This window comes from Mesorhizobium sp. P2_E7, from assembly GCF_056403855.1.
Window position 1 is genome coordinate 278,628 of record NZ_JBFUER010000001.1, and the last position, 223,666, is coordinate 502,293.

At 62.7% G+C, this 223,666-nt stretch carries 226 protein-coding genes and 4 pseudogenes (2 of these 230 only partly in view); 136 read left to right on the plus strand and 94 right to left on the minus strand.

The window, feature by feature from the left end; all coding sequences use genetic code 11:
* On the plus strand, window positions 1–1,044 hold the 3' portion of the coding sequence (locus AC1DYC_RS01435; RefSeq protein WP_477403344.1) for a hypothetical protein. The gene continues 81 nt to the left of window position 1, outside the view; only the last 1,044 of its 1,125 coding nucleotides appear in the window; its start codon lies beyond the left edge, outside the window; it ends in the stop codon at window positions 1,042–1,044.
* Between the two features lie 34 nt (window positions 1,045–1,078).
* Here AC1DYC_RS01435 and AC1DYC_RS01440 read toward each other — a convergent pair whose 3' ends face one another.
* A complete protein-coding gene (locus tag AC1DYC_RS01440) occupies window positions 1,079–2,008 on the minus strand; it encodes a LysR family transcriptional regulator (protein WP_477403346.1) in 930 nt (309 codons plus the stop codon).
* A gap of 97 nt (window positions 2,009–2,105) precedes the next feature.
* On the opposite strand from AC1DYC_RS01440, the gene AC1DYC_RS01445 reads away from it, so the two are divergent.
* Entirely contained in the window at window positions 2,106–3,116 is a 1,011-nt protein-coding gene (locus tag AC1DYC_RS01445; protein ID WP_477403348.1) for a zinc-dependent alcohol dehydrogenase family protein, read from the plus strand.
* A 64-nt stretch (window positions 3,117–3,180) separates the two neighbouring features.
* Here the strand turns inward: AC1DYC_RS01445 and AC1DYC_RS01450 are convergent, their stop codons facing one another.
* Genes AC1DYC_RS01450 through AC1DYC_RS01460 form a run of 3 tightly spaced genes read right to left on the minus strand, consistent with a single transcriptional unit; the run spans window position 3,181 to window position 6,937 of the window.
* Window positions 3,181–5,466: a xanthine dehydrogenase family protein molybdopterin-binding subunit gene (locus AC1DYC_RS01450; protein ID WP_477403350.1), complete on the minus strand. Its 2,286-nt coding sequence runs from the start codon at window positions 5,464–5,466 to the stop codon at window positions 3,181–3,183.
* A complete protein-coding gene (locus tag AC1DYC_RS01455) occupies window positions 5,463–6,446 on the minus strand; it encodes an FAD binding domain-containing protein (RefSeq protein ID WP_477403352.1) in 984 nt (327 codons plus the stop codon). Before AC1DYC_RS01455 ends, AC1DYC_RS01450 begins: the two co-directional genes overlap by 4 nt.
* Window positions 6,443–6,937: a (2Fe-2S)-binding protein gene (locus tag AC1DYC_RS01460; protein ID WP_477403354.1), complete on the minus strand. Its 495-nt coding sequence runs from the start codon at window positions 6,935–6,937 to the stop codon at window positions 6,443–6,445. Before AC1DYC_RS01460 ends, AC1DYC_RS01455 begins: the two co-directional genes overlap by 4 nt.
* A 519-nt stretch (window positions 6,938–7,456) precedes the next feature.
* Between AC1DYC_RS01460 and AC1DYC_RS01465 the strand changes: the two genes are divergently transcribed.
* Window positions 7,457–8,086, plus strand: coding sequence for a TetR/AcrR family transcriptional regulator (locus tag AC1DYC_RS01465; RefSeq protein ID WP_477403356.1), 630 nt, complete (start codon window positions 7,457–7,459; stop codon window positions 8,084–8,086).
* A gap of 59 nt (window positions 8,087–8,145) precedes the next feature.
* Window positions 8,146–9,144: a bestrophin family protein gene (locus AC1DYC_RS01470; protein ID WP_477352263.1), complete on the plus strand. Its 999-nt coding sequence runs from the start codon at window positions 8,146–8,148 to the stop codon at window positions 9,142–9,144.
* A gap of 153 nt (window positions 9,145–9,297) precedes the next feature.
* Here AC1DYC_RS01470 and AC1DYC_RS01475 read toward each other — a convergent pair whose 3' ends face one another.
* Both AC1DYC_RS01475 and AC1DYC_RS01480 read right to left on the minus strand, forming a co-directional pair.
* Window positions 9,298–9,570 (minus strand): hypothetical protein, encoded by a 273-nt coding sequence (locus AC1DYC_RS01475; RefSeq protein ID WP_112566658.1) that lies wholly within the window; start codon window positions 9,568–9,570, stop codon window positions 9,298–9,300.
* Between the two features lie 236 nt (window positions 9,571–9,806).
* Window positions 9,807–11,897 (minus strand): bifunctional AfsR/SARP family transcriptional regulator/alpha/beta hydrolase, encoded by a 2,091-nt coding sequence (locus AC1DYC_RS01480; RefSeq protein ID WP_477403358.1) that lies wholly within the window; start codon window positions 11,895–11,897, stop codon window positions 9,807–9,809.
* 170 nt (window positions 11,898–12,067) lie between these two features.
* On the opposite strand from AC1DYC_RS01480, the gene AC1DYC_RS01485 reads away from it, so the two are divergent.
* Window positions 12,068–12,394, plus strand: a complete 327-nt coding sequence (locus tag AC1DYC_RS01485; RefSeq protein ID WP_477403360.1) for a hypothetical protein — start codon at window positions 12,068–12,070, stop codon at window positions 12,392–12,394.
* Between the two features lie 28 nt (window positions 12,395–12,422).
* Here AC1DYC_RS01485 and AC1DYC_RS01490 read toward each other — a convergent pair whose 3' ends face one another.
* The 5 genes from AC1DYC_RS01490 to AC1DYC_RS01510 all read right to left on the minus strand — a co-directional run bounded on the left by AC1DYC_RS01490 (window position 12,423) and on the right by AC1DYC_RS01510 (window position 17,752).
* Complete coding sequence (locus tag AC1DYC_RS01490) at window positions 12,423–12,704, minus strand: hypothetical protein (RefSeq protein ID WP_477403362.1); 282 nt, start codon at window positions 12,702–12,704, stop codon at window positions 12,423–12,425.
* Window positions 12,705–12,716: 12 nt separating this feature from the next.
* Window positions 12,717–15,266 (minus strand): caspase family protein, encoded by a 2,550-nt coding sequence (locus AC1DYC_RS01495; protein WP_477403364.1) that lies wholly within the window; start codon window positions 15,264–15,266, stop codon window positions 12,717–12,719.
* A 263-nt stretch (window positions 15,267–15,529) separates the two neighbouring features.
* Entirely contained in the window at window positions 15,530–16,534 is a 1,005-nt protein-coding gene (locus AC1DYC_RS01500) for a zinc-dependent alcohol dehydrogenase family protein (RefSeq protein ID WP_477403366.1), read from the minus strand.
* A 37-nt stretch (window positions 16,535–16,571) separates the two neighbouring features.
* Complete coding sequence (locus tag AC1DYC_RS01505; RefSeq protein ID WP_477403368.1) at window positions 16,572–16,844, minus strand: hypothetical protein; 273 nt, start codon at window positions 16,842–16,844, stop codon at window positions 16,572–16,574.
* 155 nt (window positions 16,845–16,999) lie between these two features.
* Window positions 17,000–17,752 (minus strand): DUF899 domain-containing protein, encoded by a 753-nt coding sequence (locus tag AC1DYC_RS01510; RefSeq protein WP_477403370.1) that lies wholly within the window; start codon window positions 17,750–17,752, stop codon window positions 17,000–17,002.
* Between the two features lie 387 nt (window positions 17,753–18,139).
* Here AC1DYC_RS01510 and AC1DYC_RS01515 point away from each other — a divergent pair, with 387 nt between their 5' ends.
* Entirely contained in the window at window positions 18,140–19,360 is a 1,221-nt protein-coding gene (locus AC1DYC_RS01515) for a helix-turn-helix domain-containing protein (protein ID WP_477403372.1), read from the plus strand.
* Window positions 19,361–19,389: 29 nt separating this feature from the next.
* Window positions 19,390–20,022 carry a Vgb family protein gene (locus AC1DYC_RS01520; RefSeq protein WP_477408116.1) on the plus strand — a complete coding sequence of 211 codons (633 nt, stop codon included), beginning with the start codon at window positions 19,390–19,392 and terminating at the stop codon, window positions 20,020–20,022.
* Between the two features lie 36 nt (window positions 20,023–20,058).
* Here the strand turns inward: AC1DYC_RS01520 and AC1DYC_RS01525 are convergent, their stop codons facing one another.
* Complete coding sequence (locus AC1DYC_RS01525) at window positions 20,059–20,364, minus strand: hypothetical protein (RefSeq protein ID WP_112566614.1); 306 nt, start codon at window positions 20,362–20,364, stop codon at window positions 20,059–20,061.
* A gap of 173 nt (window positions 20,365–20,537) precedes the next feature.
* Here AC1DYC_RS01525 and AC1DYC_RS01530 point away from each other — a divergent pair, with 173 nt between their 5' ends.
* The 3 genes from AC1DYC_RS01530 (at window position 20,538) to AC1DYC_RS01540 (ending at window position 29,326) form a co-directional block, all read left to right on the plus strand.
* Window positions 20,538–21,320 (plus strand): 4'-phosphopantetheinyl transferase family protein, encoded by a 783-nt coding sequence (locus AC1DYC_RS01530; RefSeq protein WP_477403374.1) that lies wholly within the window; start codon window positions 20,538–20,540, stop codon window positions 21,318–21,320.
* A 100-nt stretch (window positions 21,321–21,420) separates the two neighbouring features.
* On the plus strand, window positions 21,421–27,681 hold the full coding sequence (locus AC1DYC_RS01535; RefSeq protein WP_477403376.1) for an amino acid adenylation domain-containing protein: 6,261 nt from the start codon (window positions 21,421–21,423) through the stop codon (window positions 27,679–27,681).
* 7 nt (window positions 27,682–27,688) lie between these two features.
* The gene (locus AC1DYC_RS01540; RefSeq protein WP_477403377.1) at window positions 27,689–29,326 is read left to right on the plus strand and encodes an AMP-binding protein; all 1,638 of its coding nucleotides are present in this window, start codon (window positions 27,689–27,691) and stop codon (window positions 29,324–29,326) included.
* Between the two features lie 61 nt (window positions 29,327–29,387).
* On the opposite strand, the gene AC1DYC_RS01545 is transcribed toward AC1DYC_RS01540, so the two are convergent.
* On the minus strand, window positions 29,388–29,639 hold the full coding sequence (locus tag AC1DYC_RS01545; protein ID WP_477403379.1) for a hypothetical protein: 252 nt from the start codon (window positions 29,637–29,639) through the stop codon (window positions 29,388–29,390).
* Window positions 29,640–29,720: 81 nt separating this feature from the next.
* Here AC1DYC_RS01545 and AC1DYC_RS01550 point away from each other — a divergent pair, with 81 nt between their 5' ends.
* A complete protein-coding gene (locus AC1DYC_RS01550) occupies window positions 29,721–30,332 on the plus strand; it encodes a sulfotransferase family protein (protein WP_477403381.1) in 612 nt (203 codons plus the stop codon).
* A 15-nt stretch (window positions 30,333–30,347) separates the two neighbouring features.
* Here the strand turns inward: AC1DYC_RS01550 and AC1DYC_RS01555 are convergent, their stop codons facing one another.
* Genes AC1DYC_RS01555 through AC1DYC_RS01570 form a run of 4 tightly spaced genes read right to left on the minus strand, consistent with a single transcriptional unit; the run spans window position 30,348 to window position 32,844 of the window.
* Window positions 30,348–31,088 carry an SDR family oxidoreductase gene (locus tag AC1DYC_RS01555; protein ID WP_477307646.1) on the minus strand — a complete coding sequence of 247 codons (741 nt, stop codon included), beginning with the start codon at window positions 31,086–31,088 and terminating at the stop codon, window positions 30,348–30,350.
* A 27-nt stretch (window positions 31,089–31,115) separates the two neighbouring features.
* On the minus strand, window positions 31,116–32,105 hold the full coding sequence (locus AC1DYC_RS01560; protein WP_477403383.1) for an aldo/keto reductase: 990 nt from the start codon (window positions 32,103–32,105) through the stop codon (window positions 31,116–31,118).
* A gap of 2 nt (window positions 32,106–32,107) precedes the next feature.
* The gene (locus tag AC1DYC_RS01565) at window positions 32,108–32,443 is read right to left on the minus strand and encodes a carboxymuconolactone decarboxylase family protein (protein WP_477403385.1); all 336 of its coding nucleotides are present in this window, start codon (window positions 32,441–32,443) and stop codon (window positions 32,108–32,110) included.
* A complete protein-coding gene (locus AC1DYC_RS01570; RefSeq protein WP_477403387.1) occupies window positions 32,440–32,844 on the minus strand; it encodes a (R)-mandelonitrile lyase in 405 nt (134 codons plus the stop codon). The genes AC1DYC_RS01565 and AC1DYC_RS01570 overlap by 4 nt, the downstream gene beginning before the upstream one ends.
* Window positions 32,845–32,987: 143 nt before the next feature.
* On the opposite strand from AC1DYC_RS01570, the gene AC1DYC_RS01575 reads away from it, so the two are divergent.
* A complete protein-coding gene (locus tag AC1DYC_RS01575; protein ID WP_477403389.1) occupies window positions 32,988–33,881 on the plus strand; it encodes a LysR family transcriptional regulator in 894 nt (297 codons plus the stop codon).
* A 222-nt stretch (window positions 33,882–34,103) separates the two neighbouring features.
* Here the strand turns inward: AC1DYC_RS01575 and AC1DYC_RS01580 are convergent, their stop codons facing one another.
* The 3 genes from AC1DYC_RS01580 to AC1DYC_RS01590 form a co-directional block, all read right to left on the minus strand.
* A complete protein-coding gene (locus AC1DYC_RS01580; protein WP_477343196.1) occupies window positions 34,104–34,835 on the minus strand; it encodes a DUF2270 domain-containing protein in 732 nt (243 codons plus the stop codon).
* Between the two features lie 154 nt (window positions 34,836–34,989).
* The gene (locus tag AC1DYC_RS01585) at window positions 34,990–35,220 is read right to left on the minus strand and encodes a hypothetical protein (protein WP_477307658.1); all 231 of its coding nucleotides are present in this window, start codon (window positions 35,218–35,220) and stop codon (window positions 34,990–34,992) included.
* 92 nt (window positions 35,221–35,312) lie between these two features.
* A complete protein-coding gene (locus AC1DYC_RS01590) occupies window positions 35,313–35,615 on the minus strand; it encodes a hypothetical protein (RefSeq protein ID WP_477403391.1) in 303 nt (100 codons plus the stop codon).
* Between the two features lie 302 nt (window positions 35,616–35,917).
* On the opposite strand from AC1DYC_RS01590, the gene AC1DYC_RS01595 reads away from it, so the two are divergent.
* The 8 genes from AC1DYC_RS01595 (at window position 35,918) to AC1DYC_RS01630 (ending at window position 45,351) form a co-directional block, all read left to right on the plus strand.
* A complete protein-coding gene (locus AC1DYC_RS01595; protein ID WP_477403393.1) occupies window positions 35,918–37,060 on the plus strand; it encodes a helix-turn-helix domain-containing protein in 1,143 nt (380 codons plus the stop codon).
* A 326-nt stretch (window positions 37,061–37,386) separates the two neighbouring features.
* Window positions 37,387–39,129, plus strand: coding sequence for a putative bifunctional diguanylate cyclase/phosphodiesterase (locus AC1DYC_RS01600; protein ID WP_477403395.1), 1,743 nt, complete (start codon window positions 37,387–37,389; stop codon window positions 39,127–39,129).
* A 267-nt stretch (window positions 39,130–39,396) separates the two neighbouring features.
* A complete protein-coding gene (locus tag AC1DYC_RS01605; RefSeq protein ID WP_477403397.1) occupies window positions 39,397–39,918 on the plus strand; it encodes a ubiquinone biosynthesis methyltransferase UbiE in 522 nt (173 codons plus the stop codon).
* Window positions 39,915–41,093: a methyltransferase domain-containing protein gene (locus AC1DYC_RS01610; RefSeq protein ID WP_436259315.1), complete on the plus strand. Its 1,179-nt coding sequence runs from the start codon at window positions 39,915–39,917 to the stop codon at window positions 41,091–41,093. The genes AC1DYC_RS01605 and AC1DYC_RS01610 overlap by 4 nt, the downstream gene beginning before the upstream one ends.
* Complete coding sequence (locus tag AC1DYC_RS01615; protein ID WP_477408118.1) at window positions 41,090–43,456, plus strand: SpoIIE family protein phosphatase; 2,367 nt, start codon at window positions 41,090–41,092, stop codon at window positions 43,454–43,456. Before AC1DYC_RS01610 ends, AC1DYC_RS01615 begins: the two co-directional genes overlap by 4 nt.
* 2 nt (window positions 43,457–43,458) lie before the next feature.
* Window positions 43,459–44,019: a slr1658 superfamily regulator gene (locus AC1DYC_RS01620; RefSeq protein WP_162712409.1), complete on the plus strand. Its 561-nt coding sequence runs from the start codon at window positions 43,459–43,461 to the stop codon at window positions 44,017–44,019.
* An 18-nt stretch (window positions 44,020–44,037) separates the two neighbouring features.
* Window positions 44,038–44,376 (plus strand): slr1659 superfamily regulator, encoded by a 339-nt coding sequence (locus AC1DYC_RS01625; RefSeq protein ID WP_477307673.1) that lies wholly within the window; start codon window positions 44,038–44,040, stop codon window positions 44,374–44,376.
* 306 nt (window positions 44,377–44,682) lie between these two features.
* Entirely contained in the window at window positions 44,683–45,351 is a 669-nt protein-coding gene (locus AC1DYC_RS01630) for an ATP-dependent DNA ligase (protein WP_477403398.1), read from the plus strand.
* 52 nt (window positions 45,352–45,403) lie between these two features.
* On the opposite strand, the gene AC1DYC_RS01635 is transcribed toward AC1DYC_RS01630, so the two are convergent.
* A complete protein-coding gene (locus tag AC1DYC_RS01635) occupies window positions 45,404–47,626 on the minus strand; it encodes a sensor domain-containing diguanylate cyclase (RefSeq protein WP_477403400.1) in 2,223 nt (740 codons plus the stop codon).
* A 206-nt stretch (window positions 47,627–47,832) separates the two neighbouring features.
* Entirely contained in the window at window positions 47,833–48,021 is a 189-nt protein-coding gene (locus AC1DYC_RS01640; protein ID WP_477403402.1) for a hypothetical protein, read from the minus strand.
* Window positions 48,022–48,256: 235 nt separating this feature from the next.
* Here AC1DYC_RS01640 and AC1DYC_RS01645 point away from each other — a divergent pair, with 235 nt between their 5' ends.
* Window positions 48,257–48,823: a hypothetical protein gene (locus AC1DYC_RS01645; RefSeq protein WP_477403404.1), complete on the plus strand. Its 567-nt coding sequence runs from the start codon at window positions 48,257–48,259 to the stop codon at window positions 48,821–48,823.
* A gap of 37 nt (window positions 48,824–48,860) precedes the next feature.
* Here the strand turns inward: AC1DYC_RS01645 and AC1DYC_RS01650 are convergent, their stop codons facing one another.
* On the minus strand, window positions 48,861–49,490 hold the full coding sequence (locus tag AC1DYC_RS01650) for an ankyrin repeat domain-containing protein (RefSeq protein WP_477403406.1): 630 nt from the start codon (window positions 49,488–49,490) through the stop codon (window positions 48,861–48,863).
* Between the two features lie 140 nt (window positions 49,491–49,630).
* Window positions 49,631–50,842: an MFS transporter gene (locus AC1DYC_RS01655; RefSeq protein WP_477403408.1), complete on the minus strand. Its 1,212-nt coding sequence runs from the start codon at window positions 50,840–50,842 to the stop codon at window positions 49,631–49,633.
* 359 nt (window positions 50,843–51,201) lie between these two features.
* Here AC1DYC_RS01655 and AC1DYC_RS01660 point away from each other — a divergent pair, with 359 nt between their 5' ends.
* Window positions 51,202–51,630 (plus strand): VOC family protein, encoded by a 429-nt coding sequence (locus AC1DYC_RS01660; RefSeq protein ID WP_477408120.1) that lies wholly within the window; start codon window positions 51,202–51,204, stop codon window positions 51,628–51,630.
* 90 nt (window positions 51,631–51,720) lie between these two features.
* Here the strand turns inward: AC1DYC_RS01660 and AC1DYC_RS01665 are convergent, their stop codons facing one another.
* A complete protein-coding gene (locus AC1DYC_RS01665) occupies window positions 51,721–52,305 on the minus strand; it encodes a dihydrofolate reductase family protein (RefSeq protein WP_477403410.1) in 585 nt (194 codons plus the stop codon).
* Window positions 52,306–52,329: 24 nt separating this feature from the next.
* On the minus strand, window positions 52,330–53,202 hold the full coding sequence (locus tag AC1DYC_RS01670) for an NmrA family NAD(P)-binding protein (protein WP_477403412.1): 873 nt from the start codon (window positions 53,200–53,202) through the stop codon (window positions 52,330–52,332).
* Between the two features lie 112 nt (window positions 53,203–53,314).
* Between AC1DYC_RS01670 and AC1DYC_RS01675 the strand changes: the two genes are divergently transcribed.
* Window positions 53,315–53,731, plus strand: a complete 417-nt coding sequence (locus AC1DYC_RS01675; RefSeq protein ID WP_477403414.1) for a winged helix-turn-helix transcriptional regulator — start codon at window positions 53,315–53,317, stop codon at window positions 53,729–53,731.
* Window positions 53,732–53,794: 63 nt separating this feature from the next.
* On the opposite strand, the gene AC1DYC_RS01680 is transcribed toward AC1DYC_RS01675, so the two are convergent.
* Window positions 53,795–55,030: an NAD(P)/FAD-dependent oxidoreductase gene (locus tag AC1DYC_RS01680; protein ID WP_477403416.1), complete on the minus strand. Its 1,236-nt coding sequence runs from the start codon at window positions 55,028–55,030 to the stop codon at window positions 53,795–53,797.
* Between the two features lie 289 nt (window positions 55,031–55,319).
* Here AC1DYC_RS01680 and AC1DYC_RS01685 point away from each other — a divergent pair, with 289 nt between their 5' ends.
* Entirely contained in the window at window positions 55,320–55,982 is a 663-nt protein-coding gene (locus tag AC1DYC_RS01685) for a GntR family transcriptional regulator (RefSeq protein WP_477403418.1), read from the plus strand.
* A 58-nt stretch (window positions 55,983–56,040) separates the two neighbouring features.
* Entirely contained in the window at window positions 56,041–57,144 is a 1,104-nt protein-coding gene (locus tag AC1DYC_RS01690) for a flavin-containing monooxygenase (RefSeq protein ID WP_477403420.1), read from the plus strand.
* A 202-nt stretch (window positions 57,145–57,346) separates the two neighbouring features.
* Here the strand turns inward: AC1DYC_RS01690 and gcvA are convergent, their stop codons facing one another.
* Window positions 57,347–58,240, minus strand: coding sequence for a transcriptional regulator GcvA (gene gcvA / locus AC1DYC_RS01695; RefSeq protein ID WP_477403422.1), 894 nt, complete (start codon window positions 58,238–58,240; stop codon window positions 57,347–57,349).
* 129 nt (window positions 58,241–58,369) lie between these two features.
* On the opposite strand from gcvA, the gene AC1DYC_RS01700 reads away from it, so the two are divergent.
* A complete protein-coding gene (locus AC1DYC_RS01700) occupies window positions 58,370–59,074 on the plus strand; it encodes an SDR family oxidoreductase (protein ID WP_477403424.1) in 705 nt (234 codons plus the stop codon).
* 93 nt (window positions 59,075–59,167) lie between these two features.
* On the opposite strand, the gene AC1DYC_RS01705 is transcribed toward AC1DYC_RS01700, so the two are convergent.
* The 3 genes from AC1DYC_RS01705 to AC1DYC_RS01715 all read right to left on the minus strand — a co-directional run bounded on the left by AC1DYC_RS01705 (window position 59,168) and on the right by AC1DYC_RS01715 (window position 62,098).
* Window positions 59,168–59,758 carry a DUF922 domain-containing Zn-dependent protease gene (locus AC1DYC_RS01705; RefSeq protein ID WP_477403426.1) on the minus strand — a complete coding sequence of 197 codons (591 nt, stop codon included), beginning with the start codon at window positions 59,756–59,758 and terminating at the stop codon, window positions 59,168–59,170.
* A 79-nt stretch (window positions 59,759–59,837) separates the two neighbouring features.
* Window positions 59,838–61,112, minus strand: coding sequence for a D-tagatose-bisphosphate aldolase, class II, non-catalytic subunit (locus AC1DYC_RS01710; protein ID WP_477408122.1), 1,275 nt, complete (start codon window positions 61,110–61,112; stop codon window positions 59,838–59,840).
* The gene (locus AC1DYC_RS01715) at window positions 61,112–62,098 is read right to left on the minus strand and encodes a tagatose kinase (protein WP_477403428.1); all 987 of its coding nucleotides are present in this window, start codon (window positions 62,096–62,098) and stop codon (window positions 61,112–61,114) included. The genes AC1DYC_RS01710 and AC1DYC_RS01715 overlap by 1 nt, the downstream gene beginning before the upstream one ends.
* Window positions 62,099–62,392: 294 nt before the next feature.
* Between AC1DYC_RS01715 and AC1DYC_RS01720 the strand changes: the two genes are divergently transcribed.
* The 6 genes from AC1DYC_RS01720 (at window position 62,393) to AC1DYC_RS01745 (ending at window position 67,971) form a co-directional block, all read left to right on the plus strand.
* Entirely contained in the window at window positions 62,393–63,712 is a 1,320-nt protein-coding gene (locus AC1DYC_RS01720; RefSeq protein ID WP_477403430.1) for an ABC transporter substrate-binding protein, read from the plus strand.
* A 186-nt stretch (window positions 63,713–63,898) separates the two neighbouring features.
* Window positions 63,899–64,669, plus strand: coding sequence for an L-iditol 2-dehydrogenase (locus tag AC1DYC_RS01725; protein WP_477403432.1), 771 nt, complete (start codon window positions 63,899–63,901; stop codon window positions 64,667–64,669).
* A gap of 36 nt (window positions 64,670–64,705) precedes the next feature.
* The gene (locus AC1DYC_RS01730) at window positions 64,706–65,719 is read left to right on the plus strand and encodes an alcohol dehydrogenase catalytic domain-containing protein (RefSeq protein WP_477403434.1); all 1,014 of its coding nucleotides are present in this window, start codon (window positions 64,706–64,708) and stop codon (window positions 65,717–65,719) included.
* Between the two features lie 144 nt (window positions 65,720–65,863).
* Window positions 65,864–66,874, plus strand: coding sequence for a LacI family DNA-binding transcriptional regulator (locus tag AC1DYC_RS01735; RefSeq protein WP_477408124.1), 1,011 nt, complete (start codon window positions 65,864–65,866; stop codon window positions 66,872–66,874).
* A gap of 76 nt (window positions 66,875–66,950) precedes the next feature.
* On the plus strand, window positions 66,951–67,580 hold the full coding sequence (locus AC1DYC_RS01740; RefSeq protein WP_477403436.1) for a glutathione S-transferase family protein: 630 nt from the start codon (window positions 66,951–66,953) through the stop codon (window positions 67,578–67,580).
* A 148-nt stretch (window positions 67,581–67,728) separates the two neighbouring features.
* Complete coding sequence (locus tag AC1DYC_RS01745) at window positions 67,729–67,971, plus strand: hypothetical protein (RefSeq protein ID WP_477403438.1); 243 nt, start codon at window positions 67,729–67,731, stop codon at window positions 67,969–67,971.
* A gap of 10 nt (window positions 67,972–67,981) precedes the next feature.
* Here the strand turns inward: AC1DYC_RS01745 and AC1DYC_RS01750 are convergent, their stop codons facing one another.
* Together AC1DYC_RS01750 and AC1DYC_RS01755 are read right to left on the minus strand one after the other, a co-directional pair.
* The gene (locus AC1DYC_RS01750; protein WP_477403440.1) at window positions 67,982–68,479 is read right to left on the minus strand and encodes an N-acetyltransferase family protein; all 498 of its coding nucleotides are present in this window, start codon (window positions 68,477–68,479) and stop codon (window positions 67,982–67,984) included.
* A gap of 71 nt (window positions 68,480–68,550) precedes the next feature.
* On the minus strand, window positions 68,551–69,558 hold the full coding sequence (locus AC1DYC_RS01755) for an aldo/keto reductase (protein WP_477403442.1): 1,008 nt from the start codon (window positions 69,556–69,558) through the stop codon (window positions 68,551–68,553).
* A gap of 590 nt (window positions 69,559–70,148) precedes the next feature.
* On the opposite strand from AC1DYC_RS01755, the gene AC1DYC_RS01760 reads away from it, so the two are divergent.
* From AC1DYC_RS01760 to AC1DYC_RS01815, 12 genes are all read left to right on the plus strand, one after another.
* On the plus strand, window positions 70,149–70,373 hold the full coding sequence (locus AC1DYC_RS01760) for a hypothetical protein (protein ID WP_112566525.1): 225 nt from the start codon (window positions 70,149–70,151) through the stop codon (window positions 70,371–70,373).
* Window positions 70,374–70,419: 46 nt separating this feature from the next.
* Window positions 70,420–72,906 carry a DNA ligase D gene (ligD, locus tag AC1DYC_RS01765; RefSeq protein WP_477403444.1) on the plus strand — a complete coding sequence of 829 codons (2,487 nt, stop codon included), beginning with the start codon at window positions 70,420–70,422 and terminating at the stop codon, window positions 72,904–72,906.
* A gap of 363 nt (window positions 72,907–73,269) precedes the next feature.
* Window positions 73,270–74,175 carry a non-homologous end joining protein Ku gene (ku, locus tag AC1DYC_RS01770; RefSeq protein ID WP_477403446.1) on the plus strand — a complete coding sequence of 302 codons (906 nt, stop codon included), beginning with the start codon at window positions 73,270–73,272 and terminating at the stop codon, window positions 74,173–74,175.
* Complete coding sequence (locus AC1DYC_RS01775; RefSeq protein WP_477403448.1) at window positions 74,172–75,299, plus strand: tetratricopeptide repeat protein; 1,128 nt, start codon at window positions 74,172–74,174, stop codon at window positions 75,297–75,299. The genes ku and AC1DYC_RS01775 overlap by 4 nt, the downstream gene beginning before the upstream one ends.
* 205 nt (window positions 75,300–75,504) lie before the next feature.
* Window positions 75,505–76,149, plus strand: a complete 645-nt coding sequence (locus AC1DYC_RS01780) for an alpha/beta hydrolase family protein (protein ID WP_477403450.1) — start codon at window positions 75,505–75,507, stop codon at window positions 76,147–76,149.
* 7 nt (window positions 76,150–76,156) lie between these two features.
* Window positions 76,157–76,927, plus strand: coding sequence for an exodeoxyribonuclease III (locus AC1DYC_RS01785; RefSeq protein ID WP_477403452.1), 771 nt, complete (start codon window positions 76,157–76,159; stop codon window positions 76,925–76,927).
* Between the two features lie 105 nt (window positions 76,928–77,032).
* Window positions 77,033–78,631, plus strand: coding sequence for a WD40 repeat domain-containing protein (locus AC1DYC_RS01790; protein ID WP_477403454.1), 1,599 nt, complete (start codon window positions 77,033–77,035; stop codon window positions 78,629–78,631).
* 209 nt (window positions 78,632–78,840) lie between these two features.
* Window positions 78,841–80,583: an alkaline phosphatase gene (locus AC1DYC_RS01795; RefSeq protein ID WP_477403456.1), complete on the plus strand. Its 1,743-nt coding sequence runs from the start codon at window positions 78,841–78,843 to the stop codon at window positions 80,581–80,583.
* Between the two features lie 116 nt (window positions 80,584–80,699).
* Complete coding sequence (locus tag AC1DYC_RS01800) at window positions 80,700–81,158, plus strand: hypothetical protein (RefSeq protein ID WP_477403458.1); 459 nt, start codon at window positions 80,700–80,702, stop codon at window positions 81,156–81,158.
* A gap of 5 nt (window positions 81,159–81,163) precedes the next feature.
* Window positions 81,164–81,874, plus strand: coding sequence for an ABC transporter ATP-binding protein (locus tag AC1DYC_RS01805; RefSeq protein WP_477403460.1), 711 nt, complete (start codon window positions 81,164–81,166; stop codon window positions 81,872–81,874).
* 19 nt (window positions 81,875–81,893) lie between these two features.
* Entirely contained in the window at window positions 81,894–83,141 is a 1,248-nt protein-coding gene (locus AC1DYC_RS01810) for an ABC transporter permease (protein ID WP_477403461.1), read from the plus strand.
* 205 nt (window positions 83,142–83,346) lie between these two features.
* A complete protein-coding gene (locus AC1DYC_RS01815) occupies window positions 83,347–85,365 on the plus strand; it encodes an amidase (protein WP_477403463.1) in 2,019 nt (672 codons plus the stop codon).
* Between the two features lie 52 nt (window positions 85,366–85,417).
* Here the strand turns inward: AC1DYC_RS01815 and AC1DYC_RS01820 are convergent, their stop codons facing one another.
* Complete coding sequence (locus tag AC1DYC_RS01820; protein ID WP_477403465.1) at window positions 85,418–85,831, minus strand: hypothetical protein; 414 nt, start codon at window positions 85,829–85,831, stop codon at window positions 85,418–85,420.
* A 128-nt stretch (window positions 85,832–85,959) separates the two neighbouring features.
* Here AC1DYC_RS01820 and AC1DYC_RS01825 point away from each other — a divergent pair, with 128 nt between their 5' ends.
* From AC1DYC_RS01825 to AC1DYC_RS01870, 10 genes and pseudogenes are all read left to right on the plus strand, one after another.
* Complete coding sequence (locus tag AC1DYC_RS01825) at window positions 85,960–86,499, plus strand: cysteine hydrolase family protein (RefSeq protein ID WP_477403467.1); 540 nt, start codon at window positions 85,960–85,962, stop codon at window positions 86,497–86,499.
* Window positions 86,500–86,533: 34 nt separating this feature from the next.
* Window positions 86,534–86,983, plus strand: coding sequence for a GFA family protein (locus AC1DYC_RS01830; protein WP_477403469.1), 450 nt, complete (start codon window positions 86,534–86,536; stop codon window positions 86,981–86,983).
* 324 nt (window positions 86,984–87,307) lie between these two features.
* Complete coding sequence (locus tag AC1DYC_RS01835) at window positions 87,308–88,306, plus strand: LacI family DNA-binding transcriptional regulator (protein ID WP_477403471.1); 999 nt, start codon at window positions 87,308–87,310, stop codon at window positions 88,304–88,306.
* Window positions 88,303–89,820 carry a sugar ABC transporter ATP-binding protein gene (locus tag AC1DYC_RS01840; RefSeq protein ID WP_477403473.1) on the plus strand — a complete coding sequence of 506 codons (1,518 nt, stop codon included), beginning with the start codon at window positions 88,303–88,305 and terminating at the stop codon, window positions 89,818–89,820. Before AC1DYC_RS01835 ends, AC1DYC_RS01840 begins: the two co-directional genes overlap by 4 nt.
* Complete coding sequence (locus tag AC1DYC_RS01845; RefSeq protein ID WP_477403475.1) at window positions 89,820–90,872, plus strand: ABC transporter permease; 1,053 nt, start codon at window positions 89,820–89,822, stop codon at window positions 90,870–90,872. The genes AC1DYC_RS01840 and AC1DYC_RS01845 overlap by 1 nt, the downstream gene beginning before the upstream one ends.
* A 120-nt stretch (window positions 90,873–90,992) precedes the next feature.
* Window positions 90,993–91,976 carry a substrate-binding domain-containing protein gene (locus AC1DYC_RS01850; protein WP_477403477.1) on the plus strand — a complete coding sequence of 328 codons (984 nt, stop codon included), beginning with the start codon at window positions 90,993–90,995 and terminating at the stop codon, window positions 91,974–91,976.
* 357 nt (window positions 91,977–92,333) lie between these two features.
* Entirely contained in the window at window positions 92,334–92,891 is a 558-nt protein-coding gene (locus AC1DYC_RS01855) for an OsmC family protein (protein WP_477403479.1), read from the plus strand.
* A 59-nt stretch (window positions 92,892–92,950) separates the two neighbouring features.
* Window positions 92,951–94,168, plus strand: a complete 1,218-nt coding sequence (locus AC1DYC_RS01860) for an NAD(P)-binding domain-containing protein (RefSeq protein ID WP_477403481.1) — start codon at window positions 92,951–92,953, stop codon at window positions 94,166–94,168.
* 79 nt (window positions 94,169–94,247) lie between these two features.
* Window positions 94,248–94,763, plus strand: coding sequence for a hypothetical protein (locus tag AC1DYC_RS01865; protein ID WP_477403483.1), 516 nt, complete (start codon window positions 94,248–94,250; stop codon window positions 94,761–94,763).
* A gap of 37 nt (window positions 94,764–94,800) precedes the next feature.
* A pseudogene (locus AC1DYC_RS01870) lies at window positions 94,801–94,968 on the plus strand (transposase); the annotation flags it as partial.
* A 192-nt stretch (window positions 94,969–95,160) separates the two neighbouring features.
* On the opposite strand, the gene AC1DYC_RS01875 reads toward AC1DYC_RS01870, so the two are convergent.
* The 3 genes from AC1DYC_RS01875 to AC1DYC_RS01885 are packed head-to-tail and all read right to left on the minus strand — an operon-like array spanning window position 95,161 to window position 97,339.
* Entirely contained in the window at window positions 95,161–95,610 is a 450-nt protein-coding gene (locus tag AC1DYC_RS01875) for a CoA-binding protein (protein ID WP_477408126.1), read from the minus strand.
* 5 nt (window positions 95,611–95,615) lie between these two features.
* Complete coding sequence (locus AC1DYC_RS01880; RefSeq protein WP_477403485.1) at window positions 95,616–95,987, minus strand: 2Fe-2S iron-sulfur cluster-binding protein; 372 nt, start codon at window positions 95,985–95,987, stop codon at window positions 95,616–95,618.
* On the minus strand, window positions 95,984–97,339 hold the full coding sequence (locus tag AC1DYC_RS01885) for a selenium-binding family protein (RefSeq protein ID WP_477403487.1): 1,356 nt from the start codon (window positions 97,337–97,339) through the stop codon (window positions 95,984–95,986). The genes AC1DYC_RS01880 and AC1DYC_RS01885 overlap by 4 nt, the downstream gene beginning before the upstream one ends.
* A gap of 436 nt (window positions 97,340–97,775) precedes the next feature.
* On the opposite strand from AC1DYC_RS01885, the gene AC1DYC_RS01890 reads away from it, so the two are divergent.
* Window positions 97,776–98,063 carry a hypothetical protein gene (locus AC1DYC_RS01890; protein ID WP_477403489.1) on the plus strand — a complete coding sequence of 96 codons (288 nt, stop codon included), beginning with the start codon at window positions 97,776–97,778 and terminating at the stop codon, window positions 98,061–98,063.
* A 463-nt stretch (window positions 98,064–98,526) separates the two neighbouring features.
* On the opposite strand, the gene AC1DYC_RS01895 is transcribed toward AC1DYC_RS01890, so the two are convergent.
* The 9 genes from AC1DYC_RS01895 to AC1DYC_RS01935 all read right to left on the minus strand — a co-directional run bounded on the left by AC1DYC_RS01895 (window position 98,527) and on the right by AC1DYC_RS01935 (window position 107,907).
* Window positions 98,527–99,675: a response regulator gene (locus AC1DYC_RS01895; protein WP_477403491.1), complete on the minus strand. Its 1,149-nt coding sequence runs from the start codon at window positions 99,673–99,675 to the stop codon at window positions 98,527–98,529.
* A gap of 13 nt (window positions 99,676–99,688) precedes the next feature.
* Window positions 99,689–100,036 carry a response regulator gene (locus AC1DYC_RS01900; RefSeq protein ID WP_246501742.1) on the minus strand — a complete coding sequence of 116 codons (348 nt, stop codon included), beginning with the start codon at window positions 100,034–100,036 and terminating at the stop codon, window positions 99,689–99,691.
* A 14-nt stretch (window positions 100,037–100,050) separates the two neighbouring features.
* Window positions 100,051–102,705: a GAF domain-containing protein gene (locus AC1DYC_RS01905; protein ID WP_477403493.1), complete on the minus strand. Its 2,655-nt coding sequence runs from the start codon at window positions 102,703–102,705 to the stop codon at window positions 100,051–100,053.
* The gene (locus AC1DYC_RS01910; protein ID WP_477403495.1) at window positions 102,671–103,276 is read right to left on the minus strand and encodes an SCO family protein; all 606 of its coding nucleotides are present in this window, start codon (window positions 103,274–103,276) and stop codon (window positions 102,671–102,673) included. The genes AC1DYC_RS01905 and AC1DYC_RS01910 overlap by 35 nt, the downstream gene beginning before the upstream one ends.
* Window positions 103,273–103,521: a twin-arginine translocation signal domain-containing protein gene (locus AC1DYC_RS01915; RefSeq protein WP_477403497.1), complete on the minus strand. Its 249-nt coding sequence runs from the start codon at window positions 103,519–103,521 to the stop codon at window positions 103,273–103,275. Before AC1DYC_RS01915 ends, AC1DYC_RS01910 begins: the two co-directional genes overlap by 4 nt.
* A 38-nt stretch (window positions 103,522–103,559) precedes the next feature.
* On the minus strand, window positions 103,560–104,579 hold the full coding sequence (locus AC1DYC_RS01920) for an ABC transporter substrate-binding protein (protein ID WP_477403499.1): 1,020 nt from the start codon (window positions 104,577–104,579) through the stop codon (window positions 103,560–103,562).
* A gap of 220 nt (window positions 104,580–104,799) precedes the next feature.
* Window positions 104,800–105,807, minus strand: a complete 1,008-nt coding sequence (locus AC1DYC_RS01925; RefSeq protein ID WP_477403500.1) for an ABC transporter substrate-binding protein — start codon at window positions 105,805–105,807, stop codon at window positions 104,800–104,802.
* Between the two features lie 53 nt (window positions 105,808–105,860).
* Complete coding sequence (locus AC1DYC_RS01930; protein ID WP_477403502.1) at window positions 105,861–106,865, minus strand: ABC transporter substrate-binding protein; 1,005 nt, start codon at window positions 106,863–106,865, stop codon at window positions 105,861–105,863.
* Between the two features lie 28 nt (window positions 106,866–106,893).
* Window positions 106,894–107,907, minus strand: coding sequence for an ABC transporter substrate-binding protein (locus tag AC1DYC_RS01935; RefSeq protein ID WP_477403504.1), 1,014 nt, complete (start codon window positions 107,905–107,907; stop codon window positions 106,894–106,896).
* 954 nt (window positions 107,908–108,861) lie between these two features.
* Between AC1DYC_RS01935 and AC1DYC_RS01940 the strand changes: the two genes are divergently transcribed.
* The 6 genes and pseudogenes from AC1DYC_RS01940 (at window position 108,862) to AC1DYC_RS01965 (ending at window position 114,084) form a co-directional block, all read left to right on the plus strand.
* Window positions 108,862–110,169, plus strand: a complete 1,308-nt coding sequence (locus AC1DYC_RS01940) for a mechanosensitive ion channel family protein (RefSeq protein WP_477403506.1) — start codon at window positions 108,862–108,864, stop codon at window positions 110,167–110,169.
* Window positions 110,170–110,351: 182 nt separating this feature from the next.
* Window positions 110,352–110,735, plus strand: a pseudogene (gene gloA2 / locus AC1DYC_RS01945) (SMU1112c/YaeR family gloxylase I-like metalloprotein).
* Between the two features lie 195 nt (window positions 110,736–110,930).
* Window positions 110,931–111,320: pseudogene (locus AC1DYC_RS01950) on the plus strand (substrate-binding domain-containing protein); the annotation flags it as partial.
* Between the two features lie 627 nt (window positions 111,321–111,947).
* Window positions 111,948–112,274: a multiubiquitin domain-containing protein gene (locus tag AC1DYC_RS01955; protein WP_477403508.1), complete on the plus strand. Its 327-nt coding sequence runs from the start codon at window positions 111,948–111,950 to the stop codon at window positions 112,272–112,274.
* Window positions 112,271–112,666: a hypothetical protein gene (locus AC1DYC_RS01960; RefSeq protein WP_477403510.1), complete on the plus strand. Its 396-nt coding sequence runs from the start codon at window positions 112,271–112,273 to the stop codon at window positions 112,664–112,666. Before AC1DYC_RS01955 ends, AC1DYC_RS01960 begins: the two co-directional genes overlap by 4 nt.
* Window positions 112,667–112,695: 29 nt before the next feature.
* Window positions 112,696–114,084, plus strand: a complete 1,389-nt coding sequence (locus AC1DYC_RS01965; protein ID WP_477403512.1) for a ThiF family adenylyltransferase — start codon at window positions 112,696–112,698, stop codon at window positions 114,082–114,084.
* Here the strand turns inward: AC1DYC_RS01965 and AC1DYC_RS01970 are convergent.
* The 9 genes from AC1DYC_RS01970 to AC1DYC_RS02010 form a co-directional block, all read right to left on the minus strand.
* A complete protein-coding gene (locus AC1DYC_RS01970; protein ID WP_477403514.1) occupies window positions 114,074–115,660 on the minus strand; it encodes a hypothetical protein in 1,587 nt (528 codons plus the stop codon). The genes AC1DYC_RS01965 and AC1DYC_RS01970 overlap by 11 nt on opposite strands.
* An 834-nt stretch (window positions 115,661–116,494) precedes the next feature.
* Window positions 116,495–117,334 carry a hypothetical protein gene (locus tag AC1DYC_RS01975; RefSeq protein ID WP_477403516.1) on the minus strand — a complete coding sequence of 280 codons (840 nt, stop codon included), beginning with the start codon at window positions 117,332–117,334 and terminating at the stop codon, window positions 116,495–116,497.
* Window positions 117,335–117,800: 466 nt separating this feature from the next.
* Entirely contained in the window at window positions 117,801–118,613 is an 813-nt protein-coding gene (locus AC1DYC_RS01980) for an SDR family NAD(P)-dependent oxidoreductase (protein ID WP_477403518.1), read from the minus strand.
* Window positions 118,613–119,629, minus strand: a complete 1,017-nt coding sequence (locus tag AC1DYC_RS01985; RefSeq protein WP_477403520.1) for a sugar phosphate isomerase/epimerase family protein — start codon at window positions 119,627–119,629, stop codon at window positions 118,613–118,615. The genes AC1DYC_RS01980 and AC1DYC_RS01985 overlap by 1 nt, the downstream gene beginning before the upstream one ends.
* Window positions 119,626–120,393 (minus strand): SDR family NAD(P)-dependent oxidoreductase, encoded by a 768-nt coding sequence (locus AC1DYC_RS01990; protein ID WP_477403522.1) that lies wholly within the window; start codon window positions 120,391–120,393, stop codon window positions 119,626–119,628. The genes AC1DYC_RS01985 and AC1DYC_RS01990 overlap by 4 nt, the downstream gene beginning before the upstream one ends.
* A 12-nt stretch (window positions 120,394–120,405) precedes the next feature.
* The gene (locus AC1DYC_RS01995; protein WP_477403524.1) at window positions 120,406–121,512 is read right to left on the minus strand and encodes an ABC transporter ATP-binding protein; all 1,107 of its coding nucleotides are present in this window, start codon (window positions 121,510–121,512) and stop codon (window positions 120,406–120,408) included.
* An 82-nt stretch (window positions 121,513–121,594) separates the two neighbouring features.
* Entirely contained in the window at window positions 121,595–122,500 is a 906-nt protein-coding gene (locus AC1DYC_RS02000; protein ID WP_477403526.1) for a carbohydrate ABC transporter permease, read from the minus strand.
* Window positions 122,493–123,428, minus strand: a complete 936-nt coding sequence (locus AC1DYC_RS02005) for a carbohydrate ABC transporter permease (RefSeq protein ID WP_477403528.1) — start codon at window positions 123,426–123,428, stop codon at window positions 122,493–122,495. Before AC1DYC_RS02005 ends, AC1DYC_RS02000 begins: the two co-directional genes overlap by 8 nt.
* A gap of 82 nt (window positions 123,429–123,510) precedes the next feature.
* Window positions 123,511–124,779, minus strand: coding sequence for an ABC transporter substrate-binding protein (locus AC1DYC_RS02010; RefSeq protein WP_477403530.1), 1,269 nt, complete (start codon window positions 124,777–124,779; stop codon window positions 123,511–123,513).
* A gap of 204 nt (window positions 124,780–124,983) precedes the next feature.
* Between AC1DYC_RS02010 and AC1DYC_RS02015 the strand changes: the two genes are divergently transcribed.
* Window positions 124,984–126,129, plus strand: coding sequence for an ROK family transcriptional regulator (locus AC1DYC_RS02015; RefSeq protein ID WP_477282052.1), 1,146 nt, complete (start codon window positions 124,984–124,986; stop codon window positions 126,127–126,129).
* Between the two features lie 9 nt (window positions 126,130–126,138).
* Here the strand turns inward: AC1DYC_RS02015 and AC1DYC_RS02020 are convergent, their stop codons facing one another.
* The gene (locus AC1DYC_RS02020) at window positions 126,139–127,179 is read right to left on the minus strand and encodes an aminopeptidase (RefSeq protein ID WP_477408127.1); all 1,041 of its coding nucleotides are present in this window, start codon (window positions 127,177–127,179) and stop codon (window positions 126,139–126,141) included.
* A gap of 237 nt (window positions 127,180–127,416) precedes the next feature.
* Between AC1DYC_RS02020 and AC1DYC_RS02025 the strand changes: the two genes are divergently transcribed.
* The 7 genes from AC1DYC_RS02025 to AC1DYC_RS02055 all read left to right on the plus strand — a co-directional run bounded on the left by AC1DYC_RS02025 (window position 127,417) and on the right by AC1DYC_RS02055 (window position 134,144).
* Window positions 127,417–127,650: a hypothetical protein gene (locus AC1DYC_RS02025; protein WP_477402352.1), complete on the plus strand. Its 234-nt coding sequence runs from the start codon at window positions 127,417–127,419 to the stop codon at window positions 127,648–127,650.
* A gap of 303 nt (window positions 127,651–127,953) precedes the next feature.
* The gene (locus AC1DYC_RS02030; RefSeq protein WP_477403532.1) at window positions 127,954–128,625 is read left to right on the plus strand and encodes a hypothetical protein; all 672 of its coding nucleotides are present in this window, start codon (window positions 127,954–127,956) and stop codon (window positions 128,623–128,625) included.
* A 7-nt stretch (window positions 128,626–128,632) separates the two neighbouring features.
* Window positions 128,633–131,317: an OmpA family protein gene (locus AC1DYC_RS02035; protein ID WP_477403534.1), complete on the plus strand. Its 2,685-nt coding sequence runs from the start codon at window positions 128,633–128,635 to the stop codon at window positions 131,315–131,317.
* Window positions 131,318–131,328: 11 nt separating this feature from the next.
* On the plus strand, window positions 131,329–131,823 hold the full coding sequence (locus AC1DYC_RS02040) for a Rab family GTPase (protein WP_112561831.1): 495 nt from the start codon (window positions 131,329–131,331) through the stop codon (window positions 131,821–131,823).
* Between the two features lie 3 nt (window positions 131,824–131,826).
* Window positions 131,827–132,897 (plus strand): adenylate/guanylate cyclase domain-containing protein, encoded by a 1,071-nt coding sequence (locus AC1DYC_RS02045; protein ID WP_477403536.1) that lies wholly within the window; start codon window positions 131,827–131,829, stop codon window positions 132,895–132,897.
* 140 nt (window positions 132,898–133,037) lie between these two features.
* Window positions 133,038–133,628, plus strand: a complete 591-nt coding sequence (locus AC1DYC_RS02050) for an ankyrin repeat domain-containing protein (protein WP_477403538.1) — start codon at window positions 133,038–133,040, stop codon at window positions 133,626–133,628.
* A 12-nt stretch (window positions 133,629–133,640) separates the two neighbouring features.
* Window positions 133,641–134,144 (plus strand): YHS domain-containing (seleno)protein, encoded by a 504-nt coding sequence (locus AC1DYC_RS02055; RefSeq protein ID WP_477403540.1) that lies wholly within the window; start codon window positions 133,641–133,643, stop codon window positions 134,142–134,144.
* Window positions 134,145–134,156: 12 nt separating this feature from the next.
* Here the strand turns inward: AC1DYC_RS02055 and AC1DYC_RS02060 are convergent, their stop codons facing one another.
* Window positions 134,157–136,346 (minus strand): adenylate/guanylate cyclase domain-containing protein, encoded by a 2,190-nt coding sequence (locus AC1DYC_RS02060; RefSeq protein WP_477403542.1) that lies wholly within the window; start codon window positions 136,344–136,346, stop codon window positions 134,157–134,159.
* A 104-nt stretch (window positions 136,347–136,450) separates the two neighbouring features.
* Window positions 136,451–138,628 (minus strand): tetratricopeptide repeat protein, encoded by a 2,178-nt coding sequence (locus AC1DYC_RS02065; RefSeq protein WP_477403544.1) that lies wholly within the window; start codon window positions 138,626–138,628, stop codon window positions 136,451–136,453.
* A gap of 197 nt (window positions 138,629–138,825) precedes the next feature.
* Here AC1DYC_RS02065 and AC1DYC_RS02070 point away from each other — a divergent pair, with 197 nt between their 5' ends.
* Complete coding sequence (locus AC1DYC_RS02070) at window positions 138,826–139,473, plus strand: class I SAM-dependent methyltransferase (protein WP_477403546.1); 648 nt, start codon at window positions 138,826–138,828, stop codon at window positions 139,471–139,473.
* Between the two features lie 78 nt (window positions 139,474–139,551).
* Here the strand turns inward: AC1DYC_RS02070 and AC1DYC_RS02075 are convergent, their stop codons facing one another.
* Window positions 139,552–139,812, minus strand: coding sequence for a hypothetical protein (locus tag AC1DYC_RS02075; protein WP_477236212.1), 261 nt, complete (start codon window positions 139,810–139,812; stop codon window positions 139,552–139,554).
* A gap of 171 nt (window positions 139,813–139,983) precedes the next feature.
* Window positions 139,984–140,956, minus strand: a pseudogene (locus tag AC1DYC_RS02080) (nucleoside hydrolase).
* A gap of 413 nt (window positions 140,957–141,369) precedes the next feature.
* On the opposite strand from AC1DYC_RS02080, the gene AC1DYC_RS02085 reads away from it, so the two are divergent.
* Window positions 141,370–141,525 carry a DUF1127 domain-containing protein gene (locus AC1DYC_RS02085; RefSeq protein WP_142867119.1) on the plus strand — a complete coding sequence of 52 codons (156 nt, stop codon included), beginning with the start codon at window positions 141,370–141,372 and terminating at the stop codon, window positions 141,523–141,525.
* 51 nt (window positions 141,526–141,576) lie between these two features.
* Here the strand turns inward: AC1DYC_RS02085 and AC1DYC_RS02090 are convergent, their stop codons facing one another.
* Entirely contained in the window at window positions 141,577–142,317 is a 741-nt protein-coding gene (locus tag AC1DYC_RS02090; RefSeq protein WP_477403548.1) for a sulfotransferase family protein, read from the minus strand.
* 258 nt (window positions 142,318–142,575) lie between these two features.
* Between AC1DYC_RS02090 and AC1DYC_RS02095 the strand changes: the two genes are divergently transcribed.
* Complete coding sequence (locus tag AC1DYC_RS02095; protein WP_477408129.1) at window positions 142,576–143,784, plus strand: aminotransferase-like domain-containing protein; 1,209 nt, start codon at window positions 142,576–142,578, stop codon at window positions 143,782–143,784.
* Between the two features lie 169 nt (window positions 143,785–143,953).
* Here the strand turns inward: AC1DYC_RS02095 and yghU are convergent, their stop codons facing one another.
* A complete protein-coding gene (gene yghU / locus AC1DYC_RS02100) occupies window positions 143,954–144,823 on the minus strand; it encodes a glutathione-dependent disulfide-bond oxidoreductase (protein ID WP_477403550.1) in 870 nt (289 codons plus the stop codon).
* A gap of 383 nt (window positions 144,824–145,206) precedes the next feature.
* Between yghU and AC1DYC_RS02105 the strand changes: the two genes are divergently transcribed.
* A complete protein-coding gene (locus tag AC1DYC_RS02105) occupies window positions 145,207–146,118 on the plus strand; it encodes a S1C family serine protease (RefSeq protein ID WP_477282085.1) in 912 nt (303 codons plus the stop codon).
* 170 nt (window positions 146,119–146,288) lie between these two features.
* Here AC1DYC_RS02105 and AC1DYC_RS02110 read toward each other — a convergent pair whose 3' ends face one another.
* Window positions 146,289–146,480 carry a hypothetical protein gene (locus AC1DYC_RS02110; protein WP_477403552.1) on the minus strand — a complete coding sequence of 64 codons (192 nt, stop codon included), beginning with the start codon at window positions 146,478–146,480 and terminating at the stop codon, window positions 146,289–146,291.
* Window positions 146,481–146,607: 127 nt separating this feature from the next.
* On the opposite strand from AC1DYC_RS02110, the gene AC1DYC_RS02115 reads away from it, so the two are divergent.
* The 7 genes from AC1DYC_RS02115 (at window position 146,608) to AC1DYC_RS02145 (ending at window position 153,045) form a co-directional block, all read left to right on the plus strand.
* Window positions 146,608–147,204 (plus strand): YdeI/OmpD-associated family protein, encoded by a 597-nt coding sequence (locus AC1DYC_RS02115; RefSeq protein ID WP_477403554.1) that lies wholly within the window; start codon window positions 146,608–146,610, stop codon window positions 147,202–147,204.
* A gap of 330 nt (window positions 147,205–147,534) precedes the next feature.
* The gene (locus tag AC1DYC_RS02120) at window positions 147,535–148,242 is read left to right on the plus strand and encodes an SDR family NAD(P)-dependent oxidoreductase (protein ID WP_477403556.1); all 708 of its coding nucleotides are present in this window, start codon (window positions 147,535–147,537) and stop codon (window positions 148,240–148,242) included.
* A gap of 226 nt (window positions 148,243–148,468) precedes the next feature.
* Window positions 148,469–149,677, plus strand: a complete 1,209-nt coding sequence (locus AC1DYC_RS02125; protein ID WP_477403558.1) for an ABC transporter substrate-binding protein — start codon at window positions 148,469–148,471, stop codon at window positions 149,675–149,677.
* A 14-nt stretch (window positions 149,678–149,691) separates the two neighbouring features.
* A complete protein-coding gene (locus AC1DYC_RS02130) occupies window positions 149,692–150,474 on the plus strand; it encodes an ABC transporter ATP-binding protein (RefSeq protein WP_477403560.1) in 783 nt (260 codons plus the stop codon).
* Window positions 150,467–151,171 carry an ABC transporter ATP-binding protein gene (locus tag AC1DYC_RS02135; protein WP_477403562.1) on the plus strand — a complete coding sequence of 235 codons (705 nt, stop codon included), beginning with the start codon at window positions 150,467–150,469 and terminating at the stop codon, window positions 151,169–151,171. Before AC1DYC_RS02130 ends, AC1DYC_RS02135 begins: the two co-directional genes overlap by 8 nt.
* Before the next feature lie 4 nt (window positions 151,172–151,175).
* Window positions 151,176–152,063: a branched-chain amino acid ABC transporter permease gene (locus AC1DYC_RS02140; protein WP_112566970.1), complete on the plus strand. Its 888-nt coding sequence runs from the start codon at window positions 151,176–151,178 to the stop codon at window positions 152,061–152,063.
* Window position 152,064: 1 nt separating this feature from the next.
* Entirely contained in the window at window positions 152,065–153,045 is a 981-nt protein-coding gene (locus AC1DYC_RS02145; protein WP_477403564.1) for a branched-chain amino acid ABC transporter permease, read from the plus strand.
* Here the strand turns inward: AC1DYC_RS02145 and AC1DYC_RS02150 are convergent.
* From AC1DYC_RS02150 to AC1DYC_RS02165, 4 genes are read right to left on the minus strand one after another with little or no spacing between them, the layout of a single operon-like run.
* Window positions 153,039–153,992: a Csu type fimbrial protein gene (locus AC1DYC_RS02150; protein ID WP_477408131.1), complete on the minus strand. Its 954-nt coding sequence runs from the start codon at window positions 153,990–153,992 to the stop codon at window positions 153,039–153,041. The two genes, AC1DYC_RS02145 and AC1DYC_RS02150, sit on opposite strands and share 7 nt — an antisense overlap.
* 14 nt (window positions 153,993–154,006) lie before the next feature.
* Window positions 154,007–156,424 (minus strand): fimbria/pilus outer membrane usher protein, encoded by a 2,418-nt coding sequence (locus AC1DYC_RS02155; protein ID WP_477403566.1) that lies wholly within the window; start codon window positions 156,422–156,424, stop codon window positions 154,007–154,009.
* The gene (locus AC1DYC_RS02160; protein WP_477403568.1) at window positions 156,396–157,118 is read right to left on the minus strand and encodes a fimbrial biogenesis chaperone; all 723 of its coding nucleotides are present in this window, start codon (window positions 157,116–157,118) and stop codon (window positions 156,396–156,398) included. The genes AC1DYC_RS02155 and AC1DYC_RS02160 overlap by 29 nt, the downstream gene beginning before the upstream one ends.
* A 26-nt stretch (window positions 157,119–157,144) precedes the next feature.
* Window positions 157,145–157,633 (minus strand): Csu type fimbrial protein, encoded by a 489-nt coding sequence (locus AC1DYC_RS02165; protein WP_477403570.1) that lies wholly within the window; start codon window positions 157,631–157,633, stop codon window positions 157,145–157,147.
* A gap of 701 nt (window positions 157,634–158,334) precedes the next feature.
* Between AC1DYC_RS02165 and AC1DYC_RS02170 the strand changes: the two genes are divergently transcribed.
* The 4 genes from AC1DYC_RS02170 (at window position 158,335) to AC1DYC_RS02185 (ending at window position 161,772) form a co-directional block, all read left to right on the plus strand.
* Window positions 158,335–158,436: a putative RiPP precursor gene (locus AC1DYC_RS02170; RefSeq protein WP_477403572.1), complete on the plus strand. Its 102-nt coding sequence runs from the start codon at window positions 158,335–158,337 to the stop codon at window positions 158,434–158,436.
* 45 nt (window positions 158,437–158,481) lie between these two features.
* Complete coding sequence (locus AC1DYC_RS02175; RefSeq protein ID WP_477309393.1) at window positions 158,482–158,871, plus strand: DUF427 domain-containing protein; 390 nt, start codon at window positions 158,482–158,484, stop codon at window positions 158,869–158,871.
* Window positions 158,872–158,975: 104 nt separating this feature from the next.
* Window positions 158,976–159,533, plus strand: a complete 558-nt coding sequence (locus AC1DYC_RS02180) for an RNA polymerase sigma factor (RefSeq protein ID WP_477403574.1) — start codon at window positions 158,976–158,978, stop codon at window positions 159,531–159,533.
* 142 nt (window positions 159,534–159,675) lie between these two features.
* Window positions 159,676–161,772 carry an EAL domain-containing protein gene (locus AC1DYC_RS02185; protein WP_477403576.1) on the plus strand — a complete coding sequence of 699 codons (2,097 nt, stop codon included), beginning with the start codon at window positions 159,676–159,678 and terminating at the stop codon, window positions 161,770–161,772.
* A 47-nt stretch (window positions 161,773–161,819) separates the two neighbouring features.
* Here the strand turns inward: AC1DYC_RS02185 and AC1DYC_RS02190 are convergent, their stop codons facing one another.
* Both AC1DYC_RS02190 and AC1DYC_RS02195 read right to left on the minus strand, forming a co-directional pair.
* On the minus strand, window positions 161,820–162,320 hold the full coding sequence (locus tag AC1DYC_RS02190; protein ID WP_477403578.1) for a hypothetical protein: 501 nt from the start codon (window positions 162,318–162,320) through the stop codon (window positions 161,820–161,822).
* 116 nt (window positions 162,321–162,436) lie between these two features.
* Window positions 162,437–162,667 carry a DUF6894 family protein gene (locus AC1DYC_RS02195; RefSeq protein ID WP_352593112.1) on the minus strand — a complete coding sequence of 77 codons (231 nt, stop codon included), beginning with the start codon at window positions 162,665–162,667 and terminating at the stop codon, window positions 162,437–162,439.
* Window positions 162,668–162,853: 186 nt separating this feature from the next.
* On the opposite strand from AC1DYC_RS02195, the gene AC1DYC_RS02200 reads away from it, so the two are divergent.
* Complete coding sequence (locus AC1DYC_RS02200; RefSeq protein ID WP_477403580.1) at window positions 162,854–163,573, plus strand: Crp/Fnr family transcriptional regulator; 720 nt, start codon at window positions 162,854–162,856, stop codon at window positions 163,571–163,573.
* Between the two features lie 29 nt (window positions 163,574–163,602).
* Here the strand turns inward: AC1DYC_RS02200 and AC1DYC_RS02205 are convergent, their stop codons facing one another.
* Together AC1DYC_RS02205 and AC1DYC_RS02210 are read right to left on the minus strand one after the other, a co-directional pair.
* Window positions 163,603–163,908, minus strand: a complete 306-nt coding sequence (locus AC1DYC_RS02205) for a DUF982 domain-containing protein (RefSeq protein ID WP_477403582.1) — start codon at window positions 163,906–163,908, stop codon at window positions 163,603–163,605.
* Window positions 163,909–164,093: 185 nt separating this feature from the next.
* Window positions 164,094–164,270, minus strand: coding sequence for a hypothetical protein (locus tag AC1DYC_RS02210; protein ID WP_477403584.1), 177 nt, complete (start codon window positions 164,268–164,270; stop codon window positions 164,094–164,096).
* A 143-nt stretch (window positions 164,271–164,413) separates the two neighbouring features.
* On the opposite strand from AC1DYC_RS02210, the gene AC1DYC_RS02215 reads away from it, so the two are divergent.
* Complete coding sequence (locus AC1DYC_RS02215; RefSeq protein WP_477403586.1) at window positions 164,414–164,584, plus strand: hypothetical protein; 171 nt, start codon at window positions 164,414–164,416, stop codon at window positions 164,582–164,584.
* A gap of 109 nt (window positions 164,585–164,693) precedes the next feature.
* Here AC1DYC_RS02215 and AC1DYC_RS02220 read toward each other — a convergent pair whose 3' ends face one another.
* A complete protein-coding gene (locus tag AC1DYC_RS02220; protein WP_477403588.1) occupies window positions 164,694–165,059 on the minus strand; it encodes a VOC family protein in 366 nt (121 codons plus the stop codon).
* A gap of 83 nt (window positions 165,060–165,142) precedes the next feature.
* Window positions 165,143–165,709 carry an RBBP9/YdeN family alpha/beta hydrolase gene (locus AC1DYC_RS02225; RefSeq protein ID WP_477403589.1) on the minus strand — a complete coding sequence of 189 codons (567 nt, stop codon included), beginning with the start codon at window positions 165,707–165,709 and terminating at the stop codon, window positions 165,143–165,145.
* Window positions 165,710–165,822: 113 nt separating this feature from the next.
* On the opposite strand from AC1DYC_RS02225, the gene AC1DYC_RS02230 reads away from it, so the two are divergent.
* The 4 genes from AC1DYC_RS02230 to AC1DYC_RS02245 all read left to right on the plus strand — a co-directional run bounded on the left by AC1DYC_RS02230 (window position 165,823) and on the right by AC1DYC_RS02245 (window position 168,925).
* Window positions 165,823–166,296 (plus strand): Lrp/AsnC family transcriptional regulator, encoded by a 474-nt coding sequence (locus AC1DYC_RS02230; RefSeq protein WP_477403591.1) that lies wholly within the window; start codon window positions 165,823–165,825, stop codon window positions 166,294–166,296.
* A gap of 223 nt (window positions 166,297–166,519) precedes the next feature.
* On the plus strand, window positions 166,520–166,879 hold the full coding sequence (locus AC1DYC_RS02235; RefSeq protein ID WP_477403593.1) for a hypothetical protein: 360 nt from the start codon (window positions 166,520–166,522) through the stop codon (window positions 166,877–166,879).
* The gene (locus AC1DYC_RS02240; protein ID WP_477403595.1) at window positions 166,863–167,756 is read left to right on the plus strand and encodes an HTTM domain-containing protein; all 894 of its coding nucleotides are present in this window, start codon (window positions 166,863–166,865) and stop codon (window positions 167,754–167,756) included. The genes AC1DYC_RS02235 and AC1DYC_RS02240 overlap by 17 nt, the downstream gene beginning before the upstream one ends.
* Window positions 167,753–168,925, plus strand: coding sequence for an SdrD B-like domain-containing protein (locus AC1DYC_RS02245; protein WP_477403597.1), 1,173 nt, complete (start codon window positions 167,753–167,755; stop codon window positions 168,923–168,925). Before AC1DYC_RS02240 ends, AC1DYC_RS02245 begins: the two co-directional genes overlap by 4 nt.
* A 62-nt stretch (window positions 168,926–168,987) precedes the next feature.
* Here the strand turns inward: AC1DYC_RS02245 and AC1DYC_RS02250 are convergent, their stop codons facing one another.
* Window positions 168,988–169,575: a hypothetical protein gene (locus AC1DYC_RS02250; RefSeq protein ID WP_477403599.1), complete on the minus strand. Its 588-nt coding sequence runs from the start codon at window positions 169,573–169,575 to the stop codon at window positions 168,988–168,990.
* 538 nt (window positions 169,576–170,113) lie between these two features.
* On the opposite strand from AC1DYC_RS02250, the gene AC1DYC_RS02255 reads away from it, so the two are divergent.
* Both AC1DYC_RS02255 and AC1DYC_RS02260 read left to right on the plus strand, forming a co-directional pair.
* The gene (locus AC1DYC_RS02255) at window positions 170,114–170,527 is read left to right on the plus strand and encodes a DoxX family protein (protein ID WP_477403601.1); all 414 of its coding nucleotides are present in this window, start codon (window positions 170,114–170,116) and stop codon (window positions 170,525–170,527) included.
* A gap of 131 nt (window positions 170,528–170,658) precedes the next feature.
* The gene (locus AC1DYC_RS02260) at window positions 170,659–171,012 is read left to right on the plus strand and encodes a hypothetical protein (RefSeq protein WP_477403603.1); all 354 of its coding nucleotides are present in this window, start codon (window positions 170,659–170,661) and stop codon (window positions 171,010–171,012) included.
* 27 nt (window positions 171,013–171,039) lie between these two features.
* On the opposite strand, the gene AC1DYC_RS02265 is transcribed toward AC1DYC_RS02260, so the two are convergent.
* The 4 genes from AC1DYC_RS02265 to AC1DYC_RS02280 all read right to left on the minus strand — a co-directional run bounded on the left by AC1DYC_RS02265 (window position 171,040) and on the right by AC1DYC_RS02280 (window position 172,545).
* The gene (locus AC1DYC_RS02265; protein ID WP_477309375.1) at window positions 171,040–171,345 is read right to left on the minus strand and encodes a hypothetical protein; all 306 of its coding nucleotides are present in this window, start codon (window positions 171,343–171,345) and stop codon (window positions 171,040–171,042) included.
* Between the two features lie 85 nt (window positions 171,346–171,430).
* A complete protein-coding gene (locus AC1DYC_RS02270) occupies window positions 171,431–171,700 on the minus strand; it encodes a hypothetical protein (RefSeq protein ID WP_477403605.1) in 270 nt (89 codons plus the stop codon).
* A 177-nt stretch (window positions 171,701–171,877) separates the two neighbouring features.
* Window positions 171,878–172,072, minus strand: a complete 195-nt coding sequence (locus AC1DYC_RS02275; protein ID WP_477403606.1) for a hypothetical protein — start codon at window positions 172,070–172,072, stop codon at window positions 171,878–171,880.
* A gap of 32 nt (window positions 172,073–172,104) precedes the next feature.
* Entirely contained in the window at window positions 172,105–172,545 is a 441-nt protein-coding gene (locus AC1DYC_RS02280; RefSeq protein WP_477403608.1) for a Ros/MucR family transcriptional regulator, read from the minus strand.
* A 489-nt stretch (window positions 172,546–173,034) separates the two neighbouring features.
* Between AC1DYC_RS02280 and AC1DYC_RS02285 the strand changes: the two genes are divergently transcribed.
* From AC1DYC_RS02285 to AC1DYC_RS02295, 3 genes are read left to right on the plus strand one after another with little or no spacing between them, the layout of a single operon-like run.
* Window positions 173,035–173,448 carry a hypothetical protein gene (locus AC1DYC_RS02285; RefSeq protein ID WP_477403610.1) on the plus strand — a complete coding sequence of 138 codons (414 nt, stop codon included), beginning with the start codon at window positions 173,035–173,037 and terminating at the stop codon, window positions 173,446–173,448.
* On the plus strand, window positions 173,441–173,827 hold the full coding sequence (locus tag AC1DYC_RS02290) for a hypothetical protein (protein ID WP_477403612.1): 387 nt from the start codon (window positions 173,441–173,443) through the stop codon (window positions 173,825–173,827). Before AC1DYC_RS02285 ends, AC1DYC_RS02290 begins: the two co-directional genes overlap by 8 nt.
* The gene (locus AC1DYC_RS02295; protein ID WP_477408133.1) at window positions 173,805–174,521 is read left to right on the plus strand and encodes a terminase large subunit domain-containing protein; all 717 of its coding nucleotides are present in this window, start codon (window positions 173,805–173,807) and stop codon (window positions 174,519–174,521) included. The genes AC1DYC_RS02290 and AC1DYC_RS02295 overlap by 23 nt, the downstream gene beginning before the upstream one ends.
* Before the next feature lie 168 nt (window positions 174,522–174,689).
* Here the strand turns inward: AC1DYC_RS02295 and AC1DYC_RS02300 are convergent, their stop codons facing one another.
* Both AC1DYC_RS02300 and AC1DYC_RS02305 read right to left on the minus strand, forming a co-directional pair.
* Window positions 174,690–175,490: a HEAT repeat domain-containing protein gene (locus tag AC1DYC_RS02300; RefSeq protein ID WP_477403614.1), complete on the minus strand. Its 801-nt coding sequence runs from the start codon at window positions 175,488–175,490 to the stop codon at window positions 174,690–174,692.
* A gap of 195 nt (window positions 175,491–175,685) precedes the next feature.
* A complete protein-coding gene (locus AC1DYC_RS02305) occupies window positions 175,686–176,015 on the minus strand; it encodes a hypothetical protein (protein ID WP_477403616.1) in 330 nt (109 codons plus the stop codon).
* Window positions 176,016–176,390: 375 nt separating this feature from the next.
* Between AC1DYC_RS02305 and AC1DYC_RS02310 the strand changes: the two genes are divergently transcribed.
* From AC1DYC_RS02310 to AC1DYC_RS02320, 3 genes are all read left to right on the plus strand, one after another.
* On the plus strand, window positions 176,391–177,146 hold the full coding sequence (locus AC1DYC_RS02310; protein ID WP_477403618.1) for a phage terminase large subunit family protein: 756 nt from the start codon (window positions 176,391–176,393) through the stop codon (window positions 177,144–177,146).
* A 155-nt stretch (window positions 177,147–177,301) separates the two neighbouring features.
* The gene (locus AC1DYC_RS02315; protein WP_477403620.1) at window positions 177,302–179,539 is read left to right on the plus strand and encodes a hypothetical protein; all 2,238 of its coding nucleotides are present in this window, start codon (window positions 177,302–177,304) and stop codon (window positions 179,537–179,539) included.
* A 134-nt stretch (window positions 179,540–179,673) separates the two neighbouring features.
* A complete protein-coding gene (locus tag AC1DYC_RS02320; RefSeq protein WP_477403621.1) occupies window positions 179,674–179,955 on the plus strand; it encodes a hypothetical protein in 282 nt (93 codons plus the stop codon).
* A gap of 61 nt (window positions 179,956–180,016) precedes the next feature.
* Here the strand turns inward: AC1DYC_RS02320 and AC1DYC_RS02325 are convergent, their stop codons facing one another.
* Window positions 180,017–180,430 carry a hypothetical protein gene (locus AC1DYC_RS02325; protein ID WP_477403623.1) on the minus strand — a complete coding sequence of 138 codons (414 nt, stop codon included), beginning with the start codon at window positions 180,428–180,430 and terminating at the stop codon, window positions 180,017–180,019.
* A gap of 413 nt (window positions 180,431–180,843) precedes the next feature.
* Complete coding sequence (locus AC1DYC_RS02330) at window positions 180,844–181,215, minus strand: nuclear transport factor 2 family protein (protein ID WP_477403625.1); 372 nt, start codon at window positions 181,213–181,215, stop codon at window positions 180,844–180,846.
* Between the two features lie 243 nt (window positions 181,216–181,458).
* Here AC1DYC_RS02330 and AC1DYC_RS02335 point away from each other — a divergent pair, with 243 nt between their 5' ends.
* From AC1DYC_RS02335 to AC1DYC_RS02355, 5 genes are all read left to right on the plus strand, one after another.
* Entirely contained in the window at window positions 181,459–181,671 is a 213-nt protein-coding gene (locus tag AC1DYC_RS02335; RefSeq protein WP_477403627.1) for a hypothetical protein, read from the plus strand.
* Window positions 181,672–181,900: 229 nt separating this feature from the next.
* Window positions 181,901–182,428 carry a hypothetical protein gene (locus AC1DYC_RS02340; RefSeq protein WP_477403629.1) on the plus strand — a complete coding sequence of 176 codons (528 nt, stop codon included), beginning with the start codon at window positions 181,901–181,903 and terminating at the stop codon, window positions 182,426–182,428.
* On the plus strand, window positions 182,415–182,564 hold the full coding sequence (locus AC1DYC_RS02345) for a hypothetical protein (RefSeq protein WP_477403631.1): 150 nt from the start codon (window positions 182,415–182,417) through the stop codon (window positions 182,562–182,564). The genes AC1DYC_RS02340 and AC1DYC_RS02345 overlap by 14 nt, the downstream gene beginning before the upstream one ends.
* Window positions 182,565–182,853: 289 nt before the next feature.
* The gene (locus AC1DYC_RS02350; RefSeq protein ID WP_477403633.1) at window positions 182,854–184,638 is read left to right on the plus strand and encodes a portal protein; all 1,785 of its coding nucleotides are present in this window, start codon (window positions 182,854–182,856) and stop codon (window positions 184,636–184,638) included.
* Window positions 184,635–184,955 (plus strand): Bbp19 family protein, encoded by a 321-nt coding sequence (locus AC1DYC_RS02355; RefSeq protein WP_477403635.1) that lies wholly within the window; start codon window positions 184,635–184,637, stop codon window positions 184,953–184,955. The genes AC1DYC_RS02350 and AC1DYC_RS02355 overlap by 4 nt, the downstream gene beginning before the upstream one ends.
* Before the next feature lie 101 nt (window positions 184,956–185,056).
* On the opposite strand, the gene AC1DYC_RS02360 is transcribed toward AC1DYC_RS02355, so the two are convergent.
* Entirely contained in the window at window positions 185,057–185,434 is a 378-nt protein-coding gene (locus tag AC1DYC_RS02360) for an endonuclease domain-containing protein (RefSeq protein WP_477403637.1), read from the minus strand.
* 360 nt (window positions 185,435–185,794) lie between these two features.
* Between AC1DYC_RS02360 and AC1DYC_RS02365 the strand changes: the two genes are divergently transcribed.
* Both AC1DYC_RS02365 and AC1DYC_RS02370 read left to right on the plus strand, forming a co-directional pair.
* Window positions 185,795–188,137, plus strand: coding sequence for a hypothetical protein (locus AC1DYC_RS02365; protein ID WP_477403639.1), 2,343 nt, complete (start codon window positions 185,795–185,797; stop codon window positions 188,135–188,137).
* Window positions 188,137–188,562: a hypothetical protein gene (locus tag AC1DYC_RS02370; RefSeq protein ID WP_477403641.1), complete on the plus strand. Its 426-nt coding sequence runs from the start codon at window positions 188,137–188,139 to the stop codon at window positions 188,560–188,562. The genes AC1DYC_RS02365 and AC1DYC_RS02370 overlap by 1 nt, the downstream gene beginning before the upstream one ends.
* 190 nt (window positions 188,563–188,752) lie before the next feature.
* Here AC1DYC_RS02370 and AC1DYC_RS02375 read toward each other — a convergent pair whose 3' ends face one another.
* Window positions 188,753–189,067, minus strand: coding sequence for a YMGG-like glycine zipper-containing protein (locus tag AC1DYC_RS02375; protein ID WP_477403643.1), 315 nt, complete (start codon window positions 189,065–189,067; stop codon window positions 188,753–188,755).
* A gap of 259 nt (window positions 189,068–189,326) precedes the next feature.
* Here AC1DYC_RS02375 and AC1DYC_RS02380 point away from each other — a divergent pair, with 259 nt between their 5' ends.
* From AC1DYC_RS02380 to AC1DYC_RS02425, 10 genes are all read left to right on the plus strand, one after another.
* Window positions 189,327–189,899, plus strand: coding sequence for a hypothetical protein (locus AC1DYC_RS02380; protein ID WP_477403645.1), 573 nt, complete (start codon window positions 189,327–189,329; stop codon window positions 189,897–189,899).
* A 265-nt stretch (window positions 189,900–190,164) separates the two neighbouring features.
* Complete coding sequence (locus AC1DYC_RS02385; protein WP_477403647.1) at window positions 190,165–191,070, plus strand: hypothetical protein; 906 nt, start codon at window positions 190,165–190,167, stop codon at window positions 191,068–191,070.
* A gap of 42 nt (window positions 191,071–191,112) precedes the next feature.
* Entirely contained in the window at window positions 191,113–192,102 is a 990-nt protein-coding gene (locus AC1DYC_RS02390) for a Coat protein (protein ID WP_477403649.1), read from the plus strand.
* Window positions 192,103–192,223: 121 nt separating this feature from the next.
* Entirely contained in the window at window positions 192,224–192,523 is a 300-nt protein-coding gene (locus AC1DYC_RS02395; protein WP_477403650.1) for a hypothetical protein, read from the plus strand.
* Window positions 192,524–192,660: 137 nt separating this feature from the next.
* Complete coding sequence (locus tag AC1DYC_RS02400; protein ID WP_477403652.1) at window positions 192,661–193,263, plus strand: phage connector family protein; 603 nt, start codon at window positions 192,661–192,663, stop codon at window positions 193,261–193,263.
* Window positions 193,260–195,725: a phage tail protein gene (locus AC1DYC_RS02405; protein ID WP_477403654.1), complete on the plus strand. Its 2,466-nt coding sequence runs from the start codon at window positions 193,260–193,262 to the stop codon at window positions 195,723–195,725. The genes AC1DYC_RS02400 and AC1DYC_RS02405 overlap by 4 nt, the downstream gene beginning before the upstream one ends.
* 211 nt (window positions 195,726–195,936) lie before the next feature.
* On the plus strand, window positions 195,937–196,590 hold the full coding sequence (locus AC1DYC_RS02410) for a hypothetical protein (RefSeq protein WP_477403656.1): 654 nt from the start codon (window positions 195,937–195,939) through the stop codon (window positions 196,588–196,590).
* A 3-nt stretch (window positions 196,591–196,593) separates the two neighbouring features.
* Entirely contained in the window at window positions 196,594–197,124 is a 531-nt protein-coding gene (locus AC1DYC_RS02415; protein WP_477403658.1) for a hypothetical protein, read from the plus strand.
* Window positions 197,125–199,656, plus strand: a complete 2,532-nt coding sequence (locus tag AC1DYC_RS02420) for a hypothetical protein (RefSeq protein ID WP_477403660.1) — start codon at window positions 197,125–197,127, stop codon at window positions 199,654–199,656.
* Window positions 199,653–200,087: a hypothetical protein gene (locus AC1DYC_RS02425; protein WP_477403662.1), complete on the plus strand. Its 435-nt coding sequence runs from the start codon at window positions 199,653–199,655 to the stop codon at window positions 200,085–200,087. The genes AC1DYC_RS02420 and AC1DYC_RS02425 overlap by 4 nt, the downstream gene beginning before the upstream one ends.
* A gap of 870 nt (window positions 200,088–200,957) precedes the next feature.
* On the opposite strand, the gene AC1DYC_RS02430 is transcribed toward AC1DYC_RS02425, so the two are convergent.
* Window positions 200,958–201,650, minus strand: coding sequence for a hypothetical protein (locus AC1DYC_RS02430; protein WP_477403664.1), 693 nt, complete (start codon window positions 201,648–201,650; stop codon window positions 200,958–200,960).
* Window positions 201,651–201,882: 232 nt separating this feature from the next.
* On the opposite strand from AC1DYC_RS02430, the gene AC1DYC_RS02435 reads away from it, so the two are divergent.
* The 11 genes from AC1DYC_RS02435 to waaF all read left to right on the plus strand — a co-directional run bounded on the left by AC1DYC_RS02435 (window position 201,883) and on the right by waaF (window position 209,234).
* Window positions 201,883–202,203 carry a hypothetical protein gene (locus AC1DYC_RS02435; RefSeq protein ID WP_477403666.1) on the plus strand — a complete coding sequence of 107 codons (321 nt, stop codon included), beginning with the start codon at window positions 201,883–201,885 and terminating at the stop codon, window positions 202,201–202,203.
* A 222-nt stretch (window positions 202,204–202,425) separates the two neighbouring features.
* Entirely contained in the window at window positions 202,426–204,381 is a 1,956-nt protein-coding gene (locus AC1DYC_RS02440; protein WP_477403668.1) for a hypothetical protein, read from the plus strand.
* A gap of 264 nt (window positions 204,382–204,645) precedes the next feature.
* On the plus strand, window positions 204,646–205,089 hold the full coding sequence (locus AC1DYC_RS02445) for a hypothetical protein (protein ID WP_477403670.1): 444 nt from the start codon (window positions 204,646–204,648) through the stop codon (window positions 205,087–205,089).
* 231 nt (window positions 205,090–205,320) lie between these two features.
* Window positions 205,321–206,016, plus strand: coding sequence for a glycoside hydrolase family 108 protein (locus tag AC1DYC_RS02450; RefSeq protein WP_477403672.1), 696 nt, complete (start codon window positions 205,321–205,323; stop codon window positions 206,014–206,016).
* A complete protein-coding gene (locus tag AC1DYC_RS02455; protein ID WP_477403674.1) occupies window positions 206,013–206,216 on the plus strand; it encodes a hypothetical protein in 204 nt (67 codons plus the stop codon). Before AC1DYC_RS02450 ends, AC1DYC_RS02455 begins: the two co-directional genes overlap by 4 nt.
* Before the next feature lie 87 nt (window positions 206,217–206,303).
* Window positions 206,304–206,552 (plus strand): ABC transporter permease, encoded by a 249-nt coding sequence (locus tag AC1DYC_RS02460; protein ID WP_477403676.1) that lies wholly within the window; start codon window positions 206,304–206,306, stop codon window positions 206,550–206,552.
* A complete protein-coding gene (locus AC1DYC_RS02465) occupies window positions 206,537–206,728 on the plus strand; it encodes a hypothetical protein (protein WP_477403677.1) in 192 nt (63 codons plus the stop codon). Before AC1DYC_RS02460 ends, AC1DYC_RS02465 begins: the two co-directional genes overlap by 16 nt.
* A 4-nt stretch (window positions 206,729–206,732) precedes the next feature.
* Window positions 206,733–207,056 carry a hypothetical protein gene (locus AC1DYC_RS02470; protein WP_477403679.1) on the plus strand — a complete coding sequence of 108 codons (324 nt, stop codon included), beginning with the start codon at window positions 206,733–206,735 and terminating at the stop codon, window positions 207,054–207,056.
* Between the two features lie 68 nt (window positions 207,057–207,124).
* Window positions 207,125–207,643, plus strand: coding sequence for a peptide-methionine (S)-S-oxide reductase MsrA (msrA, locus tag AC1DYC_RS02475; protein ID WP_477403681.1), 519 nt, complete (start codon window positions 207,125–207,127; stop codon window positions 207,641–207,643).
* A 425-nt stretch (window positions 207,644–208,068) separates the two neighbouring features.
* Window positions 208,069–208,215: a hypothetical protein gene (locus AC1DYC_RS02480; RefSeq protein WP_477309233.1), complete on the plus strand. Its 147-nt coding sequence runs from the start codon at window positions 208,069–208,071 to the stop codon at window positions 208,213–208,215.
* The gene (gene waaF, locus AC1DYC_RS02485) at window positions 208,215–209,234 is read left to right on the plus strand and encodes a lipopolysaccharide heptosyltransferase II (protein ID WP_477403683.1); all 1,020 of its coding nucleotides are present in this window, start codon (window positions 208,215–208,217) and stop codon (window positions 209,232–209,234) included. The genes AC1DYC_RS02480 and waaF overlap by 1 nt, the downstream gene beginning before the upstream one ends.
* A 66-nt stretch (window positions 209,235–209,300) precedes the next feature.
* Here the strand turns inward: waaF and AC1DYC_RS02490 are convergent, their stop codons facing one another.
* Complete coding sequence (locus AC1DYC_RS02490) at window positions 209,301–209,495, minus strand: hypothetical protein (protein ID WP_477403685.1); 195 nt, start codon at window positions 209,493–209,495, stop codon at window positions 209,301–209,303.
* Window positions 209,496–209,663: 168 nt separating this feature from the next.
* On the opposite strand from AC1DYC_RS02490, the gene AC1DYC_RS02495 reads away from it, so the two are divergent.
* Window positions 209,664–209,933 (plus strand): hypothetical protein, encoded by a 270-nt coding sequence (locus AC1DYC_RS02495; protein WP_477403687.1) that lies wholly within the window; start codon window positions 209,664–209,666, stop codon window positions 209,931–209,933.
* Here AC1DYC_RS02495 and AC1DYC_RS02500 read toward each other — a convergent pair.
* From AC1DYC_RS02500 to AC1DYC_RS02515, 4 genes are all read right to left on the minus strand, one after another.
* A complete protein-coding gene (locus AC1DYC_RS02500; protein WP_477403689.1) occupies window positions 209,930–210,490 on the minus strand; it encodes a PAS domain-containing protein in 561 nt (186 codons plus the stop codon). The two genes, AC1DYC_RS02495 and AC1DYC_RS02500, sit on opposite strands and share 4 nt — an antisense overlap.
* A gap of 479 nt (window positions 210,491–210,969) precedes the next feature.
* Complete coding sequence (locus AC1DYC_RS02505; protein WP_477309229.1) at window positions 210,970–211,449, minus strand: GFA family protein; 480 nt, start codon at window positions 211,447–211,449, stop codon at window positions 210,970–210,972.
* Window positions 211,450–211,591: 142 nt separating this feature from the next.
* Window positions 211,592–211,882: a hypothetical protein gene (locus AC1DYC_RS02510; protein ID WP_477403691.1), complete on the minus strand. Its 291-nt coding sequence runs from the start codon at window positions 211,880–211,882 to the stop codon at window positions 211,592–211,594.
* Between the two features lie 13 nt (window positions 211,883–211,895).
* Window positions 211,896–212,063 carry a Thivi_2564 family membrane protein gene (locus AC1DYC_RS02515; RefSeq protein WP_023694668.1) on the minus strand — a complete coding sequence of 56 codons (168 nt, stop codon included), beginning with the start codon at window positions 212,061–212,063 and terminating at the stop codon, window positions 211,896–211,898.
* Window positions 212,064–212,392: 329 nt separating this feature from the next.
* Here AC1DYC_RS02515 and AC1DYC_RS02520 point away from each other — a divergent pair, with 329 nt between their 5' ends.
* Entirely contained in the window at window positions 212,393–213,808 is a 1,416-nt protein-coding gene (locus tag AC1DYC_RS02520) for a PAS domain S-box protein (RefSeq protein WP_477403693.1), read from the plus strand.
* Window positions 213,809–213,862: 54 nt separating this feature from the next.
* Window positions 213,863–214,030, plus strand: coding sequence for a hypothetical protein (locus tag AC1DYC_RS02525; protein ID WP_477403695.1), 168 nt, complete (start codon window positions 213,863–213,865; stop codon window positions 214,028–214,030).
* A 31-nt stretch (window positions 214,031–214,061) separates the two neighbouring features.
* Here AC1DYC_RS02525 and AC1DYC_RS02530 read toward each other — a convergent pair whose 3' ends face one another.
* Window positions 214,062–214,385 carry a hypothetical protein gene (locus AC1DYC_RS02530; RefSeq protein ID WP_477403697.1) on the minus strand — a complete coding sequence of 108 codons (324 nt, stop codon included), beginning with the start codon at window positions 214,383–214,385 and terminating at the stop codon, window positions 214,062–214,064.
* 271 nt (window positions 214,386–214,656) lie between these two features.
* Here AC1DYC_RS02530 and AC1DYC_RS02535 point away from each other — a divergent pair, with 271 nt between their 5' ends.
* The 3 genes from AC1DYC_RS02535 (at window position 214,657) to AC1DYC_RS02545 (ending at window position 217,659) form a co-directional block, all read left to right on the plus strand.
* A complete protein-coding gene (locus tag AC1DYC_RS02535; protein WP_477309225.1) occupies window positions 214,657–214,893 on the plus strand; it encodes a hypothetical protein in 237 nt (78 codons plus the stop codon).
* A gap of 318 nt (window positions 214,894–215,211) precedes the next feature.
* Window positions 215,212–215,748: a hypothetical protein gene (locus AC1DYC_RS02540; protein WP_477309224.1), complete on the plus strand. Its 537-nt coding sequence runs from the start codon at window positions 215,212–215,214 to the stop codon at window positions 215,746–215,748.
* 684 nt (window positions 215,749–216,432) lie between these two features.
* On the plus strand, window positions 216,433–217,659 hold the full coding sequence (locus AC1DYC_RS02545) for an anion transporter (protein WP_477403699.1): 1,227 nt from the start codon (window positions 216,433–216,435) through the stop codon (window positions 217,657–217,659).
* Here the strand turns inward: AC1DYC_RS02545 and AC1DYC_RS02550 are convergent.
* The gene (locus AC1DYC_RS02550; RefSeq protein WP_477403701.1) at window positions 217,656–218,243 is read right to left on the minus strand and encodes a TetR/AcrR family transcriptional regulator; all 588 of its coding nucleotides are present in this window, start codon (window positions 218,241–218,243) and stop codon (window positions 217,656–217,658) included. The genes AC1DYC_RS02545 and AC1DYC_RS02550 overlap by 4 nt on opposite strands.
* Window positions 218,244–218,325: 82 nt before the next feature.
* Here AC1DYC_RS02550 and AC1DYC_RS02555 point away from each other — a divergent pair, with 82 nt between their 5' ends.
* From AC1DYC_RS02555 to AC1DYC_RS02570, 4 genes are all read left to right on the plus strand, one after another.
* Window positions 218,326–219,195, plus strand: coding sequence for a crotonase/enoyl-CoA hydratase family protein (locus AC1DYC_RS02555; protein WP_477403703.1), 870 nt, complete (start codon window positions 218,326–218,328; stop codon window positions 219,193–219,195).
* 164 nt (window positions 219,196–219,359) lie between these two features.
* Window positions 219,360–220,682 carry an aminotransferase class I/II-fold pyridoxal phosphate-dependent enzyme gene (locus tag AC1DYC_RS02560; protein ID WP_477403705.1) on the plus strand — a complete coding sequence of 441 codons (1,323 nt, stop codon included), beginning with the start codon at window positions 219,360–219,362 and terminating at the stop codon, window positions 220,680–220,682.
* Window positions 220,683–220,735: 53 nt separating this feature from the next.
* On the plus strand, window positions 220,736–221,851 hold the full coding sequence (locus AC1DYC_RS02565; RefSeq protein ID WP_477403707.1) for a branched-chain amino acid ABC transporter substrate-binding protein: 1,116 nt from the start codon (window positions 220,736–220,738) through the stop codon (window positions 221,849–221,851).
* 59 nt (window positions 221,852–221,910) lie between these two features.
* Window positions 221,911–222,798: a LysR substrate-binding domain-containing protein gene (locus tag AC1DYC_RS02570; RefSeq protein WP_477403709.1), complete on the plus strand. Its 888-nt coding sequence runs from the start codon at window positions 221,911–221,913 to the stop codon at window positions 222,796–222,798.
* A gap of 52 nt (window positions 222,799–222,850) precedes the next feature.
* Here the strand turns inward: AC1DYC_RS02570 and AC1DYC_RS02575 are convergent, their stop codons facing one another.
* Window positions 222,851–223,159: a cupredoxin domain-containing protein gene (locus tag AC1DYC_RS02575; RefSeq protein WP_477403711.1), complete on the minus strand. Its 309-nt coding sequence runs from the start codon at window positions 223,157–223,159 to the stop codon at window positions 222,851–222,853.
* Between the two features lie 2 nt (window positions 223,160–223,161).
* Window positions 223,162–223,666, minus strand: partial view of a DUF4142 domain-containing protein gene (locus AC1DYC_RS02580; RefSeq protein WP_477309217.1) — the 3' portion only. 20 nt of this gene lie beyond the right edge of the window; 505 of the gene's 525 nt are visible here — the last part of the coding sequence; its start codon lies off the right edge, out of view; its stop codon occupies window positions 223,162–223,164.

Sequence of the window (223,666 nt, forward strand, 5' to 3'; positions counted from 1 at the left end):
GCCAATGTCCCCGACTATGTCGCGACGATGACGGTGCAACCATCGGGAAATTCGGCCGGATCCCATACGAGGATCGTCACACATCATGACGGCTGGGTCCGTGTGGACGAACTGGGGACGGTCATCTACGGAAATCCGGCAAAGCAAATAACGGTCTCATTCCTTAGGGATTCAAACTATTCCTCTGTTTCGGTAAGCCGTGAGACGCCGACATCCTACGAACGAATTCGCGCAGTAACAGAAACCGGCCAGACCGAGACGCATGCCGGCGAGCGATGCGACGTGCGGGACGTTGTGCGGCGCGATCCAGACAAGCGGGCCCCTGGACTGCAATGGCTGAGTTGCCTGACGGCTGATGGTATCGAGATCGCCACAAGGGTGTTTGTGAACGGCTCGCTGTTTCAATCGACAGCGATTGTCAGACTCGGACGGCGCCCCGTGTCCGCCGAGGAGGTCGAGCTGCCTGCCAATTTGCTGGACGTTGCCCAATGGCTGCACTTCAACCATCAGCCACCCCAAGCTGCAACCGCCGTCAAGCGCCGACCAGATTTTGCCATGCACATGCAATGGCAAGGTGCGGTCAGGGTTTTACGGCGGCACGATCCGTGGAGCTACGATGAAACATCGTATGCCGATGGACGGCGAACCCTAAATATCCGCAACGAGCAAACGGGGCAGGCACTATCCTTCGGGGCCGCAAAGGGCGGCGCGTTTGAGCGGCTCTCCATATGCGAGAAATGTCAGTCGGCAGATTCGCCGGCTATTCACCTCGGCCGCAATGTCATCCCGGAGAGGATGGGCCGCACGGACATTGTTCTCGGTGAGGCGTGCGACTGGTTCGACATGGCTCCGGGTACGTTTGACATAAACCTTTCGCAATGTCTGACGCAGGACAAAATCCCGGTAAAAATCGGCAGTGGTGGAGCGTGGGGGCCACGTGAGGAATTTGTCGCCGATGAGGTTCAGCGCCGGGAGCTCAAGCCCGAAGAGATTCTGCCACCCAGCGATGTCCTGAACCGGTCGAACTGGGATTTTCCAGGATAGGTGGGGAGATTGGCGAAAATCGAATGATGGCACTTCACCGCCGCCAGGGCGGCTCCGGGGCGAAGCGCTTGCCGATCCAGTCGGCGAAGGCGCGCGTCTTGGCGGCTTGTCCCTTGGCTGAGGGCGTGACGACATAGATCGCGCCTTCGTCGGCCAGCGTCCAGTCTTCCAGGATTGGCACCAGCCGTCCGTCGGCGAGTTCGCGGCCGACCAACCAGTCGGTGCTCATCATCAGGCCGACGCCTTGCACGGCGGCCTCGACCAGCACCTCGGCATCATCGGTGACCAACGGCCCGGAGACTTCGACGCGCACGCTCCGGCCCTCCCGGTCGGTCATCTCCCAGGCGGGAAAGGTATGGAAACCGCTGAAGCCCAGGCAGGAATGTTCGAGCAGCGCCCGAGGTGTCTCCGGCCTGCCCCTTCGGGCGAGATATGAGGGGGCGGCGCAGAGCAGCCGCCGCCGCGTCGCCACCTTGCGCGCCACCAGGCGCGAGTCCTCCAGCGCGCCGAGTCGCACGGCGACGTCGAAATTCTCGGCGACCAGATCGGCGAAACGGTTGGAGAATTCGGCCTCGATGCGGACATCGGGAAATTCGGCAAGGAACTGAGGCAGCAGCGGCCCGATCCACATGCGCCCGAACGTGCCAGGCAGCGCCAGCCTGAGCAGGCCGCGCGGGCCGCCGCCGGCATGCGCCGACGCGGCAGCCTCGGCCTCGTCCACGGAGGCGAGGATAGCGCGCACCCGCACCATGAATTCGGCGCCCGCTTCCGTCAGCGACACGCTGCGCGTCGTGCGATGGAGCAGCCTGACGCCCAGCCGCTCCTCCAGCGATTGCAGGCGCCGCGACAGGATGGTCGCGTCGCGCCCGACACGCGCCGCCGCCCTTGTGAAGGACCGCGCCTCGGCGATGGCCGCGAAGGCCGCCATTTCGGCAAGGGTCATCGGCTCATGAGATTGCTGCATAAATCACACTATTGAAATGTAAAAGGCAAGGATTATCCAGACATATCGCAGCAGCTAGCTTCACTCAACCCATCAATCGTTCCACCGGAGTGAAACCATGAAAGTCATCGAACTGAGCCAACCCAGGCTGGACGCCTTCCGCGCCGCCACCATTGCCACCCCCGAACCGCAGCGCGGCGAGGTGCTGATCCGCCAGCGTGCGGCGAGCCTCAATTTCGTCGATGTCGCGGTGGCGAGCGGCAATTATCCCGGACCGAGCTTTCCGCTCATCCCGGTCGCCGACGGCGCCGGCGAGATCGTCGCGCTGGGCGAGGGGGTTACGAGGTTCGCCGTCGGCGATCGCGTTGTCGCCCATGCCAAGCCGCGCTGGATCGGCGGCCGGCCGCGGCCTTACGAGATGACGCAGATGCGCGGCATTTCGCTGCCGGGATCGCTGGCCGAATATGTCGCGCTGCCGGCCAACTCGGTGGTGCCGGTGCCGGCGCATCTCTCCTTCGAGGCGGCGTCGACGCTGCCGATCGCCGGCACCACCGCCTGGAACGCCATCCGCGCCGCCGATGTCGGGCCGGGCTCGGTCGTCGTGCTGCTCGGCACCGGCGGCGTCTCGATCTTCACCTTGCAGCTTGCGAAAGCCGCCGGCGCCACCGTCATCATCACCTCGTCGTCGGACGAGAAGCTGGAGCGGGCGAAGGCACTCGGCGCCGATCATCTCATCAACTACCGCGCGACGCCCGACTGGGACGGCAAGGTGCTGGAACTGACCGGCGGCTTCGGCGCCGACCTCGTCGTCGAAACCGCCGGCACCGCTACCTTCGCCCGCGCCGTCAACGCCACCGCGCCTGGCGGCACGCTGTTCACCATCGGTTTCGTCACCGGCGCCGAGGCCACGGTCAACCTGCTGCCGATCATCATCAAGGCGTTGAAGGTGGTGGGCAACAACACCGGATCGGTATCCGACCTTCGCGACGCCGCCCGCGCCATCGGTGCATCCAGGATCGAGCCGGTCGTCGACAAGGTTTTTTCGCAGAACGAAGCGGTCGAAGCCTACGCACACATGGCCGCCGGCGGCCTGCACTTCGGCAAGCTGGTGTTCGGGTTGGAGTGGTAGGTAGGGGCCGACGCCGGAGATTGGCGAGGCGAGGGTGACGACGATCTCCCCCGCCATCGCTTCCCTAAATCAGCTTCTCCAGCGTGATCGGCAAATCCCTGATGCGCTTGCCCGTTGCATGGAAAACCGCGTTGGCGATCGCCGGCGCCACGCCGACGATGGCGAGTTCACCCACGCCCTTGCCGCCGAGCACCGAGGAATGCAGGTCGGGAATGCCGACCGAGATCACCTCGATGTCGGGGATGTCGGCATTGGTCGGCACCAGATAATCGGCGAGGTTGTTGTTGACGATGCGGCCATGGCGGCGATCGACGATGCCTTCTTCGAGCAGCGCCTGGCCGATGCCCATGATGATGCCGCCCTTCCACTGGCTTTCGGCGAGTTTCGGGTTGTAGAGCCGGCCGGAATCCAGCGCCGACACCACGCGCGACACGCGCACCGTGCCGAAATCCTCGTCGACCCGCACCTCGATGAAATGCGCGCACCAGGAGTGACGCGAATAGTCGCCTTCGGTGTGCGGGATCGACGTGGCGATGGTGGTGTAGTTCTTGTAGCGATCCTCGGCGCTCGAATTGGCCGGCATGGTGTCGCCGGTGGCTTCGATGCGGTCACGGCCGACACTTGCCAGCAGTTCCGCAATCGAGACATCGGGACCGTCGCCGCGGGGTGCGGTGATGCGGCCATTGGCGACGACCAGCGTGTTGGCCTGCAGCGCATGGAAGGGCGAACGCGGATCGCTGATCGCAAGGCCGACCAACTGGTCGAGCGCAGATGTCGCTGCCTTGTAGACCGCGCCCGTCATCACGCCGGCCAGCCGCGACCCGCCGGCGACCCCGGCGCGGGCATATCGGGAATCGCCGAGCTTCACCACGACATCGTCGGCCGCCACGCCGACCGTTTCGGCCGCCGTCTGCGCCAGGATTGTGTAGGTGCCCTGGCCCATATCGATCGAGGAGCTTTCGACCTCGACGGAGCCGTTTGCGAGGATGCGCACAACAGCCTCGCCATAGGCCCGCCGCACCGGATAGGTGCCGGCGGCGACGCCCCAGCCGATCAGCTGGTTGCCGTCACGCATCGAGCGCGGCTTTGGTGAGCGCTTCGACCAGTCGAAACGTTCCGCACCCGCGGCAAAAGCCTCGCGCAACTGCCGGGTCGACCAGGCTTTTTTCGCTTCAGGATCTTGTTCTGCATAGTTGATCAGCCGCATCTCCAGCGGATCGATGCCGAGCTCATGGGCGAGCTCGTCGATGGCGCTTTCGATGCCGAAGGCGCTGGGGTTTTCGCCGGGCGCCCGCTTGGCGCCGGGCACGACCGTGTTCACTCGCACAACATTCTGCTTCGAGGAGAAGTTGGGCGTGGCGTACATGATCGAGGTGACCGAAGCCAGCGGCTCGACCCACATGCCGTCGACCGCGGTCTCGTTGACGCCGCGATGCACGATCGACTGGATCTTGCCGTCACGGCCGGCGCCGATCGTCACCGTCTGGCGGGTCGCGGCGCGGCCGCCATAGGAGGTGAAGTTCTGCGGCCTTGTCAGCACCAGCTTCACCGGCCGTCCAAGCATTTTCGCCGAAGCCGCCGCCACCGCGCTGTGGGCGAGCGCCAGTGCCTTCGAGCCGAAGCCGCCGCCAATATAGGGCGAGACCAGCCGCACATTCTCGAACGGCACCCCGAACCATTCGGCATAGGTGCGCGCCATGCCGTCCAGCCACTGGCTGGGCTCCCAGATGGTGAGCTCGTCGCCCTGCCAGCGCGCGATCAGCCCATGCGGCTCCATCGCCGCCTGGTATTCGCGCTGCGTGTTGTAGGCCGCGCAGATGCGCACCGGTGCGGCGGCGAACGCTGCTTCGGCGTCGCCCCACTCCTTGGTCATGGCATCGATCGGGATGCCGTCGCCGGCCTTGGGATCGCTGAGGTCGACGATGGCCGGCGTCTCGTCATAGCTGACCTCGACCAGGGCCGCAGCGGCGACCGCCTGCTCGAAGGTCTCGGCCACGACGGCAGCTATATGCTGGCCGGAATAGGTGACCGTGCGGGCGAGCGGTGCGTATGTCTTCTGCGTTGGCGGATTGCCCAGCCAGTCCGACGCGCCCGTGATCTCCATGATGGTGTCGGGCGTCAGCACCAGAAGCACGCCCGGCGCGGTCTCCGCGGCCCGTGTGTCGATCGCGCGCACTGTGCCGGCGGCGATGGTGGCCTCGACCATCACTGCATGCGCCAGCCCGTCGAGCTGCTGCTCGAATGCGTATTTGGCAGCACCGGTGATCTTGGCCGGGCCATCGACGCGCGACAGCCGTCCGCCGACCGCGCCGTCGGAGGCGTCCGCGTGTTTCATGTTGTGAACGGTCATGCCGTCTCTCCCAGTTTGAGGATGGCGCGCGCGACCACGCGCGGCGCGAGCTCGATCTTGTAGTGGTTGGCGCCATGGTCGACGGCGCCTTCCATGGCGAGCCCGCTCGCCTTGCGCACGGTGTCTTCATCCAGCACCTTGCCCTTCAGCGCCGCTTCCACGGCGTGCGCCCGCCACGGTTTTGTGGCGACGCCGCCGAGCGCGACGCGAAGGTCGCGGATGGTGCGGCCATCGGCTTCCAGCTCCAGCCCGACCGCGGCGCTTGCCGCGGCGAACTCGTAGGACTGGCGGTCACGCACCTTGAGGTAGGTCGAGCGCCGCGCAACGGCCGAGCCGGGGATCTCGATCGCGGTGATCATCTCGCCGGGGCGGATGTCATGCTCGCGCTCGGGCGTGTCGCCCGGCAGCAGGAAGAAATCGTCGACCTTGAGCACGCGTTGGCCGAGATGGACCGTCGCATCGAAGGCGACGAGCGCGGTGGCCAGGTCACCGGGATACATGGCGATGCAGGTCTCGCTGGTGCCGAGCACGGCGTGGCCCCGCGTCACGCCGCCGATCGCCGAGCAGCCGCTGCCGGGCTCACGCTTGTTGCAGGCGGAAAAGTTCGAGGGGTCGCGGAAATAAGGACAGCGCGTGCGTTGCATGAGATTGCCGCCGACGGTCGCCATGTTGCGCAGCTGCGCCGAGGCGGCCTGCCACAGCGCTTCCGAGACGGCGGGAAAATGGCTCTTGATCCCGGCATGGTCGGCGACGTGGCTCATTTTCGCCAGCGCGCCGAGCGTGGCGTGAGTTGCATCGACGCTGATCGTGTCCAGCCCCTTGAGATGGGTGATGTCGACCACGGTCTCAGGCTGGGCGACGCCACATTTGGCGAGGTCGACCAGCGTCGTGCCGCCGGCAAGCAGCATGGCGCCGGGAAGCGCCGCCGCCTTGCGCGCGGCCTCGATGCTGTCGGCGCGAATGTAGGAAAAATCCCTCATGATGCTACCTCCAGGGCCGCCTGGCGCACGGCGGCGACGATGTTCGGATAGGCGCCGCAGCGGCAGAGATTGCCGGCCATGTATTCGCGGATCTCCTCGTCTGAACCGGCATGGCCCTCGCGGATGCAGGCCACCGCCGACATGATCTGTCCCGGCGTGCAATAGCCGCACTGGAAGGCGTCCTGATCGAGGAAGGCGGCCTGCACGGCACTGAGCGTGCCGTCGACGCCGGCCAGCCCTTCGATGGTGGTGATCGAGCGGCCTTCGACTTGTGCGGCAAGTGTCAGGCAGGCAAGCACGCGCTCGCCGTCGACATGCACAGTGCAGGCACCGCACTGGCCGTGGTCGCAGCCCTTCTTGGTGCCGGTCAACGCCAGCCGCTCACGCAAGGCGTCGAGCAGCGTGACGCGCGGCTCCACGTTGAGCTCGTGACGGTGTCCGTTGATGGTGAGGTGGAGGGGAATGGTGGTGGATTTGGTTTGGTCGGTCATGAGGCGTCTGGCTCCAGCTGCTTGACGCTAGGGGATTGAAATGGCGTCCGGACGGGGCAGGGCAAGGGTAATCTCCCCCTTGAGGGCAGGGGAATCGCATATGCGGAACAAAGATGGAATCTCGCGACGTTTGTTCTCGACGCGATTCCGATTTGTTCGCCGTTCGATTCCTCGAAAGAGTCCATATGCGATTGCCCTGCCCTTGAGGGGGAGATGGCCGGCAGGCCAGAGGGGGTCGCCTCGCATAGAGCGCTAACCCCCATCTGCCGCAGGAGGTCGCGCCCGGTCGAGCCGACCCCCTCTGTCGCCTTCGGCGACATCTCCCCCTCAAGGGGGGAGATTACGCTCGCCTCCGCCTTCACCATTCTCCAGCGGGCAGGGGACGCTTTCAGTCCTTCAGCACGTGACATACCGCATCCCCTGGTTATATGATAAAGGCACTCCACTAAAGCGGAGGCGCCTCCGTTTATTTAACGTGGGGGCTGAACTGTCCCGGTTCAAGCCCCATATGTGCGTTGAGTGGAGAAAAAATTGGACGACCAGCACAAACCCGCCGACGTGAAGCGCGAAGCCGCGGCGCCGAAGCCGCTGCGCGCCGACGCGCAGCGCAACCGCGACCGGCTGGTCGAGGTGGCGGCGACGGCTTTTGCCGAGCAGGGCGTCGATGCCTCGCTGGAGGAGATCGCGCGCCAGGCCGGTGTCGGCATCGGCACGCTCTACCGGCACTTTCCGACCCGCGAGCATCTGGTCGAGGTGGTCTACCGGCGCGAAGTCGAAGCCCTCTGCGCGGCCGCCGACGACCTCGCCAGCCACCACCCGGCCGACATGGCACTGGAACAATGGATGCAGCGCTTCGTCGACTACATAGCCACCAAGCGCGGCCTGGCGGCCAGCCTGCGCATCCTGTTCAACACCAATTCCGCCGTGTTTTCCGACCTGTCGGGCCGGGTGTCGCTGGCCTTGCGGCAGCTGGTCGAGGCAGCGATGGCCGAAGGCTCGATCCGCGGCGACGTCGACGCTTCCGATGTGCTGCATGCGCTCGGCGGCATCTATTCAGCCCCCGACACCAAGGACTGGCGCGACCGATCGCGCCGGCTGGTCAAGCTGCTGATGGACGGCTTGCGCTTTGGGGCTGCCAAGGCGCGGTGAGGTAGATTTCATATCGGCAGGGCAACAACCAAACCCAACCACATTTTGAGGGATATAGGATGTATGTAGGCCGCTCCTACAAGGTGATCGATTTTGCGCTGTGGTCGCGGCGCAGTGTCATCTACATGGTGGTGGTGAGCGCACTTGCCGTGGTCGCTTACCGTCTGCCGGCCATTGCCGGGCTCTCGGTGCCGTGGTCGGTGGTGCTCGTGCTTGGAACCACCGTCTCGCTGGTCGCCGGGTTCAAGAATTCGCAGGTTTTCACTCGCAGCGGCGAAGCGCTGCAGGCCTTTGCGCAAATCACGGCGAGCAGCCGGATGTGGTCCAATTTCTGCAGGGACTTCACCGATGCGCCGGCGGCAAATGAGCTCATCTATCGCCATATCGCCTGGATGACAGCGCTGCGCTTTTCCCTGCGGCGACCGATGCCGTGGGAATCCATGGCGCGGGCCGCCAATATCGAGTACCGGCGGCGTTACCGCATCCAGGAGGACACCGGCTCGGTCGCCGACGAATTGCGCCCGCTGCTAGGCGAACGGGCCGAGAGCGTGTTGAAGTCGCCGCGGCCGGCGATAGCCCTGCTCGAAATGCAATCGGTCCAGGTCAACGGCTTGTTCAAGGACGCAAAGATCCCTGCGCAGATCTATGCCGAGATGACGAAACTGATCCGCGACTTCCATGACCAGCAAGCGCGCTGCGACCGCATCAAGAACAATCCGTATCCCCGTCAGTATGCCATCGTCAGCTCCATGTTCGTCATGATCTTCTGCACGCTGTTGCCGTTCGGCGTGGTTCCGGTGTTTGCGGATATGGGCAAACTGGGCGGCGCGCTCAGCCCGATCGCGATCTGGCTGACGATCCCGTTCAGCACGCTGTTGGGCTGGGCTTACATGTCTCTCGATCAGGTTGGCGAGAGCAGCGCCAACCCTTTCGAGGGCAACGCCAACGACGTTCCGATCTCGCAGATCTGCCGCGACATCGAGATCGAACTGCGCGCCGGGCTTGGCGAAGCCAATCTTCCCAAGCCATTGTTGCCGGTCAACGATATCGCGACCTGACTTGGCGAGCATCCGTCCCTGCAAAGCACTTTCGGGAACCCAGCTTCAGCCCGATCACGCCGGCCACAATGAGAACGCTCCAGAAAATTTCTCGTCGCCGCCTCTGGCGCTTGAAGCCAAAATCCGGTCTCGCCGGTTTCCGCAGGTCAGTGGTTATCCCTTCGTCTCGACCAGGATCACCAGCGACTCCGGCACCACGCCATCGTGAGCCATCGCATCCGCGGCCGCCTTGCTTTGCATCATGGCCGCGAGCTTATCCATGTCCGGAACGTCCATCATGATCGCGACCCGTTTCGGGTTCTGCGGATCGACGAAGGTGCGGACGTTGGTGATCCCGAGCGAACCGAAAAGCTCCTTGCGCTTCGGTGACGAGAGCCAGTGCTTGGTGTCTTTCGAGATGTTGTGATGGCCAATAACGGTCGGCATGGCATCCTCCCAAGGTGCCGCCGCGGGTCGCAATCGCCCGCTTGCTGCGGTCTACCTGCGCGAGCCAGTGAGCGCTGTTTCTCCTGGGCTGTCAATTAGCCGCTTCTAATGTGCAGTCTCCGGTCGATGGCGGTTGGCGAGGACAGAAGCGCCCCCTCGTAGCTCACGATTTTCGGCTGCTGTGATTGGTGGACCCTCGAGCACCGGCGAGCGTCGCTGTTCCCACACTTCAGCGCTCAAGCCGTACCATCGACCGAATAGAACGGAAACGCGCCGGGCAGGCCGCTTGCTGCCATTTCGCCACGCTCCTCGAACCGAAGGCCGGAGCCGACCACGAGATCGCGCACCGTGCGTGACGCGATGATTTCGCCCGGCTGCGCATGACCCAGCAGCCGCAATGACAGCTCGATCGCCGCGCCGGAAAATTGATGGCCGCGCTGCTCGCACTCGCCGATATGCACCGCCGAGCGGACCTCGACACCGGATCGCCGCAAGCGATTGCGAATGGCGATCGCGCACTGGATCGACCGCGTTGGCCGCTGGAACACCGCGAGCACCTTGCCGCCCGCTCGGCTGATCTCTCTGCCTTCGGCCGCGAGGAGTTCACCATGGAGTGCCTCGGCGTGCCGCTGGGTCGGCTCGATACCGAAAAGCGAGCCCGTCATATCGAGGGACAGCACCGACACCAGCAGCCGTTCGCCTGGAGCCGCCGGCAAGGCGCCGGTGACGAACGCCTGGACTTCGTCGACGAGGCGATCGGAATTCTCGCCCCAGATCACGTGGTCGCGGCCGGCGAACTCGACGTATCTGGCGCCTTCGATATGCGTCGCCAGGTAGCGTCCTTCTTCCCGCTTTACCCAGCGGTCACCGCTCGCCTGCACGATCAACGTCGGAACATGGATGGCAGGCAGAATGTCGCGAACGTCGATTTCGGTTCCCCAGCGCCACAGCGCGATCGCGTCGGCGGGCGAGGCGGAATTCCTGAGATAGGCGGCGAACCATTCTGTCTCGAACGTGTCGCTCATCAGACTGGGCGCCGCGTTGCTCATATCCGCCGCCGCTCCCCATTCTCTCTCGACGATCGCCAGATCTTCTTCCACCTGCTCGCTTGTCTTCGCCCAGGGATAGTCTTTCGACCATCTGCCGCTGGCATAGGCCCCATTGAGCACGAGTGCCGCGGTGCGCTCGGGATAGGTCGCCGCGAACAGCATGCACATCGAGCCGCCCTCGGAAGTGCCCAACAGCACCGTACGCTTCGAGCCGACCGCATCCAGCACTGCCCGCACATCTTCCATCCGCTCTTCCAGCGTCGGCAGACCGACATTGCGGTCCGAGAGCCCGGTGCCGCGCTTGTCCATGCGGATCAGGCGCGAGAAAGTGCCGAGCCGCCGGTGGACGTGCGAAAGCCGCGGCGAGGCCCAGGCATGGTCGAGGTTGGAGACCCATCCCGGCACATGGATCAGGTCGACCGGCCCGTCGCCGGTCACCTGATAAGCGATGTTGATCCCGGCCGATTTGACATAGTGGGTCGGGGGGCGCGCGGGTTGGTGACTGAAGCCGGTGGCGTCATCCGCATCGGTCGTGGGTGGCCGTGCCGGCGCTATCGTGCGGCGTGTCCGCAGCGTCTCGAACAATTGCCGCGTCTCCGGCTCCGGCTGCAGCTTGAGATCGCGTTGAAGCGCAGTGCGGCAGTGCTCATATTGCTTCAGCGCGAGATTGATCCTGCCTTGCGCCGCATAGGCGCGCATCAGGGCACGGTGGACGTCCTCCCTCAGCGGCTCCATGGCCAGCAGGCGCGTCGCCACGCGCACGCATGCGGCGGGATCATTCGTCGCGGAGTAATGCGCCACCAGCCTGTCGAGTGCCGCGATGACCAAAGCCCGCAGCCGCTCACGTTCAACCCTCAGCCAGTCCTCGAATGGCTCCTCCTTCAGGCCGAAGCCGTCGAGCAGGTCGCCGCGATAGACGTTGAGCGCCATTTCGAGGTCTTCGGGCGCCAGGCTGGCGACCAGCGCCTCGAACCGCGCGACATCGAAATCAAGGCCATCGAGATGCAGTGCGACGCTGTCGCCGTCGGTGAGGAAGCGGCCGCCGCCGCACGCCTGCATGGCTTTCCTGACGGACGACACCGCTTGCCGCAGGCTCATTCGCGCCTGTGCCTCGCTGTTGATGCTCCAAAGCAGGCTCGCCAGCTTCTCGCGCGACTGCGAATGCCCCGACTGGAGTGCGAGATAGGCGACCATCGCACGCGCCTTGCGGCTGATGGCCGGAACCGCGGCCCCGGCAAAGTCGAAACCACCCAACAGGTGAAGATAAGGCCCGGTCATCGGATCCGCCACGGTCATAGCGTGATGACGATCCGCTCAAGCTCACCCCATTTCAACAATTATTCCGCTGCCGAGGCGCTTTTCACGATTCCATCACGCCGGTTCCCACGCGTTTTTCACGACGCTTGAGGAGATTGTTCGCCCTGGCTCTCTTTTCGCAGGAGGACACCGTGCAACACCCAGGCTCGACCGAATGGCCCATCTGGCATGACGACCCCGGGCGCGACCGGCAGGAGCTTGGCGCGCCATCGCGGCACGACATTGCGCTGGCTCGGTATCTCGAAACGCAACGGGCCCATCGGGCATCGACGGCTCGCAGGTTCAATCCGGTGGCGGTCGTAGCCTCGGCACTGGCAGCGTTCGTCGGCCGCGCTTTTCGTGCAGCGCTGCGCCCAAATGTCCGCGGCCCGGCCAATGCCGTGGCGTGGATGGACGACGTCGGCTTGACGTTGTCCAAGGCCCATGCGGTCTTCAGCAAGGCCCTTTGGGGCCGCTGAGCGCAGCGCCGCCCTTTGGTTGACGATCTCATCCGCTCCAACCGCCGCCGCCTCCGCCTCCGCTGCCGCCGAGAGTGGGAATCACAGGCGGCTTTTGTGGTGTCTCCTCGGCCGGCTTCACCACTTTGCTGGTGGTCGCCTTCTTGTATCGGACCACCTTCGGCTGGGGCGCTACGCGAACCACCTTGCGATGTTCCACCGGCGGCGCCGGCTCAAACATCGGCGCCACCGAGGTGCAGCCCATGAGCCCGGCCAGAACGCCGGAGAAAATTGTCCCGATGAATGCCTGCTTCAATGCCTTGCCCACCATGGCCTCCATTGTTCAAAACAAGTCCCGACGCGGATTGGCTTCTTCCCAGACCCCCCGGGCCGCTTTGACCAGTTGCGTGTCCAGCGAACCGGACGGCAGGGTCTTCGATTTCAGCTCTTGACGCAGCGCATCCAGGGCTGCCGTTTTCGGCTTCGTCCCGAACTGCGCCAGGCCTTTTTTGGCGTCTGGAAGCTCCTTGCGCAGATCGAGTGCAACGGCGAATGCCAGGAAACGCACAGCAACGGCCTGATCGGCCTTGTCGCCTCTCGCCATCTCCAGGGCCGCGCGATCATAGGCGCCCGAGTAATCACCGCGCGCGGTCGCCAGTTCAAACAGTCTTTGTGCTTCCTCGAGATTTCGCTCCACCCCTACGCCGTCGCGATACATGCGCCCAAGGCTTGCCGGAGCGTAGGGCTGGCCAAGATCGGTGGCCTGCTGGAACAGCGCCTGCGCTGTCTTCGGATCCTTGTCGATGCCCTGGCCGGCGAGGTAATTGCGGCCGAGCAGGTTCATCGAATACATGTCCTGGCGCTGCACGCCCGCCTGCAGGAAGGCGACGGCCCGAGCCGGGTCGGCAGGCACGCCGTTGCGGCCCTCGGTGAAGATCGCGGCCAGATCGTTCATGGCATAGGTGTGCCCCATGGCCGCCGCCTTGAGCAGCAGGTCCAGGCCCTTGGCCGTATCGCGGTTGACGCCGTAGCCGTTGAACAAAGCGCGGCCCCACGAGGTCATTCCGTAGGGATCGCCCTTGTCGGCGGCAGCCTTGTAGAGAGCGTTGGCCTGGGTGCGGTCGATGGGCGTTCCGGTACCTGTTGCGTTGAGATAGCCGAGTTCGAAGACAGCGCGCACATGCCCCTTCTTGGCGGCGTCCTCGATCGCTGTCTTGGCCTCGGCGACCTTGCCGGCCGCAAGCAGCGCGCGGCCGAGTTCGTAGCGGAAGCGGGCGACATCGGGATAGGTTTTCACCGCGGCCTCGCAGGCCGCCACGGCACCGGCGCCGATCTCGTTCGGCAGCAGGCCGGGCACCACCCCTTGCAGGTCGAGAGGCTCGCCGGCAGCGGTATCGCAGGCATCGACCGTCGGCGACAGCTTCATCGTCGCGGGTTTCGACGAACTGCTGTCGGCCCGGATTTCGAAGCCGACCTCGACCGGCGCGCCGGCGCCGATCTGCGGCTCATAGCGAAGATGGTCGACTTCGCCGGCCAGAAGGCTGGATTGCGGCGACAGCGTCCGATCGGGCAGCGACAACGTTCCTGTTGCCGGATAGCCCGAAACCTTCAGGCTCACCGCCGGGTCGTCGGTCGGAAAATCCAGATTGAGCGCGACCGGTCCGACACCGACGGGAACATCAAGCTTGCGGTTCTCGATCGCTTCGGCGGCACCGGTGATGTGGATGCCGCGCTCCAGCACCTGCTGTTTCTGCTCGGCCTCGAGCGAAGCCATGATCTGCTGGCCGGCCGCACCTTCGCCGCTCTTGACGCGGAACACCAATATGCCCTGGCTTCCGCCGCCCCAACTGTCGTGCGTGGCATAGGCGAGCATATCCACCTCGTCTTGCGTGGCGGCCCCTTTTGGGACATCCATCTGCAGGCGCGGCAGATCCTTGCCCGCGATCGGTTCGCCCACCGTTACGTCCTTGCCGTCCAGCATCAGACGGCCCATTGCGGGGGGCCTTTCGATGCTGACGCTGATAGCGCCGCCATCGACATCGACCGGCTCCGGCAGGCCAAGCGCGACAGGGCCGACCCCCGACAGCACCACCTTCTCCAGCACGGGCGGCAGCGAAGGCCGGTTGCTGCGGCGCACTAGCACCACGTCATCGATCAGCGAGGAATTTTCCCAAGGCACCTGCATGCCGTTGGTGGCCTGCACGACATCGCGGCGCACCGCCGACATGACCGTGCGGATTTCCTGGTTGGGCGCCAGCGCGCGGCGCGAAAATGCCGATGAAAACGGGCTGAGGTCGCCGCTGCCGTCATAGGCCACGGCGCCCGGTTCGGTGGCGAAGGCAATCAGCGTGTTGAGCGAGCTGCGCACCTGCGCCAGCCCGGTATTGCCGGCGGTGACGAGTTGGTCGCGCAGCCAGTAATTGTTGCGCGGGAAGGGATTGTTGCGGCAGGCGTCTAGGATGATCACCTGGATCTTCGACTTCGAGCGCAGCTGCTCCAGCACATCGTTGAGCTTGATGGCCTGGACCTCGATATCGGCCGCTTTCTTCAACGAGGCGTCGACGGGTATCAGGAAATTCTCGCCGCCGATCTGAAAGCCGTGCCCGGAATAGTAGACGACGGCGAGATCAGCGCCGTCGACGGCGGCCAGATAGTCTTTGAACTGGCCTTCGAATTGTTGCTTGGTGAGGTTCTCGGCGACGAAAACCTCGAAGCCCGCCAGCCGGAACGTGGCCGAGACATCTTCGGCATCCTTGGCCGGGTTCTTGAGTGCCGGGATGTCTCGGTATTCGGAGTTGCCGATGACGAGGGCGACCCTTCGATCGGCGCTGGCCTCAAAGGTCGTGAGGCTAACGAGGATGAAGGCCGCGATGAATCCGCAAAGTCGGAGCATGGCAAAACCTCTGGCCGCTGCCTGACGCCGACGAGAACACCGCTTGCGGCATCAAGGTCTGTTGACAGTATGCAACCTGCCACAGGATAAAGTGAAAGGCCCGTCACCGCCAGCCCATGGCAGGCGATTTCTTTCAACGCCGACGGACCATGGTGGCAGTAGCACGCTCTTCAAGAGCGGGTATGTGACAAGTCTCACAGATCGCATCGACCTGCTGGATGGCCGTCCGGCACCAGGGACTGGCAGCTGCGGCCAGGATGCGTTCAAACTTCGAGGCAAACCTTGCCGAAATGCTTTTGTGCCTCGTAGTGCCTGAAGGCGGCGGCGATGTCCTGCAGTGGAAAGCTGCTGTCTATGACGGGCTTCAGGCGGTTGACCTCTATCGCCCGGATCATGTCTTCCTGGTCGGCCCTGCTGCCGATCGAAATCCCGCTGATGCGGATCTGGTTCGAAAACAGCGCCGGGATCGAAACCTCGGCCGCAAAGCCGGTCAGCACGCCGACGAGCGCTATGTGCCCGCCTGTCCGGCAGGCTGCTATGGACTGCGCCAGCGTCGCGGGTCCGCCGACCTCGATCACGTGGTCGACGCCGCGTCCCTTCGTCAGCTCCCTGGCCTTGCCGCCCCAGTCCGGCACGGCCTTGTAGTTGATGACGCTGTCGGCGCCGAGGCGTCTCAGCTTCTCCAGCTTTTCTTCGCTGGACGAGGTGGCGATGACCCGGGCGCCGGCGGCCTTGGCAAATTGCAGCGCAAACAGCGACACGCTGCCGGTGCCGAGGACCAGCACCGTGTCGCCGGGCTTCACCTTGCCGCACGTTACCAGGCCTCGCCAGGCGGTGACGCCCGTGCAGGTAAGCGTTGCCGCCTCGAGATGCGTATAGCCCGCCGGCGCCTTGGTGAAAGCCTGCGCCGGCATGCACACATATTCGCTGGCAAAACCGTCAAAACTGTCTCCGGGAATGTCGCGCCTCGTATCGGGCGTCATGTCGCCGCCCAGCCAGCCGGGGTAGAAGCTGCTGACGACGCTGTCTCCGGGCTTGAACGCTTCGACATCGTCGCCGACGGCAATCACTTCGCCGGCGCCGTCCGACAGCGGCACGCGGCCGTCGGCGAGCGGCACCTTGCCTTGCACCGCGAAATCGTCGCGCATGTTGAGTGAGCAGGCGCGGATCCTGACCAGCACCTCACCGGGTCGAGGCCGGGGATGATCCTCCTCGACCAGGTCGAGCTTGTCCAACCCGCCCGGCGCTCCCAGCCTGATCAGCTTCATTGTCTTTCTCCGACGTGCGGGGTGTTGGAATGCGGTGCTATTGCCGGACCGGCCGGCCGGAAATCACGCGCAGCCACGGCGCCAGATGGAAGGCGCTCATCAGCAGATACATCACCGGCATGCCGGTGAGCAGGGAGGCATCGGCGCCCAGGCACGACATCACGCCGTCGCCAGTGTGAATGCAGGTGAGCAACGCCATCGCAGCGAAAGTCGGCGCAGCGGCGAGGCACAGCCAGTCGGCGATGCCGAGCGGCGCCGCGCCGGTGGATTGAGGGATCTCGCCGCCGATGCCTGTGCCGATATCGCTCATGGTTCTCATCCTTCGAAAGGTTGGGTTCCTCGCCCCCACAAAGTGGGGGAGAGGTGGCTCGGCGAAGCCGAGACGGAGAGGGGGGCTGCGCCTTACAAAAGCCGCTCCGCGGCCACCTCTTCCCCGCCTTCGGCGGGGGCGAGGGTACTCGGTCCTTATTTGCCGTCCTTGTCCCGGAATGCGGCCTCGCCGGCGGCCGCCACTTCTTCCCAGGTCTTGTCGGGCGCGGCGTCGTAATTGTCGTGCCAGTTCCACCAGCTGTAGAGCTCCGTCTGCGGATACCCTTCGGGCGAATCCTCCCAGACCTCCTGGCGGCCGAGCGGTGTGGCGTCGAGATAGCTCCAGACCGTGCCCATCTGCTCGTCGCCGCGGCTGTTGATGAAGTAGGTGCGGAACACCTTCTTGCCGTCCTGGATGAACACGTTGTGGCCGTGCCATTCGTCGACGCCGAAGTCTTTGTCGAAGCTGTCGGTGATGGTGTACCAGGGCATCTCCCAGCCCATCCGCTGCTTCAGCGTGACAATATCGGCCTGCGGCGCGCGCGAGGCATAGGCAAGCGTGGTGTTGCGGGCGTTGAGATGGGCGAGATGGCCGACCTGGTCGGCGCCGAGCGAACAGCCGCGGCAGGCGTGTTCCGGCCAGCCGTAAACGCCGGGTTCGTAGAAAGCGCGGTAGACGATCAACTGGCGGCGACCCTCGAACAGGTCGAGAAGGCTTGCTTTGCCGTTGGGGCCTTCGAACACATAGGCCTTGTCCACTTCCATCCAAGGCATGCGCCGGCGCTCGGCCGACAGCGCATCCCTGGCACGCATCGTCGCCTTCTCCTTCACCAGCATCTTTTCGCGCTCGGCTTCCCATTCCTGCTTTGAAACGATTGGCGGGGTCTTCATTGCCACGTGCTTGGTCATTGCTCGTCTCCGTTGTCAGTAGTTGAGCCGTTGCGGACTGTCGTTGTCTGCTGATCGTGAGGTAGGGTAGGGCCGCGAGGCGGCGAGGGCGGAGTTACAAATGTGACGGGATTTGACGGAGGCCCACCGCAGCAGGGGTGGCGGGGCCGCGCAGAGTGCTCAAGATCCTCGGAAACAGGCATTGTCAGTTTTCCCTTATGAGAAGCTTAAAAATACCATCTGAGATGCTCAGGCTAGCGATTGCCGATATTGGCGTCAACGTCAGCCCGAGTGTCTCCTGCCAGTCCAGATGGCTAGGTTGCCGTTCCGGCTTGCTGCTTGGCGGCAGTGACTTAAGTTAGGGCCATGCCCGGCGGGCGTGGGAGTTACAAGTGTGACGGGATTTGAATGGACTCGCTGATCACCGCGGCAGGGCTGGCGCTGGCGGCGGGTGATCCGCTGGCCGCGCTCGACCGCGTCGCGCTGCGCGAGGACGCGCCGGCGCTGGCGCTGCGCGGCATTGCCATGGCGCAGCTAGGCGATCTCGACCGCGCCAAAGCACTGTTGCGGAGGGCAGGGCGCGCCTTCGGTTCGAAGGAGGCGGTGGCGCGCGCCAGATGCGTCGTCGCCGAAGCCGAGATCGCGTTGGTCTCGCGTGACCTCGGCTGGCCGGCCAAAGCGCTCGATGCGGCGCGGGCGACATTGGAAAAGCATGGCGACCGGCTGAACGCGGCCCATGCCGGCCATCTCAAGGTGCGGCGCCTGCTGCTGATCGGCCGCCTCGACGAGGCTGAAGACGTGCTGGCCGGGCTCGATCCTGCGCCGCTGCCGCCGGCCTCACGCGCCGCGCATGAACTCGCCGTTGCCGGCATCGCGATGCGCCGTCTGAAGACGAAAGCCGCGCGCGCAGCCCTTGAATGGGCGCGCCATGCCGCCCGCCGGGCCGGCATTCCGGGTCTTATGGCGGAGGTCGACACCGCCTTCCTGTCACTCGAGACGCCGGCGGCCCGGCTGATCGCCAATGGCGAAGAGCGACCGGTTCTGCTCGAGGAGGTCGAAGCGCTGGCGGCGTCGCCGGCGCTGGTCGTCGATACGTTCCGCTATGTCGTGCGTAAGCAGGAAACCGCGGTCTCGCTGGCAACGCGGCCGGTGCTGTTTGCACTGGTGCGCGCGCTCGCAGAAGCCTGGCCGGCGGATGTGCCGAGGGCAGCCCTGATCGCCCGCGCCTTTGGCGGCAGGCACGCCGATGAATCGCATCGTGCCAGGCTGCGGGTCGAGATCGGCCGGCTGCGCGCCGAGTTGCGGCCGCTGGCCGGCATCGAGGCGACCAGCCAAGGCTTTGCGCTGGCGCCGCGCCAGGCAGGCGTGGTGGCGGTGCTGGCGCGGCCGATCGAAGAACGGCACGCGGTGGTGCTGGCCTTCCTGGCCGATGGCGAAGCCTGGGCAAGCTCGGCGCTGGCGCTGGCGCTCGGCGCCGGCCAGCGCAGCGTACAACGTGCGCTCGAGCAACTGGCCGAGGCCGGCAAGGTGCAGTCGTTCGGTCATGGCCGGGCGCGCCGCTGGATGACGCCGCCTGTGGCCGGTTTCACGACCACCTTGTTACTCCCGGCGCCGCTGCCGAACGGCTAGGAAAGGTGACCATGACCGAGGACCATGACGTGAAACATTCAGAAGCTGAAATCCTGCGCGAATACGGGCCCTTTCCTGATGTCGACATCGTGCATGGCGTGAGCTTCGACGGACAAAATGTCTGGTTTGCCACGGGCGAGCAGCTGATCGCCTTCGATCCGGCAAACGGTGAAACAAAACGCTCGATCGATGTCGCAGCCCATGCCGGCACCGCCTATGACGGCCGGCATCTGTTTCAACTGGCCGGGGATCGCATCCAGAAGATTGATCCGACTACGGGGCAGGTGCTGGCCACCATCCCGGCGCCTGGCGGCGGCCGCGATTCAGGCATGACCTGGGCCGAGGGCACGCTCTGGGTGGGGCAGAACCGGGCGCGCCAGATCCACCAGATCGATCCCGAGACCGGGAAAATCCTGCGCACCATCGAATCCAACCGCTTCGTCACCGGAGTGACCTGGGTGGATGGAGAACTGTGGCACGGCACCTGGGAAGGCGACCAGAGCGACGTCCGGCGCGTCGACCCGCACACCGGAAAGGTGCTGGAGCGGCTCGATATGCCAGAGGGAAAGGGCGTGTCGGGGCTCGAATCCGACGGCGGCGACCGCTTCTTCTGCGGCGGCGGCCCCGGCGGTATGGTACGAGCCGTGCGGCGCCCCAAATAAGGCGGGCAGCGTATTCCTACCGCCGTCCTGCCGAGATCAGATCCCGGAGCCGTCGAGCTGCTGGGCGTCTTCACCGGCCCAGGGGGCGGGCATGGAAGCCCGGCTGAGATTGGCCGTCGGCAGCGGCATCCAGCATTTCAATTCGGGTTCGGGGTATTCGATCACCCGTCCCGGAGACGAATCGGACGAGCGCCAGCCTTCTGAACCGAACTGGTCGGCGCGCGACCAGTAGGCGAGGTCGACCTCGGCCGGCCCCTGTTCCGACGGCCTCACGGTGACCAGGATGCGGCTGCCGTCCTTGGGCGCGCTTGCCATATGCCGCCAGCGATCAGGTTCGTCCATCTCATGTCCTCCTGCACGTTGCAGGGATAGTCGCCGCGCGCCCCACGGCGGTCAACCCGAACTTTGCGCAAGAAAGAGATATCGTAGGCGCACGCATATCGGACAGGCGCCCGGTGCCGGCACTTTGTACGCCATGTAGCGAGACTGCTACCTTGAAAGCGTGACCGCCTTGCGTGGATGATCGTGACGTGTTCACGATGGTGCGGCGAGGGTGCGCAACAAGCATTGCGGCCGACGAGGGAGTGGCGTTGCCGAGCGAGCCGGAAGTCCGTAGCAACCGGTTGCCGGCCGATGTGGTGGCAGCCATTCGGCAACTGGTTTCCGATGGCGTCGTCGTCGAAGGCGGCGATCTGGACATCGCCGACCAGGACTTGGCGGTCGCGGAAGAACAATCCCTGGGCAACATCGTTCCGGCGCGGCGTCGGGAGTTTCGCGCCGGGCGCCTCTACGCAAGGCAGGCTTTGCAAGCTTTGGGCATGCCCGCCCGCATCATCCCCGTGGGGCCTGATCGGGTCCCGGTCTGGCCGGCAGGCGTTGTCGGCTCGATCTCCCATACAAGGAGCCTGTGCGCTGTAGCCGTTGGCCTTTCCGCCGACTGGACGGGGATAGGCATCGACATCGAGGACGATTCTCCGCTGTCGGCCGAGTTGACAAAGCTGGTGTCGCACGCCTCGGAACTCGAACGGCGGCAAGCGATTGAAAACCAGTTGGGTTACGACTTGCCAAAGCTTCTCTTCGTGATCAAGGAAGCTTTCTACAAAATGCATTTTCCGCTCCATCGACGATTTCTTACGTTTCAGGACGTTTGTGTCGAACTGGATGTGGAAAGGCGCGTCGCCCAAGCCAGGATCGTTCCATCAGGTCGCTTTGCGCTGGCCGGCAATGGTCGTTTCGAAGGCCGCTTCGAGCGTGTCTACGGGACGTTGTTCTCATGTTTCGAGATCGCCGCGCATTGACAGCCATTCTGTCAGCAAGCACTTAGGGAACCGGCATGGGTCTTTGGGCTGAAGGGGTGGCATTATTTCTGATCAAGATCGATCCCGCGGCCGGGATCTGATGGGAACGATACGTGGCCATGTGGACCGGCATACTGGATCGGATTCGGTGGCGCTGGTGGCCGCGGGGTATACGCCTCTCACCTATGAAAGGTTGGGGCGCCAGATCCACTATGTCGGCGAAAAGCTGGCGCTGGAAGGCGTCGCGCCGTCGGACCGGGTCGCCTTGTTGCTGCCCGAGGGCGCGCAAGCCGCGGTGGCGATCGTGGCGGTCGCTGCCAATGCGGCATGCGCTCCTCTGAACCCCGGATGGCCCGCCTACGAGCTTGAAGCACAGCTGGCCGCACTGCGCGCCAAGGTTTTGATCGTGCCGCATGGCTGGCAATCGCCGCTGCTTGAGGTCGCCGCGTCGCTGAACATGCGCATCCTGCATTTGCTCGCCGAGCCCGGCTTGGTGGCCGGTCTTTTCACGCTGCAGGGCGTGGGTTGGGCGCCTGGCGACGATCAGCCATTAGCGTTGCCACAGGGTACAGCAACGCCGGACGATGTCGCGCTGCTGCTGTTCACGTCGGGCACGTCGGCGCGACCCAAGCTGGTGCCATTGAGCCAGCGAAACCTTTGCGTTTCGGCACAGAACATCGCCGGGGCGCTGGGTCTTGGGCATGCCGACCGCTGCCTGGGCGTGATGCCGTTGTTTCACATTCACGGCATCAGCAGCCTTTTGGCGTCGCTGGTTTCAGGCGGCTGCTACATCAGCATGGCCGGCTTTTCCGCCGACAGCTTCTTCAGTTCTCTCGCTGAGTTCAGGCCAAGCTGGTATTCGGCATCGCCGACCATTCATCGCGCGGTCCTCGATCAGATCCATCTCTCTCGCACGGACCCTCGCCAAAGCGGCTTGCGCTTCATTCGCTCGGCTTCGGCGCCAATGCCGTTGCACTTGATCGCGGATATCGAAACCGTATTCGACGTGCCGTTCATCGAAGCCTACGGGATGACCGAGGCGGCGCCGCAGATTGCGAGCAATCGCATTACTCCCTTCGAACGCAAGCCCGGCTCCGTCGGCAAGGCCGCGGGTCCCGAAATCGCCATCGTGGATGAGGCCGGGCATCTCGTGCCGTCCGGGACCACCGGCGAGGTGGTCATTCGCGGCGCCAATGTCATGCACGGCTACGATGGCGATCCCGCCGCCAACGAAGCTGCGTTTGTCGATGGCTGGCTGCGGACAGGCGATATGGGGCATCTCGATGCTGAAGCCTATCTGTTCGTCACCGGTCGGCTGAAGGACATCATCAACCGCGGCGGCGAAAAGATATCGCCGGCGCTGGTGGAGCAGGTTCTGCTCGACCATCCAGCGATCGAACAGGCGGTTGTTTTCGGCGTCCCGCATCCGGTGCTCGGCGAGGCCATCGCCGCGGCAGTCGTGCTCAAACCCCGGCAGCGGGCGTCGGCTCAGCACATCCGTGGCTTTGTCGCAAAACGGCTGGCGGGCTCGAAGGTGCCGCAGCGGATCATGCCGGTGAGTGAACTGCCTGTCGATGCCAACGGCAAGCTCAATCGCCGGCATCTTGCCGTGGCGCTCGGTTCGCAACAGCAGAACGGTCAATCCGATCGGTCGCAGGCCGGCGAACGAGTTGCTCCCCGCACTGCCACCGAGCGCCGGGTGGCGGCGGTTCTGGCTGAAGTGCTGGGAAGCGAACCGGCAGGAATCCATGACGACTTCTTCGATCTCGGCGGCCATTCGTTGACTGCGATGCAGGTTCTGGCCCGACTGCGGTCGATCTTCCGGGTCGAGTTGCCGGTCGATTGCATGTTTGACGGCCCGACGATCGCGCGGCTGTCGCAGCGCATCGGTGAAGAGATGGCCAATCTCGTCGCGGACGGCGCGGCGCGGCTGGAGCAAGGATCGGCGTCTGCATCCAGGCAAGGCGCGAGCGTTCCCCGCCGATCCGACAGGGCATCTGCACCGCTCTCGTCCGCACAGCAACGCGTCTATTTTCTCGACCGGATGGGCGCCGGCGCGGCCTACAACATGTCGGTTTCATTGTGGCTGACAGGTGCGCTCGACCAGCGCGCACTGGTGTTGGCACTCGATGAAATTCGCCGCCGGCACGACGTCTTGCGCACCACCTTTCACATGCGCGACGGCGAGCCGGTGCAACTGGTCTCCGAATTTAGGCAAACCGGGCTGGCGACGATCGACGTGGTTGGCCTCGGGGCGGATGCGGCCACCGCCGAGGCAATGCGCCTTGCCGGCCAGGATGCCGCCGAACCATTCGATCTGGCGCAAGGCCCATTGTTTCGCGCCGGCCTGATCCGGCTGGCACCCGAGCAACATGCCTTGCTTCTGACGATGCATCACATCATCTTCGATGGCTGGTCGATCGGCGTCCTGCATGCCGAACTGAAGCAGCTCTACGAAGCATTTTGTAACGAGCGGGCGTCGCCGCTGGCGGATCTGCCGCTTCAATACGGCGACTTCGCCGCCTGGCAGCGACGCAGCGTCGAGACAGCCGAGTTCGAGCGTCAGACCAGCTACTGGACCCGTCAGCTCGAGGGGCTGCCGCCGGCCTGCACGCTGCCGGGCGACCGACCCCGCCCGGCGACCCAATCCTATCGCGGCGGTACGCTGAAAATGCAGATCGACCGTCAAACGACGGATCGGCTGAAGGCCCTCGGCCGCAGCCATGATGCGACCGCCTTCATGGTTTTTCTGGCGGCGTTCAAGACACTGCTCTTTCGCCACAACGACCAGGATGATTGCATCGTCGGCGTGCCGATCGCCAATCGTCCGAGGAGGGAACTGGAACAGCTGATCGGGTTTTTCGCCAACACGCTGGTGTTGCGCACGACGCTTGCCGGCGACCCCTCCTTCATCGAATTGCTCGGCCGCATCCGATCGACCGCACTCGACGCCTATGCGCATCAGGATGTCGCGCTCGAACGCATCGTCGAGCAGCTGAAAATCCAGCGCGATCCCGGCCACACGCCGGTGTTCCAGGTCATGTTCGCGTTTCAGAATGTTCCAGACGCGCCAGGTTCGCCAGTTGATAATTCAGCGGGATCTGCCTTCGATCTCGCGCCGGACCTCGTGGCGCGGCCGCTGAGCATCGACAAGGTGACGGCGAAGTTCGACCTTACTCTTTATCTGTCGGAAACCCCGCAAGGGATGGCGGCAACCTGGCAATTCAACGCCGATCTGTACAACCCGGCCACGATCGATCGGCTGTCGCGGCAGTTCCAGACTTTGCTCGAAGGCATAGCGAGCGATCCCGAGCAAAGACTGTCGCAACTGCCGCTGTTGCCGGAGATCGACCGTCACCAGATCGTGATCGACTGGAACCGCACTGAAGCAGGCGAACTGCTCGGGCAGGATTATGTCAGGCTGTTCGAGGCCCAGGTCGAACGGACACCCGGCTCCGTCGCCGTGCTGGACCAGGACCGGCAGCGCACCTATCGCGAGCTCAACGAGCGGTCGAACCGCTTCGCCCATTATTTTCGCAGCTGTGGCGTTACCAGCGAAACATTGGCCGCGATCTGCCTGCCGAGGTCTGCCGAGATGCTGGCCGTGCTGCTGGGCGTGTGGAAGGCCGGCGGCGCATTTCTGCCGCTCGACCCCGACCATCCGCCGGAACGCATTGCCTTCATGCTGCGCGATGCAGGGGCTGCGTTGCTCATTACGGAGACAGCGCTGCTGCCGACATTCAGCGCGGCTACGGTGCAGGCCATCTGCATCGACGCCTGCCAGTCATCCGTCGCCGTGCAGGACGCTGGCAATCCAGGTATCACCTCGGCGGCAGATGCGCTGGCTTACGTGATCTATACGTCGGGCTCGACCGGCAAACCAAAAGGCGTGATGATCACGCAGGCCAATGTCGGCCACTATGCTCAGGCGATGGTTCGCGCCGTCGCCATTCGTCCAGACGACATATATCTGCACACCGCCTCTTTTTCGTTTTCCTCTTCGATACGGCAGTTTGCCGTCCCCCTGTCATGCGGCGCGGCAGTGTCCATCGCTTCGCCCCAGGAGACAGCTGACCCACATTTGCTGTTCGAGACGGTGCGCCGCCAGCGGGTGACGGTACTGGATCTTGTCCCATCCTTCTCGACCGGTTGCCTGCAGGTCTTGATGTCGCTTGACCAGATCGTGCGGGCAAGACTGCTCGACAATCAGCTGCGGCTGATGCTGTCGGCCAGCGAGCCCTTGTCCAGCGCGCTGGTCGAAAAATGGCGGCGCCTCTGCAAGCCCGGGACGGAATTCATCAATATGTTTGGCCAGACCGAGACGACGGGGATCGTGACCGTTCATCCCGTTCCGGTCGAAGGCGAGGCGGCGGCGATGGTGCCGATCGGCCGGCCGATCGCCAACACGCAGGCCTATGTGCTGGACGCGTTCCTCAGCCCGGTTCCGGTTGGCATCGGCGGCGAGCTGTATGTCGGCGGCGCCGGCATAGGCCGCGGCTACGTCAATCATCTCGAGGCCAGTCATTTTGTGCCGAACCCGTTCGGCGCGGACGACGGCGAGCGGTTGCTGCGAACCGGCGATCTGGCGCGTTTTCGGCCTGACGGGGCAATCGAAATAACCGGACGCGCCGACGAACAAGTCAAAATACGCGGCTACCGTATCGAGCCGGGGGAGATCGAGGCTGCGATCCATGCGCATCCGGAGGTGCGCGAGTGTCTCGTCGGCGTTGTCGAAGAAAATGACGATGTAGGCGATGGCAAACGTCTGGTCGCTTTCGTTGCGGCCAACGAGCCTGATGCTGCGCAAACGTCCGCTCTGTCTCGGTGGCTGCGCGAATTTCTGCGTCAGCGGCTGCCGCACTACATGCTGCCTCAACGCATTGTCCTTGTGGACCGCTTGCCACGCCTGCCGAACGGCAAGATCGACCGGCGGATCGCCGGGCAAATGGAGGCGCTGGCCCGGTCGAGTGCAGGCATGCTCCCCGCGAGCCAGGACGGGCCGCGCGGCGTGGGGCAGGCGAGCGCCGAGACAATCCTGGCGCAGGTCTGGAAAAAAGTCCTGCGGCTGGACGAGGTTGGACTGCACGACAACTTCTTCGACCTCGGCGGCAATTCCATCCTCAGCCTCAACATTGTTGTCGAAGCCGGCAAAGCCGGACTGGGCGTCGAGTTGGGTCAGCTTTACCAGCACCAGACGATCGCCGATCTGGCGCGCGCCATTGCTCGGACGAGCCTGGGAAAGACAGCCGCGACGGTCTCGGCAACGAACGAAAATCCGGCGAAAATCCTGGTGACGATCGAAAGCCTTCGCGCCTACGGCCGCGAAGCGTTGACACGGGCCGGCTTGACCGAGATGGGTGCGGAGATCGTCACCGAAGTGCAGCTCGAGGCAAGCCTGCGCGGACAGCCGACGCACGACATGGTCAGCATCCCGCGCTATGCCTCGCGGATTGCTGCGGGCAAGATCAACCCACGGCCGCAGATCCGCATCGAGCATGAGAGCGCCACCATCGCGCGCATCGATGGAGACAACGGTCCAGGCCAGTGGGTCAGCACGGTGGCGATGGACCTCGCCATCGAAAAGGCAGGCACGGACGGCGTCGGCATTGTCGGTGTACGCCGCTCCAATCATTTCGGCGCCGCCGGCCACTATGTCTGGCAAGCAGCCAGGAGAGGCCTGATCGGTCTGTGCACAACCAATGGGCCGCTGATCCTGGCGCCGACGGGCGGCGTCACGCCGACATTCGGCAACAATCCGCTCGGCGTCGGCATTCCGGCAGGACGGCATTTCCCGATCCTTCTCGATGTCGCCATGAGCGTTGCGCCGCGCGGCAAGATCGGCCTGTCGGTTGCCGAAGGCAGTCCGTTGCCCGCGGGCTGGATTCTCGATCGCTTCGGGCGTCCTTCGACGGATCTCGGCGACCTGGCAGCCGGGCTCGGCGTGCCGATTGGCGGCCACAAAGGATATGGCTTGGCCATGGTCATGGAAGTGCTTGCCGGCGTGCTCAGCGGCGCCGGTTTTGGAGGCGACCACCATCAGGACAGGTTGCGTGAGGGCGCGCCCGACTACGGCCATTTCTTCATGGCGCTCGATCCCGAGCGGTTCATGCCGGCATCGGACTTCACCCAGCGCGTCGACCGGCTGATCGAGCAGACCAGGAACGGCGAACGCGCCGAAGGCGCCAGCGAAATCCTGGTTCCCGGCGAGATGGAATTGCGCACCCGCCAACAGAGCCTGAGCGAAGGTGTGCGATTGCGTCCATCGACCTACAGGGCGCTCGTCGCCTATGCACGCAAGGCCGGGCTCGACGCCGAACTGGATGTCGTCAGCGAAAAGCAACTCGCCGAGAGCCATGGTTGAGTCGGCGATGTCGTTCGACCGGGCCGAGCTGGACGAGAGCGTCCCGGCGCGCTTCGACAAAGTGGTGCGCAAACACACGGGGCACGTGGCGATCGGCGGCGCCCGGCCATGGACATATGGCGATGTTGAACGGCGCACCAATCAATTGGCCCGGGCGATCCTCGATCGCACGCAGCCTGGGCGCGGATGCGTCGCCTATCTCGTCGACCATTCGCCTGACATGGTGATCTGTGCGCTGGCGGCACTGAAGGCGGCAAAGGCATTCCTTTGCATCCATCCGGGAATGCCGCCAAAAGCCCAGCATGACATTGTCAGCGATGCAGCACCCGATCTGCTGCTTGCCGACGCGGCGCATGCAACGGCGGCGCGCGGGCTGGTCTATGACAGCAGCCGGGTTCTGCTGCTCGATGACATCGACGCGGGCTACTCCGTGGATGCACTGCATGTGGCAGTCGACCCTGGCGACCCGGCCGCGATCTTTTACACCTCTGGAAGCACCGGGCGGCCAAAGGGAGTGGTGAAGAGCCATCGCGCCGTGTTGCATCGGGCCTGGCTCAGCGCCCGATATGACGGAGTGAACGCGGCGGACCGGCAGTCGCTTCTGACCTATAGCAGTTTCGCCTCATCGGAGGCCGATGTCTTCGGAGCTCTGCTCAACGGCGCTACGCTGGACCTCTACGATGCCGCATCGCGTGGCCTTGGCGACCTCGGGGCGTGGATCGATGCGCGTCGCATCACGCTGCTGCACCCGCCCGTCATGCTGTTTCGCAAATATCTTGAGATGATCGAGGGCAGCGGCCTGCATCCCTCGGTTCGGCTGGTGGCATTGGCGGGCCAAACGGTGATTGGCTCCGATATCGAGCAATGGCGCAGTCGCTTCGCCAAATCCTGCGCCTTGCGTCATCGCTTCTCTTCCACCGAAGCCGGCCACATCGCCGTGGCGTCGGTGGCTCCGGGCGAGACGCTTGCGCCGGGCACCGTACCACCACCGCGCGCGGTCACCGACAAGTCCCTCCTGATCGTCGATGAGGACGGTCAACCGGTCGAGCAGGGAGGCGCCGGCGAACTCGTCGTTCGCAGCGCGTTTCTGGCCGACGGCTATTGGCGGCAGGAGTCCGAAACGGCGAAGTATTTCCGCGACGACCCCGATTTTCCGGACCAGCGCCTGTTTTACACCGGCGACATCGGACGTTTGTCGGGTGATGGCAGTTTCGAATTCATCGGGCGCCGAGACGACCAGGTGAAGGTGCGCGGCTACCGCGTCGAAACACGGGAAATCGAGCAGGCCTTGGTGTTGCTTCCAACTGTCAGGGAAGCCGCTGTCGTCACTGAACTCCGCCAGGATGCACACCAGCTTGCTGCCTTCGTGGTCATGGAGCCGGGCGCATTGTTTCAAGCCGAAAGCCTGAGAGCGGGGTTGCGGCCGATCCTGCCGCAATGGAAGATTCCCGGTCGTATCCACGCGCTTGAAACATTGCCGTTGACGGCGACTGGCAAGATAGATCGGCCGCTGCTCCAGCAGTATTTGCGGGCGCGCAGGCCTGCCGAAACCAGGGAAGACGTGCCATCTCCTGGGAAAGCGGACGGGCCGACCGCAAGACTGATCAAGCTCTGGCAAGGACTTTCCGGCCGCCCGCGCAACTGATGACAGCGGCCAGCGGGCGGCAGTTTCCTCGCGATGGCAACACCGCGAGATCTCGTCTTGCTCAGAACTGGTAGATCGCGGTGAGGCGAACGGTCTGTTTGGAAAGCTCGACCTTGTTGCCGGGGCTGACGAAGGAATTGGTGGTGATGTCGCCGATGGTGCCGCCGAAGCCGGCGCCGCCGACGGCGATTTTGCGCGACTTGTACTGGTGGTAGAGATATTCGGTGCGCAGCCGCAGGTGCTCGCTGACTTTGACCTCCGTGCCGCCGCCGATCGGGTTCGTCCATTGCCACGGCCCCCCTGCGGCCGGCATTCTAGCTGCCCAGGCAGAACAGTCGCTTGGTGGCGGAGGCCGGTCAGCCGATCTCGGCGGTTCGAACCAGGGAAATGAGGCATGTCGATCAAGGTGATCGGGACGGGCTTTGGCCGCACCGGCACGGATTCGATGCGTGAAGCGCTGGCCATACTCGGCCTTGGCCCCTGTCATCACATGTCCGAAGTCATCGCCAACGAGGAGCAGAAGCGGCTATGGCGGGCGCTTGCGAAGGGTGCTGCGCCTGATTGGAACGAGCTGTTTGCCGGCTATGCCTCCTGCATGGACTGGCCATCGGCGCATTATTGGCGCCAGCTGATCGAGGTCTATCCCGACGCCTCGGTCATCCTCACCTGGCGCTCGCCGGAAAGCTGGTGGCAGAGCTTCGAGAAGACCATCCTGGCCAGCATCGACCAGCTTCAGGATCAGGAGGCGCTGGGCATTTCCCTGGTCGCCAAGCAGGTCTTCGGCGGCAAGGCGCATGATCGCGCAACCGCGATCGCCCTCTACGAAGCCAACGTCGCCGCGGTCATGGCAACGGTGCCGCCGGAACGGCTGCTGGTCCATAAACTGGGCGACGGCTGGGAGACCCTGTGCGCGCATCTGCGCGTTCCAGTGCCCGACCGGCCCTATCCCAACCGCAACGACACCAGGGAATTTCAGGCGCAATTCGGGCTGGACCGGCGGCGCTAAGCAAGGTCGGCGGCTCTAATATTCCTGCGCCGTCGGCCGGAACAGGATCTCATTGATGTCGACCTCGTCGGGCTGGCTCATCGCGAATACCACCGTTCGGGCGAAGGAATCGGCCGGGATGGCCACCCGGTCGTAGAGCGCCCGCACGCCTTGGGCGACATCCGCCTCGGTGACGCTGTCGGGCAATTCCGTCGCCACCGCGCCTGGCGATATGATGGTGGTGCGGATGTTGTAGGGCTTGACCTCCTGGCGCAGCCCTTCCGAGATGACGCGCACCGCATGCTTGGTGGCGGCATAGACCGCGCCGCCGGGCCCGACCTTGTGGCCGGCGACCGACGAGACGTTGATGATGTGGCCGCTCTTTTGCGTCTTCATGTGCGGCAGGGCAGCGGCGATGCCATAGAGCACGCCCTTGATGTTGACGTCGATCATCCGGTCCCAGTCCTCGACCTTGCCGCGCTCCAGCGGCGAGTGAGGCATCAGCCCGGCATTGTTGATGATGACGTCGAGGCGGCCATGCGTCTTGACCGCATGGTCGACGAGACGACGGACCTGACCGACATCGGTGACGTCGGTCTGCAGGATGGCGTCCTTGCCGAGCGAAAGCTCACTTGCCAGCGCCTGCAGGCGGTCGAGCCGTCGTGCGCCCAGCACCAGTTTCGCGCCTTCTTTCGCCAGCAGCCGCGCGGCGGCTTCGCCGAGCCCGCTGCTGGCGCCGGTGATGACGACGACCTTGTTCTCGATACCTTGCGTCATGACTTACCCTTTTGATTTTCGTCGCGATCAGCGATCGATCCTTGCCGCCTGTTGCGGGGAGTATCGCTCTCCCTGCACGGCAATCGCCGAGACCGCGTTTTCGATGTTGGCAAGATCATTCGCTGTCAGCGCAACTGCCGACGATCCGATGTTCTCCTCGAGGCGGTTGAGCTTCGTCGTGCCGGGGATCGGCACGATCCAGGGCTTTTGCGCCAGCAGCCAGGCGAGCGCGACCTGCGCCGGGGTCACCTTCTTCTTGGCCGCGATGACGCCGATCGCATCGACCAGAGCCTGGTTCGCCAGCCTGGCCTCCGCCGAAAAACGGGGCACGGTGTTGCGGAAGTCGCTGCTGTCGAACGTCGTGTCGGCGCTGATGGCGCCGGTGAGAAAACCTTTGCCGAGGGGACTGAAGGGCACGAAGCCGATCCCCAGTTCCTCGAGCGCCGGCAGGATCGCCTCTTCGGGCTCGCGCCACCACAGCGAATACTCGCTCTGAAGGGCGGCGACCGGCTGCACCGCATGCGCGCGCCGGATGGTGCGCACGCCGGCCTCGGAGAGACCGAAATGCTTGACCTTGCCCTGTTGGATCAAGTCCTTGACCGTGCCCGCCACCTCTTCGATCGGCACGACCGGGTCGACGCGGTGCTGGTAGAGGAGGTCGATATGATCGGTGCGCAGTCGCTTGAGCGAGGTCTCGACGACCTCGCGAATATGCTCCGGCCGGCTGTCCATGCCGCTGTGTCCGGCAGTGCCGGCAATGTCGATGCCGAATTTGGTGGCGATCACCACCTGGTCGCGGATCGGCTGCAATGCCTCGCCGACGACCTCCTCATTCTTGAACGGCCCATAGACTTCGGCGGTGTCGAAGAAGGTGATGCCGCGCTCGAACGCCGCGCGGATCAGGCGGACGGCATCGGCCGTCTCCATCGGCGCCCCGTAAGACTGGCTCATTCCCATGCAGCCGAGCCCAATGGCCGAGACTTCGAGGCCGCTTGTTCCAAGTGTTCGCTTTTGCATTGTCATTGTCCTTGCTTCTCGGTGTCGGCCTGTTCGAAAACCTTCCGGGCGATGCCGATCGCCGTGGCTGCCGTCGGCCATCCGGCGTAGAAGGCGAGATGGGTGATGGTTTCGATCAACTCGTCGCGGGTGACGCCGTTGTCGAGCGCCCGCTTCATGTGCCCTGGCATTTCATTGATCCGGTAACCTGAAATCAGGCTGGCGACGGTGATGAGGCTGCGGTCGCGCGGCGACAGGCCGGGGCGCTTCCAAACGTCGCCGAACAACACCTCGTCGGTGTATCTGCCGAGGGCAGGGGCGATGTCGGAGAACGGGTTCCTGGGAGATGCATCGGTCATGATGGCTGGACCTCGTATTGTTCATCGCTGACCTTCTCCACCCAGTCGACGACCTTGCCGTCCAGCGCTTCGGCGATGGCGATGTGGCTCATCGCCGTGGTTGGTGCCGCGCCATGCCAGTGCTTCTCGCCGGGCGCGAACCAGATGATGTCGCCGGGGTGGATCGGCTCGATCGGCCCGCCTTCGCGCTGGACCAGTCCGGCGCCCGACAGCACGACCAGCGTCTGGCCGAGCGGATGCGTGTGCCAGGCGGTGCGCGCGCCGGGCTCGAAGGTCACGGTGGCGCCGCCGACCCGGGCGGGCTCGCTGCCCTTGAACGGCGCGTCGATGCGCACCGATCCCGTAAAATAATCGGCGGGCCCCTTCGCCGAGGGCTGCGAGCCGCTTCGCTTGATGTCCATGTCTTTGTTCCTTCTCGATGCCAGCAATCACCGTGATTGCCGCCGTCCGAGGCTGCCCGATTTGTGATGGAGCCTATTTAGGGCCTGCGATTATCCGCGAGTAGCTGCTATATCCGGCATGAACCTATGAGGAGTGCTCATCAATGCCGCGCGACAATCTGAATGAGCTCACCGCTTTCCTCGCCGTTGCCCGCGAGAAGAGCTTCACCAAGGCGGCTGCGAAGCTCGGCGTCTCGCAATCGGCGCTCAGCCATACAATGCGGGCGCTGGAGGAGCGGCTGGGCGTGCGGCTTCTCGCCCGCACCACGCGCAGTGTTTCGCCGACCGAGGCGGGCGAGCGCCTGCTGCGCACGGCCGGCCCGCGGCTCGACGAGATCGAGGCCGAGCTTGCAGCCTTGGGCGAGTTGCGCGACAAGCCCGCCGGCACCATCCGCATCACCGCCGGCGAACATTCGGCCGAAAGCATTCTGTGGCCGGCCTTGGCCAGGCTGCTCCCCGATTACCCCGATATCGCGGTCGAGATCATGGTCGACTACGGCCTGACCGATATCGTTGCCGGGCGCTATGATGCCGGCATTCGTCTTGGCGAGCAGGTCGCAAGGGACATGATTGCGGTGCGCATCGGCCCCGACATGCGCATGGCGGTCGTCGGCGCGCCATCCTACCTGGCACGCCACAAGCGGCCGCAGACCCCGCAGGACCTGACGGCGCACGCCTGCATCAACCTGCGCCTGCCGACTTATGGAGGCATCTATGCCTGGGAGTTCGAGAAGGCCGGCCATGAGCTGAAGGTGCGGGTCGAAGGACAATTGGTGTTCAACAATTTCAGCTTGCGCATGAACGCCGTGCTTGCAGGCCTTGGGCTTGCCTATCTGCCGGAGGATCAGGTGCGAACGCAGCTCGACGACGGCCAGCTGGTCAGGCTGCTTGCCGACTGGTGTCCGCCCTTTTCCGGATACCATCTCTATTACCCAAGCCGAAGGCAGCCTTCAGCGGCCTTCGCCCTGCTGGTCGAGGCGTTGCGCTATCGCGGCTGACAGCTGCCGGCCGCGAAACAATCACTCTATCCCGCGCTGGCGGCGATCAACTGAACGCCACCTGCCGCGCCCTGGTCATCGGACTCACTGCCTACAAGCGCCATCGCGCACGCCCTCGGGTTGAGGTGTCCGCAACCCGGCCGGAATCGACCGCAATGATGGTCGACAATATCTGCTGACTATCCGCGCAGCAGAACCGAATTGCGCTTTCGGGGACAATGTTCAGACGTGCACGGTGCCATGCGAAAGCTCGCCCTCGTCGCTCGAGATGAGGAAAGCGGCAGCAAGCATACCGACATAGAGCAACCCGACCAGGCACACCACATAGATGCCCGGAATAGCGCCGAGCTGCGCCACGCGCGCGGCATCGAGGAATGACGCACCAAAGCCGATCGGCGATCCTTCGCGTTGCAGGCTGGGCGTCGTGATCTTCAGCACCCAGGCCAGCGTCAGGATCGTGTACATAAAAATGTAGTTGCGGCGCAGCCGGCGCACCAAAGCCGCGCGCTGCGAAATCAAGAAGCGCGGCGAACGCAGGCCCTCGCCAACGATGGCCAGCCAGTTGGAGGCGTAGTCCGGCTGCGGCGAGAAGATCTGTGCGAAGTAATAGCGCTCGAACTGGCGCACCCTGGCCCGGTAGACGTCGAAGAAGCGGTAGCGCCGCGCCTCGATCCACAGAAGCAGCGTGATCAACAGCATGGCGAACAGCAGCACGCCGTGATGGGCGCTGGGTGTCGACAGCGAAACGGAGAGCATGGCGGCGACGACGGTGATCGCCCAGTTGCTGGTGCGGTCCAGACGGTCGCGCCAGCCGGCCATGCGGGCGATCTCGGCGCGATGGAAATGTGACATGGTGGTCGCGAGTTCCGATGAGGTGAGCTTCAGCGCGAACGCATCCGACACCCGCGGCGCTGCTGCCGCTTCGGCTGGCTTCACAGTCTGGACCTGGGACATTCCCCGCCATGCGCCTCCCTAACGCCATGGCCGGCCGAAACAAGCCGGCCTTCACCCCAATAGACACAACGCGCGGCGAGCCGAAACGTTCCAGCCTCTTTGGGGTTTATGCGCCCAGCCAGGCCCGCCCGGCTACGCGATCGAATGCGGTGCGCTAATGCCCGCTTCCCGCGACCTTTTGCCGGCGAGACCTGACCGCTTCCAGCAGTTCGCGCTCGCCGGTGTGAGCATTTCGAAAAATGGCCACAACCATCACCGCCAGGATTTCGGCGTCCGGGTCCAAGGGGTTGAGATGTTCATCCGCGCAGACCTGATCGAACACGTGTTCGCAAATAGCCAGATCGTGAGGGCTGAGGCAGGTACGGTTGAAGCGCCCACGCGGCATTTGTGCGAACCTTTCAGGGCCCGCTGCCGACGAGTCGCTGAGGCGATGGATTGCTCCAGCGATAATATCGTCGACAGTGTATTGCGGTGAGTTTACTCGTTTCCTGACGATTGAACTGTCAGCAATCCCAAAATTTCCGCGCACTCACGAGCTTTATACTGACCAATGTTCATCAACTGGTAGTAATCTTGTCGCTTGTTTTCCGGGATATGAAAGCCGCGCCTAAAATCGGCCGCCTCCTTCGGAGATCGAGTGCAACCGATTTTGCTGGCTGTTACTTTCAAACTTGCCAGGGAGCATCCGATCCTGGCCGCAATATCCTTCAACGGCTCGTTGTTAACGTATCCGTCAAGAATTATCTTGCGACGGGCTTCGCTGTTGAGCTTTGCGTTCATTTACAGGGTCTCCCCAACTACGCTTCGACAATGCTCAATTCTATATGCAGCGGGCTGAAGAGTGTCGTTAGCGTTGCATCCAGAAACTTATCTCGGAATGCATTTCTTGCTGTTGCTCAGCGTGACCGCCGGCTCTGCCGACGCGAGTTCCGCTGTAGTTGGCAGGGTTGCGGCTGTGGTCTTCGAACGGCTTGATCTGGCTGGTCTGTCGATATCGGCCTCAAAGTCTTGCCAGATGCCCGAGATACACCACATGATTGCCAGGGGCATGGGCATACCCGAATCGGATATGGCACCACGCGATGAACGCTAAAAAGCCAGACGAGGCACCTGCGAGGCAGCCGCCGGAGCGTGATCGACGTCGTTGGCCGCGCGAAGCTCAACCTCACAACGAGCAAGCTTCGCCACTCGCGCCGGCGCTCGAGCCTTTGTCCTTTTCAACGCTCGAACTGGCGCCAGAGGATCAATTCGCCGCCTGGCAAGCGCACATGGCTCCGCTTGTCGAGGTCAAGTTGCCGGATGACAAATCGCCGGACGATGGCTTTCCCGCCGACCATACGGCCTGGAACCTCAGTGGCATGCTGATCGTTCAGCAGCGCGCAGCGGCACACAGTTACATGCGTTCTGCCGCAAAACTTCGGTCCAGCTCGATCGATCACTGGTGCATCGTGTTGCCCCATACTGGCTGGTCATGGACGGAGGTCGATCGCCGCGTTGCAGAAGGCCAGCCGGACAAATTGGAGATCAGGTCGCTTGGCTACCCGTTTCGCGGGAGGGCAACGGACTCCGAAAGTCTCCTTCTCTATATGCCGCGTGATTTGTTCGCCGATGCGGCGGCAACCCTCGACGCGAAGAACAATTCAATTCTGTCCGGCAACTTTGCCAACCTCCTGGTCGGCTATATCAACAGCGTAGAGGCAAGACTGCGCAGCCTCACGGCTGACGATCTGCCTCGCATCGTACACGCAACGCGCAGCATGATCATTGCCTGCCTCGGGCCTGCGGGGGAACATGCTGCCGCTGCCGAACAACTGGCGAATGTTGCGCTCATGGAGCGGGCGCGCAGATACGTCCACAACAATCTGGATGCGGCTCATCTGACACCGGATTCAATGTGCCGGGCGCTCGGCGTCTCGCGCTCCCGTCTCTATCAGTTGTTCGAACCAAGCGGTGGTGTTCTCCATTACATCCAAAGCCGCCGGCTTCTGGCAGCGCATATTGCGCTCAGCGATCCGGTGGACAGCCGGCGAATTGTTGAAATTGCCGAGGCCTTCGGGTTCAGTTCAGCGGCCAATTTCAGCCGGGCATTCAGCAAGGAATTCGGTTACAGCCCCCGCGAAGGCCGCAGCACGGTGGTGTGGCCGCGCCCGGCCCACTCTGCTTCGCTTGCCGAACATCAGAAGGCTTCTTCCTTTGAAGGCTGGCTCAAAGCGCTGGGAAGCTGAAACAGGATCGGCGATTTTTGGACGGACCGGGCTCAAAAAAGGTTGCCGGGCGGGGAAGGCCACATCGCCTCATGGACCACAATATTCCATGTCGCGTCCACCGCGCCATCAATCATATGGCTAATTCCCGCCACTTGCCGATTTATTAACGAACTGTGACTATTCATCATTATCGATAATTTTCCGCCAATCACTGCCGGGCATGCATTGCAACTACGCAGCACGCGGAACTTGTTAAGACTGCCAGTTGAAAGTTTGCCAAGCTTGGCAGTTATGCTATTTCTGGACTGGGGGAAGCGAATTTGGACCGCCTATGGAGGTGGCTCTTGCACCCAGAGGCATCAGGCGTCGGCACGGAGAGTGAGGAGCCCTCCTCAAGCGATGTTCCACGTGCCGGCGAAGCGCTTCTCGCTGACCTTTTGGCAAACACGACCGAACTTTTGTCGTTCTATGACCGCGACTTCTGCCTGACGCACTACGCAACCAAGCTCAAAGGCGTGTACGGAGGCGCGGTAGCGCCGGGTGCCGCCGTTTGGGAGATCTACCCGAGCTTCCTCGATGCGGGGTACCGCGACGAATTTCTTCGTGTGTTCCACGGCGGCACTCCGGCAAGCATCGACTTGCCGCGATCATCGGACGAAGCGCCCCGTTCCGTTTTCGTCTTCGCCGCCGCAAATGGTGTGGGAATCATCGAGACAAGGGGGCACGGCGAGCGGAGCGCGGCGGAGGAGCAGGAGCATGTAATTCTGCTCCATCAGGCGACGCACGACGTGCTGACCGGACTGCAGAATCGGCGGCGGTTCGGCGAGCGGCTACAGCAGGCGCTCGCGGCCATCGGCGGAGCAAAGCCGAAAGCCGCCCTGCTGCAAATCGACCTCGACGATTTCAAAGCGGTCAACGACACGCTCGGTCATGGAGCAGGCGACACGCTTCTTCAACTCGCAGCGGGTCGAATCCGCGACGCGCTGCAGGACGGCGAATCCGCGTACCGGTATGCCGGCGATGAGTTCGCCGTCATCCAATTGGGAAAGGATCAGCCTGCGGAAGCCGAGCGCCTCGCAGGATCGCTGGTCGACGCGTTCAAGGAGCCGTTCGTCATCAACGGCATTCCCGTCTTCGTCGGCTCGAGTATCGGAATTGCTTTCGGGCCGGAGCACGGTACCGATGGCGAGCAGTTGATGAAAGCCGCGGACATTGCTCTTTACGCAGCCAAGACGGATGGACGCGGTTGCGCTCGAACGTTCAACCGTTCGATGCTGCTCTTGCTCGAGCAACGCGAGAATCTGAGGCGCAACCTTCGAACCGCGCTGGAGCGGGGCGAGCTTTATTTGGAGTATCAGCCGCTCATTCGGTCTCCCGCATCGGTGATCGGTTTCGAAGCGCTACTACGGTGGCGGCACCCCGAGATCGGAATCATTCCACCCGGCGTGTTCATACCGATCGCCGAGGCGGACGGTCTGATGGACGAGATTGGACGATGGGTGCTTGAGGAGGCCTGTCGCCAGGCATTGACGTGGCCCTCCTCGCTGACGATCGCAGTGAACCTGTCGCCTGCTCAGTTCCTTAGCGGATCGCTGACTGACACCGTGGCTCAGGTCATCGACGCAGTTGGAATCCGGGCCGACCGACTTGAACTCGAGATAACCGAAACGGTTCTTCTCGAGAAGACGATCGACAATATCGACACGTTAAACACTCTGAACGTCTTGGGAATACGAATATCGCTCGACGATTTTGGAACATACTACTCATCGTTGAGCTACCTTAAGAACTTTCCCTTCGACACGTTGAAGATAGATCAGTACTTCATTGCGGACCTGGGGACAGATCTCAAAAGCCAGACCATCGTGCGATCGATCATAAATCTGGCGCACGGCCTGGGAATAAGCGTCACCGCCGAGGGGGTCGAGACGTCGGCACAGGCGCGGTGGCTGATCAAGGAGAACTGCGATTGCCTGCAGGGCAATTTCCTGGGACGCCCACTCGGAGCCGATGCAATTGGCAATTTCATCAGACGATCCCAGCTGAGGGTGGTGCGAGCGATGGAGGAATCAAATCGGGCGGTTTAGAGCGGTTTGATAGAACCACTGACCCTAAGTATTTGTTTTTACACAAATCCGGACGGAAAACCGCTACGCATGTTTCCTGGAATTGCTTTGCACCTTGCACCCTTTGTTAACGGTGAAGTGGAGATTTGTGGAAACGATCGAGGCAGATACCGCTCAATTCTTCGAGTCGGTGCAAGAGTGACTCATCACGGCGCGGGGTGAAATTTTTCGTCGCGGAGACCATCGCCTTACCAGGGCTCAATGCTGATGGAACAAGGGAGGATGCCTATGGGACCTGTTCATCATGAGCTGGCTGGCGAGCCGACTTTTGCGCCCATGATCCAGATCGACATGGAAATCAAAGCTTTCGTCTCCGCCTGGAGACACTGCGATTATGCCTCGACATACATGGCCCGGATGATCAGTCAAAACAGGTCAGACTCGGTCCGGCATTCAAATCTCTTTTCCTCTGCCCTCAACGAATTGCTGGAAGTCGCCTTTCGTACGCGCCATGCCGGTGGTGAACTGGCATGCAGGGTGTCCCGCCATGGCGCGACGGACAGGATCGAACTGACGTTCCCATGCGTGCCAGAGGAGCGCGAATTCTATGAAGAAGCCGTGTCACGCGTCGCAGGAACAGAGGCCAGGGAGCGATACCTCAATTCGGTGTCTGGGGATCTCGCGCCCAGCCGGGAGGTCGTGCTCCTGGAACTGGCTGTCGACTACAACGCGGTACTCAGGGTGGAGGAAGCCGATGGTGATGCAATCAAGCTTGTCGTGGATCTCCCGCTTGAGGGCCTGCAACATTGAGCCCTTACGACCTCCTCCCGCGCTTCAAGGCGCAATATGACGCCAACAACCAGGAGTTCTCCATATCCGGGGTGGTCCGGCCTCAGGCAATCGATGAGCTTGGGCCCAGCATAGCATTGCTCCGCGATGCGATCGGCCGTGTGCGCGGCGTTCTCTACGTCAATGTCAGACGCCTGACGCAGATGAACAACGCCGCGTTTCACGCCTTTTCGAGGATCCTCATCGACGCCTGCCGCGCTCGGCCCGATCTCAAATTCGTCGTCATCACGTCAAGCGTCGTCGGATGGACCTCGCGAAAATTCGGTCGCTTGAGCGGAATCGAGCCGAACATCACGGTCGAGGAGTATGACAGCGAATTCTATCCGGGACAGGGCTTCCTCGAGGAAGGCGGTTTCGTTCCGATCCTGCGTTCACAGACGAAGATGACCTGGCGCCACGAGCGCGCAATCTTGCCGCGACACGGCATGAGGCAGGGGATCGTCATGGCTGACATCTGTTGCGGGATCGGCGATTTCGCCGTGCTCGTGCAGAAGGAGTTCCAGCCATCGCGGATCGTCGCCCTCGACCACTCCATATCGAGCCTGAACTATGCTCGACAGGTGATGCGGGAGTTCGATATCCGGGGCATCGAATATACCTATGGCGATGCGTCGGAGATGCTGCTCGACGAAGCGCAGTTCGACCTGGTGACCTGCCGGCATTCCCTTCAGATATTCAATCGGCCTGAACTCATCCTCAAGGAGCTCTACCGCATATGCAAGCCGGGCGGGCGGGTCTACATCACCAACGAGAAGAATTCGCATTGCCTCGGCGAGCCGCGCGCCGAAAGCATCCGTTGGACCTATAACGAGGTGGCGAAGCTGTTCGGGCATTTCGAGATGGACGTCGAGCTTGGGCCCAAGAGCCGGCGATATCTGATGGAAGCAGGATTCGAAGACATCCGTGTGGAGACCTTCATGGTCACTAACCTGGACGGCGATCCGCAGGATTTCGCCGATGTCATCGCGGCATGGGCGGATGTCTATGCGGGCGAGATGGCGACCAGGCGCGGCGATGGACCTGAGTTCGTCTCACAGTTCCGGCAGGGTTTCGAGGACCACATTTTCGCTGCGCTCCACCCCAAAGGTTATGCGGGTTGGCCGATCTGGGTCGCATCGGGGCGACGGCCGCAATGAAAGCCGACAATGAGCCTACACCGCGCTTCGGCCTGCGCTCCTTTCGAGCGAAATTCGTGTTGGTCGTTGGCGGCGCCGTCCTGTTCGACCTCCTGCTGAGCGGTGGCCTGGCCCTTTGGAACGTTCAGAAGCTGTCGCGGGACGCAACATCGGAAGTCGGTGAGGGCCTGACGACCGCAAACCAGGAATACATTCGTTCCTATGCCGAATCGACAGCGTTGAGCGTTGATCTGCTGCTCGATCGGGTTCACGGCGACGTCAAGGCGCTGGCTGGAGTACTGCAGGCCCAGATCAACGAACCGACGAGGCAGCAAGAGGTCGGAGCGACGCTTTCGCATGAAGCGCCCGGCTCCGTGAAGGTCGTCTACGACGCGCACGGCGATTGGGCGCAGAACCTGCCGGGCGCGCCTTCCGTGGTCAGTGTCTGGGGCTACCTGCTGGGCGCCGACCACGCTCCGCTGCCGGGAGTTCAGAAGGAAATAGAAGACAGTACCGTGATCGATCTCGTCGCGCCGACTCTCATGGCCAGCGGATCGTCCAAACTGCAAATGTACTATATTGGTCCAAAAGAACGGCCGATCTTCAGGACGGTGCCGTATACGAACCAGGCGCAGACCTTCGACAAGCTCTATCCGGGCCACAACAAGGCAGAGTTCTGGGAGTTCTTCTTTCCGGGAATCTATGGCTCATGGCAGCAATGGGCCAGGGATTCGGCCTCGCGTCCTGTCCCTGACGATATCACCCAGACAGCGCCTTACACCGATGCAATCACGGGAAAGCTGATCGTCAGCTTTTTCCACCCGCTGTGGACGCGCGATCGCACCGGTATCGCAGGTACGGCCGGGGCCGACATCACTCTCGATCAGCTCGCGGAAGTCGTCGAACGGGTGAAGATCGCTGAAACCGGGTTCGGCTTCCTCACCATGTCGACTGGCAATGTGGTGGCGATCAATCCGTCGGGCCAGGCGATCATCGGCCTGACTTCATCGAGCGACGCGGGCACACAGGGCGTCACCGGCCTGGAGCGGTCCCTGCGGGGAAGTACGCAGCCGGCTATCGCGTCGCTGCCTCTCGGCCAGAACAATGACGGTGTCATTCAGCATATCATGCTCGACAACAAGGGCGAACGCGTACCCTACATTGTTGTCCTCAAGCGACTGAAGCCTACCAATCTGTGGAGTTCGGGACCGATCAAGTCCGAAACGATGTCGGTCGGGATCGTCGTTCCCGAACGGGAGATCTATGCGTCCCTGTTTGCCGCGCAGAAGAGTATTTCGCGCGCAACCAATCGTATCCTGCTCTTTCAGATCGGTGCGATCATCGTTTCGCTTCTGATTGTTTTCGCGGCCGTGCTCGGAATTTCGAAGCGGATCACCGCGGGCCTCAGGGCGCTTGCCAGTGCCGCCCAGCGGCTCCAGACCAAGGACTATTCAGTCCGCGTCAGCATTCCGACGCGCGACGAGGTTGGAGCCGCTGGCATCGCTTTCAACCGCATGGCCGAGCAGATCAGCTTCCACACGGAAAACCTCGAGCAACTCGTCGACGAACGAACCAGAGAGCTGGGCGACGCCAATCAGGAGATTTCCGCTCTCAACGAAAAGCTGCAGGACGAGAACGTCCGCCTCGGCGCCGAGCTCGCGGTTGCCAAGCAGATCCAGTTGATGGTCCTGCCGAAACCATTCGAACTCGAAGCGATTCCGGGGCTGGAGATCGCAGCCTACATGCGGCCGGCCGACGAGGTCGGCGGTGACTATTACGACGTCCTGCAGAACGGATCGCGGATCAAGATCGGCATCGGCGACGTGACCGGTCATGGTCTCGAGAGCGGCGTGCTGATGCTGATGGTCCAATCCGTCGCACGCGCGCTGCAGGAGACCGACGAAGCGGATCCGCATGAGTTTTTGGATCGGCTGAACAGAGCGATCTACAAGAACATCGAGCGGACGAACACCGGCAAGCATCTCTCGCTGGCCTTTCTTGACTTCGAAGATGAGCGGGTAACGCTATCCGGCCAGCATGAGGACGTTCTCGTCGTGCGTGCGGACGGGGAGGTCGAACGCATCGATACGCTTGATCTGGGTATGCCGGTTGGTCTGGAGAATGACATCTCGAAGTTCATCGATACCCGTGACATCCTGTTCGAGAGTGGCGACGTGATCGTGCTGCACACCGACGGTGTGACCGAGGCGGAGGATCAGGACAAAATGCTATTCGGGTTCGAGCGCCTCTGCCAGAGTGCAAAAAAACGTTACGGCGGGAGCGCCGAGGACATCAAGACCGGGATCATCGAGGATCTGATGGCCCATATCGGAGTCCAGAAGATCCATGACGACATCACCCTCGTGATCATAAGGCACACATAGCAATGACGACGCTGTTCGGTACCCCTGACATTGCAATCGGGATGAAGGAGAGCGTCAGTCGCGTTCGGTTGTTCGACGGACCTCTCGACTTGAGTTGGCGTCATTGTGCCACGACCTCGGACTTCATCGCCGATCTTTTCGCGTTGCGCTTCCGGTCGTCCCGCAATGACTACATCGAAGTGCGGCACAGCATCGGATATCTGGTCAACGAGCTCATCGAGAACGCCGTCAAGTTTCGCGCACCGGGCGAGATCGTGATCGAGGCGTCGATGGATTCGGAGTGCTTCAAGCTCAAGGTGTCGAATGACGTCGATGGCAAAAACGCCTCCGAGTTCAAGAACCTCTTGGCGGACATCACGGTTGGCGACCCCAGAGACCTGCTGATACAGCGAATTGAAGCGAATGCCGCGAGCCCCGACGTGTCACGCTCCGGACTCGGATTGCTGACGTTGATGAGCGACTATGGCGCACGACTGGCCTGGATATTCAGCTCCGCCGACGAAAGCGATCGGATTTGCCTGGAAACCTACGCCTCCATTCCGATCTCGCAAACGCACAACTAGAAGAAACGAAGCCAGGTCATGGAAATCAAGACAGACGACTACCGAGTGTGGAACGAAGGAAGCGATATTTTCTTCGACGGCGCTATGCGGCTTGCCAGTTCCGAGGCCGGTGCGCCCATCACGGCTTTGGCGACCAGTGTTCTTGCCTCAAATCCCCCTTCCATTACACTCAATCTGAAGGACCTTCACTTTCTCAACTCTTCTGGCATCAACCTGCTGGCGAAATTTACCATCGAGGTACGCAAGCATCCCGATGTTCGACTCGTCGTGCGTGGAACGCCCGACATACCCTGGCAATCGAAATCACTGCCGAACCTGAAGAAGCTGCACCCCACCCTGGTGCTTTTGATGGACTAAGGCCTGTTGGTCTTCAGGTGAAGACCAACAGGCCTAACTGGGTCGTCTAAATTGGCCAAGGGACTGCGTGGGCCAGCGGCAATCTCGGGTAGCATCGGCCAGTCGGTGCGAGAGCGCCGCACCGGGAGCGAGATATGTACGCCAGGATAAGTATCTGGATGCGAAGCTAACGACATTCCGGCCTCGTCCGTAGATGTTTGCGATAGTCCGGCGGGGGCTCGGCACAGGCGGCAGGCGTCCAGATAGCTGGTGTGTCGCCGCCTGTGCCGACAACGCCCCCCGCTACGCGGTCAAAGGTGTCCGTCATTGAGTAAGCGTAGCAAGGTCAATGGCGGCCGGCTGGAGTTCATTCCGCCGCAGATCCCGACTCTGGTCAAGCAACCGCCCGAAGATGAGGGATGGGTTCATGAGGTCAAGTTAGACGGCTACAGGACGCAACTCATCATCGATCAAGGCGGCGTGCGTCTTTTCAATAAGAACGGCCATGACTGGACGGCAAAATACTGGCCAATCGCGCTGGCAGTCGAGCTGCCATGCAGGGCCGCCATTCTCGACGGCGAGGTCATTGTAGCCGGTGAGCAGGGCGCTGCCGATTACCCTGCGCTGGAAGCCGCGATCTGGAATGAGCCGAGCCGGCTGGTGTTCGTGGCGTTCGACATCCTCCATCTCGATGGTCGCGATCTTGCCTCCTTGCCCCTGCTGCAGCGCAAGCACGCGCTGTGGCAACTGGTTGAGCCGGGCGCCGGCAAGATCCGGTACAGCGAGCATTTCGACGGCGATGCGCTGGCGATCCTTCGCGCCATCGACAAGATGGGGCTTGAGGGCATCATCTCGAAGCGCGCCGACAGCCGCTACCGGAGCGGACAATCGACCACATGGCTGAAGGCCAGATATTTCGAGGAAGGTGATTTCCGAATTGCCGGCCGTCATTCGCCAGCCTGGCACGGCTCCAATGGCCCTGGTGGCCACGCATGACGGCGAGGACGGTAGATCGGCAGCGCTGATTGCAGCTCAGACAGCCAGTCAGTTAGCCCTTGTTGTCCACACTCGCGTTCGCGGCGGCCGATACCAGCTGGATCGCGGGCCGCTCGCCGGGCGCGCCGCTTTTGGCGACGACGACCCGGTCGCGTCCTTCGCCCTTGGCTTCGTAGAGCGCATGATCGGCGGCATTGGTGATTTCCGCCCAGCCCGCGCCATGCTCGGGGTAGGCGGCAACCCCGAACGAGACCGTCACCGTGCCCAGCGTGCGGCCGCGATGCGTCAGATGAAGCTGCCTGATTGCCTGGCGCAGCGCTTCGGCCCGCACGGCGCCTTCCTCGAGCGAGCATCCCGGCATGGCGATGGCGAATTCCTCCCCGCCGTAGCGCGAGACGACATCGCTGTCTCTGGCGTGCTCGATCAATGTTGCGGCGACCTGCTTCAAGACGAGGTCGCCCGCTTCGTGCCCGAACGTGTCATTGAACCGCTTGAAATGATCGACGTCGAGCATGAGGATCGTCAACGGCTGGGCCGAGCGCTCCATCCGGCGCAGTTCGCGGCTGCTCGTTTCCTCGAGATAGCGCCGGTTGAACAGACCGGTGTTCGGATCGCGGATCGATTGCTGCCGCAACGTCTCGCGCAGGCGCAGATTGGCCAGCGCCAACGCCAGCGTGTCGACGACGCCGCGCAGGATCTGCTGCCGCTCAGCCAGCCATTGCGGCTTCTCGACGGCGTTCGGTTCGCACAGATGCAGGATGCCCAGCGTCTCGCCTTGCGCCGCCAGCGGCATGCAGACGTAGCCCTTCTTGCCATTCTCGGTGATATGGGCGCAGCGCGGTGTCAGCAGGCCCGGGCCGGCGACATGCTCCTGGCCGCGCCGCAGCGCCCAGCAGTCCTCCGGCGCAAATTGCGTGGCGCTCGACCGGACGTCGCCCCAATGCGCCATCTCCTCGACCAGATTGCGCGAGGCGCTGGTCAAATGCACGGTTCCGCTCAAGCCGCCGAGGAACTCGGTCATGGCCGTGCCGACCACTGAAAAAGCTTCGGGGAAGGTCACGCAGGCCTGCAGCAACTCACCAAGCTTGACCAGGCGGGTGGTGGTTTCCGACTTCTCGTGCAGTTCGCGGTTAAGCACCGCCAGCTGATCGGCGCGCTCGTTGACGACCCCTTCGGCGCGGCGCAACTCGCTGATGTCGTTGAGGGTGAGGACCAGGCCGCCGTCGGATCGGCTGAGCGGACTGCAGCTGGCGATGACCGGCAGATGAGATCCATCGGATTTGGTCAGGCGCACCTCGCCCTGATGCTGGCGGCCGGTGGCCAAGGCCATTTCGATCGGTGAAGCACCGGCTGCGAAGGCGCCACCTCTCTGGTCGCGCACCGTCAGCACCGCATCCCATTGCTGCCCGACGATCTTGTCGGCGCGGCGCCCGATCATCGTTGCAGCCGCCGGATTGGCGCTGGCGATGCGGCCGTCGCTGTCCAGCACCGCGATGCCTTCGGCCGCGGTCTCGACGATATCCTCGATATGCGCCCGCGCCGACGCAAGCTGGTCCGCCATCGTGTTGAACCCGTCGGCCAGCTGGCCGAATTCATCCTTGCGGGCATGGCTGATGCGGGTCATGGCATTGCCCTTCGCCAGCGCTTCCATGCCGCCCATCATATCCTTGAGGCCGGAGCCGAAACGGCTGAGCAGCATCCACGCAAATCCGGCCGCGACCAGCACGGCCGCCGCCGCGCTAAGACCAACCAGCCAGAGCAGCCCGTTGGTGCGCTGTTCGGCGGCGTTCAGCACGGGATCGTATTCCAGAAGCACGGCGCCGACGATCGTCTCCTCGGCCTGTTCGATCGGCACGGCCAGTATGGCGTTCTGTTCGTTCGGATCGACGAACCTGCGCGGGATGCCGTCTTGCAGCGTCTGGCCGACTTCGTTGCCAGGGTCGTGGTCGAATGTTTCGCCGGCTTTGTGCTCCTCGTCGGCGGCGTGGGCGATGATGAGCTTGTTGCGGTCGACGACGACGAAATCCCGCTGGGAGCGCCGGTGCTGCTGCTCCAGGAACTGCTTGAGCGCCTCGGGCTGCTCGAGCAGCGAACGCGCCCCTGCGGACGGTTTGAAGACGATGGTGTCGGCCAGTTCACGCGCGACATTTGTCGCTTCGGTCAGTCCAAGATATCTGGTCGCCGCGATCTGCGTGAATATGGCGACGCCGCCGACCAACCCGATCAAGGCCGCGGCGCTTACCATGCTGAGGATGATCTGGCTTCTAATGCGCATGATACGAATCCACCGAGGATACCGGCATCCTATGCGCTGGATCGAGCCTCAATTTCATTGTCTGTGTTTATTACCAAATGCTTATCAACGTGCTAACGGCGAGCCCGAACCTTGTCCCGTCGAACGCAATCAAAGACTGGCGACTGACGGCTTGTAGCCGATGGCATGGCGAGGCTGCTCCTACCCGAAGCAGCTTGTCCGTGGGACTACGGCAGCCTTGCCGGCTGTGGAAAATCCAGCACCTGCGCCACCGGTCGTGTATACTGGGCCGCAACGATCGCCTCGATCAACAGGTCGAGCGCCGCACGGGCCTCGCTGCTCGTTTCGTCGTCGCCGCGCAGATAGTGGCAGGCCCGCTCCAGATGCAGCCGGGCGGCGGCAAAGTCGCTTTTCATGAGCTTCTCCTTATTGCCCGCCGTGCGCCGAACATGTGCGACTCGCCTTACCCGTAAGCAAAGATCCCCAGCTGCATTTGAATCGAATTGTCCTGACTTCGCCGGAGGTGCTGGATGGGGAGAGACCCGAGCAACTTGGCTGCAGCCGTTGTTCCGGCAGGAAGAGATCGCAGCTTCCGACGCCTTGCTTCAAAATCTCTCCGGATTGGTTATCCTCGGCGTCGTAGAGGTTGTGATGAGCTTCAGCACAAAACCCCTTGTCGAGGTCACCTGGCCCCATTTCGCTGCACTGGTCGAACGCCACAACGGCGTCTGGGGCGGCTGCTGGTGCATGGCCTTCCACGCCCCGCCTGTCGGCGCGGCGGGAAACCGTGCGGCCAAGGAGGCGCTGGTGCGTGAAGGCCGCGCCCACGCCGCATTGGTCTTCGACGGCGCGGCCTGTGTGGGCTGGTGCCAATTCGGGCCGACCGTCGAACTGCCGCGCATAAAGCACCGGCGCGCCTATGAGGAAGGGCTGACGAGCCTACCGGACTGGCGCATCACCTGCTTTTTCTCCGACAAGGCCTATCGCGGCAAAGGCGTGGCGGCGGCAGCACTTGCCGGCGCGCTTGCCGAGATCGCCCGGCTCGGCGGCGGCACGGTGGAAAGCTATCCCGAAGACGCCGAGGGGCGCTCGGTTGCCGGCGCCTTCCTGCACAATGGCACGCTGGCAATGTTCGAGGCTCAGGGATTTACGCGCAGCCGCAAGATCGGCAAGCACCGTTGGGTAGTCGAAAGGAATGTCAGGCCGGATGGCCATTGACGGCCGATTTCCTACACCTCAAGCGCAAGGAACAGCGCTACTTGCCTTCGAAGAAGGCGTGGATCGCGGCTTCCAGCGTCTCGATGAGGTCGGCATTGCGGGTGCTGCCGGCCCAGATCAAGGCATTGAGCCGCATGTCCTTGTTGAGGAAGTTCACCTTCCTCGTTTCCAGCAGATATTGCACCACGTCATAGTGGCGCCCCTTGATCGCCTCGATGAGCGCGCTGTTGCGGCCGGTCTTGTCGGCCGCATTGACGTCGGCACCGTGTTCGACGAGCAGCCTGACGATATCCAGATGCCCGGTCCTTGCCGCCTCGATCAAGGCCGTGCGGCCATAATAGTCGGCGCGCGCGTCGATATCGATGTCGGGATGCTTGATCAGCGCCGTTATGGCGGCGTGGTGTCCCTTGGCCGCGGCGAGGCTGAGCGGCGTGCTCTTCCACTTGTTCCTGGAATTCACGTCGATCTGCGGATGCGAAATCAGTTCTTCGAGCACCGGGCCTCGGGCGTTGTGGGCGGCCAGATGCAACGCCGACCAGCCGCCCTCATCCGTCTGGTTGATGTCAGCCCCGGCCACCAGCTCGGCGCGGAGGGTCTCGATGTCGCCTTTCTCCGCCGCACCCAACAGGGTCGACCAGCCTCTCGCGTCCTCGGCTTCCAGGCCCACTGCAGCTGCCTCCGTGAACAGACTTGGCAAGGATCGTACGCCGGCCTGGCCGGCGTACGGCATCTTCGGCCGGAAGCCTTTCATAATCGCATGCATGGGGCAAACAGATTTCCGCGCTGCCAGCGCGGAAATCTGGGACCTCAAGCCGCTTGCAGCCGCTCCCGGCCGGGCTGCGGCGGGAAGGCGATGGCGATGCCGGCCGCACCCAGGCCGACCAGCGCCGAACCGATGAACAGCCAGGAATAGCTGGCATAGGCGTCGAAGATCATGCCGCCGGCGAGCGGCCCGAACGACATGCCGAGGCTGGACAACAGGGTTGCGGCGCCAAGCACCGTGCCGATGATGCGCGGCCCGAAATAGTCGCGTGCCAGCACGGCATAGAGCGGCATGACGCCGCCATAGGTGGCGCCGAAGATGATGGCCAGGAGATAGAACTGCTCGAGATTGCCGACGGCGAGATAGGCGGCAATCACCACCGCCTGGATGGCGAGGCCCGTAATCAGCACCGGCTTGGCGCCCAGCCTGTCGCCAAGCACGCCGTAGAGCACGCGCCCGCCAAGGCCGGCAAGGCCCTCGACGCTGTAGATCGACACGGCGGCCATGGGTGCTACGCCGCACGACATGGCATAGCTCACCATGTGGAAGATCGGCCCGGAATGCGCGGCACAGCAGGCGAAGAAGGTCATGCCCAGCACCAGGAATTGCGGCGAGCGCAGCGCTTGGCCGACGCTAAAGCCGGGATCGTCCGCGGCAGGCGCCGGTGCGCTGCCATCCGATGCCGCGACCGCCATTGATGGCTGGCGCACCAGGAAGACGGCCGGCAAAAGCAGCACCCAGGCCATGATGCCGATGTCGAACATCGCCGTGCGCCAGTCATAGGCGGTGATCAGCCAGCGCGCGAAGGGCGAGATGGTCATCGGCGCTACGCCCATGCCGGCCGAGACCAGCGACACGGCAAGGCTGCGATGGGTGTCGAACCAGGCGGTGGTAAGCGCGATCATCGGCGCGAAGAAGGCGCTGGCCGCCAGCCCGACGATGACGCCGTAGCTCAGCTGGAAGACGATGAGCGAATTGGCGCGGCTCGCCACCACCAGCGACAGGCCGAGCAGCACAGCACCCGCAAAGACGACGGGGCGGGCGCCGACGCGGTCATAAATGGCGCCCCAGGCGAAACCGCCGGCGCCCATCACCAGGAAATTCAGGGTCATGGCAGTGGAAATACCGGTCCGCGACCAGTTGGTGTCGAGCGCCATCGGCTCGAGAAAGATCGCCAGCGAAAACATCGCGCCGAGCGCGACACAGGTCATCAGCGCGCCAGCCGCGACGATGACCCAACGATAGGAATTACCCATGGTCTTCTCCCGAAATCGGTTCGATGCGGGCGCGACTACTTCCAGCTCCGTTGCGCCGCTTGCGTCCGAAGGACGTTGGCGGGATTTCGAATCCGACAATCCGGTTGCATTTTTTATCCAGATTTTTTGGCGGCGCTGCGCACTATCTCCCCCTTTGTGGGGGAGAAAGCGATTTCAACATCTTAGCCGTAGGCTAAGTGTTAGAAATCGCAAGAGAGGGGATTTTCAAGCGCCATGTGCCAATAGGCAGGCGCTGCGGAACAGGCAACTCGAAGGCTTGAAGTTCAAGCGGCAAGTGCCGCTGCCAGCCGCATTGACCAACTCACCGCCTCTTCTAGATTGACTCCTTCAAACAGGAGATATCGCTCATGGAGCTCCACCGCGGCCGCCTAATCGACCACATCCAGCTGGTGGTCAGGGACCTCAAAGCAAGCCGGCGCTTCTATGAAGCCGTCTTCAAGGTGCTCGGTGTTCCGATCGGCGGCGAGGCCGAGGACTATTTCTGGGCCGACGAATTGTTCATCTCCAGCCTCGATAGCCGGGCGGCGAGGGGCCAACTGACCGGGCGCCATCATCTGGCCTTCCAGGCCAGGGACAACGCGATGGTCGATGCCTTCTACAAAGCAGGCCTCGATGCCGGCGGCGCCGACAATGGTAGGCCCGGCGAGCGGCACTATCATCCCGGCTACTACGCCGCCTTCCTGCTCGACCCCGACGGCAACAACATCGAGGCGGTGTTTCACGGGCAGGCAAAGCGCAGTGCTGCCTCAGTTGAGATCAATTTCTAAGCAATCCCAAGGAAACCGCAAAGCGGGTTTCCGCCTGCAAGAACAAGGAGTTGGAGCGGTTCACCGATTCAATCGTTGAACCGCTTCCGATCAGGCCGGCGCGTAGCGGTTGACCACCATGCCGCAGGCATAGGCTTTCGAGCCGAGCACGCGCAATTGCCGGAAGCCGCCGAGGTCGAAAATCCGCTCGCCGTCGCCGAGCGCGGCCGGGTTGATGAACAGCTGGATTTCGTCGACCAGCCCCGCCGCAATCAGCGCCGAGGCAAATCCGGCGCCGCCGAACACCGCCATGTCGCCGCCACCTTGAGTTTTTAGCGCCTTGACCTCGCGCGGCAGGTCGCCGCTGGCAAGCGTGGTGCGTTCCCAGCGCGATGCCGCGAGCTTGTCACTCAACACCACCTTGCGCGCTTCGACGATGCGCTGGGCAAAGGCATAGAAGGGATCGCGCGGAAAGTTTTTCGCCGCATTGCCCCAATGGGTGAGGTAACCCTCTTCGGCCATCTTGCGGCTGAGCAGGATGGTGTCGATGCCGGCGAACACGGCGTTGAAATCCTGCTTCAAGTCGTCGTCCCACGGGCAGTTGTTGCCCCATTCCCAGAGCTGCCAGTGCTCGCCGCCGGCCGCACCGACAAAACCGTCGACCGACAGCTGCATCTGCAGGATCAGCTTTCTCATCGTCTCTCTCCTCGTTCGATCTGTCTATGCGGCCAGGTCATGCGTCTGGGCAAATTCCTGCGCCCAGCGCTCGAAGGTCGTTGGCGTGGTGTTGCGCGGCGATGCCTGTTCCAGCGCCCAGCGTTCACCCTTGTTGAAGCTCGTCGCCGTCTCGATCAGCGCATCGGCAAAACTGGCCGACATGCGGTTGCCTGTCATGCCGGCCTTGGCGTCGGCATAGGGCACGGCCTGGTAGGACACCTCGCGGCCGAGTGCCTTGCCGAGGATAGTTGTGGCTTCGGTCAGCGTGTAGTGGCCGCCGCCCTGCAATTCGATGACGCGCTCTGTTGGAAACGCCTCGGCAGCAAGCAGGGCGGCGGCGCGCTGGCCGATGTCCCTTGCCGCGATCAATGGCATCGGCAGGTCGCCGCGGAACGGGGTGGCGAAGACGCCCGACGCCGACTGTTCGACAAAACCCATGCCCTTGACGAAATTCTCCATGAAGAACGAGGCGCGCAGATGCACCAGTTCGTCGAGGCCGAGCGCATTGAGGCGGTCCTCCATCAGGGCGGCACCCAGCGAAGTCCCCATCTTGAGATGGGCGTTGAGACCGCTCAGAAGCACCACTCGGCGCACACCGGACCCCGCGATTGCCGTCGCCAGCCGGCCGCCGACTTCGTGCTCGAAGCGGTGGAGATCCGGCGTCTGGACGTCGAACGGGATCATGACATAGGCGCTGTCGGCGCCGGAGAAGGCGGCTGCAAGTGCGCCTGCGTCGTCCAGCGCAACGCCGAGGCTGCGCGCCACGCGGCGCACGGTGTGGCCCTGCCGCGCCAACGTCGTGGCGGCCTCGGCGCCAACGTCGCTGGTGGCGCCGACAATAACGATGGTTCTGGCAGTGCGGTCGGAACGGTGCATGGCATGTCTCCCTTTTGAAATGTCGGTTGGTAAATTGCTTTACTTTTGGAACCATTGACATGGCGAAAAAATGATGTCAATAGTAAAGTGATTTAAAAACGGAACCATAGAAATGTCGACCAGGGAAAGATCCGGTTGCCCCATTAGCCTGTCGCTTGAGCTGCTCGGCGACCGCTGGACGCTGCTGATCGTTCGCGACCTGGTTTTTGCGGGAAAGAAGCACTTCCGGGAGTTTTTGTTGTCAGGCGAAGGCATCTCGTCGCGCACGCTGGCCGAGCGGCTGCAGACCTTGCAGGACGAGGGCATTGTCACCAAAAGCGACGACCCCACGCACAAGCTCAAGGCAATCTACCGGCTGACCGAGGCCGGCATCGACCTGCTGCCGGTGCTGGCGACGCTCGGCGCCTGGGGCAGCAAATACCGCAAGGCCGATAATGAGATGGCGAGAATTGCGGTCGAACTGGCCGCAGGCGGCGAGGCGGCACTGGAGCAAATGAAGAAGAAGCTGCGCGCCGAGCATATCGGCTAGGACGCAACGCCAGCGTCCTTTTCGTGATGGTGGTTGGGTTACGTCGACACGACGTCGCCCAGCTCATCCATCCCAACCCGCAAATCGCTGTGGCCTCAGCCACGTCTGCTTCGGATTGCCATCGCCCGAGAGCACAGCCTCTGCCAGCCAGCGCGCGGTGGCGGGGGCGGCATGCATGCCGATCGAGCCCATGCCGCCATGCACATACAGTCCCTCGATCGAAGTGCGGCCGGCGACCGGCAGCCCGTCCGACAGCATCGGGCGGTTGCCGGGATAGACATTCGTCACCCGGGGCGAGCCGAGACCGGGCAGCATGCGCAGCGTGCGTGCCGCGATGCGGGCGGCCATATCGGTGTTGCGCACCAGATCGCGAAAGGCCGGCTGCACTGACGCGCCGAGCCTGGCGTCGCCGCCGCGCATCGGATTGAGGCAGATCGCTTCCACCGCCGGCTGGTCGTCGCGCTGCGAAGCGACATCGGCAAGCCCAGACAGGCTCATGCGCCGCCCGAGTTCCTCCTGGTCCGGCCATGTCAGCTCCTCGACGATCCACGGCAGCTCGAAATCGAGCTTGCCGAGCTGGATCAGCCAACCGCGGCCGGCGGTGAAAGGCAGCCCGGGCAACGGCCCGTCGCCGACCGTGCGCCGGAGCAGATCGGACATCCACAGGCCATTGGCGATGAAGACGAGATCGGCCGGGATGATGCCCTGGTCGGTCAGCACGCCCTCGACCTTGCCGTTGCGGGAAAAAATCTGGGCGACGCGCAGGCCGGTGCGGATCTTGGCGCCCGCCTCGCGCGCGGCGTGCGCGAAGGCATGGGTCGCGCCCATCGGCTCCAGCGTCCAGGCACGGCCGACATGGTAGCCGCCGGCCACCTGGAAGCCGATGCGCTTGTGATCGCGTGCCAGCTCAGCCCCGCTGATCCTGTCCATCGTGACCCCGGCGACGCGGTAGCGCTCGGCGATATCGGCCGCCGCCTTAAAACTTTGCTCGTCTTCCGAGATCAAGAGATGGCCGATCCTGGCGAATTCGAACGGCACCGGGCCGGCGGCAAGCTCCTCATAGATCGCGGCGCAGGCGTCGAGCATCTCGACCACCTCCGGCTGCGGACCGCTGAGCAAGGTGCCGGTGTTGCGCCCTGAGGATTCGGCTGCGATCAGGGTCTGCTCCAGGATGACCGTCTTGACGCCTTTGGAGGCCAGTTCCCAAGCCAGCGTGCAGCCGGCAATGCCGCCGCCGATGACGATAGCATCCACCGGGGTGCCAATGGCGGAAGCGGTTTGCGGCACGATCTCCTCCATATGAATCTCGTATACGAGTATACGAGATTCATATATTCGCGCAAGCTCATGTTTGCTAGTGTAAGGTGGTCGTTGTGGTCGGCGTTGCCGTTTACCTCTCCCGTGAAGAACTGGGGAGCGAGCGCCGGGGCAGGAGCTTTGGCCTTCTCTGCGTCACAATCTGGGAGTGTACGCGTACGGATGAAGAGCCAATGGCCTGGCTTTCGAACGTCCAGCGCCGGCAGGCGGATGAAGGGCAGCGCCCATGACGTTGGCGGCATGAGCCGCTGAAGCTGGCAGGAGGGATCGTATGGGTGGGTTTGCCGAAATGCAGCGGCCGCAGACGGTGGCCGAACAGGTCGCCAATGTGCTGCGCGAGGCGATCGCCGACGGCAGCCTGGCGGACGGCACCGTGCTGCGCCAGGACGATCTTGCACTGCGCTTCGGCTTCAGCCGCATGCCGATCCGCGACGCGTTACGCCAACTCGAGGCCGAAGGCATCGTCCAGATCCACCCGACCAAGGGCGCGCATGTCGCCCGCATGGACGCCACCGAGATCAGGGAGATCTTTGCATTGCGCGACCTGCTTGAAAGCCAGGCGCTCAACCTGTCTGTCCCAACGCTTGGCAGTGAAAAGCTCGACGAGGCCGCGCAGGTGCTCGCCCGCATCGACGCCGAGCCGGATGTCGCCCGGTGGGGCGTGCTGAACCGGACCTTCCATCTGGCGCTCTACAGCGCCTGCGGCAACGCCCGGCTGCTCGCCCTGATCGAAGCGCACCACAATGCCGCCGACCGTTATGTCCGCATGCTCCTGTCCAGCCTCGACTATCGCGGCGTCTCGCAGGCCGAACACCGCGAACTGCTCGCCGCCTGCCGCAAGCGCGACACGGCGGAAGCCGTGCGCCTGCTGAAGAAACATCTCTGCGATGGCATGGAGACGCTGGCCAAGGCGGGGATATTGCGGAACGGGTGACTTGTCCCGCCCGCGCCTGTGCGCATAGCCTCAGCCAGGCCAGCGGGAGGAGAATCGCTTGGACACGACTGTCGTCATTGTCGGTGCCGGCCCGGCCGGCCTGGCGGTCGGGGCCTGCCTGAAGCGGGCAGGGGTGGATTTCGCCATCCTCGAAAAAGCCGGGGAGGTGGCGCCCGCCTGGCGACGTCACTACCGGCGGCTGCACCTGCATACGGTGAAGTCGTTCTCCTCGCTGCCGTTCCTGCCATTTCCGAGGGACTATCCGCGCTACGTGCCGCGCGAACTGGTGGTTCGTTACCTCGACGACTACGCACGGAAATTCGATCTGCGTCCGCGCTTCGGGGTGACGGTGAAAGCCATTCGCCGCGACGACAGCGGTTTTCTGGTCGAGACCGGATCGGAGAACCTGACAGCGCGCCATGTCGTCATCGCCAGCGGCAACAATGCCGAGCCGATCATTCCTAGGCTCCCCGCCATCGAGGCCTTCAAGGGCGAAGTTCTGCATAGCGCCGACTATACGCAGGCTGCTCCTTACACCGGCCGCTCGGTGCTGATCGTCGGCATGGGCAACACCGGCGCCGAGATCGCGCTGGATCTTGCCGAAAGCGGCGCCAAGCCCACCATTTCGGTGCGCAAGGGCGTCCACATCGTGCCGCGCCAGCTGTTCGGCGTGCCGATCCAGATGGTCGGCATCGCCAGCCGGCCAATGCCGCAGGCGCTGAACGACTGGATGTTCCCGATCATCCTCGATTTCGCCCTGGGCAAACTCGAAAAGTACGGCATCGTGCGGCCGAAACAGGGCATCCTGCAGCAGATAGACGAAGTCGGGCGCATCCCGGTCATCGATGTCGGCACGGTCGACGCCATCACCAAAGGCGCCATCAAGATCGCGCCAGACATAGCGCGCTTCACCGAGCACGGCGCGCTATTCGCCGACGGCAGGCAGGAAGCGTTCGACGCCGTCATCCTCGCCACCGGCTACCGCCCCGGCTACGAAAAATTCCTGCCGGCGGAACTGCAGCCGGAACGCAGCGGCGTCAACGCCCGCTCCTCGCAACTCGGCCTCTATCTCGTCGGCTTCTACAATCCGGTCACCGGCCTGCTCAGGGAAATCGGCAGGGAGGCGAAGGCGGTGGCGGCTGACATTGCGCGGCGGGTCTGAAAGGAACTCTGCCGCTGAAGCTGCTGATCTCCCCCCTTGCGGGGGAGATGCCCGGTAGGGCAGAGGGGGGTGCTGTCCCTCCGGCCTGTCAAAGTATCGGTCACGCCCCGGCTCGCGGTGGGGCGGACAAACTCGAACGCCGGCGTTCCTTCACACCCCCCTCTGGCCTGCCGGCCATCTCCCCCGCAAGGGGGGAGATTAGCTATCCTACATCCCCCTCATTCAGCAGCCATTGCCGCACGGCTTGCGTCGGCTCGGGGTGGCGCTGCTTGCGTGGCATCACGACATAAAAATCCTGCGTGCCGCGCATTTCCGCGCGCAGCGGTTGCACCAGCCGGCCGGCGGCAATGTCGGCGGCGACGAGGAAGCGGCTGGCCAGCGCGATGCCTTGGCCGGCAATGGCGGCGTCGATCGCCAGGCCGGTCTGGTTGAAGCGCATGCGTTTGGCCTCTGTGGCCATCTTCAGGCCGAGCGCTTTCTCCATGAACTCCGGCCACAGATTGTGCGCGTCGTGCAGCAGCACGTGATGCTGGATGTCGGACGGCGCGATCTCGTTGGCGCCGGCCGGCAGCAGGGCAGGGCTGCAGATGGCCACGATCTGCTGGGGAAACAACAGGTCCACCATCAGTCCGGCGCCGAAGGGCGGGCGTCCTTGCCTCACCGCAATGTCGACACCGTCGGCCTGAAAGCTCGACAGGCTTTCACTGGCGAGAATCCTGAGGTCGACGAGCGGATTGTGCGCGACGAACTCCGGCAGTTTCGGGATCAGCCATTTGGTGGCAAAGCTGGGCGTGACGCTGATCGTCAGCCGCGCCGGTTCGGGGCGCAGCAGCAAGGTGGCCTCCGAGATCAGATCGAAGGCGCGGCGGATGTTCGGCACATAGGCGCGGCCTTCGTCGGTCAGCGCCAGGCCGCGCGGCAGGCGCTCGAACAGTTTTGCGCCGAGATCGGCTTCCAGCCCGCGTATATGCTGCGCCACCGCCCCTTGCGTCACGTTCAGCTCCTCGGCGGCGATGCGGAAGTTGAGGTGGCGCGCGGCGGCCTCGAAGGCGCGCAGCGCATTCAACGGCGGCAGGCTGAGGAAGGCTTCGGGCATGCAGTAGTTTTTCTACAGCTTGATTTCAGGCTTTCTGGTTCGAACCAGATGACAAAACCGCTTATAGCATTGGTTGGACATCGGAAACATGGGCGTTGGGAGCCCCGCCAACCGCGAAGGAAAATCGAGATGAGTGTAGAAAAAGTGGCAGTGGTCGTGGCCGGCGGCAGCGGCATGGGTGCGGCGGCGGCAAAGCGCCTGGCGGCGGATGGCTTCAAGGTTGCGATCCTGTCGTCCTCCGGCAAGGGCGAGGCGCTGGCCAAGGAGCTTGGCGGCCTCGGCGTCACCGGCTCCAACCAGTCGAATGACGATCTGCAGCGCCTAGTCGACCTGACGATCGAGCGCTACGGCCGCATCGACGTGCTCGTCAATAGCGGTGGCCACGGGCCGCGCGCACCGATCCTCGAGATCACGGATGAGCAGTGGCACACCGGTATGGATGTCTATCTGCTCAACGTCATCCGGCCGGTGCGCATCGTGGCGCCGCAGATGGTCAAGCAGAAGGCCGGCGCCATCATCAACATCTCGACCGCCTGGGTGGTCGAGCCGAGCCCGATGTTCCCGACGTCCGCCGTGTTCCGCGCCGGCCTTGCCGCCTACACCAAGATCTTCGCCAACACCTACGCCGCCGACAATGTGCGCATGAACAACGTGCTGCCCGGCTGGATCGACAGCCTGCCGGCCACCGAGGAGCGCCGCGACTCGGTGCCGATGCAGCGCTACGGCACCTCGGAAGAGATCGCCGCGACCATCGCCTTCCTCGCGTCCGAGGGTGCCGGCTACATCACTGGCCAGAACATCCGCGTCGACGGCGGCATCATCTGCGCCATCTGATCAAAGATGGTCAAAGCGTGATCGCCAGATCGCAAAAGATCGCGATCAAACAAGGGGATAGGGCGGCAGCCTGAATCTGTTTGCGACGACGCTCTATTTCCCGGTCACCAGATTGAAGACCAGCTGCCGCAGATTGCCGCCGGGACCGAATTCGACCTTGTCGAAGTCCCGGCTGGCCTGCCGCTGCGCCAGTGAGATCTGGGCAAGCTGCCTGGTCAGCTCCGTCCTGATTTTGCTGCAGCCGGGGTCGTCGGCGACAGTCAGGCCGACGCTTATCGCTTCGATCTTGTGCACCATCTCGACGATTGCCTCGCCATGCACCTTTTCATGGGCGGCGAGCCCGGCGGCGAAGATCTCCCAGCTCTTCTGCACGGCAGGAGACAGCGATGCGGCCGGCTTGGGCAAGGTGTAGGTGATGATGAGTTTCGGCCGCGCTGATCGCAGCACGCAGGCGCCGCCTTGCGGCTTGTAGTCCCTTGTCCAGGTCAGCTTGAAATTGGTGTGCGCAATGACCCGGCCTTTGCCGAGCAACGGGCCTGCTTCGCCGATCGAGGCATAGAGCTCGGGGCCGCTCTGGCCTGAAATGGCGTAGGTCTCGACCTTCTCGACCGGCTTCCAGTCGGCGCGTGCGGGCGAGGCGAGCAGCGAAGCCGCCAGCAGGACGAACAAAACGACTGGTTTCATGCTGATGTCAAAAGGCTGCCAAGGATTGTGCCCTTCGCTCTAGCATTGGGCGCGGCGCCTGACAAAGCCGTTGCAGGATTTAACCGCCCCGGCAAGCAGCATCATAGTCCGCCAGCACCTGGCCGATCGCCGCGTGGAAAATCGCCTCGGGATTGCCGGCTGATCCAAGCCCGGCCGGCAGCGTCGGCAGGAATTGCCGCATCAGCGTTTCGGGAATGGCCACGCGGGTGAGCGCCTTGCGCAGGCGGTCGACGGCGGCGATGGCGGTGGGGTTGCTCCAGTAGTAGCGGATCCGGTCGCTGTAGCTGTAATGCCGCTGCAGATAGAGGTCCGCTTCGCTGCCATGATAGTGGCTGTACCAATGGCCGGGTGCTGTCAGCATCACGCGCTCCATCGTGCGGGCAAGTGGCCGTTCGCCGTAGTCGGCGACCATTTCGGAGGCGATCAGGTCGAGACCATAAAACGCCTCGCGCAGGGCAAATGTCAGGCCCGGGCCCACTTTAAGGATCGGAAAGCCGTTTGCGACGAGTGCTGTCAGCGCCGTGCGGCTCTGATAGTCGGTGGAATGCGCCTCGTAGACGAGCGAGGGTTGCTCATCGAGCAATCCGGTCAGGCCTCTCGACCTTTCTGGCGCGTAGGCGACGACATTCTGGCTGCCGAATTCCACGCCTGGCTGCACCACCACGGCGATGACGCGGCCAAAGGCGTCCGTCAGGCCTTCGCGGGCAAAGATGTCGCGATGAATCTCGATCGTGCGCCGCGCCGCTGCCGGTTCAGTGGGCTTCAACTCGCTTATCGCGTGATCGACGCCGCCCGGAGCGGGAACCTCGGTGCCGATGATGTAGACCGGCAATGTGCCACCGCGCGCGAGCGCTGCCTTTTCAGCAGCCTTGGCCAACCGCGCCGCCCGGGTCGCGATGGTCTCGTCGTCGAGCGCCGCCGGCTCGCCGGCGCATCCCATCGAGGCGTCGAGATGGATCTTGCTGAAGCCGGCCCAGACGTAAGCCGTGACCATGGCTTCGGCCTTGCTCATCGCCTTTGCGGCCGGCTCCGCACGCCACGGGTTCGGTCCGAGATGGTCACCGCCAAAGATGATGCGCCGGGGGTCGAGACCTTCCCTGCTGGCGATCTCCAGCACGAAAGCGACGAACAGGTCCGGGGTCATCCCGGTGTAGCCGCCGAACTGGTTGACCTGATTGCAGGTTGCCTCGATCAGCAGGGTGGCTTCCTTGTCCGCGACGGCGCGCCTGATCGCTGTCTGGATCACCAGGGGATGCGCGGAGCAGATCGAGGTGATGCCGTAAGGTGTTCCGTTGCGGCGGGCAGCGGCGAGACCGGCAAGGGGATTGGCCATCATGTCCGCCTCGCTGTTCCCTTGATGAAATCGTCGAGCCTGTCGAAGCCGGCAACGCCTTCCATCGGGCCTTGCCGCGTGACGTTGCGGGCGCCGGCGGCATTGGCATAAAGCAGCGCCTTGCCGGGCTCCATCCCTTGGCGGCGGCAACTCAGGTAGGTGGCGCCAAAGCAATCGCCGGCGCCGGTCGGGTCGACTTCCTCGACCAGGAAACCGGCGCAGTCGATCCGGGAGCCGTCGGCGCCGAACCAGGACGAGCCGGCCGCCCCGCGCTTCAGCACAATCTCGCCGACGCCCCGGGCAAACAGTGCCGCCACCGCCTGGTGCTCGTCATCGACGCCGGCCGCGGCCAGCAATTCGTCGCCGGACGGCAGCAAAAGATCGGCATCGTCGACCAGCGTCGAAAACAGCGCGCCGTCGGCGCCGTCGATCAACTCCTTGCGCATATTCGGGTCGAAGGAGGTCGAGCCGCCACGGGCGCGAACCGCCTGCACGGCGTAAGTGACAATTTCCCTCAGCCCGGCCACCGACAGCGTCGATCCCATAATGTGCAGATGGCCGGCTCTGTCCGCCAGCAGACGTGCAGCGGCGGTGAGGCGGATCTGCCCGGCGGCGGATTCGGCGATGTTGTAGACAAAGTCGCGGCCGCCATCGGGCCTATAGCGCACGAAGGCGCATCCGGTCGGGAAGCGGTCGCTGACATCGACGGCAGAGATGTCGACGCCATCACGCTTCAGTCTTTCCAGGTTGAGCGTGCCGAAATCGTCACGCCCGATGCAGCCGATGATGCCGGCGCCGCCGCCCAGCCTGCCGACCTGGTCGATGAAGATCGCCGGCGCTCCGCTCGGGAAGGGCCCTGTCAGCGTCTGCGGTTCGAGGAAGCCAAAGCCCCGTTCCGTCGCCATGATCTCGATCAGGATTTCGCCGGCCACAATCGTTGGCCCCACGGCCTCGGCGGCGATCTCGCTGCGGCGCGAAAGGCTCATGCTTGCAAATCCTTCTCTCCCCAGCCGGACCGCGCGCGGATCGTGGCGGCGTGTACCGGCTATAGTCGAGGTAAATCGCCGGGAGAGTGAAGTCAACACAAACTGAACGTGCGTACATTTATTTTCATGCGCATGCGGCCTTATTGATGTGCCTCGCCCCCTCACAGCCATTGCGGTAAGCGACCTGGCGTCAAAAAATCGCGTATTGCCGAGCTTGACTTGCCTGTCTTCAAGCGCAATAAAATATACACGCATGTTCACTTAAACATGCGCATTCGTAAAGGAGGAGACGAAATGCCAATTGGTAAGCGTATCGGAATTTTCGCCGCGTCGGTCGCTGCTTCGGCGCTGACGGCGGGTGCCGCTCTGTCCGAGGAAATCACGGTTGCGACCGTCAACAATGGCGACATGATCATCATGCAGAAGCTGTCGCCGGAATGGGAGAAGGCGACCGGCAACAAGGTCAATTGGGTGGTGCTCGAGGAAAACGTTCTGCGCGAGCGGGTCACCACCGACATCGCGACCAAGGGCGGCCAGTTCGACGTGCTGACCATCGGCGGCTACGAGACACCGATCTGGGGCAAGAGCGGCTGGCTGACATCGCTCAACGATCTCGGCGACGACTACGACTATGACGATCTGATCGCGCCGGTCCGCAGCGGCCTGACGGTCGACGGCAAGCTCTATGCCGTGCCCTTCTACGCCGAAAGCTCGTTCACGCTCTACCGCAAGGATCTGTTCGACGCCGCCGGCCTGAAGATGCCGGAGCAGCCGACCTATGACCAGATCACGGAATTCGCCGACAAGCTCACCGACAAGTCGAAGGAACAGTATGGTCTGTGCCTGCGCGGCAAGCCGGGCTGGGGCGAGAACATGGCCTTCCTCGGCACCCTGATAAACACATTCGGCGGCCGCTGGTTCGACATGGACTGGAAGCCGCAGCTCAATTCGCCCGAGTGGAAAAAGGCGATCGGCTGGTATGTCGACACGATGAAGAAGGATGGACCTCCGGGCATCAGCTCCAACGGCTTCAACGAGAACCAGACCTTGTTCGCCTCCGGCCACTGCGCCATGTGGATCGACGCCACGTCGGCGGCGGGTCGCGTCTATGATCCGAAGCAAAGCCAGGTTGCCGACAAGGTTGCCTTCGCCAAGGCACCGGTGGCGGTCACCCCGAACGGTTCGGCCTGGGGCTGGGCATGGAGCCTCGCCATCCCGACTTCGACCAAGAAGGCAGATACCGCAAAGTCCTTCGTCAAATGGGCAACTTCGAAAGCCTATGTCCAGCGCGTCGGCGAGACCGAAGGCTGGGTCGCGGCGCCTCCGGGAACGCGCAAGTCCACCTATGCCAGTGCCGACTACCAGAAGGCGGCGCCCTTTGCCGCGACGGTTCTTTCGGCAATCGAATCCGCCGATCCGACCAAACAGACCAAGGACCCGGTTCCCTATACCGGCATCCAGTTCGTCGCCATTCCCGAATTCCAGGGCATCGGAACCGAGGTCGGTCAGGCGATTGCCGCAGCGGTCACCGGCCAGCAGTCGGTCGATGATGTGCTGAGCGGCGCCCAGGCCTCCGTGGAAAAGACGATGACGGAGGCGGGTTACATCAAATAGGCGCGTTCAAGCCAGGGACGGTGCGTGTGCCGTCCCTGGCGATCCGGGCCTGGAAAACCTCCCATTGCAGCAGGCCCGGAGGATGCACGGACCCGCCCCACAGCGGGTCCGTGTTTCCCTTGCAGGTGGCGACGCGCCGGCCGCCAATTGGCGGCACATCTTTCGAGAAGTCGGGAAAGAATTGACATGAGACTGAAGAACAAGATTGCCCTGATAACCGGCGGCGCGCGCGGCATTGGCCTCGGTTTTGCGCAAGCCTATGCGCGCGAAGGCGCCAGGGTGGTGATTGCCGATATCGACATCGAGCGTGCGACGCGGGCGGCCGCTGCGATCGGCCCTTTGGCCAGCGCCGTCAAGCTCGACGTCACCGACCTCGCTGCGATCGATAGGGTCGTTGCCGAGGTGGACCGCGATTTCGGCGGCATCGACATTCTCGTCAACAATGCGGCCATCTTCGACATGGCGCCGATCACCGAGATCACCGAGGCAAGCTACGATCGCGTCTTCTCCATCAATCTCAAGGGACCGCTGTTTATGATGAAGGCGGTGGCCAATGTGATGATCGTGCGTGGCCGCGGCGGCAAGATCATCAACATGGCGAGCCAGGCCGGTCGCCGTGGCGAGGCACTGGTGACACTTTACTGCGCCTCCAAGGCAGCGATCATCTCGGCGACGCAGTCGGCGGCATTGGCGCTGGTCAAGCACGGCATCAACGTCAATGCCATCGCGCCCGGCGTCGTCGACGGCGAGCATTGGGATGTCGTCGACGCCCATTTCGCCCGCTGGGAGGGCCTGAAGCCCGGCGAGAAGAAGGCCGCCGTGGCAAAGGCGGTCCCGATCGGCCGTTTCGCCCAACCCGAAGACATTGCCGGGCTGGCCGTATTCCTCGCCTCGTCCGACAGCGACTACATCCTCGCCCAGACCTACAATGTCGATGGCGGCAACTGGATGAGCTGAAGCGCTCTCCACGCCGCATCGCCAAGGGAGATTGAAATGAAGGCCATCCGATTTACCGCCGCGGGCGTTGCCGGCATGGCGGAGCTGGACCTGCCAAAGGTCAAGCCGGGGCACGCTCTGGTGCGGGTCCGCGCCGCAGGGCTTTGCCACACCGACATCGAGGTCCTGCATGACCGCTACGGGGAGGGCGCGTTTCCGCTGGTCCCCGGTCATGAATACGCCGGCACGGTGGAAGCAGTCGCCACCGATGTGGCCACCGTCAGGCCCGGCGACCGGGTCGCCGTCGATCCCAACATCCCGTGCGGGCATTGCCCCGCCTGCAGCAAGGGCCTCACCAATCTGTGCGCCAGCCTGAAAGCCTATGGCGTGACCGCAGATGGCGGCTTCGCCGAGTTCAGCCTGGTTGCCGTCGACCATCTGCACGGCATCGGCGATCTCGGTTTCGCCACGGCGGCGCTGGCCGAGCCGCTGGCCTGCGTGCTGAACGGCCTGGGTAGCGCCGGCATCGAGGCCGGCAAATCCATACCGGGCACCGCGCTGGTCTTCGGCGCCGGGCCGATCGGCCTGCTGCTTGCCCTCTCGCTCAAGGCCAAGGGCGTCAAACACGTGGCGGTCGCCGACATCAGCGAACAACGGCTTGCATTCGCTGAGACGCTCGGGCTGGAGCCGCTGGTGTCCGGATCGCAGGCGCTGTCGGCGCGGGCGCGCAGCTTCGATTTCGTCGCCGACGCCACCGGTGTCGCCAAGGTGGTCGAGGGTATGATCGGCTTCACGGCTGATGGCGGCACGGCGCTCGTCTTCGGCGTTTGCGCGCCCGACGCCAGGATTTCGGTTGCCCCATTCGAGATTTTCCGCCGCCAGATCAGATTGGCAGGATCGCATTCGCTCAACCGCAACATCCCGCAGGCGCTCGACATCCTCAAACGCGACGACGGCACGATGGCGCGGCTGGTCAGCCACCAACTGCCGCTTGCCGAACTGCTGCCGTTTTTCGCCAAGGGCGGCAGTGATCCGGCAACAATGAAGGTACAATTCTCCGCGGAACAGTAGAATCCGCATGGGCCGCTGCCATGGCAGCCAGGCTGCGGCCATGCGGGAATGACTGTTGGCTTCGCCTTTCCGAAAAAACGTGACTCATCTATCAAGATGCCAGTCCGGACAGGGAGCGTGTGAATGGCAAAGACGATCAGGACGATGGAGGACTTCTCCGACTTCGTCGGTCTGTCGCGCACCACCGTCTCCAAATATTTCAACGACCCCAATTCGGTCCGCAAGAACACCCGCAGCGCCATCGAGGCAGCGCTGAAGAAATCCGATTTCCGGCCGAGCATGTTCGCCGTCAATCTCAACCGCCGCCGCAGCAACATTTTGGGCGTCATCATTCCGAACTCGACCGATCCGTTCTACATGGCGCTGACGCGCCGCATCGAGCTGATCGCCAACGAAGCCGGCTTCCTGGCGTTTGTCCTGTCCTCCGACGGACGCGCCGAGATGGAGGACCAGGCGATCCAGACGTTCAGGTCGATGAACATCGCCGGCGCCATCATCGCGCCGCTCGGCGTGCGGTCGCACCACCGGATCCTGGCCGAGCTCGGCTCGAGCATTCCGCTGATCTACGTCGACTCGCCGCTCGACGAGACCTCCTCCTTCGTCGGCACCGACAACCGCCAGAGTTTCAGGCTCATCGTCGATTATCTCTGCCGCTCCGGCGAGCCGCCCTGCTACTTCGCCATGCCGCTGGTCAACAACAACGCCTCGGCGCGGCAGGATGCCTATGTCGAGGCCATGCAGCAGTTCAAGATGACGCCTGAAATCGTGCCTGTCACTGATGCGCGGTCGTGGGATTTCGAAAAATTCGGCTTTGACGAAGCGCTGCGTATCCTGAAGTCACAGGGCTTTCCGACCAAAACGGTGCTTTGCGCCAACGACCGTGTTGCCTTCGGCGTGCTCGCCGCCGCCTATCAATTAGGCCTGAAGGTTGGCCATGGCGCGGATTGTGACCTCAGAGTCGCCGGGCACGACGACCATCCGCTGTCACGCTACGCCTGCCCACCGATCACGACAGTGGCGCAGAACTACAACGAGATCGGCCGCCTGGCCATCGAACTGCTGCTGCAGCGGCTGGATGAAAAATCGCCGGCCGCGAAACCCGGCAACGGCCGTATCCTGCTCAACGCCGAGCTGATGCTGCGCAGCTCGGCCTGAGGCGAGGCAGCAGGAATCGGGTGGCGAGTTTCGCGGCGGCGTGCAAACTGATGCCGCTCGTACCAGAGGGACAGCCATGCTTAAGCTTCATGACTATCTGCCGTCGCAAAATGGCTGGAAGGCGAGGGTCGTGCTCGGGCTGCTCGCCATTCCCTATGAGAGCCGCCTTGTCTCGATCTTCGAGGGCGAGAGCCACACAGAGGCCTTCCTGAAGCTCAACCCGGCCGGTGCCGTTCCCGTGCTCGAGCTCGAGGATGGCCGCGCGATTGCTGAATCGAATGCCATCCTGATCTATCTCGCCGAAGGCACGCCGTTCCTGCCGGCCGATCGCTATGTCAACGCCAAGATCATGCAGTGGCTGTTCTTCGAGCAGTATCATGTCGAGCCAGTCATCGGCTCGCTGCGCTTCTGGACATTGACGGGAAGGCTGGAGCGCAATCAGGCCATGGTCACGGCCAAGCGCGAGGCCGGCGCCCGCACGCTTGCCGCGCTGGAGCGCAGCCTGAACGATACGCCTTTCCTTGTCGGCGACACGCTCACCATCGCCGACATCGCTGTCTATGCCTACGGCCACCTGGCCGAGGATTGCGGCTATGCGCTGGCGGATTTTCCGGCGGTCCTTGCCTGGATGGGTCGGGTGGCGGATGCCATCGGTCCGGGCTATCCCGTGCATGTCTACGGCATCGATCCGCATTCAGGCGGGTGAGGGCAAAAGGCGCGCGTTCACCTTGTCTGGTCGAAAACAAGACCCAGATTCTGCTCTGTCGGCGGTTTTCGAGCTCGCAGTCCGCCGGCTGGATGCCGGATCCCGGCGTCATCTCGACGACAGGCCGGCACCTTGCATGGAGGTGACCATGACACGCGACGATATCATTTCGGTGTTGGGCCCAGTAGACGAGGCAGTCATTGCCGACATCGCGCTGACCGACGCCAGCCTTGAAGAACTGCGCGAGGCCTTCGCCTGGCTCGGTGCCGACGAGGCGCTGGTCAACGAGGGCCGCCCCTTGCCGGGAACGAAGGTGGCGCGGCTGATCGAAATTCTCGATATGCCGGACGACGAGGACGGGCCGGTGGTGCCGGCGATGGGGTTTCAGTAGAGCCTCACTTCTACGCCCTCGACAGCAGCCTGCGCATAATCACCGAAGCGTGGCCGCCGACGCCGTGCGCGGCCGGGCGGCGTTCGACCATTTCGAAGCCGTGCTTGCGGTAGAAGGCGATCGCCCGGTCGTTGCCTTCGATCACTTCCAGCGCAATGCTGGGAATACCGGCATGGGCGGCGAGCACCGCGTGCAGCAGGTCGGTGGCGAGCCCGCTGCCGAACTCGGTCTTGTCGATGTGCAGCCGGTCGAGCATGACATCGCCACGATCGTCCATGGCCGCCATTGCATAACCGGCAATCGAACCGTCCGGCCGTTCGGCCACGAACGACATCTTGTTGTTATCCAGCAATTCGGCCGCCAGCCGCTCGGGCGCGTGCCTGTCATCCGAGAGCCGCGCGGTGGTCTCGGGTCCCATGATCGGTGAATAGGTACGCCGCCAGGATTCACCCAACAGCCGCGACACCAACGGCACGTCTCTTACGGTCATGGCTCTGATCTGGGTCATTGCGACGATCATGCCAAGATCGCGCCGGCAATCAAGAGCCGCGCAGGGGTACGAAAGAAGGGGAGATCGCTCTACCTGTCGATCGTCGTCATTACCCGCTCATTGTAGCGCGGGCCTGCGACCTTGCCCGGCGCAAGCGCCGCGTCGAGGGCCTGCATCTCGGCGGGGTAGAGCTTGATCGCCGCCGCCGCGACATTCTCCTCCAGATATTTTCGCCGCTTGGTGCCAGGGATCGGCACGATGTCGATGCCGAAACTGTCGCCCTTGGCGAGCACCCAGGCCAGCGCGATCTGTGCGGGCTTTACGCCCTTGGCGTTGGCTACCTCCTGCACGGCAGCCGCTGCCGTGACGTTAGCGTCGTAGTTGGCGCCCTGGTAGCGCGGGTCGCCGCGCCGGAAATCGCCTTCGGGATACTCCTCGGCGCGCTTGACGTCGCCGGCAAGAAAACCGCGGCCGAGCGGCGCGAACGGCACCAGGCCGATGCCGAGTTTTTTGAGCAACGGGATGATCTCCGGCTCCAGGTTGCGCTCCCACAGCGAATATTCGCTCTGCAGCGCCGACATCGGATGCACGGCATGCGCGCGGCTGATGTTGGCCGCACCCGCCTCCGACAGGCCGAAGAAACGCACCTTGCCCTCGGCGACCAGCCGGCCGATCGTACCGGCGACGTCTTCCATCGGTACCGCAGGGTCGACGCGGTGCTGGTAGTAGAGGTCGACATGGTCGGTGCCGAGCCGCTTCAGCGAGCCTTCGAGCGCCTCGCGGATATGCTCGGGCCGGCTGTCGCGCTCCGTGCCGACCTGTCTGCCGTTTTCGATGCGGAAGCCGAATTTGGTGGCAAGCGTCACCGCATCGCGCCGGCCCTTCAGCGCTCGCCCGAGCAATTCTTCATTGGCATAGGCGCCGTAGACTTCCGCCGTGTCGAGGAAGGTGCAGCCGAGTTCGATGGCGCGGTGCAAGGTGGCGATCGATTCCGTCTCGTCGGCCGGGCCGTAGGACTGGCTCATGCCCATGCAGCCGAGGCCGATCGCCGAGACCTGCAGCCCCTGGCTGCCGAGTTTGCGGGTGCTCAAGGTCATTGTCTGTGATCTCCGGGAGGACAGATGGAATTATAGGAGCCGCTCGCTCAGTTTCCATAGGGGCTCGGCGCTTTCTACGTCGATGGCATAGGGCATGACGCCCAGCGTGCCAGTCAGCCGGACCCCGGCCTGCATCGGTAACGCCGGCAGCGCGCCCAACATCTATCGCAGCGCGGTGCGGGCACGCCCGAGCTGGCTGCGGAACAAAGATAGTGTCTCAGTTTGAAATCAGGGCAAACGCCCTAATTCCTTGGTCGAGTTGTGCAAAAGCCCTATATGCCTAGCGGAAAGCATAGGAGACGACATGATTGCCAATCGCACAACCGCCGAAGAAATGGCTCGAACTGTAGGTGTTGACCCGAACACATTCCGCGCAGCGTTGCGGAGCGTGAAGCACCCTCGGAAACGCAACACAGATTGGGAAGTGAAAATTGGCGGCCCATCGTATTCGGGAATGCGCACCGTTCTGGCCAGCCTGATACAGCGGAAGGCTGCCTGACGCCGACAAGCAGTCAAAATTGACAGAGCACCTGATCTCCAGCATCCTTAGGTAGCCGTTATGTCCTGCGGCTGTTGTGTATGAGCGTCGGATGGTCAGTCCTACTTCCAGCCAGAATTCCAAGCGCGCCGCCGTGCGCAAGGCGCTCGACCGGCACAAGGTGTATGTCACCGCGCAAAGCTTTTCCGGCGGCGTCTACTCTGCCCGCGTGCTGGTCGATGGCGAAGCCTACTGGGTCGACGAGTTCCGGCTGAGCCAGCTTCAGGGCGGTCTTTCCCCGGCCGAGCTCGACCTGACGCCGGCCACCGACGATTGAGCTGCCATCGATTGAGCACAGCCCGCATCCCGCCTAGCATGCGGACATGACCGCCCCGCCCAAGCTCAGAGCCTATCGCGCCAAGCGCGAATTTTCGAAAACGCCGGAACCGGCGGGCGGGCTCGTTTCGGCCGACGGCAACCGCTTCGTCGTCCACAAGCACCACGCCACCGCCGACCATTACGATTTGCGCCTGCAGGTCGGCGGCGTGCTGAAAAGCTGGGCGGTGCCGCGCGGGCCTTCGCTCAACCCGGCCGACAAGCGGCTTGCCGTCGAGACCGAGGATCATCCGCTCGAATATATCGACTTCGAAGGCGTCATTCCCGAAGGCGAATATGGCGGCGGGCCGATGATCGTCTGGGACACCGGCACCTGGGCGCCGATGGACAATGTCGACAAGAGCCTGCGCACCGGCGCGTTCAAGTTCCGGTTGGCAGGCGAAAAACTCAATGGCGGCTGGATGCTGACCCGCCTGAAGCCGAAGCCCGGTGAGGACGAGAACAAGAAGAACTGGCTGCTGTTCAAGGAGCGCGACCTCGCCGCCGATACCGAGCTCGATATCCTTGAAGCGCGGCCGGAGAGCGTGAAATCCGGCAAGCGCATCGAGGAGTTGGCGCCGCCGCCGAAGAAGCCGGCCCGCCTGCCGCCAAAACCGGGCGCGCTGAAACCCGGCGCGCTGCCCGGCGCTGTCAGGGGCGATCCGCCGTCGCGCATCGAACCGCAGCTCGCAACCCAGGTGCCGAAGCCACCGGGCGGGCCGCTGGAAGATACCGGTGAGCTTTGGCTGCATGAGATAAAATTCGACGGCTACCGCACCATGGCGCATGTCACCGATGGCGAGGTGCGCCTGATCACGCGCGGCGGCATCGACTGGACGAAGCGCTATGGCGACCTGCCGCAAGCCTTTTCGCGGCTACCGCTCAACCAGGCGATCTTGGACGGCGAGATCATGGTGCTCGACGAGAAGGGCATTTCGCGCTTCGCGCTGCTGCAGGACGCGCTGTCGGCGGGTGCGGGCTCCAAATTGCATTTCTATGCCTTCGACCTGCTGCATCTCGACGGCTGGGACCTGCGCAAGGCGCCGCTCATAAAGCGCAAGGCTCTGCTCGCCGAGCTTCTCGCTGGTGTGGGCGCCAACTCCGCCATCCAGCTGAGCGATCATGTCGAGGGCGACGGGCAGGGGCTCTATGACCAGGCGACCGAACACGGGCTGGAAGGCATCGTCTCCAAGCGCGCCAATGCCATTTACCAGAGCGGCCGCACCAAGAGCTGGACCAAGGTCAAGGCACTGGAGAAGGGCGACTTCGTCATTGCCGGCTACACCATCTCCGATAGGGCAGAGGGATTGGCTGCACTCGGCATGGCCGAATTCGAGGATGGCGAACTGCATTATCGCGGCAAGGTCGGCACCGGCTTCGACGCCGCAACCGCAGGCGACTTGCTGGCAAGGCTGGAGCCGTTACGCGACGGCGCGACGCCACCCGAGGGCGTGCCGCGCGAGATCATGCGCGAGATGAAATGGGTGCGGCCAATGCTGTCGGCCCGCATCCACTATGCCAACCGCACGGCGGACAATGCGCTGCGCCACGGCGTGTTTCGCGGCCTGCGCCATGTCGGCCTGTCGACGCCGGTATCGCCCAAGCGCAAGCGGCTGATCGCCGAGGCAGACCTCGCCACCATCTGGGTGACCAATCCCGAGCGCCGGCTGTTCGGCAAGACCGGGCCGACCAAGCTCGACATCGCCGTCTACTACGCGCTGGTCGGCGATTTCATGCTGCCGCACATCATGGGCCGCCCGGTGTCGCTGGTACGCTGCCCGACCGGCCTGCCCAAGGACTGTTTCTTCCAGCGCCACGCCTTCACCGGCATGCCGCCTTCGGTGGTTACATTCGATAGCGTCAATTCCGAGGGCGAGACGAAGTCCTTCCTGTCGGTCGAGGGCGCAAAAGGCTATCTGGCGCTGGCGCAGTTCGGCGTCGTCGAGTTCCACACCTGGGGCACGCACCGCATCAGCCTCGACAAGCCCGACCTGATCGTCTTCGACCTCGATCCGGGCGAGGGCATCGCCTGGCGCGAAGTGGTCGAGGCCGCCGTCCACATCAAGGGCCAGTTGGAAGGGCTCGGCCTGGTGCCGTTCGCCAAGACATCCGGCGGCAGCGGCATCCACATCACAGTGCCGGTGACGCAAAAGCAGAACTGGAAGAAGCTGCACCAGGCAACCAGCGCCATCTCCACCCATCTGGCGGCCAGCGCGCCCGACACCTTCACCACCACCATGGGCAAGGAAAACCGCAAGCGCCGCATCTTCATCGACTATCACCGCAACGCCCGCGGCCACACCTCCGCCGCCCCCTATTCGCTGCGCGCCCGCACCAATCTGCCGGCCTCGACGCCGGTGAGCTGGAGCGACCTGGAGACCATCGATGCGCCGCAGGATCTGAACTACTCCTCGTTGCCGGGGCTGTTGGCGACGTCGGGTGATCCCTGGGCGGACATGGAGGATTTTGCGAGGGATTTGCCGGCCTTCAAATAAGATTGGGTTCCTCGCCCCACGGAGTGGGGAGAGGTGTCCGCGAAGCGGACGGAGAGGGGCAGGGCCGACATTCCAAGGTTGAGGCACACCCCTGGAAACACTCAGGCCGCGCCATTCCCCCTCTCCGTCTCGGCTTCGCCGAGCCACCTCTCCCCCGCTCCGCGGGGGCGAGGAACCCAAGTCCATCGACGCTTCAGACAATTTGAATTATTCTCGGACCAAGACCTCCAAGGCGACCGGAAGATTTCGCTAGGGATTTGCCTGTATCGTACGGGGTCGGTGTAGGATTTCCTCGGCGCCAATCGTCCTTCGGACGAAAAGCGCTGCAGTTGTTGTCAGTGCATGGCCGCGTAGGAGTAGATCATGGCGCCCAGGGCAAGTTGGAAAGGTTACCTCAAGCTCAGCCTCGTCAGCTGTCCGGTCCGGCTCTATCCGGCAACGACGACAAGCGAGCGCATCTCGTTCAATCAGCTGCACAAGAAGACCCACAACCGCATCAATATGAAACCGGTCGATCCGGAACTGGGACTGGTCGAGCGCTCGGATCTGGTCAAGGGCTACGAGTACGAGGACAAGCAGTACATCATCATCGATGATTCCGACCTCGACGCGGTGCGCATCGAATCCAACCACACGATGAACATCGAGGCCTTTGTCGATGAAGACGAGGTCGACGTCATCTACCAGGATGCGCCGTACTACATGGCTCCGGATGGTGCCATGGCGGAGGAAACCTTCGCCGTGCTGCGCGAAGCCATGCGCAAATCCGGCAAGCTGGCGATCGCCCGCCTCGTCCTGTCCAGCCGAGAACGCGTGGTGACGATCGGTTCGCGCGAAAACGGCATGTTCGTCTGCACCTTGAGAAATCCGAACGAAGTGCGTGGCACGGCTGAATATTTCGGCAACATCCCGGCCGGAAAGCCTGACGCCGAAATGCTGCAATTGGCCGAAGCGCTGATCAAGCAGAAGGAAACCACTTTCGATCCGAAGAACTACGAGGATCGCTACGAGATCGCGCTGATGACGATGATCCGCGAGAAGCTCAAAGGCCACAAGCCGATCATTGCGGCAGCCCCCGAACGCGGCAATGTCATCAACCTGATGGATGCGCTGAAGGCGAGCCTGTCGCAATCGGCCAAGCCGCCGGCCAAGTCGAAGAGCAAGGCCGACGAGGCGGAGAAGCCCGCCGCCAAAGCCAAGGCAGGTGCGGCCAAGGAAAACCCGTTGAAGGCCAACCTGCTCAAGGCCGTCGGCAAGAGCAAGGGGTGACGGCGCCGACCGGTATAATCCCGGGCGCCGTCTTCGGCACCATCGGTGCGTTGGCGGCGTTCCCGCTGCGGCTCGCCGCGCGCGAGGTCGAGCGCCGGCATGGCCAGTTGCGACGCGGCGTCACCCGGCGCAGCAGCCATGTCGTGTTCGGGCGCACGCTGCTCGCCAAGGCCGGTATGGCGAAGGCCGGCGATGCCGAGATCGAGCGCCGCATCTCAGCCGAGCGCGCCGCCGGCCGCGTGCTAATCAGCGAAAACGGCTTTCTGCGCCTGCTCGGCTTGATGAAGGCGCCGGAGGCGTCGTCGCTGTCCAGGCAGTCGCTGATCGACCAGTCGAAACTGTCGGGCACCGATCTCGACCTGCTCAGCCTGTTCGACGCGTTCGAGCATGATTCAGAACCCTACTCCTTCCGCGACCTCATCCTGGCCCGCAAATATGCCGGGCTGGTCGCCGGCGGCGCTTCATGGGGCGCGATTGCGCGCTCCGTGCACCGCTCCGGTCCGGTCGCCTCGCTCACCGCCAAGTCGCTCAATGTCGGCTCGCAGCATGGCCGGCCTGATGCGATCTACCTTGAAGGCGGCCAGAGCGAGCTTGACGGCCAGCTGCTGTTCGATCTCGGCAGCGCGAGTGCAGCCGGCGACGACACGCTGGAGGACTTGTTCACCGAGGCTGAAAGCGCGGAAGAGGAGGGCCGACACGACGATGCGGCAGCCCTCTATCAGCGCTGCATGGCCATCGATCCGAGCGACTCCATTGCCGCCTTCAACCGCGCCAACTGCCTGCGCGGCGCGGGCCGGGTGGCCGACGCGGCGCATGACTATGCCCGCGCCATCAAACTCGATCCAGCCTTCGTCGAAGCGTGGTTCAATCTCGCCGGGCTGATGAGCGACGAAGGCAAGATCGCCTCCGCACGCAGGCACCTGCAAAAGGCGATTACGCTCGACAAGAGCTATGCCGATCCGGTGTTCAACCTCGCCCGGCTGGAGTTCGACGCCGGCAATCTGGCCGAGGCACGGCGGAACTGGGTGCGCTACCTCGAACTCGATGCCGACTCCGAATGGGCGCGCACGGCGCAAAAGGGCATACAGTTCGTGGATCTGCAGATGGCGCGGACGGCGGGGTGATGTTAGCGCGTGAACACCCCCCTCTGTCCTGCCGGACATCTCCCCCGCAAGGGGGGAGATTAAGCGCTCACCCGCTTTCGCCAATCTTCAACGATGCAAGGAAAGGCTGGGCGCATGAGCTGCTGATCTCCCCCCTTGAGGGGGAGATGGCCGGCAGGCCAGAGGGGGGTGGGCGGGAACTCGACCTCTCCAACGAGGCCGCCTCATGACCACCTTCCTCTTCGACGGCTACGACACCGCCCCCGTCACCATTCTGCTAGCCCATGGCGCCGGCGCATCGATGGACTCGCCTTCGATGACCGCCACCGCCAAGGCGCTGGCCGCGGCTGGCTTCCAGGTCGCGCGCTTCGAATTCCACTATATGGCGGCCCGCCGCTATGGCCATCGCAAGCCGCCGCCGCGCGCCGAGACGGTCAACCCGGAATACATCAAGGCAATCGCCGATCTGAGAGCCAGGGGCGTCACCGGGAAGCTGATCATCGGCGGCAAGTCGATGGGCGGCCGCGTCGCCTCGATGGTCGCCGACCAAATGTTTTCCAAGGGCGAGATTTCGGGCCTCGTCTGTCTCGGCTATCCCTTCCATCCGCCGGCCAAGCCCGAGCAGCTGAGGACCAAACACCTCGCCGATCTCAAGACGCCGACGCTGATCTTCCAGGGCACGCGCGATGAATTCGGCACCAGGGACGAGGTCGCGACCTACGGCCTTTCCGGCGCCATCGAGGTGATCTGGCTGGAGGATGGCGACCACGACCTGAAGCCGCGCAAGAGCGTATCGGGGTTTTCGACTGCCGATCATCTGAAGACGCTGGCGGAGACCGTGAAGGTTTGGGCGGGGCGGATCGTTTCCTGATCGCCAAATGAAACTCGCCTCCTTCAACATCAACAACATCAACAGCCGGCTGCAGAACCTCTTGGCATGGCTGGCCGCAGCCAAGCCCGATGTTGTCTGCCTGCAGGAGTTGAAGGCGCGCGACATGCAGTTTCCGCGCACGGCACTTGCCGACGCCGGCTATGGTGCGGTGTGGAAGGGCGAGCCGACCTGGAACGGCGTTGCTATCCTGGCGCGAGGATCCGAGCCAGTGCTGACCGCGGACACGCTGCCGGGCGACGGGGCCGACAGGCAGAGCCGCTACATCGAGGCGGCCGTCAATGGTGTCGTCATCGCTTGCCTCTATGCGCCCAACGGCAACCCGCAGCCGGGGCCGAAATTCCAGTACAAGCTGGCGTGGCATGAAAGGCTGGAGGCGCATGCCGAACAGCTGTTCGACACCGGCCTGCCGGTGGCGCTGGTCGGCGACTACAACATCGTGCCCGAGCCGCGCGACATCTACGCCACCCGCTCCTATGACGACAACGCGCTGGTGCAGCCCGAAAGCCGCGCATCCTTCCAGCGCCTGCTCGAGCAGGGCTGGACGGATGCGTTGCGCAAAAAGCATCCGAAAGAAACGCTCTACACATTCTGGGATTATCGCCGCAACCGCTGGCCGCGCGACGCCGGCTTGAGGCTCGACCACATCCTGCTGTCGAAGAAACTGGCGCGCCGCCTCACTGCTGCCGGCATCGATCGTGATGTTCGCGGGCAGGACGGCGCCAGCGACCACGCGCCGGTGTGGGTGGAATTGAAGTAGAAGCGTGATGTCAGCCACTTTCATACTTGGCATTTTGCGCTACGCGTTTCGTTGCTAGTTTCGTGACAGGCGGCCGCAGAGCACGCGGCCTGGGGAAGAGAGCCAATGAACAGGGGTGCCGACAGGCTGCTCGCGCTGGTCTTGCTGGTCATCGGCGTGGTCTGTTTCGCCATGCAGCGTCTGGCGCAGGCCGATGCGAGCATCGCAGCATCCTTTGCCTCCGTGCCCCTGGTTGCCTTGTTTACGGCCGGCGCGGTCTGTGTGATCGGCGCGCTGTTGTTCTTTGCCGGCCTGTTGCCGCGCGGCCCGAACCACCTCTCCGGAGCCCCATTGTTCGGTCGGGCAGCGGAGGTGCAAAACCCGGGCAGGCCGCGGATGCGGCAAGCCTTCCTGGTTCTGCCGGCGATTGTCGTTCTGGCGCTGCTGGCCGACCAGTTCGGCCCGTGGCGCGCAGCTGGCCCCGGCGCTGAGGTAGCCGCCCCGAACGAGCCCAAAGCCGAGCCGAAGGGCCAGGATGTCGCCGGCGTCCCGCCGGATCTGGTGACGCCGCCAGCGCCGCCGAGTTCGCCGCCTGTCGCCCCGCCGCCCGCGCCGCCTGAGCAGGCAGCCAAACCTCCGGCAGCGCCGGCGCCGGCGCCGCCGCCTGCGCCGGTGCAGCCACCCGAAGTCGCTCTTGCCCCGGCGGCCCCGCCACCCGAAGCAGCTCCGCCGGCGGCTCCGGCCTCGCCGCCACAAGCCACACTTCCTTCGCCCCCGGAAACCGTGGCGCCCTTGCCGCCGGCCGAACCGCCGCTGCCGACCGAGCCCGACGGTCACCGCGACGCCGTCGTCTGGCTCGCCGTGTCAGCCGATGGCCGCGACATCATGAGCGCCAGCACCGACCACATGATCAAGCTCTGGGATATCGCCGGCAAGCGGCTTATCCGCAATCTCGGTGAGCACAAGGACATGGCGCGAACGGCCCTGTTCATGCCCGACGGCGCCACCGCGCTGACCGCCGGCGACGACGGCGAAATCGTGCTGCGAAAACTCGCCGACGGCACGGTGCTGCATGTCTTCTCATCGGGCGAGAATGGTGGCGTGCGCAAGCTGGCCATCAGCCAGGACGGCAAGCGTGCCGTCAGTGGCCACGACACCGGCAATGTGATCGTCTGGGACCTCGTCAACAAATCCGCGCTGCATGTGATGACCGGGCACGACTGGCCGATCAGCACGGTCACCATCTCGCCCGACGGCACGCGCGCGCTGAGCGGCTCCATCGATGGCACGCTGAAATTCTGGGACGTCGAGACCGGCAAGCAACTGCGCAGCTGGCACGGCCATGAGCAGGGCACCTACGGCGCCGTCTTCACCGCCGACGGCCATCACGTCATCACCGGCAGCGGCGACTATACGATCAAGCTCTGGGATCTCGACACGTTCAAGGAGGTGCGGCGCTTCGAAGGCCACGAAGGCACCGTCTACACGCTGGCGCTGTCGGCCGACGGCAAGCGCCTGGCCTCCGGCTCGCTCGACGGCACGGCGCGGCTGTGGGACGTCGACAGCGGCAACCAGATCGCCATGTTCGACAGCCGCACCGGTCCGATCTACGCCGTCGCCTTCGCCCCCGACGGCACGCTGCTGACCGGCGGCGACGACCGCACCATCAGGGACTGGCCGGCGACAGGCGACGACGAAATCCTGTTTGCCGGCGCGCCGCAGTGAATGGTTTGCAAAGCAGCTGATCTTCCACGCGAAGGAGATGGCCAATAGACCAGCCGAACGCCGTGTCGGCAGCTTCGTTCAATCCCGATTCCCAACCGGCTCAGGACTACGCAGAAATGTGTTCGCTCCGGGCAAGGTCGTGTCATATAACGGACATCGGCACCGACTACCAAAACCTGTCTTTTATCTGTCAATTTTGGAGGTCACTTATGCTTCGCCCCCTCATCGCGCTTGCCGTTACGACAAGTCTTGCCAGCGCTGCAGGTGCAGCCACGATCTATCCTCTCGACCGCGCCACGATCCTCGCCCAGTCTCCCTTCGACCTGAAGGTCGAATTCGACAAGGTCGTCGCCCCCGACCAGGTCACGGTGACGATCAACGGCAAGCCTGCCGAAGAGGTTCTTGGCAAGAAGGTCGAGTTCGTAGAGAAGGAAGAGGGGGTCGATGCCTCCGCCATCCTGATCCGGGTCGCCAGCATCGACCAGCCCGGCACCTATGAGATCGAAGCCAAGGCTGGCGACGAGACCAAGTCCGTCAAATGGGAGGTGTTCGGAACCTCGGCGACCCCGCGCGCCAAGAACGTCATCTTCCTGCTTGGCGACGGCCTCTCCGTTGCGCATCGCACCGGCGCGCGGATCATGTCCAAGGGCATGACCGAAGGCAAGGCGAACGGCCGGCTCAACATGGACGATCTCGACCATATGGCCTTTATCGGCACGTCGTCGACCAATGCGATTGCCACCGACAGCGCCAACACCATGTCGGCCTACATGACCGGCCACAAGACGGCGGTGAACGCGCTCGGCGTCTATGCCGACCGCACCAAGCCGAGCCAGGATGACCCGAAGGTCGAGACCATCGCCGAGGCCCTGCGGCGCACCGGCAAGAAGTCGATCGGCGTCGTCTCGACGGCCGAGGTCGAGGACGCCACCCCGGCAGCCGTCGTCTCCCATACCCGCAGCCGCGGCGACAAGGCCGACATCGTGGGCATGTTCTACCAGACCCAGCCCGACGTCATCCTCGGCGGCGGCTCCGCCTATTTCCTGCCGCAGAGCACGGCCGGCTCCAAGCGCAAGGACGACACTGACTACATCGCGAAATTCCGCGATGCCGGATACGCCCTTGCCACCGACAAGAGCGAACTCGAGGCTGCCGCCAAGACCAACACCGGCAAGATCCTCGGCCTGTTCCACACCGGCAATATGGATGTCACGCTGGACCGCGATTTCCTCAAGAAGGGCACCGTGGAAACCTTCCCCAATCAGCCGGGCCTGGTCGAAATGACCAATGTGGCGCTGGGTGAGCTGTCGAAGAACCCGGAAGGCTTCTTCCTGATGGTCGAAGGCGCCTCGGTCGACAAGATGTCGCATCCGATGGATTGGGAGCGCTCCATGGTCGAGGTCATCGAGTTCGACAAGGCCGTCGGCGTGGCCATGGAATTCGCCAAAACCCATCCCGACACGATGATCGTCGTCACCGGCGACCACACCCACAGCGTTTCCATCGTCGGCACCATCGACGACAGCAAGCCAGGCCCGGACATGCGCGACAAGGTCGGTGTCTATGCCGACGCCGGCTTCCCGAACTACGAGGACAAGAACAACGACGGTTATCCCGACAGCGTCGATGTCTCGCGCCGTCTGGCAATCTTCGGCGCCAACTTCCCCGACTATTACGAGACGTTCCGTCCGAAGCTCGACGGCCCGTTCGTGCCGGCGGTGCAGAACGAGAGCAAGCAGTATGTCGCCAACGAGAAGTACAAGGACGTGCCCGGCGCCGTGCTGCGCATCGGCAACCTGCCGAAATCGGCCGAAAGCGCGGTCCACGCTGTCGATGACGTCGTGCTGCAGGCCACCGGTCCGGGTGCCGAAGGCTTCAAGGGCTACATGGAGGAGAGCGACGTCTATAAGGTCCTCGCCGATGCGCTCGGACTGGCGCCGGCGACGAACTGAGCCGCGCAGTCTATGATGATCCCGGCCGCTCCATACGGCGCTTGCCGATGGAGCGGGCAGGGACGATGGTTCGGGCGCTGACGGCGCCCGCGCCAATCGACAAGGGAATAGCAATCATGGAATGCAGACCGATCACCCGTCGCGGCATGCTGCTCGGTTCGGCCACGGTCTGTCTTTCCCAGGCTGTGCGCAGCGCGTCGGCCGCGCCAGCGCCGCTCACCTTCGACGACCTCTACGCCAAGATCGGTGTGCTCGGCATGAGCTTCTCCGATAAGGTCAAGACACTTGCCGGCCAGGACGTCACCATGCAGGGTTTCATGGCGCCGCCGCTCAAGGCCGAGGCGAAATTCTTCGTCCTGACCGAGATTCCGATGGCGCTGTGTCCGTTCTGCTCGTCCGACGCCGACTGGCCCGACAACATCGTTGTCATCTATCTCGACCAGGCGCAAACCTTCGAACAGGCAAACGCCCTCATTGAAGTGGCCGGCCGGCTGGAAACCGGCTCCTGGACCGACCCGGAAACCGGCTTCGTCAGCCTTTTGCGCATCGTCGACGCGCATTTCTACCGGGCGTAGCCATCATGCTTGGCCTTTCCGTCAGGGATTTGCGGGTTTCCTTCCGTGACCTCGACAAGCCCGCGCTCGCCGTGCCCACGCTTGAGATCGCGGCCGGCGAAAAAGTCGCGGTGACCGGCCCTTCGGGCTCTGGCAAGACGACGTTCATCAACATCGTGACCGGGCTGGAAAGGACAAAGCATGGTTCGGTGCGCTGGGGCGGTGCCGATCTTGCGAGCCTCTCCGAAGCCAGGCGTGACCGCTGGCGTTCCGCCCATGTCGGCCTGGTCATGCAGGAGTTTTATCTCTGCCCCGGCCTGTCGGCGCTGGAAAACGTGCTGCTGCCCGGCAGGCTGTCGAGAGTCCGTCCGGTGGCTGAGCTGAAGGCGGAAGCCTTGCGGCTGCTCGAACGGGTCGAAATTGAGCGTCCGGGGCAGTCGGTGGAAACCATGTCGCGCGGACAAATGCAGCGGGTCGCCGTTGCCAGGGCGCTGGTGACAAGACCGGCCATTGTCGTCGCCGACGAGCCGACCGCGAGCCTCGATGCCGATGCCGGAATTGCGGTGGCGAACCTGCTCTTACAATTGGCCGGCGAGGCGGGAACGACGCTCATCGTCGCCAGCCACGAGAAACGGCTGATCGAAAGGCTGGACCGGATCATCCGCCTGGAAGCCGGTCAGGTGACGCGCGATACCAGCGCCTTGCAGGAGATGGCCGCGCGCGATGAAGCTTTTTGAGCTGGAAAAGGAATAGCCAATGCTCCGCTTCATCGCCGCGGATCTGAGGCGACACTGGATCGGCGTGGCTGCCGTGGCGCTGCTGATCGCGCTTGCCACCGCGCTCGGCGTTGCGGTGACGCTCAGCGAGCGGGCGCTGCGGCTGGGCAGCGCGCAGGCCGCCGACGCCTTCGACCTCGTCATCGGCGCGCCGGGAAGCGAAACCCAGCTGGTGCTGTCCTCGGTATTTCTCCAGGCGGCACCCCTGTCGCTGATGCCGGGCGACGTGCTCGCCGGGCTCATCAGGGATAAGCGGGTGGCCTGGGCAGCACCCGTCGGGTTCGGCGATTTTGTCGAAAACTTTCCGATCGTCGGCACCACGCAAGCGCTGGTCGACGGGCTGGGCGGTGTCTCCGAGGGCCGCACATTCGCAGTGCTTGGCGACGCTCTGGTCGGCGCCGCCGTGCCCAAAAGCGTCGGCGCCCGCTTTCATCCCGCGCACGGACAGCTGCATGCGGCGACCGAAATCCACAATGATTTCACCTATACGATTGTCGGGCGCCTCAGCCCGACCGGCACGGCCTGGGACCGGGCGATCATCGTGCCGATCGAGGCGGTCTGGCATGTCCATAAACACGAGAACGGACGCGCCGGAATAGCAGCATTGGTCGAGCAGGTTGACGCAAAAGACGGTGCCGAGCCGCACGGTTTCGAGGCGCCGATCAATCCCGATGCCGTTCTCGATCCCGCAGCGCCCGGCCTGCCGGCCATCCTTGTAAAACCGCACACCATCGCCGACGCCTACAAGCTGCGCCAGCAATACCGCAACGACCGCACGCTGGCGGTCTTTCCCGGCGAAGTGCTGACCCGGCTCTACGGAACCCTTGGTGATGCAAGGCGCATCCTGTCCGTGGTGGCGGCCGGGGCGCAATTCCTCGTAGCGGCGGCCATTCTTCTGGTCGTCATCGTTCATGTTTTGCAGAGGCGGCACCAGATCGGCGCCCTGCGCGCCTTCGGAGCGCCGCGCCAGGTGGTGTTCGGGATCGTCTGGGTGGAAACCTTCGTCATCGTCGGCGCCGGCGTCCTGCTCGGCTTCCTCTTCGGCTATCTCGCCGCCCGAACGATCGCCCATGCGGTGGGCGAGGTGAGCGGTTTTTCCATGCCGGTGACGTTCCGCATCGAGGACATGCGCTCGGTGGTGATCCTGCTTGGCGTGGCGGGCGTCGCCGCAGTGGTGCCGTCGATCCTCGCCTATCGGCAGTCGCCGGCGCAGGCGCTGAGGAACTGAGGCGAGGTTTGGCGCTTGAACACCCCCCTCTGGCCTGCCGGCCATCTCCCCCGCAAGGGGGGAGATCAGCAGTTTCGGCCTCAACGCCATTCTCTTGAACGACGGTGGATTGGCGAAAGCTTGCGTGACATCCGATCTCCCCCCTTGCGGGGGAGATGCCCGGCAGGGCAGAGGGGGGTGTGACGGAACGCTAACCGAGTTTCCCATGCCCGACCTCCACCTCGTCGAAGCCTCGATCGCCGACCTGCGCCGCGCCTTGGAAGTCGGTACCGTCACCTGCGTCGAGCTGGTTGGCGCCTATCTCCGGCGCATCGCGCATTACGACCGCCATGGCATTGCGCTGAATGCGGTACCGGTGCTCAACCCCAAAATGTTCGAGGAAGCTGCCGCATCCGATCTGCGGCGCTGCCATGGCGCCACCCTCGGGCCGCTCGACGGCATCCCTTACACCGCCAAGGACAGCTACAAGGTCAAGGGCCTGACGGTGGCGGCCGGATCGCCTGCCTTCGAGCATCTCGTCGCCAATGAGGACGCCTTCACCATCGCACGGCTGCGAGCCGGCGGCGCGGTGCTGATCGGGCTGACCAACATGCCGCCAATGGCCAATGGCGGCATGCAGCGCGGCGTCTATGGCCGCGCCGAAAGCCCATACAACGTCGATTACCTGACCGCCGCCTTCGCCTCCGGTTCGTCCAACGGTTCGGGCACGGCGACGGCTGCGAGCTTCGCCGCCTTCGGGCTGGGCGAAGAGACGTGGTCGTCGGGCCGCGCGCCGGCCTCCAACAATGCGCTGGTCGCCTACACGCCGTCGCGCGGCGTCATTTCGGTCAGGGGCAACTGGCCGCTGGTGCCGACCATGGATGTGGTGGTGCCGCACACGCGCGGCATCACCGACATGCTGGAACTGCTCGACGTGATCGTTGCGGACGATCAGGAGACGCGCGGCGATTTCTGGCGCGTGCAGCCCTGGGTGGCAATCCCCAACAGCGCCGATCTCCGGCCGCCAAGCTACACGGCGCTTCCGCTGGAAGGCTCATTGAAAGGCAAGCGCCTCGGCGTGCCGAAAATGTATATCGGCCGCGACGGCGAAGCGACAAAGCCCATCGAGGTCAGAGCCTCGGTGCTCGATCTCTGGCGGCAAGCGGCGCGCGATCTGGAAAAGCTCGGCGCCGAAGTGGTCGAGGTCGATTTCCCCGTCGTCTCCAACTATGAGAGCGACCGTCTGGGCGCTCAAACCATGGTCGAGCGCGGGCTGGTGCCGGAAGCTTTTGCCGAGCGCGAAATCTGGGACCTCTGCATCTGGGGCTGGGACGATTTTCTGCGCGCCAACGCCGATCCGGCGATCCCCGATCTGGCTTCGGTCGACGGCCCCAAAATCTTCCCGCAACCGCCGGGCGCGCTGCCCGATCGCTATGGCGATGACGGGTTCGATCTCGCCGACTATGTCACCCGCGCCAGGCAGGGTGTGACGCCTGTCCGCGACATTCCTACGCTGGCGGAAGGGCTCAAGGGACTGGAGGCGACGCGGCGTCTCGACTTCGAGGACTGGCTGGATGAGCACAAGCTCGACGCCGTGGTGCTGCCGGCGGTCGCCGATGTCGGGCCGGCCGATGCTGACGTCAATGAGGCCTCCGCAAACCTTGCCTGGCGCAACGGCACCTGGGTCGCCAACGGCAATCTGGTCTGGCGCCATCTTGGCATCCCGACCGTCACCGTGCCGATGGGCACCATGGCCGACATCGGCATGCCGGTCGGGCTGACATTTGCCGGCAAGGCCTATGACGATGTCAGGCTGCTGCAGTTCGCCGGCGACTACGAGCGCGCCACCCAACGCCGCACCACTCCGCCGCGCACTCCGGCACTGGCGGATGACGTGTTTGCCGGGCGCGGTGGATTGTGGGCTAGCGAGGCGCGGCCGCTGGCGCTCACACTCGCCGCCGAAACGATACGGCAAGGAGACCAGGCCGAGATCGCTGTAGCGGTCGAGCTCGATGCCGCCATCGGCACGCAAACCGCTTGCATCAAAGTCCACGTCAATGGCGAGCCTGTTGCCATGCGGAGAAGCGGCACAAGCTTTCACGGCCTCATCCTGGTGCCGATCGGGGAGCATGGGAGAACCCACAGCGTCTGGCGCGGCGCTTACGGCTCGATCGTAACGGCGGTCGTAAGACTGGAGGACGGACGCACCGCCGGCGCTTATACGGTGACGGGCGGGATCGGGTGAGAAGGGCGAAACAACCTATCCGGTGACTTGTCGCGGTAGGTCCGCCCGACCGCTATGACGGGAGCGAGGCCAGCCATGCATCCCAAAATTGCTTTTGCATGTGAACGAACGTAGGTATCACATCGTAGCCGTCATCAAATATGTTGACCAGGTCATTCTCTTGGGGAAGCTGCCCCGTTTTCACCTTACAGACAATCAATCCACGGCTCATCCCGATCACCGTGCCCTCGGGATAGATGTTCCCGCTCGCGCCGTAACAAAACGGTAGCAGGCCATCGACTTCGAGTTGCTGGCGAATCAGGAACAAAGCTTCGAAATAGTCCTCTTCCTCAGCCTCGATCGTCTTGTCTCGATAACTGCAGGTGAGCCGGCATCTTGTCCCTGTATCGTGCAGCGTAAATGTCGCCTGCTCGTTGTCGCTGACTGTGCCTGCGCCGATCAGGAAAACGGTATACTGCTCACTCATAACCACCCTCGCCACTGCTGAGTGATGCTAGTGCTGCTGCGGACTGATTTCCATCCGTTCCGAACCATTTCTGGCGATGCGGCGCAGCCTCTCCTTGACCCACCCACCTCCCGCGCTATCTTCGCGCCATGTCAAAAGCTCCCGCTCCCCTCATCGTCATCGATCTCCAGACCAACATGTTCGACGGGCGCGTCGAGCCGCCGATCCACGATGCGCCGGGCATCGCCAAGCGGACTCGCTCGCTGATCGACTGGGCAAGGCGCAGCGGCAGAAAGATCGCTTTCGTCAGGCATGACGGGCCGGCCGGCGATCCGCTGGCGCCGGGCGAGCCGGGTTGGCCGATATGGCCGGAGCTCGGCCAGGCCAAGGACGAGCCGACCTTCTCCAAGACCGTGCGCAACGCCTTTTCCAATCCCGAGCTTGGCGCATGGGTGGCCGGGCAGGGTGCTGATGAAGTCGTGCTCGCCGGCGCGCAGACCGATTTCTGCATCGCCGGCACCGTCAAGGGCGCTTTGGCCGAAGGCCTTGCCGTCACCGTCGTGTCCGATGCCCATTCCACGCTGGACACGCCCGACGCAACCGCTGCCGAGATTATCGCCCGGTACAATGCCGACTTCACCGATGCCGGCGCCACGCTGGTGACGACCAAGGCGCTGACCGGCAGCTGAAGCGCACGAATCTCGACGAAGACAGGAGGCTGCCTTGCCAACCCTGACCTTGCCGGCCGAAGGCGGCTGCCGCTGCGGACGTGTGCGGCTTAAGATTTCCGCAAAGCCGCTTTTAACGATGGCCTGCCATTGCACCGGCTGCCAGACCATGTCGGCCAGCGCCTATTCGCTGAGCGCCGCCATTCCCTCGGACGGCTTCGAGATCACCCAAGGCGAGCCGGTGATTGGCGGCCTGCACGGCGCGTCAAAACACTATTTCTGCGGCCACTGCATGACATGGATGTTCACCCGCCCCGAGGGCCTCGATTGGTTCGTCAATTTGCGCCCGACCATGCTCGACGAACCCGGCTGGTTCACGCCGTTCATCGAGACATGGACCCGCGAGAAGCTGCCCTGGGCGGAGACACCGGCGGTGCACAGCTACGAGGCGTTGCCGGCCTTCGAGGCGTATGAGGGGCTGGTGGCGGAGTTTGCAGGGCGCTGAACGCTGAGCGCTTTACCTTCTCCCCTTGTGGGAGAAGGTGGCCTCGCGAAGCGAGGTCGGATGAGGGGTGTTCCAGCTTGGCGCACACGTTCATTCCGTCGTTTGGCAACAGGATTGCCAGCGTCTAACTCCGCTGGAACACCCCTCAACCGTCTCGGCGCTGTTGCGCCGATCCACCTTCTCCCACAAGGGGAGAAGGAAGAACAAAAAAATCCATCGAATCGATTGCGCAAACGTTTCGATCACCTTAAGCTTTCCCGAAATCCGCCATCAGAGCGGACAGGGAAACGCATAGGGAGGAGCGCTTGCAGGCGCTGAATTGTCTTGCCGACAATGGCTGAAGTGGCGCGGCGCGCCGGCGTGTCGGTGTCGACCGTCTCGCATGTCGTCAACAACACGCGCTTCGTTTCGCTGGAGAAGGCGAAGCTGATCAATGACGCCATTGCCGCCATGGGCTACCAGCCCAACGAGCTGGCGCGGTCGCTGAAGGCCTCAACCACCAACAGCGTCGGCCTGGCCATCTCGGCGATTTCCAATCCCTATTTCACCGACATCATCTGCGCGGTTGAGGCCGAATGCGCGCGCCTCGGCTTGATGGTGTTTCTCTCCGACACGCAGGAAGACCCGGACCGCGAGCTGCAAGTGGTGCGCGCTTTCCACCAGCGCCGCGTCGACGGCGTCATCCTGGCGCCGTCGGGTTCGCCACAACGCGCCATCGACTATCTCGCCGACAAAAAAGTGCCGTGCGTGTTGATCGACCGTTTCGCCGACGACCGCTTCGACCAGATCGGCGTCGAGAACGACACGGCGATGCGCGCGCTGATCGACCATGTCGCCTCCTTCGGCCACAAGCGCATCGGCTACATCGCCGGCCAGCCCGGGCTGGCGACGACGCGCGAACGCATCGAGGCGTTCCAGGCCTCGCTCGCCGCCAATGGACTTGAAACCCTGCCGCACTATGTCTCGCCGGAGAATGTCGACACGGCGGCGGCGACCGCATCGACGCATGCGATCCTGTCGCTGCTCACGCCGCCCACCGCATTGGTCACCGGCAACAACATGACGACGATCGGGGCAGTCCGCGCCATCCGCGAAAAGGGTCTTTCGATCCCGCGCGATCTGTCGCTGGTCGGCTTCGACGATTTCGAATGGGCCGACTGTTTCGAGCCACGGCTGACGCTGGTCGAGCAGCCCTGCACCGAGATCGGCCGCCAGGCCGCGGCACTGCTCAGCGCCCGCATCGCCTCGAGCGAAGCGCCGCCCCAAGCCGTGCGGCTGCAGGCGACGCTGCAGACCCGCCAATCCTGCGGGAGGCCGAAATGACCGCGCCGCTTCTGGTGATGACCGGCGCCGTCAAACGCTTCGGCGGCGTGCAGGCGTTGCGCGGCGTCGATTTCGACCTCAAGGCGGGCGAAATCCACGCGCTGCTCGGCGAAAACGGCGCCGGCAAGTCGACGCTGATGAACCTGTTGTCGGGCGTCTACACGCCGGACGAAGGCACGATCGAGATCGACGGCAAACCCGTGCGCTTCAACAATCCGCGCGAAGCGCAAGCCGCCGGCATCGCCACCATTTTCCAGGAGCTCGACCTCGTGCCGTCGCTCGACGTCGCGGCCAATCTTTTCCTCGGCCGCGAACTGATGCGCCCGGGCGGCTTCCTCGACGTGCCGGCGATGCGCCGTGAGGCCAAGAAGCGGCTGGAAGCGATCGAGATCGCCATCGATCCGGGGGCGATGGTCGCCGACCTGTCGATCGGCCAGCGCCAGGTGGTGGCGATCGTCAAGGCGCTGTCCTATGCCTCGCGCGTGCTGATCATGGACGAGCCGACGGCAGCTCTGACTGTCGGCGAGGTCGAGCGCCTGTTCGACATCATGCGCAAGCTAGCAGCCACCGGCGTCGGCATCGTCTACATCTCGCACCGGCTGGAGGAAGTGCCAGGCATTGCCGACCGTGTGACTGTGATGCGCGACGGCCGTGTCGCCGGCATCACCGAGCCACACGCGCCGCAGGCCGAACTGGTGCGGCTGCTGGTCGGGCGTCCCCTGGACGAGCTTTATCCGCAGCGCGCCAAGGCGGCGGGAAAACCGCTGCTCAGCCTGCGCGATGCAAGCTTCCGGCTCGCCCGCGACAGCGCCGGCTGGCAGGCGCCGCAAGGCGTGTCGCTCGACGTCCATGAAGGCGAGATCGTCGGCCTTGCCGGCATTATGGGGGCAGGGCGCACCGAGCTGCTCTCCGCGCTCTACGGCACCGGCCTGTCCGGCCGCTGGGAGGGCGAGGTCGCCATATCGGGCCGGCCGGTAAAGCTCGATTCCATCAGCGCTGCCCGCGCAGCCGGCATCGCCTTCGTCACCGACGATCGCAGGGGCTCAGGCCTGATGCTGCGCATGGCCGTCGGCCTCAATCTGGTGATGTCGGTCATCCGGCGCATATCGCCGGCCGGCCTGATGTCGCCAAGCCGTCAGGCGGAAGCGGTGAAGGAGTCCTTCAGCCAGTTCGACATCCGGCCGAAGAACCCCGACATCGCCGTCGGCGCACTGTCCGGCGGCAACCAGCAGAAGGTGGTGCTGGCCAAGGAGATCCTCGGCAATCCCCGCCTGCTGCTGCTCGACGAGCCGACACGCGGCGTCGATGTCGGCGCCAAGGGCGAAATTTACGCACGGCTCAGGGCGCTGGCGGCGCAAGGGCTCGGCATACTGGTCGCGTCCAGCGAAATGCCGGAGCTGATCGGTCTGTGCGACCGCATCGTGGTGCTGCGCCAGGGGCGCAATGTGGCGGAATTCATGGGCGGCGTCGACGAGCACACGGTGCTGGCCGCGGCAAACGGCAGGGAGGCCTGATGTCTGGCGAGAAGATTTCAGCGGCAGGCGCACCCGTGGCGGCGGCGCCCCGAAAACATCGCGACCCGCTGGCGCTGATCGTGCGCTTCCAGAGCCTGATCGGCCTGGTGCTGGTGGCGATCGGCGGCATCATCTTCTCGCCGCGCCGCCACGGCGAGATCCTGTTCCTCAACCCCGACAACATCGCCAACATCGTGCGTGCCGTGTCGGAGACCGGCATCATCGCCATCGGCATGACCTTCGTCATCATCACCGCCGGCATCGACCTGTCGGTCGGCGCGGTGCTCGGCCTATCCAGCGTCGTCACCGCCTCGATGATGATCTCCGGCGGCTTCGGCCTGATCCCGACCATTCTGGCCGTGCTCGCCATGGGCATCGTCTTCGGCGCCATCCAGGGCACCATCTCCACCCGCTTCCGGCTGGAACCCTTCATCGTCACGCTGGCCGGCCTGCAGGCCGCGCGCGGGCTGGCGCTGGTCGTGTCGGGCAACCAGTACATCAACATATCCTATGGCGACGGGCCGGGCCTGGCGCCGCCGGTGTTCGCCGTGCTGGGCGAGCGGCTGTTCAACAACACCGTGCCGGTGGCCACCCTCGTCTTCATCGTCTTTGCGGCCATCGCCACCATCGTGCTCAACACCACGCGCTTCGGCCGCTATGTCTTTGCCGTCGGCGGCAATGAGCGCGCCGCGCGCATTTCCGGCGTGCCGGTGTCGATGGTGAAGATCTCGGTCTACGCCATCACCGGCTTTGCCGCCGCGCTTGCCGGCATCGTCCACGCCGGCCAGTTCAATTTCGGCAGCGCCAATGACGGCATGGGCTATGAGCTGACCGCCATCGCCGCCGTGGTCATCGGCGGCACTAGCCTGTTCGGCGGCGCCGGCTCCATGGTCGGCACCGTCGCCGGCACCATCATGCTGGGCGCGCTCGCCAACATCCTGCAGCTCAACAACATCACGCCCGCCATGCAGCTGCTCGCGACCGCCGCGATCATCGTTCTGGCGGCAGTGCTTCAATCCCTCGTTCGCCGCCGCGAGGGTTTGGGTCGTTAATGCATGTCGCGCAAAAGTGAAATCGGTTTTGCGACAACGACATGCATCAACAAACAAGGAGGAGACGGCGAAACGTCAAACCAAGGTCTGGCCCCCCGGCCCGACGAGGAGGAGAGAGTTATGAAAGTGATTGGAAGAGCATCGACCCTCAAGGCCGTGCTTCTGGCCGGCGCCGGCCTGTGCATTGCAGGCTCCGCTTACGCCGCCGAGCCGCTGGTGAAAGCCTGCGCCAAGGACGGCCAGTTCATCATCGGCTTTTCGCAGGCCAACAATGCCGAGCCCTACCGCCAGCACGTCAATGACGAGCTGGAGGCGGCGGCCAAGGAAGTGCCTGGTTTCACGCTGCAGATCGCCGACGGCGCGGGCAACGTCAACACGCAGACCTCGCAGGTCGACAATTTCATCACCCAGAAGGTCGACATCCTGCTGATCTCGCCCTTCGAGGCGGCGCCGCTGACGCCGGCGGTGAAGCGCGCCATGGACGCCGGCATCCCGGTCATCGAGCTCGACCGCAAGACGGTCGGCGACCCCGGCAAGGACTACACCGCCTTCATCGGCGGCGACAATTACAAGATCGCGCTCGAGGCCGGCAAATACACCGCCAAGACGCTGCTGCCAGATGGCGGCGAGACGGCGGTGCTGGAAGGCCTGCCGAGCTCGACGCCGGCGGTGGAGCGCCTCAACGGCTTCAAGGACGGCGTGAAGGAAAACGCCAAGATCCAGGTGGTGGCCGAGCAGGCCGCCGACTGGGTGCCGGACAAAGCGCAAGTCGCCTTCGCCGCCATGCTGCAGGCGCACCCCGATATCAAGGTGCTCTACGCCTCCAACGACATGATGGCCGCCGGCGCGTTGCTCGCCGCCAAGGGCGCGGGCAAGGACGTCAAGATCATCGGCACCGATGGCCTGCCGGGCCCGGCCGGCGGCATCGAAGCGGTCGCCAAGGGCGACTGGGCCGCGACCTTCACCTATCCGACGGGCGCCAAGGAAGCGATCGAGATGTCGAAGAAAATCCTGCTCGATTGCGCGACCGAGGTTGAGCCGACGGTGACGGTGGAGACCACCGCGATCACGGCCGAGAATGCCAAGCAGCTGATGGGGAAGTGAAGTCGGCTAGAGCTTGGCACTGAGGTTGATAGGCAAGGCCCCGGAAGGGGCCTTGTTGCTTTTAGGCGAGGCTCATCCTGCCGTAGGATGGCAGCTTCGCGCCTCATGCCGACCAAAGGCGAACTTTGCCTCCGCCCCGGAAGCAGACACTGCAATTGACCACGCTGAAGGTATCGTGGTCGCGCCAGAGCCTGCAAAGGCGCAACTCGGTACACGAGGGCGACCAAGCCCCAACGGAAACAACTTGAAGAAACGCTTCGCGACCCATAGCATGCCGCGCCATGGTGAAATCTGATCGGGAGGTCAGTGAGGTCGGTCGGGTTTTTGAGCCAGTGCAAGGTAGGGAGGATAATAATTATGGCTTCCGAAGTACAGGCGAACAACGGCGTTAATGTAGAGGCGCTGCTCGCCGCAAAAGAAGCGCTTACCAACGCCCCGGAGGCCGCGCAGTTCAAGTGGCGCGCGGCCTGCGAATGGAAGGACGGCACCCACAGCCACTCGACGGTCGAGAGTTTTTACGGTCTCGGCCAGGATCAGCATCGCAAGACCACCTTCGCATTCGATGCCGACCATCCGGAGGTCTTCGCTTCCCTGGATCAGGGCGCCACGCCGGTCGAATACGTGCTCGTCGGGCTGGCCAGTTGCCTGACCGCCGGCATCGCCGCGGTTGCCCAGAACCGGAACATCCAGTTGAAGTCGGTGAAGGCGACCATCGAAGGCGACATGGATATCGCTGGGATACTTGGCATCGACAGCGACGTCCGCAACGGCTTCAGCGGCATCACGGTGAGGTACAACATCGACGCCGACGCCAAGCAAGAAGATATCGAGGCGCTCGTCGCTCAGTCGCAGAAGCGGTCGGCCGTCTATGACATTGTCACCAATCCGACGAACGTCACGGTCGTGGTGAACTGAAAGGCGCTTCGAACCGTAGACTCTCCCGATAAGAGGGCGCGATTAGTTCCGTCACCACAGTGATCGTCGGCGCAGGGCACGCGGGGCTCGCGATGAGCCGCTGCCTCGCGGAGCGCTCTATCGACCATGTGCTGCTGGAGCGCGGCGAGATCGCCCATAGCTGGCGCACCGAGCGATGGGATTCGCTGCGGTTGCTCACCCCGAACTGGCAGAGCCGGCTGCCGGGCTTCCGCTATGACGGCGACGATCCCGACGGCTACCGGACGATGCCTGAGGTGATCGACTTCCTCGGGAATTATGCCAAGGCGATCTCGGCTCCGGTCAGAACCCACACGACCGTTACATCGGTTCGCAGCGACGGGGCGGGATATCTCGTGCGCACGGACCGCGGCGAGTGGCGGTGTCGGACCGTCGTGCTGGCGTCGGGCGCGTGCAACATCGCGCGCATGCCCGACGTCGCCAGCCGCGTGCCGCCGTCGGTCGCCATGCTGACGGCACAGTCCTACCGCAATCCGCGTCAGGTCGCCGACGGTGGCGTGATGGTGGTGGGCGCGTCGTCGAGCGGCACCCAGATCGCACAGGAGCTGCAGCGTTCGGGGCGCCAAGTGACCCTGTCGGTGGGCGAGCACATCCGGGCGCCCCGCGTCTATCGCGGCAAGGACCTGGAATGGTGGATGGACGCCGCCGGCGTGCTCGACGAGCGCTACGACGAGGTAGAGGACATCAGGCGGGCGCGACGGGTTCCTTCGCTGCAGCTTGCCGGAACGCCCGACCGCACCACCCTCGACCTCAATGCGCTGGTGGACCTCGGCGTCAGGCTTGTCGGCCGCCTCGCCGGCATCACCGAAGACGGCAAGGCCCAGTTCGCGGGCTCGTTGCGCAACATGTGCGCGCTTTCCGATCTCAAGATGGCGCGGCTGCTCGACCTCATCGACGAATGGGCGCGCGCCAACGGCCTGGACGCGACCGTCGGGCCGCCGAATCGCCTGCCGCCGACCCGTGTCGAGGACAGCCCGCCGCTCGGCCTCGACCTCGCCGGAGGCGCGATCAGGACGATCATCTGGGCCACCGGCTACCGGCCGGACTACTCCTGGCTGGAACTGCCGGTCCTCGACCGCAAGGGTTACGTCCGTCACGATGGCGGGGTTGCGGAACATCCGGGCCTGTACCTGATGGGGATGCAGTTTCTGCGCCGCCGCAAGTCTGCGCTGATCGACGGCGCCGGCGACGACGCGCGTGATCTCAGCGACCATCTGGCATCGTACATCAGGGCGTAAACTCATAAACTGTGGACCGGCGACGCAGGCGATGGCAGGTGGTGTTTGATTGTGAGGCTTTGGAAGGTAGGATACTCTGATGCTCTCACTTGAAGACCACCGATGGGGCGAACTGCAGCATGCATACGGCCGCGCGGTGAACGTTCCAGGTCTGCTGCGGGAATTGCGCGCAGCCACCAGTCCTAAGAAAGGCTATCAGGACGAGCCGTGGTATAGCCTCTGGTCGAGCCTTTGCCATCAAGGTGACGTTTATACAGCCTCTTATGCAGCTATTCCGCACATCGTGGAAATTGCTGCTGAGACGCGAACGCCCATCGACTCTTCATTCTTCCAGCTACCTGCAGCTATTGAAGTTGCCCGGAGAACAGGGCGTGGACCCGAGATCCCTGCCGATTTCGCCGACGACTATCACCGCGCTCTGGCGAGCCTTGGCGAGGTCGTGAGTCTCCATCGAAATGATGCTTGGGATCAATCGATGCTTTTGTCGGCAATGGCTGCTCAGGCCGTTGCTAAAGGTCATGTCGATGTCGCGGAGGCCATGCTGAATTTGGACAGCGATGTGATCGCCAAAATCAACGGGCTTGAGTTCAATTAGACTTTCCTTCGACCGCCCAAGCTGATTCACCGTTGGCATCAGCCGATTCGATCTGACCGACTTCGAGTGGCGCGCAATCCAGCTTCACCTTCCCAACAAGCCAGGTGGTGTGCCACGCGTGGACGACCGGCGTGTGCTCAACGGCATCTTCTGGGTGTTGCGCTCCGGAGCGCGCTGGGCCGACTTGCCCGGCCGCTACGGCCCGCCTCCGCCGCATCGCAACCCGCTACGACAAACTGGCCGAAAACTACCTCGCCGCCCTCAAGCTTGTAGCCGTCCGCATTTGGATACGCAGTAATGAGTCTACGTCCTAAGCAAAATTCAACCCGCTAAGGAAAGTCCAAGACAGAGGACCAGGTTAGTCACCGCGACAACACCGAATTCCGCGACCCTGCGATCATATTCCCAAATGCAGCTTCGGCTTCCAGAAGGGGCGGAACAACTCAATCTTGGGACAGCGGTTCATCACCACTTTCAAGCCCGCCTCCTCCGCCAGCCGGGCGGCAGCGTCATCGCGCACCCCGATCTGGCCCCACAAAACCCTAGCATTGATGGCGATGGCTTCCTGTGCGACTTCCAGCAGATCTTCGGAGCGGCGAAACACCTCGACCATGTCGACAGGCCGGTCGATGGCCGCCAGCGACGGGTACACTTTAAGTCCTCGAATTTCCTCCAGACCGGAACTGGGGTTGACCGGGATCATGTCATAGCCGGTTTCGTGCAGCACCCTCAGGACACCATAGGAAAACCTGGTCTTGTCGGGGCTGGCCCCCACCATCGCGATGGTTTTGACCGATTTCAGAATCCCTTGCAGATAGGCCTCCGGATAGGGCTCATCATGATTCATATGGGTCATTTCTTGTCGTCCAGAGGGGTCGCGATATCGGCTTTCAATTCATGCGCGGCCAGGGGGTCGAGGAAGGGGTTGCGATAGAGCTTGTCGTGGCTTTCAACGCCGACCTCCAGCGTGCAGTCGCTCATGGGCCGGGCAACGCAGAGGATTATGTAGCCATTGTTGATCTGGCGGTTGTTCAGCGCCACCTGCGCCTTTTGATCGACCTTGCCGCTGATCATCTTGGCCGCGCAGCTTATGCAGCCGCCATACTTGCAGCCGTATGGCAGGTCCACGCCCTGCTCGCGCAAGCTTTGCAAGAGGGGCTTGCGGTGATCGACGTCATAGGCCGCACCGCCTTGATTGGCGAGGGTGATGGTGAAGATGGTCATACCCAGATGTCGCTCGTGCAATCCCCGCCGGGATAACGGGTTTCGTGGCAGCGGCTTGGTCCATTCGGTTCCTTGCCGAAATCAACGACGAACAGCGGATCGATTTCCATGCCGCCATTTTCCGTATCGCAATTGACCATCAGCATGCACCCGCCATTGGTGCGGATTTCCGGATAGAACTGATTGTCCCAGGTAGAGAACAGCGAGGTCGTCACATAGAGGCGCTTGCCGTCGAGGCTGAGCTGTATCATCTGGGGGCCGCCAGTCACTTTCACGCCGTTGACCTCAGGCGCACGGCCGAGAAGTCCGCCCATCCACACTTGTCCAGTAAGCTTGGCGTTGTGAGGGTCCGAGATGTCGTACTGACGGATGTCGCCATGCAGCCAGTTGCAGAGATAGAGGTATCGATCGTCCATGCTGAGCAGAATGACCGAGATGACGCCCGGTATTGGGATCGGCCATTCGGGATGCGGCTCATTGTCGACATCGACAATTTTTTCCCACTGCCAGTCTCCCGCCGCGTCTTTCCACCAATGGATGATGTTTGCGGAAAGGGCCGCGCCGACAAAACCGTGGCTGCTGTCGGGATCATGATGGAACCGCACTTCCAGTGGGATCAAGCCATCTTCACCGAGGTAGAATGTCTGCTTTGGCTCCTTCTTTTCAAAATCCCAGAAATGGATCTCCCGGCCGTATTTGAGATGGCCAACCTCTTCCAGGTCAAAGCCAGGCATGAAAGTGTTGGGCGCGGCCCACTCCGAGCTGACCATCACGTTGTGTCGCGGCTGGTACCAGAAATCATAGCCGAACTTGATGCCGCCCATGGAGTTTTCCCAGCGGCCGACAATCTCGAACTCCTTGCTGAGTTGCAGATAGCCGCCGGGGGCATTGCCTTGAGCATCGCCAAGCATGGAAACGATGATGTCCGAGCCGAGGCAATGCACTGTGTGCGGTGCCGACAGATTGGTCCTGGCTTTGATGTCAGCGCCGTCTATGACCTTGAACAGTGTCGGATTGCGAGGATCGGTACCGCAGTCAACAATATGCAGATTGGTCGAGCGCACACCCGGCACAATCAGATATTTCCGCTCCATGCTCGCATCGCCATGGCACGACGAACAGGCATTCCAGCCCGAGTGATGGAGCTCATCGCCAATGCCTGGCATTTGCAAACGAGAAATGACCTGGCTGTAGGTCGAACTCTGCGGGTCGACATCAATGGTACACAAATAGTCCGGCTTCTGAATGCCCGTGCCGGTGTAGATGGCAATCGTATAGAGCAGCTTTTCGCGAGGCGCCGTCATCGCCTCGGCGGGAGAAGCATAGCCCGGTCCACAGCAATGATTGGTCATGGGTACTTCCCTTTGAACAGATCACTGGCCAGCCCCAACGGGGTCGAGCTGGAATGTTAGTGCATGCTTGGCATCGGCGCTATGGCCGGGGTGGCTTGTGAAGTGCGCACGTGACGTACAACTTGGCGACAGAGCCCTCGTGGGGCGCCAGGTATTGACCGCCCGAGGGTTATTGAGAACCGCTTGCAGCGGCCCGGCGTTTAGAGGTCCGCTTCTGGCCTTCCGAGCCTCGAAGCTGGCGGTAGAGTCGAACACCTGGGTCCCAGGCCAATTTCCGCCTGCTGCGCTCCACGTTTATGCAAGACGTTCAAATTTGAGCTTCCGCACTCATGCTTTGTCGAGAGAATCTCCTGTACTCTTTTAAGGCTTCTGCGTCGTAATTTTTAGCCGTTCTGAATCGCCGCAGGCGACGATGACGACGGAATAGGAGAACGCAATGACTCGCAATCACGTTGAACGTCTTGAAGAGTTTAGGGAAATCCTGGTCGCGACTCGACGCGAAGGAGTCCGTAACGTGCACCATACTCGCGACGCAATGCGGGCAAGTGGCTTTCAGATCGGGGACAGCGATGGCTCCAGCTACGGAGCCGAGCTGAAGGCGCTCCAAGAGGAAATCGAGGCAGTAGATCGCGCCATCGAAGAAGAGAAGCGGTTGGCCTTGACCCTCGAGAGCGCGGCTCAATCCCGCCGACCGACTAAACCGAGAATTGTGAAGCGAGCATAGGGTCAGGTACGGCCCTTTGGCGCCTGTCGCGTCGATCGCCTGCGGTCTGGTCTCGGGCTTCCCGCCGCCGTGGCGGTGCAGCCGACGGTGACGGTGGAGACCACCGCGATCACGGCTGAGAATGCCAAGCAGCTGATGGGGAAGTGAGGGGCGAACCGCTCTACGGCAGCGTTTGATACGGCAAGGCCCCGCGAGGGGCCTTGTTGCGTTCCGGCAAGTTACGGTGAATGGCCGCTTCGCGCCGCATCTCGGTCGTTGAGCAGGCAATAGCGGCATCCCAAAAGCGCCATTCGAGCGAACAGGCGAGAAGGCGCGTTGCGCCAGAGGCGGCCATTGGTTGTACTTGCGGAACGACCGCATTCTCCCCGTTGCGGAGATTGCGAGATCGGTCGGTGGCCGGACTGCTTTGTGCCGACGGTTCGATGGGCCGCATCGTGCGAAAGAGACCAGCGTGCAACCGACACTAGCTGGGCCGACCCATCCACCGCACGATTTCATAGGCCGGCATCGGGCGGCGAAAACCTTTCAGCGTCAGTTCGCCAACAAGAACGGATTCGACCATCGACTCGACAGCGCCGAGGACCCGTTGGCTAACGAGAATCTGGCGGGATCTGGCCTCCTCGCACAATCGGGCGGCATGGTTCGACACCGTGCCAATGACGGCATAGTCCGAGCGCTGATCAAAACCGATGCGCCCTATGGTTGCGTGGCCCCTGGCAATGCCGATCCCGAAGCCCAGCAAATAGTCCCGCTTGCGCCATCGCTCTGAATGCTCATCAATCGCGTCGCGCATCGCAGCAGCCATCGAGACGGCTCTCTCGCTGTGGTCGGCGCATAGCAGTGGATCGTTGAAAACCACGACGATACCGTCGCCGACGAACCGCTCGAGAGTTCCCTCGTGGCGGACGATTTGTTCACCAAGACAGGAATGATACTCGGCAAGAACCGTCATGACTTCTTCGGGTTCTGCGGTCTCCGCGAAGGCCGTAAAGCCGCGCAAATCGCAAAAGACAACGGTCACCTCGCGACGGTGGCTCTGCAAGAGCGCGTCTCCATTGCCCGCTGCAACAATAAGGTCGGCGACCTGTTCGGGCAGGAACCGCCTGAGCCGCGCCATTCGCTCGAGCTCCGTCACCTGGTCGGCCACGGTTTGCTCGAGCGAGCGGTTCCAGTCGGAAAGTTGCGCGGCTTGGTCCTCTAGGCGCTTGGCCTGGCTCGCGACAGTGTCGTGAAGCGCCTTCTGGCGCAGCATCGAACGCACCCGCGCCAACAGCGCCTGATGATCGAAGGGCTTTGTCAGGTAGTCGTCGCCACCGGCGTCCAGCCCCTCGACCACATCGCGCGTGTCGGCCTTCGCGGTGACGAGGATGACCGGAATCGCCTGCAGGGAGGTGTCCTGCTTGAGCATGCGTACCACACTAATGCCGTCGAGCTTCGGCATCATGATGTCGAGCAGGATCAGATCCGGCGTGAGTTCGCGGGCTTTCGCAAGCCCCTCTTCACCATCGGCGGCGGTTGCAACTTCGTAGCCGTTCGCCTCGAGGCGCATGCGCAGGATTTCCAGGTTCTCCGGAGTATCGTCGACCGCGAGAATGCGTGGCGGATCGTGCAAGGCGCTGCCTCCCTCAAGAAAGGAACCCGCGAATCTCGGAAAGCAGCTGGCGCGGACTGAATGGCTTGGCGATATAGCCATCGCAGCCGGCAGCAAGGGCTTTCGCTTCGTCGCCCGACAACGCGTAGGAGGTGACGGCGATAATCGGAATGTGCCGCAGCGCCGGATCGGCCTTGATGCGGCGGGCAGCTTCATATCCGTCGATCACCGGCAGCTGAATGTCCATGAGGATCAGGTCTGGCCTGTGCGCTCCGGCCGCAGCGATGCCGGCGGCGCCGTCCGCCGCCTCGATCAGTTCGTACTCGGTGGTGGCAATGAGATCGCGGATGATCTGGCGGTTGTCCTCGGTGTCTTCCACCATCAGGATTCGTTTGCTCATGCGGCCCTCATGTCCTCATTCACCCGGATTGGTACCTTGAGACGGAATGTCGCCCCTGACCCGATCACGGACTCGACGTCTATGGTTCCGCCATGCATTTCGACGATGCGCTTCGAGATCGCCAGGCCAAGACCTGTGCCACCCTTCTGCCTGGTGCTGCTATTGTCGACCTGTTGGAATTCTTCGAAGATGAGAGCCTGGTCCTTGGACGCGATGCCGGGACCGGTGTCTCGGACGGTGATCTCGAAGTGCCCGTCGACCGCATCGGCAAGAATGTCGACCGCACCCGTTTCGGTGAACTTGACGGCATTGCCTGCGAGATTGAGCAGGACCTGCGTCAAACGGCGTTCGTCCCCGCGGCCTATTGGAAGTTTCTCGGCAACAGTGGTTGAAAGCTCAAGACCCTTCGCTCGCGCCAGCGGCTCGACAGCCGCAACGGTCGATCGAACAATCTGCGCGACGGAGTAGTCCTCGATCGCCAGCGAGAGCTGGCCGGCTTCGATCTTGGAAAGGTCGAGTACGTCGTTGATCAGCCCGAGGAGGTGACGGCCGTTTGCCTGCACGCGCGCGACGGTCGTCTTTGCCCTGTCCGGGAGTTCGCCGTAGATGCCGTCGACCAGCAGTTCTGTGAAGCCCAAGACCGAATTGAGCGGTGTCCTGAGCTCGTGGCTCATATTCGCGAGGAACTGGGACTTATGGCGGCTAGCTGCCTCCAACTCCCGGCCTTTCTCCTCGATCTCGCGGAACAGCTTGGCATTCTGGATCGCGAGCACCGATTGGGCTGCGAAGGTCTCCAGCAGGTGGACAACTTGCTCATGGAAGGCACCTGGCTTGTGGCGCCTGACGACCAGTGCACCGACGATCTTGTTGGGCCTCAGCAGCGGAACGATCAGGATACCGCGATATCCGGCTTCGACGATCGTCTTTCTTACAAGGAAGGATGAGGTCTCCTGGCTGAGGTCAGGAAACTGCACCGGCATGCAGCGCCCGGGTGCGTCGCCGATCCCCATGTCGGCCAGCCCGATCGTCTGGTGTGAGACTGCGGCAATAAGCTCATCGCTCATACCGAAGTTCGCGCGCGGAAGGAATTGCTGCCGCGTGCTGCTGAACACGTAGATGGTGCCAGCATCCGTTTCTGACAACTGGACCGCTTTGGCGACGATCGTTTTCAGCACCGTGTCGAGATCCAGCGTCGAATTGACCGCCTTGCTCACCTCACCAAGCGCCTCGAGCTCACCGACAGACGCGGCAAGCTCGCGCGTCCGTGACTGCACCGCCTCGAAGAGCCGCGCATTCTCGATGGCGATCACGGCCTGGTCGGCGAATGTCTCGACAAGTGCGATCTCCTTGGGATTGAAGGGTTGCGGCTCAACCCTCGTCATGACGAATACGCCAATGAGATCACCTTCCCGCAAGAGCGGGGCAGCGAGGACGGTGCGGAATCCGCCTGCCTCAGCGATCAAAGCAACGCGGTAGTCCGGATCAGCGGTCACGTCTTCGATTTGCACGATCCGCCGTTCTTCGATTACGCGCCCTACGGCGGAGCCTCGGCCTGCGGCAAGCGCTGGAAATGGATTTGCGTCGACATAAGCACGGAAACTGGGCGGGTAGCCATGCGTCGATACATAGCGGAATACGCCATCCAGCAACTGCACGATACCACCCTTGTCGGCACGGCAGAGCCTGACAGCCGATTCCACCAACGTATCGAGCACGACCTGCAGATCGAAGGTAGAGCGGCTGATCACCTTCAGAACGTCTGCAGTGGCTGTCTGCTGCTGAAGTGCTTCGTCGAGCTGCTGGGTGCGCGTCTCAATCTCCTGATACAGGCGCCCCAGCTGGTCGGAGGTCTGGTTGACGTTAGCGGCGAGCACTCCAAGTTCGTCGCGATTGGCGACGGCAACGTGTTGGGCGAAGTCACCGGCCGCTATCTGGCTGAGACGCGTCTCGATCTTCTTGACCGGTTCGATCAACGACCAGGAGATGATGTAACCGAGCCCCAGCGCCAGCAGAATGCTGCCCACCGCAAACGAGAACACGATCAGTCTGGACGTGCCGTACGCACCCTCGGTCGTTTCTATGGCTGCCACCATGTCGGCTTCGGCGATGTTGACCAGCTGGTTTGTCAGCCGCTCGAGGCGATCGGCCGACGGTATGATTTCATCAAGCTGAACCTTGCGCGCCTCCCCAGTGCGGCCGGCGTGGACGAGTTCGGCTACGTGCGTCACCCCGGCTGTCAGCCGTTCGTACTCTTGCCTGACCTGGCCAAGTACTTCCACCTCGGCTTTGGCGACGAACTCCATGCGGTCGAGGTCGTAGCCGAACTGATTGAGCTGGCGCAGCGCAGCATCCAGCATCCGGTCGTCCTGAAGCAACAGGGCGGTGGAGATGCCGTAGAGCTGGGTGGTCGTATCGTGCTGTACCTGGCGGTAGGCCGCGATCCTGCGCTGCAGCTTGATCAGCTCGTTGGTCTGATCATTGACCCCACTCAGCACCTGCAACCCGACGGCCCCGAGCACGATCAGCAGGCCGACGATCGACAGGAACGCGATCAAGAGCTTGGTCTGGACGCGCGCCGGCAGCCGGGCAACCCAGCCAACGAGCCGGTTCGCTATGCTATTTGGATTCGTCCAAGAGGCTGACAAGGTCATCCCGGAACTCCTCCAAGTCGAACCGGACGCCAAGATACTGTACTCGCAAGATGCCATTGGGGTCTACGAGTGACGTCAACAAGGTATGGTCGACCTCTCCGTTCGCCGCCTTCTTCGCGATGACCCCGTATTTCCGTCCCACCTCATGGACGACCGCCGGATCACCGGTAAGAAACGACCAGCCCTTATGATCGGCCCCAAAATTCTGCGCATATTCCTTCAAGACATCGGGCGTATCGCGCTCCGGGTCGACAGTGATCGAAACGAAGTCGATCTTCGATCCGAACGTAGAGCCCAGCTTCTCCTGCACGCTGGCCATATGGGCGGTCAGCATGGGGCAGACGTCGGTACAGTACGTATAGATGAAGGCGATGGCGACCACCTTGCCGCGGAAGTCGTGCAGCGACACGCGCTTGTGGTCCTGCGATATCAGCGTGAAATCCGGTGCAGCGCCCATCATCGGCAGGCGCTCGCTGTCTCCGGCGTGCGCTGACGCTTCGTGCGCTGAGGTGTGCGCAGGCTCAGCGACGAGGGCGAGGAGCAGCAACGCGCACGTCGGCCAGCGGCTCACGTCTTCATCTCGCGCTTGAGCTCTTTAAGGAAACGCCAGTCGGTGCCGCGGTCCAGGACCTCCTGTGGCTCGGTGGCCGCATACATCGGCGATTGGCAGTCCGAGACCTTGGTGAACACCGGCAACCGGACTTTCGTCGTCTCTGGCGCCGGCTCGGCGAGCGCCAGCCTCGGGGCTGCGACTAATCCCGCGGCACCCGCCGCGATGCCGGCCATGAAGCGGCGGCGATTCTGGATGATGTGCACGACGTTCTCCCCTTCAGCGGTCCTTCGCGCTGCGCCTTTCACGTCTTCAGTTCGCGCTTGATCTCTTCGAAGAAGCGGAAATCCGTCCCTTTGGCGATGATCTCCTGCGGGCTTGACTTGATCATGCCCGTCTCCAGGAGGCGCAGCGCGTAGAAGCGCACCGAGTCTTCAGCATCGTATTCCCGCCACTTGTCGTGCCCGGTGTTCTGCAGAGTGGTCAGCGCAACGTCGTAGCTCGGCAGAAAGCCTCGATCGACCACCGCGCGGGCGGCCGATTTCGGGTTCGACACGCAGAATTCGACAGCCTGGAGGATGGCCCGCAGCACGCGCTTGGTGGCGACCGGATACCTATCGACATAGTCGGTCCGGCCGGCGAGCATGCAACAAAAATACTGCGACCAGGGACGGTCGATAAGATTGCTGAAGACCGTGTGACCTACCTTCTTGTTCCGAACCTCGGAGTATTGGCTGGTGTCTACCAGGAAGGCATCGACCTTGCCGTCGATGAAGTTCTGCATGAGCGAGCCGTTCTCCTGGACGCCTACTACCCACTCAACATCGTGGTTGGGATCGAGCCCGACATAGTTGATCAGCAGTTGGAGAAACACCTGCGGGTGGTCGTTCATCGCCCAGACCCCCACCCGCTTGCCCTTTAGGTCGGCAACGCTGTTGACGCGATCGTTCGCCCGCAACTCCCAGCAGCCGGAATGCACGCCGGCCAGGATCTTGACGGGCACCCCGGCCTCGACGCTGCGGATGTGCATCGGCGGCATGTTGAAGTCGAAGTCCGTCTCACCCGCTGCAATCCATTGGCTGTTGTCGAAGTACTTTTGATCACCTTGCACGTACTGCACGTCGGTCATGCCGCCGGCGCGGAGCAGTTCGCCAGCTAGGTAGAGCGACTCCCAGCAGTAGGCGCCTCCGACCCACCGCCCCAGCCGGACACTGGTCGTCTCGGGCTCCGGCTCGGCAAACGCCAATCTCGGGGTTGCGACAATTCCCACGGTGCCGGCTGCCAGGCCGGCCATGAAGCCGCGGCGGTTCTGGATAATTGGCATGGGGTCACTCCTCCTTGTCAGCCTTTCAATTCCCGCTTTCGCAAACGGCGCGGAACGTCCTTGGCAGACGCACTGTCGTGGTCACCGGTGCCGGCTCGGCATGAGTCGATGTCGGCACGCTGGCGAGGCCTGCGGCGCAGACCGCCGATAGGCCGGCCACGAAGCGGCGGCGATTCTGGATGCTCCGCATGTCACGCTTCCTCCCTGTGACAAAGCAGGCTCAGATTTTCAACTCACGCTTCAACTCCTCGATGAAGCGCCAGTCCGTTCCATCGGCGATGATCTGCTGTGGGCTCGACTTGATCATGCCCGTCTCGTGCATGCGCAGCGCGTAGAAGCGCATCGAGGCTTCAGCATCGTAGTCCCGCCAGACGTCGTACCGCGTGTCGCTCAGCGTTTGCAGCGCGATTTCGTAGCTGGGGACGAAACCTCGATCGACCATCTGCGCTGCACTCCATGCGGGATCCGAAATGCATAGGTCGGCGCCCTTGACGATGGCCCTGAGCACGCGCTTGGTCGCCACCGGGTATCTGTCCACGTAGTCCGCGGCGGCCGAAGTCATGCAGCAGAAGTACTGCGACCAAGGGCGGTCGAGGGTCGTGTTGAGGATCGTGTGGCCGATTTTCTTGGCGCGCAGTTGCTGCGTCTCCGGCGGCGTGAAGAGATATGCATCGAACTTCCCGTCGGCGAAGGCTTCTACCGGCTTGCTTTCCTGGACCCATTCGATGTCGTTGACGGGGTCCAGTCCGATATAGGCGGCCATCAGGGCGACCAGCACGCGCGACGGCGCATCGATGTCGTGCATGCCCACCCGCTTGCCCTTGAGGTCCGGGATGCCTTGGATGCTGTCGTTGGCGATCAGCTCGAGGCACCCGGAGTGCAGACCGCCAAGCACCCTGATTGGCACGCCGGCGTCGATCGACGCGACATGGACCGGCGCGTAATTCATGCTGAAATCCGTGTCGCCGCGTGCAATCCACACCGCCTGATCGACTTTCTCGTCGCCCTGCACGTAGCGGACGTCGGTGAAGCCCTCCGCTTTGAGGAGCTCTCCGGCCAGGTACATCCCCGCCCAGCAGTAGGCACCATCGATCCACCGCGGCAAGCGGACGGAGGTCGTTTCGGGGGGTGCCTCGGCCCAAGCGTCAGTCGTTGCGCCGATGAGACCTGCAGCGCCTGCTGCCGCAGCACCGGCCAGGAAGCGACGGCGGTTCTGGATGATCTGCATAAGCCTCTCCTTCTCTCCTTCCTCGATAGGGCGCGCGGCGTGTCGGCGATTGCCTACGTCTTCAACTCGTTCTCCAGTTCGTTGAGGAAACGCCAGTCGGTGCCCTGGGCCAAGAGCTTCTGGGGGGTGCTCTTGAGCATCCCGACCTCGTGGAGGCGCAAAGCGTAGAAGCGCAGGGTGTCCTCAGCGCTATACTCACGCCAACCGTAGGGGATCGCCTTCATGACCTGGAGGGCATGGTCATAGCGCCTGGTATAGCCCTGCTCCACCAAGAACTGGGCGGATTGCTCCGGCTCGCTGGCGCAAAAATCCGCCGCTTTCAACATGGCGCGGAGGGCGCGTTTGGTGGCCACCGGATTCGTGCGGACGAACTCCCGGTTCCCAGCCAGCATGCAGCAGAAGTATTGCGACCAGGGCCGGTCCACGGTGCTGCTAATCACTACATGGCCGATCTGCTGCTCCCGCATCTCCTGCGGTTCGGGGGGAAAGCCCAGGTAGGCGTCGATCTTCCCCTCACTGAGGAGCCGGATGGACTCGGGGCCCGGATGCGTGACGAAGTGTATGTCCTTATGGAGGTCCAGGCCCACATACGCCGTCATAGCGGCGAGAAAGACGTATCGGGCGGAATCCAGCGACGGCACAGCCACCGTCTTCCCCTTGAGGTCGCGGATCGATTGCACGCCATCGGTGCTGAACAGCTCAAAGCAGCCGACGTGGAGTCCAGCCAGGATGACGATGGGATCCCCAGCCTCCAGGTGGAGAAGGAGCGGGGCGGCGAAATGCGCACTGAGGTCGGCTTCACCAGAGGCGAGGGCCGGCGCGATGTCTGCGGTCCCCCTCTTTTGGAGGTAGTGCACCTCGGTGAACCCTTCGCTGCGCAGCAGTTCTTCGGCTACATACTGGGGGGCCTGACAGATGCTGGGAAGCCGGATGAGCCGGATCCGCGTCGTCTCTGGCGGTGGCTCTGCGGAGAGCGATTGCCGGACCCCAACGAGGCTCGCGGCGCTGGCTGCCGAAAGGCCGGCCAGGAAGCGCCGGCGGCTTTGGATGATATCCATGTCCACGTCTCCCCTGAGACAAATGGGATCAGGTTTTCAGCTCACGCTTCAACTCGTCGAGAAAGCGCCAGTCCGTTCCGTTGGCGATGATCTCTTGCGGGCTCGATTTGATCATGCCCGTCTCCTGCATGCGCAGTGCGTAGAATCGCAAGGAGTCTTCGGGATCGAATTCCCGCCAGCGGTCGTACCGAATGTCCTTCAGAGTTTGGAGCGCGTAGTCATAGCTGGTCTCGAAATCGCGATCGACCATCTGCTGCGCCACCCCTTCCGGATCCGACACGCAGAGGTCGGCGGCCTTGAGGATGGATCGCACGACCCGCTTGGTCGCCACCGGGTATCTTGTCACGTAGTCCGTCGTGGCCGAGATCATGCAGCAGAAATACTGTGACCACGGGCGGTCGACGGCATTGTTGAGGATCGTGTGGCCGATCTTCTTGGCGCGCAGCTCCTGCGGCTGGGGCGGCGTCCCGAGGAATGCGTCGATCTTCCCTTCGACGAAGAGTTCCGTCGGCTTGACGTCGTTAGTCAAGACCCATTGGATATCGTTCACCGGATCGAGTCCGACATAGGCGGACATGAGGGACAGCCACACGTGCCGCGAGTTGTTGAAACCGTTCACGCCCACTCTCTTGCCCCGCAGATCCGTGACGCTGCGAATGCTCTCCTTGGCGATCAGTTCAAGGCATCCGGAGTGCAACCCGGTCAGCACCTTGATCGGCACGCCGGCGGCGATCGACGCGACCTGGTTCGGCGCAAAGTTCACGGAGAAATCGGTCTCACCGCGTGCGATCCACACCGATTGGTTGACGCTTTTGTCGCCTTCCACGTAGCGGACATCGGTAAGACCCTCGGCGCGCATCAGTTCTCCGGCGATGTACGCACCTGCCCAACAGTAGGAACTACCGACCCACAGCGGCAGACGAACCGTGGTCGTTTCTAACGGAGGTTCCGCGTGGAGTGACCCTGGAAGACCGACGATACCGGCAGCGCCTGCCATCGCAGCGCCGGCCAGGAATCGGCGGCGGGTTTGCATGATCTGCATCCGTACGCTCCACTTCCGAATCGCAAACGGCACTTCTGGCCGGAACCGAGCAAAAGAGGTTTCGGCGGAGGCAGATGGTCCATGGGCGCAACTAGTAGTTGTGGAACCTAGCGCGCCTAATCCAATGCGAGAGTCTTGCGCTCTCAGTCGCTGGCTCATGTATTAGCAACAGACGATATGCCACGATACGCCCAATTTGCGTAGGTAGCGAGCGCAAAACGTTCCGCCAGCACCTCGCTGTCAGGGGAGACTGTTTGCGCGGTTGCGAATGGGCACTTCGATTGCGGCCATTCCGAATGATCGACGCAAAGGTCTGCATCGGGTTAGCTTCAGAGCATGATCCCACCGGCGGAACGTCCGCTATCGTTCTTCGGACGCCAAAAGCCGTCATTCCGCTTCCGGCCCCAAATGCGACATTCAACTTTCGTCCCGCTCCTGTCAGGATTTGGTGAGCCGTCAGCCGCTTACCTTGCGCCCAGCTCCGCCATGTAAGTCTTCGAAATCCGGTGGGCGAATTCACGGCGTGGTCGTGAATCCGCACTGATTCTGCTCCATCTCGATCTGCTTGGTGATGCGGGTGGCGTTCTGGGCGTAGGCTTCCGTCACCGAGCCGCTGTTGACGGTCTTGTCCTTCAGCGGGCTGACGGCCGCGCAGAGGTGGAAGACATGCCGCGTCGGACTTCGCGGCGCCGTTTTCCGGCGCGATCCAGTACACGATATCCTGACCGTTGGGATGTGCCGCGTCCTTCGTCGCCTCGACCACCGTGGTGGAGTCGGTGGCGATCGCCTGCGCCTGGGCGGCGACTTCGGGCGAGCAGGCCGTGGTCGGCTGCCCCGCCTTGGGGCGAAGCCGGCATCGAGAGTGACCGCTACTGACCCTGAAGGTCGGCTTGACCAATCACAGGGCCGACGACATTGTGGACGTGCAATTCGTAGCCAAGTGGTCGTGTGGCAATGGATTTTCGCGACGCCATCGATAGAGCGCTGGCCTGGGCCGGCGGATGGTTCGACTATGCCGCCGCGCCCTGGTTCGTCTATCAGATCGGCATCATTGCCTCGCTCTTTGCGGTGGCGAAGCTGGCGGCGCTGCGGGTCGAGCCTCTCGTCGAGAACCAGGCACGCCAGATTAAGGGCCATCCCGGACTCTTAAGGGTCGTCATCGCGCTGTTGCGGCGCACCGACTGGATTCTGTTCATTATCTTCCTTGTTGCCGCGCTCAACCTGTTGCTCGCCTTCACCTGGCCGAGCCGCACCCATCTCCTGCTCGTCGCGCTGTTGCTCTCGCTGGCGTGGCTGTTCGCGACCGTGCTGTCGCGCATCATCCGCAACCGCCTCGTCGCGCGCACGCTGGGTTGGCTGGCCTGGATCTACGCGGCCCTTGTCATCCTGGGCGTCAGTGACGAGGCGGCCGCCTTCCTCGACAGCCTGGCAATCCCTCTGGGCGCGGTTCGCCTTTCGACCCTCATGGTGCTGAAGGCGGCGCTGCTCCTGATCGCAACGGTCTGGCTTGCGGTGGTCACCGGCAATTACATCGATGAGCGCGTCCGCCTCTCCGAGGAACTGACACCGTCGATCCGCGTCCTCGTCGGCAAGGTCGCAAAGATCGGCCTCGTGCTGGTGGCCGGTGCCGTGGCACTTTCCGCCGTCGGTCTCGACCTGACGGCGCTGACGGTGTTTTCCGGCGCCGTTGGCGTCGGTCTCGCTTTCGGGCTCCAGAAGGTCGTTTCGAATTTCGTCTCCGGCGTGATCATCCTGCTCGACAAGTCGATCAAGCCGGGCGACACGATCTCGCTCGAAGGCACCTTCGGCTGGATACGCGAATTGCGGGCGCGCTTCGTCTCGGTGGTGACGCGCGACGGCCGCGAATTCCTGATCCCCAACGAGGACTTCATCACCCAGAGGGTTATCAACTGGTCGTTCAGCGACAACCTCGTGCGCCTCGACGTGAACTTCGGCGTCTCCTACGACGCCGATCCGCACAAGGTCAGCGAACTGGCGATAGAGGCCGCGATCAGCGTCGGCCGGGTCGAGGCCGACCGGCGGCCTGTCTGCTGGCTGACGGACTTCGGCGACTCCTCGCTGAACTTCGTCCTGCGCTTCTGGATCCGCGACCCGCAGCAAGGCCTGACCAACGTGCGCGGCAAGGTGCTGCTGGCGCTGTGGGACACTTTCAAGGCAAACGCCATAAGCATCCCCTATCCGCATCGCGAGATCATCATGAAACAGGCTGGGCCGGTCAGACCAGGGCACGACGACCAGTGATCTTCTCGATGTTGATGCGGAAGAAGAGGGGCGGGGCACTGACAGACAACGGGCAGGCCGACCATCCGACGCTGTGCCCAATCCGGACAAGGCGACCCTCGCGAACGGCGACATCAACAAAGTGCCCCGCGTACCCGATGGTGACCTTGGCCTGAAATCCCGGCTTGGCTAGAGTTCGTAGCATGCTGAACGCCATTCACCACGTCGCGCTCATCTGCACCGACTACGACCGGTCGCGACGGTTCTACGTCGAACTCCTCGGCCTCGAACCGATCCGGGAGGTCTATCGGGAAGAGCGGCAGTCATGAAAGGCGGATCTGCAGATCGGGTCCGTCCAACTGGAATTGTTCTCCTTCCCTGCACCAGTGATGCGGCCGTCCCATCCAGAGGCGACAGGCCTGAGACATCTGGCATTTGCCGTGGCGAATCTTGATCCCGTAGTTATGCGCCTGGAAGCCGCCGGCGTTGCCGTTGAGCCAATCCGGATCGACCCATATACAGACCAACGATTTACCTTTTTCAGAGACCCAGATGGATTGCCGCTGGAACTCTACGAAGCCCCATAAGGAACGGTTAGCTCTCGCGACCACGTCATCGGAAGTGGGAACGCCACTGCCAGGGATTTAGCGAGCCGCCGCCTGCCTACGTTGCGTTCAGCTCTGCCAGGTAAGCATTCGGTCCCTGAGAACCGCACGCCAACGCTAGACAACTACAGTCTGGTCCGCTTTGGCGCACTCCCCTCGGCACGCCAGCCCGCGCGCAAGATCCAGGTGGTGGCCGAGCAGGCCGCCGACTGGGTGCCGGACAAAGCGCAAGTCGCCTTCGCCGCCATGCTGCAGGCGCACCCCGACATCAAGGTGCTCTACGCCTCCAACGACATGATGGCCGCCGGCGCGCTGCTCGCCGCCAAGGGCGCGGGCAAGGACGTCAAGATCATCGGCACCGACGGCCTGCCAGGCCCGGCCGGCGGCATCGAGGCCGTAGCCAAGGGCGACTGGGCAGCAACCTTCACCTACCCGACGGGCGCCAAGGAAGCGATCGAGATGTCGAAAAAGATCCTGCTCGACTGCGCCACTGAGGTCGAGCCGACGGTGACGGTGGAGACGACCGCGATCACGGCGGAGAATGCCAAGCAGCTGATGGGGAAGTGAGGGGCGATTAGAGCCTGGCATTGAGGTGGTATGGCAAGGCCCCGGGAGGGGCCTTGTTTTTGGGGCTGCAGGCACCGTGCTGCAAAGAGCGCTCGCGCGCCATTTGCCATAACCCGCGCACCGGTCGACGCCATCAGCACCGAGCTGGTGGACGTCGCAGTCGAAACCTCACCCATCCGGTCTTTGCGAGCGCAGTCGGGCATAAGTCGATTTGATCATCTCGTCTAGCGCTGTAGCTGCTTCGCTGTTTAGGTTGGGATCATCTCGCAAAAGAGTCGAAATCTGTGTCAACGGACTAGCTTGGCCGAATGCCACCTTTCGCTGACCCATAAACCGATCTGCTGACAGGCCGAGCCAACTCGTTAGTGAGGCAAGGCTGTCGACATCCGGCCTTCGACCTTGCGATAGGCGTGTCAGGGTTGATGCGCTGACACCGGCCTGTCCGGATACGTCCTTCCAATTTAGGTTCCGGGCGATGCGTTCGGAGTCGAGAGCGGAATGAAGAGCCGCAACGTCGAACGGTCCTTGGTTATCTTTTTTCGATTTCACTCTTGCAATTACCTATCTCAAGTGCAATATTCAATTTCACACTAGCAATTAGATTTCATTTTTGCAAGGAGAAAAGCGGTGGCAAACGAGCAAGATAAAGGCTCCGATCATAGCAATTCGGGCCATGGCGGCGGCAACCAAGGCCCAGGCGGTAGTGGAAATGGCGATCACGGCGGGCGCATCCACATTTTCGTCAACGAGCAGCCCGTCGCAATCGCCGATAAAAAACAGACTGGCATGAGTATCAAGCAAGCGGCGATCGCACAGGGCGTTGGTATTCAGCTGGACTTTGTGCTGAGTATCGAGCGTGGTGGCGGCAAGACCGAGCTTGTAGGCGACGACGATAAGATCAATGTCAAAGACGGTGACCGCTTCCTCGCGATCCCGAACGACGACAACTCATGAGCACGATCACCCCCATCGTTGAAAAGGCGATTGGAGAAATCCGGTCGTCCTTTCCGGACTGTCAGGTTGATGTCGAGCCGGATGGATCTGGCGGCGCATATGTGACGGTGCGTGATCTCCATCTCGGACCGCCCTACGGGCAGGAGAAGATTTGGGTGTCCTTCCAAATCACGTTTCAATATCCCTATGCAGATGTCTATCCACACTTCACATGTCCGGATCTGTCACGGACAGATGGTCAAGCGCTTGGTGAAGGTATTGGCGCGGGAGCAAGTTGTCGCGGACAACCTGCGACACAGCTCTCGCGCCGTTCGAACAAACTCAATCCAGCGCTAGACACCGCCGCACTCAAACTTCTGAAAGTTATGCAATGGTTGCGAACTCATCCATAGGCCCCTGGCGTCTTACGATTCCCGAAGAGATGTACAAGGACCTTATGGCGCATCTTTTCCAGGCCGATGGCGACGAACACGGCGCAATAATTCTCGCCGGTATTTGCGAGTCCGACCGTGGCTTGCGACTCGTGGCACGAGAGTTGCATCTTGCAATTGACGGCAAAGACTACGTGCCCGGTAAGCATGGCTACCGTATGCTTAAGGCTGAGTTCATTCAAAGTCGGATTTTGCGCGCACGTGACATGAAGCTTGCCTACCTCGCCATCCATAATCACGGCGGAACGACGTCAGTTGGTTTCTCTTCCGACGATATGTCTTCGCATGAGCGCGGTTATCCGGCGCTGCTTGACATCTCTCGGGGCATGCCAGTGGGCGCGCTTGTCTTTGCGCGCAATGCAGTAGCTGGAGATTTGTGGTTCGCCGGCCGTAAGCGAGCACAACTCGCAAACGCAATAGTTGTCGGCAACAATCGTTCCGAAATTTATCCAATGCCACAACGCATGACCCGGCGTATCGGGGAATATGACCGGCAGAGCAGGCTGTTCGGAGACGCAGGTCAGGCCATTCTTGGCAGCGCAAGGGTCGGCATCGTCGGACTTGGCGGCGCGGGCTCGATCCTGGCGGAACTGCTTGGCCGTCTTGGCGTTGGGGAGTTTATCCTCGCAGATCCCGATAAGGCGGAAGCTACAAACCTGCCTCGGCTCATCGCAGCATTTCGTTCCGACGCGACGCCTCCAACATGGTTGCCGAGGCGCATCCGTGAATATTTCCGACGCTACAAGGTCGACATGGCGGCGCGCAATATCAAGCGGGCTAATCCGAAAGCCAAAATCAGCGCCTTACCACGAGACTTCCTTGATGCTGATATTGCAGCCAAGTTTACAGATTGTGACTATCTGTTCTTGGCTGCGGACACGATGAGCGCTCGTCTACTGTTTAATGCCATTGTCAACCAGTACGGCATTCCTGGCGTGCAGGTTGGCGCAAAAATTCCGATAAGCGAAACCGGAAAAGTGGGGGACGTGTTTTGCGTATCCCGTGCTGTGCGGCCCGGCCATGGTTGCTTGTGGTGCAATGGCCTCATCAATCCTGCGCGACTTCAGGATGAAGCTGTGCCGGACGCCGTCAAAAAAGGCTATGCCTATGTGGATGATGCGCAGGTTGCCGCGCCGAGCGTGGTGACAATGAACGCGATCGCTTGCGCTCACGCAGCGGACGACTTCCTCTTCCACATGACTGATCTCAAGAACGACAATGCAGAAATTGGATGGTTTCGGTGGAACTCGCGTAAAGGCACCGCCAGTTACGATATGCCGCGCAAGGGCCCGGAATGCCTGGAGTGTTCAGGTACGGAGTCAAGCCGCCTTGGCCGTGGTGATAACCATCCGCTCCCCGTGCGCCACGTTAATGGGTGAAACGCTTCTCGCGGCATTCATAGAGGCCGTCGTTCTGTATGACGTTAACTTTCTCACTAGTATCGACGACGTTGCGACTAATCAGGATGCCGGGCAGATGTAGTGCGAGAAGGCCGTCCGCGTCTTTGCCGGTTGAGGTCGCATCAAGAATGCTATGGCCATACATGCGCCGCATGCCGGGTGATGCCTGATTGTAGGAATCTACCGTCGAGATCTCTGTAATCCAATTGAAGTGGGGGAGATGCAAACGCATGAGCAAATCTTTAAGGTCGTTCGACGCGGTGCCTTGTGCGATGTGGTTGCGATAGCCTGCGGCAGAGGTCAGGTAGGTTCGAAGTACGATTCTTTTTTTGTTGTGTGCTTCGATGAGTTCATCGAGCAAACGGTCATTGATCGGTGCATTATGGGCGGCAAGCTTAGCTCGGATATTTTTCATGTCTGACATCGCGGCATTAAAACGCCCAAGGGCTGTTCGCTCGGCGGCGCGCGCCGTTGAGAATGCACGCATTGGCATAAGCGCAACCGCGAATACGGCATGTTTTTCAACATTCAGGTTAATCTCGGTCGTGCCGTTCAGACGATGGCGAATGATCTGTTTCGGGTCAAAACCGAATTGCTTGATGCGGGAAGTGCTAGGCAACAACATATATGGTCCAGCTTGATCATCGTGAACTATATATGCAGGAATATAGTCAGAGAGTTGATTTGTGGGCGATTTCTTTGTAGTGAACACCCTACCTATGACAGTAACTGCATGGCCTAGTGAATCTCCTTCTTGGAGGCCAAGGATAACCGGCAATCCAGACTCGACGTAAGGAAGGATAGCTGCGCTGATTTCTTTGCCTCTACCTTCAACGCAAAGCGGTTGAAATCCCATCTCATGGATCGCTCGGATCATGCGCTCTGAGGTCAGGAAGTCAGAACCCGCAGGTAGCGACGTCGCTTCCTCCGAAGTCGTAGGTGCTGCAAGTCTCGTGATGTCTGCCACTGAGAGCCAGTTGTATTTGTGACGCTGATGCATATGACGCGCGCCAGTCCAGATTGCGACTTGTGCGCAAGCGCCAACACGCGAGTCCTGCTGCATGAAATACGTGCCAACAACGTCTAGTTCAGCCCCGAGTAGATTAGCTCGAGCATTGGCGCGGCACGTGACGACTGCCTCAAGATTTTTCCCAGCCGGTCCGTCGCCGCGCAGAATGGTGCGCCCGATCGGAGCGTTGGGTAGCGGGCGTACGACGCTAAAGCCGAGATAGCTACGCTTGCTTGTGGCTTGCAAGGCGTAGGTACGCTCAGTCCAAGTCGGTTGGCTTAGAATGGTTTGAATATTTTCGGCAAAAAAATGCACTCGCGTGCAATGGCGTTCGTAAGTTCTGAAGGTTTGGGCATAAAACCGACGATAGTCTGAAGAGTAGTCGCGGTCGATATATCTAGACTCTATAAGATAGGACCTTGCCCCGATTGTCATTAGGTGGCGTATGATACTCCGAACGACTCGCTGACTGCCGCCTAGATGCTCTGCGAGCGCCTTCCAGTCGGTTTCATTCTCCAGCTGTCCTATCAGGTAGTCGACGGTCATCGGCAATTTGCTTGAACGACGAGGAAAATAGGCGGGAATTCTAGAAGAGTATCAAATTGTAGTACAGCTATCGAAGTGCAAATTTCTTCGTGGCCTGTGCGGCCTTAATAGCCTCTTCCTGTAATTGATCTATCTCAATGAGTGTTTTCTCATCGGTCCTTAGCGTAAAGCCAATATCGTGAGCACTCATTTCGATGCGCTCCGACGTTTTCGGAACGGACCAAGGCCTGCTTGTCGGTTTTTCCGTCATGAAGGGCTTTTTACGTGATGTTGTCTATGAGGCCTGCGAGCACCACTCATCAGGCATGCGGCTGGCACCGTCATTTACGAATCCATTGAGATATTATAGACCATCTCGTCAATTAAACCAAGAGATCAAACTGTCGATTTCGGTGTACAAGATGAAGATGGTGACTGGTTCCGCCTTTGTTCGCAGCATAACATGCCTGTAACAGCACCGTGAAGTAGTAGAACTTGGAATGCTTAATTTTGCCCTTGATTGGCAAAGCTGGCTTAGGCGCTCTGTCCTTGCCTGACCGCATCGAATAGCAGCTGCGCAGACCGGCGCCCCCGGGTTGCCCGTCCTGCCTCTCTGCCGCCCCCTTCTACCTCAAACGCGAGCCCTTCGGAGCAATTGCCGCCTCATGGTCGTAAAGGCGTTGTCGCCGGAGAGGGCGTCCGCGTCGGCGCTTCTGTGGGTGGCTCTAGGTCGGTTTGCCGCGGGTGTCGCTTCGTTGCCAACCGCGGGTTTCTACGCGCTGGATGGAGATCAGTTTCACTCCGCAACCGGTGCGAACGGCATGCTCCGCTAGGCGCGCCAGAACGCGGGCGGCCTCACGGCGTGGTCGTGAACCCGCACTGCTTCTGTTCCATCTCGATCTGCTTGGTGATGCGGATGGCGTTCTGGGCGTAGGCTTCCGTCACGGTGCCGCTGTTGACGGTCTTGTCCTTCAGCGGGCTGACAGCTGCGCAGAGGTGGAAGACATGCTCCGTGTCGGACTTGGCGGCGCCGTTCTCCGGCGCGATCCAGTACACGATATCCTGGCCGTTGGGGTGTGCCGCGTCCTTCGTCGCATCGGCCACCGTGGTGGAGTCGGTGGCGATCGCCTGCGCCTGGGCGGCGACTTCGGGCGAACAGGCTGTGGTCGGCTGCCCCGCCTTGATCTGCGCCGCGCAGGCGTTCATGTCCTGCGTGTACTGCTCGACCGACGGGGGCTGGTAACTGACCCCGATCAGCGTCGCAACCACGGCCAGCACAGCGCCGATGCCGCCGGCAATCTTCTTGCTCTTCGGGTCCATGTTCTTGTCGTTGAGGATCAAGAGAACCAGCGGCAGGAAGGCAATCAGCGTGATGATCGCGCCGAGCTGGTTCTGGACGAAGAACCGGAATGTGTCGGATTCGCGGGCCGGGTCCTTCCTGTTGGCCGCCTTCCAGAGCAAGCTGCCGGCGATGGCGAAAATCGCGATCCCGACCAGGATGCCGATCAAAAGCGGCAGGTTGCCCTGGTCGAACTTGTGCTTGTAGAGCAAGACGATCCCGGCGATCTCGCCGCCAATGGCGATGATCCACGACAGCACGGCGAAAAGCCTAAGGCGCGTGGCGCCGGACTTCTGGCCCTGCGATGCTTGCCAATCCTTGGTAACGTCTACGGTCGGCTTGTTGTTGTCGGCCATGACCAGGTCCCCCGGTTTCGACACGTTTGCAGGGCGGCGTCATCGAACAGGCGCCCGGCGCAGCGTCATTGATCGAACGTCGCCTGCCTCAGCGCGAAAGCGCCACGGCAGACCGTATCCCAATCCTTATTGCGCATGAGGAGATTCGTCCATAGCCACGGGGGCAGGGGCGGCGATGGTAGCGTTCCACGCGCTCGATGGGTCGCCCGGCAGCCGGCAGGGCAAACGCATATGGGTTTTTGTGAAGAGGACCCCCACCCTAACCCTCCCCACAAGGGGGAGGGAACGCTGCCGCATGCCGCCTTTTTGGGGTCGAACCTAGGCGATTTCAGGAGATCAGCACCGACCAGGTCTCCCTCCCCCCCTGTGGGGAGGGATTAAGGGTGGGGGTACGTGCCGGGCAAACCTTCGGGTCGCAGGGCGCCGCTCGGATGCGATTGCCCTGCGGCAGCCGCACCGCCGCCATTCACCCCGGAAAGATCGTAAACCCGCCGTCGACGCGGATGACCTGGCCGTTGATGAAGCGCGCGCGTGGGCCGGCGAGGAAGGCCACCGCCTCGGCGATCTCTTCCGGCTCGGCATAGCGGTTCAGCGATTTCCGGCTCGAATCCATGCGCTCCGGATCGACCACGCGGGTCGCCTGGAAGCGTGCCGTCTTGGTGGCGCCCGGGCTGACCGCATTGATGCGCACGCCGTCGTCGATCAGTTCCTTGGCGAGGCAGCGCGTGTAATGCACCACCGCGGCCTTCAAGGTGGAGTAGACGACCTCGGGCGAGCAGCCGAGATGTGCCGCCGCCGACGCGATGTTGATGACGGAGCCGCCGCCGCGCCGCTTCATCGGCGGCACGAAGGCCTGGCACACCAGCATCGCGCCGATCAGATTGTTTTCGGTGAGCACGCGTATGTCAGCCAGGTCGATGTCGAGGGCGTTGTTGGGGTTCGGCTTGCCGCCCTTGGCGCCGATGTCGCCGCCGGCGCAATTGACCAGCACATGCACATCGCCGAGATCGGCCTCGATCTTGCGCTTCATCTCGGCCACCGCCTTCTGGTCGCCAATGTTGCCGGTCACCGAGGTGACCTTCGTGCCATGCCGCTTCAGCCGCTCGACCACCTCGCCGAGATTGGCGAACTCGCCATATTTGGCCGGCGCTGTCTCATCCATGTCGTGGATCGCGACATTGGCGCCGAGTTCCGCCAGGCGCTCGGCCATCACGCGGCCGAGGCCACGGCCGGAGCCGGTGACGAAGGCGGTCAATCCATCGAGTTCACGTGCCGTCATCAGATCTTCTCCATCAAACCAAGGTTGCGCATGTTGGCGGCGCTGCGCCGGATCATGTCGAGCTCATAGGAAACCAGTGAAACGTCGTCCTCGCGCTCCCAGGGGGTGCGGGTGTCGGCATCGTCGGGCAGCCGGTTGCGCTGCGCTGCCGCCAAACAGGCGGCAAATTCGCGCGCAGACTTCTGCGGATAGCCGTGCCACCAGTCGTCGCTGAGAAAGCGCACATGCCGCGCCTCCAAAGCGCCCGGTTCGAGAACGGCGGTCATGCGATCATGGTGCTGGCCAAGAATTGCAAACAGCTCGGCAAACGGCACCGCGCCATCGCCGATGGCGCAACGGATCAGCCGGTAGCCTTCGCCCGTGAACTGCACGCGGTAGTCCTTGAGGTGGACATGGCGGACATAAGGGGCGATCCGCCGCGCAAAATCGAGCGGCGCTTCGCCGACCGGGAATGTGTTGCCGGTGTCGAAGGTGACGCCGACACCTTGGCCGCCAAGCGCACAGAAATCGACGAGCTCCTGGCTGGTGAAATCCTGGTGGTTTTCGATGGCGAGGACATAGCCTTCGGCAGACGCGCGGGCACCCCACTCCACCAATCGCTCCCGAATGATGCCGGCGTACTCGCCCCATGTCTCGCCGGCAGCGTTGCGGTCGCCACACAGAACCGGCGTCAGCGCCGTCCGGATGATCTTGGCCCTGAGCAGGCGTGCGGCCCGAAATGCGTCGTCCAGCGGTCCGCCCACCAGTAGGCCGCCGCTAACGATCGGGGTGATGCCAAGGCCGGCGAGCCTTTCCCGCAGCGCGATCACCGCGTCGTCGGAAAGCTCGCTCAGCCATGGTACCCAGATCTCCAGCACCTTCGCGCCGAGTTCGGTTGCCAGTGATATGAACCCTTCGAGCCCCGCCGGCCTTGGATTGGCGCGTGGCGTGCCACGGCCCTGCAGGCCGAGATGATAGGTCAGGCCGTAGGGGTTCAGGCCGACCTCGAGCATGAAGCGATCCTTTGGCTGGGTCATCGCAGGCCGGCATCCACGGTGATCGATTGCTTGGTGATCATGCGGCTGTCGTCGGCGGCGAGGAACAGCACCGTGCGCGCAATCTCGTCGCCGAGCAGAACCCTAGGGATCATCTGGCGCTGCACGACCTGGTCGACTGCACCTTGAGTCTTGAACCAGAGCTGCCGTTGCCGGTCGGTGATGACGGCACCAGGCTCGATTGCGTTGACGCGGATGTTGTCGGGGCCAAACGCCTGCGCCAGCGCGAAGGTCAGCCCGACCACAGCAGCCTTGGCCGCCGCATAGGGCGCCATCTCGGCTGCGCCGAAACGCCAGGCGATCGAGGAGAAATTGACGATCGACCCGAAGCCCAACGCCTTCATGTGCGGATGCACGGCCTGGGCGGCAAAGAAGTGGTGCCTGAGGTTCACGTCTTGGGCGTGGTCCCAGGTCGCCTGCGTTATGTCGGCGACCCGGTGGCGATGGTCGTCGGCGGCGTTGTTGACCAGCACCGCGACCGGTCCGAGGCGGTCGCGCACCGTGCCGATCGCAGCCTGGAGGGCAGGGATATCGGTCACGTCGCAGCGCAAGAAGAGTGGCGCGTGCGCTGCCGTGGCGGCGAGTTCGCGCGCGAGTTCCTCGCCGGCCTCCTGTTGCAGGTCGAAAAACGCGACGCGTGCGCCATTGGCGGCGAAGGCGCGGACCGTGTCGGCGCCGATGCCCGAAGCGCCGCCGGTGATCAGCACGACACGCTCAGTCAGGCTCGGATAGATGGCGAAAGACAAGGCAGAACTCTTTCAGATCAGGCGTTGGGTCGTCGGGTCGAACAGGCAGGCACGCGCCATGTCGATGCCGAGCGTCACCGTCTCACCCATTCCCGGCGTGCCGTCGGGGTCGAAGCGACCGGTGATCTCCTTGCCGCCCAGGCGCAGAACGGCCATGGTCTCCGCACCCGTCGGCTCGACCAGTTCGACCACGGCATCGATTTGCGCGATGCCTGGCTTGCGGCGCGCAAGATCGGGATCGAACCGGTAGATGTGCTCCGGCCGGATGCCGAGTATGAGCTGTCGCGGCGTATCGGATGGCAGGGTCTGGACGATCGGCAGGCTGGCTGTCTTGCCGTCGGCGGTCTGCAAGGCGACAGCGGGGCGGCCGCCTTCCTGGCTCAGTTCGGCCGGCAGAAAATTCATCGCCGGCGAACCCATGAAGCCGGCGACGAACATGTTGGCCGGACGGTTGTAGATCGTGGCCGGCTCATCGAACTGCTGGACCTCGCCCTGATGCATCACGGCGATGCGCGATGCCAGCGTCATCGCCTCGACCTGGTCGTGGGTGACGTAGACCGTCGTCTTGCCGACGCGGTGATGCAGCTTCTTGATTTCGGTTCGCATGTCGACGCGCAGCTTGGCGTCGAGATTGGAAAGCGGCTCGTCGAACAGGAACAGTTTGGGATCACGCACCAGCGCCCGGCCCATCGCGACGCGCTGGCGCTGGCCGCCTGAGAGCTGTCCGGGCTTACGCCCAAGCAGCGGCTCTATCTGCAGGAAGGCGGCAACTCGCTTGACGGCCTCGTCCTGCTGCGGCTTCGGCACGCGGCGGCTTTCCATGCCGAAGGTGATGTTCTCGCGCACCGTCATCGTCGGGTAGAGCGCGTAGGACTGGAACACCATGGCGATGTCGCGGTCCTTCGGCGCAACCGAATTGACCAGCCTTCCGTCTATGCGGATTTCGCCGGAGGTAACGGATTCCAGCCCGGCGATCATCGCCAGCAGGGTGGACTTGCCGCAGCCGGACGGTCCGACCAGCGCGATGAACTCGCCGTTCTGCGCCTCGAGATCGATGCCCTTCAGCACCTCGACCGCGCCGAAGTTCTTGCGCAGGGATCGGATGGTCAATGTCGACATGCGATGCCCTTCTTCCGGGACAGGACGATCGGCGACATGGGGCAGGCTCCGCTCACTTGATTGCGCCTCATTTGATTGCGGCTCACTTGATCGCACCCTGGGTCAGGCCGCGGACGAAATACTTGCCGCCGAAGAGATAGATCAGCAGCGGCGGCAGCGCGCCGATCAGCACGGCGGCGCTCATGACATCGTAGGCGCGGACATTCGTGCCGCTTGCCGTCAGCGCGACGAGCGCGGCGGTGATCGGCTGTTGCTGCCCGGAGGTGAAGACGACACCGAACAGATATTCGTTCCAGATGCCGGTGAACTGCCAGATCACCGTGACGATCAGGATCGGGGAGGAGAGCGGCAGAATGATCTTGCGGAAGATGCGCCAGAAGCCGGCGCCGTCGATGCGCGCCGCCTTGATGAGGTCGTCGGGGATGCTGACGTAGTAGTTGCGGCAAAACAGGGTGGTGAACGAAATGCCCTGGATGACGTGGATGAGGACGAGCCCGTAGACCGAATTGCTGAGCCCCAGATTGCCGAGGATGAACGCCCACGGCATCAACGAAATCTGGCCCGGAATAAAGACGCCGAGCAGCATGCAGGTAAACAGCGCTTCCGAACCCCTGAAACGCCATTTCGACAGGGTGTAACCGTTCATCGCGCCGACCGCCGTCGAGATGATCGTCGCCGGGATCGTCATTTTCAAAGAGTTGTAGAAATTGCGCTGCATGCCCTCGCAGGTGCCGCCGATGCAATAGGTGCTCCAGGCCTGGCCCCAGGCTTCGAGGCGGAAGCTGCGTGGCAGCGAGATCAACCCGTTGCGCGCGATCTCTTGCTGATCGCGAAATGAATTCAGCACCACGACCAGCAACGGGATCAGGTAGATCGCCGCGAAGATGACCAGCAGTCCATAGATGACGAAGCGGGTGAGGAAATGCCGGCGCGCCGCAACCGTGGCGGCGCGACGATCGAGCGACTGGTCGAGTGAGACGTCAGCCATGGCCGGCTTCCTTGCGCCGTCGCCAGACCACCCAGAACGAATAGGGCACCAGCACCACGGCCAGAGCGGCAAGCATCATGATGGCGGCGGCTGCCCCTTCGCCGATCTGGCCGCGCTGGAACATCAGGTCATAGACGTAGATGGCGGGGAAGGTGGTCGAGATTCCCGGGCCGCCTTTGGTGAGGGCGGCCACGAGGTCGAAGGTCTTGATGGCGAACTGGATCTGGATGACGGCGACCGCCAGGAAGATCGGCGCAATCGTTGGCAGAAGCACTTTGCGATAGATGCGGAAGGTCGATGCGCCGTCGATCTGCGCCGCCTTGACGAGGTCCTGATCCACCGAGCGCAGACCGGCGAGGAACAGCGCCATGGCAAAGCCCGAGGCCTGCCAGACGCCGGTGATGATCACTGCGTAGATCGCATAGTGCCGGTCGCTGGCGAGTGCGAAACTGAAGCTTGTCCAGCCGAAACCACGCACCAGCGCCTGGATGCCGTCGACCGGGTTGTAGAGCCAGCTCCAGACCGTGCCGGTGACGATGAAGGAGACGGCCAGCGGATAGAGGAAGATCGTGCGCCAGGCCGCTTCGCCGCGCACGCGCTGGTCGATCAGGATCGCCAGCAGCAGTCCCACCGCCATCGAGCCGACGATGTAGAAACCGCTGAACAAAAACAGATTGTTGTAGGCGATGTTCCAGCGCCGGTTCGCCCACAGCGACGCGTAGTTGTCCAGGCCGACGAAGCCGTAGGTCGGCAGCAGCGAGGAGTTCGAGAGCGAGATGTAGAGCGTCCAGCCGGTGAAGACGAAGACGTAGACGAAGCTCGCCACCAGCGAGGGGCCGAGCACCAGCAAGGGCACCGCGGAGCCCAGCCGCTCCCGCCAGGGGCGGGCAGGGGCCGGGGCCGACAGGATCAGGTCGTGATTTGACATTCAGAGCACTGGACTGGCAGGGCGCGGGACTGGGATGGCGGATGGCCGGGTGCGATAGTCATTGCGCCCGGCCGTTCCCCGTCTATTTCTGTGCTTCTGCCGCGTCGGCCATCGCATTGGCGCCATCCTCGGCCGACATGTCGGGCGTCGCCACGAACTCGGTGATGGAGTCCATGATCGCGCCGCGCATCTTCTGCGGGATGGTCATGTTGTGCGCCATCGAGCGGACCAGCGTGCCATCCTTGATCGACGCCTGCAGATCCTTCTGCGAGAGTTGCTGGCACGGATTGAAGCCCTTCGACAGATCGATATCCAGGCGTGCCGGGATCGAGCCCTTGGCCTGGTTGAACACCGTCTGGAAATCGGCCGACAGGATGAGGCTGGCCAGCAGCTTCTGGCCGTCGATGTAATCCTGGTCCTTCTGCTTGAAGAACACCACCGAGTCCGAGTTGAGGATGAAGCCGGGCTTGCCCCAATCGGTCGGCGCCTGGGCGCAGACATAGTCGGTGCCTTCCTCGAAGCCGGCGGCGGTCAAAAGGCCGATCGTCCAGTCACCCATGATGTGGAACGCCGCGTCGCCCTTGCCGACGAGCGCCGACATCGAATCCCAGTCGCGGCCGACCATGCCCGGATCCATGTACTTGCTGGTCATCAGGCGCATCTGCTCGAAGGCCTTGACCATCCCCGGGCTGCGCATGGCTTCGACATCGCCCTGGACGAAGGCCTTGCGATAGAGATCGATGTCCTGGCCGTAGAGCACGACCTCGAACACCGTCGAATCCGTCCAGTCGGCGGTCGAATGCGAGATGCAGATCTTGCCTGAGGCGACGATCTTGTCGCAGGCCGCATTGAACTCGGCCCAGGTCTTGGGCATTTCCGTCACGCCAGCGGCCTGCATGACCTTCGGCGACGCCCAGAGCCAGTTGATACGGTGGATGTTCATGGGCGCGGCGACCCATTTGCCGGTCGGCTTCATCACCGGCAGCAATTCCGGCGCCACCACCTTTTCCCAGCCTTCCGAGGCCGCCAGCTCGTCGAGATCGGCGGTCATGCCGGTCTCGTTCCACTCGGCGATTTCGGGGCCTTTGAGCTGCACGGCGGGCGGCGCATTGCCGGCGATCACGTCGGCACGCAGTTTGGCCAGCGTGTTGGCCGTGTGACCGGCGATCGAGGTCTGTTCCCATTTGCCGCCCTTGGCGGTGAACATCTCGCCGAGCTTGGCGATCGCCTGGGCGTCCGACCCGGTCGACCATTGGTGCAAAAGGTTCGTCTTGGGCTCGGCCAAGGCTGCCCCGGCGACAAAGGTGCACGCAGCAGCAGCGACCGCAAAGGCGGTCATGACGGATTTCATGGTTTCACTCCCATATGTGGTTGCACGGTTCGTATCGACCGCTTAGGCCGCGGTTTGAAGCCGCCGCCGGCGAGATGCGTTAATCTCGAGTTCTTTCCAAGATGACATATTGGAGCTATCAGTCAACGATGTTTATGTTGGTCCATGACAAAACCTTCGCTTAGAACCTGGCTGATCGACAGGCCGTCCGCCTCGCCGGAGAGCATGATCGTGCGCTGCCTGAGCGAGCGCGGTGCACTCTCCGCGTTGCAGATCACGCGCGCCACCGGTCTGGCGCGCTCGACGGTCTCGACCGCGCTCAATGGCTTGAAAAAGTCAGGTATGGTGATCGAAGCCACGACGAGCAGCGATGGCATCAAAGCTATAGGCAGGCCGGCAGCGGCGGTGACGCTCAATCCGACAGCGGGCACCTGCGTCGGAATTCACCTGGCTCTTCACGAGATCCGGCTCATCGTCGCCGATGTCTCACATTCCGTCATTGCTGAACAAACTATTCCCATGGCCTTGGACTACCAGCCGCAACAGGCTGCCCAGGCGGTCAAATCGGCAATTGCCCAGTCTTACAAGGAAAACGGTCTGCCGGTGGCGGGGCTCCTGGGGGTTGGGGTCTCCGTCTCCGGCCCTGTCAGTCGCGACGGGATGGTGCTGCGCGCGAGCATGGTTCCAACCTGGGCCGGCGTCAACATCCGGGATGTGTTTGGACCCGTGCTGGAACAGCCGATCTTCGCCGACAATGAGAGCAACTGCGCGGCCATTGCGGAGCTGATGTGGGGTGCGGCCGTCGGCCGTGACGATTTCGTGCTGTTCAAGATCGATCTGGGGGTCGGTGGCGCCATTGTCCAGAATGGCCGGCTGGTGACGGGCATCGCAGGCGGCGCCGGCGAATTCGGCCACATCAGCATCGATCCCGGCGGCGATCTCTGCCGCTGCGGCAATCGCGGCTGCCTGGAGCTCTACGCGAGTTTTACCCGGCCGCTGGAACAGATTTCGCGTGTCGTCGGACGACAAGTCACCATGGACGATGTCATCGCCATGGCCGAACAGGGAGACGTCAGGGCGTTGCGGATGATCGAGGATACCGCCGAGATCGCCGGCCGCGGTCTCGGCCTGATCGGCTCGGTGCTCAATCCGCCGCTTATCATCATCGGCGGCCACATGGCCTTGGCCGGCGACATTCTGTTGACTCCGCTGATCGCCTCCTACGAACGCCACACCCTCATCAAGTCCCGCGACATCGCCCCGGCGCTGCGCACGCGCATCATCATCGGCAAGCACACCGAGAACGACGCCTTGCTGGGCGCGGTCGGCCTCGTGCTGCGACACCAGACGAAGGAACTGTCGTTGGGGTGAGCGTCAGCGTCAACCACACCTATCCACGCCGTTGAGCGCCTCGGCGCGAGACGATTTGGGCAGGTCCGCTATCCGCCGAACAGAGGCGTAAAACCTTGGATAATCGCCCGAACACAAGTCGAACAAGCGAAGAAAGGCCGGAACCTGTTCACCGTAGACCGCCGTTGCGGCGAGCTTTGCGTTGTTGATCGGGGCATTGAACCAGGCGTCGTATCCCCGGTATCCGGCCCAGTCTTTGTCGCGCATCTGCCGGTAGCGCACGCGCAGCCTGTCGATCGTGGCGGCTTTGGCAGCCGCCATCTGCTCCGGGGGACGGGGACTTGCATAGACCTGCCGTAACTCGTCGCGCGTTTTCGACACCAGTCCGAGAAAATCGGCGTTGCGCTTGCGATCGGCTTCGTAGCGGCGCAATCCGGCCCGATCGCCGGCGGCGCGGAGCCACTTCCTGACGCCGCTGGTTTCGACGGCAACGGCGAAAGCCTCGTTGAATGCGGAATCGCCGTCCACATAAAGGCGCTGATGCGCCAATTCATGAAAGACAAGGCTTGCCAGATAGGTGTCGTCCTGACGCAGCATGGTGCTTAGCAGCGGGTCGCTGGACCAGCCCAGCGTGGAATAGGCGGTGACGCCCGAGACATAGACGTCCAGCCCCTGCTTATGAAGCTCGACGGCGCTCTCGGTCGCCGACTTCCGGGAGAAGTAACCCCGGTACGGAACGCAGCCGAAGACCGGAAAGCACCATGTTATGGGCGCGAGCGAGAATTGCGGCGCTGCAAAAACGGCAAAGGTCACGGCGTCGCGATGAATGTCGACATAGCTGCGGTAGCTGCTGTTGTCGGGCAGCGCGAGTTCGTCGGTCGCAAACTGTCTTATGGCGCTCGCCGACGTCAGCCTGGCGCGCAAGGCCTCGGGCGTCGCAGGATCATGGATGAGTTTCCCGACATTCCTGCGCGCCGCCATGATCTGCGCGTGACCCTCCAGTGACTGCGCGTAGTAGGAAATGCTTGTGCAGCCGGTCACCCCGGACGCCATGATCGCCGCGGCAAGCATCCGAAGAACGCGCTTCACAGTTTGCCCACCCTTGCTCGTCGCCCCATGCAGCGATGTCTCCCCGTTCTCAAACAGGCGCACCGATTTTCGTCAAGAGCAGCGCGGCAGCAGGTCGGACTTTCGACTTTGGCTGGTTGGCAATGCGGCCATTCGCCCAGGATGGGAGGTTCACCGCGGTATCGGCGAAGCCCCGAATCTGTGTTAAGCCGCCGCTCGACCAACCAAAGGACGACAGCTGTGAGCGAACCCACCGTGGCCCAGGCGACCGAGAGCATTTATGCCTCGTTGCGGGCGGACAATGCCGACATCGACGCCCATATCGCGACGCTCAAGGCGGCGCTGGCTCGAGAAGGGGCAAAACAGGCGGTGTTCGATCCGGCCAAGTTGGCGCAGAACAACCGCCAGGGCCGCAAGTTGATGCAGGCATATTTTCGCCAGCGCGGCGTGAGCGTGAGCTTTTCGGACCAGTAGAGCGGCGCGCGTCGACTAGCTGCCGGCCATAGCCCAGACCGGAAACGCCCGCAGTATTGCCTTGTGTTTGGTGGAGCGCTCTCTATCGAATAATATTGAGCGCAATATTGCAGTTGCCGCCGCCGCCATTTGAAATGGCCTGGCCCCAAACGTCCATTGCTGAATCAGTGCGCGGCAATCGGCTGCCTCACGAATCAACTTAAGTCAAGAGATACCGACTTGCGAGCCGGGTATTTTGCTGACATGCTCTGTTTTTTATGGGGTTTTGCACCTTGGCAGGTGCTCAAATGGAAGGGCAAAAGCATGGCAAAGGAAGCTACGAATACCGTTTCTTCAGAAAAGAAGGCGGACGCAAATCTGATAGGTAACGCAGAAGGAAACGGGCTGAACTTCATGGGAGTCCAGGCTCGCGAGAACGGCGCCCCCGGCGCCGGCGACGGCGTCGGCGTCGACAAGATACGTGACCTGCTGTTCGGCAACCAGATGCAGGACTATGACCGCCGTTTTTCCAAGCTTGAGGAGCGGGTCTTGCAGCGCTTCAAGGATGTCGAGTCCGAAGCCAAGCGCAATCTCGAAATGTACGAGTTGAACGCAAAGAAGCAGATCGATTCGCTTGCGGGGCAGTTGCGGAACGAAAAAGATTCGCGAGCCGACGCCGACAAGGAGATCGACCGGAATCTTCGCGAGCAAAACCAGGCACTTGAAAAGCAGGTGCGCGCGTTGTCGGATCAACTGAGCGAGCTTGAGCGCGACGTTTCGGACAGGATCAATCGGAACGATCATTCGCTGCGTGAGGAAATCAAGCAGAAGAATGAAGGCGTTCAGATGCTGATCGAGAAGATGTTTGCCGATCTCAGCAACGTCAAGACCGACCGAAATCTTTTGGCCGGCCTGTTTGTCGAGGTTGCAAAAGCTCTCAATCAGGATCCCGTCGGGAGCAAGGGCAACTCGGACCGTAGCTGGAAAGCGAGTTGATGGGACCTTGACGTCAACCGTCGACCCATTCAACCTTCCGCAAAGAACAGCCTCGAACGATAAAGAGATTGATCGCGAGGCTCTGGCTCGTCTTTTGATCGAGATTGCCCGGAACGTTGATCCGGATTACCGTGCGCAGTTCGAGACGGTTCCAACCGCCGATCCGCGCATGGAAACGCTGCGGCAGTTGCTGGTCAGCCGCGAAATCTCCGAGCTTTCACGCGTCACGCATCTGCTCGACGAACCCGAGCAGCTTGCGGCGGCCGTGGGTGACGTTCTTCCCAGTGCTGCCGCACGAGCGTCTCATACGCAACTCGGCGAGGCCCTTGCGCCAGCCGTCGAAAGGGCTGTGCAACGGTCGATCCAGAAGAGCCCGCGCACGCTGACGGACATATTGTACCCGGTGTTTCTGCCGGCAATTCGCAAGTCGATCGGCGAAAAGATCGACCAGACCTTTCAGTCGCTGAATGAAACTCTAAGGCACATATTCACCTGGCACGGGCTCAAGTGGAGACTTGAAGCCTGGAGAACAGGGGCAAGCTTCTCGGAAGTTGTTCTCAAGCATTCCCTTGTCTACCGTGTAGAACATGCCTTCCTCATTCATCGCACTTCCGGTCTTTTGATAGCGCATGTAACGGCCGATAATGCGACGAGCGAAGATCCTCAGCTTATTTCTTCGATGCTCAGCGCGATTCAGGATTTTGTGAAGGACTCGTTTAACGAGAAAGAGCAGAGCGGCCTGGACACAATCCGTTTCGGCGAGCTTCGTCTCTGGTCGGAAGTTGGATCGTTTGCGACCCTGGTTTCGGTGATCCGGGGAAATCCGCCGGAGGAATTGCATGAAATCGTTCGCGATGTGTTGCTTCGCATCCATGAGCAATCCTCAGAGGCTTTAGAGCAGTTTGACGGCGACGGTTCGCAACTGGCCTCCGTAGAGGCGCAGTTGCAGACCTGCGTCGAGCTCAAGCAGGAGGAATCAAACGAGGGATTTCCGTGGCTGGTGGCGGGCGTTGCCCTGTTGCTCTTGAGTCTGGCAGGCGGTTGGTACTTTCTTTCCTGGCAATCAGCGCAGCGCTGGCAGGCTTACGTGTCGCGCTGGCAGGCTTACGTGTCGCGAGTGGAGGCGCAGCCGGGTATCATCGTTGCCGAACAGCAGGTACGCGATGGCCAGTTCTATATTGCAGGCCTGAGGGACCCGCTTGCCGTCGACCCGCAGTCGCTGTTGTCAGGCACGGGAGTCGATCCGGCCGGGGTTCATTCGCAATGGCAATTCTATCAGAGCCTTGAGCCGGAGTTCGTGCTGAAGCGGCTGACGGCGTCGCTGACTCCTCCGGATTCGGTGCGACTTTCGATCGTCAACGACCGCATCGTTGCCGAGGGTGAGGCTCCCGACACCTGGATCAGTCGGGCGCGCGCGGCGGCCCAGCAGCTTTCGGCAGGCGGGCCGGTCTTCGACATCTCGGGGGTTCGTGACGTAAGCCCCGAAGTGCGCGCGGCGGAGCGCTGGCAGACCTATGTGTCGCGACTGGAGACCCAGCCGGGCATCATCGTTGCAGACCAAAAGATACGCGACGGCCAATTCTATATCGCCGGCCTGCGAGACCCGCTTGGTGTCGATCCGCAGTCGCTGTTGTCGGGAACAGAGGTCGATCCCGCCCGGGTTCATGCGCAGTGGCAATTCTATGAGAGCCTTGAGCCGGAGTTCGTGTTGAAGCGGCTGACGGCGTCGCTGTATCCGCCAGATACAGTCCGGCTTTCGATCGTCGACAATCGCATCGTTGCCGAAGGTGAGGCTCCCGACACCTGGATAGACCGGGCGCGCGCCGCGGCCCGACAGCTTTCGGCAGGCGGGCCGGAATTCGACATCTCCAAGGTTCGTGATGTGAGCCCCGAAGCACGCGCGGCAGAGCACTGGCAGTATTATGTGTCGCGACTTGAGGCCCAACCGGGAATCATCGTCGCCCAACAAACGGCGAGGGGTGGACAGTTCTACATTTCCGGCCTGAGAGACCCGCTTGCCGCCGACCCGCAAGCTCTGCTGTCCGGAACGGAGGTTGATCCTGCCCGTGTTCATTCACAGTGGCAATTCTATCAGAGCCTTGATCCGAAGTTCGTGGTCAAGCGGCTGACGGCGTCGCTGAACCCACCGAAAACGGTTCAGCTTTCGATCATCCAGGGTCGCATCGTTGTCGTGGGCGAGGCACCTGCCGGCTGGATCAACCGGGCGCAGGCCGCCGCCGAACAACTTTCGGCGGACGGAGTGGTTCTGGATGTCTCGCAGCTCACTGAGCTGAACCTTGCAGAACTCAATTATTTGCGAGAGGCCATCCAGGCGACCAATGTCTTCTTCCCGTCCGGCAAAGTTGTGCCGGGACCGGAGCAGGCGCCGGTTCTCGACAGGTTGGCGGAACAAATCAAGGAATTCGCCGACAATGCCCGCAAATCAGGCGTAACAGCGCGGTTCATGTTGACTGGGCATTCGGACGCCACTGGTCGTGAGACGGCCAACGCGTCGATCAGCACCGCCCGCGCCGAGGCAGTTCGTGCGCTTCTCAACAAGCGCGGCGTCGTTCCGGAACTGCTGCTGGTCCGGGGCGCCGGCACCTTTGAGCCGCTGGTGCCTGAAAATGAAAATAGTCAAGCCGGGAGCTCCACCAATCGCCGGGTTTCGATTACTGTAAACCTGGACTAGCGGAGCCCGAAATGTTGCAAAAAAAGATCTGCATGCTGGGCGGCTTCGCTGTCGGGAAGACGAGCCTGGTTCGCAGGTTTGTGCAAAGCATCTTTTCAGAAACCTACCTGACCACGGTGGGCGTGAAAATCGACAAGAAGAGTGTCGAACTCCCGGGCAAAACCGTGGATCTGATCTTGTGGGATCTGGCCGGCGAAGACGATATCGGCTCATTCCGCGTCAGCTATGTCCGAGGTGCAACCGGGCTCGTGCTCGTCGTCGATGGAACCCGCGCCGCAACCCTTGCCGTGGCGCTCACGCTGCGCGAACGGGTCGAGGCCGAATTCGGCGCTATGCCGTTTATATTGCTGATCAACAAATCCGATCTGGCCGATCGGTGGGCAATATCGGATAGTGAGATTGACGAACTGAGGCAGCGTGGATGGCAAATCTATCTGACAAGTGCGCTCACGGGCGAGCATGTTGATGATGCGTTTCATCAGCTTGCCTTGATGGTCACAAAATAGACCATGCATGGATTGCCAAAAGAGGTCAGAAGTTGGATTTTCAACTTCTTCTCCAATGGGCACTCTGTCGCATATGTGAAAATCGACGCCCAGCTTTGCGTGGCTGCCAAGGGCGGCAATGTCGAACATCACGGACTCTCGTCGCTCCGCATCGGCGAGCCTGTTGCCGAGCAGCTTGAGTTCATGGAAGGTTTGCTGCCTTGCCCGGAGCTGCCGTTTCATATTCCCATGGTCGAACTGCCCAGCGGGCGTGTCGCGGATCTTCATTTTTTTGCTGACGATGCCTGCGTGTGGCTGCTCTTCCTAGACGCCAGTGTCGAACGCGCCAACAGGCAGCGGCTTCAGCAGAAGGCTTATGAAATGACGCTCCTGCAAGAGAGGGAGCGTCAACTCAACGAGAAACTGCAAGCGGCGAACGAGGCGTTGAGGAAGAGCCAGGAGGGATTGGCGCGTGAATACCAGCGCGCCGAAGCCCTGCTCCTCAACATTCTTCCGGCGTCGATCGCGGAGCGCCTGAAGGCGCACAAGAAAATTGCTGACAACCACGCAGAGGTCAGTGTGCTTTTTGCCGACATCGTCGGTTTTACGGAACGGGCGCGGACCGTCGGTGCCGTGACGACGCTCGCCATCTTGAATTACTTCTTCAAGGCGGCGGATCGGCTCGCGGAACGACATGGCTGCGAAAAGATCAAGACAATCGGCGATTGTGTGATGGTGGTCGCTGGCCTGCCCACCGCGCGATCCGATCATGCAAAAGCCCTCGCGCAATATGCCGTTGAGCTGCGCAAGGCGGTCAAGCGCGAACGCTTCGCTGGAGAGCCGATACGGCTGAGAATTGGAATTCACTCGGGCCCGATCGTCGCCGGCGTCATAGGCAAGAGGCGGTTCGCTTATGACCTGTGGGGCGAGACCGTTAATCTCGCTTCACGTATTCAAACGTCCGCGGAGCCCGATGAAATCCGCATTTCGGATGCAACGCACCAACTGCTCGGACCAAAATTTGTTTGCGACCCACTCGGGGAAACGGAATTGCGTGGTGCGGGTCGTGTGCAAATGTGGCGGCTCCCGGCCTGATCTTGCCGCTTGGCAGTGACGACCCTGGAGTGCATTGCGTCTCAAGCCAGCCAGCCCGACCGCGCCGTCCGCCGGCATCTGCCCCGATAAGTCCAACGCAGCTTGTATGATTCCAGGCTAATATATGCTACCGCTACGTCATGCGCGGACTGCTGGCACTTGGTATGCTGGTATTGGCGGCTACGACTGCAGCCGCAGGTGAGCCGTTGTTCGACTCCATCGCCGCCGGCGACAAGGGTGCCGTCGAGCAAGCCCTGGCAGGCGGTGCCAACGTCGACAGCCGGGCACGCGACCAGGCAACCCTCCTCATCGCTGCAGCGCTCGACAACCAGCCCGAAATCGCCGAATTCCTGTTGGGCAAGGGTGCCGACGTCATGGCGCGTAACTCGGGCGGCTTTACCCCGCTTCATGCGGCGGCCTTCTCGGGCAGCCTGCCAATCGCCAAGCTGCTGCTGGAAAAAGGCGCGGTGCTCGACGATGCCGCCAACAAGGCGGGCGCTACGCCGTTGTTGGTGGCCGGCGAGGAAAACCACCTTGAACTGGCCGAATTTCTTATCGCGAAAGGTGCGGATGTGAACCATCCCGAGGGTCATGGCTACATGCCGACAACGCGCGCATTCTGGAAGGGCAACACGGAAATCTTACGACTGTTCAAACGCCATGGTGGTACCTGCCAAGCCAAAATCCTTGGCGAGGCGAACGCGGCGAAGTGCGCAGAAATCCACGATTAACGGAGGATGCAGATGAGCACGATGATGAAGTCACGACTGGTTCGGAATTTGGGGGCGGCCGCCCTGGTCGCGGTAGCTGCGGTCGCCGGCGCAGGATCGGCCTGGGCCGACGATTCGGTAAACACCGGCTATTTCGGCGGTGTGGCGATCATGGGCTACGACACGGTCGCTTACTTCACTGACGGCAAGGCCGTGAAGGGCTCGGAAGAATTCACTTATGAATGGCTGGGGACACCCTGGCATTTCGCCAGCAAGAAACACCAGGAAATGTTCATGAGCGAACCGGTCAAGTACGCTCCTCAATATGGCGGGTACTGCGCCGGCGAAGTCGTGGGCGGAGGGGTGACTATCAATGTCGATCCGGAAGCATTCAAGATTATCGATGGCAAGCTCTACCTGATCTACGATGTCGGCAATGCGGACAGTTTCGCCGCGCATGCAGCTGAAGAAATACCGAAAGCCGATGCCAACTGGCCGAAGGTCGCGGCCAATTTGGAACTCGACAAGTATCACTGAGACCAGGTTCGCCTACTGGACGACCGTGAAGTGAAACACCTTGCTTGTATTGGCATAGGAGTAGCCTTTGCCGGCTTCGTCATTGCGTCTGTAGACGGGACCGCAGTCGGGGCGCCCGAACAGGTTCTCGCTCTGCTCGCACAGGAGATCGCCATCGACGTAGACGGTCTCGGTGACCAGCCGCGTCGTCGTGCGGAAGGCTGCCTTGCCGTCGCTCCCGATCTGAAGGAAGGCTGGTTGCAGACCGGGTTCGATCTGGCCTTGCAATGTATGGCCAAGAACGAGGGACGCGATCTCAGCACCCTTCAACTGGTCGTGCTCGTCCGGGGTAAAGCCATAGCGCCATTGGGGTAGGCCTGCCTGGCGCAGTGCGTTGACGAGGATCGCCAGATCCTGCGGGTTCCGGAAATGTGCATGAGTCATCTGCCACCCAGCCAAAGAGTCCACGTAGCTGGACCCTGCTACGAGGTGGAGCCCAGCTGCGATTTCGGCTTTCGCATCCGGCAGACGGCCGCCGCGGACATACGCCGCAGCGAGTGTAAACCGAAAGTTGCCAACCGTGGACGCATCGTCGCGGGTGCGTTCGAGAGTCTCGATCGCTTTATCGACATTCCCCTGAAGAAGAAAAACCAGCCCTGCAGTTTCCCTGTTGATGGGTGAAAGGTTGGGGTCGAGTCTGAGCGCTGTCTCGACCGCTGCGGCTGCCTCGGCATAATTGCCGGCGCATAACTGAACATATCCAAGGGCTGCTTGCGCCTCTGCATCGCCCGGACCGATTGAAACAGCCTTCTTGGCAGAGGCAATCGCATCTTCGTAGCGGCGATTCACGACTTGCATGATACCGAGAATTGCATAGGGCGATGAAAGGTCCGGTTCGAGTTCCAAAGCTCGGCTCGCCTTCTCATAGGCTCGCTTGCGCGCGGGCGCGCTCTGCATGATGTCGTTGAAGGCCTCGCGCCAGATATAGACTGTCGTGCGCGCGTCGGCCGCAAAGGCTTCCGCGAACGCTGGGTCGAGCCCCTCCGCCTTTTCATAGAGCGCAAGCGCCTCCCGCAGCCCGGCCAGCAGGACGTTGCGTGACGCCGTCTCGGCTTGGAGATAGTAGTCGTAGGCCTCGAGATTGTTCGTCGGCGGGCGTGCCATGCGCTCGCTTTCCGCTGCCGAAGGTTGCATGCCAAGCGCTTTGGCGATCTCCCCGCTCATCTCTTCCTGGACGGCAAACACGCCAGCCATGCCGCGGTCGAACCGGTTGGCCCACAGATTGTCGCCCGTTGCCGTATCGATAAGCTGGGCGTTGAGGCGGATCTGCTCGCCGGTGCGGCGGACGCTGCCCTCGACAACGTAGCGGACGCCAAGGTCGCGCGCGACATCGGCCAGCGCTGCAGGCTTGTTCTTGTAGGCGAACACCGAGTTGCGCGCGATGACGTCCAGACCGGAAAGCTTGGTGAGGTCGGTGATCAGATCCTCGGTGATGCCGTCCACAAAATAGTCCTGGCTCGGATCACCCCCGAGGTTTGTAAACGGCAGCACGGCAACCGATGGTCGGTCGGCCAGGGAAGATGTCCCCGATTGCCACGCAAACAATCCTGCAAGGAGCACGACGAGCAGGACCGCGATTCCTGCCATCCCGATCGCCCGGGGGGATACCGGCCGGCGAACCGCCACCTTGATTTTCCCTGCGGCTGCAGGATCCAGCAGCAGCCGATAGGCGCGAACGGGGTCGGCGATGTTCTTGAGGCGCTGCTCGCCAAGACTGGCAAAGCCGACGTCAACCTTGTGGACGGCATGATCGAATGCGGTTCCGGAGATGCAGACTCCGCCTGGCTCGGCCATAGCCTCCAGTCGTGCGGCGATGTTGACGCCATCGCCGTAGATGTCATTTTCCTCGACGATGACGTCGCCGAGATTGACGCCGATGCGAAACCGGATCTGCCGGGCATCCGCGGTGCCATTGTTGCGATCGGCCATCCGGCGTTGGATCATGGCAGCGCACTGGACCGCATCGACGACGCTGGCGAACTCGACCAGCGCGCCGTCGCCCATGAGCTTGATAATGCGCCCGTGGAACTCCTTGATTGCAGGGTCGACCAGTTCGCGACGGCAACTTTTCAACCGCTCGAGCGTGCCGACCTCGTCCTCGCCCATGAGGCGGCTGTAGCCAACCACATCGGCAGCAAGGATTGCGGTGAGCCGTCGCTCCATACCTGCCAGCGCCCTCCCGTCCGATCACGCGGCTTCGTTGCAGCCTATTCCAGTCCCGGGTCGGACGCGAGCGTAAGCAGCCGCCTTCACCGAGACGCGTGCATCTACTGAATCACCGCGAAGTGAAACACCTTGCTTGTATTGGCATAGGAGTAGCCTTTGCCGGCTTCGTCATTGCGTCTGTAGACAGGTCCGCAGTCGGGGCGCCCGAACATATTCTCGCTCAGCTCGCACAACAGGTCGCCATCGACACGGACGGTCTCGGTGACCAGCCGCGTCGTGGAGCGGAAGGCCGCCTTGCCGTCGCTCCCGATCTGAAGGAAGGCTGGTTGGAGGCCGGGTTCAAGCTGGCCCTGCAGCGTATGGCCCAGCACCAGCGAGGCGATCTCCTCGCCCTTCAAGCGGTTGTGCTCGTCGCCGGTGAAGCCGAACGGCCATTCGGGCAAGCCGGCCTGCTGCAACGCGTCGATGATGAGAGCCAAATCGCGCGGGTTACGATATTGGGCACCGTTGAGCCGATATGCAGACAATGAATCGGACCCAGCTGTCGACGTGGAACGTAGTCCCTCGGCGACCGCCGCTCTTGCATCGGGCAAACGGCCGGCGCGGGCGTAGGCCGCAGCGAGGTCAATCCTGAAATCTCCAACTGACGGCGCCTCGTCGCGGGCGCGTTCGAGCGCCTCGATCGCCTTGTCGTTGCTCCCTTGAATGAGAAAGACCAGACCGGCGATTTGCCGGTTGATCGGTGAAAGGTTGGGATCGAGTCTCAGCGCAGTCTCGACCGCTGCGGCTGCCTCGGCATGATTGCCGGCGAACAGTTGCACGTACCCTAGAGCTATTTGCGTCTCCGCATCGCCGGGGCCGAGCGCGACGGCTCGCTCGACCGAGGCGATGGCTTCCTCGTAGCGGCGATCCACGACCTGCATGATGCCAAGGATCGCATAAGGCGACGAGAGGTCTGGATCGAGTTGCAGCGCACGGCTTGCCTTCTCATAGGCGCGCTTGCGCGCGGGCGCGCTCTGAATGATTTCGTTGAACGATTCGCGCCAGATATAGACTGTCATGCTTGCATCCGCCGCGAAGGCTTCGGCAAAGGTAGGGTCAAGCTCCTCCGCCTTGTCGTAGAGGGTGAGCGCCTCCCGCAGCCCGTCGCGCCGGCCGGTCCGTGCTGTCTGCTCGGCACGAAGGTAGAAGTCGTAGGCTTCGAGGTTTTCGGTCGGCGGGCGTGCCATGCGCTCGCTTTCCGCTGCCGAAGGTTGCATGCCCAGCGCCTTGGCGATCTCCCGGCTCATCTCGTCCTGGACACTGAACACGCCAGCCATGCCACGGTCGAACCGGTTGGCCCACAGATTGTCGCCCGTTGCCGTATCGATGAGCTGGGCGTTGAGGCGGATCTGCTCGCCGGTGCGGCGGACACTCCCCTCGACGACGTAGCGGACGCCAAGGTCGCGCGTGACATCCGCCAGCGCTGCAGGCTTGTTCTTGTAGGCGAACACCGAGTTGCGCGCGATGACGTCCAGACCGGAAAGCTTGGTGAGGTCGGTGATCAGATCCTCGGTGATGCCGTCAGCGAAATAGTCCTGGCCTGGATCGCCGCCGAGATTTGCAAATGGCAGCACGGCAACCGATGGCCGCGATGGCATCGAGAACTTCTGCCATGCGAAAAAGCCGGCAAGCACGGCGAATGCCAGAGCCGCGACACTCGCCAGGATCATGACGCGCGACCCCGGCCGGTGTGGCGCGGCCGTGACCTTTCCCGATGCCGCGGGATCCAGCAGCAGCCGATAGGCGCGAACCGGATCGGCGATGTTCTTGAGGCGCTGCTCGCCCAGACTGGCAAAACCGACATCCACCTTGTGCACCGCGTGGTCGAACGCCGTGCCCGAGATGCAAATACCCCCGGGCTCGGCCATAGCCTCGAGGCGCGCGGCGATGTTGACGCCATCGCCGTAGATGTCATTTTCCTCGACGATGACGTCGCCGAGATTGACGCCGATGCGAAACCGGATCTGCCGGGCATCAGTGGTGCCCCGGTCGCGCTCCGCCATCCGGCGTTGGATCATGGCAGCACACTGGACCGCATCGACGACGCTCGCGAACTCGACCAGCGCCCCATCGCCCATGAGTTTGATAATGCGCCCGTGGAATTCCTTGATCGCAGGGTCGACCAGTTCGCGACGGCAACTTTTCAACCGCTCGAGCGTGCCGACCTCGTCCTCGCCCATGAGGCGGCTGTAGCCAACCACATCGGCAGCAAGGATTGCGGTAAGCCTTCGCTCCATGTGCGGGTGTCTTGCCCCCCTGGGTCAACGCCTCGCTGACGAGCGTATTCTAGTACTCCTTTGAATGCGAGCGTGCTCGGTGAATGCGAGCGTGCTCGGCCCGGGGCAGCGCTCAATGCAACCACCATCCCCCTGGCCACTTACTTTACGTTCAGCTCCATCATGTAAGGTTCGCACTCCCGGGGGGCTTTTCGCCAATGCTGGACAATTACGAGATCGACCGGTTTGGCGTGATCCACCAGATCGACGTCACGCCGATCAAATACGACAAGAAATACATGTCCTATTACGAGGACCTGAGCGACCGCACCATCAAGCTCGGCTATCAGCGGCTTGGCTGGGTGCTGGGGATCACCGGTGAGATACCGCGGTCGGTGCTGGAGATCGGCTATGGCACCGGTACATTCATCGAAGCCGCGAAGATTACCGGGGTTGCCGACTGCGCCGGCTGCGACATCACCCGGTTTCCGCTGCCCAAGGGTGTGCGCTTTGTCGATTGGGAGGAGGCGCTCGCCGGCTCGTGGGATCTTGTGGCTATGTTCGACGTGCTCGAGCACATCCCTGACCTCAGTTTTCTCGCCCGCCTTCAGGCTCGCCATCTGGCCATCGCCGTTCCCTATTGCCGCTGGCGTGAGCTCGGCGCCGATGGCGACGCATGGTTCGAGACGTGGCGCATGCGTCTGCCCAACGAGCATTTGCACCATTTCGACCGCGAGTCGCTGGTGGCGCTGCTGGCGAACCACGGCTTCGAATGCGTAACGCTGAATGGATTCGAGGACGGCATCAGGCTGCGGCCGGGCGAGTCGGGTCCGAATATTCTGTCCGGCTTTTTCAGGAAGCTATAGGCCGGTTCTCTCCGCGGCAGACCTCATTCAAAAAGACGAGGCCCGCGAACGGGCCTCGTCCCGTCGACGGCTGGCCGGTCAGCCCTTCTTCATTGCCTTCATGGCCATGTCCATGTGCATCACGCAATCGTCAGCCTTGTTGGCCTTCATGGCTTCCTTTGCCATGTCCATTTCCTTCATGGCTGCGTCCTTCTTCATGGCGTCGCCGGTCATGGCATCCATGTCAGTCTGCAACTTCATCATCGATGCGTCGTCGCATTTCATCATCGCATCGTCTGCGAACGCCGGTTGCGCGACGACCACAGCCAAAGCAGCTGCTGCAAGTATGGATTTCAGCATGACGTTTCTCCTACCTTTTCCCAATCGGGGATGAATCTCCCCCTTGTTGTTTCGGTAGCAGGCAAAAAACGTTACGCTGGCGGCCCGTTTAATATTTTCGTTCTCTCAGGGGAACCTCTTCAGAGAACCGGATTTCGCGGACCCCTGCAGGCTGAAGCGTTGCCTGGCGCGTCACCCCTTGGCCTTCACCAGCCGCTCCAGCGCATCCACAATCAGATCGCAGAACTTCGCATGGTCGAGCTTCATCGCCACGGTGTGGCGGAAGTCGGTCTGCTCGCTCGCCGTGCCGCCGAAATGGTGCATGCCGCCCATTTTCTCGAAGTTGCAGACCGTCATGCCCTTGGTCCACCGTCCCGCAAGCTCGACGCGGATGTCGGCCTTCTCGGTGGTAAAAACGGTCGGGTCGATCATGGCAGCCACGCAGCAGGCGTCATGGATGGCTGGATATTCGATCTGCAACAGACCGCCATGCGTGGTGGCGATGAATGCCCATATGTCGAGAATGAACTTGGCCATCGGGCCGCCAATGGCGCGCACCCTGGCCTGCAGGTCCGGCGTGGCCAGCGCCTGGTGCGTGAGGTCGAGCCCCACCATGGTGACGTCCCAATTGGCGCGGAACACCACGTCGGCGGCCTCCGGGTCGCCATAGACATTGAACTCCGCCGCCGGCGTGATGTTGCCGCGCGTGTAGGCGCCGCCCATGGCGACGACCCGCTTCACCCGCCCGACGATGCGCGGGTCCTTGCACGGCAAGCGCGATGTTGGTGTAGGGGCCAACCGGCACCAGCGTGACCGTCTTCGGCTCATGCGCCATGACCGTGTCGATGATGAAGTCGACGGCATGGCGCTTGTCGAGCTCGAACGAGGCCGGCGGCAGTTCGGGCCCGTCGAGCCCGGTCGCGCCATGGATCTCGACGGCCAGCACCTGATCGATGAGCAGCGGGCCGGGAGAACCCTTCGCCACCGGCACCTTGATGCCATAGGCGGTGCAGACCGAAAGCGCATTGCGCGTGGTGTTCTCGACATTGTGGTTGCCCGAAACCGTGGTGATGCCGAGGAGGTCGATGTTTGGGTTGCCTGCCGCCAGCAGAATGGCGATCGCATCGTCATGCCCGGGGTCGCAGTCGAGAATGATCTTTTCCATGGTGGTTCCTCCTCTGTCGGCCGCGCCGGCCGGGACAAGAGACTGGCGTGTTTGCGCCGTCAAGGCTCTGGCTCTCGACAGATGTAGTGCCACGTCCGCAAAGGCCGGCTGTCTGCGCAGACCGCCCAGCAAGCCCCGTCCGAAGATTCGCAGGCTCCGGAATAAGGCTTGGCCGACAGCGGCTGAATCGACACTTCAGGCCAGCAGGCCAAGTGTCTGACATCGTTGGACGCGTGTTCTCTGGCGTGGCCCTTCGTGGCGCTTCTTCAATTCCATAAACTGATTTGCATGCAAATGTTTCTGAGCGGGCACGCTATGTGAACCGCTTCACCGTTGCCGCGCAATCGATCGGTTACAGAGGCCGTGCAAGAGCGGGCCCGGGGCAGCGCTCTGCTGCTGCATGGAGGTAACCGATGTTTGAAAGTCTCACCAGAATTCGCGCCGCCTTGGCGCGCGCCAGCAGGCACAGGAAGACCGTACGGGCGCTGAATGCGTTGCCGACGGAGATCCAGAAGGACATTGGCTGGACGGAGTCGAAGGCGATCGATGAGATACGGCTGCCGTTCTAGGCGCAGCAGCGGTCTCCTCAAGATGGAGGGCAGGCTCCTTGCTCTCCTTGCCTACCCCAGCCACCACCACAGCGCCGCAAGCACAAGCACGATCGCGGCGATCGACAGCCCAAGCATGATGTAGCTGCCCTTGATGATGTCGCGGATGATCTTCTTGATGCTTTCGCGGTCGTTGAGGTTGGGGAAGGGCTCGTTGGGCAGCGCCACGCCGAGGAAGGCGCAGAGCGGCGCCCAGCCGTCGCTGACCTTGAACACCAGCAGCTTCTCCGGTGGCACCGCCGCTATCACCTCCTCGGTGTAGGCGTTGTAGCGAGCGATCGCCTTGGCGCGGTCGTCCATCACGCCGGCCAGCGTGCGGCCCCAGACCAGTTTGCTCGACATGTCGCCGAATTTCCGGCCGAACGGCGTCAGCCACTCGAGGATCTTGAACTGCCAGACATTCTTGGTGAAGTAGATTGTGTCGATGGTGCTGTCGTACCAGGCTTCTGCGCCGCGCGGGTGCAGGGTGAGCAGCACCTTGGCGTCGGGATAGGCGACCATCAATTCGCGCCATACGCAGCATCCCGGATTGTCGACCGTCGCCGTGTAATTGGCGAACACCCGGTTCCAGTCGTGCTGGCTGCCGGGCGGGCTGTTCGCCACCTTGCGCCAGAAATCGAGATGGCCCTTGTTGGCTTTGTTGATGATGACTTCCTGCATGTGGTAGCTGGGAAAGCCCAGCCTGTTCAGCGCGGCAAAGGTCGACCATGTGCCGGTGCGGCCGAACCCGGCCCCGATGAGTTCGAGCGTCATTTATCCCCCCGTTTCTTGAGACCCCTTTTCTTTTTATGCCGGTCATCTCAAAACGAGGTTGCATCCACGGCTTGGGACGCGCAACAATTTTCCACGTTGAGCACCAAAATGTGTTTGCTTTTCCGCCTGGGCCACGCGGAATGACCTTCTGGCTATTCCAGCAGGTGAGGGAGCCTGATAATAGGTCAGCCAGATTGACCTAAATTCGCATGGTCGGACCGATCGTGCTGGACCAGATGCCGTATCCCGGGAGGTGGGCTGATGAGTTTGATGGACCTGTTGGCGTCACGCGCCTCGCGCATGAAGGCGTCGGAAATCCGCGAGCTGTTGAAGCTGCTCGACCAGCCCGACATCATCTCCTTTGCCGGCGGCATCCCCGATCCGGCTTTGTTTCCCTCGCAGGCCATCGCCGATGCCTATGCCTCGGTGCTCGGCGGTCTGGAGGCTAGTGCCGCACTCCAGTATCAGGTCTCTGAAGGCTATCTGCCGCTGCGCAAATGGCTGGCCGGCCAGATGGGCAAGCTCGGCGTCGCCTGCGACGAGCACAACATCTTCATCACCTCCGGTTCGCAGCAGGCGCTGGATTATCTGGGAAAACTGTTCCTGTCGCCTGGCGACACCGCGCTGGTGACGTGGCCGACCTATCTCGGCGCGTTGCAGGCTTTCAATGCCTATGAGCCGCGCTATGACCGGCTGACGCCGGATGGCGGCAACATGACACCGGCCGCCTATCAGGCGGCCGCAGCTGCTGCCGGCGGCAAGGTGAAATTCGCCTATCTGGTGCCGGATTTCGCCAACCCGACCGGCGAGACGCTGAACGCCAGGCAGCGCGAGGCGGTGCTCGATCTCGCCGGTGAACTCGACATCGCCGTCATCGAGGACGCCGCCTATCGCGCACTGCGCTATGACGGCGAGGGCGAGCCGCCGATCCTGGCGCTCGACTGCGAACGCTCCGGCGGCATCGAGAACGCCCGCACGCTCTATTGCGGCTCGTTCTCAAAAATCCTGTCGCCGGGCATGCGCGTCGGCTGGGTCTGCGCACCGCGCCGCGTCGTCGAGCGCCTGGTGCTGATGAAGCAGGCCTCGGACCTGCACAGCCCGTCGATCAACCAGCTGGTCATGCACCGCGTCTCCGAAGCGGTCTATGACGGCCAGGTGGAAAAGCTGATCGATGCCTATCGCGGTCGCCGCGATGCCCTGCTTGCCGCGCTCGAGGCCGAAATGCCCGACGGTGTAAGCTGGAGCCGCCCCGAAGGCGGCATGTTCGTCTGGCTGACGCTGCCCGAGGGGTCGGATGCCACAGCGCTGCTCGCCCGCTCGGTCAAGGAAGCCCGCGTGGCGTTCGTGCCGGGCAATGCGTTTCATGCCGACGGTTCGGGCCGCAACACGATGCGGATGAGCTTTACGCTCGCCGATGCGCGCGCCGTGGGTGAGGGCGTGCCGAGGCTGGCGAAGTTGATGGGTTAGGGCGCTGGCTCCCCCTTCTCCCCTTGTGGGAGAAGGTGTCGCCGAAGGCGACGGATGAGGGGTGTTCCAGGGAACGCCAACGTCTCACTCCGCTGGAACACCCCTCATCCGTCTCGGCGCTAACGCGCCGATCCACCTTCTCCCACAAGGGGAGAAGGGCAAGCGGGCCTCACTCCGCCGCCACCAATTTATCCTGCGTCTTCGTCTCGAAATCGCCGGCGTCGTGGCGTTCGTGCAGCTGCATTGCCGGGTCGCCGAAGGCGCGGTTGACCATGCGGCCGCGCTGCACCGTCGGGCGGGCGTCGATCGCCTTGGCCCAGCGCTGCACATGCTTGTAGTCCTGCACCGACAGGAACTCGGCTGAATCATTGTACATGCGGCCGAGCGCCAGCCCACCATACCAGGGCCACACCGCCATGTCGGCGATCGAGTAGCCGGCGCCGCCGAGATATTCGGTCTCGGCCAGCCGCCGGTCGAGAACGTCGAGCTGGCGCTTGGTCTCCATGGCGAAGCGGTCGATGGCGTATTCGAACTTTTCCGGCGCATAGGCGTAGAAATGGCCGAAACCACCGCCGAGATAGGGGGCCGAGCCCATCTGCCAGAACAGCCAGGACAAGGTTTCCGCGCGCGCCGGCTGTTCGGTCGGCAGGAATTCGCCGAACTTTTCCGCGAGATAAAGCAGGATCGAGCCGGATTCGAACACGCGAACCGGCGTCTTGCCGCTGCGGTCGAGCAGCGCCGGGATCTTGGAGTTGGGGTTGACGTCGACGAAGCCCGAGCCGAACTGGTCGCCATCGTTGATCTTGATCAGCCAGGCGTCGTATTCGGCGCCCTTGTGGCCGAGCGCCAGCAGTTCCTCCAGCATGACGGTCACCTTGACGCCGTTCGGCGTCGCCAGCGAATAGAGCTGGAGCGGATGCTTGCCCACCGGCAGCACCTTGTCATGCGTCGGGCCGGCAATCGGCCGGTTGATGCTGGCGAACGTGCCGCCATTGGCTTTCTTCCAGCCCCAGACTTTCGGCGGGGTGTATTCGGTCATGCGAGGAATTCCTTGGGTTTGACGGGGCGGAAACGACTTGCGCAAGCGGCGCGAGACTGATGGCGGAAAAGTCGGCGGAACGTAGATATTGACAGAGATAGGTGCAATTCAGAAAGGTTCAACTTGTGTTGAACTATTATCGATATCGGCCGCGGGTTTTCCCTTCTCCCCTTGTGGGAGAAGGTGTCGCCGAAGGCGACGGATGAGGGGTGTTCCAGTGAACGCCAACGTCTCACTCCGCTGGAACACCCCTCAACCGTCTCGGCGCTGCGCGCCGATCCACCTTCTCCCACAAGGGGAGAAGGGAAACGCCCCCTTGCGCCCTGTGCAGCGCGGCATACCTATAGGGGATACTGCCCACGCATATCTGCCAGGATGAAAGCATGCCCATAGATCCCCTGTCCCCGCTTTTGCGCTCCGTCGTCGCCGTGCGCGCCACGGTGCCTGACGACGCCTTTACGGCGAACGCTCTGGGCACGCGCCGGGAAGGCAGCGGCGTCGTTATCCGCGGTGATGGGCTGGTGCTTACCATCGGCTATCTCATCACCGAGGCGGAAGAAGTCTGGCTGACCGACCAGGATGGCCGCGTCGTGCCGGCGCATGCGCTGGCCTACGACCAGGAGACCGGCTTTGGCCTGGTGCAGGCGCTGGCGCCGCTCGGCCTGCCGGCGGTGGCCTTGGGTGATGCCGAGAAAGCCAAGGTCGGCGACCCCGTGGTGTTTGCCGACGGCACCGGCCGCTCGGTCAAGGCGCACATCGTCACCAAGCAGGAATTCGCCGGCTATTGGGAGTATCTGCTCGACGAGGCGATCTTCATCGCCCCGGCGCACCCGTCCTGGGGCGGTGCTGCGCTGCTCGGCCAGGACGGCAGCCTGCTCGGCATCGGCTCGCTGCTCTTGCAGATGAGCCGCAACGGCGAGGTCGCCGACATCAACATGGTCGTGCCGATCAACCTGCTGACGCCGATCCTCGACGATCTCCTGACGCGCGGCCAGGTGGCGAAGCCGCCACGTCCGTGGCTCGGTGCTTTCTCGGCGGAGTCGAACGGCGCCGTGATTGTGATGAGCGTCGCCGAAGGCGGCCCCGCCGCCAAGGCGGGCCTGCGCCAGGGCGACATCATCTCCGACGTGCGCGACGGCGAGGTCGACGGTCTCGCCGATTTCTACCGCAAGCTATGGCAGAACCCGGCTGGGTCGGAGATCCCTCTCAGGGTGGTACGCGACGGCCGCGAAACCTGGCTCAGGGTGAAATCGGCCGACCGCAACAGTTTTTTGAAGAAGCCGCATTTGCAGTAGGGCTCCCCCTTCTCCCCTTGTGGGAGAAGGTGTCGCCGAAGGCGACGGATGAGGGGTGTTCCAGGGAACGCCAACGCCTCACTCCGCTGGAACACCCCTCATCCGTCTCGGCGCTGCGCGCCGATCCACCTTCTCCCACAGGGGGGAGAAGGGAAGGCGCCGCCGCCACCTCAATCCTCGCAAGCACTGAAAGCCGTCGCAGCATCACACTCCGCGAAAGGCCCAACCCGACCCTCCACCGACACGGTGTTTTCCACCTTGCTGCCGTCGTCCTGCGTCTTCACGCTTGTGCCCATGCCGGTCAGCACATCGTAGGCGCAGCTGCTGGCGATCTTGTCTGCCTTGCCTGGCGCGACGAGCAAGGGAAACTGCCATGGGCGTCGGCTGCGGCGCAAGCCAACTTCAAAATAGGCTAGGGGTTATCGACGCAGCTGACGGAAACTGGCATCGACAGCCGATATAGCCGGTCCGGCAACAAACGAGGTGATAATGGCGCCGATCAAGGTCGATCCGGACAAGGTTCACGAGTTTCGCGATCCGGAACGTTTTTACGCCTGGCTGCGGGAGAACCACGCCAGTGAGAGCGAAGTCTGGATCAAGGTGCACAAGGTCGGCTCGGGCCTCGCATCGATCACGCCCAAGCAGGCCATAGACGTGGTGCTGTGCTTCGGCTGGATCGATGCGGTGCGCAAGTCGCTCGACGAGCAGAGCTTTCTGCAGCGCTACACGCCGCGCGGCAAAAAGAGCATCTGGAGCAAGATCAACATCGACAATGTCGCCCGCCTGGTCGAGGAGGGGCGCATGACCGAGCATGGTTTGAAACAGGTCGAGGCGGCCAAGGCCGACGGCCGCTGGGACCGCGCCTATGCCAGTGGCAAGGACATGAAGATCCCCGACGATCTGCAGGCCGCCATCGATGCCGAACCTGAGGCGAAAGCAATGCTGGCAAAACTCTCCGCCCAGAACCGCTTCGCGCTCGCTTTCCGCACCCACAACATGAAGACCGAAGCCGGGCGCAGGAAGAAGATCGAGGCCTTCGTCGAGATGCTGAAGCGTGGCGAGACGATCTATCCGCAGAAGCGGTGAGGGGGCGCCATCGGTTCCTGTCGGCGCTGAGCACCCCCCTCTGGCCTGCAGGCCATCTCCCCCTCAAGGGGGGAGATCAGCAGCTTCGCTGACGGCGCTCACCCTGCAACGTCGGCGATTGGCAAGGCGGTAGTGATAGCCAATCTCCCCCCTTGAGGGGGAGATGGCCGGCAGGCCAGAGGGGGGTGTGGCGGAACTCGACCTCTCTCACCGACTGCTTGCCCTTCATGCACCGCACCGCACGATGATTGCGCTCCCCACGCCTAATCATTCGATCTCACTCATGCCATCTTCGATGGAATGATCGATATGGGACCAAGGACCCCGCCAATGACCACCACCACACCCCATTCAGGCAAGGTCGCGCTCGTCACCGGCGGCAATCGCGGGATCGGGCTGGAGACCGGCCGCCAGCTGGCGGCGCTCGGCTTCACCGTGCTGCTCGGCACGCGCGACCCGGCCAAGGGCGAGGCGGCCGCGAGGCAACTCGGCTGCAAGGTGGAGGCCATCGCTCTGGATGTCGCGGCACCTGACGCGGCAGCCTTTGCCGCGGCCGAAATCGAGCGCAGGTTCGGCCGCCTCGACGTGCTCGTCAACAATGCCGCCATCCATTACGACCCGCGTGCGCGGGCACTGAAGCCCGACTGGACGGTGATCCGCGAGGCCTTCGAGACCAATGTCTTCGGCGCCTGGCGCATAGCTGCCGCCTGTGCGCCGCTGCTCAGCGCCTCCGGCCATGGCCGGCTGGTCAACGTCTCCTCCGAGGGCGGTTCGCTCGCCTCGATGGGCGCCGGCGCGCCGGCCTATTCGACGACCAAGGCGACGCTCAACGCGCTGACCTGCATCCTGGCGGCCGAATTGCGCGGCACCGGCGTGCTGGTCAACGCCATCTGCCCCGGCTGGGTCGCGACCGACATGGGCGGTCCAGGCGGACGCCCGGTGGCGCAAGGCGCGGCCGGTATCGTCTGGGCCGCCACCTTGCCGGACGACGGTCCCACCGGCGGCTTCTTCCGCGATGGCAAAAGGCTGTCGTGGTGATTGGCTAACCAGGCCTTCCCATCCGTCCCGTACGTCATGCTACGAAAATAGCATTCTCGCCTCGCGAAATGTGATGCTAGGTTCCCGGTGCACCCGGGGCGGAGGGGCGCAACAGGAGAAGTGGCGGGCGCGACGGCCCGAATTTTCAGCGAAAACCGGACGGAACTGTTGAACCATTGCAGGCTGTGCGCGTTTCCCGGCGTCGGCCACAAGGGAGGAACTACCTGTGAAAGCATCCTATCTCATCTCAGCCGCTCTGCTTGCGGCGACTGCGATGCCGGCGGCGGCCGGCGAAATTTCCGACGGCAAGGTCAAGATCGGCATCCTCAACGACCAGTCGGGCGTCTATGCCGATTTCGGCGGCAAATGGTCGGTCGAGGCCGCGAAAATGGCGGTCGAGGATTTTGGCGGCAAGGTGCAGGGCGCGCCGATCGAGATCGTCAATGCGGACCACCAGAACAAGCCCGACATCGCCTCCAACATCGCGCGCCAGTGGTACGACACCGAGCAGGTCGACGCGATCATGGAGCTGACGACATCCTCGGTAGCGCTGGCCGTCCAGGGGCTTTCCAAGGAAAAGAAGAAGATCGACATCGTCACCGGCGCTGCGTCGACCGACCTCACCGGCAAACAGTGCTCGCCCTACGGCTTCCACTGGGCCTACGACACCCACTCGCAGGCGGTCGGCACCGGCGGCGCGCTGGTCCAGCAAGGCGGCGACAGCTGGTATTTCATCACCGTCGACTATGCCTTCGGCTACTCGCTGAAGGAGCAGACCTCAAAGGTGGTTGAAGCAAGCGGCGGCAAGGTGCTCGGCGAAGTGCGCTATCCCTTGGGCTCGACCGACTATTCCTCTTTCCTGCTGCAGGCGCAGTCCTCCGGCGCCAAGGTCGTCGGCCTCGCCAATGCCGGTCTCGACACCTCCAATACGATCAAGCAGGCGGCCGAGTTCGGCATTGTCGCCGGCGGCCAGCGGCTGGCGGCACTTCTCTTCACCCTTGCCGAAGTGCACGGCCTCGGCCTGCAGGCGGCGCAGGGCGTGGTGCTGACCGAAGGTTTTTACTGGGACCGCGACGACAAGAGCCGGGAGTTCGCCGACCGCTTCTTCAAGCGCACCAACCGCATGCCCAACATGGTCCAGGCCGGCACCTATTCGGCGGTCTTGCAATATCTGAAGGCCATCGACAAGGCCGGCACCGACGAGACCGAAGCGGTCGCCAAGCAGCTGCATGAATCGCCGGTCGACGACGTCTTCACCGCCAACGGCAAGGTGCAGGCCGACGGCTCGATGGTGCACGACATGTATCTCTATCAGGTCAAGAAGCCCGAGGAGTCGAAGAAGGACTGGGACTATTACACCTATCTGGCGACCATTCCGGGCGACAAGGCCTTCACCAAGGCCGAAGACAGCGGCTGCCCGCTCGTCACCAAGTGACGGCGGCGCAAGCTGTGGCCGGCCAGTCGGGCGGCGCAAAGGAAACGCCGCGGGTGGTGCTTTCCGCCCGCGGCCTAAGGCGTGATTTCGCCGGTTTCGTTGCCGTCAACAATGTCGACCTCGACGTCCATCACGGCCAGATCCATGCGCTGATCGGACCGAACGGCGCCGGCAAGACGACGATCTTCAACCTGCTGACCAAATTCCTGCAGCCGACCAGCGGCAGGATCGAATTGTTGGGCAACGACATCACCCGCACCGCGCCGGCCAGGGTGGCGCGCATGGGTCTCGTCCGCTCGTTCCAGATCTCGGCGATCTTTCCGCATCTGAGCGTCCTCGACAATGTCCGCGTCGCCCTGCAGCGGCCGAGCGGGCTGGGCTTCCAGTTCTGGCGCTCGCTGGCCGCACTCGACCAGTTGACACCGAGGGCACGCGAGCTTCTCGGCATCGCCGGCCTCGACGATGTCGCGCATCGTCTGGCCGGCGATCTCTCCTATGGCAGGAAGCGCGTGCTCGAGATCGCCACCACGCTGGCGCTCGATCCGAAGGTGCTTTTGCTCGACGAGCCGATGGCCGGCATGGGGCACGAGGATGTCGGCGCCATTTCCGGCATCATCCGTTCGCTGGCCAGAGACCGCGCCGTGCTGATGGTCGAGCACAACCTCACCGTCGTCGCCGATCTTTGCGACTGGATCACCGTCATGCAACGCGGCCAGGTGCTCGCCGCCGGCGACTACGCAACGGTGAGCACGGACGAGCGTGTCCGCATCGCTTACATGGGGACCGAGCATGAGTGAGCCGCTGCTTGCCGTGCGCGATCTCCACGCCTGGTACGGCGAGGGCCATGCGCTGCACGGCGTGAACCTCGATGTCTTTCGCGGCGAGACGGTGACGCTGCTTGGCCGCAACGGCGTCGGCAAGACCACCACGCTGCGCGCCATTATGGGGCTGGTTCGCAAGCGCAGCGGCAGCGTCACTTTCGACGGCGGCGATCTGATGCGTCTGCCGCTGCACCGCGTCGCCCATCGCGGCATCGGCTTCGTGCCGGAGGAACGCGGCATCTTCGCCACGCTCACCGTCGACGAGAACCTGATCCTGCCGCCGGTGGTGGCCAAGGGCGGCATGAGCGTCGACGAGATTTTCGATCTCTTCCCCAACCTCAAGGAGCGGCGCAACAGCCCCGGCACGAAACTCTCCGGCGGCGAACAGCAGATGCTGGCCATCGCCCGCATTCTGCGCACGGGCGTGCAGATGCTGCTGCTCGACGAACCGACCGAGGGCCTGGCGCCTGTCATCGTCCAGCGCATCGGCGAATTGCTGGCGACCCTGAAAAAGCGCGGCATGACCATCCTGCTGGTCGAGCAGAATTTCCGCTTTGCCGCCCGCATCGCCGACCGCTTCTATCTGATGGAGCACGGCAAGGTGGTGGAGGATTTTGCCGTAAGCGAGCTTTCTGCTCACACGCAACAGCTGCACGAGGTGCTTGGGGTATGACGCCATGACGATGATCTTCGGCATCCCCGTCCAGGCGCTGCTCGGCCAGATGCTCGTCGGGCTGATCAACGGCTCCTTCTACGCCATGCTCAGCCTTGGGCTGGCCGTCATCTTCGGCCTGCTGCGCATCATCAATTTCGCCCATGGCGCGCTCTACATGTTCGGCGCCTTCATCGGCTATCTGATGCTCGTTCATCTCGGCATCGGCTACTGGCCGGCACTGGTCCTGGTGCCGCTCGTCGTCGGCGTGTTCGGCATGGCGGTCGAGCGCCTCGCGCTGTCCAGGCTCTACCGGCTCGATCCGCTCTATGGCCTGCTTTTCACCTTCGGCCTGGCGCTGGTCATCGAAGGCGTCTTTCGCTTCTACTACGGCGTGTCAGGCAATCCCTATGCCGTGCCGTCCCAGCTCGCCGGCGGCACCAATCTCGGCTTCATGTTCCTGCCCAACTATCGCGGCTGGGTGGTGGTTGCCTCGCTCATCGTCTGCATCGGCACCTGGCTCTTGATCGAAAAGACCAGGCTCGGTTCCTATCTGCGCGCCGCGACCGAGAATCCGGAGCTGGTCCAGGCTTTTGGGGTCAACGTGCCATTGCTGCTCACGCTCACCTATGGGCTGGGCGCGGCCCTTGCGGGGTTGGCCGGCATCCTCGCAGCACCGGTCTACCAGGTCAGCCCGCTCATGGGCTCGGACCTGATCATCGTCGTCTTCGCTGTCGTCGTGGTCGGCGGCATGGGCTCGATCCTCGGCGCCATCGTCACCGGCTACATGCTCGGCCTCGCCGAAGGCCTGACCAAGGTCTTTTATCCCGAGGCATCGAACCTCGTCGTCTTCGTCATCATGGCGATCGTGCTTCTGCTGCGCCCCGCCGGCCTGTTCGGAAGGGACGCCTGAGATGAGCGAGGCGACCCTTCACGACCAGCGTACCGCCGCTTCCGTCCGGCTTGAGCGGGTGCTGATAGCATTGGCCATACTGGCCCTCATCGCCGCGCCCTTCTTCGTCTACCCGATCTTCCTGATGAAGATGCTGTGCTTCGCGCTGTTTGCCTGCGCCTTCAACCTTTTGCTCGGCTATACCGGGCTGTTGTCCTTCGGCCATGCCACCTTCTACGGTGCCGCCGCCTATTTCTGTGCCTACGCCGTCAAGGACTGGGGCTGGCCGCCCGAAGCCGGCATCCTGCTCGGCACCGCCGGTGCCGCCGTCCTCGGACTGGTCATGGGCTTCCTCGCCATCCGCCGGCAAGGCATCTATTTCTCGATGATCACGCTGGCGCTGGCGCAGATGTTCTACTTCTTCTGCGTCCAGGCGCCGTTCACCGAGGGCGAGGACGGCATCCAGGGCGTGCCGCGCGGCACGCTGTTTGGCATTGTCGACCTCAACGTCACGCTCAACATGTATTTTGTCGTGCTCGCCGTCTTCCTCATCGGCGTCTTCGCCGTCTGGCGCATCGTCAACTCGCCTTTCGGCATGATCCTGCGTTCGATCCGCGAGAACGAGAACCGCGCCATCTCGCTGGGCTATTCGGTCGGCCGCTACAAGCTCGCCGCCTTCGTCATGTCGGCAGCGCTCGCCGGCCTTGCCGGCGCCACCAAGGCGATCGTCTTCCAGTTCGCCACGCTCACCGACGTCACCTGGCAGATGTCGGGCGAGGTGATCCTGATGACGCTGCTCGGCGGCATCGGCACCATGGTCGGCCCGGTCGTCGGCGCCGGCCTCGTCGTCGGCCTGGAAAACACCCTCGCCACCTCCGGCTTCCCGGTGACCATCGCCACCGGCCTGATCTTCATGATCTGCGTGCTGGTCTTCCGCCGCGGCATCGTCGGCGAGATCTACGCGCGGTGGCTGGCGCCCGCCAGCGCCGGCCGCGATCAGTAGGTGATGGTGACCACCACCGTGTCGGTATAGACGCCGGCCGAGGGCGTGGTCTGCGGCAGCACGCGGCCGTAGACGGTGAGCGGCTGCGCGGCGCCGGTTCCAGTGCCGGCGACCGTGCTTCCCGGCGTTCCCGCATCGCCCCAGGGCTGCGTTCGCGCATTGTCCTTGTAGAGGCCGTAGGTGACTCGCTCGGCGCCCTTCGACATCTTGCGGTTGGTCGGCGTGCCGCCTGTCGTGCCGCCATTCAGCGACACCGTATAGGCGGTCGACGGGGTGCAGGTGACCGTGACCAGGCCGGTGGCGTCGACATTGGCGTCGAGCACGCCCTTGGAACCGAAATCGATGTTCTGGGTGGCGACCAGGCAATTGGCCGCAACGGTGGCGTTGATGGTGAACGTCGGAGAGGTGGCCAGGGTGCCCGCGCCGGTGTTGCAGCTGCTGCCCAACAGGGTTGTCCGGTAGCGGAACTCGACCGGCCCGGTCGAAAACGTCGAAAGATAGGTGCCGGGCGGAACGGTCGCCTGGCCACCGGGAACCTGGCCATACAGCGTCAAGGTGCCGGACGAGTTGCCCAGCAGACTGGGGCTCAGCGTCAGCGGCGGCGGGCGCGAGGCATAGGCCCAGGCATAGGAGCCCCAGACGACGCTCATCGCCGGGTCGGAATAGATCTGGTAGTCGAGGCTGTTGGCGCCGCTCAGCATCTGCCTGGCCGCCGCCGAGCTTGCGCCGCCGGTGCCGGCGGCGAGATGCGGACAGACCAGGATGGGCAGCAGCAACGGCAAGCTACCGCTGCAGGTCACGCTGAGCGTGGCCGTCGATGTCGCCGCGGTTCCCGGCAGCGTGTCGACGGCGCCGAAATTCATATTGGTGACGGTAAAGGTGCAGGTTTGCGCCAGGGCAAGCGACGGCAGCAGCGTCAGGAAAGCGACGATTGCGACGCGCAGCATTTGGCCCGGCATTGTCATTGGCATACCACGTCCTTGATCGTCACTTGCTGGCCGCGCACCGCCTCGAAGGGGAACGTCGCTCGGCACGAACTGCCGTCGCCGCGATCGACCAGCACTGAATTCTGTCGGGCGAGGCCCTTGATGTAGGCCTGCCCGTCATAGCCGACGACGAAGTCTTCGGTGCCGCCGTCGAGGCGCCCCGACAGTCCGGCTTCGAGCGGCGTGCCGCTCGCATCGACCAGCGTCACAAGGGCTGCCTGCGCCGCCTCCGACACGCCGAACTTCAGCACCACGCCGTTGCGGTCGGCCGGAACGACCGTCTCCTTGGTGGTCGGAACATCGGCATCGACGGGCAGGTTCTTCGGGTCGATCGAGACCGTGTTGAGCTCATAGGAGTTGAGCCCGGTGACCAGGATGCGGCCCTTGCTGTCGGTCTTTCCGACCGGCCTGTTTTGATGCAGCACCTCGACGTCAGGCGTGCCGACATCGACGACGGCAAAGGCGTCGTCGATGCGGTTGGTGGCGAACACGCCGCCGCCCGCCACCGCGATGGCCCCGTCCATCTGCCCGGTCACGCGAAAATCCTTGTCGAACTGCTGGGCGCCGGCCTGGAACCGCGCAAACGGCGCGCGATAGCTGACGGCTGCCGAGCGGTTCGGCGTTTCACCTTCCGAGGTGCGCAGCTGCCAGCCGATGCTGCCGTCCTCTGCCCGTTCCGACTTGGCGAGGTCGGCAAAGACGTTGAGGCCGTCAGGCCCTTGCTCGACGCCTGTCGAAGCTGTGATGTCGTCGTTGAACGGGATCGAAATCCCGGCGAACACGCCATAGCTGCTGTCGTCGTCGAGATCGGCAAAGGCCGTCGCATAGAGCGTGCTGCGCTTGAAGATCGCCTGGCTGTAGGAGAGGCCGACGATCTGGTTGGTATCGCCCTCGGCGCTCTTCAAATGGGTGTAGGAGAGGTTGAGGCTGGAGAAATCGAGCGGCATCGGCACGCTGAGCGTCACCTGGTCGACCGCGCGCGGCACGCCGGCGCTGAAACGAGTGAAGTCGTCAGGGTCGAGAACCGGCTGCGCCGTCACCGAGGCGATGTCTTCGTAGCCGTCGAAGGCCCGCTGCATGTGCGCCTTGACCGCCCAGCCGTCATAGCCGAATTCGACACTGGCATCGACCAGCGAGCCGGTGCGCCCGTCATGATGGCTGCCCGCCACGGCCATCGACGCCGCACCGTAGGGCCCGAGTAGGAAGGCCGCACCAATGCCGCCATTGATCAGGTCGGCACCGCCCTCGGCATGGGCTTCCAGCGTCAGCTTGTCGCTCAGTCCGTAGCGCGCCGTGGCGACGCCCATGGCGTGGCCGTCATAGTCGTCGGAGGAAATGCCGAAATTGCGCCGCGCCATGCCCGCCTCGACGGAAAAATCGAGCAGTCCCTGGCGCAGCAGCATGCTGGAGGCATAGAACGGCAAGGTGGCGGTGGTCTCACGCCCGAGGCTGTCGCGCAGCACCACCTGCGCCTGCCCGGCGCCGGTGAACACCGGCAGATTGGTGACCTGGAACGGTCCGGGCTGGATGTCGCCGGAATAGGTGCGCACGTTTTGCGTATAGATTTCGAGTGTCGACGGCACCGCCGCCGTGCCGCCGAAGGAGGGCAGCGGCAATGTCACCAGATCCGAGCGGAGGCTGAAATTGCGCTGCGCCTGGATACCGCCGAGAAAGACGGGCCGCGTCCATGACAGTCCGCCGGAGATGAAGTCGCCGGCCCGGTAGGTCATCAGCCGGTCTGGGTCGGAATAGCTCCAGGTCGTGTTGAGCCGCGTGAAGCCGCCCAGCCTGCCGTCGGAATAGCCGGCGATGAACGACTGGCTGAGCGTTCCATAGGGGCTGAACACACGCGTGTCGAAGCCGCCCGAGATGCCCTGGAACAGTTCGTTGTCGCCGTCGAACAGTGTGTTTGAGCTGGCAAACAGCGAGTAGTTGAGCACCGCGCCATAGCCCGATTGCGGCGCCGGCCGGTCCTGCAAGCGCAAGCCGAGATCGACGATACGCGCCTCGCGGCTGTCATTGGCGGCGGTGACGTAGAGGCGCTGCGCCGCCTCGTCGATCTGGAACGACACATCCGCCAGTTGGTCGAGCCTGACCAGGCCGCCGGCGTCGGCAGCACCCTCCGGCGGCTTCAGCCCGACGTCCTTCAGCTCTTGCGGCGTCGCCGCCAGGCCGCCATCCGCCATCTCGGTGAAATTGCCGATCAGCTTGGTCGAAACGTCGTTGATGAACACCTCCAGATAGAGGCTGCGGCCGGCTGGCAGAACGGGATCAGGCTTTTCGGGGTTCGTCACGGCCGGCAGCCCTTGCGAGTTCACTGCCGGGCAAGGTGTGAAAGTCGCGAGCGCGACGATAATCGCGGTTCTAGCGGCCCTTGACGGCAACTTTGGCATCGAAGGGTCCAAGATCGCTCTGTGCCTTCAAAAGCACGGAGCCCGCGGACAGTGATTTGCTGCTGCCGATCGGCCACTGCATGGTCGCGCCGCCCAGCACATAGCCGACAAGCCCGTTTCGGTTGCCGAGCTTCTTGCCGCCTTGGGTCAGCATCAGGTTGGACAGGCGAAAGCGGCTCTCGCCGCTATTGCTGGCGATGAGCATCAGGCTGCCGCCATTGCGCGAAAGGCTCCACGCGATCGCCGGCGCGGCTGCGTCGGCGTTGCGGAAAAACACCGGTACCGAATAGCGTAGCGCAAGCGCGACCGTACCGGCCTTCTTGCGCGAGGGGTCCGGCAGTTCATCGATGATGACGCGGTAGCTTTCCTCGGCCCGCACCGGCGCTTTGCTGACGCGCACGACGCGAACCACATACTGGGCATTGGGCCCGAGCTTGGTCGATGGTGGGCTGGCGACGACATCCGTCGTCGGCGTCAGCGTTTCGATGCCGGCGGACTGGCTCCAGGCGAAGACCCTGATCTGCACATTGATCGGCCGCTTGGTGTCGTCGTTGCCGAGGTTGAGAACCGCCGAGGCGTCGGGCGCGGTCAGTTCGAGACCTGTCGGCGCCACTCTCAGCGAGGCGGCGTGTGAAACTCCGGCGCATAGCAATGAAAGAACCGTGGCGCCTATGCATGAAAGCATGGATCGCATTGTAATCCTCGTATTGTCGTCTATAATCAGTAGGTTACGGTGATTATAACGATGTCGTTGTACACGCCCGCAGAGGGGGTGGTCTGCGGCGGAACTCGCCCATAGACCGGGAGGTTCTGGACGCTGCCGTTGCCGGTTCCGCCAACCGTATTTGTGGGGATCGTTTCACCCCAAGGCAGTGTGCGACCGGTATCGGTGTAGAGACTGTAGAGCACGGTGCCACCCGCCCCGGTCATTTTACGAACCGCAGTGGTTGCGCCCGCACCATTTCCGACACCCAGACCCACGTCGTAGGTCTTGCCGGTCGTGCATTGCACGCCAATGGTGCTGTCCACGTCGAGATTTGCATCGAGGACGCCGTGCGACCCGAAATCCAGATCGTTTGCTGTCCGGACTTTGCATTCATTTATGATCGTGATGTGCACGGTCAGATTTCCGGTCGCCGTCGCGGCGATCGCGGGCAGGGTTGGAAGCAGCGACGCTCCCGCCAGCAGTGCGTATTTCAGCAATCTCATGCCTATGTTCCTCCGTCGGGGCAGATCGTTCCTCGCAAACAGTCTAGACCCGGATTTCACCCCTGCAGCTCCTCCCGCTGCAAGCTTCGCAAAGACATCAACGATATAGGCAATGTCAAAAGCGAACTGCACCATGATTATTCCAACTTAGGTTCGGATATCATAGATGAATAACCTCAAGGTGGTATCAGATAATTTTGGTTAATATTTCGTTAAGATGGGTAAAATCGACATTTTTTGAAAGTGAAAATTCGAGTGTCGATAATTTATTTTAGTCATTTTGCTGAAACGGCGAAAATGCAGGTCGAATCATCTTGATTTGATAGAGTCTGACCTGTTGTCTATTATTATCGATTATTTCGCGGCGGATACCGACGCCAAGCGGCTACCGCCGCCGGCGCCCGCTGGTCCGCATAGCCCAAAACGCTGTTCTGGCCTGCCCAAGCCTGGCAATCGTGCCGCCAGGGCCGCATTCCCCAAAACCCTGTTCCGCCCAGCCCAAGCATCGCCGTCCCGGCTGAGATAAATCCACCGCCGTCGGATCCAGGGAAACACATGCGAATCATTCTTGCCACGCTCGCCCCGGTTTCCTTGGGCAGCGCATCCGCCGGACGGGAGATGCGCCTGTTGTCCCATGGAGCCATGATCGCACGGCCTGCAGCCGCGCCGACCGACTGCCAGACGTCAAGAAGGGAAGAACGATGAAGAAGACCTATGAAAAGCCAAGGCTTCAGAAGCGCGAAAAACTGACCCGGATCACGGCAGTGATCATCCTGTCGGGCCCCGTCGAAAACGGCAGCTGACGCCTTCGATCGGCATCGGACCCACTGCGGACAAGGAGAACGACCATGGATCAGCATGCGAACCCGTCACCGGGCTTTCGGCACAATCCGGGCAAGGTGATCACCGTCGATCCCTTCAGGGGGCGTGTCGTCGTGTTTGCCAATGGCGTCATCATCGCCTCGTCGGCGAAAGCCAGGATCGTGACCGAGCCGCCTTATCCCTTCAGCTTCTACATCCCGTTCGAGGACATCGATTTTCGCAAGCTGGAGAAGACCGACCTGTCGACCGAGTGTCCCTACAAGGGCATCGCCAGCTACTGGAACGTGCTGCCGGCGGCCGAATTCGGCAACGACGCCATGTGGGCCTACGTGCAGCCTTTCGACGAAATGGCGGCAATCCGCGACCACGGCGCCTTCTATCCCGACAGGGTCACCATCGACGCTGCGCCGCGCTGAGCGCGGGCAGCGATTTTCATGCTGGCCAACGCTGCCCTCGGGCCGAGCCGGAGGACGTTTTGGTTTTGCATCGGCGGCGTGCCGACAACGAAGACAACATGGTCATGGACGAAAAGCAGAGAGCCATCCTCGACGAAATCCCGCGGCTGCGGCGCTATGCGCGCTCGCTGCTGCGCGACCGCGATTCCGCCGACGATCTCGTCCAGGACTGCCTGGAACGGGCGCTGCTGCGGCTGGACAACTGGCAGACGGGAGAGAGCCCGCGAAAATGGCTGTTCACGATCATGCATCATCTGTTCATCGACCAGATGCGCAAGGTGAACCGGCGTGGCGAAGCCTCGATGCTGCCGCTGGAAGCCGGCGAGGTGCAGGCCTCTCCCGCCGACCAGTTGGAGAACGTCGCCGCGCGCGAGATCATCGACGCGCTGCAGGCGATCAGCCCTGACCGCCGCGCCGCCTTGACCATGGTCGCCATCGAAGGCTTTTCCTATGCCGAGGCCGCCGAGATGCTCGGCGTGCCGGCCGGCACGTTGATGTCGCGCATTGCGCGTGGCCGTGAGGAATTGCGCGGTCTGCTCGAGGACAGTGCGCGCCGCCGCGCCATAAGGATCGTCGAACCCGGGCCGGGCCGGGCAACTCCAATCAGGGCGCCCATGGCATGACGAACCCCGATCGCATGATGAAGCCTCGCGGCATGATCCGGCGCCATTGCAGGTCTTGCGCCTCGTACGCGCACGCATCCGGTAACGGTTTCTTGTCTGCTTCCGTGCACAATGGCGCCGATGGGGTGGACGAAACCAGGGCATGGCTGAAGAGAAAAAACGCAACGGCGAGTTCTGGGCGCTGGCGCTCGAATGCGCTCATCTCGGCGTATGGGACTGGGATATTTTGAGCGGCGACTGTTTCTATTCGCCGACCTGGTCGCACATGCTTGGTTACGAGGATGGCGAACTTGCCAACGTCAGCGATCTCTGGCTGAAGCTGACGCATCCCGACGACCGCGAGCGGGCGCTGGCCAGCGGCGAGCGCCACATTGCCGGCCTGACCACGTCGATCGAGACCGAGCTGCGCCTGAAGCACAAGGACGGCCACTGGATCTGGGTGCTGGACCGCGGCGGTATTGTCGAGCGTGACGCGACAGGCAAGCCGGTGAGACTGATGGGCGTTCAGACCGACATCAGCCGGCAGAAAGAGGCCGAAGCCGAACTGGAGCGGGTCAATGTGCGCTTCCGCCTGGCGCTGGCGGCCAGCGGGACCGGCATCTGGCATCACGACATCGACGCCAACAAGAGTTTTTGGGACGCCCGCACCAGGGAGATTTTCGGCCTGGTCGCCGACACTGACGAAGTGGCCGCCGACCTCTGGCATACCTATCTCCACCCCGACGACAAAGACGCCACCGAGCGCGCCCATCTGTCGCCGCTTGCGACCGACGGGGTCGTCGCCTCGCAATACCGCATCGTCCGGCGAGACGGCGAAATCCGTCATGTCGAATCCCTGGTGCGCTTCATCGCAGCCCCAGACTCTGCGGGCCAGATCCTCGGCACCGTGCGCGACATCACCGAGGACAAGAAGCGCGAACGCGAACTCGCCTACGCCGCCCACCACGATGCGCTGACCGGCCTGTTCAACCGCGCCGCCTTCGACCGGCTGCTGGCCGAACACATCGCCACCGAGCGGCTTCTGCCGCTGGCGGTGTTCTATGTCGATCTCGACTACTTCAAGGCGCTCAACGACTTTGCCGGCCACGCCGCCGGCGACCTGGCGCTGAAGGGCGTCGCCGCCGGCATAGTGGACTGCCTGCCGGCTTCGGCGCGCGCCGCGCGCCTCGGCGGCGACGAGTTCGCGCTGCTGGTGCCCGGTTGCGAACCTGCCGAGGCCGAGGCGCTGGCCGTCGCCATTCTTGCGGCCGTGCGCGACGCCGATCTCGGCCTGCCGGTGACGTCGCGCAGGCTTGCGGCCAGCATCGGCATCGCCTTCGTCGACGACACCACCACGACGGTGGCCGATGCGCTGGCCTGCGCCGACGACGCCTGCTACGCCGCCAAGGCGGCGGGCCGCAACCGCTTCGCGGTGTTTTCGGCCGACGCGGCGTCGGGGTCCGGTGGCCTCAACGCCGCCCGCGTCGCCGCCGACACGGTCGACGCGATGGATGACGGGCGGTTGAAACTGTTCGGCCAGGAGATCCATCTGCTGGGGCTGCCCTGGCGGGAGAGCCGTCATGTCGAAGTTCTTGCGCGGCTTGTGGGCAAGAATGGCAAGCTGATCCCGCCGGGCGAATTCATTCCGGTCGCGGAGCGCTTCGGCATAGCCTCGCGGCTCGACCGCTGGATCATCAAGACCGCACTGTCGCAGCATGGCCCGGCCATGAAATCGGGCGCCATCACGCTCGGCTTCAACCTGTCGGCGCAGACGCTGAGCGACCCGCTGCTGTGGGATTTCGTCGATGCCGTCATCGCCGAGACCGGGGCGCCGCATTCCGGCATCGGCTTCGAAATCACCGAGACCGCCGCCGTCACCAATTTCGACGCCGCCGAACAGTTCGTGCGCAAGGCGCGCGAGCGGCAATGCCGCGTCAGCCTCGACGATTTCGGCGCCGGCATGAGCTCGTTCGAATATCTCAGGCGCTTTCCTGTCGATCAGATCAAGATCGACGGCTCGTTCATCGAAAACATCGCGCAAAGCCGCTTCGACCGCGAGATCGTCTCGGCCATAACGGGCATCGCCAAAAGCCTCGGCTGCGCGGTGGTGGCCGAAAAGATCGAAGAGCAGGCCGCGCTCGACATTCTGCGCGGCATGGGCGTCGCCTACGGCCAGGGTTTTCTGCTGCACCGGCCCGAGCCGCTGGAAGCGATCGTCGCAAGGGCGAGCGCCCAGGCGCCGAGCAAGCGGTTCGGCTGAAGCGGCCGAGCCGCTACCGAACCGCCCGTTGAGGTGCGTTCCTCAGCTCAGCCGGCGTCGGCCTTTTCCTGCTTGCGTTGTGCTGCCTCCTTCTTGCGGCGCAGCACTTCGTCGGTGCCGACAAGATCCTTCGACCCGCCGGAAATGGAGGTCGAGACAACGGCGGGCGGATCGCTGGCGGGAAAGCTGTCTTCCAGGCCCGATTGCAGCTGTTCCTCGAGCGTATCGGGATTTTCGGAGCGACCCTCGGTGCGGCGCTCGCCAACGGCCTCGACATCGCTCTTGGAGTCGGGGTGATTGCGGGCTTCTGATATCGTCGACACCACCAACTCGATGGCGAACTCCTTCATCGCCTCGGCTTGCGGTTCATCGACCTCAAAACCTTCGATCAGGCGGATCAGCGACTTTTCCACGTCGCCCAGTTCCTTGGTGCCTTGGCCGCGCGCCAGCCGCTGGGTGAGCGAACTGATCAGCACGGGGCCAAAGGTCGAGTAGGCTTGCTGGCGCGTCGCGTCGACTTGCTCGGGATGAAGTTTTTGCAGGGACATGGGTTCGTGCCTCCGGTCAAATCAGCTCGGACAGCCGCTTCTGCGGTTGGTCCTCCCATAGGAAACAGAGGGGAAGGCAAGAGGTTCCATGCCGTCGTCGACAGGGCGGTCGAGGTTCAACTCCACAGCGACGCCATGGTCAACGACGCTTCGAAGATCTGCTCCCTGTTCTGGTTCAGCATCTTGACGGTGATTTGCCGGTGCTCGCCCTCCGGCATCTCGTCGCGCGCGACATCGTGCAATATCCGCAGCGCCTCGGCGCCCGCACGCTCGCGGCTTGGGAACAACTGCCCCTCTTCATCGATCTGGTTTTCGGTGTTGTAGAGATCGAAATAGAACCGTTCCATGGCGCAAGCATCCTGTATGAAACGCTAAACCCCTGTCCGCAGCCATGGTTCCATCCGGCTGATTCTCAAACAGATTTCTCGCCGTTGCGGCAAGGCGCCAACGCCCGCCATGCCCGGCTGAGTGCAACCGCACCCGATCTCCGGCGTTGAGCTACAGCAACCGATCCCGGATGAAGAAACCCCTCAATGCTAGAATCGCTGTATCTGAACCTTGGCCAGCACGACACGCTCTCCGAACAGGAGAAGGGGCTGCTCCTCGGCGCCATGACCGTCGAGTTGGATTTTGCCACCGGTCAGGACATTGTCTCGGAGGGATCGAGACCCGGCTACAGCACGCTTATCAGCGAAGGGCTGGCGGCGCGCTACAAGGTGCTGGAGGATGGTGGCCGGCAATTCACCTCGTTGCAGGTGCCCGGCGATTTCGTCGACCTGCACGCCTTTCTGCTCAAGACCATGGACCATGGCATCATCGCTTTATCGCCATGCCGGGTGATCGCCGCCGACCACAGCCGGCTGCGCGCCATCACCGAACAGGCGCCGCATCTGACCCGGTTGTTGTGGCTGGACACGCTCGTCGACGGCGCCATCCACCGCGAATGGATCGTGGCCATGGGCCGGCGCTCCAAGACCTCGCATCTGGCGCATCTGGTGTGCGAACTGTTTGTCAGGCTTCAAGTGGTCAAGCAGACCAATGGCATGAGTTTCCGGCTGCCTTTGTCGCAAGCCGAACTGGCCGACGTACTAGGGTTGTCCGTCGTTCACATGAACCGCGTCATCGGCGCGCTGCGCCGGGTCGGCGTCATCGGCTGGGTCAACCACATGGTGACGATTCTGGACTGGCAGCGGCTGGTGGAAATCGCCGAGTTCGACCCGACCTATCTCAGCATGAACCGCGAGCCGAGATAGGTCATCGGCGTTCCGGGGCCTGCAACCCGTCAGTTGGCCTTGGAATGATGCCCGTTCAGCGACGCCAATTCGTCGAGCATGGCAAGGGCGGCGCTTGGTTTCGCAGGCTTGAGCAAGCCCTGCTGGGCGGCAGCATTCTTGAAAGCGGCAAAGGCGATGGCCGGACGGCAAATGCCGTTCAGCGCGTCATCCACCAGCCGGACGGCCGCCTTGTAGGCAGGGGCTTCCTTGTTCTTCCATGTTCCGCCCAGCGCCTTCTTGGCGTCGGCGATCGACGACACCGTCATCGTGCTGCAGTCCACGAATTTTATCGTCAGGGGAAGAAACCGGCTCATGAGAAATTCACCATCCGAACCATTCGCGCGTCCTCCACAAAAGCCAGGCGAAAGGCGCGGCCAGAAAGGCAGCTGCACCCAGAACCAAAATGGGATTGTTTGTTGATATCGACTTCATGCATAGCCTCCGGAAACGGGATCGCCATAAACGGGGAAACCGCGAAGTGGTTGCAGGCTTGGGCGGGCTACATATTGCTTGCCGGCCGGATGGGTTGGCGTGGCCGGTAGGGCGGTCGCGACTGCGACTTCAACGGGATGTCGGCGAGCGAGTTGCGGATCGGCCTGAACAGTATTTGCGGAGCTGCGGCGCGCCGGCGCAACACCGTGGCCGACAGTTTGGCAATCAGATTTCGAACGTCCATGGACTCCTCCTGTAGAGTCCCCCATGCGCGATCCCTAGCATCTCGCGACAGCTGCCCGCATTTAACTTTGATGTAGGCAGGACGAATATGCGAGACGTCGCAGACGCTGCTGCAACCGGATGAGTTTTCGTGCATTCTTGTGCATGGCCATGACGCTTCGCCCCGACACGCCGGCAAAATGCTGCTCTTATTGCGGCTCGCGCGAACATGACTACGAGGATTGCCCGAAGCGCAAGGCAGACGCCGAGCGGCAGAATGAAGGGCTCGCCGATCCGGAGCGGCATGCCGGATTTGAGACCGAACAGACCCCTTGAATCTTCGCGCTATCGAATCCCTGGGTTGGCGCATGCCGACTCGTGTATCGAGTTCGGCACGCCTGCGGCCGCGCCAAACTGAGCCAGCGCAGCATGTGAGGTTCGCGACCTACCTGGGCTCGAACAGCTCAACGACGTTACCGGACGGGTCTTCACAAAGAATCTGCCGCCCGCCCGGACCTTCGACGATCTCGTTGCGGAACCGCACGCCGGCCTCGCGCATCTCCGTGACGATCGCCGGCAATTCCTGGACTTCGAGCACAATGCGGTTCCATCCGCCCGGCTCGGGCGTCCGGCCGTCCGGCATCGGCCTGGCGGCCGACGCCATGGGGCCGGCGAGCCAGAGCGAGAGGTCGCCTCGCGTCAGGATGGCCATCGCCGGACCGAACTGCTGCTTCAACGCGAAGCCCAGATGGCTCGTATAAAACGCGATGGACAGCTCGACATCGCGGACCAGATACCGGACGGACACCATATGCAGGCTCCCTCACAAACGCCCCTCGCGAGAAATAGCTGGCACGACAAGTCGCGGCAAGGCCCGGCGCCCGGTTCGGGCGCCTACCGTGCGATCGCGTGTTCCTGGCCGGCGGAGCGTATCTCTGTCACGAAGGCCATCAGCAACTCCATTCCTTCCGGCCAGTCGCCCAGCCCGCTGTCGCTGTTGATATGGCCGAGCGGCCCGGCGTTGTGCAGCGCGCTGCCCCATTGCCCGGCCTTCGCCCTGGCATAGCCATGCGGGTCGTAGGGATCGTCGGTGCTGGCGACGATCAGCGAGGGGAAGCGAAGCCGTTCATGCGGCGTGTCGGCGAAGGGACGCCCATAGGCAGGGAAGACCGGCGATGCCGGATCGGGAACCGCAACCAGAAACGCGCCGGCGATCTCACGGCTCGACTGCAACTGCCAATGCGCCACCAGCAGGCAGCTGAGGCTGTGGGCGATGAGCACCGGCGGCGCTGTTGCCTGTGACACCGCAGTTTCCAGCGCTGCCAACCAATCGTCGAAATCCGGCAGGTCCCAGCTCGCCGGGCTGAAGTGGCGCATCGCCGGATTGGCCTGCTGCCAGCGTGTCTGCCAATGGGCCTCGCCCGATCCGCCGCTGCCCGGCAAGATGATGAAGTCGGTCATGAAAGGTCCTGTCTCCCGGTGAACGATGCCGGCCAATTCTAGGTCTTCTCCTTGCCCGCGGAATGAGAGATCATCGGAAAGCAGCGAAGAATTCCGATGGATTGAAGGTGCTTATGGCAAATGGCGATTACCGGCCGCGGCTCGACCCCACCGACATGGCGATCATCGAGATCATGCAGGAGGATGGCCGCATCGGCATTTCCGAACTCGGCCGCCGCGTCGGCCTGTCCCAGCCCGCCACGTCGGAGCGGGTGAAGCGGCTGGAAGAGCGCGGCATCATCGCCGGCTACCGGGCGGCGATCGATCCCGCCGCCCTCGGTCTCGGCACCATGGCCATGATCCGCCTGCGCACCACGCATGAGCACATCCAGACCTGCCTGAAGAAATTCGCCGCCATGCCGGAAGTGGTCGAGGTGCTCAGGGTGACCGGCGAGGACTGCTTTCTCGTCAAGGTCGTCGTCCCGTCGCCGCCCGACTTGGAAAGCATCGTCGACGCCATCGGCCGCTACGGCGCGGTGACGACCAATGTGGTGCTGCGCGCCGAGCCGCCGAAGCGGCTGGGACGGGAGCTGATGGCGAGGCCATGACGAAGGCCATCCGCCTTGATCTGCGCTCCTTCGCGTCGCTCCTCGAGCCGTGACTTTTTCTGGGATGGGTTGAAAAACGGGTGTTGAATCGGTCTATGGTCGGGGCGGGTTGCGCGGGTGGCGGATGTCGTCTCAATCAAAAGTGGCGGATGTCGTCTCAATCAGAACTGGTACGGGCTCTGCCGGGCGGGTGTCGGCAGGACGCCTACGGGTTTTCGCATTCATGGCGATCTCCGCGTTCATGATCGCCGGTCCGGTCGCCGAGCAGGTCTTCGGGGTGCAATCGGCATGGCTGCGCTCCTGGACCATGTTCAGTGCGATCGGGATGGGCGTGATCGACGCTTCCTTCGAAATCCGCAAGCCCGATGGCGCGCTTCTTCCGCTCGACCGGTTCGAGATGCTCGGCGCTCCCCGCGACGGCAAGCTGAAGCGGATCGAAAGCCGCGACGAGCTGGCTTCCGTCATCAAGCGGCTCTGCTCGGCCGCCGGGCAGGGCGCCGACATCCGTGTCCGCGCCCGGCAGGCCACGCGCAACGGCTGGCAGATCATCCATACCGATGCCGAAAATGCCTGCGCCGGCTGACGCCATCGCTGACTGGCCCGACTGGCGGCCGATGCACGCCATCGCCGCACGCTTCGTCGACTGGGCGGTCGGCACCGAGGGCTCGTCGCGTTCGTCGGCGTTGATCCGCATCGGCCTGGCTATGCTGTTCTGGTCGCGCTGGGCGGGCGAGTTGTTGCTCTACAAGGATCAATCGCCGCTCGGCCTGTTCCTCGCCGCCAACTTCTTCGTCGCCACAACGCTGCTCTTCATCGGCTATCACAGCCGCATCGCCGCTGTCTGGGCCGGCACGGTCGGGCTGGTGATGTACCACTTTTTCGGCTTCCAGCTCGGTCGCGAACCCTGGACCCATCACCATGCCTATCTGCTTGCCGTCTCGGCACTTCTGATCGCGCTCACCCCCTGCGGCCGCTCGTATTCGCTGGACCGCTACCTCACGGTGATGCGCGCCGAACGCGCGGGTCTGCCGCCGCCGGCGGAGCGCGGCAATCTGTGGGGGCTGCGACTGATCGTGGTGCAGCTCTCGGTGCTCTACCTCTTCGCCGCCTTCGACAAGACAAGCTACGCCTTTCTGAGCGGCGCGCGGCTCGAAGCGATATTCCTCTGGTACTATGCGGGTTCGGACTATCCGGTCGGCCTTGCATGGCCCGCCACGATCATGTCGCTCGCCGTGGTCGCGCTGGAATATTGCCTTGCCTTTGGCCTGCCGTTTCACCGCAGCAGGCGCTATCTGCTGCTGCCGGGCCTGGCCTTCCACGCCATCATCTATCTGACGCTGCCGGTCTATACGTTCAGCGCCACCATGGTGTTGCTCTATCTCGCCTATTTCGATGCGGATGCTGTCGACAAGGTCATCGCGCGTCTCCAGGGGATCGGATTGAAAGAGGAAATTTCGTGAAGCGTGGTTTGTTGTTTTCGGGCACCGTCTTCGTCGCGGCCGCCATCGGCCTGGCCATAGTCTGCGGCGCGGCGCGTGCCGGCAGTGCGCAGGACTACTATCCCAAGCGTGCATGGGGTCCCTTCAACGGTGGCCAGATGAACACGTCGCTGCTGGTGTTCCGCGACCTCAACCGGAACGGCGTCTACGATCTCGGCGACCGGCCGATGTCGCGTGTGGCTGTCGAGCTCGACAAGCCGAAGGGCGACACCATCATGCGATTGACCAATGTGAGCGGCTTCGCCAACTTCCGCATGTCGGTCATCCAGCGCGATCTCGAAGTCGTCGATCCCGGCCATTACGCGTTCAAGGTGGTGCCTCCGCCAGGTTATTCCGTCACCACCGGCAACGCCTCGCAGGAAAGCGACTACGTCGTTTCACCTGGATCGCCAGGCGACATGATTGCCTCGCGCACGACGCACCCGGTCGGGCTTGCGGCGGACCTGACGATCAGCGGTGCGGTCGCCGCCGGGTCGCGCGTCTCCCTCACCGGGCCGGACGGCGCCACTGCCGCCGCCAAGGTCGGCCCGGATGGGCGCTTCAGCGCAGCCGTGACATCAGGCCAATGGCTGGTCGATTTTTCGGCCAACGGGGTGACTGAGCGGCGCAAAATTGTGGTCGGCGCGGCGCCGGTGGTGCTCTCCGCGTTTTCGGGCAAAGGCGGACCTGCCGAGGAGCTGCTGCCCAACCAGCATGTCGTCGGTTTCGACGACCTGATGACGACGCCGGGCGTGTTCGAGGTCCCCTCCGGCTATGGCGGGCTCGACTGGTACAATCTCGTTGCCATGCACCAGCGCTTTACCGACGGCCCGGGCTACATCAACACGACCATGTCGGGCGAATTCATCGCCTACAACAGCTCTGGGCACCCGGGCCAAGTGTTAAGTGACAAGCCGTTCGATTTCACGGGCGCCTATTTCGGTGCCGGCTGGGACGGCGCGGAAGGCGAGACGCTCATTCTCAAGGCCTGGCGGGGCGACGAGCCCGCCTATGAGGATCGACTGGTGCTGTCGGCCAACGGACTGGTCTACTTCGCGGGGGACTATAGGCGCATCACGCGGCTCGAGATCCGGACACAGCATTACTGGCAGGCCGCGATCGACGATTTCGGCTATCGCACCGGTCCGTAGCCGCTGTCTACGCAGCGAGCGGCCGTTGCGGCCGTCGCGGGTGATTCCGAGGTGGCCTGAGGTTAAGCCGCGTCAGCAGGACGTTCTCTGAGAGGTTCCGCAGGAACGGGCGCCGTCCGAGTGGTCGGGAGTGGTGGTGTTGTGATGGCCGCCGCCATTGCCGCCAGAACTGCCATTGCCACCGGAGCTTCCATTCCCGCCTGAGCTGCCGTTGCCGCCATTTCCGGCGCCACCGTTGCCGCCATTTCCGGCCCCGCCGTCGCCGCCATTGCCACCGGCACCGCCATTGCCGCCATTTCCGGCCCCGCCGTCGCCGCCATTGCCGCCGGCACCGCCATTGCCGCCATTTCCGGCCCCGCCATTACCGCCATTGCCGCCGGCGCCACCATTGCCGCCGTTTCCGGCACCGCCGTCGCCGCCATTCCCACCGGCGCCACCGTTTCCGCCGTTTCCAGCGCCGCCGCCGTTACCACCGGCGTCGCCACCATTACCGCCGTTTCCACCGTTGCCGCCGTTACCACCGGCGTCGCCGCCATTGCCGCCGTTTCCACCGTTGCCGCCGTTACCACCGGCGTCGCCACCATTACCGCCGTTTCCACCGTTGCCACCATTTCCGCCGGCGCCGCCACCATTTCCGCCATTCCCACCATTGCCGCCTGCGGCCAGGGCCAGAAGAGCGCGTTTGGCCTCTTGCAATTGGGCTTTCGGATCCATCGGCCGGTGGAATCCGTCTCGCGGCTCCGGCAGGACCGATGCCGCGCGGGTTGCCATGACTGTCGGCAGCAGCATGGTCGACGCGAGCAGCGCCGCCGCCAGAATGCTCCTGAATTGCGGGAAGGAAAGGCGCGCGACGTTGGCATTCGCAATGGATGCGAAAAACCCTGAGCGTCCTGCCGACCCGGCAGGCTCTGCACCGAAGCTGATCGAGACCACATCCGCCATCCGACTATCCCGTCCCGGTCTATAAACCGCTTCGACGCGTGTTTTTCGACCCACCCCAAAAAAAGTCAGGGCTCGCTGCGGGGCGGCCTTCGCCGGCGCGTCGCGTACGGGGCGGTCCGCGGCTCGATCAGCCATCCGGAGACGATGGGGTAGGGGAGACCGCCCAAACAATTTTTCTCACCCCTGTCGGAACCGCCGCCCTTCCTCCGTCCTTGGAGCATCGACAGCTTCAAACCGGAGGACATTATGGAAACCGTTCAATCGCCGTGGCAGACCGCGGCCCTTCTCATCGCCCGCCTGATCCTGGCCGCCATGTTCGCGACGGGCGTGGCCTTCAAGTTCATGGATATGGGCATGACCGCCGGCTACATCGCCGCCGCCGGCTTCCCGTTCCCGCTGTTTCTGGCCTGGTGCGCCGCGATCCTCGAAACGCTGCTGGTGATCGCCTTCCTGACCGGCGCGTTCTTCACGCCGGCGGCCCTGGTCGCCGCCGTCTATGTGGTCTTCCTCGGCTTTGCCTTTCACGGCCCGTCGCATTGGGCAGGCAACCAGGCCGAGTTCGGTGCCTTCATGTCCCATTTCCCGTTCGCCGCCGGCCTGCTGTTTGCCGCCGTGCACGGCCCGGGCAGCGTGCTGGCCGCCAAGCTCGGCCGGGGGTGAACGTCTGCTCCCTTGGGCCGCGGCGACGGCGACTAGTCTGGCCTAAGCCTTGCGCCCGAATACGACGATATTGTCACTGTACTTGCGCGTTTTGGCGCGATAAGCACAGTGACGGGTCCAAGGGGGAATTCATGAACATAGCTATGCGTTTTGCTGCCGTTCTTGTCGGCGCGTCACTGGTTGCCGGCTGCACTTCGATGTCGGAGGGGGAGTTCACTACCATGCATGCCGATCTCGGCAGCCCGGCCGCCAAGCGCTATGTCATCAACGAATGCGTCGCCGACGAAAGAGCCACGTCGCAGGCCGACAAGAACAATTTGTCGGCGCTCATGAATGTCAGCCCGGCAAGATACGAAACCGCCTTCTGCAACCGGCTCGTCAATGCGCTGGCCAGTGGCAAGATCACTTACGCCGACTATCGCAAGATGCTGTCGCCTAGCGCTGACAACAGCAAGCTCATCAAGATCCTGCAGGGACGGTATTGAGGTCAGCTGCTCGAGCGCTGGGCGGTCTCACAGCTGGTCGTTGTAGGGTTCCTTCATTTGGCCGACCATGCGCGCCAGTTTCGAGAAGGACGGCATGTCCGTCTCCGGCTGGCACTGATTGGCCAGTTCCAGCAGCCGGATCGGGAAATTGACGGCATCGCGACTCGACGCCGACATGCCGCCGGAACGCTCCTCACCGGTCTCGCCGGCTTCGGCCTTGCGCAGCGCAATGTCGATGTCCTCGACGGTAAGCACGCCCTTTCGGACCAGCACCTGGTTGATCGAGGCGACGGCCATCAGCAGGCCTTCGAGTTGCAGATTGGCGACATTCATGGCGTTTGCTCCCATTGTATGAGCGTCAACGCGCGAGCATCCGTTCCGATCCAGGGAGGCTGGCGCAGACCGATTCAGTTCGGTCCTATTCTTCCAGCCAGCGGCGGCCATACTCGGCCCATAGCGCCTTGACCTCCCGGCTGCCGAGGCGCGGGGCCGAGCCGGCGCCAAAGGCGATCGAGACGGCGCTGATGTCGTAATGGGGGTCGGCGTCGACGACGAAGCGGATCGCCTCGCCAAGCGGCCTTCTGCTGATGACCGGATCGGCCTGGCCCCGGCCGACGCTGCGGACGCCCGAAACAGTGGCTGGCGCATGCCGCATCCTGAACACGGATGCCATGGCTGGTTTGTCCATGCTGCATTCTCCCCGAGTCGGAGCGGAATGATTCCATAAGCGCCGGCTAATGGCCAGTCTGGCGCCGCAGCCGGTTGGCGAGCAGAGTCATCGGCCAGATCAGCAGATAGGAGAGTGACGCCTCGGTCGGCCGAACGACGGCAAGGGCGACGCCGGCCAGCGCGCTGACGCCGATGATCAGGCCAGCGGATCCACCGTCGGCGGTCTGGCGGGCAGGCCGAGCCTGGTCCGCTCGCCATCGGCAAAATCCTCGGCTGCTTCCTGGGCTTCGAACAGGCGTTGGGTCACCGTGCCGTTCTCGGCAACCAGCACCGCCCATTGGCGGCGATCGATGCGTTCGACACGAACGTCATTGGGCTCGTCGGCCACCATGATCGTCCTCCGGTGGCGCAGAGGGCGTCGCCTTACGCCTTGGTCTTGCGCTTGGCCGGCGCCTTGGCGGCCGGCGCCTCGGTCCGGATGCCGAGCCCAAACTCCTTTGCCAGCTCCGATCGCTTGGCGGCGTAGCTGGGCGCCGTCATCGGATAGTCGCCGGGCAGATCCCATTTGGAGCGGTAGGCCTCCGGCGTCATGCCGTGGGCGGAGCCGAGGTGGCGCCGCAGCGACCTGAACTTTTTGCCGTCCTCGAGGCAGTAGATGAAATTCGGCGTCACCGAGCGCTTGCGATTGACGGCAGGCTCCGGTGCCGGCTGCGGAGGAGCAACGGGATTGTCTACGGCCGCGAGCGCTGAATTGACGCTCTCGATCAACGCCGGCAAACCGTCCGGAGGTACTGAATTGTTGCGCACGAAAGCCGCGACGATGTCGGCGGTCAAATTTATATTTCGGATTCTGTCATCAGACATGGCTTCTTTTGCCCCCATAATGCCAAAGGACAAATTATCAGACATAACCCGCCGGCGGCATGGCACTTTAGGACATACGCATATGACTTGACGCCAAATATGGTAGCGCTAACATAGCTGAGTCGCTGACCGATGTAGGAATTGTTTCTTATTTCCTGTTGACGCATGAGGGCAGCTATCGTATCATTTCTCCATGGTGCTGATTTGCGCCAGTAACCCGCCGCCGAGGCGGGTTTTGTGTTTCGGGCTATCTCGAAGAGGCTAAATCCGGATGTAGGCGGGACAGCGCCCCCCTCTGTCCTACCGGACATCTCCCCCACTTGGGGGGAGATTGGCAGCTTCGGCCTCTCGATCAGGCCTGCAACGTTGGCGATTGGCGAAAGCCGTCGTGACATCTGATCTCCCTCCTTGGGGGAGAATGTCCGGCAGGACAGAGGGGCGCGAAGGAACGCTATCCTCGGTTTATTCTGCACTATCCGCGAGCACCCCATGTCCCACCGCTATGCCACCATCATCACCGACGATGACGGCCGCGAGGTCGTCAGCGCCGTCGGCCTGTTCGAAGGCACGGCTCCGCAGGCGCGGATCGGCCGCGTCGAGCCGGTCGTGCCGGGCGTGCTGATAGGCATGGTTCGCGGCGGTCCCGTCGACGCCATCGGCGGCTTCGGCTTTCCGCGCGGCACGCAAGGCGTCGACGAAAGGGCGATCGGTCTTGTCAGGGCGAAGCCGAAGGAGCGGGCGGAAGCAAAGCCAGCTCAGGGTGTCGAAGCCGGTGATGCGGCCGGCCGCAAGGCCACCCGGAAACCGGCGAAGGCAAAACGGCGCAAGCCGGCCAAAATCAAGCGGGCGAGACCGGCAAAGCAGACCCTGGCAGAACCCGCCGGGAGTCCGGATCATGGCTGACCGGACGGCGCGTTCGCGCCCTGGCCGCAAGGCGCCCGCCGGCCCGAAGCGGACGAAGAAGACGCTTGGCGACGATTTTCTCGACGCGGTGCGCGCCGATTTCCGCACCCACGGCGCCGGCGTCATTGCTGCGGTCCGGGCCGACAAGCCCGACCAGTATCTGAAGATCGTGCAATCGGTGCTGCCCAAGGATCTGGCCAGCAATCTGCCCAAGGGTTTGCACGCCTGCACCGACAGCCTGGAGAGCCTGAGCGATGACGAGATCCGCCGCCGCATCCGCGGCCTCGAAGCCGTCCTCGGTCCGTTCGGCGACCAGCCGGGCGGCACGCCGCCACTATCTGGCGCTGCTGCAGGAGCTGGACCGAAGACGCAGGACTAACCTGCTTGCATCTTACACGCCGTATGAACGCCAGGCCGAGTTTCACGCCGCCGGCGCCAAAAATCGCGAGCGGCTGTTCATGGCCGGCAACCAGCTCGGCAAGACCAGGGCCGGCGGCGCCGAATGGGCCATGCACCTCACCGGACGCTATCCCAGGTGGTGGCAAGGCAAGACCTTCGACACCGCCGTGCGGCTATGGGCGGCCGGCGTGACCGGCGAGGGCACGCGCGACAACCCGCAGCGCGTGCTGGTCGGCCCGCCGCAGCAGCAGCCCGCCTGGGGCACCGGCATGATCCCCGCCGATGCCATTGTGCACACCACCATGGGCCGCGGCGCGCCCGGCGCGCTCGACAGCATCGTGGTGCGCTGGGGCGGTGGCGGCGACGTGCAGGCCGATGAATCCGTGCTGTCGTTCAAGAGCTATGAGAAGGGCCGTGAAAAGTGGCAGGGCGAAACGCTGCACGGCGTCTGGTTCGACGAGGAGCCGCCGCTCGACATTTATTCCGAAGGATTGACGCGAACCAATGCGACGAGCGGGATAACGATCGTAACGTTCACGCCGCTGCTTGGCATGAGTGATGTGGTGCTGCGGTTCTTGGATGCGCAGGCGATGGCCTCTCGGGACTTGGGTTCCTCGCCCCCGCCCTGGCGGGGGAGAGGTGGCCGCGAAGCGGCCGGAGAGGGGGCTTCGTAGAGCTCTGGCTTAGAGGTGGGTTCAACTACGCTTTACCTTGCTACGTCTGGGCCATCCCCCTCTCCGTCTCGGCTTCGCCGAGCCACCTCTCCCCCACATTCGTGGGGGCGAGGAACCCAGGTTCTGGGAAGTCTCACTCCATCTCCTGCGCTGCCGGTCAGCGGCAGTTCAGGCGATTGCCGGCAAGGATGAATGCCAGACCGCGTGGTGCGATATCTGTTTGTGCTCGATGCAATCCGTTGCCAGTTTGCTGATTTCGGGATCGGCGGACGCCCGCGCCCATTCGACAAAAGCATCGACGACGACCAACCTCGCCCGGCCGGCCAGCCCAACACCGTAACGCCGCACCGCCGGCTCGGAATGGTCCAGCATCGCACGGATCATGCTCGATGCATCGTCGCGCCATTGTTCGGAGACATCCGCTATCGCCGAAAACGCCGTTTGCGGCCTGAGCAATGCCGCGTGCTGGCGCGCAAGCTTCAGCTGCCAGTCCTTTGCAAAGCGCACGAACAGGACGGCTCCCATACGCACGAATTCATGCTCGTCATCAAGCGCAAACAGGGCTTGCGCCAGATGCTCACCATCGTTGCGCGTGCTGCATCGCAAGATAGACTCCACGGCATCGAAGCGGATGCGCGGGTTGTCATCCCCCAGCAGCGCGGCCAGCTCGCCCACCATTGAACTGATGTTCTGGTTTTGAAACGTGGCAAGAAACGCGCCTGCCGCCCGCGTCCTTGCATTGCCCGATGTGAGCAGGAGACGCAGGCTTTCCAACGGAACCGTCCTGCCAAGCTCGCCAAGAAGATCGTTGGCAAGCGTGCCATCGTCATTATCGGGAGGCGACAGCAGCTGCTCCAGCATCTCCTGACCTGTCATCCCGTTTGTCGATTTGCCGAGCGGCAGCAGGATCTTGCCGCCTTCGCTGAAATAGAGATGAGCAACCTCGCTGTCCTCGGCGGACAGGCGCATCGCCTCGAATAGATCTGTCATGGCAAAGAGTGGCTTTCCCACCCGCGTAGAGGAGAGGCCGCGCGCAATGCTCCGGCCCAAGACGCATCGATGTCGCCGATGCAGGGCAAGACCTATCGCATAAAACCGCGAAGGAAAAGACGAGGGAGGCGGCTACCTTCCGATATCTTCCGACCTGGCGGGGAGCCCAAGCCTTCAACGCGGAAGGAGAGAGACCTTTACACGCGGTGCGAAGAAGCAACGCAAATACAGCTGATTGGTTATGACGTAAGTACTTTCGCAGATATGGAATTGGCCGTCCGGGGAGTCCTGCACGCGGTCCGGCGGGATGATGAAATTATCCGGCAAATAGATGTAACCACCGTCGATCCTGGGCCGCACCGAAGACTGAGGTATGGCGCGGCAATCAGAGCCACCGCAACACTTGAATTTCGTCTGCGGGTCAATCCTGTCTTCGTACCAGTCGTGGGCGCTAGCGGCCGTCGCGGCGGCGATACACATCGCCGTGAAGATGAATCTTCGCATGGCATTCCTCAAGCATCCGGCAGGCGCTGCTCGCTGGAGCGCGTATGTATATTAGCGTCTCGGTGAGAATACCATTGGCCGCCGAGTGAGAGACGCAGGTCCGGCAAGTCGGATATCGTGCTACGGTTTTTGTCGGTGCGGGGCAGGGCGAAGGGGTGAGGCCTGGCAGAACCTGGGTTCCTCGCCCCCGCAAAGCGGGGGAGAGGTGGCCGCGAAGCGGACGGAGAGGGGGCTTCGTAGCGCGCCAACCTGAGCAAAATGGGCTTCGCCTCATCTGTCTACGTCAGCGCTATTCCCCCTCTCCGTCGCGGCTTCGCCGCGCCACCTCWCCCCCACATTCGTGGGGGCGAGGAACCAAGCTTTCCGAGGTGCACCATGTCCCGTCACGTCACCTTCATGACCATCGACGATGCCGGGCACTATTCGCCGGACGAGCGTGCCGCCATCGTCGCGGCCTATCCCGAGCATGAACGGGAAGCGCGGGCGCGCGGCGTTCCCGTCATGGGGTCCGGCCGCATCTTCCCGATCGCCGAAGAGCTGGTCGCCTGCGAGCCGTTCCGGCTGCCGCGCTACTGGCCGCGCATCGGCGCGCTCGATTTCGGCTGGGACCATCCCTCGGCCGCGGTCGAGCTCGCCTGGGATACGGAAGCCGATGTCGTTTACGTCACCAAGGCAGCCAGGGCCTCGCAGCAGACGCCGGTTATGCAGGTGCTGGCGCTAAAACCGTGGGGCGAATGGCTGCCCTGGGCGTGGCCGCGCGACGGCCGCCGCGAGACGCTGGAAGGGGCAGGCACCGCGCTTGCCAAACAATATGCCGCGCACGGGCTGAACATGCTGTCGGGCCACGCCCGCTTCGCCGACGGCTCGGTCTCGGTCGAGGCCGGGCTGATGGACATGCTCGACCGCATGCAATCCGGCCGCTTCAAGGTGTTTTCGACCTTGCTGCCGTGGTTTGAGGAGTTTCGGCTTTACCATCGCAAGGACGGTCAGGTGGTGAAACTGCGCGACGATCTGATGGCCGCGACCCGCTATGGCGTGATGATGCTGCGGGAAGCGGTGGTCGATCCGGCGGAGTTCAGGGCGGCGAGGCGGGCGGTGGGGCAGAGCGATCCGCTGGGGGCGTTTCGATAGCGGCAGCACACCAACCGCCTCGGGCCGAGCCACACCGGCCGAAAACATCTTTGATCCGACAGATCCAAAACGCACGCCCACCAGCGCGCGCGTGATCGGCCGTGCCGCGATCTCCGCGCCATTTGCTTGAACTCCAGTCAGACAGGAAGCCGTCAATGGTGCACATCATTCCTCTCTCTGTTGGCCAGCGCCGGCTCGATACCGGCAGTACCGTGCAATACCCGCAGGGATCGCCGATCGGCGGCGCCATGCAGGGACTTGGCGACCACCTTTCCGCTCTCGCCGAGCGTTACCAGCAGATGAAGGACCAGCAGGACGCGTTCGACGCCGAGATCGCACGACGCCGCTTCAATGCTGAGATCGCGCAGGCCGAAGACGATGCGACGGCCAACGCGCCTGCCGATGGCAGCGGCCTGCATGAAGCCATGTACGGCCAGATCGACCCCTACAATGGCAGGGTGGTGAAAACGGGCCGGTTCGACCAGTTGTTCGATGCCTTCCTGCCGAACATGCCCGCCAGTCAGCGCGCCTCTTTCATCAGAGAAAAGCCAACGATGCGCGAGGTGGGCGCCATGCGCATGGCGGGGCGACAGTTGCAGCGCCGCAAGGATTACGAGAAGGATCAATGGTTTCGGGTGCAGCAGGCCGAACTCGAACGCATTGCTCAGAGCAATCCGAACGACACCGCAGCCTTTGACGCCGCCCGGCGGCGTGGCCTCGATGTTCTCGGCAAGATGGGCCTTGACCCGCAGAGCAAGGTGCAGGCCGAGGCCGCTTGGCGCGACAGCACCGCCAAGATGCGGATCGAGGCATTGATAGCCGAAAACCCGCAACGAGCCCTCAATTTGCTCAGGCCAATGGCGTTTGCCAGGGAAGAAAGCAGCCAGCCGGAAGTGGGCATCGATGGCATCACCACCGGTTCGGTCGCGCCGACCGACAGCTCCAATGCGTTGACCGCGAATGGTGATGACGACGAAAAGCGCTCACCAGATGAGCGAATAGCGCAGGCAGCTCTCGATGATCTTCCAGTCGACACCCTGCTTTCCGAGCTGTCACCGGATTCCTATCAAGACGTTGTCCAGCAGGCCCACGCAGCCACTGCGGAAAGTCTGGTCAATGCAGGTGTCAATGTCGACCTTGCGTCCCAGAAGGCGCAGGCGGCTGTCACCGACAGGGCCACCTATTCCGGTGCCAGACCCGGCCCCGAACAGTTCGCCGCCGTCTTTGGTGCAAAAGAGGGCGGAAAGCAGTTCAAGACCTTCAAATGGAGGGCCGATGTCAGCCCGTACCTTGCTGACATGCGGGTCATGCCTGCAAGTCAGATCGACGCCATGCTCAACGTCAACATGCCCGCGAGGAACCCCTTCAGCAGGAAGAAGGCTCCCGCGCAATATGAAAGAGAACAAGAGCGCTATGACCGGGAGATGGCTGAATATGAGCAGAAAAAGCCCCGGTACGATTTGGTTGCGGACGCGGCCGCGCTGATCTTGCAGGACAGGCAGACCGACCCCGCAGACTATGTCCGCCAGGTCTTTCCGAGCGTGGATAAGGCCTGGAACCAATTGGCAATGCCGGAGGACTACGGCGCCGCCGTTGAACGGTCTTTCGCTGCCCAGCGTCAACTCGGCATCAAGGCCATTCAACTGCTGCCCCGGTCTGTTGCCGAGGACCTGATCAAGACCTGGAGCGACAGCAATTTGACACCGGACGCCGAGGAGGCCGAGGGCAAAGTGCTTGCAGCCATATCCGATCCGAAACAGCGTGCTGCCGTTGCCAAGCAACTTGCTGATATCAGAACTGCCGCAGCTGAAATGCCGGAAGGCGTTTCTGAGGGCGAGCCAGAGACCGGCAATGCCGGCGCGGGGCCGCCTCCCGCCCCCAGGCAATTCGCGAAAACCGTCGACTTGTCGGCTGCGGACATTTTGCGGCTGAAGAAGACGTTGATGACGGAATGGGTCGTCAAGCAAGGCGACGACCAGGCAAAGGGTATCATTGACACCATTCTAAACAGGCTGGCTTCGAAACATTGGGGAAACGATGTTTCAAGGGTGGTAAATTCCTGGGCTCAATTCTCTGACGTAAACAGCCAGGACACTGTGCCTGTTGGTCGCAACAATGTTGATCAGCTGTCCGTCAACGACGCGCGTTTTGCGAAAGCATCAAAAATGGTCGACGAATATTTGGCGCTACGTGCAGCGGGCACGCCATCCATAATCGATGACAATCTCAACTATGCAAATCCAAAGCATTCGTCCAAAAATAATCTTGTCTGGATATATAAGTTAGATGGGCCAAAACTTGGGGAGCATTGGCATGGGACAGTCGATGAATGGCAAAAATACAGGCCTGGAGAATTCGGGATCAATCTTCCCAAAGAGTATTATCCTGGGTAATCTTGATCGTATCCGCATCAATATCGACATGGTGGGGGCGTAAACCCGTCCGCTAAATTGGGATTGATCTCGATCGCTAAACCGCCAAATGTTGTGGCCATGCCGCTTTCTTGCCATTTTGAGGAACTCGCTAAATGCGTCTGGTTTTGTTTGCCTGCCTTTCCCTCAGCCTTGTCTATGTCGCACCAGCGGCGGCACTTACTCTTTCCAACAAGGAATGGAGGGCATTCTCGTGCACCCTGAAAAAGGCACGCAACCAGGGTAACCCCGACGTAGCAGCCAACTTGGCCATAGACGAATGCCCAACGGAGGGCCTGAGTGATGCGCAGAAGGAGCGCATTACGGATTTGGTCATTCGCCGCTTGATGAGAGAATATGGCATGACCTGCCTGGGAACCGGCTGCGGCCCCCAGTAGGATCCCGAGGAAGGCGGCGGCGGTACCGTCGAGGCATTGAAGCCAGTCATTGTCCTCAGGCCTATGGGGCGCAGCCGATGTCAACAAGATTGAACCGCGTTTCGTCACCCTCATCGGTCCGCACGGTGTAGAACGCATCGGGTTCAGTTTCCGCTGGCCTCCAGGTGAAGTCTTTGAGGGTCTCCGGGTCTACCGCAAACATGTAGGAGCGCATCGGACCGTAGATAAAGCCATGGTCGCCGTCCTTCGTCACCAGCTCCGCGGCCGTGGCCGGCTGCAAGAGATTCTTATCCTGCGTGAAGACGGCTTTGCCGAAGCCTTGTCTGACGACGGTTACGACAATCCCCGACTCGGATGTCCTGAAGAGCACGCCCTTAGGGCAGCTTTTCGACAGAACTCCCGGCTGATCCTCCGACTGAGCCGCGCCAAATGGCAACGCAAGCACTGCCATCGCGGCGAGAATGAGTGATCGCAATGATGCCTCCTATAGTTGTATTTTGGATGTTACAATCCAGTTATGGTTGTGGCAAGCTGCGAAAGCGGCGACGTCATTTTCCGACGCCTTTGATGGCAGGATTCCGAAGGGGTTCGCAACGCCGCCTCGCACCGATGACGGAAGGATACGCATGACCCTCCGCATCATCCCGCCGCACTGCGCGATCTCTCCCACATCGCCGCCAATTTGCGCCCCGAGGCCCGGAATAACGGTGACAGTTCACTTTTAAGTCGAGCCCATGTGGCTGAAGTGACCTCGCTCCGGCTGAGGCATGAAAAATAGTGCACTGTCACCGATATTCCCCAATTTGGCGACGGCTGAAGGCTAACGTGTTCCATCGCTGCTCTTTCGATCTTCGCGATCTCGCGAATTGTTTGCTATGAAGCCAGCTCCTACTCGACGATCTTCCAATACGAATCCTTGCGGATCACCTTGCCGTCGCGAAACGTGTAGAAGTCGCAACCCCGGACCTCCTTTTTTACCCCGTCGCGGGTGGTGCCGGTGAGGATCCATTTCGACATGCCGGTCTCGGCGGCCGCATCGGCAAAATGCTCGCCATTGCCGTAGTGGACATCGGGCAGGCCTTCGAAGCGTGCCGCCAGTGCGTCGCGCACGTTGCGCTTGCCCTCGAAGCGCGAGCCCCAGGGGTTGCTTCCCCTTGGCATCTCCAGGACGCAGTCGTTGGCAAAGAACGCCATGATGCGATCGAGGTCGTGCGCGTTGAAGGCATCGCAGAGCTCCGTCAGTGTCGATCGAATGTCCATTCGCCGGTCTCCTCCATTCACCCAACTGCTATTTTACGCACTCGACGTCTGAAGTAGGTCATTGGCAAACGGACCGGTCAAGGCCGCGGAATGGCGCGATCAGTTCAGGGGGAAGTATGGCGAACTCGATCCGCCCCTGGAACTCGCCAACACGCGGCAAGAGAATGTCTCGCCTCCGTAATTTCCAACACTTGCGTTGATGCGTGTGCGGCGGCCATAAAGCTTTATCGACAGCAAGAAACCTTGGGCATCATGGAAGCGGAAACCAGCATTCTCGCATACGTCATTTCCTACCTGCCATTGCTGGTCTATCTGGTGGCTCAGCTCTGGGTGAGCATCTGGCTCACATTCAAGCTTATCCGAGTCCAGCAGCAGATGGTGCGCGCGCAGGAAGGCATACTGGCCAAGTTGACGGATATGGAAAGCCGTCTGGCAGCGAAGCCGAGCCGAGACTGAGCATCCACTCGGGTCGATGCCTCGCACCGGCGGCTCATAGGATTTTATTCTTAAATCCATTGACGGGTGAGGGCAGCGACGGTATACTTCTATCCATGGTGCTGATTTGCGCCAATGACCCGCCACCAGGCGGGTTTTTGTTTTTGCGCGATGATCGGCGCGGATGCCGCGACGACTGTGAGAGAACGCGCCGCCTCTGCACCGTAGCGGCGCTCACGAAGGTCCACGCATGGCCGTCCGCATCATTCCCGCCACGCTGCGCGATCTCTCCTACATCGCCGCCAATCTGCGTGCCGAGGACCGGGCCGAGATCGTCTGCCAGCTCGACCCCTGGTCGCCGGCGCTGCTGGCGCTGACCGCGCTGCAGGGCTTTGCCTATGTCGCCGAGCTCGATGGCAATCCGGAGGCTGGCTTCGGCGCTGCCGAGCAGCGGAGCGGGCTGTGGATCGCCTGGAGCTGGGGCACGCGCCGCATGAAGCGTTGCGTGCCTGGCATCACCGCGCACTTCCATGCCGTGCTCGGGCCGCACGTTGCGGCGCGGGGCGCCTGGCGGGTCGAGGCCCGAGCGCTTGCCGCCAATCATCTCGCGCTGCGCTGGCTCGGCCGGCTCGGCGCCACGCGACGCTGCCTGCTGCCTGGATATGGCAAGAACGGCGAAGATTTTTTCCTCTACGACTGGACAAGGGAAGGCTGGAACCATGTGTCTTTTTCAAAAACCGCCGGCGCCGAAACCATTGCCATCCGTGCCGACCGCTGAAGACAAGGACGTGCAGGCGCGCGAGGCCGCCTTGCGGGCCGAGCTCGAACAGCGCCAGGGCACGCTGAGCACTGTGAAAACCGACCTCGCGCCCGGCGACGTCACCGGCCAGCGCCGCGTGCTTTTGGGAGTGTGACGCCATGACCGCGATGAAGCGAAGCTTCCGCAAGCGCGTGCTGGCGTGGTGGTTCTGGCGACGGCACGCGAAGTTGTTGAAGAGGCGCGGATAATCTCCCCCCTTGAGGGGGAGATGTCGCCGAAGGCGACAGAGGGGGTCGGTGCGTCCTGACGCGACCTCCCTACATCAACAGATAACGCTAGCGCTCTACGCGCGGCGACCCCCTCTGGCCTGCCGGCCATCTCCCCCTCAAGGGGGGAGATTAGCCGCTTCGCCGTCCATCCCTTCCTGACCCAGCGAGCCTCCCATGACCGATTCCCGCGCCCGCGATATTCTCTCCCGCCAGTCCGAGCTCGAAACCGAGCGCTGCCAGTATGAGGCGGTGTGGGAGCAGGTGGCGGAATTCTGCGATCCCGATGCGCCCGATGTCAGGAACGGCCGCAGGAGCGGCGGCCCGGACTCGCAGGCCGAGCGGCAGGAGCGGCGCGGCGCCCGCGTCTATGCCAACACCATCAATTCGGCCGCCAACCGGCTGGCCGCGGGGCTCGAAAGCCTGATCATCCCGCAGTCGGAAAAATGGCACGGGCTGACCACCGCCGAGATGAACGACGAGGAGACCGACGAGGAGAAGGAATGGGCAGAAAGCTTGCGCGATTTCCTGTTCGCGCTGCGCTATTCCGCCAATTCCAATTTCGTGCCGGCAACGCAGGCCTGCCTGCGCAATGTCGTGCGCTATGGCCCGGCCTATCTCTATGCCGAGGAAGGCTTTGGCGGCACGCTGATCCGCTACGCCTCGATCCCCGTGGTCGAGGGCTATCTCGCACGCAACCGCTGGGGCCAGGTCGATATTTTTCATCGCCGCTACGAGCGCACGGCAAGGCAGGCGGCGCAGCTGCTCGGCTATGACAAACTGCCGGCGCGGATAAAAATGCTGGTCGACGATCCCGCCAAATGCGAGACCAAGATCTCGCTGATCCAGTGCATCCAGCCGCGTGACGAGCGCAAGATGTACCGGCTCGGCGGCGACTACCAATATCTCGACACGGCTTTCGCCTCCTATCACGTCATCGAGGACGAGGAGGAGATTGTCAGGGAAAGCGGTTTTCGCTCCTTCCCGGTGTCGTGCTTCAACTGGCGCCGCTACGAGGGCGATCCCTACGGCATTTCGCCGACCATCGAGGCGCTGACGACGGTGCGCGAGGAAAACGCCGTGCGCCGCTCCGGCCTGCGCGCGCTGCAGCAGATCACCGACCCGGCCACTGCGTCCAAGGCCCGGCTCGACTATGTGCCGGTGCTCAATCCCGGCGAGAATTATCCCGGCCTCATCGACGACAATGGCAGGCCGCTGATCCAGCCGATCACGACGGGGCAGAACCCGACCTACGCCTTCAACTACGCGGCGACCCGCGCAGAAGAAATCCGCGACATGATGTTCGTCAATCTGTTCCAGACGCTGGCGCAGAACCCGCAGATGACGGCGACCGAAGCGCTGATCCGGCAGGAGGAAAAGGGCGCGTTGCTCGGTCCCTCGGGCTCGATCATCCAGGCGGGCTTTGCCAGCAATCTCGACCGCGAGCTCGGCATTCTGGAGGACAAGGGCCTCTACGACGAAGACAGCCGCTTCGCGCCTCCGGACAGCCTCGCCGGCAAGGCGGTGCGGCCGAGCTTCACCGGCCCGCTCGATGTGCTCAGGCGTTCGGCCGAAGCGCGCGACACCATCCAGCTGGTGACGACGGCCATGCAGATGGCGCAGTTCGATCCCGGCATCATGGACAATATCGATGGCGACGAGGCGCTGAAGATCGTGCAGAGCGCCGGCCGCAGCCCGCAGCGCATCTTTCGCCGCAGGCAAGAGGTCGAAGGCATGCGTGGAGCCAGGGCGCATGCAAGTCAAGCGCAGGCCGGCATGGCGGCAATCGCCACCGCCGGCAAGGTCGCCAAGGATGCGGTGCCGGCAGCCGTCCAGGCGCGCGACAGCGGGTTGCTCGACGCGCTGATGCAGCAGGCCGGCGGGCAGGCGCCGGCCGGAACGGGCGCACAAGGTGCCGGACAGGCGACGGCCGGACCGGCCGCGCCGGAGCAGGGCGCATGAGCGGCAAACGCTTCGCCCGTTCAGGACAGGCCGGCGGTCCGGCCAAGTCGCGTGACGCGCTGGCCAAGGCGTATCTCAGGGTATTCTCCGGCGAGGACGGCGAAATGGTGCTGGCCGACCTCGCCGCCACCGTCGGCTACTACCGCCGCCCGTCCTATGGCGAGTGGATGGCCAGGACCAGGACGCCCAACGGCTTCGAACTGCACAGCGCGCTGGGCAATGCGCGGGCCGAAGTGGTGCAGCACATTATGGGGTTTCTGACGCTGGACGCGGCGCAGCTGGCGGCGCTGGAGAAGGCGGCGAGGGCGGAGGGGTAGCGGAGCGCTGAAGCTGCCAATCTCCCCCCTCGTGGGGGAGATGTCCGGCAGGACAGAGGGGGGCGCAAAGGAACGCCCACATCGCTGTCCTGCAGATCGCTTTACATGATCAGCGCGGCGCCAAGCCCAGCCGCAATCACAATGTGCTGGCAAACACTATCGACGTCGCGAAGGACGTCGTCGTTCCAAAAGCGAAGAACAGTCCACCCGTCTTCTTCAACGCGCGTCGTCCTCGCTCGATCGCGCGCGGCTGAATCGGCTTCCGCATGCTGGGAGCCGTCAACTTCCACGGTGAGCTTCTTTTCTGGGCAGGCGAAGTCGACAATGTAATCGGCGATCGGAAATTGCCGGCGGAAGCCAAGCCCCATCAAGCGATGCGCGCGAAGTTCATTCCAAAGCTTCAACTCGGCGTCGGTCATCACCTTGCGCATCGACCTGGCTTTTGAACGATGCCTCGGGGGCAAAGGCGTGTGCGGCATTATGAAAGCCCCGATGCGGGCACTCTACGGCGCCCCCCTCTGTCCTGCCGGACATCTCCCCCACGAGGGGGGAGATTAGCCGTCACCGGCGCTCTGCTCAACAGTTGCCGTTCCAAAAATCATCACTCCAAAAGCCCCCAAACAACGCGATCGGCATGCGTGGCGGCTTGCCATGCCGCGACCTCCGGCAAAGCGCTCAATCCGCAGGAACCAGACAAAATGGTGCATATCATTCCTCTCTCGGTTGCCCGGCGTCGGTCTGGCAATGCGCCACAAGGTGCTGGCTCCTCGCCGGCAGGCGGGCCAAGCTAGCAGCTCGACGGCTACTGGCAGGAGGTTGCCCAGCATTACGCGCAGCGCATGGCGCAGCAGCAGGCCTTCGACACAGAGATCGCCGCGCGCAAGCTGGATGGCGAGATCGCAAAGGCCGAAGCGGACGCGGTTGCCAATGCGCCGGCAGATGGAGCCGGCCTGCACCAAGGCATGTATGGCGAGGTCGACCCGCATACGGGGCGCGTCTTGCAAACGGGCCGGTTCGACACCCTGTTCAAAAGCTTCCTGAGCCAGGTGCCGCCCGAACTACATCCTGGCCTGGCCGCCCGCAAGGAAACGCTTCGCACGGAGGGTGCGTGGCGCATGGCCGCGCAGCAGCTCCAGCGCCGCAAGGACTACGAGCATGCTGCCGTCGACACAACGCTGACGACCAACGCCATCGCGATAGGCAAAGCCGACCCCGACGACCTCGTCACCTTCGAAGCGGCCCGGGAGCAGGGTCTCGACCTGATCAACAAGATGGGGGTCGACCCCGGTATCAGGCAGCAAATCGCCAAGGACTGGTACAGCACCGCCGCCAAGACGCGGTTTGAGGCGCTGATCGCCAAAGACCCGCAGCGTGCGCTGGAAATATTCGGTCTCGGCACGCCGGCCGCCGATGGCGCGGCTGCGGACGATAGCGCGCAAGCGGTAGGCAATTCCTTTGCGGACGGGCCGAAGATGGCGCCCGGGAAAGAAGGCCGCGGGGCGCAACTCGGCCGTTTGCCTACGGATACGTTGCTTGCCGATCTGTCACCCGACACCGCCAGCGACCTCGTTCGACAGGCGCATGCGGCAAACGCGGCAAGCCTGATCAACGCCCGCACTGACATCGCCTTGGCCGCTCAGAACGCACCAGACGCCATCGCAAACACTGGCGTCTATTCCGGCAAGATACCAGGTCCTGAAACCTTTGCAGCTGTCTATGGCGTCGAGGAGGGCGCCAGGCAATACGGAGATTTTGCCAGAAAGATTGATGTTGGTCGTCAGGCTTTCGGCATGCTGACCATGTCCAACCAGGCGATCCATGCGGCGCTGCGCGATGCTGAATCGGGTCCGGCAGGCTCCCAAGACGAGCAGGCGCGGTATCAGGTGACGGCTGCAGCCGCGCTTAAGACGCTGGACGCCAGACGAATCGATCCTGCCGGATACGTCCGCAAGGTCTTTCCGAGTGTCGACGCAGCCTGGAGCAAGATCACCACGCCCGATAGTGAGTCCTGGAATCGTGAAGGAGAGCCGGACACCTATGATCCGGGAGCCTATGGCCGGGCAATCGCCGCTTCAGTTGCGGCACAAAAGCAACTGGGCATCGAGAACTATCAACCTTTGCCGTGGTCCGTTTTCAGGAATATCGCCACGATATTCAAAGACGCAAGCGTGCCGCATGCGGACAAGCACACCATCTTGTACAGCCTCTTTGATGGGGCGTCCGATCCGGAGGTCCGAGCAGCCTTATCCCAGCAGCTCTTCCAAGCTGGACTTCCCCAATCTGTCGAAAGCCAACCGGCCAAGCCAGCCGTCGCACCAGTGGCCGCCGGGAAGCAGAATCAACCGCCTGCTCCTTCAGGCTCAAGGAAACCCCAATCCAAGCTGGAACAGGCAGCGGACGATTTCGGCAACTACCTCAGCGAGGGTTTCGAGGCCCTGGGCAGAGCCCCGCACGACATTGGGCTGGCGCTTCAGGATTTGCGTGATTCCCCTTTGAGCTTTCTCGAGCAGCTGCCGGTCACCCCTGGGTCGGGCGCCGTTGCCGAAGGGCGTTTAGCAGTAGAAGCGGCTGGCGAAGCCGTCGCAAAAGGCTTGGCCGTCGTCCGTGGCGGAATGGGCAGGTTTGCCAGGCCGCTGGAGGAGGTTGCGGCAGGTGGTTCTCGCGCCACATCAGAGCTTGCCGCAGAGGCTGCAGTTGCACGCCAAGCCGCCGAGACCAAGTCTCTGGTCAAAGCAGCAGACGATGTCGCATATCGTGTTAGCACCGGTGTCAAACTCGAGAGGGCCGAGCTTCTTCAGATAATAAAGTCGATCGCAAGAGATCCTTCCAAGGTAAGGTATGGAGGGGCCTCGTTGGGGAGGGCTGCTTCAAAAAATTACCGCAAAACATTTCTTGATGCGAACCCGAATCTGCAGGGAGAGGTTGTGGTACACCACGCTGCAGAACGACAGGTATGGAGAAGGTTTCCAAGCATTGTCGCTGTGGACGAGGAGCACTCTCTTCAGAATCTTCGAGGCATACCAAAAGGATTAGACAATCTTTTGCACAAGGTCATTTTCCGGTTCGAGTGGGACGAATTTTATGAGTCGCATCCCCAACCAACCCGCCAGCAAGTACTGGACTACATAGGTTACATCGACAAGAAATACGGGCATCTGTTCAATCCTCCAATAGGTGAGTGATGCAATACTTTAAAATACGACCGAACGTGGCTGGCGGGCTTGGCGAAAACACTGTTCTCGACCGGAGCGCCCATCCGCCGATCGTCACCAAGCTTCACTACGAGGTGGAGGGCTGGTTCGGTGATGTGATTGTTGCGACATTCCCCTGTTTCCTCGTCACTGAGGAAGCCCAGCGAGCACTGCAGAAGATGGGTTTTTCAGGTGCGACGTTCGCCGAGGCCGAGGTGACTATCTCGGAGGAGTGTCAAGAGGATCAACCTGGGTTGGAGTTGCCACCTTTCGTCTGGTTGAAAGTGAATGGGAAGGCTGGCCGCGACGATTTCGGGATCGCAATACCCTTCCGTCTCGTCATCTCGAAGCGTGTTCTTGATTTGCTAGAATCGTTGGGAATACCGTTTGCAGTGGTGGAACCCTACGAACAGTAACGGCATCGCGCTTTTGTTGTCGCGGCGATGCAAAGCTGACCGGCCTCTTCAGTTAAGTTTGGCGGTAGCCCAATCGACGCCTCCGCAGGTTGAATGTTCAGCAGCGCCAGCTTTTCAGACCTTGGCGCTGCCCCTCATCCGCCCTTCGGGCACACCTTCTCCCCGTGAACGGGGAGAAGGTGGCTAGTCATCAATAATCGCCGTTGTAATACCGGTCGTCGCAGGGGGCCGTGTAGATGCGGCCGCGGCGGTCCTGGTAGCGGCAGAGCTGCTCGCCTCGGCGCTGTGGCGTGGTCGACTGGCCGATGACGGCGCCGAGCAGGGCGCCGCCGGCGGCGCCGACGACCGTGCTTTCGGTGTTGCCGCCCAGCGCCTGGCCGGCAAGGGCGCCGACGCCGCCGCCGATGAGCGCGCCGGTGGTCGCCCTCTGCTGCTGTTCGGTCTGGGTGGCGCAGCCTGCAAGTGCTGCAGTCATGAGCACGGCGGCTAGGGCTTGTCTGATCATCTTGAAACTCCTTTGAAGCCCCAAACGCGGAATGGGGCGAATGGTTGCCAGTTGCTGGCGCATTGCGGCCAAACGGCGGCACGCAGGCTCACGAAATGAGACATGGTTTCTCAGGCCTTGAAGATGATGGTCGCCAAAGCGGAAACGCCTTGCGCGAACAAAACGATAGCGCCTCGGCTTGAATCGATACGCCAGCGCTGATCCGGCGCTTTCTGAACGACGTCCTTCCCGGAAAATTCCCCCAAGAATGGAGATACCAATGACCCGAGGTCTTCCCCGGACGCTGTCGCGTGCCGCGGCGCGCGAAGCCGGACTTGCCCCGCCCAAATTCGGCCTCAAGGCCGTCACCACGGGGCAGGGCGGATCGTACCGCACCGTGTTCACCTTTGCCGGCATGCAGGTGCCGGTGACAGATGCGCTGGCCTATGCCAGCCAGAAACTCTTCGACTTCGCCGACGGCAAGGTGCGCATCAAGGGCGGCACGGCACGATTGCAATTTGCGGTGCTGAGCACCCGCGCGGCGACCATCAACGACAATGCGGCGCTGACCTGGTCGCTGGGTTCGGCCGCGGCATCGAGCGCCACGCTCGCCGGCACCATGGTCAATGTGCTGGCTTCGACCAGCCGCACGCTGGACGGTGTTGGTGCTGCGCTGTCGACCGCCTCGACCGCGGATGTCGCTGCTGCAGCGACGCTGGATGGCACGGCGACGCCGGTGGATCTCTATCTCAACCTGGCGTTTGCCGCCGGCACCGACATCGACGCCGACGGGACGATTGCGGTGACGGGCACGATCACGCTGCTGTGGGAGAACTGGGGCGATAACGCTTGAGGGCTAATCTCCCCCCTCGAGGGGGAGATGTCGCCGAAGGCGACAGAGGGGGTCGGTGCGACTGGGCGCGACCCCATTCTGCGACAGATAAAGCTAGCGCTCCACGCGCGGCGACCCCCTCTGGCCTGCCGGCCATCTCCCCCTCGAGGGGGGAGATACCAGCTTCACCCACGCCTCGTTTCTTCCAACACCCCTCAACCGTCTCGGCGCAGCGCGCCGATCCACCTTCTCCCACAAGGGGAGAAGGAGAAGAAAGGAACATTACATGACAGATCTGGCAGACGCCGGGTCCGTGGCTTCGCGGCCGGCGGGCAACCTGGCAACGCCTCCGGCCGGCGGGGATAACGGGTCCGCCCCGCCGGCCGGCAAAAGTTGGTTTGACGGTCTTTCCGAAGGCAACCGCAAGCTCGCTGAAGCCAAGGGCTGGACCAAGGCCGAAAACCTCGATCGGGTTTTCACATCTTACGCCGAACTGGAACGGCAGCAGGGTGAAAGCCTGCGCGTTCCGGCCGCGGACGCATCCCCGGAAGACTGGCAGAAATTTCATGCCCGGCTGCCCGAGACCATGCGTCCGGTCACCTCGTCCGAAAAGGTCGAATACCGACGGCCGGACGGCTTGCCGGAAAACTTCGCCTATTCGGACGAGCTCGCCAATGCGTCCAAGGCCTGGGCGGTCGAAGCGGGTGCTTCGCCGAAGACCGCGCAGGCCTATCACGACAAGTTCGTCGGCTACATGGCCGAGCAGGCGCGGGTGCAGGAAGTCGCCCTTGCCCGCTCGGTGGAAGCCACGCACGACGATCTTGTCAGGGATTGGGGACCGACCCAGAGCGATGGCTTTCGCCAAAAGCTCGAGGTCGCCAACCGGGCGATGAAGAAGCTCGGCCTGGTCGACGCCTACAAGGCAAAGGGCATCCTTCTGCCTGACGGCGCGCTGACCGATCCGCAGATCGCCAAGGCGTTCCACGCCATCGGCGAGGCGATGTTCCGGGAAGACACGATCGACGGCGGTGGGCGTTTGGGCACGGGCAATCCGTTCAAACGCAACGCCGCTGGCGAACGCAACATTTCGGCGATTTCAGCCCTTGTCAAAAGCGACCCCGCCCGCGCCCGGCGGCTGGCACGCGAGGCCGGAGAGAATCCGGACCTCTGGATGCCCAACAACCCGCTCTGACGAGCGGATCACCGCCACATCAAACCTCAAAGGAAGTCAAAAATGGCAGACGCCTATACCCGCATCGCGGACGCGATCGTTCCGTCCGTTTATGCCCAGTACTCGTTCGAGGAGCATGTCCAGTCGCTGGAAATCTACCAGGCCGGCATCCTCTTCAACGACCCGGCCATCACCGCCAAGCTCTCGATGGGCGGCCGCTCCGTCGACATGCCTGGCTGGAAGGATCTCGGCAACGATCCATCGGAACCGGTCAATGACGATCCGGCCGATTCCATCGAGATGAAGAAGATCGGCGCCCGCCGCGAGGTCGCCGCCCGCAATGTCCACGCCCAGGCCTGGGGCGTGCCCGACCTGACCTCGATCCTGGCCGGCGACGATCCGCAGAAACTGATCGTCAAACGGCAGACCGAGTACTGGCAGCGCGCCAACAAGCTGACGCTGCTCGGCATCCTGAAAGGCGTCGTCGCCGACAACATCGCCAATGACGGCAGCGACCTGGTGCGTGTCACCGGCGCCTCCATCGTCGACACCGACATCATCGAGGCCGCGTATCTCATGGGCGACCGCGCCGACAAGTTCAAGACGATCTGGATGCACTCCAAGCAGATGAAGGCGCTGAAGCTCGCCGACCTCATCGACTATGTGCCGTCCTCCGAACAGGGCGGGCCGCTCATCTCCTATTACATGGGGCTGCGCTGCGTGGTCGATGACGACATTCCGGTCGCGGCCGGCGTCTACACCGCCTTCATGTTCAAGGACAAGGCGATCCTGTGGAACGAGCTGCCGGTCAACACCGAGGGCGGCCCGCTGGAGTTCGACCGCAAGCCGCGCCAGGGCCATGGCGGCGGCGTCACCGAAATGGTCGGCCGAAGGCATTTCGTGCCGCATGTGCCCGGCACCCGTTTCCTCGACGCGTCATCGGCCGGCGAGTTCGCCACCGATGCGGAACTCGCGCTGGCGGCGAACTGGGACCGCACGGCGTCGAGCGTCAAGAACATGACCTTCATCGCGCTGAAGACGACCGAGGCGTAATTAGACGAGGGCGGAGCAATGCTCCGCCCTCGCCACTATATCAACTTGTAATCGGAGGCTTAACTGTTTCCTTGCCGAGAGGGCCTAGAATAGCAATCTACTGCGGCGCGAGAATATTAGCTTGAACTGGTTCCTCCTTGCCATCACGATAGCCCTTATCCTGTCCGCGCCGTTCCATTTGTATGGGGGCCATCTTCTCGGAGAGGAAGTCGAGGTAGACCCTCCAAAGGGCAAGTCCCTGTACTCAATGCTCTATTCAATTTCGAGCTGGGCAAAGTATGGCGCCCTCAAGCGGCAGGCTGACCGGGGCGATCGTTTCGCTTGGTGGTGCTTGCTCCTGTTCGGCTCGGGGCTGGTATGGTGTGCTCTCATCGTTTTGGCGATGTTCTCCAGCCCGATCTGGCGCAACTGGCTGCTCTGACAGGCCAGAAGCGGCTGCGCACTGGTTCTTGACACCGCACTCTTTCGCGCCCCCTGCAGATAAATTCCCGAGCCGCCTTTGGCGGCTTTTTTCATGCCCGAACCTTGACCCTTGCTCAATTCACGAGGCGCTGATCCATGGCCATCACCCCGCTCGACATCGCCAACATGGCGCTCGCCGTCCTCGACGAGGCGCCGATCGACAGTCCCGACCAGGACGTCAAGGCGGCGCGCCTGCTCAACCTGCATTTCGACCTCGCGCGGGAAGCAGAACTTGCCAAGCACGCCTGGGTGTTTGCCATCCTGTCGGCCAGCGTCGCCGGCGCCGACACCGGCAGCGGCGATTGCACCTTGAATTTCGCCTATGAACTGCCCGCCGATTGCTTGCGGCCACTGCCGCTGACGGCCAATGGCGAGCCCGACGGCGTGCCGATCTCCTGGCGCCAGGAAGCCGGGCTGATCTATTGCGACCGGTCCGGCCCGTTGATCATCCGCTACATCGCCAATCTCACCGATCCCAACGACTGGGATGCGCTGTTCACCGAAGTGCTGGTGGCAGCCCTTGCCATCAAGATCGCACATCCCTTGACCCACAAGGCCGGCATGATCGACATCGCCCGCTCGGCCTATGACCGTGCGCTCGACGCCGCCTTTGCCGCAAACGCCATCCAGCGCGGCGGCCGGCTCTACACCGCTTGCTGGGCGCAGCAGCGTGGCGATTTCAGGGTGTTTGGCCGATGACCGCGCTCTATCCCGTCCAGGACGTCTTCACCCGTGGCGAAATCTCGCCCCGGCTGCATGCGCGCGCCTCGCTCGACCTCTATCGGGCGGCATTGTCCAAATGCGAGAACTTCGTCACCCTCCCGCATGGCGGCATCAGGAAGCGTGGCGGGACGTATTTCGTTGGCGGGGTAAAAACCCCCGCCAAGGCGACGCGGCTGATCCCGTTCATCTTCAGCGCCGACCAGGCCTATGCGCTGGAATTCGGCGACCTCTACATCCGCGTCTACGCCTATGGTGCGCGCGTCGGCACGGTCGAGGTGGCGAGCCCGTATCTCGAGGCTGACCTGTTCGATCTGCAATACGTCCAGTCCGCGGATCAGATGTGGATCACGCATCGCAACTACCCGCCCAAGGTGCTGACCCGTACGGCCCACACGATTTGGATGCTGAGCGATTTCGAATTTCTCGACGGGCCCTATGACCCGATCAATACAACCGGGACGACGATGACGCCGGCCAGCTACGGCGGCTACTCACCCAAGATGACGAGCAACACAGCACCGAGCGGAACAGTAAGCGCATCGAACGCGTCCAGTGATGCATATCTGATCATGGACAAGAACAGCAGGACGGTTGCCGAGGTGGGCTCGGGAACAAATGGCTGGATACAATACCGGCAGCCGGGTGGCGCGCAGAAGGTTTGCAACGCCTACTGGGTGCAGGCTGCCAACAGTGCTTCTGAAGCCGAAAACATGCCGACGCAATGGGAAATCCAGGGCTCCAACGACGGGTCGACATGGACAACCATCGATTCGCAAGTAGGGCAGATGGGATGGGGAACCTCCGAGCGGCGGTTCTTCGAGTTCGTCAACAAAACGGCTTTCGAATATCTGCGCATGGACGTGGAAGGCGGCGGCGGTGCCGACAGCACCAGAACCGATTTCGCGGAGTGGGCGCCCAACGAAGACGGCGACACGATGACGCCGTTCAACCTGACGGCATCGTCGATTGCCGGCATCAACGACGGCGCCGGGTTCCAGACATCGGATGTCGGCCGCGCCATCCGGCTGCTCGGTTCGGACGGACGGTGGCGCTGGGCCAAGATTGCCGCTCGCACGAGCGCGACAGTCGTTACCGTTCGCATGTATGGACACGCCTTGCCGGACCTGAGCCCGATCACGCGCTGGCGGCTCGGCACTTTTGTGCCCGGCAAATATGTCGAGAGCGGTTCCCTCTATGAAGAGCGGTTGGCCTTCAGCCGAAAGTTTTCCGTCTATGCCTCGCAGACCGGCGACTTCGACAATTTCGCGCTCGGCGAAAAGGACACCGACGCGCTGGAGTTCATCCAGGCCGGCGGCGGCCAGGCCAATGACATCGCATGGGTTGCGGACGCCGATGGCGCGCTTCTGATTGCGACCGCCGGCGGTATCCGGGCGATGTCGGGTTCCGGTGTCGATGAAGCCCTGACCCCTTCGTCATTCAAGAACAGGAAATCGCGCACGTTTGGCGCGGCTCCCATACGGCCGGTCGATGCGGGCCAGTCGTTTCTCTATGTGACCCGCTCGCGCATGGCGATTGCCGAGCTCACCCAGGCGGCGACCGGCAAATACACCTCGGACGATGTCGGGCAGATCTCCGAGCATATCCCGAAGAAGGGTGTCATCGAACTCGCCTTCCAGACCGATCCCGATCCGTTGCTGTGGTTCCCGCTCGACAATGGCGAGTTGGGCGGCTACACGCATCAGCCCTCGCAGGAAGTCCGGGGCATGCATCGGCACGACATCGCCGGCTCGTTCTCCGGTTCGGCCTGGGGGATTGTCGAAAGCGCATGCGTCACGCCCGGGCAGGATGGAAATGACGATCTTTGGCTGATCGTGAAGCGCACCGTTGGCGGCGCTACCCAACGCTATATCGAGATCAAGACGTCACCCTTCGAATATGGCGACATCAGCGATGCTTTCGAGGTCGATTGCGGCCTGACCTATTCGGGCGTGGCCGTGGCCACGGTTTCCGGGCTTTCGCACCTCAATGGGCAATCGGTAGACGTGCTGGCCGATGGCAAGGTCTACAAGAGCCTGACCGTCGGCTCAGGGCAGGTCACGCTTCCCGGAGGTGCCACCGCGGCGAAATGGCAGGTCGGCCTGCCCTATGCGGCAGAGGTGGCAACGCTGGAACTCGATGTCGGCGGCAGGGACGGTTCAATCGTCGGCCGTCGCAAGAAGGTGGCCCGGATCATCCTGTCGCTGCTGGAAACCGACACCACCGGGCTGCAGGTGCAGTCCTTCATCCGCGGCCGCTGGGAACCGGTACGCATGCCGAGCATCGTCGCGCCTGACGGCAAGGCGAAACTGTACACCGGCAATGTCGAAGTTCCGGTCGACGACAGCTGGGAAGGCCAGGGCAGGGTCAGGATACGCCACGTCAACCCGACGCCCTGCACGATCCGGGCGCTTACGCCGGTGTTCGATGCTGAGCCGTAGGTCGAGGCGCTGAGGCTGCTGATCTCCCCCCTTGAGGGGGAGATGGCCGGCAGGCCAGAGGGGGTCGGTACGACCGGGCGCGACCTTCTTGCGACCGACGAAGGTTAGCGCTCCACGCGAGACGACACCCTCTGTCGCCTTCGGCGACATCTCCCCCTCAAGGGGGGAGATAAACTGTCGCCCCACTTCTCCCACAAGGAATCCACACCCCATGACCCCCCATGCCGAAACCCTCGGCAAGGCGCGGACGGCTGCCGATTTCGCTGCCGTCATCGCCTTGCTCGATACCGACCTCAACGACGCCGTCTCCCGCCGGCGCGCGCTGGAACAGGCCGAGGACCATGCCGTCTTCGGCGACGGTGATCTCGCCGCCGCGCGTGCCGCGCTCGATGCCTGCAACGACACCATCGCCGTGCTGGAAAAGACCATCTGCGCCGCCGACACGCGCCGCATCGAGGCCGCCGAGAGCGAAGCGCGCGCCGACATTGCCGCTCTTGGCGATGAGATCACGGCCAAGGCCGCCACCCTGACCGAGCGCTGGCGAAGCGCGCGCCGTCTCGTCGAGCAGCTTCGCCAGGAACTGTTCGAGGCAGATGCGCTTGTCCGCGCCATCGCCACCGCCAACGGCCTGTTCGATGCCGCCGGTGTCACCGAGCTGAAGGTCAACCTCACCACCACCCGCCGCGCCGCCATGGCCGGCGCGCGCGCCGCTGCACCGGCGCGCCTCAGCCGCGCCGGCTTGCAGGCCGACCGGCTGCTTCTGTCCCTGCTCGCCACCGGTGGCGCGCTCGACCCACGCCCGCAGCTCGGCGCGCCGGTCGCCGGCGTCAAAACCAAATTCATTCCTGCAATGGCGCGAGGCTGAACCATGTGCACACTTGCCCTTCTCGGCACTGTTCTTTCCGTCGGCGGCGCGCTGGTGGAAGGCCAGCAGTCGAAGCAGATGGCCGACTATCAGGCCAAGGTCTACGAGCAGCAGGCGCAAGCCGACGCCCAGCAAGCCGCCTTCGACCAGACCCAGGAGCGCCACAAGCAGGATCTGCTGCAGGCGCAGGCCCTCGCCCAGGCCGGCGCGTCTGGCGTCGGCATTGCCGGCTCGCCGACCGAGGTGCTGGCGGCCAACGCCCGCCAAGGCCAGACGGATCTCGGCGCGCTGCTCTACGGCTCGAAGCTGCGCCAGAACAGTCTGAACACGCAGGCCGCCATCTCGCGCTTTTCCGGCAAGCAGGCGGTGACCGCGTCGCTCTTCAAGGCAGGCGATGCGCTGGTTAGCGGCCTTTCCAAAATCTACGACCCGTCGAAGGCGATGGCTCCCAGTGCGACCGGCGCCACCGTGCCAGGTCGTTCCGTGATCTTCGGTGGTCCAGCCGTCAGGGCTCCGTGGGCGGGGAACACCTAAATGGTGCACATCATCCCGATCTCCGTTGGCCAGCGCCGGCTCGATACCGGCAATGCGGTGCAATATCCCCAGGGGTCGCCGATCGGCGGCGCCATGCAGGGTTTTGGCGACCACCTTTCCGCTCTCGCCGACCGCTACCAGCAGATGAAGGACCAGCAGGACGCGTTCGACGCCGAGCTGGCGCACCGTGGATTCGACGCGCGGATCGCGCAGGCGGAGGACGAAGTGGCGGCGAACGCGCCGGCCGATGGCGCAGGCATGCATGAAGCCATGTATGGCGAGGTCGACCTGCGCGCCGGCCGGGTGGTGAAAACAGGCCTGTTCGACACGCTGTTCGACGATGCGAAGCGGACGATGCCCGAAAGCCAGCGAGCCGCGTTTGCAGGTCAGAAGGAAAACAAGCGCGTCGTTGGCGCATACCGCATGGCGCTGCGGCAAAAGACAAAGCGCGACGACTACGAGAAGGCCGTCGTCGACACGACGCTGACGACCAATGCCATCGCGATCGCACAAGGCGACCCGAACGACACCGCGACCTTCGAGGCGATCCGGCAGAGCGGGCTCGACCTGATCGCCAAGATCGGCAACCCGCTCACCCGGCAAGCCGCGGAAGCATCGTGGCGCACCAACTCGGCCAAGGCGCTGGTTCAGGCGATGATCGCCACGAACCCGAAGCGGGCGGCCGAGATGTTGGGCGCGAAGGAGGCTGGAGGGTGGGGCGAGGATGGCACGGCAGAGGCCATTGGCGGCTCCAGCGCCTCGGGCGGGTCCAATGGGGCGGCTGCGAAGCGCGACCGCATCGGCAAACTCACACCGGACGAAAGAGTAGCGCAGGCGTTCAAGGACGATGTCCCATTCGAAGATCGGCCAATCCTGGCCGCGCAAGCCCGAGCTGCCGACGCTGCTCAGCAACTCGGGGCGCGCACCAACATTGGGCTGGCCGAGTTCAACGCACCGGCGGAAATTAGAAAAACTGGGAAATACTCTGGCCCAACGCCGACTGAAGAGCAGTTTGTTGCTCTTTATGGCGCGACCGAAGGCGGCAGGCGGTTCGAAGCTTTCTCCAAAGCCGGGGAGACCAATCGCCTATTCCACGACATGCTGACCATGCCGAATGATGCCGTGCGGGCAATGGTCACCAACTCCGAACCCAAAGCAGGTAGTGTCACGCCAGCGGAAGATAAAGCTCGGCATGACGCCGTGTCCGCCGCCGCCGAGCTAACGCTTAAGGCCAGGCAAGGTGATCCAGGCGGCTACGTTCGCGATGCTTTTGCCGCCTTGGACGCCGCCTGGAACAACCTTTCGAAACCGGAAGACTACCGAGCGGCGATGATCGGCTCGATTGCTGCTCAGCAGCAGTTGGGTTTCGAGAGAGTTCAGCCACTACCGAATTCCGTGGCTAGCAGCGTTGTGGGACAAGTCAAACAAGAAAACCAACCGCAAGATCAGGATCAAAAGTTAAGTAGCATTTTCGCTGTGCTCCCAACGCGGGCTGCGCGCGATGCAATGTTAGCTCATCTCCTCCGAACAAGCGCAACACAAGCGACAGAGAGCGTGGCGAATCGATCGCGTAGGGAAGCGATAGTTGATCCTTTGATGCTGCTCGATCCGACCAAAGCCGTTGGTTTGAAAGATTTTGGAGCAAATGCAGAAGCAACCAAGCGGTTTCTCACGGCCAGAGAGAAGGTGGGCCGAGCAATAGTTGGCGATTCTGAGCTAGGGAGTCTGAGGCGACGTCTTGCGCGAACATTCATCGGCTCTGAGGGAGCCGGCAACGAGGATATTTCGGTCGTAGACTTCATACCCTACCTGGGAGGCGCGTTCGCGCTCGACGATGCGGCGAATGCTGCGCTCGACGGCAACTATAGCGAGGCGTTGCTTGACGCCTTGGGCGTCATTCCAGCCGAAAAATTGCTGACTCCGGCCATCAAGCGAGGTGGCCGAATTGCAGAACCATGGCTTAAAAGCCTCTCAGCATCTCTCAAATGGTCCGATGATCTGCCTGAAGGGACTGAGGCGCTGATTCGAGGCGTTGATGCGGAAACCTATCGACTACAGCAAACGCTCGCGCGTTCTCCATCAAAATTTCCAAGACGCAAGACCCCTTATGGCGAAATATCCGATAGCGCCTTCGACACCGCATCCATGGCTGAGATTCTTGCAAGGGACCCTTCCTCCATCAAGCATCCAGGAGCGAAGGTTGGCTGGACAAGCTCAAACGATTATCGAAAGACCTTTTTCAGCGCGCACCCTGAACTCAATGCCAACGACTATGTCGTCCATCATCGGGCAGAGCGGCAGGTTTTAGATAGGTATCCTGGTCTTTTTTCGCTTGAAGAGCTAAATTCAATAGAAAACCTCAGCGGCGTCAGGAAAGAGTATGACATAAATTTGCACATAAGGGTAATTCGTTACGAATGGGATAGGTTTTATAAGACTCACGCCACCGCCACTCGCCAACAGGTTCTTGACTATGCGACAGAAATCGATAAAAAATATGGACACTTATTTGATCCGCCGGTAGGTGAATGATGATATATTTTGAAATTGAACCCGACGTCGCCGGCGGAATAGGCCGCGGCACCGTCATGGATACCAGCGTTCATCCGCCTGTCGTAAGCAAGCTCGTTTACCACGTCGAGGGGTGGTTTGGTGACTCGATCGTGACCACCTTTCCTTGTTACCTCGTGACCGAGGAAGCCAAGCGCAAGTTGGTCGATATTGGAGCATCAGGTGCTGCTTTCGCAGAGGCCGAGATAACTATATCGGAGAATTTTCACGAGCTGCAGCCTGGTGTGGAGCTTCCGTCTTTCGTCTGGCTGAAGGTAGACGGAAGAGCGGGGCGCGATGATTTTGGCATTGCCGGGAATCTCAATCTCGTCGTGTCAGAGCGCGCTTTGGATGTGCTTGATGAACTTGGGCTGCCATCCGCTAGCATTCGGCCGTTTCCTGCCGAAGTGTAGAGTCAATGTCTGTTAGTATTGCCACGACCCCTTTGATCAAACTGACAACGGACCAATTCCTGTTGCTATCGGTTTCATCGCCGGCGCGGCAGCACCCGCTGGAGCGCAGTCATCGCAATTTGGTTGCTACCGCGCTGGACACGGGAAGATCGCCACCGGAGGCCGTCGACGCGGGTTTGGAATATTTTCTTGAGATATATCTCTCGAGAAGTCATCAAGGGTTGGCTTGCCTCACTGACAGAAAAACCTAGCCTAACGGCGGTTTGTCAAAGGCTTATCCAATACGCCATCAATGACGCATAGGAGAGATAGAGTGGAAGATAATCCGCGCTATGACGGAAAGCCGTTGCTTAAACTCTTGGAATTCTATGTTTTGTAGGTAATTGGTGAGCTGCCCGAAGAGGTGGATAAATCCTTGAAGGCGATAGCTCCCAAACTGCACGTTCTCTATGGTGGCGATGGGCAGTGGCAGGGTGCAATTGCTGCATCGGTTCATTTTTCCGACGACATACCGGTCGAAATTCGAGGTCTGTGGACGAGGAACCTAGAGATCGCTCGCGACAACGACGCCCAGTCACAGTCCGCACTATAAGCTGGATGGTCCGAAGCTTGGACAGCATTGGCACGGCACTGTTGACGAGCTTCGGGAGTTTCGCCCTGGGAAGTTTGGCATCAAGCTGCCCAAAGACTATTATCCTTCTCAGCCCTAGTCGGGCAACATAGATGCTGCATGCTATCGTCACGCATTCAAGAGGTTCGCAATCAATGCGTTTGATTCTGTCCGTCTGCCTTTCCGTTGGCCTTGTCTACGCCGTGCCCGCGTCGGCAATCACCCTTTCAAAGAAAGAATGGAAGGCGTTTTCCTGCGTTCTAGGCAAGGCGCGCGATCAGGGTAACCCTGACGTCGCGGCCGGTTATGCGATCGACGAATGCCCTACGGAGGGCCTGAGTGATGCGCAGAAGGAGCGGATCAGGGATTTGGTCACCCGCCGGCTGATGAAAGAATATGGCTTGACGTGTATCGGAACCGGCTGCGGGGGAGGCGAGTGAAGCGAGAGCCTCAATGCTGTTCGCCGAGGCCCGCCAATCACCGATTTTTGCGGAAGACCGAGCGATGCGCTCGGCAATTGGCTGAAACATCGCCTGATCCTTCTTGTTCCAATGCATATCGAAGCAGGTGACGGTACGGTGTTTCTGACACATGCCGTAGAAAATGAATTCGCCATCGGGCGAGGTCCCGGAAATCACGGCGAGCGATGGCCTGTCAATCTTATATGTGGCGATGCTGCCATCACCGACGATTGCCTGTTTGAGGTACTCGAACGGGGTCTTTTTCTTATCAAGGGCTCGGTACTGACGAAGCTCTGCGTCCGGATACGATGCCGGATCGAACACCGAGCCGTAGTTTTCGGCGAAACCACCAAGCAACCAACCATCGCCATCTTCAAAGAATTCGGGGATCTCGATCTTGCTTCCGCCGCTTAAGGACTCGATCCACTTGATCGGCTCCTTGGCCACCGCAGGCAGCGCCAAGAGGCCGAAGGCGAAGCCAATTGCTTTCATGGCGTCAGCCCTTCGAGCGACAACTGAGCCGAGAATGAGCGACCGCAAGGATGCCCTCTTAGATTGCATTGCGTAGCTACGGAGCCATTCTAGTTGTAGCAGAAGCTGTAACAACCGCGAAGTCATTTTACGAGGTCCTCTAGGCAAGAATCCAGCCAACGTCGCTGGTGAAAGCGAACTTGACTCTGCCCGCGTTGAGGCTCGCGAACACCTCGAATTCTTCGATTGGGTTTTGTCCATCAAGGGCGAGTATCTCGGCCACGGCGCCGAGGGCATCATCTACATCTTTCTGTTCGAGATTGAGCCTAGAAGGCCGGACATACCTGGATGGATTTGGGTGATCGTCGGCGACGTGCCGCCCATATATCCTGGCCGACGACACCAGGACCCCCTTCGAAGCCTTGATGGCTACATCGGTGCGCTCGAAGACTGGGTCGAGGCCGCGCGTCAGGGAAAATCCGTGGCGAAATTGATACCTGTCAATGTCGATGCGATTCCTGCCAACGCCGAGATGCTGGCAGGTCGCCTCAAGTTCCATTCTGCCAGAGCTTAGGAGTTGACCTGCCCCTCTTAGTCGCTGGACGCCACCAGTCAGCGCCTCGAAGGTGATGCGACAGGTCAGGCGCGGGTGCTTTCAGGAAGAGAAATCCGGGAACAAACGAGAGCATCCGGCCAAAGGGGCGGGGCCGCTCCGCCGAGCCCAGCGCCAGCCCGCCAATTGAACCGAAATTTTCAAGCCTCGCTTTCGCGGGGCTTTTTTCATGGAGCAAACCTTATGGCCCGACCTGCAACTGCCGCCGTTCGCCTGTTGACCGGCGAGAGAGAACCCGTGCGCCTGGCGACCACGGGCAATATCACCCTCTGCGGCCTGCAGACCATCGACGGTGTGCCGACCGGGGTCGGCGACCGCGTGCTGGTGAAGAACCAGATCGAAGCCCGCGACAACGGCATCTATACGGCATGCGAAGGCGAGTGGTTCCGCGCCGCCGACGCCCGCAGCAGCCGCACCATGCAGAAGGGCACGACGGTGCATGTGCAGGAGGGCACGGTTTCGGCCGACTTCGTCTATGTCTTCGAAACGCTGGATCCGGTGATCGGCACCGACGCCATCGCGCTCGCGTTCTACCTCTCGGAGGACACGCTGGGCGATGCGGTGGGCGCGGTCAGCGCCGCCGCCGCCAGTGCGGCCGCGGCGCTGACCTCGAAGAACGCGGCGGCTACCAGCGCCACCAATGCGGGAACCTCGGCCACCGCCGCCGCCGGCTCGGCCACCGCTGCTTCCGGTTCCGCCACAACCGCCGCGACCAGCGCCACCAATGCCGGCACTTCGGCAACGGCCGCGGCCGGCTCGGCATCGGGTGCCGCGACCAGCGCCACCAACGCAGGCAACTCGGCCACGGCCGCTGCCGGTTCGGCGAGTGGCGCTTCAGGTTCAGCCGCCGCTGCTTCCACCTCGGCGACCAATGCCGCGACCTCCGCCACCAATGCCGCGGCCAGCGCGTTGGCGGCGGCAACATCGGTGGCAGCACTTGGCTATACGTTTTCGACCACGACAACCGACGCCGACCCGGGCAACGGCACCTTGCGGCTGAACAACGCCAGCGCCGCCCTGGCGACCGCGGCCTATATCGACAATCTCGATGCCGGCGGCGCCACGGTGAGCGGCATCCTGGATGCCTTCGACGACAGCACCAACGCCGTCAAGGGCCAGCTGACGCTGCGCTCGAAAGCCTCCGCCGCCATCTCCTATGTCTACAATGTCAGTGGCGCGGTTGTGGATGGCGCAGGCTACCGCAAGCTGACGCTCGCCTGTGTCAGCGGCGCCGGCACCTTGCCAACGACAGCCAACGGTATCTGGCTGATGTTCGATCGCGCCGGCGACAAGGGTGCGGATGGGACTGGGACAGGGGATTTCACCGGCCCGGCATCTTCCGTGACCGACAACGTTGTAACATTCGCCGGAACCACGGGTAAGATTGGCAAGGACAGTGGCATCAAGGTGACCGACCTGATCGCCGGCCCAGCCTCCGCCGTCGCCGACAACATCGCGACCTTCAACGGCACGACGGGCAAGCTGGCCAAGGACAGTGGGATCGCAGTGTCGAGCCTGGCGCCAAAGGCCAGCCCGACCTTCACGGGAACGCCGGCAGCGCCCACGGCGGCGCCCGGCACCAACACGACGCAGCTTGCGACGACGGGGTTTGTCAGCGCGGCGATTGCAGCGCTTTCAACCTTGTATCAGGCTGCTTCAACCGTTCTTTCCGCATTGGCCGGGATCGGAACGGCTGTGGCCGGCGGCATCATCTACGCCAGCGGTGCGGGGACGTGGGCACGACGCGCAAAGGGCTCCGATGGGCAAATCCTGCAACTCGCCAGTGGTTTGCCGACATGGGCAGCAGGGCCGACCTTCACCAAGTCATTTGAGAGTTCGCAACAGACCATCACCACTAGCGGGTCGCTCACCATCGCACATGGCCTTGGTGCCCAGCCAAAGTTCTACATGGCTGTCCTGCAATGCACCACGGGTGAGTTGGGGTACATTATTGGCGACGAGCTGTTGGTAAATCCTGGCGGCGGCACAGGCAGTAAGGGCCTGTCTATAGTTCCGGACGCTGTGAACTTGAACATTCGCTTTGGCTCCGCCGATCTCGACATTGTTCTCAAAAACACAGGCGGCGGCAGTACTATTACGAACTCTCGTTGGCGACTTGTTCTCAGGGCGTGGGCTTGACCTCTAGTGATCATATGGACGGCGATACCTGTCGCAAGACGAGCCGGAAAATCGAAAGATGTACTGATCGACACCAATGACGACTAACAAAAGAGCTACAATGAACGTTACCGCTGAAATTAAAACTCCAGCGCCGAAGCTATAGGCGGCTGCGGCGATCACTGCCGCAAGTGCAAACATCGAGCTCTGATATCGATACAAAAGCCACATCGCACCCACTCCATCCCACACCCGTAGCGCGCCACAAGATTCCGGGGAAGCCTTATGGCTGACCAGCCCAATGCAAACGGCGGGATAGACGAGTCGTCGCAAATCCGAGTCAAACTGCTTTCCAGTGGCAAGGAAGTCCATACTCCGATGGATGAGTTTGACGCTGCCACGATCCACGGCGCGCTGGCGAAGACCGCACCTGTAGATGCCGACGAGTTCGGCTACTGGGACAGCGCAGGACTGCGCACAGTCAGGGCGACATGGGCTAATCTCAAAGCCACGCTAAAGACGTATTTCGACTCGCTTTGCCAGCCACTGGCGGCGCGGCTCACCTCATGGGCGGCGGTTGTTTGGGTGGCCGGCTTCGTTTGCTGTGACCCCGACATCGACCAATCTGGCGGCGCTGCTAGCCGAAGAAACCGGGACCCGGCCCGGCGGTTTTCGCCAACACCCCAACCTCATAGCGGAATTTTCGGGCACCCCTTGTCGTACAGTTGACGGCCCTACCTTCCCGGCAACCCAGGTTCCTTCTGCTGGCGAATTGGGCGCTATCAGCATTGACGCAGATGGCGTGATCCAGGTGCACATGGACCGCGTCATCCTGGATGGTGTGCGGGAGGTCTCCCGAATAGCCACTGCCGCCTGGGACGCCGCGACAATCGCTGCATACATCGCCAATAAGGCGGCTCAGGCTTCCTAATCTGCACACACAACCTCAGGAGGCTATCCATGGACCGCAATTTCGCGCGGGCGCTTGCACTCGTCCTTAAATCGGAAGGCGGGTGGTCGGACAATCCGGCCGATCCCGGCGGCGCCACTATGAAAGGCGTGACGCTGGCCAACTTCCGCCGCTATGTAAAGGCGGACGCCAGTAAGGACGATCTTCGCAAGATTTCCGATGCTCAGCTGGCAACGGTCTACAGGCGTTTCTACTGGGACGCTGTGGCGGGCGCCGAGCTTCCCGGCGGGGTCGATTACGCTGTGTTCGATTTCGCCGTGAACAGCGGGCCGGGCAGGGCGGCGAAATATCTGCAAGCGGCGGTGGGTGTGGCGCAGGACGGCAGGATCGGCCCGGCCACGCTCAGGGCCGTCGGCGCCAGGCCTCCGGGCGCCGTCATCGACGACCTCTGCGACGCCCGCCTGGCATTCCTGCGGCGGCTGCCGACCTGGCCGGTTTTCGGCAAGGGTTGGAGCGACCGCGTCCGGTCGGTTCGCGCACAGGCGTTGTTGATGTCTGCCCCTCAGCCCGCTCCGCCACCTTCGTCGGATCCCTCGGGCTCACGACATCCGCCAGGGCCATCCGCCGCGCCTGCTACCACGCCATCGCCCGCTGGGGCTCCTGTCGCTCCCCCTGTCGAACGCCTGCCGTTCTGGCACGCGCTGGTTCAGATCCTGAAATCCATCTTTGCAAGGAGCCCGACATGATCGCCGTCCTTATCCGCATCGGCCTGCGTTACGGCGCCGGCGTTCTGGTCGCGCGTGGCCTGCTTGGCGCCGACGACGCTGCAGCATTTTCTTCCGACCCCGACATCCAGGCCGGACTGGAGATCGGCGCCGGTCTTGCCATCGCCTCGGTCACCGAGACCTGGCACTGGCTTGCCCGCAAATTCGGCTGGGAGCACTGAGATGGAAGGGTTGCAACAACTGCTCATCGCCTATCTCGAAGCCGCCAAACCCTTTGCCATCGGCTTTGCGGCCGGGCTCATCGCCGGATGGCTGCTGTGAGCGCGCTCTTCGCCGTCCTGCTCGGCAACAAGGCGCTGCTGGGCTTCCTGGCATCGGTCATCGCCGCACTTTGCTGGGGCTTTCACCAGCGCCTGGCCGGGGCCAGGGCCGAGCGCGGCAGACAGGCGGCGGCCGAAGCCGCGGCGCGCGCGGTCGCCGACCAGGTTCAGAACGATATCGGCGCGCTGCCGGCGGACGCTGTTCGAAAGGAGCTGAAATCATGGGCAAGGGACTGATGCTTGCGCTGCTGGTGGTGCTGGCCGGTTGCACGACGGCTTCGGGCGGCTTCTGCACGGTCTCGAGCCCGCTGCGCCTGTCGGCCAAAGCCGTCGACGCGCTGTCGGACGCCGAGGCGAGAGCGCTCTTGGCGCACAACCGTAAGGGACAAAAGCTCTGCGGATGGAGGCTTTAAGCCGATGCACGACCTCTTCGACATGCTTGGCATAAAGGGCCCCGTCGTCGCCGCCGGACTGGCCGGCGGCGTGCTGCGGGCGCTGTCGCGCCATCGCTACAAGCTGCGCGAGATGATCGCCTCGCCGATCTGCGGGGCACTCGCCGCCGCCTATCTGACGCTGCCCGCGGTCGCCTGGTTCAAGGCGACGGGGCTGCCTATCCCGGATCCCGCCGACGACACCACGACGCTCGCGGCCGCTTTCCTGATCGGCGTCTCGGCCATGTGGATTTCCGACATCGTCTTCGAGGTGATCATGCGGCGGTTCAAGCCGGTTGGCGACAAGTGATGCACTTGAGGTGCTGGAAGAAGCCAGCGACAATGCCTACTTAAGGAGCAATCCAAAGGAGGTATGATATGGTGACGTCCACCGAACGTGCAGTGCTTGCCGGCGGTTGTTTCTGGGGCATGCAGGATTTGATCCGGCGCTATCCCGGCGTGATTTCGACCCGCGTCGGCTACAGCGGCGGCGATGTGTCCAATGCCACTTACCGCAACCACGGCACCCATGCCGAAGCCATCGAGATCATTTTCGATCCGGCCAGGATCAGCTTTCGCACGCTGCTCGAATCCTTTTTCCAGATCCACGATCCGACCACGAAGAACCGCCAGGGCAATGACGTCGGAATGAGCTACCGCTCGGCGATTTTCTACGCCAGCGACGAGCAGAAGCACGTGGCCGAGGATACCATTGCCGATGTCAATGCCTCGGGACTCTGGCCCGGCAAGGTCGTCACGGAGCTTGCTCCGGTGGGCGATTTCTGGGAGGCGGAGCCCGAGCATCAGGACTATCTCGAGAAATATCCCAACGGCTACACCTGCCACTTTGTCAGGCCGGGCTGGAAGCTTCCGGTCCGCGAAAAGGCCGTTTCGTAACACACTCATAACCGGCCGATACCGGTATCGGTTCAGAGCTGAGAACGCCGCACCCGAAAGGGTGTGGCGTTTTTTTGCGTTTGTGTGCGGCGTTTCCACCGCGAGCGCATTCGGAGAGGGTGGCCTAGAAGCCGAAGAATTGACGGCCGATTATATACCCAAGCGCGACGACGATGAGTGGAAACAGGGCAGGCGCCAGCCGACCAAGAATGGAGCTCTCAGGCTGTTGCCTGGGGCGGATCCTGGGTGCATTGCCGAGATTCTTGGTCATTCGGCATAGTAGCAAGCGCTGATTAACGATTCCGTAACCCGGTGACAAAGGCTGACAGTAGGCGCGGCTTTTCGCGATTCCGGCGCGACCTTGACAATGCCCAGCCCGTGACGCAACTGAGACCGGCTTTGACAGGGATTATGAGGCAGGATCAATGCGGGTGACGCTCGTTTTGAAGGGCGTGATAGCCTGTCGGGGCTACGGCGGGATCCAGCGTCAGGTCGAATGGCTGGCCAATGCCGCGCAGCCAATCCGCAGGACCTCGACGTTCCGTGTCCTCTACGGCGAAGCGCTTACTTGATGGCCGGTGATCCAATCCTCTTCGTCGGCTTTCCCGCAGTCGGCGACTTTGTCCGTTGCCACTCCGCCATCCAGATCATTGCCGAGCGATTTCCTGATCGCCCCATCGATGTCGTCACCTCGCCGGTCGCAGCACCACTAGCACGCCTGATGCCGCATGTCCGCAAAGGTTGGGCGCTTGCCAAGCGTCATCAGCGGCCGGGTTTTGCAGAGCGCGGCCGCCTCGTCGGCGAGCTGCGAAAGGGGAACTATCGCACGGCCTATCTGATGACCAGCAGCACCAAGGCGGCGGTGATGGTGTTCATGGCCGGCATAGAGGAGCGCATCGGCTATCCGCAGGAGTTGCAATTCGGCCTCCTCAATCGCTTCCCCGCCGGCTGGCTGGCACATCTATGGGCTTTCGGCCCGCGCAAGACGCGGCTCTTCGAGGAGGTGTGCTCGATTGCCTCTCTTGGCGAAAAGCCGGCTGCGGGGACAGAATGGCCGGCGCCCCGGCTTGTGGTCGATCCGGCTGAGCTCGACGAATGGCGCGAGCGCCAGAAGATCGATGCCGGCCAGCCGGCGCTGGCGTTGTATACGGCAGACATCGAAAATTTCCGCTCGTGGCCCATCGAGCGCTTCATCTCGGTCGCCAGAGACCACCATGATCGCGGCTGGGCAATCTGGATTGTCGGCGGACCGCGCGAGCGGGCCGGTGCTGCAAAAATCCGCGCCGCCATTCCTGAGGCAATCGACTTCACCTCGACCCCATCGATTGCTGATGCGATGTGCCAGATCGCTGCGTCGACCGTGTTCCTGGGGGTTGACGGCGGCATTTCGCACGCCGCCGCTGCCCTGAACGTCCCATGTGCGCTCATCTACGGGCTAAATCGCCCCTACGTGCACGGTCCGGTAAACAGCCATGTTCGCTTCATCGAGCCGCCGCTCTCGACGCCCAGCTGGGTCGAGGATACGCGCGGGATCAGCGAAACCCGGGTGAGGGAGGCGCTGGCTGGCCTTTCAGTCGGTAGTCACAACTGACAGTAGGCTGGATGGCCTCCAGCGCCTGATCCAACGCGCCCCTTGAGGGCGCCGCCATCGCTCCGTTTACCCCTTGGCCCTGCGGCTTTCGGGCTCGTGATTGCCGACCCAATGCGCGCGGATGCGATCACTGGCTTCAAGGTAAGCCATGTCGATGAGATAGGTCAGAAGCTTCTCGCCGTCGGCTTCGGCTTTCTGCCGAAGTTCCCGCAGTATGCCTTGCGTGAACTGCAGGTTCTCCATCTTGCTCGGCTGGTCCATCGGTGCCCCCAATGTCTGCGCAGGAACTTTGCGCCGGCTATGCTTGCATGAAGATTGCGAAAAAGCTCACGGTGGAGCTGTATCAGGTTGTATTAGCGCTTGATCAACGACCCTATTGCACCTTTTGCGAAAATGTCGATATTTTACGCCGGCAATCGGACCGCTACGATGCACGAAGACGAGGGCAGTTTCCCCGACAAGTTGCAGGCCATGATGGATGTCATTGGCGGCAGCGTGTCGTCCAGTCGGGACGGACACGCCGACCTTGGCCGGCTCAGGGTCGACGCCGCCAGCGCCGCGACGGTGTTGGTCGAGTTTTACGGCGACGCTGCTCTTGAGCGCGCCAGCCTGTTGGAGCGCCGCTCGCCTCAAAGCCATTTTGCCCGCATGGTGACGGCTGAACTGCGCGGCCGCGGCAAGGTTTCCCGCACAAGCTAACAAGATCTGCTCCAAGCCGATTTGCGCCTCATCGCCCTGCCGTCAAGGCGTTGCTGCGCCTCTTCCTGGGCATTTTCGAGAAGGTAGAACAGCAGGTCCTGTCCCATCGATTGCGAGATTTCCTTGGCCTGTTCGATATGGCGGTGGACCTCACGAAGTGCTGTCTCGCCCGAATCGGCGTCGCGGGTCAGATCGATGAACCAGCCGGGGTACAAGGCCGCTTCTCCCTGACCGTCAACATAACATTGGCCAACCGCCAGAATTCTGCGAAGCCCCATCTTGTCCGAGCGGACGCGATAGATTTCCCTGAACCCCGCTCTCCGCTCCACCGCCTTGCGGATCGCGATTTGCACCCGGGGCCGATCTTCGGCGTCGATGCTCTGCATGCATCTTTCCATGGATGCGCCATGCGAGAACTCTTCGAGCGTCAGCCCGAAATAGTCAGAGAGATTTGCGTCGCCGTAAACACGGTCGCGCTTGATATCCCAGGTCCAGAACCCATCAATCGGTGGATATTGCACGTGCGGACCGCGGCCCTGGCCAGGCGCTGGCTGCATGAAAACCGCCCCATTCGGCTTCAAGATTCGCTATACTATGAAACAAAAAAGGAAATAAACAAGTTGTCCTTTTGTACGAGGTGGCAAGGTTTCTTTATGTCAAGCCAGAACATACTTGGACAGCTTAGTTGACGTAGCGATATTACGCGGTCTTAAGCTCTCGTTTTTAAACAAACCAGCACCGCTCTGCAACCGCAAGACGAATTCCAACTGATGCGCGGCCCCGGTAAATCGATTGCTCGTAGAATAAATCGATTTCCGGTTACAAAAGACAGCGAGCTTTGAACCAGGCTTCGGCCGAGGCTGCCGGCAGCGCAAGCCAAACAATCGACCGCCCGCCTTTGGCTCAAAGCCAAGGCGGGTCCTTTTTGCGTTTGGCTTCCGCGTGGTGAAATGGTGTCGAAGCCCGGTTTTGTCGCATCGGGGTGTTAGAGAACGATTCCTGTCCGCCGACTGGCTAAGGCTCTACAGCGCGTACACTAGGCAGATTTGCGTCGCGGAAAATGGCTTGACGGTGTTTCAGCGTCTTCAGAAGCCGGTTCAGCTGTCAGGCCATCATTTGTCGGACCGTCTTCCACCCGGTCGTGCTCGAACTGCCGGGCGCCAGGCAACGGTTGCAACCAGTGTTCGCGGCGGTTGACCCAGAGTTCATAGCTGGGTTCCAGCCCTTCGGTGGGCACCTCATCGAGGCTGCCAATCGTTACCTCGACTTCATTTTCACGAACCAAGGGCACCCGGCCGCCGCAGGTTGGACAAAAGCTTCTGTCGCCATAGCTGTTGACGATACCCGTGGTTTCAAACGCCTCGAGCGGCCACACCGCGAACGCCGAAAAAGTCGACCCACTGGACTTGCGGCAATCCTTGCAATGGCAAAGGCCGATCCGAAAGGGATCTCCCGTCACCGAAAACTGGATGCCGCCGCAAAGGCAGCTGCCGCTCCGCCTTGTATCATTGGGCATGACCGCTCCTCCGTCTTGTTGGGCATCACACTGCTACACCTCGCAGCGCCGTGCGCAGAATCAATTCACGCGAAGCGCAAGGGTTCCACGTCGCCTCGCGGAGTGCTTTTGCAGGTGCCGTCGCCACCCCCAGCTGGTTCTGTCAATTCGGGAAGTCGAACACCGGCTCTCGGCACCAATAGACGCGGCATTGTCCATCACGTGTTAGAACAGAGGCGGCAACCGGCACCTCCGGCCAGTCGCAATCGTTGCCGAATTGACGAACGTAGCGATCGTAAGTGTTCCGGCCGGTCGTCACCACAGCCGAATGATGGCTCTGGATCAGGCGCTGTGTCTCATCGCAGGTCATCGTGCGCGTGTCCGGTCGCGCATAGGCGGTGGTCGCGGCAAACACCGCTGTTCCGGCGATCCATGCGAGCCTTTGGAATCTCATAGCGGTTCTTATACTAGAACACCGCCAGATATTTCAGCAGCGAAATGATGCCGATGATGATGACGACGATCTGTGCGATCTGTCGGGTGCGGCCGTCGAGCGGCAGGCGCTGGACGAGATAGAGCACCAGGATGATCACCAGAAAGGTGATCAGGATGCCGATAAGTACCGATGAAGCCATGTCCCTCACTCCGTTTGGCTATATCTGAAAAAGAGTACGCAGCGGCAAACGCTCCGACCGTCAATTGGTTCCTGCCCGTGCGATGCCGAGGTGCAATAGCCAGGCTGTGGCACAGGCGCGCCGTGCCTTGGGTAGATAGCGGGCGACTTGCGCGAGTTGCGCTCCGTTGTCAGCATTGCGCAAGCGCCCCCGATCGGCGCTGCTTGTAGGGGAACCGGCGCGCGGCAGACGACAATGCCGCATCTGAAGGGGCGGCGGGAACCGAAACCTTTCCCAGGCATTTCAGTTGCTGGTAGCAAGCGCTTGAAGTCGAGCGGCTAGGGGAATCCGTGGCAGGGGAATACGCTGATGTCATCCAACGGCTGGAGCCAGGAATTCCAGGAGTTTCCTCTGCCCATTTGATGGAGGCGTTGCCGGTTGCCGTCTACACAATCGACAAACAGGGCCGCATCACATTCTTCAATGAGGCAGCAGCTGATCTGTGGGGACACCGTCCAGTTTTGGGCCGAGACCTTTGGTGCGGCTCCTGGAAGTTGCGCCATCTCGATGGGCGGCCTATGGCGCATGGCCAGTGCCCAATGGCAATCTCCATGCTTGAAGGACGCGATATCCCCTGGGATCAGGCGATTGCGGAGCGACCGGACGGCGAACTTGTTCCGTTCAGAGCCCACCCACGCCTGCTTCGCGACGAGTCAGGCGAAATTCTCGGCGCAATCAACACGCTGCTTGATCTGCGCACACAGACGCAGACCGACGAGGCGCGCATGCGACTTGCCGCGATTGTCGAATCGTCCATGGACGCAATCGTTTCGAAAGACATCAACGGCACCATCACCAGTTGGAACGATGCAGCCGAACATTTGTTCGGCTACACGCCCGCCGAGGCAGTAGGCAGGCCGGTAACGATGCTTATTCCACACGAGCGCCTCGGCGAGGAGGCCTTGATCATCTCGCGAATACGCGCCGGCGAGCGTGTGCCGTCATACGAAACCATGCGCCAGCGCAAGGACGGCAGCCTCGTCCCGGTCTCGCTGACCGTCTCACCGATCCGTGACGGCATCGGACGGATCGTCGGCGCTTCCAAGATCGCGCGTGACATCAGCTCCCACAAGGAGAGCGAGCGACGCATCCGTCTGCTCATGCGCGAAGTCAACCATCGCGTGAAGAACCAATATTCGGTGATCATTTCGATGATCCGCGAGACCAGCAAATCGGCGGGCACGCCGGCCGCTTTCGTCGAACAGGTACGTGAGCGCATCACGGCGCTTTCGGATTCCCACGATCTTCTGGTCGACGCCGAATGGCGGGGCGCCACCGTCGGCGACCTGATCCAGGCGCAGCTCAAGGCCTTCGCGATGCAAGACCGTCTGTCGGTGACTGGACCGGTGATCACGCTTCAGCCGAATGCCGTGCAGTATCTCGGCATCGCCTTCCACGAACTGGCCACCAATTCAGCAAAGCACGGAGCGCTGTCGCGCCACGGCGGACGAGTCGAAATCGAATGGGATACCGCACCGACGACCGACGGCACCGATACCTTTCGCCTGACCTGGCGTGAGCTGGGTGGGCCGACCATGGGCGGGATAACGCGCCGCGGTTTTGGATCTGTGGTCCTCAAGCGGGTCGCGCCACAGGCGGTCGGCGGCACCGGACAGTTGGATTTTAGGGAAGAAGGCGTCGTTTGGACCCTCGAAGCACCTCTGCGCTCCGTCCAAACGTCGTTCGCCGATATTGCGCTCGATTGAAGGTAACAATCGTTCCGCCGCGCGATTCTGCCATACCGAGAGAAGGCACGGTCGATGGAAAATGACGAACGTGCCCGGAAGATGGACGAAGAGGCTTTCCTGGCAAGCGCACTGGCCAAAGAAACGGGCATCACATTGGACGAGGCGCGCAGCCTCATCGAGATGATCGGTACTGATCGCAACTCCTTGTTGCGCGAGGCGCGCATACTGAAGAACAGATAGGGCAGGGCCGATTTGCCGGCTGATGGTGCGGCTATCCCTCCAGCATGACACTTCGGGTATGGCTATCGATGGCGTCGACATTCTCGTCAGGCAGTTCATCCCGATTTTCCGGCAATGGGTTGAACCTCCCCGCTTCGATGGCGGTCAGCCCGTCGAATTCCATGACCGCGCCGTAGAGTTGCGCCACCTGCATCACGAGGCGCTCGACGTCTTCGAGCGCGATGTTTTCGTCCAGATTGCGCAATCGCACTTGCTCGGCGACCGTCGCGATATTGATTATTCCCCTGGACCGAAGGGCAGCCAGGACCTGTGAGTTGAGGTCCTCCCGCAGCCGATCCGAATATCCGTAGCGCATGGAAAACCTCCCTTTGAGAGTGGTTTATCCCTCCTCATCAACATGCGCCGGTCATCAGCGAAAGACAAGCAAAAACTTCAATATTCTCAAACAAATCAATTAGTTAGTAGACGGCATAGGTTGTGCAATAGACGCTTCACTCTTATCGTTGGTCTTAGATGTGAGTTACCAAAAACGCTCTCTTGACGCATCGTGCAGAGACTCCTAATTATACTCTTATTAGCCACATACTAACTCACCGTATTTTTGGTCTTAGCGGTTGGAGCGCAAGATGGCCGAACTGGAACGACCCGAGCGACTGCAGATCATGCTGACGGCCGAGGAATTGGCTGCCTTGGAAAACTGGCGCTTCGAAAAGCGCATGCCAAGTCGTTCGGCGGCGGTGCGGGAATTGCTGCGGCGCGGCCTCGATGCCGACGGATTTCTGACTGCTGGGCAAGGAGCAAAGTCGCAGGACTTTGGAATTCTGGGCAGCAGCGCGAATGGCGACGGATCGTCGGGCGAATAATCCGGCGCGGCTAGCCCCTAATCACTTCGTTTGAAAATGCCGCTATCAATTGTTTGCGGCCGTGTGTGGCGAGGACGCGCGAGCCCGCTCGCGCGTGGTTGGCGCCAGCGTCACGTCTTTGCCTCCCGCCATGTCGCATCGAAATTCCGGCAAGGTTACCCACTGATTCGTCTCTAATTTTCATTATGCGCACAGCAATTCGGTAACCAAACTTATAGTTGTATTACAGTGAAATGCAACTAAAAATAGAGAAGATTGTTGTTCCTCCATGCATCCCGGAAATCCGGCTTGCTTCAAGCAAACCAAGGAGAGAGCATCATGAACATTGTGAGCAGGATTGGCATGACATTGGCGGCCGCCACGATTCTGGCTGCCCTTGGCATGCAAGCCAATGCGGCTGGAATTGGCGTCGGCGCCGGGGCGTCCGTCGGCGGTAGCGGCGGCGTCAACGCCGGGGCTGGCGCTTCGATTGGCGGCAGCGGCGGCGTGAATGCCGGTGCAGGCGCCTCCATAGGTGGTAGCAACGGCGTCAATGCAGGGGCCGGCGCATCCGTCGGTGGTGCGAGCGGCATCAAGGCCGGCGTCGGTGCAACCGTCGGCGGTACTGGTGGTGTCGGGGTCGGCGCTGGTGTTGGCATCGGCAATGGCGTCGCCGCGGGGGTCGGTGTCGGCATTGGCACCAACCCGGCCAACCCCGCTACCCCGGCGAAGCCTGGGCTGCCGAGCGCCATCGCCAGCATGTCGAACAGCCAGCTGGCGAAAATGAAGCTCCGCTGCGTCGATGTGCTGAATTCAGGTGCTTATGACAGCGACCTGCGTGCTTTGTGCCTGATGATCAAGACGGCCAACCGTTGAGTTATCTATAGGGAGTGCCCGTGGCATTCTCCGCTTATGGTTGCAGGCCCGCTCCGGTTCGCCGGGGCGGGCTTTTTTCGTTTCAGGACACTTGCGCATCGGCACGCCGAACGGCTTACACAGATCTTGTCGAGATCGTTTTCAGATCAGCTCAAGAGTCCCGTCCGCCGCACTCCAGGCACGCGACGCTGTGCCCTGGGCAGTTGAGCCGGTGTGTCCCCCCGGGGCAGCAATGGCCATTCGAACTGACCCACCGGGCGCAAACAAAGACCTTGCGAGCTCCCTGGCAGCGCGGACATTCCATCGGGCGCGCCAGCAAGGTCTCCTTCTCCGAAACGCGGCATTCCCTCTCAAGGCTGTGGACCATCTGAAAAACCCCAAGGCCGAAATACGGCTAACTTATCCATACCCTGAAAGGATAAATTAGAGTTTAATTATATAAGCCGCGACCTTGGCAACAGAGAAGTTTCGCGGCGGCGTGTCAGCCACAGGCCGCCGGGACACGCCGCGCTGGCGGCCGGCTGTGTTCGCTTCCGTCAGCCCGCGATTTGCCCACGGATTTTCGCGCTCGGATCGTCATAGGTGCTTTCGCTTTGCTGGAGCGACGTTAAAGCTGCGCGGCAAATGCCTGAGCGGGAACGATCCATTCCAGCGTCGGTTCATTTGAACAGGGATGGTTTGCCAATGACATTGATGGGCGCGGCGGCATTGCTGATCCTCATCCTGACCTATGCCGGAGTCGCCATCGGCCGCATCCCGGGCCTGCGTCTTGACCGGGCAGGGATCGCCTTGCTCGGCGGCGCGGCGATGATCGCCATCGGCGCGCTCAGTATGGAAGACGCCTATCGCGCCATCAATTTCGACACCATCACGCTTCTGCTCGGCATGATGATCGTCGTTGCGCACCTGAAAGTCTCGGGCGCTTTCCGCGCTCTCGGCGCCTACGCGATCGAGCATGCACACGCGCCGTTCATGCTTTTGGTGATGGTGACGCTCCTGACCGGCATCCTTTCGGCATTCCTGGTCAACGACGCCATCTGCCTGGTGATGGCGCCGATCGTCGTCCACGTCACCCGCGTCATCAACCGCAATCCCATCCCCTATCTGATCGCCACCGCCACCGCGTCCAACTGCGGCAGCGTCGCCACAATCACCGGCAACCCGCAGAACATGGTCATCGGCGCCCTGTCGGGGATCTCCTATCCGGCCTTTTCGGCCGCTCTTGCGCCGGTTGCCTTGTTCGGCCTTGTCGCCGTCATCGTCATCGTGCGCATTGTCTACCGCACCGAATTCGCGCGCAACGCCGAACTCAGCCCGGAAGTCTATCGCGGCCGCATGCTGCCCGGGCAGGTGCTGAAGGCGGTGATTGTCTGCGGCGGCTTGGCGGTTGCTTTCTTCGCCGGCGTTCCGGTTGCCAAGGCAGCATTGATCGGCGGCGCCATTCTGCTGCTCACCCGCGCCATCAAACCGGCGCGCATCTACCGCGAGATCGACGGCCCGTTGCTGTTCATGTTCGCCGGCCTGTTCATCGTCGTCGCCGGCGCCGAGAAAACACTGCTGACGCCGGATATCATCGCCTCGGCCAAAGGCCTTGGCCTGGACGACGTCTGGCGTCTCTCCGGCTTTACCGCTGTGCTTTCCAACGTCATGAGCAATGTTCCGGCGGTACTGGCGCTGAGGCCATTCATACCCGGTCTTGAAAACCCCGAGCGCGCCTGGCTGGTGGTGGCGATGAGTTCGACGCTGGCCGGCAATTTCACCTTGCTCGGCTCGGTCGCCAATCTGATCGTCGCCGAACAGGCGCGGGCCGCCGGTACGCAGCTGTCCTTTTCAGCCTTCTTCAAGGTCGGTCTGCCATTGACGCTGCTGACGCTTGCCGCAGGCACGGCTTGGCTGGCGGCAGGCTTTTAGACAGTCGCTGATCCGGACCTTGCCCGGACCAGCATGGCTGCCGCACGTCCGGCCGCCTCGACATAATCGGGGTTGCGGTGGACCAGCATGATCGAAAAGGCGCCGTCCATCAAAAGCACGATTTCGCGCGCCAGGATTTGCGGCTCGTTGACGCCATGATCTGAGAGTGCGCCGGCCAGCCATGTCTCGAAATTCTTCTTGTGCCGTGACCCGGCTTTGACCGCCGGATGTCCGGGCATCGAAGCGAGTTCAGCCGCCGTGCGCAGGAAGCCGCAGCCTTTCCATTTGGGATGTCGCGCCACACGCGCCAAATTGGTGAAGATGGCCTCGACCTTACTTTCGACATTGCCTTGGGCCGCTTCGAACCAGCCTCCCATCTGTCTGACGTTCGGCTGGTCACGACCGTCAAGATAGGCGGCGATCAAGTCGTCCTTGCTCTTGAAGTGATAGTAGAGCGTGCGCTTGGTGAGCCCGGCTTTTTCAGCCACAGCATCGACGCTGACACGGCCGATCCCTTCCGCATAGAACAGCTTCGTTGCGGCATCGACAAGGCGCTTGCGGGTAGGGCTCGGTGCTTCGCTCATGCGCCAAGTATACCGACTAGTGAATATACACACAATCGAAAGCCTGATCCTTTCTGTGGTAAATGCAGGAAAGGGAAGAGACATGACCGAGCTTGTGCTCACCGAGGCCCGCAAGGGGATCGCCATCCTCACGCTCAATCGCCCAGAAAAGCTCAACGCCTTGAACTATGCGCTGATCGATCGCCTGCTCGCGCTCCTGGATACGATCGAGACGGACGATGCCATCCGCGCCATCATCCTCACCGGAGCAGGAGAGCGCGCCTTCTCCGCCGGCGGCGACATCCATGAATTCTCAGGCAGCGTGGCCAGCGGCGCCGATGTCGCGCTGCGCGATTTCGTCATGCGCGGACAGCGGCTGACGACAAGGCTGGAGGCGTTCCGCAAGCCCATTATCGCCGCCGTCAACGGCATCGCTTTCGGCGGCGGCTGCGAGATCACCGAAGCCGTGCCGCTTGCTATCGCCAGCGACCGCGCCTTGTTCGCCAAGCCCGAGATCAACCTCGCAATGCCGCCTACCTTCGGCGGCACGCAGCGGCTTCCGAGACTGGCCGGGCGCAAGCGGGCGCTCGAACTGCTGCTGACCGGCGATTGGTTCCCGCCGCCGCGCGCCCTCGAACTCGGCCTCGTCAACCAGGTGGTGCCGCATGAGGAGCTGATGCCGGCCGCGCTCGATCTCGCCCAGCGCATCGTCGTGCACTCGCCTGCGGCAATTTCCGCGATCCTCACCGCAGTGGCGCGCGGCCTCAACCACAGCATAGCCGAAGGCTTGCTGGTCGAGGCCGAGCAGTTCGCCCGCATGGCTCCGACCGCCGACCTGCGCGAAGGCCTCGACGCCTGGATCGAACGGCGCAGGCCCGGCTATGACGGTTCATGGACGCACGTCACGCGGCCGGACGAGGCAAGGCGCGCTTCGTTGCGGCTCGACCAGGCCGCGCAGGCCGGTGCTCCATAGCCACCTGCATCGCGATCGAAGTCGGGATAACGGGACCAATGGGCATCTAGACCTAATTTTTCTAAGCCTACGCGCTAGAACTACTCGTTTGCATCAGGCCAGCCACCAAAGCCACCATCCCTCATCCAATGCCGGCGTCGGCGGTTGGCAGATCGGAGGCGGAAATGGTCGCTCTTGCTCGCAGGCCCTGGGTTCCCTCGCATTGCGACGACTTCGCGCAACGGCTCGCCCGGACGACGAGCGGGCAGGGGGGCGCGGCCGTGCTTGCCGCGATCGAGAGCGGCATCGCGCTGAACCGGTCGATCCATGAGGCTGACTGCATCAACCTCAACCCGGCAACCAATGTGATGAACCCCAAGGCCGAGGCGGCGCTGTCATCCGGCCTCGGATCCCGCCCTTCGCTCGCTTATCCCGGCGACAAATATGAAATGGGACTGGAAGGCGCTGAGCAGATCGAGATCATCGCGGCCGAGCTCGCGGCAGAAGTCTTTGGCGCGAAATATGCCGAGATCCGCGTGCCGTCCGGCGCCATCGCCAACCTCTATGCCTTCATGGTCGCAGCACGGCCGGGGGACGCGATCATCGTGCCTTCGCCTGCCATCGGCGGCCATGTCACGCATCACATGGCGGGCTGCGCCGGGCTCTATGGGCTCGACATCCATGCCGCACCCGTCGATGCCGATGGCTATACGGTCGATGTCGCAAGGCTGCGCGAACTCGCCCGCGCGGTCCGGCCGAAGATGATCACCATCGGCAGCAGCCTCAACCTTCTGCCGCATCCCATCCGCGAGATCCGGGCGATCGCCGACGAGGTCGGCGCGCTGGTGCTCTTCGATGCGGCGCATCTCTGCGGCATGATCGCCGGTCACGCCTGGCAGCAGCCGCTGGAAGAGGGCGCCCATCTGATGACGATGAGCACCTACAAGAGCCTTGGCGGGCCGCCTTCGGGCCTGATCGTGACCAACGATGCCGACGTCGCCGAGAAGCTGGACAGGATCGCCTTTCCCGGCATGACGGCCAATTTCGATGCCGCCAAATCAGCGGCCCTGGCCATCACGCTGCTCGACTGGAAAGAGCATGGCAAGGCTTATGCGGCCACCATGGCGGGCACGGCCAAGGCATTGGCGCGCGAGCTTGCGGATCGCGGCCTGCCGGTCTTCTCGACGAGCAAGGGCCACACGACCTCGCACCAGTTCGCGGTTCGCGCCGCCGAGTTCGGCGGCGGCCAGGCGGCGGCAAAGAAACTGCGGCGGGCCAATATTCTGACCTGCGGCATCGGCTTGCCCATCGACTCGGTCGAGGGCGACATGAACGGCCTGCGCTTCGGCACACCGGAAATCGTGCGCTGGGGCATGACCGAGGATGACATGCCCGAGCTGGCCGCCCTCATCGCCAGGGGGCTACGCGGCAACGACGCCAGCGAAGCGATCGCAGCCGATGTCACGCTATTCCGGCGACAGTTCCACAAAATGCATTTCGTGAACTGACCGCCTGAACCCGCGGGTAAAAGCCCGCATTCTCAAAAACAAAGGGGAATAAAATGCGCATGATCTTGCGGATGATGACTGCTGCCCTGATGACGGCCGCCGCCGTCGGTGTTGCGAGGGCGGATATCGTGCTGGGTGTGGCCGGCCCGATGTCGGGACCGAACGCCGCCTATGGCGAACAGTATCGCATCGGCGTCGAAACGGCGGTCGAGCGCATCAACGCTAATGGCGGCGTGCTCGGCCAGAAACTTGCCGTCTCGGTCGGCGACGATGTTTCCGACCCGAAGCAGGGCGTCTCCGTCGCCAACAAATTCGTGGCCGACGGTGTCCACTATGTCGTCGGCCACTACAATTCCGGCGTCACCATTCCGGCTTCCGAGGTCTATGCCGAGAACGGCGTTCTGTTCGTCACGCCGACAGCCACCAACCCGATGGTGACCGAGCGCGGTCTGTGGAACGCCTTCAGGGCCTGCGGCCGCGACGACCAGCAAGGCATCATCGCAGCGAAGTTCGTGCTCGAGCGCTTCAAGGACAAGAAGATCGCGATTGTCGACGACAAGTCGACGGCGGGCAAAGGCCTCGCCGACGAGATGGCCAAGGCCTACAATGCCGGCGGCGGCCAGGAAGTCCTGCACGAGGAGATCAACCCCGGTGAGAAGGACTACGGCGCGCTCGTCGCCAAGATCAAGCAGTCTGGCGCGGACCTCGTCTACTATGGCGGCCAGCACACCGAGGCTGGGCTGATCGTCCGGCAGATGCATGACCAGGGCGCCTCAACGATCCTGATGGGCGGCGACGGCATCTCCAACAGCGAGTTCGGCGCCATTGGCGGCGCGGGCGCTGCCGGAACCTTGATGACGTCGTTTCCCGACCCTGCCACCTTCACCGAGGCCAAGGACGCCGTTGCCGACCTGAAAGCCAGGAACGTGCCGACCGAGGCGGTGATGCTTTATGCCTACGCCGCGACGCAGATCATCGCCGAGGCGATCGCCAAGGCCAAGGCCGACGATCCCAAGGCCGCTTCCGACTATCTCCATTCCGGCGCCAGCATCTCGACCGTGCTTGGTTCGATCTCCTATGACGGCAAGGGGGATATCAAGCAGCCGGGCTTCGTCGTATTTGAGTGGCGGGACGTCGAGGGCAAGCTAACCCCTGTTGCCCTCAAATAAGATCGAACTTTGCATCGGCGTCGAGGCAACCCGTCGCCGATGCTTCTGGGAGCCGGACGATGGCCGTCAACCCGCCTCGACCCCGAATGCCGCCGCTCAACGCTTTGCGGGCCTTTGAGGCGGCCGCCCGTCACGAAAGCTTTGCCAAGGCTGCCGACGAGCTCGGCGTCACGCCTGCGGCCGTATCGCATCAGGTCAAGGCGCTCGAAGCATGGCTGGGCTCGGCGCTGTTTGCGCGCCATGCCCAGGGATTGCATCTGACCGAGGCTGGCCGGGCAGCGTTGCCGGCCTTCTCCACGGCGTTCGACGCCATGGGCCTGGCCGTCCAGGAACTCCGCATCTCGGCGCCGAGGCCGCAGGTCAGTATCGCCGCGCTGCCCTCGATCGCCCAGCTTTGGCTGGCGCCGCGCCTGCCGGCGCTTCGTTCAGCCCTTCCGGCGCTTCGCCCATCCATTCATGCGCTGGAGGAGCCGCCGGACTTCAGGCGCGAGCCGTTCGACCTCGCAATCTTCCTGACCAGGCATGCCCCAGCGGGCAGCCGCGCGTTCAAGCTTTGCGACGACGTCATCTTTCCGGTCTGCGCGCCGGCCCTGGCGCAGCAGCTGAAAACGCCGGCCGATCTGTCGTCGCAGCTTCTGCTTTGGGACACCACCTGGACCGGCGACTGGAGCCTGTGGTTCGAGGCTGCCGGCATGAAGGGGCCATCGATCGACACCGGCTCCGAGTTTTCGCTCTACAGCATGGCCCTGCAGGCCGCCATCGACGGCGCCGGCGTGTTGATGGGACACGAGGCGCTGGTGTCGCGCGCGCTCGCCGCCGGTTCGCTGGTGGCGCCGTTCCCGAGGCGCGTCTCCACCGGCCTCAGCCTGTCGATCCTGGCGCCGGACCGCCCGCCTGCGCAAGCCGCACAGATGATCGACTGGCTGCTTGCGCAACAGCAGGTCTGATGCAGTCGGCGAGCCGGCGGCGGTTCTCTTTCCGCCGCCAACCCTTGTGGATTCACTGCGCTACGTCCAGGTGACCCTTCATATTGGGGTGGAAGCGGCAGAAATAGTCGACTGCTCCTGCCGCCTTCAGGGTCATTTTTCCCGTCGACTTGGGCGGGATCGTCACCTCCCAGCCGCCTTTCACCGTGGCGGTGTGGGCGAAAGCATCCTTGTTCACCCACTCGATCGTATCGCCTATCCTGGCCTCGACGCTTGCCGGCGAGAAGACAAGCTTCTCGATCGTAACCTCGATCGTTGCCGCCATCGCCGGTGACGCGGAAAGCACCAGCGCGACCGAGAGCGTCGATATCAGCGCAGCCATTGTCATTTCAGCATGCCGGCGACATGTTCGGCATGCTGCTCGTGGCCTTGGAAGATCTTGAGGCCGGTTTCGAGCAGGTCCTTCAGCTCAGCATTGCTGGCCGAGGGGATCAAAAGCGTCTCAAGGGCGCCATTGACCTGCTTGTGGTAGGCGACCTCGTTTTCGATATAGGCCTTGTCGAAGGCGGCACCTTCGAGCTTGGCGAGCTTGGCGCGCTCCTCTTTCGCCGCCGCGCTCAGCGCCTGACTGGTGGCGTTGTCTTCCGGCGTCACCTTGAGCTTCTTGACCAGGTCGAGTGCCTGTTTGTTGACCGCCTCATGGTCGCGCTCCATGTCCTTGGCGAAATCGACAATCTCCTTGGTCTTTGACGTCTTGATAGCCAACTTGGCTGCCTCGATGTCGATCGCGCCCGCGGTGTAGGCGATATGAGCGATCTGCGGATCGGTGGGCTTGTCCGCAGCCTGCGCAAGCGGGGCCGTGCCCATCAACAGGACGGTGGCGAGCGCG

Coding starts and splice junctions, on each gene's coding strand:
- AC1DYC_RS01845 (WP_477403475.1), top strand. CDS start 89,820: ATGTCTGGCGAGAAGATTTCAGCGGCAGGCGCACCCGTGGCGGCGGCG.
- AC1DYC_RS01940 (WP_477403506.1), top strand. CDS start 108,862: ATGGATTTTCGCGACGCCATCGATAGAGCGCTGGCCTGGGCCGGCGGA.
- AC1DYC_RS02310 (WP_477403618.1), top strand. CDS start 176,391: ATGTCCCGTCACGTCACCTTCATGACCATCGACGATGCCGGGCACTAT.
- AC1DYC_RS01450 (WP_477403350.1), bottom strand. CDS start 5,466: ATGACCGTTCACAACATGAAACACGCGGACGCCTCCGACGGCGCGGTC.
- AC1DYC_RS01805 (WP_477403460.1), top strand. CDS start 81,164: ATGCTTGGCCTTTCCGTCAGGGATTTGCGGGTTTCCTTCCGTGACCTC.
- AC1DYC_RS01850 (WP_477403477.1), top strand. CDS start 90,993: ATGAAAGTGATTGGAAGAGCATCGACCCTCAAGGCCGTGCTTCTGGCC.
- AC1DYC_RS02275 (WP_477403606.1), bottom strand. CDS start 172,072: ATGGTGGCCGACGAGCCCAATGACGTTCGTGTCGAACGCATCGATCGC.
- AC1DYC_RS02460 (WP_477403676.1), top strand. CDS start 206,304: ATGGCTGCTGTGAGCGCGCTCTTCGCCGTCCTGCTCGGCAACAAGGCG.
- AC1DYC_RS02470 (WP_477403679.1), top strand. CDS start 206,733: ATGCACGACCTCTTCGACATGCTTGGCATAAAGGGCCCCGTCGTCGCC.
- AC1DYC_RS02370 (WP_477403641.1), top strand. CDS start 188,137: ATGCAATACTTTAAAATACGACCGAACGTGGCTGGCGGGCTTGGCGAA.
- AC1DYC_RS01730 (WP_477403434.1), top strand. CDS start 64,706: ATGAAGGCCATCCGATTTACCGCCGCGGGCGTTGCCGGCATGGCGGAG.
- AC1DYC_RS02215 (WP_477403586.1), top strand. CDS start 164,414: ATGGCCATGACGCTTCGCCCCGACACGCCGGCAAAATGCTGCTCTTAT.
- AC1DYC_RS02055 (WP_477403540.1), top strand. CDS start 133,641: ATGAGCACGATGATGAAGTCACGACTGGTTCGGAATTTGGGGGCGGCC.
- AC1DYC_RS02340 (WP_477403629.1), top strand. CDS start 181,901: ATGGCCGTCCGCATCATTCCCGCCACGCTGCGCGATCTCTCCTACATC.
- AC1DYC_RS01925 (WP_477403500.1), bottom strand. CDS start 105,807: ATGCAGATCATCCAGAACCGCCGTCGCTTCCTGGCCGGTGCTGCGGCA.
- AC1DYC_RS02005 (WP_477403528.1), bottom strand. CDS start 123,428: ATGTCAAATCACGACCTGATCCTGTCGGCCCCGGCCCCTGCCCGCCCC.
- AC1DYC_RS01550 (WP_477403381.1), top strand. CDS start 29,721: ATGTCGATCAAGGTGATCGGGACGGGCTTTGGCCGCACCGGCACGGAT.
- AC1DYC_RS02210 (WP_477403584.1), bottom strand. CDS start 164,270: ATGGACGTTCGAAATCTGATTGCCAAACTGTCGGCCACGGTGTTGCGC.
- AC1DYC_RS01715 (WP_477403428.1), bottom strand. CDS start 62,098: ATGAGCCTTTCGCGCCGCAGCGAGATCGCCGCCGAGGCCGTGGGGCCA.
- AC1DYC_RS01785 (WP_477403452.1), top strand. CDS start 76,157: ATGAAACTCGCCTCCTTCAACATCAACAACATCAACAGCCGGCTGCAG.
- AC1DYC_RS01685 (WP_477403418.1), top strand. CDS start 55,320: ATGGGTGGGTTTGCCGAAATGCAGCGGCCGCAGACGGTGGCCGAACAG.
- AC1DYC_RS01590 (WP_477403391.1), bottom strand. CDS start 35,615: ATGAACGCAAAGCTCAACAGCGAAGCCCGTCGCAAGATAATTCTTGAC.
- AC1DYC_RS02265 (WP_477309375.1), bottom strand. CDS start 171,345: ATGAATGTCGCCAATCTGCAACTCGAAGGCCTGCTGATGGCCGTCGCC.
- AC1DYC_RS01560 (WP_477403383.1), bottom strand. CDS start 32,105: ATGCAAAAGCGAACACTTGGAACAAGCGGCCTCGAAGTCTCGGCCATT.
- AC1DYC_RS02185 (WP_477403576.1), top strand. CDS start 159,676: ATGGCTGAAGAGAAAAAACGCAACGGCGAGTTCTGGGCGCTGGCGCTC.
- AC1DYC_RS02280 (WP_477403608.1), bottom strand. CDS start 172,545: ATGTCTGATGACAGAATCCGAAATATAAATTTGACCGCCGACATCGTC.
- AC1DYC_RS02115 (WP_477403554.1), top strand. CDS start 146,608: ATGGCGCCGATCAAGGTCGATCCGGACAAGGTTCACGAGTTTCGCGAT.
- AC1DYC_RS01615 (WP_477408118.1), top strand. CDS start 41,090: ATGAAAGCCGACAATGAGCCTACACCGCGCTTCGGCCTGCGCTCCTTT.
- AC1DYC_RS01535 (WP_477403376.1), top strand. CDS start 21,421: ATGGGAACGATACGTGGCCATGTGGACCGGCATACTGGATCGGATTCG.
- AC1DYC_RS02040 (WP_112561831.1), top strand. CDS start 131,329: ATGTTGCAAAAAAAGATCTGCATGCTGGGCGGCTTCGCTGTCGGGAAG.
- AC1DYC_RS01585 (WP_477307658.1), bottom strand. CDS start 35,220: ATGCCGCGTGGGCGCTTCAACCGTACCTGCCTCAGCCCTCACGATCTG.
- AC1DYC_RS02205 (WP_477403582.1), bottom strand. CDS start 163,908: ATGAGCCGGTTTCTTCCCCTGACGATAAAATTCGTGGACTGCAGCACG.
- AC1DYC_RS01810 (WP_477403461.1), top strand. CDS start 81,894: ATGCTCCGCTTCATCGCCGCGGATCTGAGGCGACACTGGATCGGCGTG.
- ku (WP_477403446.1), top strand. CDS start 73,270: ATGGCGCCCAGGGCAAGTTGGAAAGGTTACCTCAAGCTCAGCCTCGTC.
- AC1DYC_RS01865 (WP_477403483.1), top strand. CDS start 94,248: ATGCTCTCACTTGAAGACCACCGATGGGGCGAACTGCAGCATGCATAC.
- AC1DYC_RS01985 (WP_477403520.1), bottom strand. CDS start 119,629: ATGACCCAGCCAAAGGATCGCTTCATGCTCGAGGTCGGCCTGAACCCC.
- AC1DYC_RS02240 (WP_477403595.1), top strand. CDS start 166,863: ATGCCTGCGCCGGCTGACGCCATCGCTGACTGGCCCGACTGGCGGCCG.
- AC1DYC_RS01740 (WP_477403436.1), top strand. CDS start 66,951: ATGCTTAAGCTTCATGACTATCTGCCGTCGCAAAATGGCTGGAAGGCG.
- AC1DYC_RS01575 (WP_477403389.1), top strand. CDS start 32,988: ATGCCGCGCGACAATCTGAATGAGCTCACCGCTTTCCTCGCCGTTGCC.
- AC1DYC_RS02020 (WP_477408127.1), bottom strand. CDS start 127,179: ATGCTTGCCGCGGCGATCATGGCGTCCGGGGTGACCGGCTGCACAAGC.
- AC1DYC_RS01445 (WP_477403348.1), top strand. CDS start 2,106: ATGAAAGTCATCGAACTGAGCCAACCCAGGCTGGACGCCTTCCGCGCC.
- AC1DYC_RS02140 (WP_112566970.1), top strand. CDS start 151,176: ATGACGATGATCTTCGGCATCCCCGTCCAGGCGCTGCTCGGCCAGATG.
- AC1DYC_RS02320 (WP_477403621.1), top strand. CDS start 179,674: ATGCGTCTGGTTTTGTTTGCCTGCCTTTCCCTCAGCCTTGTCTATGTC.
- AC1DYC_RS02360 (WP_477403637.1), bottom strand. CDS start 185,434: ATGCCGCACACGCCTTTGCCCCCGAGGCATCGTTCAAAAGCCAGGTCG.
- AC1DYC_RS01675 (WP_477403414.1), top strand. CDS start 53,315: ATGTCGACCAGGGAAAGATCCGGTTGCCCCATTAGCCTGTCGCTTGAG.
- AC1DYC_RS01790 (WP_477403454.1), top strand. CDS start 77,033: ATGAACAGGGGTGCCGACAGGCTGCTCGCGCTGGTCTTGCTGGTCATC.
- AC1DYC_RS01705 (WP_477403426.1), bottom strand. CDS start 59,758: ATGAAACCAGTCGTTTTGTTCGTCCTGCTGGCGGCTTCGCTGCTCGCC.
- AC1DYC_RS01555 (WP_477307646.1), bottom strand. CDS start 31,088: ATGACGCAAGGTATCGAGAACAAGGTCGTCGTCATCACCGGCGCCAGC.
- AC1DYC_RS02425 (WP_477403662.1), top strand. CDS start 199,653: ATGATGATATATTTTGAAATTGAACCCGACGTCGCCGGCGGAATAGGC.
- AC1DYC_RS02505 (WP_477309229.1), bottom strand. CDS start 211,449: ATGCCCAATGATACAAGGCGGAGCGGCAGCTGCCTTTGCGGCGGCATC.
- AC1DYC_RS01460 (WP_477403354.1), bottom strand. CDS start 6,937: ATGACCGACCAAACCAAATCCACCACCATTCCCCTCCACCTCACCATC.
- AC1DYC_RS02200 (WP_477403580.1), top strand. CDS start 162,854: ATGCTAGAATCGCTGTATCTGAACCTTGGCCAGCACGACACGCTCTCC.
- AC1DYC_RS01635 (WP_477403400.1), bottom strand. CDS start 47,626: ATGCGCATTAGAAGCCAGATCATCCTCAGCATGGTAAGCGCCGCGGCC.
- AC1DYC_RS02180 (WP_477403574.1), top strand. CDS start 158,976: ATGGACGAAAAGCAGAGAGCCATCCTCGACGAAATCCCGCGGCTGCGG.
- AC1DYC_RS01510 (WP_477403370.1), bottom strand. CDS start 17,752: ATGACCAAGCACGTGGCAATGAAGACCCCGCCAATCGTTTCAAAGCAG.
- AC1DYC_RS02525 (WP_477403695.1), top strand. CDS start 213,863: ATGGAAAATGACGAACGTGCCCGGAAGATGGACGAAGAGGCTTTCCTG.
- AC1DYC_RS02400 (WP_477403652.1), top strand. CDS start 192,661: ATGGCCATCACCCCGCTCGACATCGCCAACATGGCGCTCGCCGTCCTC.
- AC1DYC_RS02250 (WP_477403599.1), bottom strand. CDS start 169,575: ATGGTGGGAATGGCGGAAATGGTGGCGGCGCCGGCGGAAATGGTGGCA.
- AC1DYC_RS01820 (WP_477403465.1), bottom strand. CDS start 85,831: ATGAGTGAGCAGTATACCGTTTTCCTGATCGGCGCAGGCACAGTCAGC.
- AC1DYC_RS02190 (WP_477403578.1), bottom strand. CDS start 162,320: ATGTCCCTGCAAAAACTTCATCCCGAGCAAGTCGACGCGACGCGCCAG.
- AC1DYC_RS02090 (WP_477403548.1), bottom strand. CDS start 142,317: ATGACGCTCGAACTCATCGGGGCCGGGTTCGGCCGCACCGGCACATGG.
- AC1DYC_RS01960 (WP_477403510.1), top strand. CDS start 112,271: ATGAGCACGATCACCCCCATCGTTGAAAAGGCGATTGGAGAAATCCGG.
- AC1DYC_RS02105 (WP_477282085.1), top strand. CDS start 145,207: ATGCCCATAGATCCCCTGTCCCCGCTTTTGCGCTCCGTCGTCGCCGTG.
- gcvA (WP_477403422.1), bottom strand. CDS start 58,240: ATGCCCGAAGCCTTCCTCAGCCTGCCGCCGTTGAATGCGCTGCGCGCC.
- msrA (WP_477403681.1), top strand. CDS start 207,125: ATGGTGACGTCCACCGAACGTGCAGTGCTTGCCGGCGGTTGTTTCTGG.
- AC1DYC_RS02330 (WP_477403625.1), bottom strand. CDS start 181,215: ATGGACATTCGATCGACACTGACGGAGCTCTGCGATGCCTTCAACGCG.
- AC1DYC_RS01900 (WP_246501742.1), bottom strand. CDS start 100,036: ATGGTGGAAGACACCGAGGACAACCGCCAGATCATCCGCGATCTCATT.
- AC1DYC_RS01665 (WP_477403410.1), bottom strand. CDS start 52,305: ATGAGAAAGCTGATCCTGCAGATGCAGCTGTCGGTCGACGGTTTTGTC.
- AC1DYC_RS02060 (WP_477403542.1), bottom strand. CDS start 136,346: ATGGAGCGACGGCTCACCGCAATCCTTGCTGCCGATGTGGTTGGCTAC.
- AC1DYC_RS01930 (WP_477403502.1), bottom strand. CDS start 106,865: ATGGATATCATCCAAAGCCGCCGGCGCTTCCTGGCCGGCCTTTCGGCA.
- AC1DYC_RS01440 (WP_477403346.1), bottom strand. CDS start 2,008: ATGCAGCAATCTCATGAGCCGATGACCCTTGCCGAAATGGCGGCCTTC.
- AC1DYC_RS01920 (WP_477403499.1), bottom strand. CDS start 104,579: ATGCCAATTATCCAGAACCGCCGCGGCTTCATGGCCGGCCTGGCAGCC.
- AC1DYC_RS01720 (WP_477403430.1), top strand. CDS start 62,393: ATGCCAATTGGTAAGCGTATCGGAATTTTCGCCGCGTCGGTCGCTGCT.
- AC1DYC_RS02235 (WP_477403593.1), top strand. CDS start 166,520: ATGGCGATCTCCGCGTTCATGATCGCCGGTCCGGTCGCCGAGCAGGTC.
- AC1DYC_RS02430 (WP_477403664.1), bottom strand. CDS start 201,650: ATGAAAGCAATTGGCTTCGCCTTCGGCCTCTTGGCGCTGCCTGCGGTG.
- AC1DYC_RS02550 (WP_477403701.1), bottom strand. CDS start 218,243: ATGAGCGAAGCACCGAGCCCTACCCGCAAGCGCCTTGTCGATGCCGCA.
- AC1DYC_RS02405 (WP_477403654.1), top strand. CDS start 193,260: ATGACCGCGCTCTATCCCGTCCAGGACGTCTTCACCCGTGGCGAAATC.
- AC1DYC_RS02560 (WP_477403705.1), top strand. CDS start 219,360: ATGGTCGCTCTTGCTCGCAGGCCCTGGGTTCCCTCGCATTGCGACGAC.
- AC1DYC_RS01935 (WP_477403504.1), bottom strand. CDS start 107,907: ATGCAGATCATGCAAACCCGCCGCCGATTCCTGGCCGGCGCTGCGATG.
- AC1DYC_RS02445 (WP_477403670.1), top strand. CDS start 204,646: ATGGCTGACCAGCCCAATGCAAACGGCGGGATAGACGAGTCGTCGCAA.
- AC1DYC_RS01515 (WP_477403372.1), top strand. CDS start 18,140: ATGGACTCGCTGATCACCGCGGCAGGGCTGGCGCTGGCGGCGGGTGAT.
- AC1DYC_RS01755 (WP_477403442.1), bottom strand. CDS start 69,558: ATGACCTTGAGCACCCGCAAACTCGGCAGCCAGGGGCTGCAGGTCTCG.
- AC1DYC_RS02300 (WP_477403614.1), bottom strand. CDS start 175,490: ATGCGCCTGTCCGCCGAGGACAGCGAGGTTGCTCATCTCTATTTCAGC.
- AC1DYC_RS02420 (WP_477403660.1), top strand. CDS start 197,125: ATGGTGCACATCATCCCGATCTCCGTTGGCCAGCGCCGGCTCGATACC.
- AC1DYC_RS02535 (WP_477309225.1), top strand. CDS start 214,657: ATGGCCGAACTGGAACGACCCGAGCGACTGCAGATCATGCTGACGGCC.
- AC1DYC_RS02440 (WP_477403668.1), top strand. CDS start 202,426: ATGGCCCGACCTGCAACTGCCGCCGTTCGCCTGTTGACCGGCGAGAGA.
- AC1DYC_RS02510 (WP_477403691.1), bottom strand. CDS start 211,882: ATGAGATTCCAAAGGCTCGCATGGATCGCCGGAACAGCGGTGTTTGCC.
- AC1DYC_RS01980 (WP_477403518.1), bottom strand. CDS start 118,613: ATGACGGCACGTGAACTCGATGGATTGACCGCCTTCGTCACCGGCTCC.
- AC1DYC_RS02390 (WP_477403649.1), top strand. CDS start 191,113: ATGGCAGACGCCTATACCCGCATCGCGGACGCGATCGTTCCGTCCGTT.
- AC1DYC_RS01580 (WP_477343196.1), bottom strand. CDS start 34,835: ATGTCCCAGGTCCAGACTGTGAAGCCAGCCGAAGCGGCAGCAGCGCCG.
- AC1DYC_RS01890 (WP_477403489.1), top strand. CDS start 97,776: ATGACTCGCAATCACGTTGAACGTCTTGAAGAGTTTAGGGAAATCCTG.
- AC1DYC_RS01855 (WP_477403479.1), top strand. CDS start 92,334: ATGGCTTCCGAAGTACAGGCGAACAACGGCGTTAATGTAGAGGCGCTG.
- AC1DYC_RS02000 (WP_477403526.1), bottom strand. CDS start 122,500: ATGGCTGACGTCTCACTCGACCAGTCGCTCGATCGTCGCGCCGCCACG.
- waaF (WP_477403683.1), top strand. CDS start 208,215: ATGGCCGGTGATCCAATCCTCTTCGTCGGCTTTCCCGCAGTCGGCGAC.
- AC1DYC_RS02365 (WP_477403639.1), top strand. CDS start 185,795: ATGGCGCAGCAGCAGGCCTTCGACACAGAGATCGCCGCGCGCAAGCTG.
- AC1DYC_RS02030 (WP_477403532.1), top strand. CDS start 127,954: ATGGCAAAGGAAGCTACGAATACCGTTTCTTCAGAAAAGAAGGCGGAC.
- AC1DYC_RS01455 (WP_477403352.1), bottom strand. CDS start 6,446: ATGAGGGATTTTTCCTACATTCGCGCCGACAGCATCGAGGCCGCGCGC.
- AC1DYC_RS01975 (WP_477403516.1), bottom strand. CDS start 117,334: ATGGCCGACAACAACAAGCCGACCGTAGACGTTACCAAGGATTGGCAA.
- AC1DYC_RS01545 (WP_477403379.1), bottom strand. CDS start 29,639: ATGCCGGCCGCAGGGGGGCCGTGGCAATGGACGAACCCGATCGGCGGC.
- AC1DYC_RS02285 (WP_477403610.1), top strand. CDS start 173,035: ATGTCCCACCGCTATGCCACCATCATCACCGACGATGACGGCCGCGAG.
- AC1DYC_RS02305 (WP_477403616.1), bottom strand. CDS start 176,015: ATGCGAAGATTCATCTTCACGGCGATGTGTATCGCCGCCGCGACGGCC.
- AC1DYC_RS02070 (WP_477403546.1), top strand. CDS start 138,826: ATGCTGGACAATTACGAGATCGACCGGTTTGGCGTGATCCACCAGATC.
- AC1DYC_RS02375 (WP_477403643.1), bottom strand. CDS start 189,067: ATGATCAGACAAGCCCTAGCCGCCGTGCTCATGACTGCAGCACTTGCA.
- AC1DYC_RS02455 (WP_477403674.1), top strand. CDS start 206,013: ATGATCGCCGTCCTTATCCGCATCGGCCTGCGTTACGGCGCCGGCGTT.
- AC1DYC_RS01540 (WP_477403377.1), top strand. CDS start 27,689: ATGTCGTTCGACCGGGCCGAGCTGGACGAGAGCGTCCCGGCGCGCTTC.
- AC1DYC_RS02290 (WP_477403612.1), top strand. CDS start 173,441: ATGGCTGACCGGACGGCGCGTTCGCGCCCTGGCCGCAAGGCGCCCGCC.
- AC1DYC_RS01570 (WP_477403387.1), bottom strand. CDS start 32,844: ATGGACATCAAGCGAAGCGGCTCGCAGCCCTCGGCGAAGGGGCCCGCC.
- AC1DYC_RS01750 (WP_477403440.1), bottom strand. CDS start 68,479: ATGACCCAGATCAGAGCCATGACCGTAAGAGACGTGCCGTTGGTGTCG.
- AC1DYC_RS01905 (WP_477403493.1), bottom strand. CDS start 102,705: ATGACCTTGTCAGCCTCTTGGACGAATCCAAATAGCATAGCGAACCGG.
- AC1DYC_RS02065 (WP_477403544.1), bottom strand. CDS start 138,628: ATGGAGCGAAGGCTTACCGCAATCCTTGCTGCCGATGTGGTTGGCTAC.
- AC1DYC_RS01620 (WP_162712409.1), top strand. CDS start 43,459: ATGACGACGCTGTTCGGTACCCCTGACATTGCAATCGGGATGAAGGAG.
- AC1DYC_RS02260 (WP_477403603.1), top strand. CDS start 170,659: ATGAACATAGCTATGCGTTTTGCTGCCGTTCTTGTCGGCGCGTCACTG.
- AC1DYC_RS02155 (WP_477403566.1), bottom strand. CDS start 156,424: ATGCCAAAGTTGCCGTCAAGGGCCGCTAGAACCGCGATTATCGTCGCG.
- AC1DYC_RS01780 (WP_477403450.1), top strand. CDS start 75,505: ATGACCACCTTCCTCTTCGACGGCTACGACACCGCCCCCGTCACCATT.
- AC1DYC_RS02575 (WP_477403711.1), bottom strand. CDS start 223,159: ATGGCTGCGCTGATATCGACGCTCTCGGTCGCGCTGGTGCTTTCCGCG.
- AC1DYC_RS02355 (WP_477403635.1), top strand. CDS start 184,635: ATGAGCGGCAAACGCTTCGCCCGTTCAGGACAGGCCGGCGGTCCGGCC.
- AC1DYC_RS02010 (WP_477403530.1), bottom strand. CDS start 124,779: ATGAAATCCGTCATGACCGCCTTTGCGGTCGCTGCTGCTGCGTGCACC.
- AC1DYC_RS01495 (WP_477403364.1), bottom strand. CDS start 15,266: ATGCTCCGACTTTGCGGATTCATCGCGGCCTTCATCCTCGTTAGCCTC.
- AC1DYC_RS02495 (WP_477403687.1), top strand. CDS start 209,664: ATGCACGAAGACGAGGGCAGTTTCCCCGACAAGTTGCAGGCCATGATG.
- AC1DYC_RS02120 (WP_477403556.1), top strand. CDS start 147,535: ATGACCACCACCACACCCCATTCAGGCAAGGTCGCGCTCGTCACCGGC.
- AC1DYC_RS02450 (WP_477403672.1), top strand. CDS start 205,321: ATGGACCGCAATTTCGCGCGGGCGCTTGCACTCGTCCTTAAATCGGAA.
- AC1DYC_RS02545 (WP_477403699.1), top strand. CDS start 216,433: ATGACATTGATGGGCGCGGCGGCATTGCTGATCCTCATCCTGACCTAT.
- AC1DYC_RS02195 (WP_352593112.1), bottom strand. CDS start 162,667: ATGGAACGGTTCTATTTCGATCTCTACAACACCGAAAACCAGATCGAT.
- AC1DYC_RS01795 (WP_477403456.1), top strand. CDS start 78,841: ATGCTTCGCCCCCTCATCGCGCTTGCCGTTACGACAAGTCTTGCCAGC.
- AC1DYC_RS02480 (WP_477309233.1), top strand. CDS start 208,069: ATGCGGGTGACGCTCGTTTTGAAGGGCGTGATAGCCTGTCGGGGCTAC.
- AC1DYC_RS02515 (WP_023694668.1), bottom strand. CDS start 212,063: ATGGCTTCATCGGTACTTATCGGCATCCTGATCACCTTTCTGGTGATC.
- AC1DYC_RS02150 (WP_477408131.1), bottom strand. CDS start 153,992: ATGCTGCGCGTCGCAATCGTCGCTTTCCTGACGCTGCTGCCGTCGCTT.
- AC1DYC_RS01595 (WP_477403393.1), top strand. CDS start 35,918: ATGAACGCTAAAAAGCCAGACGAGGCACCTGCGAGGCAGCCGCCGGAG.
- AC1DYC_RS01700 (WP_477403424.1), top strand. CDS start 58,370: ATGAGTGTAGAAAAAGTGGCAGTGGTCGTGGCCGGCGGCAGCGGCATG.
- AC1DYC_RS02500 (WP_477403689.1), bottom strand. CDS start 210,490: ATGCAGCCAGCGCCTGGCCAGGGCCGCGGTCCGCACGTGCAATATCCA.
- AC1DYC_RS02165 (WP_477403570.1), bottom strand. CDS start 157,633: ATGAGATTGCTGAAATACGCACTGCTGGCGGGAGCGTCGCTGCTTCCA.
- AC1DYC_RS02385 (WP_477403647.1), top strand. CDS start 190,165: ATGACAGATCTGGCAGACGCCGGGTCCGTGGCTTCGCGGCCGGCGGGC.
- AC1DYC_RS01735 (WP_477408124.1), top strand. CDS start 65,864: ATGGAGGACTTCTCCGACTTCGTCGGTCTGTCGCGCACCACCGTCTCC.
- AC1DYC_RS02350 (WP_477403633.1), top strand. CDS start 182,854: ATGACCGATTCCCGCGCCCGCGATATTCTCTCCCGCCAGTCCGAGCTC.
- AC1DYC_RS02175 (WP_477309393.1), top strand. CDS start 158,482: ATGGATCAGCATGCGAACCCGTCACCGGGCTTTCGGCACAATCCGGGC.
- AC1DYC_RS02315 (WP_477403620.1), top strand. CDS start 177,302: ATGGTGCACATCATTCCTCTCTCTGTTGGCCAGCGCCGGCTCGATACC.
- AC1DYC_RS01995 (WP_477403524.1), bottom strand. CDS start 121,512: ATGTCGACATTGACCATCCGATCCCTGCGCAAGAACTTCGGCGCGGTC.
- AC1DYC_RS02380 (WP_477403645.1), top strand. CDS start 189,327: ATGACCCGAGGTCTTCCCCGGACGCTGTCGCGTGCCGCGGCGCGCGAA.
- AC1DYC_RS01645 (WP_477403404.1), top strand. CDS start 48,257: ATGAGCTTCAGCACAAAACCCCTTGTCGAGGTCACCTGGCCCCATTTC.
- AC1DYC_RS01760 (WP_112566525.1), top strand. CDS start 70,149: ATGGTCAGTCCTACTTCCAGCCAGAATTCCAAGCGCGCCGCCGTGCGC.
- AC1DYC_RS01655 (WP_477403408.1), bottom strand. CDS start 50,842: ATGGGTAATTCCTATCGTTGGGTCATCGTCGCGGCTGGCGCGCTGATG.
- AC1DYC_RS01745 (WP_477403438.1), top strand. CDS start 67,729: ATGACACGCGACGATATCATTTCGGTGTTGGGCCCAGTAGACGAGGCA.
- AC1DYC_RS02225 (WP_477403589.1), bottom strand. CDS start 165,709: ATGACCGACTTCATCATCTTGCCGGGCAGCGGCGGATCGGGCGAGGCC.
- AC1DYC_RS02255 (WP_477403601.1), top strand. CDS start 170,114: ATGGAAACCGTTCAATCGCCGTGGCAGACCGCGGCCCTTCTCATCGCC.
- AC1DYC_RS01505 (WP_477403368.1), bottom strand. CDS start 16,844: ATGAGCGATATCGGCACAGGCATCGGCGGCGAGATCCCTCAATCCACC.
- AC1DYC_RS01965 (WP_477403512.1), top strand. CDS start 112,696: ATGTACAAGGACCTTATGGCGCATCTTTTCCAGGCCGATGGCGACGAA.
- yghU (WP_477403550.1), bottom strand. CDS start 144,823: ATGACCGAATACACCCCGCCGAAAGTCTGGGGCTGGAAGAAAGCCAAT.
- AC1DYC_RS01525 (WP_112566614.1), bottom strand. CDS start 20,364: ATGGACGAACCTGATCGCTGGCGGCATATGGCAAGCGCGCCCAAGGAC.
- AC1DYC_RS01725 (WP_477403432.1), top strand. CDS start 63,899: ATGAGACTGAAGAACAAGATTGCCCTGATAACCGGCGGCGCGCGCGGC.
- AC1DYC_RS01885 (WP_477403487.1), bottom strand. CDS start 97,339: ATGACCAATCATTGCTGTGGACCGGGCTATGCTTCTCCCGCCGAGGCG.
- AC1DYC_RS02230 (WP_477403591.1), top strand. CDS start 165,823: ATGGCAAATGGCGATTACCGGCCGCGGCTCGACCCCACCGACATGGCG.
- AC1DYC_RS01680 (WP_477403416.1), bottom strand. CDS start 55,030: ATGGAGGAGATCGTGCCGCAAACCGCTTCCGCCATTGGCACCCCGGTG.
- AC1DYC_RS02410 (WP_477403656.1), top strand. CDS start 195,937: ATGACCCCCCATGCCGAAACCCTCGGCAAGGCGCGGACGGCTGCCGAT.
- AC1DYC_RS01800 (WP_477403458.1), top strand. CDS start 80,700: ATGGAATGCAGACCGATCACCCGTCGCGGCATGCTGCTCGGTTCGGCC.
- AC1DYC_RS02540 (WP_477309224.1), top strand. CDS start 215,212: ATGAACATTGTGAGCAGGATTGGCATGACATTGGCGGCCGCCACGATT.
- AC1DYC_RS02075 (WP_477236212.1), bottom strand. CDS start 139,812: ATGCTGAAATCCATACTTGCAGCAGCTGCTTTGGCTGTGGTCGTCGCG.
- AC1DYC_RS02565 (WP_477403707.1), top strand. CDS start 220,736: ATGCGCATGATCTTGCGGATGATGACTGCTGCCCTGATGACGGCCGCC.
- AC1DYC_RS02045 (WP_477403536.1), top strand. CDS start 131,827: ATGCATGGATTGCCAAAAGAGGTCAGAAGTTGGATTTTCAACTTCTTC.
- AC1DYC_RS02160 (WP_477403568.1), bottom strand. CDS start 157,118: ATGCGATCCATGCTTTCATGCATAGGCGCCACGGTTCTTTCATTGCTA.
- AC1DYC_RS02465 (WP_477403677.1), top strand. CDS start 206,537: ATGGGCAAGGGACTGATGCTTGCGCTGCTGGTGGTGCTGGCCGGTTGC.
- AC1DYC_RS02570 (WP_477403709.1), top strand. CDS start 221,911: ATGGCCGTCAACCCGCCTCGACCCCGAATGCCGCCGCTCAACGCTTTG.
- AC1DYC_RS02270 (WP_477403605.1), bottom strand. CDS start 171,700: ATGGACAAACCAGCCATGGCATCCGTGTTCAGGATGCGGCATGCGCCA.
- AC1DYC_RS02170 (WP_477403572.1), top strand. CDS start 158,335: ATGAAGAAGACCTATGAAAAGCCAAGGCTTCAGAAGCGCGAAAAACTG.
- AC1DYC_RS01880 (WP_477403485.1), bottom strand. CDS start 95,987: ATGACCATCTTCACCATCACCCTCGCCAATCAAGGCGGTGCGGCCTAT.
- AC1DYC_RS01970 (WP_477403514.1), bottom strand. CDS start 115,660: ATGACCGTCGACTACCTGATAGGACAGCTGGAGAATGAAACCGACTGG.
- AC1DYC_RS02555 (WP_477403703.1), top strand. CDS start 218,326: ATGACCGAGCTTGTGCTCACCGAGGCCCGCAAGGGGATCGCCATCCTC.
- AC1DYC_RS01500 (WP_477403366.1), bottom strand. CDS start 16,534: ATGAAGCTGATCAGGCTGGGAGCGCCGGGCGGGTTGGACAAGCTCGAC.
- AC1DYC_RS01475 (WP_112566658.1), bottom strand. CDS start 9,570: ATGCCGACCGTTATTGGCCATCACAACATCTCGAAAGACACCAAGCAC.
- AC1DYC_RS02415 (WP_477403658.1), top strand. CDS start 196,594: ATGTGCACACTTGCCCTTCTCGGCACTGTTCTTTCCGTCGGCGGCGCG.
- AC1DYC_RS02530 (WP_477403697.1), bottom strand. CDS start 214,385: ATGCGCTACGGATATTCGGATCGGCTGCGGGAGGACCTCAACTCACAG.
- AC1DYC_RS01480 (WP_477403358.1), bottom strand. CDS start 11,897: ATGACCGGGCCTTATCTTCACCTGTTGGGTGGTTTCGACTTTGCCGGG.
- AC1DYC_RS02490 (WP_477403685.1), bottom strand. CDS start 209,495: ATGGACCAGCCGAGCAAGATGGAGAACCTGCAGTTCACGCAAGGCATA.
- AC1DYC_RS01815 (WP_477403463.1), top strand. CDS start 83,347: ATGCCCGACCTCCACCTCGTCGAAGCCTCGATCGCCGACCTGCGCCGC.
- AC1DYC_RS02220 (WP_477403588.1), bottom strand. CDS start 165,059: ATGGTGTCCGTCCGGTATCTGGTCCGCGATGTCGAGCTGTCCATCGCG.
- AC1DYC_RS01625 (WP_477307673.1), top strand. CDS start 44,038: ATGGAAATCAAGACAGACGACTACCGAGTGTGGAACGAAGGAAGCGAT.
- ligD (WP_477403444.1), top strand. CDS start 70,420: ATGACCGCCCCGCCCAAGCTCAGAGCCTATCGCGCCAAGCGCGAATTT.
- AC1DYC_RS01470 (WP_477352263.1), top strand. CDS start 8,146: ATGTATGTAGGCCGCTCCTACAAGGTGATCGATTTTGCGCTGTGGTCG.
- AC1DYC_RS02050 (WP_477403538.1), top strand. CDS start 133,038: ATGCGCGGACTGCTGGCACTTGGTATGCTGGTATTGGCGGCTACGACT.
- AC1DYC_RS01490 (WP_477403362.1), bottom strand. CDS start 12,704: ATGGTGGGCAAGGCATTGAAGCAGGCATTCATCGGGACAATTTTCTCC.
- AC1DYC_RS02145 (WP_477403564.1), top strand. CDS start 152,065: ATGAGCGAGGCGACCCTTCACGACCAGCGTACCGCCGCTTCCGTCCGG.
- AC1DYC_RS01840 (WP_477403473.1), top strand. CDS start 88,303: ATGACCGCGCCGCTTCTGGTGATGACCGGCGCCGTCAAACGCTTCGGC.
- AC1DYC_RS01875 (WP_477408126.1), bottom strand. CDS start 95,610: ATGAATCATGATGAGCCCTATCCGGAGGCCTATCTGCAAGGGATTCTG.
- AC1DYC_RS02135 (WP_477403562.1), top strand. CDS start 150,467: ATGAGTGAGCCGCTGCTTGCCGTGCGCGATCTCCACGCCTGGTACGGC.
- AC1DYC_RS01565 (WP_477403385.1), bottom strand. CDS start 32,443: ATGACCGATGCATCTCCCAGGAACCCGTTCTCCGACATCGCCCCTGCC.
- AC1DYC_RS02085 (WP_142867119.1), top strand. CDS start 141,370: ATGTTTGAAAGTCTCACCAGAATTCGCGCCGCCTTGGCGCGCGCCAGC.
- AC1DYC_RS01670 (WP_477403412.1), bottom strand. CDS start 53,202: ATGCACCGTTCCGACCGCACTGCCAGAACCATCGTTATTGTCGGCGCC.
- AC1DYC_RS01640 (WP_477403402.1), bottom strand. CDS start 48,021: ATGAAAAGCGACTTTGCCGCCGCCCGGCTGCATCTGGAGCGGGCCTGC.
- AC1DYC_RS01605 (WP_477403397.1), top strand. CDS start 39,397: ATGGGACCTGTTCATCATGAGCTGGCTGGCGAGCCGACTTTTGCGCCC.
- AC1DYC_RS01710 (WP_477408122.1), bottom strand. CDS start 61,112: ATGGCCAATCCCCTTGCCGGTCTCGCCGCTGCCCGCCGCAACGGAACA.
- AC1DYC_RS01825 (WP_477403467.1), top strand. CDS start 85,960: ATGTCAAAAGCTCCCGCTCCCCTCATCGTCATCGATCTCCAGACCAAC.
- AC1DYC_RS02015 (WP_477282052.1), top strand. CDS start 124,984: ATGATCGTGCGCTGCCTGAGCGAGCGCGGTGCACTCTCCGCGTTGCAG.